At 41.7% G+C, this 230,686-nt stretch carries 183 protein-coding genes and 2 riboswitches (2 of these 185 running past the window's edge); of the genes, 103 read left to right on the forward strand and 80 right to left on the reverse strand.

From position 1 onward, the window contains the following. The 26 genes from mshL to SJ2017_RS02365 all read left to right on the forward strand — a co-directional run. Positions 1 to 1,529, forward strand: the 3' portion of a protein-coding gene (gene mshL / locus SJ2017_RS02240; RefSeq protein WP_080914735.1) for a pilus (MSHA type) biogenesis protein MshL. The gene continues 148 nt to the left of window position 1, outside the view; only the last 1,529 of its 1,677 coding nucleotides appear in the window; the start codon falls outside the window, past its left edge; its stop codon occupies positions 1,527 to 1,529. A gap of 24 nt (positions 1,530 to 1,553) precedes the next feature. Beyond that, entirely contained in the window at positions 1,554 to 2,486 is a 933-nt protein-coding gene (locus tag SJ2017_RS02245; RefSeq protein ID WP_055022920.1) for an ExeA family protein, read from the forward strand. Further along, on the forward strand, positions 2,483 to 3,856 hold the full coding sequence (locus SJ2017_RS02250) for a tetratricopeptide repeat protein (RefSeq protein WP_080914736.1): 1,374 nt from the start codon (positions 2,483 to 2,485) through the stop codon (positions 3,854 to 3,856). Before SJ2017_RS02245 ends, SJ2017_RS02250 begins: the two co-directional genes overlap by 4 nt. After that, the gene (locus tag SJ2017_RS02255) at positions 3,853 to 5,607 is read left to right on the forward strand and encodes a GspE/PulE family protein (RefSeq protein WP_080914737.1); all 1,755 of its coding nucleotides are present in this window, start codon (positions 3,853 to 3,855) and stop codon (positions 5,605 to 5,607) included. The genes SJ2017_RS02250 and SJ2017_RS02255 overlap by 4 nt, the downstream gene beginning before the upstream one ends. Before the next feature lie 2 nt (positions 5,608 to 5,609). Then, positions 5,610 to 6,824 carry a type II secretion system F family protein gene (locus SJ2017_RS02260; RefSeq protein WP_055022917.1) on the forward strand — a complete coding sequence of 405 codons (1,215 nt, stop codon included), beginning with the start codon at positions 5,610 to 5,612 and terminating at the stop codon, positions 6,822 to 6,824. 7 nt (positions 6,825 to 6,831) lie between these two features. Next, complete coding sequence (locus SJ2017_RS02265; RefSeq protein ID WP_080914738.1) at positions 6,832 to 7,356, forward strand: hypothetical protein; 525 nt, start codon at positions 6,832 to 6,834, stop codon at positions 7,354 to 7,356. A gap of 137 nt (positions 7,357 to 7,493) precedes the next feature. After that, entirely contained in the window at positions 7,494 to 8,099 is a 606-nt protein-coding gene (locus SJ2017_RS02270) for a prepilin-type N-terminal cleavage/methylation domain-containing protein (protein WP_055022915.1), read from the forward strand. 177 nt (positions 8,100 to 8,276) lie between these two features. After that, positions 8,277 to 8,801: a type II secretion system protein gene (locus SJ2017_RS02275; RefSeq protein ID WP_080914739.1), complete on the forward strand. Its 525-nt coding sequence runs from the start codon at positions 8,277 to 8,279 to the stop codon at positions 8,799 to 8,801. Positions 8,802 to 9,003: 202 nt separating this feature from the next. Continuing rightward, positions 9,004 to 9,492, forward strand: a complete 489-nt coding sequence (locus tag SJ2017_RS21815; protein ID WP_055022913.1) for a type II secretion system protein — start codon at positions 9,004 to 9,006, stop codon at positions 9,490 to 9,492. 190 nt (positions 9,493 to 9,682) lie between these two features. Next, positions 9,683 to 10,180 (forward strand): type II secretion system protein, encoded by a 498-nt coding sequence (locus SJ2017_RS02285; protein WP_080914740.1) that lies wholly within the window; start codon positions 9,683 to 9,685, stop codon positions 10,178 to 10,180. Beyond that, on the forward strand, positions 10,170 to 10,673 hold the full coding sequence (locus SJ2017_RS02290) for a type IV pilus modification PilV family protein (RefSeq protein ID WP_055022911.1): 504 nt from the start codon (positions 10,170 to 10,172) through the stop codon (positions 10,671 to 10,673). The genes SJ2017_RS02285 and SJ2017_RS02290 overlap by 11 nt, the downstream gene beginning before the upstream one ends. Beyond that, entirely contained in the window at positions 10,673 to 11,530 is an 858-nt protein-coding gene (locus SJ2017_RS02295; RefSeq protein WP_055022910.1) for a PilW family protein, read from the forward strand. The genes SJ2017_RS02290 and SJ2017_RS02295 overlap by 1 nt, the downstream gene beginning before the upstream one ends. Beyond that, on the forward strand, positions 11,520 to 11,999 hold the full coding sequence (locus SJ2017_RS02300) for a hypothetical protein (protein WP_055022909.1): 480 nt from the start codon (positions 11,520 to 11,522) through the stop codon (positions 11,997 to 11,999). Before SJ2017_RS02295 ends, SJ2017_RS02300 begins: the two co-directional genes overlap by 11 nt. Before the next feature lie 25 nt (positions 12,000 to 12,024). After that, positions 12,025 to 16,599, forward strand: a complete 4,575-nt coding sequence (locus tag SJ2017_RS02305; RefSeq protein ID WP_080917354.1) for a DUF6701 domain-containing protein — start codon at positions 12,025 to 12,027, stop codon at positions 16,597 to 16,599. Between the two features lie 291 nt (positions 16,600 to 16,890). After that, complete coding sequence (locus SJ2017_RS02310) at positions 16,891 to 17,940, forward strand: rod shape-determining protein (protein ID WP_080914741.1); 1,050 nt, start codon at positions 16,891 to 16,893, stop codon at positions 17,938 to 17,940. A 63-nt stretch (positions 17,941 to 18,003) separates the two neighbouring features. After that, positions 18,004 to 18,900 carry a rod shape-determining protein MreC gene (gene mreC / locus SJ2017_RS02315; RefSeq protein ID WP_080914742.1) on the forward strand — a complete coding sequence of 299 codons (897 nt, stop codon included), beginning with the start codon at positions 18,004 to 18,006 and terminating at the stop codon, positions 18,898 to 18,900. Beyond that, positions 18,897 to 19,385 (forward strand): rod shape-determining protein MreD, encoded by a 489-nt coding sequence (gene mreD / locus SJ2017_RS02320; RefSeq protein WP_055022906.1) that lies wholly within the window; start codon positions 18,897 to 18,899, stop codon positions 19,383 to 19,385. Before mreC ends, mreD begins: the two co-directional genes overlap by 4 nt. 1 nt (position 19,386) lies before the next feature. Next, entirely contained in the window at positions 19,387 to 19,980 is a 594-nt protein-coding gene (locus tag SJ2017_RS02325) for a Maf family protein (protein WP_055022905.1), read from the forward strand. An 88-nt stretch (positions 19,981 to 20,068) separates the two neighbouring features. Further along, on the forward strand, positions 20,069 to 21,559 hold the full coding sequence (gene rng, locus SJ2017_RS02330; RefSeq protein ID WP_055022904.1) for a ribonuclease G: 1,491 nt from the start codon (positions 20,069 to 20,071) through the stop codon (positions 21,557 to 21,559). Beyond that, positions 21,559 to 25,953 (forward strand): YhdP family protein, encoded by a 4,395-nt coding sequence (locus tag SJ2017_RS02335; RefSeq protein WP_080914743.1) that lies wholly within the window; start codon positions 21,559 to 21,561, stop codon positions 25,951 to 25,953. The genes rng and SJ2017_RS02335 overlap by 1 nt, the downstream gene beginning before the upstream one ends. Then, positions 25,877 to 26,716, forward strand: coding sequence for a carbon-nitrogen hydrolase family protein (locus SJ2017_RS02340; protein WP_080914744.1), 840 nt, complete (start codon positions 25,877 to 25,879; stop codon positions 26,714 to 26,716). Before SJ2017_RS02335 ends, SJ2017_RS02340 begins: the two co-directional genes overlap by 77 nt. 101 nt (positions 26,717 to 26,817) lie before the next feature. Further along, complete coding sequence (gene tldD, locus SJ2017_RS02345; protein WP_055022901.1) at positions 26,818 to 28,266, forward strand: metalloprotease TldD; 1,449 nt, start codon at positions 26,818 to 26,820, stop codon at positions 28,264 to 28,266. A gap of 153 nt (positions 28,267 to 28,419) precedes the next feature. Further along, positions 28,420 to 29,862 carry a TolC family protein gene (locus SJ2017_RS02350; RefSeq protein ID WP_144430117.1) on the forward strand — a complete coding sequence of 481 codons (1,443 nt, stop codon included), beginning with the start codon at positions 28,420 to 28,422 and terminating at the stop codon, positions 29,860 to 29,862. Continuing rightward, on the forward strand, positions 29,852 to 30,826 hold the full coding sequence (locus SJ2017_RS02355) for an HlyD family secretion protein (protein ID WP_080914745.1): 975 nt from the start codon (positions 29,852 to 29,854) through the stop codon (positions 30,824 to 30,826). The genes SJ2017_RS02350 and SJ2017_RS02355 overlap by 11 nt, the downstream gene beginning before the upstream one ends. Before the next feature lie 51 nt (positions 30,827 to 30,877). Beyond that, on the forward strand, positions 30,878 to 32,053 hold the full coding sequence (locus SJ2017_RS02360; RefSeq protein WP_080914746.1) for an ABC transporter permease: 1,176 nt from the start codon (positions 30,878 to 30,880) through the stop codon (positions 32,051 to 32,053). Further along, entirely contained in the window at positions 32,050 to 33,189 is a 1,140-nt protein-coding gene (locus SJ2017_RS02365) for an ABC transporter permease (protein WP_080914747.1), read from the forward strand. Before SJ2017_RS02360 ends, SJ2017_RS02365 begins: the two co-directional genes overlap by 4 nt. A 103-nt stretch (positions 33,190 to 33,292) precedes the next feature. Here SJ2017_RS02365 and SJ2017_RS02370 read toward each other — a convergent pair whose 3' ends face one another. The 5 genes from SJ2017_RS02370 to yjgA form a co-directional block, all read right to left on the reverse strand. Beyond that, positions 33,293 to 33,787: a hypothetical protein gene (locus SJ2017_RS02370; protein WP_080914748.1), complete on the reverse strand. Its 495-nt coding sequence runs from the start codon at positions 33,785 to 33,787 to the stop codon at positions 33,293 to 33,295. A 128-nt stretch (positions 33,788 to 33,915) separates the two neighbouring features. After that, complete coding sequence (locus SJ2017_RS02375) at positions 33,916 to 34,791, reverse strand: LysR substrate-binding domain-containing protein (protein ID WP_394498313.1); 876 nt, start codon at positions 34,789 to 34,791, stop codon at positions 33,916 to 33,918. A gap of 196 nt (positions 34,792 to 34,987) precedes the next feature. Then, positions 34,988 to 35,389, reverse strand: a complete 402-nt coding sequence (locus SJ2017_RS02380; protein WP_055022895.1) for a hypothetical protein — start codon at positions 35,387 to 35,389, stop codon at positions 34,988 to 34,990. Positions 35,390 to 35,623: 234 nt separating this feature from the next. Beyond that, positions 35,624 to 38,140 (reverse strand): Ig-like domain-containing protein, encoded by a 2,517-nt coding sequence (locus SJ2017_RS02385; RefSeq protein ID WP_080914749.1) that lies wholly within the window; start codon positions 38,138 to 38,140, stop codon positions 35,624 to 35,626. A 25-nt stretch (positions 38,141 to 38,165) separates the two neighbouring features. Beyond that, the gene (gene yjgA / locus SJ2017_RS02390; RefSeq protein WP_055022893.1) at positions 38,166 to 38,705 is read right to left on the reverse strand and encodes a ribosome biogenesis factor YjgA; all 540 of its coding nucleotides are present in this window, start codon (positions 38,703 to 38,705) and stop codon (positions 38,166 to 38,168) included. A gap of 247 nt (positions 38,706 to 38,952) precedes the next feature. Between yjgA and pmbA the strand changes: the two genes are divergently transcribed. Both pmbA and SJ2017_RS02400 read left to right on the forward strand, forming a co-directional pair. Beyond that, on the forward strand, positions 38,953 to 40,296 hold the full coding sequence (gene pmbA / locus SJ2017_RS02395) for a metalloprotease PmbA (protein WP_080914750.1): 1,344 nt from the start codon (positions 38,953 to 38,955) through the stop codon (positions 40,294 to 40,296). A gap of 189 nt (positions 40,297 to 40,485) precedes the next feature. After that, the gene (locus SJ2017_RS02400; protein ID WP_080914751.1) at positions 40,486 to 41,853 is read left to right on the forward strand and encodes a hypothetical protein; all 1,368 of its coding nucleotides are present in this window, start codon (positions 40,486 to 40,488) and stop codon (positions 41,851 to 41,853) included. Positions 41,854 to 41,997: 144 nt separating this feature from the next. Here SJ2017_RS02400 and SJ2017_RS02405 read toward each other — a convergent pair whose 3' ends face one another. Both SJ2017_RS02405 and SJ2017_RS02410 read right to left on the reverse strand, forming a co-directional pair. Further along, positions 41,998 to 43,437: a methyl-accepting chemotaxis protein gene (locus SJ2017_RS02405; RefSeq protein WP_055022890.1), complete on the reverse strand. Its 1,440-nt coding sequence runs from the start codon at positions 43,435 to 43,437 to the stop codon at positions 41,998 to 42,000. Positions 43,438 to 43,625: 188 nt separating this feature from the next. After that, a complete protein-coding gene (locus SJ2017_RS02410; RefSeq protein WP_080914752.1) occupies positions 43,626 to 44,609 on the reverse strand; it encodes a phosphotransferase in 984 nt (327 codons plus the stop codon). A gap of 196 nt (positions 44,610 to 44,805) precedes the next feature. Here SJ2017_RS02410 and SJ2017_RS02415 point away from each other — a divergent pair, with 196 nt between their 5' ends. The 3 genes from SJ2017_RS02415 to SJ2017_RS21940 all read left to right on the forward strand — a co-directional run bounded on the left by SJ2017_RS02415 (position 44,806) and on the right by SJ2017_RS21940 (position 48,705). Beyond that, positions 44,806 to 46,368, forward strand: coding sequence for a S10 family peptidase (locus SJ2017_RS02415; protein WP_080914753.1), 1,563 nt, complete (start codon positions 44,806 to 44,808; stop codon positions 46,366 to 46,368). Between the two features lie 156 nt (positions 46,369 to 46,524). Then, positions 46,525 to 48,285 carry an ExeM/NucH family extracellular endonuclease gene (locus SJ2017_RS02420; RefSeq protein ID WP_420876295.1) on the forward strand — a complete coding sequence of 587 codons (1,761 nt, stop codon included), beginning with the start codon at positions 46,525 to 46,527 and terminating at the stop codon, positions 48,283 to 48,285. 132 nt (positions 48,286 to 48,417) lie between these two features. Further along, positions 48,418 to 48,705 (forward strand): hypothetical protein, encoded by a 288-nt coding sequence (locus SJ2017_RS21940; protein ID WP_080914755.1) that lies wholly within the window; start codon positions 48,418 to 48,420, stop codon positions 48,703 to 48,705. A gap of 70 nt (positions 48,706 to 48,775) precedes the next feature. Here the strand turns inward: SJ2017_RS21940 and SJ2017_RS02430 are convergent, their stop codons facing one another. Both SJ2017_RS02430 and SJ2017_RS02435 read right to left on the reverse strand, forming a co-directional pair. Continuing rightward, positions 48,776 to 49,894, reverse strand: a complete 1,119-nt coding sequence (locus SJ2017_RS02430) for a PepSY-associated TM helix domain-containing protein (RefSeq protein WP_080914756.1) — start codon at positions 49,892 to 49,894, stop codon at positions 48,776 to 48,778. A gap of 62 nt (positions 49,895 to 49,956) precedes the next feature. Continuing rightward, entirely contained in the window at positions 49,957 to 52,089 is a 2,133-nt protein-coding gene (locus SJ2017_RS02435; protein WP_080914757.1) for a TonB-dependent siderophore receptor, read from the reverse strand. Between the two features lie 303 nt (positions 52,090 to 52,392). Here SJ2017_RS02435 and SJ2017_RS02445 point away from each other — a divergent pair, with 303 nt between their 5' ends. Continuing rightward, the gene (locus tag SJ2017_RS02445; protein ID WP_080914759.1) at positions 52,393 to 53,547 is read left to right on the forward strand and encodes an acetyltransferase domain-containing protein; all 1,155 of its coding nucleotides are present in this window, start codon (positions 52,393 to 52,395) and stop codon (positions 53,545 to 53,547) included. Between the two features lie 58 nt (positions 53,548 to 53,605). Here the strand turns inward: SJ2017_RS02445 and SJ2017_RS02450 are convergent, their stop codons facing one another. Continuing rightward, positions 53,606 to 54,709 (reverse strand): phosphoribosylaminoimidazolesuccinocarboxamide synthase, encoded by a 1,104-nt coding sequence (locus SJ2017_RS02450; protein WP_080914760.1) that lies wholly within the window; start codon positions 54,707 to 54,709, stop codon positions 53,606 to 53,608. Between the two features lie 214 nt (positions 54,710 to 54,923). Here SJ2017_RS02450 and SJ2017_RS02455 point away from each other — a divergent pair, with 214 nt between their 5' ends. After that, the gene (locus SJ2017_RS02455) at positions 54,924 to 55,904 is read left to right on the forward strand and encodes a DMT family transporter (RefSeq protein ID WP_080917356.1); all 981 of its coding nucleotides are present in this window, start codon (positions 54,924 to 54,926) and stop codon (positions 55,902 to 55,904) included. Here the strand turns inward: SJ2017_RS02455 and SJ2017_RS02460 are convergent. From SJ2017_RS02460 to uvrA, 4 genes are all read right to left on the reverse strand, one after another. After that, a complete protein-coding gene (locus SJ2017_RS02460) occupies positions 55,901 to 56,959 on the reverse strand; it encodes a lipid A deacylase LpxR family protein (RefSeq protein WP_080914761.1) in 1,059 nt (352 codons plus the stop codon). The two genes, SJ2017_RS02455 and SJ2017_RS02460, sit on opposite strands and share 4 nt — an antisense overlap. A 127-nt stretch (positions 56,960 to 57,086) precedes the next feature. After that, positions 57,087 to 58,901, reverse strand: a complete 1,815-nt coding sequence (locus SJ2017_RS02465) for a DEAD/DEAH box helicase (RefSeq protein ID WP_055022881.1) — start codon at positions 58,899 to 58,901, stop codon at positions 57,087 to 57,089. A 166-nt stretch (positions 58,902 to 59,067) separates the two neighbouring features. Beyond that, a complete protein-coding gene (locus tag SJ2017_RS02470; RefSeq protein WP_080914762.1) occupies positions 59,068 to 60,072 on the reverse strand; it encodes a M20/M25/M40 family metallo-hydrolase in 1,005 nt (334 codons plus the stop codon). Between the two features lie 40 nt (positions 60,073 to 60,112). Beyond that, on the reverse strand, positions 60,113 to 63,007 hold the full coding sequence (gene uvrA, locus SJ2017_RS02475; protein WP_080914763.1) for an excinuclease ABC subunit UvrA: 2,895 nt from the start codon (positions 63,005 to 63,007) through the stop codon (positions 60,113 to 60,115). A gap of 371 nt (positions 63,008 to 63,378) precedes the next feature. On the opposite strand from uvrA, the gene SJ2017_RS02480 reads away from it, so the two are divergent. From SJ2017_RS02480 to rfaD, 4 genes are all read left to right on the forward strand, one after another. Beyond that, positions 63,379 to 64,746: an MFS transporter gene (locus tag SJ2017_RS02480; protein ID WP_065109659.1), complete on the forward strand. Its 1,368-nt coding sequence runs from the start codon at positions 63,379 to 63,381 to the stop codon at positions 64,744 to 64,746. Between the two features lie 121 nt (positions 64,747 to 64,867). Then, complete coding sequence (gene ssb, locus SJ2017_RS02485; RefSeq protein ID WP_080914764.1) at positions 64,868 to 65,596, forward strand: single-stranded DNA-binding protein; 729 nt, start codon at positions 64,868 to 64,870, stop codon at positions 65,594 to 65,596. A 247-nt stretch (positions 65,597 to 65,843) separates the two neighbouring features. After that, on the forward strand, positions 65,844 to 66,791 hold the full coding sequence (locus SJ2017_RS02490; protein ID WP_156003110.1) for a glycosyltransferase family 9 protein: 948 nt from the start codon (positions 65,844 to 65,846) through the stop codon (positions 66,789 to 66,791). A gap of 71 nt (positions 66,792 to 66,862) precedes the next feature. Continuing rightward, a complete protein-coding gene (gene rfaD, locus SJ2017_RS02495; RefSeq protein ID WP_055022875.1) occupies positions 66,863 to 67,816 on the forward strand; it encodes an ADP-glyceromanno-heptose 6-epimerase in 954 nt (317 codons plus the stop codon). Positions 67,817 to 67,891: 75 nt separating this feature from the next. Here rfaD and SJ2017_RS02500 read toward each other — a convergent pair whose 3' ends face one another. From SJ2017_RS02500 to SJ2017_RS02520, 5 genes are all read right to left on the reverse strand, one after another. Further along, positions 67,892 to 68,293: a CBS domain-containing protein gene (locus tag SJ2017_RS02500; protein WP_055022874.1), complete on the reverse strand. Its 402-nt coding sequence runs from the start codon at positions 68,291 to 68,293 to the stop codon at positions 67,892 to 67,894. Beyond that, positions 68,290 to 68,640: a P-II family nitrogen regulator gene (locus SJ2017_RS02505; RefSeq protein ID WP_055022873.1), complete on the reverse strand. Its 351-nt coding sequence runs from the start codon at positions 68,638 to 68,640 to the stop codon at positions 68,290 to 68,292. The genes SJ2017_RS02500 and SJ2017_RS02505 overlap by 4 nt, the downstream gene beginning before the upstream one ends. A 3-nt stretch (positions 68,641 to 68,643) precedes the next feature. Further along, on the reverse strand, positions 68,644 to 69,531 hold the full coding sequence (locus SJ2017_RS02510; protein WP_080914766.1) for a DUF1538 domain-containing protein: 888 nt from the start codon (positions 69,529 to 69,531) through the stop codon (positions 68,644 to 68,646). A 64-nt stretch (positions 69,532 to 69,595) separates the two neighbouring features. Next, on the reverse strand, positions 69,596 to 70,327 hold the full coding sequence (locus SJ2017_RS02515; protein WP_055022872.1) for a DUF1538 domain-containing protein: 732 nt from the start codon (positions 70,325 to 70,327) through the stop codon (positions 69,596 to 69,598). Between the two features lie 428 nt (positions 70,328 to 70,755). Beyond that, entirely contained in the window at positions 70,756 to 71,550 is a 795-nt protein-coding gene (locus tag SJ2017_RS02520) for a substrate-binding periplasmic protein (protein ID WP_080914767.1), read from the reverse strand. Positions 71,551 to 71,993: 443 nt separating this feature from the next. Between SJ2017_RS02520 and SJ2017_RS02525 the strand changes: the two genes are divergently transcribed. Together SJ2017_RS02525 and SJ2017_RS02530 are read left to right on the forward strand one after the other, a co-directional pair. Beyond that, positions 71,994 to 72,986 (forward strand): NAD(P)H-quinone oxidoreductase, encoded by a 993-nt coding sequence (locus SJ2017_RS02525; RefSeq protein WP_080917357.1) that lies wholly within the window; start codon positions 71,994 to 71,996, stop codon positions 72,984 to 72,986. Between the two features lie 323 nt (positions 72,987 to 73,309). After that, a complete protein-coding gene (locus SJ2017_RS02530) occupies positions 73,310 to 73,750 on the forward strand; it encodes a hypothetical protein (protein WP_080914768.1) in 441 nt (146 codons plus the stop codon). A 99-nt stretch (positions 73,751 to 73,849) separates the two neighbouring features. Here the strand turns inward: SJ2017_RS02530 and SJ2017_RS02535 are convergent, their stop codons facing one another. The 4 genes from SJ2017_RS02535 to SJ2017_RS02550 form a co-directional block, all read right to left on the reverse strand. Then, positions 73,850 to 74,884, reverse strand: a complete 1,035-nt coding sequence (locus tag SJ2017_RS02535) for an aldose epimerase family protein (protein WP_080914769.1) — start codon at positions 74,882 to 74,884, stop codon at positions 73,850 to 73,852. Between the two features lie 85 nt (positions 74,885 to 74,969). Further along, the gene (gene galK / locus SJ2017_RS02540; protein WP_055022867.1) at positions 74,970 to 76,112 is read right to left on the reverse strand and encodes a galactokinase; all 1,143 of its coding nucleotides are present in this window, start codon (positions 76,110 to 76,112) and stop codon (positions 74,970 to 74,972) included. A gap of 332 nt (positions 76,113 to 76,444) precedes the next feature. Next, a complete protein-coding gene (locus SJ2017_RS02545) occupies positions 76,445 to 77,818 on the reverse strand; it encodes a sigma-54-dependent transcriptional regulator (protein ID WP_080914770.1) in 1,374 nt (457 codons plus the stop codon). Further along, positions 77,815 to 79,839 carry an ATP-binding protein gene (locus SJ2017_RS02550; RefSeq protein WP_080914771.1) on the reverse strand — a complete coding sequence of 675 codons (2,025 nt, stop codon included), beginning with the start codon at positions 79,837 to 79,839 and terminating at the stop codon, positions 77,815 to 77,817. Before SJ2017_RS02550 ends, SJ2017_RS02545 begins: the two co-directional genes overlap by 4 nt. A gap of 435 nt (positions 79,840 to 80,274) precedes the next feature. Here SJ2017_RS02550 and SJ2017_RS02555 point away from each other — a divergent pair, with 435 nt between their 5' ends. After that, positions 80,275 to 82,062 carry a flavocytochrome c gene (locus SJ2017_RS02555; RefSeq protein WP_065109672.1) on the forward strand — a complete coding sequence of 596 codons (1,788 nt, stop codon included), beginning with the start codon at positions 80,275 to 80,277 and terminating at the stop codon, positions 82,060 to 82,062. A gap of 96 nt (positions 82,063 to 82,158) precedes the next feature. Here SJ2017_RS02555 and SJ2017_RS02560 read toward each other — a convergent pair whose 3' ends face one another. From SJ2017_RS02560 to cutA, 4 genes are all read right to left on the reverse strand, one after another. Further along, entirely contained in the window at positions 82,159 to 82,953 is a 795-nt protein-coding gene (locus tag SJ2017_RS02560) for an ABC transporter permease (protein ID WP_055022864.1), read from the reverse strand. 145 nt (positions 82,954 to 83,098) lie between these two features. Further along, positions 83,099 to 84,757, reverse strand: a complete 1,659-nt coding sequence (locus SJ2017_RS02565; RefSeq protein WP_080914772.1) for a cation:proton antiporter family protein — start codon at positions 84,755 to 84,757, stop codon at positions 83,099 to 83,101. A 154-nt stretch (positions 84,758 to 84,911) separates the two neighbouring features. Beyond that, a complete protein-coding gene (locus SJ2017_RS02570) occupies positions 84,912 to 86,774 on the reverse strand; it encodes a protein-disulfide reductase DsbD (RefSeq protein ID WP_080914773.1) in 1,863 nt (620 codons plus the stop codon). Next, positions 86,771 to 87,094 carry a divalent-cation tolerance protein CutA gene (cutA, locus tag SJ2017_RS02575; protein ID WP_055022861.1) on the reverse strand — a complete coding sequence of 108 codons (324 nt, stop codon included), beginning with the start codon at positions 87,092 to 87,094 and terminating at the stop codon, positions 86,771 to 86,773. Before cutA ends, SJ2017_RS02570 begins: the two co-directional genes overlap by 4 nt. Before the next feature lie 252 nt (positions 87,095 to 87,346). Between cutA and SJ2017_RS02580 the strand changes: the two genes are divergently transcribed. Continuing rightward, positions 87,347 to 87,937: an FxsA family protein gene (locus SJ2017_RS02580; RefSeq protein WP_065109677.1), complete on the forward strand. Its 591-nt coding sequence runs from the start codon at positions 87,347 to 87,349 to the stop codon at positions 87,935 to 87,937. A 152-nt stretch (positions 87,938 to 88,089) separates the two neighbouring features. On the opposite strand, the gene SJ2017_RS02585 is transcribed toward SJ2017_RS02580, so the two are convergent. Both SJ2017_RS02585 and SJ2017_RS02590 read right to left on the reverse strand, forming a co-directional pair. After that, positions 88,090 to 88,452 carry a hypothetical protein gene (locus tag SJ2017_RS02585; protein ID WP_055022859.1) on the reverse strand — a complete coding sequence of 121 codons (363 nt, stop codon included), beginning with the start codon at positions 88,450 to 88,452 and terminating at the stop codon, positions 88,090 to 88,092. 159 nt (positions 88,453 to 88,611) lie between these two features. Continuing rightward, the gene (locus SJ2017_RS02590) at positions 88,612 to 90,027 is read right to left on the reverse strand and encodes an MATE family efflux transporter (protein ID WP_055022858.1); all 1,416 of its coding nucleotides are present in this window, start codon (positions 90,025 to 90,027) and stop codon (positions 88,612 to 88,614) included. Positions 90,028 to 90,251: 224 nt separating this feature from the next. On the opposite strand from SJ2017_RS02590, the gene SJ2017_RS02595 reads away from it, so the two are divergent. Next, complete coding sequence (locus SJ2017_RS02595; RefSeq protein WP_055022857.1) at positions 90,252 to 90,542, forward strand: co-chaperone GroES; 291 nt, start codon at positions 90,252 to 90,254, stop codon at positions 90,540 to 90,542. A 52-nt stretch (positions 90,543 to 90,594) separates the two neighbouring features. Continuing rightward, on the forward strand, positions 90,595 to 92,241 hold the full coding sequence (gene groL / locus SJ2017_RS02600) for a chaperonin GroEL (RefSeq protein WP_080914774.1): 1,647 nt from the start codon (positions 90,595 to 90,597) through the stop codon (positions 92,239 to 92,241). 551 nt (positions 92,242 to 92,792) lie between these two features. On the opposite strand, the gene SJ2017_RS21570 is transcribed toward groL, so the two are convergent. Beyond that, positions 92,793 to 92,966 (reverse strand): hypothetical protein, encoded by a 174-nt coding sequence (locus SJ2017_RS21570; RefSeq protein WP_167692879.1) that lies wholly within the window; start codon positions 92,964 to 92,966, stop codon positions 92,793 to 92,795. 214 nt (positions 92,967 to 93,180) lie between these two features. Between SJ2017_RS21570 and SJ2017_RS02605 the strand changes: the two genes are divergently transcribed. Beyond that, entirely contained in the window at positions 93,181 to 94,077 is an 897-nt protein-coding gene (locus SJ2017_RS02605) for a BrxR family helix-turn-helix transcriptional regulator (RefSeq protein ID WP_080914775.1), read from the forward strand. A 48-nt stretch (positions 94,078 to 94,125) separates the two neighbouring features. On the opposite strand, the gene SJ2017_RS02610 is transcribed toward SJ2017_RS02605, so the two are convergent. Next, positions 94,126 to 94,653 carry an excalibur calcium-binding domain-containing protein gene (locus SJ2017_RS02610; RefSeq protein ID WP_244899799.1) on the reverse strand — a complete coding sequence of 176 codons (528 nt, stop codon included), beginning with the start codon at positions 94,651 to 94,653 and terminating at the stop codon, positions 94,126 to 94,128. A gap of 144 nt (positions 94,654 to 94,797) precedes the next feature. On the opposite strand from SJ2017_RS02610, the gene SJ2017_RS02615 reads away from it, so the two are divergent. Further along, entirely contained in the window at positions 94,798 to 95,991 is a 1,194-nt protein-coding gene (locus SJ2017_RS02615) for an IS4 family transposase (RefSeq protein ID WP_080917359.1), read from the forward strand. Between the two features lie 130 nt (positions 95,992 to 96,121). Here SJ2017_RS02615 and SJ2017_RS02620 read toward each other — a convergent pair whose 3' ends face one another. From SJ2017_RS02620 to SJ2017_RS02635, 4 genes are all read right to left on the reverse strand, one after another. After that, complete coding sequence (locus SJ2017_RS02620) at positions 96,122 to 97,351, reverse strand: hypothetical protein (protein ID WP_080914777.1); 1,230 nt, start codon at positions 97,349 to 97,351, stop codon at positions 96,122 to 96,124. A 119-nt stretch (positions 97,352 to 97,470) separates the two neighbouring features. Next, positions 97,471 to 98,280: a hypothetical protein gene (locus tag SJ2017_RS02625; protein ID WP_080914778.1), complete on the reverse strand. Its 810-nt coding sequence runs from the start codon at positions 98,278 to 98,280 to the stop codon at positions 97,471 to 97,473. Between the two features lie 253 nt (positions 98,281 to 98,533). Further along, on the reverse strand, positions 98,534 to 98,908 hold the full coding sequence (locus SJ2017_RS02630) for a PilZ domain-containing protein (RefSeq protein WP_080914779.1): 375 nt from the start codon (positions 98,906 to 98,908) through the stop codon (positions 98,534 to 98,536). Positions 98,909 to 98,910: 2 nt separating this feature from the next. Then, the gene (locus tag SJ2017_RS02635; RefSeq protein ID WP_167692880.1) at positions 98,911 to 99,252 is read right to left on the reverse strand and encodes a flagellar brake domain-containing protein; all 342 of its coding nucleotides are present in this window, start codon (positions 99,250 to 99,252) and stop codon (positions 98,911 to 98,913) included. 136 nt (positions 99,253 to 99,388) lie between these two features. Here SJ2017_RS02635 and SJ2017_RS02640 point away from each other — a divergent pair, with 136 nt between their 5' ends. Continuing rightward, on the forward strand, positions 99,389 to 100,141 hold the full coding sequence (locus SJ2017_RS02640; protein ID WP_244899756.1) for a zinc metallopeptidase: 753 nt from the start codon (positions 99,389 to 99,391) through the stop codon (positions 100,139 to 100,141). A gap of 191 nt (positions 100,142 to 100,332) precedes the next feature. Beyond that, positions 100,333 to 101,163 carry a sulfite exporter TauE/SafE family protein gene (locus SJ2017_RS02645; RefSeq protein ID WP_080914781.1) on the forward strand — a complete coding sequence of 277 codons (831 nt, stop codon included), beginning with the start codon at positions 100,333 to 100,335 and terminating at the stop codon, positions 101,161 to 101,163. A 121-nt stretch (positions 101,164 to 101,284) separates the two neighbouring features. Here the strand turns inward: SJ2017_RS02645 and SJ2017_RS02650 are convergent, their stop codons facing one another. Then, positions 101,285 to 102,334, reverse strand: coding sequence for a methionine synthase (locus SJ2017_RS02650; RefSeq protein ID WP_080914782.1), 1,050 nt, complete (start codon positions 102,332 to 102,334; stop codon positions 101,285 to 101,287). Positions 102,335 to 102,397: 63 nt separating this feature from the next. Further along, positions 102,398 to 103,375 (reverse strand): DUF1852 domain-containing protein, encoded by a 978-nt coding sequence (locus tag SJ2017_RS02655; RefSeq protein WP_080914783.1) that lies wholly within the window; start codon positions 103,373 to 103,375, stop codon positions 102,398 to 102,400. A 411-nt stretch (positions 103,376 to 103,786) separates the two neighbouring features. On the opposite strand from SJ2017_RS02655, the gene SJ2017_RS02660 reads away from it, so the two are divergent. Next, on the forward strand, positions 103,787 to 104,233 hold the full coding sequence (locus SJ2017_RS02660) for a hypothetical protein (protein ID WP_244899757.1): 447 nt from the start codon (positions 103,787 to 103,789) through the stop codon (positions 104,231 to 104,233). A 177-nt stretch (positions 104,234 to 104,410) separates the two neighbouring features. Here SJ2017_RS02660 and SJ2017_RS02665 read toward each other — a convergent pair whose 3' ends face one another. Together SJ2017_RS02665 and SJ2017_RS02670 are read right to left on the reverse strand one after the other, a co-directional pair. Further along, on the reverse strand, positions 104,411 to 104,926 hold the full coding sequence (locus tag SJ2017_RS02665; protein WP_080914784.1) for a TlpA family protein disulfide reductase: 516 nt from the start codon (positions 104,924 to 104,926) through the stop codon (positions 104,411 to 104,413). 62 nt (positions 104,927 to 104,988) lie between these two features. Beyond that, complete coding sequence (locus tag SJ2017_RS02670; protein WP_080914785.1) at positions 104,989 to 109,491, reverse strand: Ig-like domain-containing protein; 4,503 nt, start codon at positions 109,489 to 109,491, stop codon at positions 104,989 to 104,991. A gap of 693 nt (positions 109,492 to 110,184) precedes the next feature. Between SJ2017_RS02670 and SJ2017_RS02675 the strand changes: the two genes are divergently transcribed. Further along, positions 110,185 to 110,550, forward strand: coding sequence for a hypothetical protein (locus SJ2017_RS02675; protein WP_244899758.1), 366 nt, complete (start codon positions 110,185 to 110,187; stop codon positions 110,548 to 110,550). 202 nt (positions 110,551 to 110,752) lie between these two features. Here the strand turns inward: SJ2017_RS02675 and SJ2017_RS02680 are convergent, their stop codons facing one another. Next, entirely contained in the window at positions 110,753 to 111,202 is a 450-nt protein-coding gene (locus SJ2017_RS02680; RefSeq protein ID WP_080914787.1) for a YHS domain-containing (seleno)protein, read from the reverse strand. 235 nt (positions 111,203 to 111,437) lie between these two features. Then, a complete protein-coding gene (nhaD, locus tag SJ2017_RS02685) occupies positions 111,438 to 112,685 on the reverse strand; it encodes a sodium:proton antiporter NhaD (RefSeq protein ID WP_080914788.1) in 1,248 nt (415 codons plus the stop codon). A gap of 265 nt (positions 112,686 to 112,950) precedes the next feature. Between nhaD and SJ2017_RS21380 the strand changes: the two genes are divergently transcribed. Further along, positions 112,951 to 113,106, forward strand: coding sequence for a hypothetical protein (locus SJ2017_RS21380; protein WP_156003114.1), 156 nt, complete (start codon positions 112,951 to 112,953; stop codon positions 113,104 to 113,106). Positions 113,107 to 113,233: 127 nt separating this feature from the next. Here the strand turns inward: SJ2017_RS21380 and SJ2017_RS02690 are convergent, their stop codons facing one another. From SJ2017_RS02690 to SJ2017_RS02700, 3 genes are all read right to left on the reverse strand, one after another. Then, positions 113,234 to 113,686: a YHS domain-containing (seleno)protein gene (locus SJ2017_RS02690; RefSeq protein WP_080914789.1), complete on the reverse strand. Its 453-nt coding sequence runs from the start codon at positions 113,684 to 113,686 to the stop codon at positions 113,234 to 113,236. 142 nt (positions 113,687 to 113,828) lie between these two features. Then, positions 113,829 to 114,344 (reverse strand): TlpA family protein disulfide reductase, encoded by a 516-nt coding sequence (locus tag SJ2017_RS02695; RefSeq protein ID WP_080914790.1) that lies wholly within the window; start codon positions 114,342 to 114,344, stop codon positions 113,829 to 113,831. Beyond that, positions 114,319 to 116,436, reverse strand: a complete 2,118-nt coding sequence (locus tag SJ2017_RS02700) for a TonB-dependent receptor plug domain-containing protein (protein WP_080917363.1) — start codon at positions 116,434 to 116,436, stop codon at positions 114,319 to 114,321. Before SJ2017_RS02700 ends, SJ2017_RS02695 begins: the two co-directional genes overlap by 26 nt. 534 nt (positions 116,437 to 116,970) lie before the next feature. On the opposite strand from SJ2017_RS02700, the gene SJ2017_RS02705 reads away from it, so the two are divergent. The 4 genes from SJ2017_RS02705 to SJ2017_RS02720 all read left to right on the forward strand — a co-directional run bounded on the left by SJ2017_RS02705 (position 116,971) and on the right by SJ2017_RS02720 (position 122,485). Then, the gene (locus SJ2017_RS02705) at positions 116,971 to 118,683 is read left to right on the forward strand and encodes a sensor domain-containing diguanylate cyclase (RefSeq protein WP_167692881.1); all 1,713 of its coding nucleotides are present in this window, start codon (positions 116,971 to 116,973) and stop codon (positions 118,681 to 118,683) included. Positions 118,684 to 118,946: 263 nt separating this feature from the next. Continuing rightward, positions 118,947 to 120,113 carry a BamA/TamA family outer membrane protein gene (locus tag SJ2017_RS02710; RefSeq protein ID WP_080914792.1) on the forward strand — a complete coding sequence of 389 codons (1,167 nt, stop codon included), beginning with the start codon at positions 118,947 to 118,949 and terminating at the stop codon, positions 120,111 to 120,113. 54 nt (positions 120,114 to 120,167) lie between these two features. Then, positions 120,168 to 120,908 (forward strand): hypothetical protein, encoded by a 741-nt coding sequence (locus SJ2017_RS02715; RefSeq protein ID WP_244899759.1) that lies wholly within the window; start codon positions 120,168 to 120,170, stop codon positions 120,906 to 120,908. Positions 120,909 to 121,315: 407 nt separating this feature from the next. Then, positions 121,316 to 122,485 (forward strand): MFS transporter, encoded by a 1,170-nt coding sequence (locus SJ2017_RS02720; RefSeq protein WP_055022840.1) that lies wholly within the window; start codon positions 121,316 to 121,318, stop codon positions 122,483 to 122,485. Between the two features lie 70 nt (positions 122,486 to 122,555). On the opposite strand, the gene SJ2017_RS02725 is transcribed toward SJ2017_RS02720, so the two are convergent. Further along, the gene (locus SJ2017_RS02725) at positions 122,556 to 123,320 is read right to left on the reverse strand and encodes a TetR/AcrR family transcriptional regulator (protein WP_080914793.1); all 765 of its coding nucleotides are present in this window, start codon (positions 123,318 to 123,320) and stop codon (positions 122,556 to 122,558) included. A 188-nt stretch (positions 123,321 to 123,508) separates the two neighbouring features. Between SJ2017_RS02725 and SJ2017_RS02730 the strand changes: the two genes are divergently transcribed. From SJ2017_RS02730 to SJ2017_RS02755, 6 genes are all read left to right on the forward strand, one after another. After that, positions 123,509 to 125,011 (forward strand): flavocytochrome c, encoded by a 1,503-nt coding sequence (locus SJ2017_RS02730; RefSeq protein WP_080914794.1) that lies wholly within the window; start codon positions 123,509 to 123,511, stop codon positions 125,009 to 125,011. Between the two features lie 10 nt (positions 125,012 to 125,021). Further along, on the forward strand, positions 125,022 to 125,372 hold the full coding sequence (locus SJ2017_RS02735; RefSeq protein WP_080914795.1) for a cytochrome c3 family protein: 351 nt from the start codon (positions 125,022 to 125,024) through the stop codon (positions 125,370 to 125,372). Positions 125,373 to 125,397: 25 nt separating this feature from the next. Continuing rightward, positions 125,398 to 126,135 (forward strand): cupin domain-containing protein, encoded by a 738-nt coding sequence (locus tag SJ2017_RS02740; RefSeq protein ID WP_244899760.1) that lies wholly within the window; start codon positions 125,398 to 125,400, stop codon positions 126,133 to 126,135. A 49-nt stretch (positions 126,136 to 126,184) separates the two neighbouring features. After that, the gene (locus tag SJ2017_RS02745) at positions 126,185 to 126,655 is read left to right on the forward strand and encodes a DUF3299 domain-containing protein (RefSeq protein ID WP_244899761.1); all 471 of its coding nucleotides are present in this window, start codon (positions 126,185 to 126,187) and stop codon (positions 126,653 to 126,655) included. A 36-nt stretch (positions 126,656 to 126,691) separates the two neighbouring features. Beyond that, the gene (locus tag SJ2017_RS02750; RefSeq protein WP_080914798.1) at positions 126,692 to 127,825 is read left to right on the forward strand and encodes a hypothetical protein; all 1,134 of its coding nucleotides are present in this window, start codon (positions 126,692 to 126,694) and stop codon (positions 127,823 to 127,825) included. Positions 127,826 to 128,216: 391 nt separating this feature from the next. Next, positions 128,217 to 129,701, forward strand: coding sequence for a lytic polysaccharide monooxygenase (locus SJ2017_RS02755; RefSeq protein ID WP_080914799.1), 1,485 nt, complete (start codon positions 128,217 to 128,219; stop codon positions 129,699 to 129,701). Positions 129,702 to 129,822: 121 nt separating this feature from the next. On the opposite strand, the gene SJ2017_RS02760 is transcribed toward SJ2017_RS02755, so the two are convergent. The 3 genes from SJ2017_RS02760 to SJ2017_RS02770 all read right to left on the reverse strand — a co-directional run bounded on the left by SJ2017_RS02760 (position 129,823) and on the right by SJ2017_RS02770 (position 133,072). Further along, a complete protein-coding gene (locus tag SJ2017_RS02760; protein WP_055022838.1) occupies positions 129,823 to 130,077 on the reverse strand; it encodes a DUF2999 family protein in 255 nt (84 codons plus the stop codon). 211 nt (positions 130,078 to 130,288) lie between these two features. Further along, on the reverse strand, positions 130,289 to 132,286 hold the full coding sequence (locus SJ2017_RS02765) for a hypothetical protein (protein ID WP_080914800.1): 1,998 nt from the start codon (positions 132,284 to 132,286) through the stop codon (positions 130,289 to 130,291). A 243-nt stretch (positions 132,287 to 132,529) separates the two neighbouring features. Continuing rightward, positions 132,530 to 133,072 carry a hypothetical protein gene (locus SJ2017_RS02770; RefSeq protein ID WP_167692882.1) on the reverse strand — a complete coding sequence of 181 codons (543 nt, stop codon included), beginning with the start codon at positions 133,070 to 133,072 and terminating at the stop codon, positions 132,530 to 132,532. 465 nt (positions 133,073 to 133,537) lie between these two features. Between SJ2017_RS02770 and SJ2017_RS02780 the strand changes: the two genes are divergently transcribed. Further along, a complete protein-coding gene (locus SJ2017_RS02780; protein ID WP_080914803.1) occupies positions 133,538 to 135,607 on the forward strand; it encodes an alpha/beta hydrolase family protein in 2,070 nt (689 codons plus the stop codon). Between the two features lie 156 nt (positions 135,608 to 135,763). On the opposite strand, the gene SJ2017_RS02785 is transcribed toward SJ2017_RS02780, so the two are convergent. Both SJ2017_RS02785 and SJ2017_RS02790 read right to left on the reverse strand, forming a co-directional pair. Then, positions 135,764 to 136,135 (reverse strand): response regulator, encoded by a 372-nt coding sequence (locus SJ2017_RS02785; protein WP_080914804.1) that lies wholly within the window; start codon positions 136,133 to 136,135, stop codon positions 135,764 to 135,766. Positions 136,136 to 136,254: 119 nt separating this feature from the next. Then, positions 136,255 to 136,560 carry a hypothetical protein gene (locus SJ2017_RS02790; RefSeq protein WP_055022833.1) on the reverse strand — a complete coding sequence of 102 codons (306 nt, stop codon included), beginning with the start codon at positions 136,558 to 136,560 and terminating at the stop codon, positions 136,255 to 136,257. A 190-nt stretch (positions 136,561 to 136,750) separates the two neighbouring features. Between SJ2017_RS02790 and SJ2017_RS02795 the strand changes: the two genes are divergently transcribed. The 4 genes from SJ2017_RS02795 (at position 136,751) to SJ2017_RS02810 (ending at position 140,711) form a co-directional block, all read left to right on the forward strand. After that, positions 136,751 to 137,590 (forward strand): hypothetical protein, encoded by an 840-nt coding sequence (locus SJ2017_RS02795; protein ID WP_080914805.1) that lies wholly within the window; start codon positions 136,751 to 136,753, stop codon positions 137,588 to 137,590. Between the two features lie 39 nt (positions 137,591 to 137,629). Next, on the forward strand, positions 137,630 to 138,508 hold the full coding sequence (locus tag SJ2017_RS02800) for a LysR family transcriptional regulator (RefSeq protein ID WP_055022831.1): 879 nt from the start codon (positions 137,630 to 137,632) through the stop codon (positions 138,506 to 138,508). A gap of 195 nt (positions 138,509 to 138,703) precedes the next feature. Next, complete coding sequence (locus SJ2017_RS02805; protein ID WP_080914806.1) at positions 138,704 to 139,606, forward strand: cation efflux transmembrane domain-containing protein; 903 nt, start codon at positions 138,704 to 138,706, stop codon at positions 139,604 to 139,606. Between the two features lie 376 nt (positions 139,607 to 139,982). Then, complete coding sequence (locus SJ2017_RS02810; RefSeq protein ID WP_080914807.1) at positions 139,983 to 140,711, forward strand: substrate-binding periplasmic protein; 729 nt, start codon at positions 139,983 to 139,985, stop codon at positions 140,709 to 140,711. 6 nt (positions 140,712 to 140,717) lie between these two features. Here SJ2017_RS02810 and SJ2017_RS02815 read toward each other — a convergent pair whose 3' ends face one another. Further along, entirely contained in the window at positions 140,718 to 142,091 is a 1,374-nt protein-coding gene (locus SJ2017_RS02815; protein ID WP_080914808.1) for an alanine/glycine:cation symporter family protein, read from the reverse strand. Positions 142,092 to 142,244: 153 nt separating this feature from the next. Beyond that, positions 142,245 to 142,373, reverse strand: a riboswitch (glycine riboswitch). A 348-nt stretch (positions 142,374 to 142,721) separates the two neighbouring features. Then, the gene (locus tag SJ2017_RS02820) at positions 142,722 to 143,099 is read right to left on the reverse strand and encodes a DUF805 domain-containing protein (RefSeq protein ID WP_055022827.1); all 378 of its coding nucleotides are present in this window, start codon (positions 143,097 to 143,099) and stop codon (positions 142,722 to 142,724) included. Between the two features lie 220 nt (positions 143,100 to 143,319). Here SJ2017_RS02820 and SJ2017_RS02825 point away from each other — a divergent pair, with 220 nt between their 5' ends. Next, positions 143,320 to 143,589: a DUF6482 family protein gene (locus SJ2017_RS02825; RefSeq protein WP_055022826.1), complete on the forward strand. Its 270-nt coding sequence runs from the start codon at positions 143,320 to 143,322 to the stop codon at positions 143,587 to 143,589. 53 nt (positions 143,590 to 143,642) lie between these two features. Here the strand turns inward: SJ2017_RS02825 and SJ2017_RS02830 are convergent, their stop codons facing one another. The 4 genes from SJ2017_RS02830 to SJ2017_RS02845 all read right to left on the reverse strand — a co-directional run bounded on the left by SJ2017_RS02830 (position 143,643) and on the right by SJ2017_RS02845 (position 150,077). Further along, the gene (locus SJ2017_RS02830; RefSeq protein WP_080914809.1) at positions 143,643 to 144,881 is read right to left on the reverse strand and encodes a sensor domain-containing diguanylate cyclase; all 1,239 of its coding nucleotides are present in this window, start codon (positions 144,879 to 144,881) and stop codon (positions 143,643 to 143,645) included. 142 nt (positions 144,882 to 145,023) lie between these two features. Then, positions 145,024 to 145,404, reverse strand: a complete 381-nt coding sequence (locus SJ2017_RS02835; RefSeq protein ID WP_080914810.1) for a DP-EP family protein — start codon at positions 145,402 to 145,404, stop codon at positions 145,024 to 145,026. 15 nt (positions 145,405 to 145,419) lie between these two features. Then, positions 145,420 to 148,677 (reverse strand): nSTAND1 domain-containing NTPase, encoded by a 3,258-nt coding sequence (locus SJ2017_RS02840; RefSeq protein ID WP_080914811.1) that lies wholly within the window; start codon positions 148,675 to 148,677, stop codon positions 145,420 to 145,422. A gap of 290 nt (positions 148,678 to 148,967) precedes the next feature. Continuing rightward, positions 148,968 to 150,077, reverse strand: a complete 1,110-nt coding sequence (locus tag SJ2017_RS02845) for a phosphotransferase (RefSeq protein ID WP_080914812.1) — start codon at positions 150,075 to 150,077, stop codon at positions 148,968 to 148,970. 174 nt (positions 150,078 to 150,251) lie between these two features. On the opposite strand from SJ2017_RS02845, the gene SJ2017_RS02850 reads away from it, so the two are divergent. After that, entirely contained in the window at positions 150,252 to 150,512 is a 261-nt protein-coding gene (locus SJ2017_RS02850; protein ID WP_080914813.1) for a DUF5062 family protein, read from the forward strand. Positions 150,513 to 150,600: 88 nt separating this feature from the next. Here SJ2017_RS02850 and SJ2017_RS02855 read toward each other — a convergent pair whose 3' ends face one another. Beyond that, complete coding sequence (locus tag SJ2017_RS02855; RefSeq protein WP_080914814.1) at positions 150,601 to 152,445, reverse strand: mechanosensitive ion channel family protein; 1,845 nt, start codon at positions 152,443 to 152,445, stop codon at positions 150,601 to 150,603. Between the two features lie 484 nt (positions 152,446 to 152,929). Between SJ2017_RS02855 and SJ2017_RS02860 the strand changes: the two genes are divergently transcribed. The 3 genes from SJ2017_RS02860 (at position 152,930) to SJ2017_RS02870 (ending at position 155,787) form a co-directional block, all read left to right on the forward strand. Beyond that, positions 152,930 to 153,319 (forward strand): DUF4345 domain-containing protein, encoded by a 390-nt coding sequence (locus SJ2017_RS02860; RefSeq protein ID WP_080914815.1) that lies wholly within the window; start codon positions 152,930 to 152,932, stop codon positions 153,317 to 153,319. Between the two features lie 65 nt (positions 153,320 to 153,384). Continuing rightward, positions 153,385 to 154,917, forward strand: a complete 1,533-nt coding sequence (locus SJ2017_RS02865) for an arylsulfatase (RefSeq protein WP_080914816.1) — start codon at positions 153,385 to 153,387, stop codon at positions 154,915 to 154,917. Positions 154,918 to 154,986: 69 nt separating this feature from the next. Next, the gene (locus SJ2017_RS02870; protein ID WP_080914817.1) at positions 154,987 to 155,787 is read left to right on the forward strand and encodes a hypothetical protein; all 801 of its coding nucleotides are present in this window, start codon (positions 154,987 to 154,989) and stop codon (positions 155,785 to 155,787) included. 81 nt (positions 155,788 to 155,868) lie between these two features. Here the strand turns inward: SJ2017_RS02870 and SJ2017_RS02875 are convergent, their stop codons facing one another. Then, entirely contained in the window at positions 155,869 to 156,399 is a 531-nt protein-coding gene (locus SJ2017_RS02875; protein WP_080914818.1) for a GNAT family N-acetyltransferase, read from the reverse strand. Between the two features lie 29 nt (positions 156,400 to 156,428). Then, positions 156,429 to 157,037 carry a cold shock domain-containing protein gene (locus SJ2017_RS02880; RefSeq protein ID WP_080917368.1) on the reverse strand — a complete coding sequence of 203 codons (609 nt, stop codon included), beginning with the start codon at positions 157,035 to 157,037 and terminating at the stop codon, positions 156,429 to 156,431. A gap of 145 nt (positions 157,038 to 157,182) precedes the next feature. Between SJ2017_RS02880 and SJ2017_RS02885 the strand changes: the two genes are divergently transcribed. The 6 genes from SJ2017_RS02885 to SJ2017_RS02910 all read left to right on the forward strand — a co-directional run bounded on the left by SJ2017_RS02885 (position 157,183) and on the right by SJ2017_RS02910 (position 165,137). Further along, positions 157,183 to 158,532, forward strand: coding sequence for a M20 metallopeptidase family protein (locus tag SJ2017_RS02885; RefSeq protein ID WP_080914819.1), 1,350 nt, complete (start codon positions 157,183 to 157,185; stop codon positions 158,530 to 158,532). 103 nt (positions 158,533 to 158,635) lie between these two features. After that, the gene (locus SJ2017_RS02890; RefSeq protein ID WP_080914820.1) at positions 158,636 to 159,130 is read left to right on the forward strand and encodes a peptidylprolyl isomerase; all 495 of its coding nucleotides are present in this window, start codon (positions 158,636 to 158,638) and stop codon (positions 159,128 to 159,130) included. 132 nt (positions 159,131 to 159,262) lie between these two features. After that, positions 159,263 to 160,054 (forward strand): EcsC family protein, encoded by a 792-nt coding sequence (locus SJ2017_RS02895; protein WP_080914821.1) that lies wholly within the window; start codon positions 159,263 to 159,265, stop codon positions 160,052 to 160,054. Positions 160,055 to 160,242: 188 nt separating this feature from the next. Further along, positions 160,243 to 161,871, forward strand: coding sequence for an FG-GAP repeat domain-containing protein (locus SJ2017_RS02900; RefSeq protein ID WP_080914822.1), 1,629 nt, complete (start codon positions 160,243 to 160,245; stop codon positions 161,869 to 161,871). A gap of 286 nt (positions 161,872 to 162,157) precedes the next feature. Beyond that, a complete protein-coding gene (hcp, locus tag SJ2017_RS02905) occupies positions 162,158 to 163,816 on the forward strand; it encodes a hydroxylamine reductase (protein ID WP_080914823.1) in 1,659 nt (552 codons plus the stop codon). Between the two features lie 88 nt (positions 163,817 to 163,904). Beyond that, positions 163,905 to 165,137, forward strand: coding sequence for a hybrid-cluster NAD(P)-dependent oxidoreductase (locus SJ2017_RS02910; protein ID WP_080914824.1), 1,233 nt, complete (start codon positions 163,905 to 163,907; stop codon positions 165,135 to 165,137). Between the two features lie 71 nt (positions 165,138 to 165,208). Here SJ2017_RS02910 and SJ2017_RS02915 read toward each other — a convergent pair whose 3' ends face one another. Further along, positions 165,209 to 165,544, reverse strand: a complete 336-nt coding sequence (locus SJ2017_RS02915; protein ID WP_055022812.1) for a DUF2956 domain-containing protein — start codon at positions 165,542 to 165,544, stop codon at positions 165,209 to 165,211. Positions 165,545 to 165,702: 158 nt separating this feature from the next. On the opposite strand from SJ2017_RS02915, the gene SJ2017_RS02920 reads away from it, so the two are divergent. The 4 genes from SJ2017_RS02920 (at position 165,703) to SJ2017_RS02935 (ending at position 170,573) form a co-directional block, all read left to right on the forward strand. Next, entirely contained in the window at positions 165,703 to 165,978 is a 276-nt protein-coding gene (locus SJ2017_RS02920; protein WP_080914825.1) for a YecH family metal-binding protein, read from the forward strand. A 223-nt stretch (positions 165,979 to 166,201) separates the two neighbouring features. Beyond that, the gene (locus SJ2017_RS02925) at positions 166,202 to 168,967 is read left to right on the forward strand and encodes a xanthine dehydrogenase family protein molybdopterin-binding subunit (protein WP_080914826.1); all 2,766 of its coding nucleotides are present in this window, start codon (positions 166,202 to 166,204) and stop codon (positions 168,965 to 168,967) included. After that, positions 168,967 to 169,491 (forward strand): (2Fe-2S)-binding protein, encoded by a 525-nt coding sequence (locus SJ2017_RS02930; protein ID WP_080914827.1) that lies wholly within the window; start codon positions 168,967 to 168,969, stop codon positions 169,489 to 169,491. The genes SJ2017_RS02925 and SJ2017_RS02930 overlap by 1 nt, the downstream gene beginning before the upstream one ends. After that, positions 169,488 to 170,573, forward strand: a complete 1,086-nt coding sequence (locus SJ2017_RS02935; RefSeq protein ID WP_080914828.1) for a hypothetical protein — start codon at positions 169,488 to 169,490, stop codon at positions 170,571 to 170,573. The genes SJ2017_RS02930 and SJ2017_RS02935 overlap by 4 nt, the downstream gene beginning before the upstream one ends. Before the next feature lie 59 nt (positions 170,574 to 170,632). On the opposite strand, the gene gltS is transcribed toward SJ2017_RS02935, so the two are convergent. Continuing rightward, positions 170,633 to 171,856 (reverse strand): sodium/glutamate symporter, encoded by a 1,224-nt coding sequence (gltS, locus tag SJ2017_RS02940; protein WP_080914829.1) that lies wholly within the window; start codon positions 171,854 to 171,856, stop codon positions 170,633 to 170,635. 521 nt (positions 171,857 to 172,377) lie between these two features. After that, positions 172,378 to 172,587 carry a TOBE domain-containing protein gene (locus tag SJ2017_RS02945; RefSeq protein ID WP_055022809.1) on the reverse strand — a complete coding sequence of 70 codons (210 nt, stop codon included), beginning with the start codon at positions 172,585 to 172,587 and terminating at the stop codon, positions 172,378 to 172,380. A 350-nt stretch (positions 172,588 to 172,937) separates the two neighbouring features. Continuing rightward, positions 172,938 to 173,015, forward strand: a riboswitch (cyclic di-GMP riboswitch). A 51-nt stretch (positions 173,016 to 173,066) separates the two neighbouring features. Here SJ2017_RS02945 and SJ2017_RS02950 point away from each other — a divergent pair. Beyond that, positions 173,067 to 174,491 (forward strand): hypothetical protein, encoded by a 1,425-nt coding sequence (locus tag SJ2017_RS02950; protein ID WP_080914830.1) that lies wholly within the window; start codon positions 173,067 to 173,069, stop codon positions 174,489 to 174,491. A 268-nt stretch (positions 174,492 to 174,759) separates the two neighbouring features. Continuing rightward, positions 174,760 to 176,022 carry a tetratricopeptide repeat protein gene (locus tag SJ2017_RS02955; RefSeq protein WP_080914831.1) on the forward strand — a complete coding sequence of 421 codons (1,263 nt, stop codon included), beginning with the start codon at positions 174,760 to 174,762 and terminating at the stop codon, positions 176,020 to 176,022. 118 nt (positions 176,023 to 176,140) lie between these two features. On the opposite strand, the gene SJ2017_RS02960 is transcribed toward SJ2017_RS02955, so the two are convergent. Beyond that, positions 176,141 to 177,148 carry a class I SAM-dependent rRNA methyltransferase gene (locus SJ2017_RS02960; protein ID WP_080914832.1) on the reverse strand — a complete coding sequence of 336 codons (1,008 nt, stop codon included), beginning with the start codon at positions 177,146 to 177,148 and terminating at the stop codon, positions 176,141 to 176,143. Positions 177,149 to 177,422: 274 nt separating this feature from the next. Between SJ2017_RS02960 and SJ2017_RS02965 the strand changes: the two genes are divergently transcribed. Further along, positions 177,423 to 179,357, forward strand: a complete 1,935-nt coding sequence (locus SJ2017_RS02965) for a tetratricopeptide repeat-containing diguanylate cyclase (RefSeq protein WP_167692883.1) — start codon at positions 177,423 to 177,425, stop codon at positions 179,355 to 179,357. Between the two features lie 31 nt (positions 179,358 to 179,388). Here the strand turns inward: SJ2017_RS02965 and SJ2017_RS02970 are convergent, their stop codons facing one another. The 3 genes from SJ2017_RS02970 to arfB form a co-directional block, all read right to left on the reverse strand. Next, on the reverse strand, positions 179,389 to 179,790 hold the full coding sequence (locus SJ2017_RS02970) for a DUF3859 domain-containing protein (RefSeq protein WP_055022804.1): 402 nt from the start codon (positions 179,788 to 179,790) through the stop codon (positions 179,389 to 179,391). Positions 179,791 to 179,822: 32 nt separating this feature from the next. Continuing rightward, positions 179,823 to 180,266, reverse strand: coding sequence for a type II 3-dehydroquinate dehydratase (aroQ, locus tag SJ2017_RS02975; protein WP_080914834.1), 444 nt, complete (start codon positions 180,264 to 180,266; stop codon positions 179,823 to 179,825). Positions 180,267 to 180,413: 147 nt separating this feature from the next. Further along, positions 180,414 to 180,830 (reverse strand): alternative ribosome rescue aminoacyl-tRNA hydrolase ArfB, encoded by a 417-nt coding sequence (gene arfB, locus SJ2017_RS02980; RefSeq protein WP_055022802.1) that lies wholly within the window; start codon positions 180,828 to 180,830, stop codon positions 180,414 to 180,416. Between the two features lie 160 nt (positions 180,831 to 180,990). On the opposite strand from arfB, the gene SJ2017_RS02985 reads away from it, so the two are divergent. From SJ2017_RS02985 to SJ2017_RS03020, 8 genes are all read left to right on the forward strand, one after another. Next, the gene (locus tag SJ2017_RS02985; protein WP_080914835.1) at positions 180,991 to 181,344 is read left to right on the forward strand and encodes a SpoIIAA family protein; all 354 of its coding nucleotides are present in this window, start codon (positions 180,991 to 180,993) and stop codon (positions 181,342 to 181,344) included. Positions 181,345 to 181,416: 72 nt separating this feature from the next. Then, entirely contained in the window at positions 181,417 to 181,611 is a 195-nt protein-coding gene (locus SJ2017_RS02990; protein ID WP_055022800.1) for a DUF3012 domain-containing protein, read from the forward strand. A 162-nt stretch (positions 181,612 to 181,773) separates the two neighbouring features. Next, entirely contained in the window at positions 181,774 to 182,202 is a 429-nt protein-coding gene (locus SJ2017_RS02995) for a hypothetical protein (protein WP_055022799.1), read from the forward strand. Positions 182,203 to 182,427: 225 nt separating this feature from the next. Then, the gene (locus SJ2017_RS03000; protein ID WP_244899762.1) at positions 182,428 to 183,777 is read left to right on the forward strand and encodes a TolC family protein; all 1,350 of its coding nucleotides are present in this window, start codon (positions 182,428 to 182,430) and stop codon (positions 183,775 to 183,777) included. A gap of 66 nt (positions 183,778 to 183,843) precedes the next feature. After that, entirely contained in the window at positions 183,844 to 185,019 is a 1,176-nt protein-coding gene (locus tag SJ2017_RS03005) for an efflux RND transporter periplasmic adaptor subunit (protein ID WP_080914836.1), read from the forward strand. Between the two features lie 9 nt (positions 185,020 to 185,028). After that, a complete protein-coding gene (locus SJ2017_RS03010) occupies positions 185,029 to 188,241 on the forward strand; it encodes an efflux RND transporter permease subunit (protein WP_080914837.1) in 3,213 nt (1,070 codons plus the stop codon). A 198-nt stretch (positions 188,242 to 188,439) separates the two neighbouring features. Then, the gene (locus tag SJ2017_RS03015) at positions 188,440 to 189,378 is read left to right on the forward strand and encodes a TAXI family TRAP transporter solute-binding subunit (protein ID WP_259651253.1); all 939 of its coding nucleotides are present in this window, start codon (positions 188,440 to 188,442) and stop codon (positions 189,376 to 189,378) included. Positions 189,379 to 189,508: 130 nt separating this feature from the next. Beyond that, positions 189,509 to 191,467, forward strand: coding sequence for a TRAP transporter permease (locus tag SJ2017_RS03020; RefSeq protein ID WP_080914838.1), 1,959 nt, complete (start codon positions 189,509 to 189,511; stop codon positions 191,465 to 191,467). Positions 191,468 to 191,543: 76 nt separating this feature from the next. On the opposite strand, the gene SJ2017_RS21820 is transcribed toward SJ2017_RS03020, so the two are convergent. Beyond that, on the reverse strand, positions 191,544 to 192,080 hold the full coding sequence (locus tag SJ2017_RS21820; protein WP_080914839.1) for a prepilin-type N-terminal cleavage/methylation domain-containing protein: 537 nt from the start codon (positions 192,078 to 192,080) through the stop codon (positions 191,544 to 191,546). Positions 192,081 to 192,558: 478 nt separating this feature from the next. Between SJ2017_RS21820 and SJ2017_RS03030 the strand changes: the two genes are divergently transcribed. Both SJ2017_RS03030 and SJ2017_RS03035 read left to right on the forward strand, forming a co-directional pair. Then, positions 192,559 to 195,390: a hypothetical protein gene (locus SJ2017_RS03030; protein ID WP_080914840.1), complete on the forward strand. Its 2,832-nt coding sequence runs from the start codon at positions 192,559 to 192,561 to the stop codon at positions 195,388 to 195,390. Positions 195,391 to 195,559: 169 nt separating this feature from the next. Next, positions 195,560 to 198,274: a TonB-dependent receptor domain-containing protein gene (locus SJ2017_RS03035; RefSeq protein ID WP_244899763.1), complete on the forward strand. Its 2,715-nt coding sequence runs from the start codon at positions 195,560 to 195,562 to the stop codon at positions 198,272 to 198,274. A gap of 285 nt (positions 198,275 to 198,559) precedes the next feature. Here SJ2017_RS03035 and SJ2017_RS03040 read toward each other — a convergent pair whose 3' ends face one another. The 6 genes from SJ2017_RS03040 to SJ2017_RS03065 all read right to left on the reverse strand — a co-directional run bounded on the left by SJ2017_RS03040 (position 198,560) and on the right by SJ2017_RS03065 (position 206,299). Then, a complete protein-coding gene (locus tag SJ2017_RS03040; RefSeq protein ID WP_080917372.1) occupies positions 198,560 to 200,494 on the reverse strand; it encodes a B12-binding domain-containing radical SAM protein in 1,935 nt (644 codons plus the stop codon). 483 nt (positions 200,495 to 200,977) lie between these two features. After that, positions 200,978 to 201,718, reverse strand: coding sequence for a cupin domain-containing protein (locus tag SJ2017_RS03045; protein WP_080914841.1), 741 nt, complete (start codon positions 201,716 to 201,718; stop codon positions 200,978 to 200,980). 266 nt (positions 201,719 to 201,984) lie between these two features. Beyond that, positions 201,985 to 203,064 (reverse strand): hypothetical protein, encoded by a 1,080-nt coding sequence (locus SJ2017_RS03050; RefSeq protein ID WP_156003120.1) that lies wholly within the window; start codon positions 203,062 to 203,064, stop codon positions 201,985 to 201,987. Positions 203,065 to 203,234: 170 nt separating this feature from the next. After that, positions 203,235 to 204,365, reverse strand: a complete 1,131-nt coding sequence (locus tag SJ2017_RS03055) for a porin family protein (protein ID WP_119967721.1) — start codon at positions 204,363 to 204,365, stop codon at positions 203,235 to 203,237. Between the two features lie 42 nt (positions 204,366 to 204,407). Then, complete coding sequence (locus SJ2017_RS03060; RefSeq protein ID WP_080914842.1) at positions 204,408 to 204,776, reverse strand: cytochrome c3 family protein; 369 nt, start codon at positions 204,774 to 204,776, stop codon at positions 204,408 to 204,410. An 11-nt stretch (positions 204,777 to 204,787) separates the two neighbouring features. Further along, positions 204,788 to 206,299 (reverse strand): flavocytochrome c, encoded by a 1,512-nt coding sequence (locus tag SJ2017_RS03065; protein WP_080914843.1) that lies wholly within the window; start codon positions 206,297 to 206,299, stop codon positions 204,788 to 204,790. Between the two features lie 322 nt (positions 206,300 to 206,621). Here SJ2017_RS03065 and SJ2017_RS03070 point away from each other — a divergent pair, with 322 nt between their 5' ends. Continuing rightward, positions 206,622 to 207,398 carry a TetR/AcrR family transcriptional regulator gene (locus SJ2017_RS03070; RefSeq protein WP_055022771.1) on the forward strand — a complete coding sequence of 259 codons (777 nt, stop codon included), beginning with the start codon at positions 206,622 to 206,624 and terminating at the stop codon, positions 207,396 to 207,398. Between the two features lie 34 nt (positions 207,399 to 207,432). Here the strand turns inward: SJ2017_RS03070 and SJ2017_RS03075 are convergent, their stop codons facing one another. Next, positions 207,433 to 208,032, reverse strand: coding sequence for a protein tyrosine phosphatase family protein (locus SJ2017_RS03075; RefSeq protein ID WP_244899764.1), 600 nt, complete (start codon positions 208,030 to 208,032; stop codon positions 207,433 to 207,435). A gap of 8 nt (positions 208,033 to 208,040) precedes the next feature. After that, a complete protein-coding gene (locus tag SJ2017_RS03080) occupies positions 208,041 to 209,057 on the reverse strand; it encodes an aldo/keto reductase (RefSeq protein ID WP_080914844.1) in 1,017 nt (338 codons plus the stop codon). 250 nt (positions 209,058 to 209,307) lie between these two features. On the opposite strand from SJ2017_RS03080, the gene SJ2017_RS03085 reads away from it, so the two are divergent. Then, complete coding sequence (locus tag SJ2017_RS03085) at positions 209,308 to 210,582, forward strand: glycerophosphodiester phosphodiesterase family protein (protein ID WP_080917377.1); 1,275 nt, start codon at positions 209,308 to 209,310, stop codon at positions 210,580 to 210,582. A 63-nt stretch (positions 210,583 to 210,645) separates the two neighbouring features. On the opposite strand, the gene SJ2017_RS03090 is transcribed toward SJ2017_RS03085, so the two are convergent. Further along, on the reverse strand, positions 210,646 to 210,993 hold the full coding sequence (locus SJ2017_RS03090) for a DUF4156 domain-containing protein (protein ID WP_080914845.1): 348 nt from the start codon (positions 210,991 to 210,993) through the stop codon (positions 210,646 to 210,648). A gap of 118 nt (positions 210,994 to 211,111) precedes the next feature. Between SJ2017_RS03090 and SJ2017_RS03095 the strand changes: the two genes are divergently transcribed. Beyond that, positions 211,112 to 211,432, forward strand: a complete 321-nt coding sequence (locus SJ2017_RS03095) for a GRAM domain-containing protein (protein WP_065109743.1) — start codon at positions 211,112 to 211,114, stop codon at positions 211,430 to 211,432. Between the two features lie 109 nt (positions 211,433 to 211,541). Here the strand turns inward: SJ2017_RS03095 and SJ2017_RS03100 are convergent, their stop codons facing one another. Both SJ2017_RS03100 and SJ2017_RS03105 read right to left on the reverse strand, forming a co-directional pair. Beyond that, entirely contained in the window at positions 211,542 to 212,462 is a 921-nt protein-coding gene (locus SJ2017_RS03100) for a manganese-dependent inorganic pyrophosphatase (protein WP_080914846.1), read from the reverse strand. Positions 212,463 to 212,814: 352 nt separating this feature from the next. Next, complete coding sequence (locus SJ2017_RS03105; RefSeq protein ID WP_080914847.1) at positions 212,815 to 215,169, reverse strand: aminotransferase class V-fold PLP-dependent enzyme; 2,355 nt, start codon at positions 215,167 to 215,169, stop codon at positions 212,815 to 212,817. Positions 215,170 to 215,413: 244 nt separating this feature from the next. Here SJ2017_RS03105 and SJ2017_RS03110 point away from each other — a divergent pair, with 244 nt between their 5' ends. After that, the gene (locus tag SJ2017_RS03110) at positions 215,414 to 216,820 is read left to right on the forward strand and encodes a sugar porter family MFS transporter (RefSeq protein ID WP_244899765.1); all 1,407 of its coding nucleotides are present in this window, start codon (positions 215,414 to 215,416) and stop codon (positions 216,818 to 216,820) included. Positions 216,821 to 216,925: 105 nt separating this feature from the next. Here SJ2017_RS03110 and SJ2017_RS03115 read toward each other — a convergent pair whose 3' ends face one another. Beyond that, the gene (locus tag SJ2017_RS03115; RefSeq protein ID WP_080914849.1) at positions 216,926 to 217,387 is read right to left on the reverse strand and encodes a NanQ anomerase/TabA/YiaL family protein; all 462 of its coding nucleotides are present in this window, start codon (positions 217,385 to 217,387) and stop codon (positions 216,926 to 216,928) included. Between the two features lie 216 nt (positions 217,388 to 217,603). Here SJ2017_RS03115 and SJ2017_RS03120 point away from each other — a divergent pair, with 216 nt between their 5' ends. The 6 genes from SJ2017_RS03120 (at position 217,604) to SJ2017_RS21830 (ending at position 223,527) form a co-directional block, all read left to right on the forward strand. Next, entirely contained in the window at positions 217,604 to 218,659 is a 1,056-nt protein-coding gene (locus SJ2017_RS03120) for an alpha/beta hydrolase (protein ID WP_080914850.1), read from the forward strand. A 382-nt stretch (positions 218,660 to 219,041) separates the two neighbouring features. Next, the gene (locus tag SJ2017_RS03125; protein ID WP_055022760.1) at positions 219,042 to 219,620 is read left to right on the forward strand and encodes an LON peptidase substrate-binding domain-containing protein; all 579 of its coding nucleotides are present in this window, start codon (positions 219,042 to 219,044) and stop codon (positions 219,618 to 219,620) included. Between the two features lie 87 nt (positions 219,621 to 219,707). Next, entirely contained in the window at positions 219,708 to 220,652 is a 945-nt protein-coding gene (locus SJ2017_RS03130) for a pseudouridine synthase (protein WP_080914851.1), read from the forward strand. 90 nt (positions 220,653 to 220,742) lie between these two features. Then, positions 220,743 to 222,236 (forward strand): EAL domain-containing protein, encoded by a 1,494-nt coding sequence (locus tag SJ2017_RS03135; protein ID WP_167692884.1) that lies wholly within the window; start codon positions 220,743 to 220,745, stop codon positions 222,234 to 222,236. Positions 222,237 to 222,521: 285 nt separating this feature from the next. Continuing rightward, positions 222,522 to 222,995, forward strand: coding sequence for a lipid A-modifier LpxR family protein (locus SJ2017_RS21825; protein WP_276328886.1), 474 nt, complete (start codon positions 222,522 to 222,524; stop codon positions 222,993 to 222,995). After that, on the forward strand, positions 222,976 to 223,527 hold the full coding sequence (locus SJ2017_RS21830; RefSeq protein ID WP_276328887.1) for a lipid A-modifier LpxR family protein: 552 nt from the start codon (positions 222,976 to 222,978) through the stop codon (positions 223,525 to 223,527). Before SJ2017_RS21825 ends, SJ2017_RS21830 begins: the two co-directional genes overlap by 20 nt. A 112-nt stretch (positions 223,528 to 223,639) precedes the next feature. On the opposite strand, the gene SJ2017_RS21385 is transcribed toward SJ2017_RS21830, so the two are convergent. Further along, positions 223,640 to 230,686, reverse strand: partial view of a VCBS domain-containing protein gene (locus tag SJ2017_RS21385; protein ID WP_156003123.1) — the 3' end only. The gene runs 8,286 nt beyond the window's last position; the window shows 7,047 of its 15,333 coding nt (coding positions 8,287–15,333); its start codon lies beyond the right edge, outside the window — the gene reads right to left on this strand; its stop codon occupies positions 223,640 to 223,642.

The raw sequence follows: 230,686 nt of genomic DNA on the forward strand, positions 1-230,686 counted from the left end.
CTGCGCAAATGCCTGAGGAAATTCAACGTGAACTCAATGGTTCAAGTTTACTTGGTGGGGCGACATCTTTACCTAAAGAGCGTCGATTTGATGTGTCTGCTAATGATGTTGATGCAAAAGTTTTCTTCCCAAGCCTTGTTCAAGGAACGCCACTAAGTGTTGCTGTTCACCCTGAAGTTAGCGGGACTATATCCATTTCATTAAACGGCGTAACCTTGTCGGAAGTGATTAAAGTGGTTGAAGATATTTACGGATACGAAGTGAGCCGTGAAGGTCGTATTTTGCGTATTTTCCCTGCTGGAATGCGCACAGAAACTTATCCGCTAAATTATCTTTATATGGAACGAGAAGGGCTATCCTTAACCTCGGTGAGTTCTGGCCGTATTTCAGATAATAATGACAATTCAAACTCCAACTCGAATTCGAACTCCAACAGTAGCTCATCAAGTAGCAACTCGAGTAATAATAACAACTCCAACAATAATAACGATAGTAACGACAACACTAACGGCACCTTTATTCGCTCGAAAACGAAATCTAATTTCTGGGGTGAATTAGAGAAAACCTTAGTATCAATTATCGGTAATACAGGTGGCGGGCGCCAAGTTGTGATAACGCCACAAGCAGGCTTAGTGACTGTAAGAGCGTATCCTGATGAATTACGTCAAGTCAGTACATTCCTGAAAAAAGCGGAAACGCACTTACAACGCCAAGTGATCCTAGAAGCTAAGATATTAGAAGTAACATTATCGGATGGCTACCAACAGGGTATTCAGTGGGATAACGTATTAGGACACGCAGGTAGTACTGATATTAACTTTGGGACTTCACCAGGTAGTGGTTTAAGCGACCAAATCACTAATGTCATTGGTGGTGTGACGTCAATTAGCCTTACAGGAACAGACTTTAGCACCATGATCAGCTTACTTGATACCCAAGGCGATGTAGATGTGCTGTCAAGTCCTAGAGTTACCGCATCAAACAACCAAAAAGCCGTAATTAAGGTTGGTAATGATGAATACTTCGTTACTGATGTCTCGTCAACGACAGTGGCAGGTACAACACCTGTAACGACTCCTCAAGTTGAACTCACCCCTTTCTTTTCAGGTATCGCGTTAGATGTGACACCACAAATCGATGCAGACGGTAATGTGTTATTACATGTTCATCCATCCGTTATTGATGTCTCAGAGCAAGTCAAAGAAATTAAAGTTAGCGGTTCAAGTTTAGAGTTGCCACTAGCTCAAAGTGAAATTCGTGAGTCAGACACTGTGATTAAAGCCTCTTCAGGGGATGTCGTTGTGATTGGTGGCTTAATGAAAAGTGAGAACATCGAAGCGTTGTCTAAAGTGCCTTTATTAGGTGATATTCCATTTATTGGAGAAGCTTTTACTAATCGCAGTAAATCCACAAAGAAAACAGAACTTATTATCATGCTAAAACCTACCGTAGTAGGAGCTGATACTTGGAGTAATGAATTACAACGCTCTAAAGATTTACTTGAACGTTGGTACCCAGAGCAGGAGTAACGGCTAAATGCCGTTGAAAATGCTATGTATCAACAACACTTTGGCTTAACTCAGTTACCTTTTACGTTAACACCGAATACGCAATTCTTTTTTGGGTTAACGCCGCATGTTGAAGCATTACAAGTGCTGCAAACTGCGATTGAGAATGGTGAAGGCTTTATTAAAGTCACAGGGGAAGTTGGCACGGGTAAAACATTGATTTGCAGAAAGCTGCTCAATGATTTACCGGAACAATACCATTGCGCATATGTGCCAAACCCTTATTTAAGCCCAGAAGAGCTTCGTTGGGCATTAGCGACAGAGTTGGGGCTTTCATTAGATGAGAACTTAAACCAGCAACAGCTAACGAGTTTAATTCAAAGCAGGTTACTTGAGCTTAATCAACAAGGTTTACAGGTCGTTTTAGTATTGGATGAAGCCCAAGCTTTGCCGAATGAAAGTTTGGAAACTTTAAGGCTATTTACCAACCTAGAAACAGAAAGCACCAAGTTAATTCAAGTGGTGTTGTTTGGCCAACCTGAATTAGATGAACGACTTGAAGATAACAAGCTAAGGCAACTAAAACAAAGAATAACCTTTAGTTATAAATTAAGACCACTAGCGTGGGATGAAATCCAAGCCTATATCGACTACAGGTTGTCCGTTGCTGGTTATCAAGGTCATTCATTGTTTAATGACAAAGATGTGAAACTTATTGCCGCTGCAGCGCGAGGGGTTCCTCGTTTGGTGAATGTGATTACTAATAAAGCGCTGTTACTTTGTTTCGCAGAGGGTGAAACTCGAGTTCATACAAAGCATTGTAAAGCGGCCATTGTGGATACAGAAGATGCTGAACCCTTGCCGCCTGCTCAGCAACAAGAACGATGGATTTTTTTATTACTACTTTTATGCGCTTCACTGGCGATGCTATATGTCGCTGATGTTGATTGGGTATCGATGTTAAGAGAGTCAATATGAGCGTCATTAATAAAGTATTAAAAGATTTAGATAAGCGTCAGCAACAACATTCTGATGAGAGTCCACAAGGCGCAGAGGCCAACGGATTTCAGCGACCTGAAGTACAGTTTACTAGTCAAGTTAATATGGCAAAAGGGACGACTACTGACAGTGCAAGCTCTTCTAACAAAAGCTTGCTGATGTCTGTACTGATGTTAGTCGCGGTAGCTTTGTTAGGCATAATGCTGTATCGACAGGGAATGCAGCTGCAAAAATTACAGCCATTGACACCTGAACGGGTTAACAACAATGCTTCAGTAGTGGTTAACCCTAATGAGAATTTAGCTGATGATCAGTCTATGGTTACGGCAGTTAAAAGCAGTGATGAATCTATCTCGCTGAGTCAGTCAACGATAGCGGATGCGTCATTTTCATCTAATGAACCTACTGATGCCATGAAACAAGATGAAGACAAGATTGCCGAAGAGGAAAGTGTCGTCGATAGGGATGTAAAACCAAAAAAGACTGACATCGCGGTGGTGGGAACTGCGAGTAATGAAAGCAAACAAGATATTGATAGGGCTGTAAAAGTAAATAAGGCTGAGCAAACTCAAACCAATGATTCAGGTTCAGTACAAGTCAGGTTTAGCCAAAACACTCGCAGTTCGGCCATTGTCGCTGATAACCAAAAAGAAACTGTTAATAATGTCGTTACAATCAATGAATCAAAGCCAACGAGTACAACAGCAAGAAATAGCGTTAGCGCGACAGCGAATAAGGGCAGCATGGCTGTCACTGAGGTTGTGTTATCTAATGCTGAGCTTGCACAAAAGAAATTTGATATTGCAGAGATTGCAGAGCAGCAGCAAAAAGTAGATAGAGCCATTAAATACTATTACGAAGCATTGATGTTAGAGCCATCAATGCATCAAGCAAGAAAGCAGTTAGCATCTTTGTATTACGCGCTTAATAATTTGGGGCGAGCTGAGCAGATTTTGGCACAAGGCGTGGTTCAATTTCCTGAGGAAGTGGAACTCGCTATTTTAAAAGCCAAAGTTGAGAATGCGTCATTTAGTCCTGATAAAGCATTAATCACCTTATCAGGAGTGAGTGATAGCAGCGACTGGGCAAGGGATAAATGGATTTTACAAAGTGATATTGCCCAGAAAAATGGCCAATTTGAATTGGCAGAGTCGGCATATCGCTCATTAGTCGGACTTGAGCCTTCACAAGCGCGTTGGTGGATGGGATTAGCATATGCACTCGATTCACAACAAGCATATAAAGAGGCGGCAGAGACTTACCGTAAAGCGTTATCTTATCGAGGCTTATCAACTGGTGCTATGACGTATATAGAACAACGATTAATTCAACTTGAAGGTAGCCAATGAAACCAAAATTAAAAATGCGTTTAGGCGATCTTCTCGTTCAAGAACACATTATTACTGATGACCAATTAACCCAGGCTTTATCTGAGCAACGAAACTCAGGTAAGAAATTGGGACGCACATTAATTGATTTGCATTGTATTACAGAAGATCAATTGCTCAAGTTTTTATCTCAGCAATTAAACCTGCCGTATTTAGACATAAGTCGTTTATCGATTCCTTCTGAAGTCGTCAATCTTATTCCTGAAGTGCAGGCTAGACGTTATCGTGCGCTTGTGGTTAAGGCCACTGAAGATACGGTCACATTGGCCATGAGTGATCCTGCAGACTTACAGGCCATCGATAATTTAGAAGTGTTCGTAGCACCAAAGAAAATTACTATTGCGGTGACGCCTGAGCAACAATTACTGGATGCTTTCGATAACCTATATCGTCGTACAGGTGAAATTGCCAAAATTGCAGGTGAGCTTGAAGAAGAATATGCCGCTGATGACATGTTTGATTTGGCGAGCATCACTGACAGCGATAGCGATAACGAAACCACCGTGGTTAAGTTATTGCAGTCAATTTTTGAAGATGCAGTACAAATGCGTGCTTCGGATATTCATATTGAGCCAGGTGAAAAAGTATTACGGATACGCCAACGTATTGATGGCCAGCTGCATGAAAATACCTTAGATGAAGTTAATATCGCTTCCGCACTGGTGCTGCGTTTGAAGTTAATGGCTGGTTTGGATATTTCAGAAAAAAGAATGCCACAAGATGGCCGTTTTCATATTGAAATCAAAGGCCATAAGGTTGATATCCGTATGTCTACCATGCCAATTTATCATGGTGAATCTGTGGTGATGCGTTTACTAGATCAATCAGCCGGCCTACTGACGTTAAATGAAACGGGTATGCCTGATCATATTTTGCAACGGATTAGAAAACAGATTAGACGTCCTCACGGTATGCTCTTGGTAACAGGGCCAACAGGTAGCGGTAAAACCACAACCTTATATGGCATTTTAAGTGAGCTAAATACGCCTGATACTAAAATTATTACTGTTGAAGATCCGGTCGAGTATCAGTTACCTCGCATTAACCAAGTACAAGTTAATCATAAAATTGGTTTGAATTTCTCTAACGTATTAAGAACAACGCTTCGCCAAGATCCCGATATCATCATGGTCGGTGAGATGCGTGACCAAGAAACGGTAGAAATTGGGTTAAGGGGAGCATTAACCGGTCACTTTGTATTATCAACCTTGCATACCAATGATGCGATTACCAGTGCATTACGTTTACTGGATATGGGGGCGGCAAGCTATTTGGTTGCGAGTGCATTAAGAGTGATTATTGCCCAGCGACTCGTTAGGCGTGTATGTTCAAATTGTATGACGGATCATCAACCTACAAGCTCAGAATTAGCCTGGATAAACACGATTGCTAAAAAAGATTTTAGTGCTGCGAGTTATAAAATAGGGACAGGTTGTCAAAGCTGTAACGGTTCGGGTTATCGTGGTCGTATTGGTATTTTTGAAATTCTTGAACTTGATGACGATATGGTCGATGCCATGCGTACAGGAAACCCGCAAGACTTTGCTCGTGCTGCGCAAAAAAGTCCGACCTTTGTGCCATTAGCTGACTCGGCCTTTGAGTACCTTTATAACGGCATGACAACCATCGAGGAAGTTGCCAAATTGGTAGAAGATGTCAGTGAAATACCAGGCGCAGAAACCATGCCTGCAGATATGGGTATGGGGAGCTAAGTGTGCCAACTTACCGGTATCGAGGTCGGAACAATCAAGGCGCAGCCGTAGAAGCCTTTATTGAATCAGCAAATGAAAGTAGTGCTGCTGATGCTTTGATGTCTCGAGGCATCATTCCCCTTGAGCTGCGTGAAGTTAAACAATCTCAGCCATTTAAATTGGGTAGCCTTTTTGCAAGCAAAGTGTCGCTTGAAGAATTGCAAATTTTTACCAGACAGATGTATTCATTGACTCGATCTGGCATTCCAATTCTGCGGGCGATAGCGGGGTTAGCTGAAACCACGCATTCTCAGCGAATGAAAGATGCTTTAAATGATATCTCAGAGCAATTAACGTCTGGTAGGCCACTTTCTGCGGCAATGAACCAACACCAAGATGTGTTCGATTCATTGTTTATCTCGATGGTTCATGTTGGTGAAAATACCGGTAAGCTGGAAGATGCATTTATTCAATTATCTAGCTATATAGAACGTGAACAAGAGACTCGACGTCGGATAAAATCGGCAATGCGTTATCCTATTTTTGTATTAATTGCGATTACCATCGCCATGGTGATCCTCAATATCATGGTCATCCCCAAGTTTGCTGATATGTTTTCACGGTTTGGCGCTGACTTACCTTGGGCAACAAAAATTTTAATCACCACTTCAAATGTATTCGTAAATTATTGGCATGTCATGTTAGTTGCTGTGGTTGGTGCAATTATTGGGATTAGATATTGGCATCATACAGAAAAAGGGGAGCGACAATGGGACCGGTGGAAACTGCATATCCCTGCTGTAGGCTCAATTATTGAACGTTCAACGCTTTCTCGGTATTGCCGAAGTTTTTCGATGATGTTGGGAGCAGGTGTGCCTATGACCCAAGCGTTAAGCTTGGTCGCCGATGCTGTTGATAATAGCTATATGCACGACCGAATTGTGGCAATGCGTCGAGGTATTGAATCAGGTGAATCAATGCTGCGGGTATCTAACCAAAGTGGACTGTTTACTCCGTTAGTATTGCAAATGGTGGCTGTAGGTGAGGAAACTGGGCAAATCGATCAGCTGTTGAATGACGCCGCAGATTTTTACGAAGGGGAAGTTGATTACGACTTAAAAAACTTAACAGCAAAGTTAGAACCGATTTTAATCGGATTTGTAGCATGTATCGTATTGATCCTAGCACTAGGTATTTACTTACCTATGTGGGATATGCTGAACGTTGTTAAGGGTTGATTGCAAAATGCAAAAACAACAGAAGTCAGAAAGCGATCTCCTAAGAACCTACGGGCGTATTATTACGTTAACCTTAGTCTTGGTTATTATGGCCGTTATCGCCAGTAAGCACTTTTCGAGTGTTGAAAGTATTGGAACAAAGGGGCTGCAGCTTGAGCATAGCCGCCTGTTATATGTGTTGGCTATGGTGAAAAGCCAATGGCTAAGCCAGGGCAGGCCCAGCGCACTTAAACTCAGTTGGGAAGAGACAGGTGTTGGTTCAGCAAATCGACAGCTTGATGAGGTTAAGGTTCAGCCTCAAAATAACATTATTCAGATGTCGCCTCAGGGCTGGCCGCTATTAAACTCGAGTGATGAAGCAGGTTGTAGGGCATTATGGCAACAGCTAATGGCAAGTGGTTTGCATGACATTAAAGCTGATGTTTTTTATCAAAAAGAGCCAGAAATTTGTCGCTTTACCACAGATCAAAGTGGCAGCATCAGCTATCAAGCAAGCTCTGGGCGAGTGATTTTTTTAGAAGGCAGTGGTTAAAATTTAACTATTACAACTGTTTAAATGTAGAAATGATGCTAAAATTTGTTTACACATAAGCTTTAGCTAGGTAACAATAGTCTTACTGCTGAGATGTTTATTCAATATTTGTAAGGCGTAAAATAGGTATTTTAGATATGAAATTAAGACAGCAAGGCTTTTCATTAATCGAGCTGGTTATTGTTATTGTTATTCTCGGTTTATTAGCCGCAACAGCAATACCACGTTTTTTAAATGTTACTGAAGATGCACAAAATGCCAGTATTGATGGTGTTGCTGGTGGACTAGCAACAGCAGTTGGTTTTGTACGTGCTCAGTGGGAAGTTGATGGCCGCCGCAATACGTCCGTTATTTTAGACGGCACAGTGGTGTCATTAGACACGCGATTTGGTTTCCCTACAGGAACAAGTAATACTGATGTCACCGCTATGACAGATGCTACGTGCCAAGAAGTGTTTAATAACGTTTTACAAAGTGCGCCTCGTAACGTGATTTATAATGAAGATGCTCGTGAGCAACGCTACACGGTCAGAGTGCAAAATGGGGTGGGCGGTTCAGCCACGTCTATTGATGGCACAACCGTCACTGGAATTGACCTATGTGTTTACCACCAAGTAGCGTCTTTAACACTAAATCAAAATTCCGGTGTTCCTTCACCCGCTCCTGACTTGTCTACTGCAGGTGCGAAGGGTGTGACATATAACCCTGGTACTGGGCAAGTGCTTAGTTTCAGCAATGACTAGATTTTATTAATTGTTTGTCAATGAAGGCTTTCAACATTGACCAACGAAGAGTAACAATTAAAGTCGCAATATAGCGGCTCGAAAAACAACCACAAAATATGGAATGTTGAGTGGGCATTTTACAAATGAACAGATGTACAAAATTCACATATTTGATTTAAATAAAGGGTCTACATTATGCAAAAGCAACAAGGTTTTACATTAATTGAGTTAGTTGTCGTTATCATCATCTTGGGTATTTTAGCGGTAACTGCAGCACCTAAATTTATTAACCTTCAAGGTGATGCTCGTGTATCTGCGTTAGCGGGTATGAAAGCTGCTATTCAAGGTGCCAACACTTTAGTTTACTCAAAAGCAGCTTTAGCTGGTGAAGAGAAAAAAGCATACAATGATACTACTCCGCCAGCTGTTGATATCGGAACTGGTACTAATGCAGTGACTCAGTATGGTTACCTACAAAGCTTTTTAGATGAAATTGAAAATGCAACTGATGTGACATTCAATATTGGTACTAGTGCAACAGATCCTACTGTAGTGACTGATAATGGTGGAGATTGGACTATTTTCCCAGGTACTGCTGCTGCGACAGTTACTATTTGGCAAGTTGGCGCTCCAGCAACGTGTACTTTAACGTACACACAAGCAACAAGCACTACAGTTTTACCTTCATTTGTAGCAGTTACAGATCCTGATAACTGTTAATCGCTGTTAGAAATTTAAGCCCGCATTATTGCGGGCTTTTTTGTGTCTAAATATCAGGTTTTAAAACACTTTTGTGCTGTCGGTAACACACTATAAATCAACGGAATGATAACATTACCTTGATAAAAGAATATGCTCATGAACATTAATTATAGTGTCAACAAGAGCTGTCGTTGTTCTACTTTTTAGTGAAGGTTTTCAAATGCAAAAGCAACAAGGTTTTACACTTATTGAGTTAGTCGTGGTGATCATTATTTTAGGGATCTTGGCTGTGACCGCGGCACCTAAATTTATCAATTTACAAGGTGATGCTCGAGTTTCCACATTGCAAGGTGCGAAAGCTGCTATTCAAAGTGCTAATAGTTTAGTTTATTCAAAAGCGGCTTTAGCTGGTGAAGAAAAGAAAGATCCTGGCTCTGTTGATATTGGCGCAAGCAGTAATTTGGTGACAGTTTTTGGCTATGCTGAAGGTGATGCCGATGAACTTATTAAAGCGGTTGATATGTCTACTGACGACTGGGATATTACAGGAACAGGCGGTACGGTGAAAATTCAGCAAAAAGATGCACCAACTAATTGTTATATTGAATATACCGAAGCGCAAACATCAGGAAGTACTCCAACTTTCTCAAGTGGTATTTCTGACGGTAATGGTGGTTTTTTACCTATGCCTACAGCGTCTGACTGCTAACATTCGTTTGTAAATAGAAGGTCTGCATGCAGGCCTTTTTTATTGTCTGAAATATTCTCCTCTATGTCGTGTTGTTACCTTTGAAACATCATTGCTAAAAAGTATTTTTAATAAAGGATATCAAGACGTTTATGTTATATTTTGCCATACTGTGTATAGGAAAATGTAATAAAAGGCGTTAACCGTTCGGATGCAGCACAATCAGAGTAAACGATACGCTTCAGGCTTTTCACTTATTGAGCTAGTCACTACGATTTTAATTGTAGGGATTCTTGCTGTGTTCGTCATACCCAAACTGATACCTGAATCGAGTTACAGTGCCTACACTTTGAGAAATGAATTTATAAGTGAACTGAGGCAGGTTCAAATTAAAGCGCTTAATAACAGCGATCGTTGTTATCGCATCACTGTCGATTCAGACGGTTATCAATTAACAACCTATAGTCATAACATTAATGCGCCGTTTGCGGGGTGTGTCCCAGCCCAGCTGTTACGAACCGATCTAAAGCAAACCTTTAATGGCGGTGCGTATATTGAGCTTGCGAGTAATTCCAGTACCAGCTTTAGCATGGATTTCGATAATTTAGGCCGCTCAACATTGGCTTGTACTGGTAGTTGCTTTGTCGTTGTTGCTGATGAAAGCCTCACTATAGCCATGGAATCCGAGGGATATATTCATGGTTTATAAATGTCGAGGCGGAGGGTTTACGTTAATTGAGCTTGTTATTGGCATGCTGGTGCTTAGTATTGCCATCGTGATGTTGACGTCGATGTTATTGCCACAAGCTGATCGGGCTGTAGATACATTATCACGGGTTCGCTCTGCTGAACTTGCTCATTCAGTGATGAATGAAATCTGGGGTAAACGTTTTGATGAAAACACGAACTCTAATGGCGGTATTCCAGCGTGTAATTCCCCTTTAGGTGCCAGTTGCTCTTCTACACTTGGACCTAATGGCGAAAATCGCAATGACTTTAATGATGTCGACGATTATCACGGACTCAACATTAACAGCACCATGCTTGATTCTAGCCAGACCTATGCAGATGTTTATATTGGCTATCAGATGTCTGTCAATGTGGAATACATAAATGGTCAAGCCCAAAAGCTAATTACCATTGATGTCACTACACCTTCAAGTGAAGTTATTACTTACCAAGCGGTAAGGAGTAATTATTAATGAAGCAAAATGGCAAGCGTTATTCGAAGATGAAGCAAGCGGGTTTTACCTTGGTTGAAATGGTCACCGTTATTATCATTTTGGGGATTTTAGTTGTTGGGGTCAGCAGTTTCGTCATATTCGGAACACGTATTTTTGTTGAGTCGAGCTCAATTGACCAAGTCTTGGGGCAAAGCCGATTTGCTATGGAAAGAATGACGAGGGATATACGCAATTCAGTCCCCAACAGTGTCAGAATTAGGACGGCCAATTTAGGTATTTTTCAGTGTATTGAATTGCTTCCGATTGAGGCAAGCAGTAGCTATTTAGATTTGCCTATTTATCCAGATACATCATCAACGACAGGCACCATTGTTGATAATAATATTAATGTCGCGTCAGGCGTGTTTGCGATTGTTTACCCTCTAGCGAATGAAAGTATTGGCGGCGTTAACGATATCTATCAAGCGAGCCGAAATAAACGTTTTGAAGTGCAATCGAGTAGTTCTGCAGCAGACAAAATCACACTAACGTTTGCAAGTTCGGTTCAATTTGCTGAAGAGTCGCCTATTAAACGAATCTATTTTGCTAATGAGCCTGTGAGCTATTGTTTTGAAAGCGCAATTAATTCTTCGATTGTCAATCTATATCGTTATGCCAACTATGGTTATTTCATTAGCCAACCAGTGCCATCAAGTATGGGAACTGGGGTATTAATGGCTGAAAATATTACCAATAATTTGTTAGTTGAACCGGCGATTAAAGTCACTGAGCAGAATTTAATGACGAATGCGATAGTCCACCTTGAACCACGCTTTAGTGTGAATGGGGAAACATTTAAATATCAGCATCAAGTGCAGGTGACCAATGTCCCATAACTATCGACTTAATCGAAAACCACAGCAATATGTAAACCTTGGTGCGAGCAAGCAAAAAGGCAGTGCATTAGTTATTGCGGTTTTTGTCATTATTGTGATGTTTTTATTAGCAGGTACCTTGATTCGGATGCTTGAGGATGGAGACGCATCAGTGAACGTTGAAGTCTGGGGGGCGAGGGCTTTGTTTAGTGCCAATAGTGCAGCAGATGCAGAGCTAGCAAAGTTATTTCCGCTCTCTGGCGCTGTTGGTGTATGTAGCGCTAATTCAACTTGGACACCGCCTAACTCTGTGGGATTTCATGGTTGCAGTGTCACGGTAACTTGCACACCTATTAGTGTTGATGGAGTAACGCAATATCAAATTATCAGTAATGCAGTATGTGAGACTGGCGATTGCGCTGGTAATGCAGCAACGACAAATTGTTTAAGAGTCAATAGACAGGTCGAGGTAGAAGCTCGTGGTAATTAATCGATTGAAGTTGTATTCATTTGTAATGCTTGCAGTGCTGTCTTTTCAAGTAAGTGCTTTTGAAAGCATAGATTATGCCCGCTACTTCCCAAATGTCGTTCAAGGACATCATGGTACAGCGGCGAGTTGTGAAAATATCAATCAGCAGTTAGTTATTTACGATGCTCAAATTAATGGAACAAATGGCGTCGCACTCGATTATTGCACAAGTAATTCAAGTAATGAGATTGGAAATCAAACCTGTGATGATGGTGCATCGGGGTATAAAAAGTGCGAAATATCAGGTACTGATATTGATGGTCTTGATTTGAATGTTGCTGGAAATGAGTTTTTGTTTAGCTCAGGTAATACTGGGATCTCATGGGGGCAGTGTTCTAACAATGATCTACTGGGACCTGGAATAACCGAATTTGGGAATGTGATTATTGATAAAAATAATTGCGAGTTAACATTCGGTGCTGCGCCAAGTGAACCCTATCGAATCAAGAGCTTAATCTTGGATAAGAAGACCACCATTAACCTTCCAGAAGGTGACTATTGGGTTGAGTCATTTACTATTAATGGTGGCTCTCCAGTAATAAATACAACGGGCAATGTCAGATTATTTGTTAATAACAGTACTTCAATTAATGGTGCGTTGACCGTTAATCAAGGTACTGATTCTACATTTACACTGATTGCCTATAACAATATTGATTTTAACAGTTCTGATTCTGAGATTAACGGTTACATATATAGTGACGGTAATATTACCATTAACCGCACTAACACCTTTAATGGCCGTATCACCTCAAGAAAATTAGTGATTAATGATGATACAACCATTAACGACGGCTTTCCTGAGCCCACTCCTTTCCATATTCAATATGGTAAATCCACCTCTGGTAGCGTGACTTTTGATACGGCTTTTCCTGACGGTGTTACGCCTCTTGTTTTTTTAATGCCGACTATCGAGCAAACGAATACTAATAGTGATGGCCCAGCTTCTGTATTTTTAGATGGCACACCGACGACAACCGGTTTTAGTTGGTCTCAACAGGAGTCTCCGTCACCCGCAAGTCGTTATGTTGAATCTGAAGATATGACAGAAATTCACTGGGTTGCGGTGAATGCGGGAACCCATGATTTATCCAATGGTACTCAGCTTATCGCAGGAACAGTAGAGCTTGATACCGCTCTGATTGGCTCCAATAGTCAATACGTTAATGTGGCGTTACCAAGCACACAGAATGTTGTGCTGAATCAATTGCAAACTCAGGTAAATAACTGTTGGTTGACGAGCTTGTCGCAATTTAACAATACAGGGATCCGTTTAGCGATGGATACTTCTGAAGTCAGGAGTAATAACAGTCGATGCCAGCCAGATAATTTAAATAATAATCAGATTCAGGCGGAAACGGTTGCTTATTTGAGCTTGCAATCAGGCAGTGGCTCAATTGTATTAAACAGTGAAAACCTCAATTATCATTTCGGTCAAGCGCAGACTTTTACCGCAGGTAGTGTTCAAGACCTAAGCTACCAATGCGGCTTTACGACTGCGCTTGAAGGGTTTACTAATCCCCCCATTTTTGTCGCAGGAAAAAATAGCCGCCGTGGTGGTGACGGTGGTTGGTTAAGGCGTTGCCAATTGACAAATTCACTGGTGAGTATGGTGGTTGATGAAGATACCTACCGGGATACAGACCGTCGCCATATATGGGAAAATTATAGTTTTATCGCCTTAGAAAAAGAAGAACAGGTGTTAACGTGTTTTAATGATGACTTTCAGCGCAGTGATGTGGGTGATGATTGGGTCGTTTCTGAAAGTCGCGGTGGGTTTATTCCTACTATTGTGAATAACCGACTTCGGATAACCGAAGCTGCTGGAAATCAGGCTACGTCTTCGACATATCAGCGACTTTTCCCTGCCGCAGGAAACTTAGTGACCATTGAGTTTGATCATTATGCCTATGGGGGTAGTGGTGCTGATGGTATTGCTTTTGTGTTATCTGATGCTTCAATTACTCCTCAGCCTGGTTCATATGGTGGTCCATTAGGCTACGGTGCTCGTTCGAATGTCGACGGTTTTGCGGGAGGTTGGTTGGGTTTTGGTATTGATGAGTATGGTAACTTTTCTACCGAAGGAGGCCCTGGTGGACCTGGTAGAAGACAGCAGTCTGTAGCAGTTCGTGGCTCAGGTTCGGGGACTAGTGGTTACGATTATCTACGTGGTACCTGTAATAATGGGCAAGATAACCCTAGTGGAGGTTGTTTATCGCCTACGGTTGATAATAATGAAAATGCAAATCATCGTTACCGTATAACCGTTGATTCTCAGGTTGCTGGCCAATCAATGGTCAGTGTTGAGCGTGACACTGGCAATGGCTACGAAATGCTCATTTCTCCTTTTGATGCTGCATTAGAACCTAATCAGTCAGCTGTCCCTACTGATTTTTTACTTTCATTAACAGGTTCTACTGGCGGGGCAACTAATAACCATGAAATTGATAATGTTGAAATTTGTGCGCTTGATTCCAACCCAATAGGGGTTGTCATTGACCATTTTGAATTTACTCATACTGGTGCAGCCTTAACCTGTAATGCAGAGCCCATGACATTAAAAGCTTGTGCGAATGCAGACTGTACTCAAACAGTTCCGGATTTTGTTACTGCAACATTGAGTCCTGCAACAATAGCTACTGGTGGCGGCTGGATTGGCGGTAACGTCGTTAGCTTTAGTGGTGGAAGTACCAATTTAGAGTTAAGAAATAATACCGCAGGTTCAGTGACTGTGGATGTAACAGGTTCAACCCCAGGAGCCAAACCATTCAGTACCACTTTATGTAGTATCGCAGGTAATACTCCTACAGCAGCTCAATGTACGTTTAATTTTGCAGATAGTGGCTTTATTTTTGATGTGCCGGATAAATTAGCGAATAAACCCACTGGGATGATAAATATCTCCGCAGTAGAGAAAGATAGCGAAACGCTGGAATGTGTTCCTCAATTTGCCGATGTTACCAAGAGCGTGGGATTCTGGAGTGATTATATAGAGCCTAGTACCGTTATCTCAGGCCAAAATGTCTCTGTGACAGGGTCTGGTACTGCAACGAGTATCGGTACAAGTGTTGGCACACGAACGCCAATTAATTTGGATTTTGACAGCAATGGTGTTGCAGAAATTGACGTGAATTACCCTGATGCGGGCGCTATCCAACTTAACGCACAATACGACGGAACAGGTGATGAGGATGGCCTTGTTATGGTTGGGGCAGACACATTTGTCAGCTTCCCTGTCGGATTATGTGTTAGCCCAGTTGATGCTGCTGCGAGTTGCCCTGCCGGAAATCAGACTTGCGCCGTTTATAAAAAAGCGGGCGAAGAGTTTGAATTAACGATTCAAGGTATGGCGTGGGAGTCAGATGGAGATAGCGACTATTGCGATAATCTTGCAACACCAAATTATGCTCATGCAGGAATGACACTCGCAAGTTCCCTTGTGGCACCATCTCCAGGTATCGAAGGTGATATTGGCTTAAGCAGTTATGATCATCTTGCTGCAGCAAATAACAGCAACACGATTACTCAATCAATCAGTGAAGTGGGTGTATTTGAGTTTACCGTTAAGTCAGATTCAAGTTATTTAGGCTCGAGTTTTTATGATATTCCATTGGCGAGCTCCGGCAATATAGGCCGCTTTATACCCGATAGGTTTGCGATTAGTGGTGTCAGTGTATTACCAGCGTGTACTGTATTTAATTATATGGATCAGCCTTTTTCAATGGCGATGAATATTTCTGCATTTAACATTGGCTCAGATGTCACGGAAAACTATCAAGGCGACTTTGCTTTTGCCACGGCGATATTGGTCGGGGAAAACAGTGATGATGGTGATGATAAGCGAAATCGTTTAAGTGCTTTACCAGTATCTGCTAGTTCATGGAGTGCTGGAGTGGCCACAGTTGATAGTAGTTACATGGCAAGCTTATCCCGATTGGCTGCCCCTAATAAAGATGGGCCATTTGAAGACATGGATATCGGTGTGGTTATGGTCGATAACGATGGCGATAATAGCTTTGTGGCAGATCCTGACATGAATGCGGCTACTGTTGGTAGCTGTGGTAGCAATTGCGATGCTAAGCAAATCACAACCCAACGTTTTCGACATGGTCGAGTGGTGATGGATAATACCTATGGTGCAGAAAATGATACCTTGCAAATGCCCACTCGTGCAGAGTATTGGGACGGCGCTGATTGGAGTGTGAATATTCTGGATAACTGCTCCACGGTGACACCTGCTTTAGTTACACAAGTCGATGATTCAGTATTAGGCTATCAATTCGAGCCTAGTTTAACATCTGGGCAAACCATTGTTAGAACTGGGCAATCTTCGATGTTCGCTGCAGGTGAATTTACCTTGCTTTGGAATGCGGTTATTACTGGAACTGCTGCTGACTATCGTGGGCAAGTCACAGCACCACTTATCGTGCCTGAATGGCTACAGTGGTATTGGAACTGGGATAATGCTTCAACGACGACATTATATGATCCAAGAGCCAGTGCTTATTTTGGCCGTTATCGTGGTCACGATCGAATTATCTATTGGCGTGAAAAACGTTAATGGGCAAGTAGAAACCGAGTGACGATGAGTCAGTATTGAGCGTGAGGTCGTTAACTATGTCAAAAAATGTTGAAAGCGCGTTTTTTTGACACTAGATTGCCTTAAACATGCTGCTGTTTTTTTGCTCGAATAGTTGGTGTTTTTCTGCGCTGGTGGATTAATTTAGCATTATTGTAAAAAAACACCTAGATTAGCGATTGTTAACCTGTTCGGTCTTGTGGAAAACCAGTGGCATTGATAAAGTTACCTGATTTTTCTTTTTTCTGATGTTACAGAATACAGGCTAGATACATGTTCAAAAAGCTGCGTGGAGTTTTTTCAAACGACCTATCGATCGATTTAGGTACGGCAAATACATTAATTTACGTTCGTGACGAAGGTATCGTGTTAAACGAACCATCGGTGGTAGCCATCCGTGGCGAACGTGGCAGTAGCGGACAAAAATCAGTAGCTGCTGTGGGAACAGATGCAAAGCAAATGCTAGGTCGTACGCCTGGCAATATTCAAGCTATTCGTCCAATGAAAGACGGTGTTATCGCTGACTTTTATGTGACAGAGAAAATGCTGCAGCATTTCATTAAGCAAGTGCATAACAATAGCTTTTTCCGCCCAAGTCCACGTGTGCTTGTGTGTGTACCGGTAGGTGCAACCCAAGTTGAGCGCCGTGCGATCCGTGAATCAGCCATGGGTGCTGGTGCGCGTGAAGTTTACCTAATTGAAGAACCAATGGCTGCGGCGATTGGTGCAGGCTTACCTGTTTCAGAAGCGACTGGTTCAATGGTCGTTGATATCGGTGGTGGTACAACTGAAGTTGCGATTATCTCGCTCAACGGTGTGGTGTATTCATCATCAGTGCGTATTGGTGGTGATAAATTCGATGACGCCATCATCAACTATGTTCGTCGTAATTACGGCAGCTTGATTGGTGAAGCAACCGCAGAGCGTATTAAACATACCATTAGTACTGCTTATCCTGGTGATGAAGTGCTTGAAATTGAAGTTCGTGGTCGTAACCTTGCAGAAGGTGTTCCAAGAAGTTTCACTTTGAACAGCAATGAAATTTTAGAGGCATTACAAGAGCCTTTATCAGGTATTGTAAGTGCTGTTATGGTTGCATTAGAGCAGTCTCCGCCAGAACTGGCTTCTGATATTTCAGAGCGTGGCATGGTGCTGACAGGTGGTGGTGCATTATTACGCGATTTAGATCGTTTATTAATGCAAGAAACTGGCATTCCTGTCATGGTTGCTGATGATCCATTAACGTGTGTTGCTCGAGGTGGCGGTAAAGCCCTTGAGATGATCGACATGCACGGTGGTGACTTATTCTCTGAAGAGAACTAAAGAGCGAAACAACGGCGGTGTTTATTCTGACAAGTATGTTAAGAGTGTCACCGCCTACATATTATGAAACCCATTTTTGTTCGTGGTATATCGCAACAATTTAGATTAACACTGGCAATATTTTTGTCGGTGGTGTTGCTTATCGCCAATGATCGTCTAGATCCCATTCGTCAGTCCATTTCCTCAGTTTTAAGTCCCTTACAATATTTAGCGAATGTCCCCGGTTTATTGCTGGATTGGTCAGCTGACTCCATCGCTACGCGAAATATGTTGGCGATGCAAAATAAAGAATTATTGCGTCAACAACTTATGATGTCTGAGCGATTACAGCGCTTTGAACATTTACGTCAAGAAAACGAACGCCTTCGAGCGTTACTCGGCTCTCCAGTGCATATGGATGCTCGAAAAGTGGTTGCAGAAGTCATGGAAGTGGCAAGTGATCCCTTTAGGCATTATGTGGTGTTAAATCACGGTGCACGTACAGGGGTTTTTGTCGGCCAGTCTGTCGTTGATGCCCAAGGGGTTGTTGGACAGGTGATTGAAGTCAGCGAGCTGACGAGTCGGGTGTTATTAGTAACTGATCCTACTCATGGGATCCCTGTTCGAATTACCCGTAATGATGTTCGCGCCGTAGCACAAGGCACTGGGGATATTGACGAAATTGAATTGCGACATGTTGCCAAAAGTACCGATATCGTAGTTGGCGATTTACTGGTTACATCGGGACTTGGGAATCGTTTTCCAGAAGGCTATCCTGTCGCACGAGTGATGACAATTTCACGGGATGCTGGGCAAAGTTATTCGGTTGTTTCGGCTCAGCCATTAGCGGCACTTGATAGGATCCGTTATGTGTTGCTCATATGGCCTGATGATGGCACACAAGAGCAAGTTGATCCTGCTACCATGGTGAACGAGGCTGAACTTGATATTGAATCAGCGGAAGATGAGGTAAGCCAATGAGTGCGCATATCGCCAATGGCCGCTTTGTCGTGCTAGTGACCATATTTATTGGCATGATGTTTCAGATTATGCCGTTACCCAAAATCGTCGAGGCGTGGCGTCCTGATTGGTTATTGATGGTAATGATCTATTGGGCAATGGCATTGCCACATCGCTATAGTATTTTAACGGCTTGGGTATTAGGAGTATTACTGGATGTGCTACTAGGTGCAACCTTAGGTATTCGTTCACTGGCTTTTTCGATTGTGATTTATGTGATTGTGATGCAATCACAAAGATTACGTAATTTTACTCGCTGGCAGCAGTCTATTTTGGTCGCTATTTTTATTTGCCTGTATCATTTTATTATTTACTGGGTTGAGTTTGTAGTGAACGGCGTGGCATTTGATTGGTCAATGTTTTTGCCTGCAGTGTCCAGTATTTTCATGTGGTGGTGGGTATTTTGGGTTTTACGAAATATTCGTCGCCGATATAAGGTCCGTTAATATGGGATGGGTTCTCGCTTCGACTTCGCCAAGACGTAAAGCGCTTTTTGCTGAAGCTGCTTTTACAGAGTCAGATTTTACCTTTAGGCAAGTGGCACCAGATATTGATGAGTCGCACCACGATAATGAACCTGCTGCCGAGTTTGTTGTCCGTTTAGCTAAAGAAAAAGCCAGAGTGGGTTTGACCTTATGCAATGATGAGCCAGCTGCGAAAGTGTTGGGGTCAGATACTATTGTCGTTATGGGCGAGGAAATTTTAGGTAAGCCTGAAAACATTAATGATGCAAAGCGCATGTTAACCTTGTTATCGGGTCAAACTCATCAAGTTATGACGGCAGTAGCGGTGACCAACGGTGCAATAACGCTGACTCGTTTATGCCAGACTCGAGTGACATTTTGCGAGATATCAGCAGAGGCTATCGATGCGTATATCAACACCGAAGAACCTATGGATAAAGCCGGTGCATATGGCATACAAGGGCTAGGTGGTTGTTTCGTACAATCTATTATGGGGAGTTATTCCGCCGTCGTAGGATTGCCGTTAGTCGAAACGCGCGAACTGCTCCATGAAATGAATCAAATTGAATTAACTTAATCTTTCGTTCGCCAACATGTGAATGTTACCACACCCATTTTTGCTGGTATTACATTATCCTTGAAGCGCGGCGTTAAACAGGTGGCTTATGCACACAAAAGCACAGCGTAAAAAAGGATCTGAATTACTGATTAACGTTACGCCAACAGAAGCCAGAGTTGCACTTGTTGAGCATGGCGTTTTACAAGAAGTTCATATAGAACGCCGAATGAAACGTGGCTTAGTTGGTAATATTTATAAAGGTAAAATCAGCCGAGTATTACCTGGTATGCAGGCCGCATTCGTTGATATCGGACTCGAAAAAGCAGCCTTTTTACACGCATCAGATATTGTGCCGCATACCGAATGTGTTGCCGATGTAGAAAAAGGTAATTTCGTGGTGCGTGATATTGCTGAGCTCGTGCGCCAAGGCCAAGACATTATGGTTCAAGTGGTTAAAGATCCCCTTGGCACCAAAGGTGCTCGTTTAACCACAGATATAACTCTTCCTTCTCGATATCTCGTCTTTATGCCTGGCTCAAGTCATGTTGGTGTGTCTCAACGTATTGAAGAAGAAACAGAACGTGCCCGCCTAAAGAAAATTACCGAACCCTATGTCGATGAAGATGGTGGCTTTATTATTCGCACCGCAGCTGAGGGGGTCGGTGATGATGAGTTAGCCCAAGATGCTGCATTTTTACGTCGTGTTTGGGCGAAAGTGAGCGAACGCCGTAAACGTAAAGGTGCCACGCTCCTGTATCAAGATTTAGCGCTTCAAGTGCGTATTATTCGAGACTTTGTCGGTGAGGAGCTTGATCATATTCAAGTCGATTCAAGACGTACTTTTGCAGAACTTCAAGGGTTTGCTCAAGAGTTCATGCCAGAAATCGCAGACAAAATTGAGCATTACGCTGGCCCTTCTCCTATTTTTGAACTGTACGATGTAGAAAATGAAATTCAGCGTGCATTAGGTCGTAAAGTAGAACTGAAGTCGGGTGGTTATTTGATTATCGATCAAACAGAGGCCATGACAACGGTTGATATTAATACTGGTGCTTTTGTTGGCCACAGAAACCTTGCCGAAACCATTTTTAATACCAATCTAGAAGCGACTCAAGCTATTGCTCGACAATTACGACTGCGAAATTTAGGTGGCATCATCATTATCGATTTTATCGACATGATGAATGATGATCATAAAAAGCGGGTGTTAGACAGCTTAACAGCTGCGTTAGCAACCGATCGTGTTAAAACGAGTGTAAGTGGTTTTTCAGGCTTAGGCTTAGTTGAAATGACCCGTAAACGTACTCGTGAAAGTTTAGAGCATGTGGTGTGCGGTGAGTGCCCTGCGTGCCAAGGTACAGGCTCAATGAAAACGGTTGAAACGGTTTCATATGAGATATTCAGAGAGATTATTAGATTAAATCGAGCATACGCAGCAGATGAGTTTTTGCTGTACTGTTCACCGGCGGTATTCAAAAGTTTAAGTACTGAAGAAGGCCACTTATTAGCAGAATTAGAAGTGTATATTGGCAAACAGATCCGCCTGCAAAACGAGACTTTATATACTCAAAATAAGTATGACGTGGTGATGGTGTAGTGCCCAAAAGTAAAACCGTAAAAGTGTGTCGTTTTTTGTTCCAATTTGTAGCCGTAGTACTGGTACTATTTGCGCTAGCGGTGAGTCTCATCCGAGGATTAATACCTCAGCTTCCTGAAGCGCGATACGAAGTGGTGAATTACCTCAAAGAACAATACCAGATTGAAGTTCAAGTGGGTAAACTCAGTGCCGAGTGGCAAGCGTTTGGGCCTGCATTAACGGTTAATAATCTCGTTATTCCCCCACAGCCATCGCTACCTGTGACCTTAATCGCCAACAAAGTGCACTTAAAACTCGATTTTTGGCAAACATTACTCACTCTGTCCCCTAAAATTGAAACCGTAAAATTTGATGGCATCCATGTTGCGTTAAATGTAGACGAGCTTTCTAGTTCGAAAAGTGATGAGGATGCGAGTACCAATTTAGATTGGTTATATGCCTTGTTACTTGAGCAGCTTGAATATTTTTCTATCAGTGACGGTACTTTACAGTTGCTAAGTCATAGCCATGATTTTAGACCAATATTTATCAGTAATTTGATGTGGCATAACCAACCAGGCCTTCACCAAGCGAAAGGCTTTATGCATTTGGATTCAGAAGCGTCAGCAAGTGAATTATTGGCTCTCAGAATTGATGTCACTGGCGATGGCTACAAACCTGATGAATTAGTGGGTCAAATTTATCTCTCTGCTGAATCATTAGATCTAGGTGAGTGGGCTTCACGTCAACATGACCCTTTATTAAAATTAGATAGTATTGAATTTGAAGGTGTTGTAAATCTTAAAGCTTGGCTAGGTATAGAGCATCGAACTATCAATACAGGCTTGTTGATGTTCGAACCAAGCTGGTTGCAGTGGAATACATCTGATAAGCAAAATACTGAACAACTGCAAAAGTTTGCGATTAATGGCGGTGCGTTAAAGTGGCAACCAAATGATAATGGCTGGCAAGTTACAAGCCATGATTTAGACTTTTCGACCAATGGTGTTCCATGGCCTGAGCTTAATTTATCACTGAAAACTAACTACAGTGACTTATCGGTTAGCGTGAATGAAATTGCGCCTGAAGTGCTCACGCCATTGCTCCCTTTATTTCCTAAAATGGGAGAAAAGGGCGTGGCTCAATGGCAAGAGTTGTCACCAAGTGGCGTTATTGGGCCGCTGCAATTACTTAAAGAGTCAGGGAAACCATTCTTACTCAAAACCGAAATTAACCAACTCAAGTGGTCTGCTACAGAGGGAATACCCGGTAGTGCCCCAATTGATTTACGCTTTTCTTGGGCCAATGGCTTAGTCAATGCTGAGTTCCCAGCACAAGATTATCAACTTGATTTTCAAGATGGGTTTGAAGCACCGCTTGCGCTTAAAGGTGATGCATTTCAAGTTCAATATAACGTCGATAAGTCGCGCCTGATATTACCTCATGTTCACTTTAGCAATGCCGATATCGATCTCGCTGCATCAATGCAACTGGATTTATTAGAGCAAGCACACCTTGCCTTAAATGCTAACTTAGCCATCAATAATGTTGAACATGCGGGTCGTTATTTTCCGTTAGATGCGATGAGCGATAACTTGGTAGATTATCTAAATGGATCGCTTAAAAAAGGCCAAATTCCTGACGCTGAAATTGTCTGGCACGGTCAACTTAATCAGTTTCCATATCAAGATCATTCTGGCATCTTTCAAGCAGGTTTTAATTTAAATGATGGTGCATTTTTGTTTCAACCCGATTGGCCAGCAGTTGAAGCGTTAAGCCTTTATGCATTATTTGAAAATGCGGCAATGGATATTGTTGTTAACAAAGGGAAATTATTGGATGTGGATGCCGACGGTGCACACGTTTATATTCCTTATATGGGTAAAGAAACGACCTTAAGAATTGAAGCTGAGGTTGGCGCTGATGCTGATGCTGCCAAAGCCGTTATTGATAATTCACCGCTTAAAACCTCAGTGGGCTCAACACTCAATGTTGTGCAAATCTCTGGTGACATTGTGAGTGATTTAGATTTAACCATTCCGCTTTATGATGGCGCGAAAGCGAACAATAAAGGCGTGATAATCTTCGATAATAATGCCGTATATATCACCTCTCCCGGGCTGCATTTAAACAGTGTGAGTGGCGCTGTCGAATTTATTAATGCTGAAGTGAGTGGTCAAGAAATCGCGGCAGATTTATTTGAGCAACCATTGCAGTTTAGCTTTGCAACAGAGCAAACGAATAGCGGTGATCTTGCTTTAAGCGTCGATCTGAACGGCCAATGGGATTTAGATAATTTACCGAATTACATTGATAATCCATTATCTGATTATTATTCAGGAAGCCTAGATTGGGATGGTGGGTTAACGATGATTTTTGATCCGCTTGGTTATCGTTTACAAGTACAATTAAATTCAGATCTCACAGGCACAACATTGTCCTTACCAGCTCCTTTTACTAAAGCAGCCGACGAACCTAGAATGCTGCGAGCTGAATTAATTGGTGATAACAAGCAATCTTCCTTAGGGATCAAGTTAGGCAAAGAAGCTGAGTTTTGGGGCGGGTTTAATGAGCAAAGTGGCGACTACCTCGCACATTATGATCTGTTACTCGGGCGCCATTTTAAACTGGGTGATAAGCTCGTTAAAAACCAAGGTCACATTCAAATTGACTTACCAGAAGCTGAATTGACCACATGGCTACCTCTTATCAGTAAATTTACTGATAAAGTGACTTCCAGTATCGATGTTATTGCAGATAAAGAATCAATAGTCGTCAGTGATGAAACATCGCAAACGGCCCCTGATAATACTGCTAAAACGTCAAACATTGAGCCAATTGCTGAACTGGCTAATCAATCTTCTTCAGTAAACGTTGAATCAGAGCCAGTATTTAACCTTACTGATCTTGATGACAAGGTGAGCTTTTTCCCGCCGTTAGCCTTAATCGACGCCCAAATTGGTTCATTGAATATTTTAAGTCAAAACTTTGAGCAATTATCGTTTACAGCCAAGCCGCTTCAGCATGTATGGCGCTTCGATATTGAATCAGAACAGATGGTGGGTAATATTGATTTTTATCCAAGTTGGCGCGAGCAAGGCCTTAAAATTGTTGCCAGTAAATTGCATTTAGCACCTAATGTGAAAGCGCCAGAAGATGCCGAATTTACCCCAGGCAATTTACTCGATAATTTACCGCCACTTGCAGTTGATGTAGATGATTTTGGTTTATATAAAACGCGTTTAGGCCACCTTGTGCTACAAGGAATACCGTATGAGAATGGCTACCGCTTCCAAACGCTGACCTTAACAAGGCCAATAGTCAGCCTGCAAGCCTCTGGAGATTGGACGTTCGCCGCAGGAAAAAGCATGACCACGTTTGATGTCAATGTAAAAGCCAGCAAGTTTGATGCGTTATCTGAAGCGTTAGGCATCAGTCCTGGTCTTAAAGATGCGCCTGTGGATATGGTGGGAGAGTTTTCATGGCAAGGTGCGCCGTATGAATTCTCATTAGAAACCTTAAACGGCAAATTACGCTTTGATTTGGGTAAAGGGTATTTATCTGAAGTGAGCGATAAAGGCGCTCGTATTTTCTCCTTGTTTAGTTTGGACTCGTTAGTGAGAAAACTCTCGTTAGACTTCTCTGATGTGTTTGGCAAGGGGTTATATTTCGACTCTTTTGGTGGGTCATTGGATATTGATAATGGCGTCGTAAAAACCACAGATACAGAAATGGATGCGATAGCAGGCAACATGAAAGTACGAGGCTATACTGACTTAACCACTCAAAGTTTGAATTACGATATTCGCTTTATTCCGCAATTAGCCTCGAGCGTCCCAACTGTAGTGCTATTAAGTACCAGCGCTTGGACATTGGGCTTAGGCGCCTTTGCACTCACAAAAGTATTGGAGCCAGTCATTGAAGTCATTTCTGAAATTCGTTTCAGATTAGGCGGTACAATGAATGATCCTTTGCTAGAAGAGTTAGAGCGTAAGAGTAAAGAAATCGAAATCCCTGAATCAATTTTACCTCGTGAAAAAGTCGAAACTGAGCCACAAAGTAATCTGCAAGGTGCTCAACAAGACCAATTGCAACAGGCGAGCGAGCGATTAGATGTCAATGACTCTGGCACTCAAACTGTAACTGAGATGACTGTACCAGACAGTTCCAATGTACCTGCAATCAGTATCGAGGCGGATAGCAGCAAAAACAGCGATAACATCATTATTAACAGCAATACTCAAACCGAGACTGATTCCGATAACGCTCCTAAAGGGGAGGGTAGCAGTCCGATATCATTTGTTGATTACCAGCAACGTCAAAGCCAAGGAGGCGCTAATGCAAGTCAACTTACTGCAATGTCAGAGCAGCAGGGATGTTCAAGCCAACTTAGCTTTTATCGACGAGCAGCTTAGTCAACTTCCAAGGCAAGAAAACCAGCCTCAGCTCGTTGTATTACCAGAATGTAGTTTGTTATTTGGTGGTCATGAACAGCAACAGTTATCAGTCGCTGGAGATGATAAAACCAGTGAGCTGAAACAGGCTTTAGCTGCATTGGCTAATCGTCATCGAGTGTATATGGTGGCTGGAACCATCCCTATTTTAGCGAATGATGGACGGGTATATAGCCGAAGTTATTTATTTGATGATACAGGTGATACCTTAGGCAGTTATGATAAGTTACACTTATTCGATGTCGAAGTTGCCGACAGTACACGCTCATATCGTGAAAGTGATACTTTTTGTCCTGGCGATCGTATTAGTGTTATCGATACCCCGTTTGGTAAAGTGGGCTTAGCCATTTGTTATGACGTAAGATTTGCCGATTTATTCCGTGCTTTACGAGCTGCAGGTGCTGATATTATTGCTCTGCCATCAGCGTTTACTAAAGTGACAGGCGAAGCTCATTGGCAAGTGTTAGTGCAAGCTAGAGCGATTGAAAGTCAATGTTACATTCTGGCAGCTGATCAATGGGGCAAACATAATCAAGGCAGCCGAGAAACTTGGGGGCAGAGTATGATTGTTGATCCTTGGGGTCACATTGTCGCCGAACGAAAAACGGGAACAGGTTGGGTGCAAGGTCAGATAGACCGACAACAACTAAACGATATTAGACAGCAAATTCCAGTCGTGGAGCACAACCGTTTTAATTTACCCGTGCTAACGACAGCACTTTAATCAAAGTATTAAAGTATTAAAGTCAGAAAGATAAATGAAACATCGCTGTTGCGATTGATGAATTACATTTTTACAAGCCATAGGGCTTAAAGAGAGAATTAATGCCATTTCTAGCTCAAGTTGAACAAAGTTTATTACATGATGGGTTAACCCTTGATGGGCTACAGGATTACCTCAATATTATTCACCAACATAATATTGATTTTTCAGACTTATATTTTCAAGGTAGCCGCCATGAAACTTGGGCGTTAGAAGATGGCATCATTAAAGAAGGCAGTTTTCATATTGAACGTGGCGTAGGGGTTCGAGCCATAACGGGTGAAAAGACAGGCTTTGCTTATGCTGATGAAATTACTCCTGCAGCGCTGCAATCAGCAGCTGAAGCTGCACGAGGTATCGCAACCGCTGGTCAGCAACATCAGGTGCATGCCTTTAAGCGTCACAATACTCACGCACTATACAAAAGTGACGATCCCATTGCTGCCATGGAAGAAGCGCCAAAAATCAACCTGCTTAAACAAACCGATGCATACATTCGCAGTCTAGATACACGTATTATCCAAGTCGTGGTTAGTTTATCAGGGGTGCATGAAGAAATTTTAGTTGCAGCCAGTGACGGTACGCTTGCTGCTGATATTAGACCTTTAGTTCGTTTCAACTGTAGCGTCATTCTTGAAGATAATGGTAAACGTGAGCGTGGCAGTGCTGGTGGTGGCGGTCGTCATGATTACAGTGTGTTTTTAGCGACAGATGATGCTGGTTTACCTGTTTGTTTTGAGTTTGCTCGAGAAGCTGTGCGTCAAGCGCAGGTGAATGTGAACGCCATTGATGCCCCTGCAGGTGAGATGCCCGTTGTCCTCGGTAATGGCTGGCCTGGTGTATTGTTACATGAAGCGGTAGGGCATGGCTTAGAAGGAGACTTTAATCGTAAAGGCAGTAGTGCATTTAGTGGCAAAGTGGGTCAGCAAGTGGCATCAGAGTTAGTGACGGTCGTGGATGACGGAACAATTGAAAATCGTCGTGGTTCATTGAGCATCGACGATGAAGGCGTGCCAACGCAAAAAACGACTTTGATTGAAAACGGTATCTTAAAAGGCTATATGCAAGATAAGTTAAACGCGCGCTTAATGGGACAAGCTACGACGGGCAACGGTCGCCGTGAGTCTTATGCACATTTACCTATGCCACGTATGACAAACACCTATATGGAGGCGGGTACTTCGACGCCAGAAGAGATGATTAAGTCGGTTAAAAAAGGCATTTACGCTCCTAACTTTGGTGGCGGCCAAGTGGATATTACCTCGGGTAAATTTGTATTCTCAGCCTCTGAAGCGTATTTGATTGAAAATGGTGAAGTGACCGAAGCAATCAAAGGCGCCACATTAATTGGTAATGGACCGGAAGCCATGAGCCAAATCTCGATGGTCGGTAATGATCTTTCGTTAGATAAAGGTGTGGGTGTTTGCGGTAAGGATGGGCAAAGTGTGCCTGTTGGTGTGGGTCAGCCTACATTGAAACTAGATAGCTTAACCGTTGGCGGAACGGCATAAACGGAAAAATAAAGGTGCTGTAATGGCACCTTTTTATTTTGTACTACACTCATTTAGAATATTTAAAATCAATCTCTTACGCTAGAAGTAAACAGTAAAACTAGTTATAATTCGCCAATTTAGAGTTATTGCTCTAACTAAAGGATGAGGTTCATGAGGCATTTAGCTGTTTTCAATATCAAAGTAAGACAAGTCTTGTCACTAGTACCCATTGGGGTATTTGTTATCACTGCTTCATTATCCCATGTGGTTAGCGCTGAATCGCTTTCGTTTGCTAATGCATGGAAACAGTTATTAACTGTCAGTGATAAATTAAAAGCCCAATCTCAAGAAGTCAGCCGTGCTGAAGCTGAAGAGCGAGCCGGTGAAGACATGAATTTGCCTTCATTAAATCTTGCTGGTAGCTATACCCGTCTTGAAAAGCCCATTGAATTAGATTTACGAGATCTGAATCCCATTGCTGCAATTGACCCAGGTGCGCTTCCTCCAGCACTGGGTGAAGCGTTAGCGGCTATTCCTGGCTCTTTATTTGTGACTCCTTTTACTGAGCAGGATATTTTCCGTGCTAGCTTACAAGCTATGTGGCCAATCTATACTGGCGGTAAAATTACCGCGGCTCAAGGTATTCATGCTGCCCATGTCGAAGAGAAAAAACATCAATATTCGCTTACCTCTAGAGACATGTTTAATCAGCTTGTTGATCGTTACTTTGCTGTGGCGGTAACAGAAACCTTAGTGGCAACGAATCAGCAATTAGTGGACTCATTAACGGAACATGAGTCTCACGCACAAAAACTAGAACGTGAAGGACAAATTGCAAAAGTTGAACGCTTAAATGCACAAGTGGCACTAGAAAATGCCAAAGTAAACCTTGGCAGTGCAAAGCGTCAGCATGAAATGGCTCAAATTGCTCTATCAAGAATGCTGCATTTACCTGAATCTGATCCTACTTCAGGGTTATTCAGTTTGCCTCAGTCGCCGTCTTTACCTCGGTTAAGTCAGTTGACATTAACGCAGCACCCTGCGCTCAAATTACTGGAAGCGAAAGAAGCGCAAGCCAATGGTCTCATACAACTAGAGAAAGGTCGCTACCATCCAACAGTGTTTTTATATGGTAATTACACCTTATATGAAGACGATAGCTTGTTCTCACAAATTGAACCTGACTGGATGGTTGGAGTGGGGGTAAACGTGCCTATCTTTAGCCGTGATGGTCGCAGTGGCAAAGTTGAGGCTGCACAAAGTGCTTTACTGCAAGCTAAGTATACCAAGGCGCAAACCCAACAAGACCTGAGTTTGCTGCTTGATCAAAGTTATCGACAACTACAACAGGCCGATGAAGAAGTAAAAGCATTGAATGCCTCATTAGCGTTAGCAACAGAGAACCTTCGCCTACGTGAACTGGCCTTTAATCAGGGGCTATCAACATCCATTGATCGAGTGGATGCTGAATTAAAATTAAGTGCAGTTAAAACTCAGCAGCTTGGGGCGCAATATCGTTTCGTGCAAGCTTATGCAAGGCTAATGACAATTAGTGGCCAATTAGATGAATTTATCGGACGCACCCAACTTCAGGAGAATCAAAATGCGGGCTAATCGAATTATTGCTGTTATCGCCATTCTTATCCTGTTGGGGATACTGGGTTATGGCCTGAAACTAGCATTTGAGCCGAAAGAGAAACTGTTACAAGGGCAAATAGAGGCTCGTGAATACAATATCTCATCTAAAGTACCGGGTAGAGTTGAGCAAGTGATGGTGCGCCGAGGCGATAAAGTTGCAGTTGGTGATTTACTGTATGCGATTAATAGTCCTGAATTGGATGCAAAGTTAATGCAAGCTGAAGGGGGGCGTGATGCTGCCAAAGCCATGCAACAAGAAGCGGATAACGGGGCACGTCAGCAACAAGTGACAGCGGCGAAAGAGCAATGGTTAAAAGCCAAAGCGGCAACCGATTTAATGGCAACCACCTATCAGCGAGTTGAAAATCTATTTGATGAAGGTGTTGTTGCCAGACAAAAGCGTGATGAAGCATTTACTCAGTGGAAAGCAGCGCAATATACCGAACAAGCAGCATTAGCCATGTATCAGATGGCAGATGAAGGGGCAAGAGTAGAAACCAAAGCCGCTGCCGCTGGTAATGCTCGCATGGCAGAAGGTGCAGTGAAGGAAGTCAGTGCAATTTTAGCTGACAGTCAAATGCGATCGCCTAAAAATGCCGAAGTAAGCGAAGTCTTATTACAGGCTGGTGAGCTAGCACCGAGTGGTTTTCCTGTTGTCAGTTTAATTGATATCACTGATGCATGGGCCGTCATGCAAATACGTGAAGACCAATTGGCAGATTTCAAGCAAGGGCAAACGGTTGCCTTAACCATTCCTGCATTAAAGGTTACTGAGGACTTTACCATTGCGCATATTAGCGTGATGGGCAGTTTTGCTACTTGGCGATCCACTGAAAGTGGCCATGACTTTGATATGCGTACCTTTGAAGTTGAGTTACGCCCCAATCGCCCGATTGCAGATTTAAGAGTCGGCATGTCTGTGCTGTTAAGTGTCAATTAGCATCATTAGTTACAAACTGATTAAGGTGCTTCTTATGACTAAGGTGCGAAGATGCGGGTTTTACTAAAACAAGAATTGAAACGCTTATGGTGTTCACCCTGGCAACTGGCTTTGGTGACATATATTCCGTTAATCAGTATTTTGTGCTTGTGGTGGTTATTCAGTGCTGGGTTACCTCGGCAACTGCCTGTGGCTGTGGTTGATCAAGATAATAGCCAACTTACTCGAACCTTAACCCGTAATTTAGCCGCTAATGCCGTAATTAAGCCTATTACCTATACTCAGTTTGCTGATGCAAAGGCTGCGATGACTCAAGCAGAAGTTTACGCTGTGGTTGTGTTTCCGCATGAGTTTAAGCGTAAGTTGTTAACGGGTAGCAGTCCCACCGTCGATATTCGTTATAACAGTCAGTTTTTATTAGTCGGGAAACTATTATCGAGTCAGTTACAGCTGAGTGTAGGCGCTGGACTCATGGAAGTAGCTGGTATGAAGCAGCTTCTCAATGGTGCTAATCGTGCAACGGTTGCGGTCAACTTAAGTCCTGTCACCAGTCAAACCACGGCCTTGTTTAACCGTAACAACAATTACGTGGGATTTTTGGTTCCTCCTGTGTTAATCGCCTTATTGCAGCTTTTGGCAATGATGGTATTTGTAAACTCATTAAACGACAGCCTCATTCGTCAAGGCGAACAGTATTTATTACCAGCAAAGTTTTGGTGGCATGTTGGCGCTAAAGTGTTGTTTTATACCCCTGTAATGTTAGTGCATGGTGGCTTTATCTTAGCGTGGTTATACGGCGTGTTGCGTTTACCGATTGCGGGTAATCTATTGTTACTGATAGCAGCGCAAGCAATGATGTTTTTAGCATTGTGGACCTTGGTTATTTTGGTATTTTTATTGATGCGTGAACCAGCGAGAAGCGTCAGTTTTTGCACCGCTTTATTCGCCCCAGCTTTTGCATTTATGGGGATCACTTTTCCTGTCAATGATATGCCAGAGTTAGCGCAGTGGTGGCGTTTAATTATGCCTTCTAGTCATTATATCGACTCCCATGTCAGTATTATCAGCTACGGCGCTGGAGCGCTTCAGGTATTGCAGCAAAGTATTTCTTATGGCTACTTTATTATCGTTTTAGCGTTAGCTTGGGGGTTACATCGTGTTATTTGGAATAAGCAAATTGCGCTGACTACAAGGTCACAAGGTGAAGCTGTAGGGGTCAAGTCATGAGCTGGTTGCAACTGCTATTTGTAGAGCTAAAAGCCATTTTAGCGGATAAAGCCATAGTCGTGACCATGTTTGGTGGCGTGCTGTTTTACTCGGTGCTTTATCCTCTCCCTTATCTGAACCAAGTTCCGACTCAACAACAAGTGGTTGTGGTTGATCACGACAACTCTTCATTAAGTCGCCAGTTGCTTAGACATGCAGATGCTTCTCCCAAAATTACTATCGTTGCTCTGGTGGGCAGTATTGATATTGCACAGCAATGGATATCAGAGTCGAAAGCCCATGGTTTATTAGTCATTCCAGAAGGGTTTAGGCGTAATTTATTACTCGGTAAAGGAGCCACCTTAAGTTACGGTGGCGATGCGAGCTATTTTTTAATTTATTCAGCTGTTGCTGAAGGATTAATTAGTGCAGGCATGGATGCGGGTCGGCAAATTCAGTTAGTGGGGTTGTTAGCACGAGGAGAAAACCCGCAGCAAGCTGAGCAAAGTTTACATTCAGTCAATATTAATAGCGTCCCTGCATTTAATCCCAGTTTAGGTTACACCCCGTATGTGGTGCCTGGATTGTTTTTACTAATTTTGCACCAAACGTTATTGATTGGTACGGGGATTTTAGGGGCAGGACAATGGCGCAAAAAGGGCTATTGGAATCACGTTTCACCTATGGCATTAATTGGTGCACGTCTGACTGTTTTTAGCGCCATTTATGCTTTGTTTGCGAGCTTTTATCTAGGTTATTGCTTTTATTGGTACGATGTCAGTGTGCAAGCGACTTTAACTGAAGTGGCCTTATTGATGATGCCGTTTATTTTATCCACTGCGGCATGTGGCATTGCGTTAAGTAGTCTATTTGTAAGGCGAGAGTTACCGACACAAGTCTTGCTGTTAGTGTCGATGCCCATTTTATTTGTGTCTGGCTTTGTGTGGCCTATCGCATTAATTCCTGATCTTTTGGTGCAATTATCCCAAGTGATTCCTGCCGTACCAGCTATTATGGCTATGTTAGAGTTAAGTCAAATGGGCGCAGGTTGGACGAGTGTATTACCTTTATGGATACATATGTGGACCCTGTTTGTGCTATTTCTGTTATTGGCTTTTATTGGTGTGAAGCAACGGCTGAAAACGGAGAATGGTTAAGTAAAAAAATAGGCATTAAAGTGTCCACTTAATGCCTATTGGTTCCACATTCACTGGTTGTCGACAGAGTAAGCTTTGCTGTCGCTGTTGGTCATCTTCCAAATTATAAGGTCCCCGTTTCTAGGCTATTAAGTGCAGCTTCTAAACGAGTCAGATTTTGCTTATAAATCGGGTCTTTAGTCGCTTTTGCGGCTTGTCTAAAGTCTTCTAATGCACCAATATTATCATTTGCCAACACTTTCATTACGCCTCGGTTATTAAAAGCATATGCGCGCATTCTCATCGACGGTAATGTTTCTTCATTGACTGCCATTCTAACGGCATCACTACACGCTTTTTCAGCAATATCAAATTGAGATAACTTAGTATATCCCACGCATAAGTTGAGGTTACGAGTATAGGTATCAATGGCTGAGTGCTTTGCTGATTTCGTTAACTCAATGCCTTCAATTAAGTCGCCTGATTGAATAGCATCAACGCCTGGAGTGTCTTCAATAAGCACCATTTTATAACGACTATTTTCAGCAGCATCAGCCATAACCATGGGTGAGCTTGCAAGTAATAAGCTTGCTGCGATAAGAGTAGGTAATGTTTTCATTGTATATTCCTTTATAGGTAGTAGCGGGTTGCTACGTGGCTAATTTAGGGAATATCTGCTTGGCTGACAAACGAGAAAATTCATTGTGATAGATGAGATTTTTTCACTTATTAGCCGCGCTAGCCTGATTATTGTTGGCCAAAGCGGGCAACCGTCCAATCTATTAATTGCTGGACCTCCATTCTTGCTTCACTTTGCCCGTGTTGCAGTAAGTAGTATTTATCATGGCTATTTAAGGCTTCATTAAAGAGTGCCACTAAACTGCCATTTTCAAACCATGCTTTACTGATAGGCATTGGGATAAGTGCGATGCCAATACCTTGCTCTGCTGCCCGAGCAACGCTAAACATACTGTCCAGTTGAATCACTTGTTTTGGCGAAAAATGCGGTAAGTTAACTGATTCTGCCCACTGTTCCCATGAATGAGGTCTTGCTTGATGAACAATTAATGGGACTTTAGATATCACCGATAGTCCTTGAGAATGCAACTGCTGAAATTGGTGAGGGTTGCAAGCTGGGATGTACTTTAGCGGAAATAATTCATGACTATGCTGATCTTGTTGTTTAGAACCTGACAGAACAATTGATAGGTCGGTTTGTCCAGTTTGTGCCGCCCTAGTTTTTACTGTGTCTAATTTTAAATTTATCTGCGGGTATTCTTGAGACCAGCCGATAAGTTGAGGGACAAATAACTCACTGGCAAAAAACTCTGGCATCGAAATGCTTACCTCTAAAGTGGTATTTGTTTGTGCGAATTGGTTTACGGTTTCTGAAAGTTTTACCATGACAGGTGCAACTTGCTGATAAAACTGCTTACCCGCATCAGTGAGCTTGATTGCCCGCGTTTGGCGTATAAAAAGAGGTTGTTGCAGGTTTTGCTCTAATTGCTTGATTTGATGGCTCACTGCTGAAGGCGTGAGGAATAGTTGATTTGCCGTTTCTTTAAAGCTAAGGCATTCGGCTGCAATACAAAAACAACGTAGTCCTCTAAGGGACGTATGCAGTGGTAACATGATGGACTCGTATAATGAAAGCAAGAAATAAGCAATTGCCAAGCCAAGTCGCTTGAGTGCTTTAACTGCCTTTATTCAGTGTGTTAAGGGCTTATAAGTCTAGTTCAGCGCACCAGTATGGTGCAGCTGAACTAGCCTACAATGCATTGTAAAGATTGGGTTCGTTATTACAGCTTATGGTGATGTTTTAGAAATACAGGTTTTCAACAGGCTTGTTGTTTACAAGCATTTCGCACTTGTCGCCTGTGCTTGATTTTGAAGATTGAATGATTCCAGCAACGGCACCAAATGCACCACCTTGATCGCCTAATACCGAACCAAAATAGCATTTACCTTCGATTTTTAAATCTCGATACTTACTCTTTAGGTTTTGAGTTGGTGTGTATGGTGGAAAGCGCCCTTTCATTAGCGGATCGCCATTAACGGACAGTTCAAGTTTATTTTTTTCAGTATCATAGATACCTGAGAAGACCAAAGTTTGTCCTTCAAACTCAACAGTTTTCTCTTGAGCAACGATAGGTTGAGTTGATGCACATGCAGTGAGTAAAGCGCAGCCAGCAAGTGTGGCTAAAATAGCGGTAGTACGCATTTAAATATCCTTTTAAGCGGTTTTTTAGATTTAATTTTGAGTATTAAACCGTAAGAAAACGAACCCTGTTTTCCCAATTGCGAAAGAGTATATCCTAGTTTTATGATATTTCAATAATAAGAAGCTCGCCGAGGCGAGCTTCTAGATAGTGGGTGATTTACGGGGTAAGCTTGATGACACTAGCTTATGGCACAAGGCATTAGCCCTGTTAAACTATTACCCTATTATAAGATATCACTGCACAGTGACACTTAGGTCCGTTTTCGTAATCAAACCACCTGGGGTTGTCACTGTTAATGTAATAGAGTCTTGACCCACTTCATCAGCAGCTGTGTAGGTAAACTTAGTGGCAACTTCATCACAGGCATGGCTTGCATCATTAGCTGCGAAGCTATAACACGTCGTGTTAGGAACGGTATAACCCTCGAAGTTGATCGTCCCATTTATGGCTGTCACCGTTAATGTCGATCCTGCTGGCATGACCTGTCTAGCACTGTCATATAGCTCCACTAATACTGTCTGCATTGCTTCAGGTGCCAAGACTAAATTAGTCACTGGATTTCTATCCACGTCGGTAGCGATAATATTAGCGGCTGAACCTGACATGGTCAGTACAGTGGCTGCACGAATGTAAGTTTTGTTCGCTTGGCCTTCACCACAAAGACTGCCTTCGCATTGGGGTCCATTGAATTTACCATCTGGGCCAGAGTAACTGGTATTGCCTTCAGCATTGAAAAACGGTTTGCCAGAAACATAAACACCGACTTCATCATCATCTCTAAAGGCATCACCTAAATCGCTAAAGCCACTTTGATGATAGGTTTCCCTGTCCATGCCATTACCAGTACAAGCGATAGGAGCACCTGCGCTATCTAAACAAGCATTAGCTATGGCTGTTCCATCAGCATCATCAAAGATGTTATTGCCGTTAGTATCAAAGAAAGTTTCATGTCCTAACGCGTAAGCGAGCACTGTTACACGATGATCAGCTGGTCGTGGATCGGCTGATGTCCATATCACAGAACAAGTCCCATTAACCGTTGAGCATGAAGGCTGGATTTGGCCACCTTCAGTTGTGAAGTTGACCGTAGTGTCATCAGGTGCTGGGTTACCAAAGCTGTCTGATGCAAATACTGTTATGGTGACTTCTTCACCGTTATTGTTTCCCGCCTCCGGGTTAAATAACGAAGGAGAAATGCTAAAGCCTAATTGCTGAGGTAAACCGGTATTCACGGTTAGTTGCTCAGACTGCGTTGTGATGACATCACCCGTATCGCTGTCGGTTGCAGAGGCAAGCACACGCACAGGGGTAGGGATAGTGCCAGACTGAACAGTCACGGTAACTAACCCCTCACTATTGCTGGTTGCTTCACTGGTAATCTCACCATTTGAAAAGCTTAGCCCACCCACAATGGTATCTAAGCTGAAGTCAACAGATTGCTGGGCAGCAGGCTGACCGCTGGCACTACTTATTAAAAATGTCACTAATGACGTTTCTGTTGAGCCAGTTCCGCCTGCGCCTTTAATACGAATTTGTGTAGGTTCCGCAGATATAAAGCTTAGGCTACCAAGCGTTTGGCGTTCTAAGGAAAAATCAAATGTTGCACTAAAAGTTTCGCTACCAACAACCGCTGAAGCCACAATTTGCTCACTACGAACACTATTGCCGCTGCAGCTTGTATCTTGGTATGTTGAACTTGCACGCCCTGCAGAAGTGGTCACAGGAGAGTCTATACTGGCATCAGTACTGGCGACACAATCAGAGGTGAATGAAATGCTAGTTGGGGTTTGTAAAGGAGCAAAGCTGCCGTCATCGGCTTCTACAATAATATCAGCTATCACGCCAAAGCTTGCGCCCGCACCAATAACGTAATCGCCGTCAGTATCTGCAATTAATGTTGAGCCTAACTGATTTTCGTGGAAAGTATTACTGTCATCAATATAACCAAACTTGAGCGTACCATCAGGTATCACTTCATCACCGGCAAGCACTTCATATGCACTGGTGCCTGATACAGTTTCACCATTAAATTCAGTACTGGCTACTAAGGTGTAGGCACCTAGCTCTTCAGTCGATGCAGTATAGCTTATTGTCGCCACACCTTCGGCTGATGTGAGTGCTGTGTTTGGAGATAAACTCGCATTACCTGCTTGGAATGTTACTAGCTGATTGACGATGGGTTGGTTAGTGCCGTCGAGCACATTGGCCGTTAAGATAACAGCATCATCAATTTTGAAACTGGTTACCGTTTGACCTGCTTGAGTAATGCTAGAAACCACAGAAATGGTGTCAGGTGTCGGGACTGTATTGGTGTCTTCGAATTGATAATTACGGGTTGCCGTAACGCTATCTGCATCAGTTGGTGTATGGCTGACTAAAAGGCTGCCAGCACCGACATCGCCACTTGAACTAATAAAAACGCTTGCTAAACCATCGCTGTCAGTGAGCTTACTATCTGCACTTGCTTCACCAAAGTCAGGTGAAAAGTTGATAATCGCACCACTAACATCACTATTAGAAAGTGTTAAATGGGCTACTGCACAAAAGCTTTCGTTGATATCAAAAGTGAGTGAGTCGGTGGCTGCATCACATTGTCCGTTTACTACCGTTTGGTAGATAACACTAATGCTATAACTGCCGTCTTCTCCTCCGTTATCACCATTGTCATCTGAAGGGCCATTACAACCGATGAGAAAACCAAGTGAAGCGATTGATAAAGGTAGTGCGTATTTTATTTTTTTTAGTAGCATCAGCAACATCCCTGTATGAGTATATTTAGTCTGCTAAACCAGCGCGTAAGTATTTGAATAGTTCTTTGTGAGATTTTGATTCTGCATCAGGACTCTTAGTGAGTTCTTTATTTGCTTGGCGAATAAGTTGACGTAACTTTTGACGTTCAAATGCAGGGTTGTCAGCCAATAATGCTTCTACTTCCTCATTTGGGTTTTCAAGTAAACGAGCACGTAACTTCTCAATAATTTGTACTTGAGCAGTTTCATTGTTGTTTTTATTCAATACGTTATCAAGCGCTGTAATAATTGGTTCGTGATCGAATCCGCGCATAAGTTTACCGATGTACTGAAGGTGACGACGGTAAGCTTCTGTTTTAGGTTTGATGCTTTTTGTTTTTAGTACAGCATCATATAAAAATTCGTCTAAACCAACTTTGTCTAGCTGTGATTTACTTAGGGCAATAAGTCGCATGCCAAGCGCTTGAGCTTCCTCACTTTCTTTTTTGAACTCTGTTCTGCTGACGTAATCATCGTCATTGTCATATGGCTGATGGAAGTGGTCGGAATCGCCAACAATTTTCATAGTAAATAACCTCTAATAAATATCCGTGAATAATAACACTTCAAGGGGCATTGCGGCCACTGAATAACGGCTAAGTCGTCAATTTTGCGTAAATCTATTTGTGTTCATTAAGTGATAATTCAACATGATAACTAAAGGTTAGTTTATTTAAGGCAATTTGTGCGCTTAAATCCTTGTTTTGATGGTTATCAATACAGTTTTGAATTTGATATGCTAGTGCCAACAATGGAAACTGAAGAGTAAGTGTGTGTCTACCAATAAAATTGATACTGAATTAGCGGCGCTAAAAGATGCCGTTGCTGTTGCATTAGAGCATGCTAAAAAATTAGGCACCAGTGCTGCAGAAGTGGCGATAAGTAAGCAGCAAGGCTTATCGGTTTCAACCCGTGAAAAGGAAGTTGAAACGGTTGAATTTAATAAAGATGGCGCACTAGGTATTACGGTTTATCGTGATGGTTGTAAAGGCAGTTCATCCACTTCAGATTTAAGTCCTGAAGCGATTGCAGTCGCCGTTAAGGCCGCTGATGATATCGCAAAGTACACTTCATCTGATCCATTTAGCGGTCTTGCTGATAAAGCGCTTATGGCAGAAACCATTCGTGATTTAGACTTATACCATCCGCAAGACATTTCACCTGATGAGTTAGCACAGCTTGCTATACGTGCCGAAGAAGCCAGTTTGTCAGTTGATGAACAAGTGAAACATTCTGACGGCGCAACTGCTAACGCTCATACTGCAGCAAAGGTTTACGGGAATAGTCATGGCTTTTTAAACGGCTATTGTAGCTCTCGCTATAGTTTAAGTTGTGTCGTTATTGGTGAAGAAGCCGATGGCAATATGCAACGTGATTACGATTACACCATTGCCCGTAAATATAATGAGTTAATGACACCCGAGTCGGTTGGTTTATTGGCTGCAAATAAGACATTAAATCGCTTAAATGCACGTAAGATCCCTACGGCAAACTTGCCTGTATTGTTTTCTCCAGAAATTGCGACAGGACTCATAGGGCATTTAGTGGGGGCAATTAGTGGGAGTAGCTTGTATCGTAAATCAAGCTTTTTACAAGACTCAATCCATACCCAACTATTCCCTGAATGGTTTAGTATTGAAGAAAACCCGCATTTGATTGGTGCACTTGCTAGTGCTAACTATGATAGTGAAGGGGTGGCGACACAACAGCGTCAGATCATTGATCGTGGCCAATTAGAAACGTATCTCTTAACTAGCTATTCTGCACGTAAACTTGGCCTAACTAATACGGGTTATGCTGGTGGCATTTATAACTGGACATTAAGTCATACAGGCCAAACCTTTGATGAGCTCATTAAGCAAATGGGCACAGGGTTAATTGTGACGGAAGTGATGGGACAAGGCGTGAATATGGTCACAGGTGATTATTCACGTGGTGCTGCTGGATTTTATGTTGAAAACGGCGAGATTCAATTCCCTGTTGAAGAAATTACCATTGCAGGTAATTTAAAAGATATGTTTATGGGAATTCAAGCTGTCGCGAAAGATCAAGATTTACGCTCTTCTATTCGCACTGGCGGTATTTTATTAAGTGATATGAAAATCGCTGGTAGTTAAGCCAATTGTTGACTTAACCCATTAAAGCACTGCTTAGGCGGTGCTTTTTTATATCTTTAAAATAGTTGAGTTCCCCGAATAAATAGCCATTTACGCAGGCTTTATCTTCTTTACACTTCTTTACGGTCAATTACATCCGTGCTCTGTCCTATCTCCTGAGAATGTAATTAAACAGTTAATGGAGTGAGTATGTTTAACAAAAATGTATGTAGTTTGATGATGGTTTGCTTGGGAAGTGTTTCATTAGCAGCATGTGATTCGATTGATGGCAGTAGTGATGATGATTCGGATTCTGTTGCGTACGTACAATTTTATAATGCCTCAGCGGATAGCACAGCAACATCATTAGTTTTAGATGACTACCAATACACAGACGTTGAATTTGGTGATGCAATGCCACGTTACGGATATGATACGGGTAGTGTTGATATGGAAATCTATGGTCTAGATGAATATGAGGATACTGTCAGTATTTATAGCCAGACGATTATTTTGAGTAATGAGGCAAATCACTTATATGTGCTTTACGGTGATTATGTTTCACCTGAGTTATTAGATATCGAATATGATCGCAGTGATATGGATGATATCAATGATGACGAGGATAGTGACGACAGCAAAATGCAGGTATTGGTTGCCAATGTAACCAGTGAAGATAACGCTTATGACGCCTATATCTCGCTTGATAGTGACAGTTATCAAGATGCCACTATGATAGGCAGTATCAACTACGGTGGTTATACTTCAGAGCTGATGCTAAATACCGATGAATATATCATTTACCTGACAGAGCAGGGCACTGATAACGTGGTTTATACCACTGATAGCATGAGCTTAACCAGTGAAACGGTTTATAAGTTTGTTCTAAGAAATAGTTTTGGCTCTGGCGATTTAAAAATCACTTTGGACAGTGTTGATTCAACATCAACCCCTGTGACTTACACCAATATTGATTCAACGGCCGACTTTAGAGTGTTCAATGGTTTAGAAGATACCACGTTAGATATTGATGTCGTAAGTAAATTAGAGTCCCACTATTTGAAAGACATTACGCCATTTACTACCAGTGAGTATTCGCAAACAGGGTTTAATGATTATGGTGTGACGGTAACCAATGCAGAGACTAGCGAAGTTATTTTAGACAATGTACTTGTGACGTTTAACCAGGATGACATCCGCACTTTATTGTTGTATCGAGATGATACCGTCAAAGGCATGGTGATAGAGCATGACCTACGTCCAAGAGCTTATGAATATAATGTTGATGTCGCTAACCTATCTCAAGATTACGATGATGTGATTGTGTACTTTGTCAGCAGCACTGAAACCATTGAGTCAGCACAATACACCATTGAAAACCTCGATTTTGAAGAGCAAGATAGCTTGGTTATGCCGCAAGATGACTATGAAATAAATGTCGTATATGAATCTGATAATGGCACACAGACCTTGCTATACCAGTCTGATTTAATCAGTTTTGATGGTGACACGAATTACAGCTTTGTACTTACCCAAGATAGCCAAAGTCAGTTTGGCTATACATTACACCAATTGTAATCTTTCGTAGAGTGCCAATAACATTACTGCGAATGGAAGCAGTTTCATAAAAAATGCCGATAGCTGATGCTATCGGCATTTTTGTTATGAGGCTTTGGCCTGTCGATGTTTGAGCTTTAAAGCATGCGTCGTTATCAAACCTATTTAGGCTGTTTGATAGTTACTTAAAATTCGGCCTAAGTTGGCTGATGCTTCAGATAAATCAGCAACACCACTTGATGACTGATTAGCAAGATCTCTGATGGTATTAGATTTAACACGAATTTCCGTCAGCTCTTTAGCAATATCGTTTGCCACCGCGCTTTGTTCTTCTGAAGAGGTTGAAATGTGGAAACTCATGTCCATAATCGAACGAGAAGACTCGGCAATTGAGTTCACGTCTGTCCCAATGTTGGCAATTAAATCACTGCTACTTTGCGCTTGCTTAACTGTATCTTGGGTAATGCTATCAATGTTAAGGGTTTCAGATTGCAATTGCTCAATCATGCTCTGGATTTCAACCGTTGCTGATTGTGTACGACTGGCTAAGGTACGGACTTCGTCTGCAACGACGGCAAAGCCTCGTCCCATTTCACCCGCTCTAGCTGCTTCAATAGCGGCATTTAATGCCAATAGGTTCGTTTGTTCTGAAATAGCATTAATGGTAGTAATCACTTCATTAATTTTGGTCGCGTTTTCTTTCAAGCTGCCTACGGAGTCTGAGGTTTTTTCAATGTATGTTGATAATTGCTCAATCTCTTCGATTGCTCTTTTTACACGATTGTAGCTTTGCTTAGTGTATTCAGAATCTTGCTCAACTTGCTGAGTGGCGTTTTTAGCAATGTTTGATACCTCTAACGACGATGCCGTCATTTCTTCCATCGCAGTCGCAACAGAGTCTAAAGAGACATATTGTTGATCTATTTGCTCGGCGCTTTGCTGTGTTTCATCGGCAAATGAAGACGAGGTATGGTGCAAGGTATCTGCGCTTTGCTTAACCGTCACAACCAGTTCGGTTAATGTGTCCATCGCTTTATCTAATGCGCAACCTATGGTGCCGAACTCATCACGACCTGGGTGGAAGCCCAAGCGAGACGTTAAATCACCATTGCCAATTTTTTTAGTGGTATCCCACAGCACGAAAAGTGCGCCGCCAATAAAGGTCGCATTCCAATAAATCACTAATGCAAAAGGCAGTACCCATAAATACGTGAGCAATAAGCTATAAAGTGCCGCTTGTTTGGCATCTGCCTCTAGTTGATAAACAGACTGGTTAAGCGAGAAGTATTGTCCATTTGATTGCATTACTGCGGTAATGTTGTTGCCATTACGTTCGCTTTGCTGATGATAAGTCGATACCGATAAGCCAGTGGTTGCAGCTTGTTCGATTTGATCAGTAGCGATAAGCGTATTAACTGTGGTGTTGACCTTTTCAGTTAACATTGCCATTGATTGTTGTTCTATCTGATCGATACGGTCTAGGTAGGTATTAATTGAGACAAAGCTCAATATTACTAAGAATAACCCGAAAATTGCCCAGAACTTGTCGTTAATAGACATTTTGATAAACAGTTTATCAATATTACGAAATTCAACTTGTTTCATAAAATCAGCACTTGAATAGAAGAAATTAATTGGATTCTAGAGCAGGTGGCGTCGATTTGATATGGTTTTTTCACAAAAAAAGCGCTTTTTTATCGGTTATGCTACATAGGGAACATTGACTCAACAAACGCTGGCGCAGTCTGATTATACACACCTTAAAACAGTGCTAAGTAAAGATGTGTTTTCATTTATTTATTCAATAAATTAACCATGAAACGCCTAAAGGCATTTTCAAAGGCATGTAACAAATCCATATCGTGATCGAGAATGTGGTTCATCGCGCCATAAGAGACTGCTTGATGGGCATAACAGATCCCTTCGGCTAAGTGCCAAGCTTCATGAAGCGCCTCCATATCAGCATAACTTTGCCATTGGGATAAATAGGCTTGAACAATTTGCTGCTTTGCAGGTGTTTTTTCCATACGAAAGACATAGGTGCCATCGATAAATGGGTGGCTAATACATGCATCACTCCAATCAAAATAGATAAACGGCTCGCTTGCTGGTTCAGTTGCTAATGCAGTATTGGGTGCAATATTTTCGATGTGTAAATCACTATGCACTAAGGTGTTAGGGAGGCCAAGTTGCAGCAATGCATTAATCTGTTGTGTCAATTTAGTCATGACCTCGCTGATTTGCGCAGCAGATTGTGGCATGTCTTTAGGTAGGCGAGCGGTTATGTTGTCATTAGCAAACATGGCTGTTAATTGATCGGGTAAGTTACGAATATCACGTTGTATGCAGCCAGAATCGATTAATTTATCGAGATGCTGGATAGAGCGCTGCTGCAATTTTGCAAAGACATTAAAGGGGAGTGCCCAATCTGACAATGGCACAGTATCAACAAAAGCAGTGCCAAAATCAGCGGTTAATAACCATTGTTGCCTAGGCTCATAAGCCAGCGTGGTTGCTATAGCATTTGGAAAAAGGTCATACAATGTTGCACATAACTGCGATTCATTAGAAAACAAAGGTAGTGAAGCAGTGGCTTTAAAAAATACATCACCTTTGTTTGTCTTTTGTTTATAAACGTACCCGAGACTCCAGCCTTTTATCAGCGCTAACGAACCAATAACTTGGTAATCCAGCTCCCCTAATGATCGATTTACCCACTGTTGTGCAGGCTTGGGCCAATCAGGTTGTAACCAAGATTGAGATGTTACCTGTGTCATTAAGCGACCTTAAATGTGAATGTACGTTTGCTTACGATTATTGTTGATCTTTTTTATACTTTAAATTCAGTTGCTTATTTGGGTTTAAGTGCAGTCTCGGGCTGAGGTTATATTACTGTGATTGCACTTCTTATGATTTGGTAATTTAATAAGATCACATCAATATCCTAATATAGATAACAAAAAGAGAACAGGTATGAAGCTAATTCCCCTCGCGGCTGTGATGGTCAGCGTTGCATCAATGATGACAGTAAGCGACGTTATTGCTGACCAAAGTAATGAAGTGTCAGCTCATAAGCAGACAAATGTCAGTATGCATAGTCGTCAAATTGCCATTGATGAAACGGTAGTCACTGAACATAAAACGAAAGTGAATGGTAATAGCTTTTCTTATACCGCAACGGTTGGTACCCAACCTGTGTGGAACGAAAATGGCGATGCGGTCGCAACCTTAAGTTATACCTATTATCAGCGAGATAACGTTAGAAATAACGCCAAACGTCCTTTATTGATATCATTTAATGGTGGTCCAGGTTCAGCGTCTGTGTGGATGGACATAGGTTACACAGGTCCTCGTGCCATTAACGTTGATGACGAAGGCTACCCTTTGCAGCCTTATGGGGTTAAAACCAACCCATATTCTATTTTAGATGTTGCCGATATCGTGTATGTAAACCCTGTTAATACGGGTTATTCACGGGTGTTACCTAATAAAGATGGCGAGATGCCATCAAAAGATGAACAACAGGAAATGTTCTTTGGGGTTAATGCTGATATTAAGTATTTAGCAGAATGGTTAAATACCTTTGTGAGCCGCAATGAGCGCTGGCGTTCACCTAAATACTTAATCGGTGAAAGTTACGGTACTACACGTGTATCTGGTTTGGCATTGGAGTTACAAGATCGTCAATGGATGTATTTAAATGGCGTCGTGCTGGTTTCACCAACCGATATTGGTATTGAACGTAAAGGCCCTGTAAAAGCCGCTAACCGCCTTCCTTATTTTGCCGCAGCCGCTTGGTACCACAAGGCGTTATCTGCCGATTTACAAAATACAGATTTAACCGAGTTTTTACCTGAGGTTGAGGCATTTACCATTAATGAATACATACCTGCGTTGGCAATGGGTGGTTTTATTGCGCCTGATCATAAGCAAAAAATTGCTGAGAAAGTAGCTTACTTCTCAGGCTTAAGTGTCGATGCTGTATTGAAGTCTAATCTAGATGTTTCAACTCGCTTTTTCTGGAAAGAATTATTACGTGAGCGTGGTCAAACTGTGGGGCGTTTAGATTCTCGTTACTTAGGGATTGATAAGCAAGATGTTGGCGATAGTCCAGATTACAATGCTGAGTTAACGTCATGGTTACACTCTTTTACACCAGCAATTAATGCGTACATTCGTGAAGAGTTAAACTATAAAACCGATATTAAGTATTACATGTTAGGTGATGTGCATCCGTGGGATCGCACTAACAACAAAACCGGTGAAAACTTACGTCAAGCAATGGCACAAAACCCGTATTTAAATGTCATGGTTCAAGCTGGTTACTATGACGGTGCGACCAACTACTTTGATGCCAAATACACCATGTGGCAACTTGATCCAAGTAGCAAGATGAAAGACCGTTTAAGTTTTAAAGGTTATCGAAGTGGTCATATGATGTACTTACGTTCTGAAGATCTAAAACAGTCAAACCAAGACTTACGTGAATTTATTGAGAACACCATGCCTAAACCAGATATAGCGGCAAAATATTAATAAATCATGTTTCAGTTGCGCAAGCGGCGATTTAAGCTTGACTGGATGACACATAAAATGGGAGCTTCGGCTCCTATTTTGATTAGGAAATCAACCGAGTTGTTGATTGAGTTATTTTGTATTACAAAGCAGAAAGATAATGAGTTGGAGTGGTCAATGAGATTAAGGATGTTATCGGCAGTATCGCTAGGGATTACGTTGTCCATGCCGATGTGGTTACAAGCTAAAACGGTCAATGAAGCAGCATCAACGGCGAATGATGTGTTATGTGAAGCTGCCTCGATTACCCCGATTTCTCAGATCCAAGGCACAGGAAGCAGTAGCCCGTTTGTGGTGGAAGGCACAAATGAATCCGTTAATGAATTAACCACTCGAGGCGTAGTAACAGCTCGAGCTGATAGATTATACAAAGGTTTCTTTATTCAAGATCCTCTCGCTGCAGGTTCACCTTTAGCATCAGACGGTATTTTTGTGCATTGGGGAGCGTCTGCACCCGCAGAAATCGTCCCAGGGATGGAAGTCTGTGTCACAGGTAAAGTACAAGAGTATTCAGGCTTTACCCAAATCAATATAGAACAACAGCAAAAATTTACACTCGGTAACCATGTTGGTGAGCTTGCTGCTACGCCTTTATTGGTTCAAGAAGGTCAAAGTTTGGCTCAAACTCTTGAGCGATTTGAAGGCATGAAAGTTGTGTTAACAACAGCGAGTGATATGAAAGTCACACGTTCATTTAGCCTCGATTATGATTCATACCGTAATAACATGGTGTTGTCACATCAAGCACCATTAATGAAAGCCACCCAGGTTTATTCACCTTTATCCACTGACGCAATCGCATTACACAGTGCCAATATCAGCAATCAACTTGTGGTTGAATCTGACTATAAAGCTGAGCATGGCGAGGTGCCGTATTTTTTAAATTTTAATGCCGATAACGGTTATATTCGTATCGGAGATACCTTGACCAACATTGAAGGAGTCATTGGCTATAGCTACGATCAATACCGTTTGATGCCAACCAATAGCATCAATGCTAGCGACTTTATTCGTAATCAAGACAGAACGGCGGCACCTACGATTGCAAACCAAGGTGATATTCGGGTCGCAAGTTTTAATGTGCTGAATTTCTTTAATAGCGAATTTGGCGGAGATGCTAACCCATTAGGCCATAACCGAGGGGCAAAAGTTGAATCAGAAATGCGATTGCAGCGGACCAAAATCGTTAATGCAATGGCGGCAATGAATGCAGATATTATTGGTTTAATGGAAGTTGAGAATAATGGCTTTGGTGAATTAAGTGCCATTCAAAATTTAGTCACAGCGCTTAATGCAAAGCTGCCTGCTGAACTTGCTTATCAATTTGTTGAAGTCACTGACAATGGCGGCTTTGTCGGCTCAGATGCTATTGCTGTCGGTATATTATATCGACCTTCTGTGGTGACTTTAGATGGAAAAGCAAAGGTGATACCAACACCTGAACAGCATCTAGAAGAAGGGGTGATTACACGTAGAAATGGCGATGTAAAAGAAACGAACCCTGCATATCATAAATACCAGCGCCATAGCTTAATGCAAGCTTTTATGATTGATGAGCAAAAACTGACAATCGTAGTGAATCACTTTAAATCTAAAGGCTCAGGCTGTGTCGAAGATTGGTTAAGCTTCAATGAAGAATCAGAGCCAGTAGATTTACAAGGCAAGTGTAATGCGTTTCGAGTCTCTGCTGCTAAGGTCATAGGCGAGTCGGTTAAAGACATAGAAGGGGATGTATTGGTTATTGGTGATTTAAATGCCTATGGCAAAGAAGATCCATTAGCAGTGCTAACTGATTATGATGCAGCGCTAAGTGAACGAGTCATTAAAACGGCATCATATACCCGTTTAAATGGCGTTGAGTATGAAGCAACAGGCTAGGTAATTGATAAAGGCTATGGGTTTATTAATTTAAATACGCAAGCCCATGGCGCAGCGACGTACTCATACAGTTATCGAGGTGAACTAGGCAATTTAGACCACGCCTTAGGTAATGCCAGCTTAGCAGCACGTATGGTAGCCATTGAAGATTGGCATATCAATGCGGTTGAATCTAACTTGTTCGAATACAGCAGTAAATATACCGGAGAGCTAGCCAAGTCTGATAATGTTTACTCTTCATCAGATCATGATCCAGTGCTCATTGCGCTGGCATACCCTCAAGCGGCAGTATCAAAAGTAAAAGTCGGTGAAATTAAACAAAATGCTGGTGGCAGTTTAGGTTACTTGGGTTTATTACTTTTATTGACCTTATGCCTTGGCCGTACGTTTAGGCTTCAAAATGAGTCAACTCATCACTAATGGCGAGATTGGATATGGTAGGTTAGTAAAAAAGGAGCCTTAGGCTCCTTTTTTATTGGTTGTTGTCACTTCAAGCCACTGGCTGAGAGTCTATGGCCACTCTGGCCCGTTTGGATGCGGATTTTTGCTGACGCCGATTCCAATATAAATATAAGCCTGTAAAGCCTAGTAGTACTGGCATTAACCCTACAATACACCAAATAATACGAGTAATGAGTCCGCCAAAGTAACCAAAGTGCAGTTTTCTAAAACTGTCTAAAAACACCATTAATAAACCCGCTTCTCGAATATCTTGTTTATTAAGGAGTTTGCCTGTGGTTTTGTCAAAACTGACAGTGCTTGCGTACTCACTATGCAAAGGGTTACTGCTTTGTACTGCGCCATAAAAAGTAATATCTCGTTCGGGTTCATGGGGCATAGCCAAGTAGCCAGCTTGGTAACTGGGTATTTCAGCATGGCTTTTTAGCCGCAATGACTCGAAAGAAATCTCAGGACTATGAAGTGGAGCAGTGATGTAAACATGGGCGCCATCACCGTGCTCGTTTATTTCATGCAAGATGCCAGCAATGTTCCAGTAGCCGCCGGTAAAAGCCATGATGATTAAAATTGGTGAGCTTAAAATGCCGATGAACTTGTGAATATCACTAAATAAAACACGCTTAACGGCTTTAAAGCGCATGGTGAACAACTTTGCCCAAAAACGACGGTATAAAATGATGCCGCTGATCCCTAAAAATAACATGATCAGTGCGGCAGCAAAGCCAACCCAAGCGCCTTTAACATCGAGTAAAAAGGTGTAATGCAATTCGAGCAACCAATCAGTGATGTAGTGTCCCATTGGCTGGGAGACTGACAATAACTCGCCGTTATATTGATTGATATAAATCTTTTCCCATTGTTCAGTGCCATGCTTAATCAAGTAACCTGCATCTGAACGGTGCTTATCGTCAAATAATCCCCATCCACCTAGCTCGTAACCTGGATTTGCAGCCAGTGTCGTTTGCATCAAGGTATCTAAGCTGACTCGCTCGCTGGTTGCTGTGGCATCAACGACCATATGCGATGGGCGCAAAAGGCTGTCTATTTCGACCTTAAAAACCAAAATGCTGCCAGTTATTGAAATGATCAATAACGGCAGCATCGCAATTAAGGCTCCATAGGAGTGCCATTTAAATAATGTTTTTCTCATAATTGACTCTAATTGGATCAAAAAAGGCTTCTTGCTTTACAGCAAGAAGCCTCTACATCAGCTTATAATTTCCAGCTTAATGTCGCGCTATAATTTGTTGGAGCACCATAGAAACCTTGCGCCCAGTATAGGCTCGTTAAGTATTTCTCGTCGGTGATGTTTTTAGCATTAACGCTTAGCTCAATATTTTCGTTAAACTCATAACGAGCCATCAGATCAACAATGGCATACGCATCTTGCGTAGTCACAACTGTTTTCGTTGGTTCTTGGTAGCGGAAAATATCATCCTGCCAGCGCATGTTTGCACCAATTGTTAAACCTTCTAAGAATGGAATTTCATAAGTGGTGCCTAACTTGAATAATTTTTCAGGAGTGTAATTAGCTACCTGATTCGTTTCGTCGCTAGTACTGATATCAAAGTCAGTGTAGCCAAGACTCACATTTAATCCTGGGTAAACTTCGCCAGCGACATCAAGTTCAAAGCCTTTACTCTCGATGCCATCTGCACCGTAATAACGCTGTTCAGTCGGTGGAAGCTCAGCGGTATCTGGGTCTAGCGTCGCTAAGTTGGTTTGAATGACATTGAAGTAAGCCACAGTGGTGATCAACCTGCCATCAAATAACTCACTTTTTAGCCCTATTTCGCTGCTTTCGCCCGTAACAGGTTTCAAGATGTTGTTATTGATATCTTTTTCTGTTTGAGAGGTGAATGTTTCGGTATAACTCGCATAGGCTGAAAGTTCAGGAATGATATTATAAACTGCGCCAACATAAGGAATGAATTCAGCATCTTCTACAGTTTGATCATTACCATAAGCTTCTCCATCAACCTGCCAGTCGTTAAAGCGACCGCCAGCAATCAAGTGGAAACCTTCGAATAAATTAAATCTACCTGTGAAGTAAGCCGCTTTTTGGGTCGCTTCAACATCACTGCCACTCAGGCCGTCAGCAAAAGTTGGTTTAGGAGTATTACCATCCCAGGTGTTGAGATCTGGCATTGCCGGGAAACCATTACCAGTGGTGTAATCATATAAGGATGTGTCGATATAACTTACTTTCGCATAGTTCACACCCACGACCAGCTGATGGTCTCTTCCAAACAGTTCAAAGTCACCATTTAAATATACGTCGACTAAATCATGTTCATCATCAAGATCATACTCACTGCCATAACCGGTTAATCCGAGCTCGGTTTCTTTATCAGGTGTGCCATATACATAGAAGAGCTCAGTATCTTCATCGGTGGTGCGGTGTGAGTAGGTTGCACGTAAATGCCAGTCATTATTAAAGTAATGGCTTAGCTCTGCGACAGTATTGTTTTTGACAACTTGCCAATTTGACCAGTCAGCTGAAGTATTGGTTGAGCGATCATAATTGGTTGGACTGCCATCAGTATAGAAAAGTGGCAAAGCGCCCCAGTTATTGCCTTTAGCATCGTTATTTATATAACTGTGGCTAATAGATAGTGATGTATTGTCACCCAAGTTGGCTTCGAGAAAGGCATACATAATCGTCTTGTCAGTTTCATATCTGTCTAAATATGAATCTTTGGTTTGCTTGACGGCAACAGCTCTTGCTGCAAAAGTATCATTAATTATGTAAGTGCCATCGGCTTCTATGCGTTTGTTATCCCAGCTTCCGTAACTCGCTCGTAAATTAAGGTTACTTTGTGCCGTAGGGCGTTTACGAATAAAGTTAATGGTGGCAGATGGATTACCGACACCAGTCATTAGGCCATTTGCACCACGGATAACTTCAATACGGTCATAAATCGCAGTATCTTCATCTGCGTGGTTATTACCATTGGTTAGTGGTAAACCGACGCCATCAATTTGAAAGTTGGTGACATCAAAACCACGTGCAGTGTAGTAAGTTCGATCAGTTTCGATACGCTCAACATTAATACCGGTAGCGCTATCTAATGCAGAATTAATATCATTTAGCTGAAAATCCTGTAGCTGCGCGCTTGTGATAACAGAAACGGATTGAGGAATGTCAACAATTGCTAAGTCTAATCGAGAAGCTCCACTTGCTGAGTGAGCGTTATAACCTTCAATATATCGGCCTTTAACTTCAATCACTTCTAGATTGCTCGGCTGATTCTGATTATCAGTTTCATTAATTTCTTCTGCTGATACGCTTTGTAATGCACTTAAAGCGCATAACATGGATAAGTAAATAGGACTTAGTTTCATATTTTCATCATCTTAACTGCTGTGAAAGCACAGTGCTTTTCACTAGAATGGGCAATTGTTATTGCAAATGGAGTATTTGCACCAAATGATAAAGAAAAGTTAACAAAAAATGAATGAAAATCATTATCATTTACAAATGGGCTAAATTGTAAATTTTTTGAAAATTTTTCACTGTTATTTGAGATGGCTTTATGGGCTATTTTCGATAAAGAACAAACCCGTTTGCAGATGATTGTTATAGTGATAGAAGCACATTTGTGGCTAATAATGATCATTCTTAAGTTCCCAAAGAGAACCCAATAAATGAATACTGTAAGTCAATCAGTACTTAAAAAGCGTATTGATAGTATTGATATCATGCGTGGTATCGTGATGTTAATCATGTTGTTAGATCATGTCAGGGAGCGATTTTTCTTTCATGAACAAGTGACTGACCCAATGACCTTAGACAGTACCAGTACAGGGTTATTTATCAGTCGATTTGCAGCACATTTTTGTGCACCGACTTTTGTCTTCTTAACTGGCGTGTCAGCTTGGTTATACAATCATCCTCAGTTTGGGCCAGAGCGCTCAGCAAGGTCTTTTTTAATTAAGCGTGGTCTGTTTATTATTGCCTTAGAATGCACCGTGATTACTTTTCAGTGGATGGGTAATTACGAGATGATTTGGCTACAGGTTATGTGGGCGATTGGTATTAGTATGCTAGCACTCGCATTACTGATTGGCTTACCTCGAGTTTGGCTTGGTGTTATTGGCCTAGTCATCGTATTTGGCCACAACATGTTAACGCCTATACAGTTCTCACCAGGTGAGTGGGGTTACACGTTATGGGCGATATTGCATGATCGCGGTAATATTTTACCTAATGACTTTATTGGAATTAGAGCTAGTTATCCCGTGTTGCCTTGGATAGGCGTGATACTGTTAGGCTATGTTATGGCGCCAATATACAGTGCTTCATTTGAAGATAAACAGCGTCACAAAATCCTTATTCAACTTGGTCTAAGCTGTTTTGTTATTTTCGCTATTTTGCGTGGTTTTAATATTTATGGTGAAACCTTAGATTGGCAGCAAGGTGACAGTATACTGATGACGCTGAAGTCGGTGTTTAATTTAACTAAATACCCACCTTCTTTAGCTTTCTTGCTAGTGACTATTGGCGGCACTTTATTCTGTTTACGTGCACTTGAAAAAGTAAACCCGCGTTACGGTAAAGTCTTGTCTACCTTTGGCTCAGCGCCGATGTTTTTCTATATTGTTCATTTGTATTTATTACTTGCTATGTACCGATTTGCAGTAAATGTAATTGGGCCAAACTATGGTGATTTATATGGATTTACAGACATTAGTTGGGTATGGATTACGACAGTTATTTTAGCGGTATTACTGTATTTTCCCACCAAGTGGTTTAGTCAATATAAGCATCAAAGTAAACAGGGTTGGATTAAGTACTTCTAAAGGTCACTGCCAGTAAAAAGGCGCCATTAGGCGCCTTTTTACTCTGCTAAATTCATTATTAGTCGATTAAGTCGAAATTTTCACGTAAAACTTTAATGATATCGGCTTTAGGGTTTTCAGGAAGCTTAATGCTGCTACCTGTGACTTTTTCAGCAACACCGGTATAGGTGCGCGATACATTCATCATCGCTTCAAGAGGTAGATCGTTGTCACGTGCTAATGCTTCACGCTCAGGCATTCTGTCTTTATTTAATAAAATGTCAGCGTCATCAAAGTGATTGAGTAAGAACTGACGGAAACCTTCTTTTGAGTTTTCTACAATCTTACCGTCACGGTAAGCAGGGCCATCCCAAATACGTGATGAATCAGGCGTACCCACTTCATCCATGTAAATCAGTTTCGAATTACCTTCTTTGTCATCTACGTAACCAAATTCAAACTTGGTATCGACAAACATCTGGTCGTGGCTAGCTAAGGCATCTGAAATTACGTTAAAGCCCTCTTTAAGCAGTTTTTCGTATAAATCGATATCGGATGCCTTTTCAAACCCAAATGCTTCCACATTGGCTTCAATGTCTGCACGACTGATGTTGACATCGTCTTGCTCTGGAACGCCAGGAATACCTGTTAAAATCCCTTTGGTAGAAGGAGTGATTAACAGCTCAGGCAGTTTTTGATCTTTCTCTAAGCCTTCAGGTAAGGTGATGCCGCAAAATTCACGCTCACCTTTTGCATATGCACGCCACATCGAGCCAGTAATGTATTGGCGACAAATTGCTTCAACTTTAATTGGTCGTGCTTTTTGTACTATCCAAACAAATGGATGTGGGATGTCTAGGATATGGCTGTCTGCTAAGCCATGCTCTGCAAACAAGGTAAACCAGTGGTTGGAAATCGCATTCAGTGCTGCGCCTTTGCCAGGAATACCTTGCAGGTTGCCTTCGCCATGGAAAATACAATCAAATGCTGAAATGCGATCACTGATCACCATGATGGCTAATGGTGTATCCGCTGGAGCATCGTAGCCTTTGTCTTTGATAAGGCGGCGACTATCAGTATCGGTTAGCCAATAAACACTGCGGACCTTGCCACTGTGTACCGGTTTGTCGGTACGAATAGGCAAATCATTGTTAATTGCGAGAACTGAATCAGCAAGACTCATGACCAGTATTCCTTAGAGGTTAAGTGTAGGGAGCTATCCTTTAATAACAGGATATGTCGGTATTTTAATGGCGGCTATTTTACCTTTATTAAGCCAGATTTCCATGCTTATAACAGGGCTAAACTCTTAATCCTGTATAGCGAATACTGAGGGGCTTAATATTAGTTTTTAATGCTTTATTCGTTGGTCTGTATCAGGCAAGATATTGCAGCTTATACTCTTGTTAACATCTGTGAGACATTCTGTGCATCCTACCAAACTCGGTTTATTTTTTGTGTCTATTGCCGTCATTTTTTGGGGCATATTACCGATAGCGTTAACACTCTCTGGAAATTTTATCGATCCGGTTACCTTGACTTGGTTTCGATTTTTAGTGGCATTTATCGTGACCTTTTTGGTGATGTGGCATCTAGGGTATTTACGTCAGTTCATGTCACTTTCACGAGGGGATTGGGTTAAGCTCAGTGCCGCCGGCATTTTACTCATGTGTAACTACACTTCGTTTGTGTATTCCTTAGATTATTTATCGCCAGGTACTGCACAACTTAACTTTCAGACTGCGCCATTTTACCTTGCTTTCGGTGGTGCGTTATTTTTTAAGGAGCGTTTAACTGCGGTGCAGTTGAGCTGTTTTGCAACTCTGGCCTTGGGAGTATTACTGTTTTTCCATCCAAGTCTTGATATGTCTGCCAGTGATAATAGTCAAATTGGTTTTGGGGTGTTAATCGTGCAGTTCTCTGTACTTTCTTGGACCAGTTATGCTTTATTGCAAAAGTCGCTGATCGCTAAGTTATCGCCTAATAACGTATTGCTATATATCTATGGTTTGGGTGTTGTCGTGATGGCGCCATTCTGTGATTTCAGCCAATTCTCTAAGATGAACTCATCTGAGTGGTTTATTATTTTATTCTGCGCAGCCAATACGTTGATTGCTTACGGTAGCTTTGGACAAGCCATCAAGTATTGGCCCACAGCGCAAGTCAGCGCTATGCTGGCTCTGACACCTGTGTTGAGTTTCATTGCTAATAGTCTGGTGGTAAAGATGAACTTATGGCCCAACACCTTTAGGGCTGATGCCATTGATGCTTGGTCATTGCTTGGGATTATCTTAATTGTCGGCGCTGTTTTTGCCATGCAGATATGGCCTTTATTACAGCAAAAGCGCAAGCAGCCATCAGCTGACAGGTATCGTTAGAAACGATAGTTGATATTGACTGCTGCAAAATTGGCAGTACTTGGTTGATCTTTATATTGCTCAGTGCCACGAATGACTGAAAAGGTTAATCCCCAGTTTTGCCAGTTAAGCATAAATCCTGAATTGATCATTGCTTGTTGGTTCGTCAGCTCGACTGAGTGGCTATCTGTAAAGTTATTGCCATCAAGGGTTATATCGTTAAATACATAACGTCCATACAAGGTCAAAAACAGCTGCCAGCTTAACTCGCTAGCAGGTTTTACTTGGTATCCATTGTTACTTCTTGATGCAGCTTGCGCTACGAAGGCATAACTGTGAGACAGAATGTTACCGATACGAAATGACATACCAGCACCAACATCACTCATTAAATTACCTATTGCCGCATTTCCATGAATAACAGTATCAAATTCGACATTTTCTGAAATTGGGGTGTATGCCCATTGATATAGGCGTTGTGCTTCAACTCTGAATACAGGCTCATTACTTAACTGATTATCCCAGCCCATTGGCTCTTTGGCATCAATGATTTCGTGAACTTGTTTTTGAGTTTGCTCAGCAAGTGAACCTGGCCCGACAAGACCTAAAGTTATACTTAAATTATCGGCGATACCATCACCAAAACTACGTAATGTAGATTGCCATAATAAGGTGCCAGCATATGGCCTGTCTGACTCGATGAGTTCCGCTTGTTGTAGATCATCAGGGGTGTACATGCGCTGGGATACACTATAGCTAATTTGATACTGTCTTGATGCACCATGGTTTAAATAACTGTAACCATAAAGACCTGTGAGCCAAGTGGGCATGTTAAGCTCATCAAAATCATCGACGATTGCCCTACCCCAACTCCACTCTAAACCATTGCTGTAGCCATTATCACTGGTATTAATAAGGCCAAATGCATCATTCTCAAAACTGAACTGTACCCAGTCACCATTTGATGTCGCTAAAACCTGCTGATGTTGATCTGCAGACACAACAATAGGTAAAACACTGCATATTAGTGTAAGTGCGCGAGTAATATGTTTGGCTAGGTATGTGCTTAGTAACATGAAATAAAACTATGTATCAGTAGGTATCAAAATGAGCGAAGGATTATACAGAAAACAGCATAAAAAAATGGAGCCTAAGCTCCATTTTTATTACAGGGTTTCAACAGATTGTTGATACTGTGATCAATTACTCGCTGTCACGTGGTTTACGTGGACGACGGTCGCCACGAGGACGATCATTACGATCACCACGAGAACGGTCATTACGTGGACGACGTGGACGGTCGCTACGTGTAGACTCTGGGAATGGAGTGTCACTTGCTTCTTTGATGTTAAGTGGCTTACCACAAACACGTACTTTACGAAGGTGTGTTAACACATCTTTTGGCATACCGTCTGGTAAGTCAATTGAAGTCACTTGGTCGAATAACTGAATTTGACCAATGAACTGACTGTCGATATTAGCTTCGTTAGCAATTGCACCAACGATGTTACCTACACCAACGCCATTATCACGGCCTACTTCAATTACGTAACGACACATTTTAACATCAGGCTTATCTTTTAAGCCTTCTGCACTACCAAAGCTTGTAGGCATTGGGCGGCCACCACGTGAATCACGACGGCTGTTGCGATCTCTGCCACCATCACGATCGCGGTCACGTGAATCACGTTGACGCTCTTGAATTGGAGGAAGTTGTAAAGGACGTTCAGCCTGAACTTGTTGTAATAATGCCGCAGCAAGTAAATCTGTATCGATTTCAAGCTGTTGACATAATTCAGCTACTGCGTTTTTCATGAAGTCTAAGTCACCATTAATGGTTTCTTGAACTTGTTCGCCTAAACGAGATAAACGACGCTCTGTTACTGTTTCTGGGCTAGGTACTTTCATTGGCGAAATACGGCTGTTCGTTGCACGTTCAATGGTACGTAACATACGCATTTCACGATTAGTAACGAAAAGAATTGCCATACCAGTACGGCCAGCACGACCTGTACGACCAATGCGGTGTACATAAGCTTCTGAATCATATGGGATATCGTAGTTTACTACGTGTCCAATACGTTCAACGTCAAGACCACGGGCTGCAACGTCTGTCGCAATAAGAATATCTAGCTTGCCACGTTTTAGCTGGTCAACAGCACGTTCACGTGCTTGTTGGTTCATGTCACCATGTAATGGTGAAGAAGCGTAACCACGAGCTTCTAATTTTTCTGCTAGTTCAACACAGCTATTACGAGTACGTACGAAGATGATAATACCTTCTGTATTTTCAACTTCTAATACACGGACTAATGCTTCAAGCTTGTTGTGTTGAGATACTTGAACAAAACGTTGTTCAATAGATTCAACAGTCGTATGACTTGCTGCGATGCTGATATGAACAGGCTTGTTAAGGTGCTTGTTAGCAACACGCTTGATTTGCTCTGGCATAGTTGCAGAGAAAAGTGCTAATTGGCTTTCAGCTGGCTTGTGCTCAAGTACCCATTCGATATCGTCGATGAAGCCCATTTTTAGCATTTCATCAGCTTCATCAAGTACTAATGCTTTAAGCGCATCAAGTTTCAGTGTGCCACGACGCATGTGGTCCATTACACGACCAGGCGTACCAACAACGACTTGTGGGCCACGACGTAGCGCACTAAGTTGTTGATGCATGCTTTGACCACCGTAAATAGGTAGTACATGGAAGCCTTTCATGTGTTTAGCGTAGCTACCAAATGCTTCAGCAACCTGTACTGCTAACTCACGAGTGGGAGCCAATACTAAGATTTGAGGAGCATTGAGTTTTTGATCGACACTATTAAGTAGTGGTAGTGCGAATGCACCAGTTTTACCAGTACCAGTTTGAGCTTGGCCTAAAATATCTTTACCTTCCATTAAAGGATCGATACTAGCAGCTTGAATTGGTGTTGGTTTTTCGTAACCTAAATCGTCAAGGGCACGAAGCAAATTCTCGGATAAACCAAGTTCGCGGAAAGTTCTTTCATCGGATGACATTGAGTTGTAGCCTTGTGGGTATGCACGAAAATAGTCGCATTCGTGCTAAAGTTTCACAGACAGAAAATCAACCCCGTGTCGATTTCCCGCGTCAAAGGGGCAATATTATAGCAAGCTTTAGCCTCTATGACTATATATTTTCAATATAAAACTAAAATTGGCCTGATTATTGAAAAGCAATTTGTTGCTTATCCACTGAGATTAATTCAAAAGCGGTCTCAGTGACGGCGGCTAAAAATCCGATATCAAGTGTTTCAATTGTATCTTCTACCGTGTGGTAATATTTATGGGTAGGAACACCTAAATAAAGCCATGGAATCCCTGCCTTATGAAACGGGTAATGATCTGAAGCTCGTAACCAGTCAATTTTTACCATGCTGCCGTTTTGCATTCTTGAACGACTTTCTCTGACACATAATTGATTATAGTCTTGGAGTTGGTATTTAAGCTGATTAAATTCAGTTAAATTTCTCTCGCCTTCTATATAAATGGACTTTGGTCTTGAAGGGTGACCTACCATGTCTAAATTTATCGACATTTCTATCTGCATGCTAGGTTGTGCAGTTAACTGTTCAACCACTGCATAAGAACCATATAAGCCTGACTCTTCAGCGTCGGTTGCTACAAGCATTAAGTTAACCTTGTCATCACCATTTGACTGCCAATGCTCGGCGATAGCTAGCATAGCAGCAACGCCTGAAGCATTGTCATCTGCACCAGCAAATACTTTATTGCCTTTTTTGCCAAGGTGGTCGTAATGGGCGGTAATTACTCGCCATCGTTGGCTATCATTTTTGGCTCTAATTGTGCCAATAACATTTATCCCTTCTTTATCAGCGAAGTTTGACCGATATTGAAAGGGGACTAAAAACGAATCTTGCCAAGGGGTAAGTTCGAGTTCTTGAAAGCGTTTGATGAGATATTGCCGAGATTGTTCGGCGCCAAGCGTATTGGTTTTACGTCCTTCAAATTCAGGGCTAGTTAAAATACGTATATCTTCGAGCAGTTGGCTTTTATCTGCCCAAAGACTGATAGGTTGATTGCCGCAGTTTTTAGATGCACAAGCAGTTAGCGACAATAACATCATCAGGCTCAGTAATTTAAGCGCGAAGCGCATACCCTTGTTGATAACAGTATGTGCATTAGCCAGAGGCTTGATTAGAAATTCCATTTCGTTCCCTCTGGCTTATCGTCCGATGTTGCTTGATAGCTTATTTTTTAACAGATTTTTTTATCGTCTTTTTTGCCGCTTTCTTGGGTTTAGCCTCAGTAACTTGTGGCATTTTCTCCAACAGTGGCTGTAAAAAGCGTGCGGTATGCGACTTAGTGTTTTTAGCAACATCTTCAGGCGTACCTGTTACGAGTATTGTCCCGCCGCCTGAACCACCTTCTGGTCCTAAGTCCACAATCCAGTCGGCTGTTTTGATCACATCTAAATTGTGCTCAATAACAACAATAGTATTACCTTTGGCTTTTAGTCTATGTAATACATCAAGTAATAACTGAATATCAGCAAAGTGCAACCCGGTTGTTGGTTCATCAAGAATATACAAGGTTTTACCCGTATCACGCTTAGACAGTTCTTTAGCAAGTTTGACTCGCTGAGCTTCACCGCCTGATAAGGTCGTGGCGCTTTGTCCGAGGCAAATATATGACAAACCGACATCCACTAAGGTTTGCAGTTTACGTGCAATGGCTGGAATAGGGTCAAAGAATACACGTGCTTCTTCGATGGTCATTTGCAGCACTTCGTGGATGTTTTTGCCTTTGTATTTCACGTCTAAGGTTTCACGATTATAGCGTTTGCCTTTACATGAATCACATGGCACATACACGTCAGGTAAAAAGTGCATTTCTACTTTAATGAGACCGTCGCCCTGACAAGCTTCACAGCGTCCACCTTTTACGTTAAATGAGAAACGGCCAGGTTGGTAACCACGGCTACGCGACTCTTGTGTTGCGGCAAATAGCTCACGTATCGGAGTAAAAATGCCCGTATAAGTGGCTGGGTTTGAGCGAGGTGTTCGGCCAATAGGGCTTTGATCGATATCAACGACCTTGTCGCATTGCTCCATGCCCTTAATGCTTTTATGCGGAGCGGGCTCATCAATTGTGGCGCCATTTAGCATGCGGTGAGCAATCTTATAAAAAGTATCGTTAATTAGGGTCGACTTACCAGAACCAGATACCCCAGTTACACAAGTGAATAGCCCGATAGGAATCGTTAAATCGACATTTTTAAGATTGTTACCCGTTGCTCCAGTGAGTTCAATGACCTTTTTCGGGTCTATTGGGGTGCGCTGCTCACTGACATGGATCTGTTTTTTGCCCGAAATGTACTGACCTGTGATCGATTCTTCACATTCGATGATATCGTTTAAGCCACCAGAACAAATAACTTCACCACCGTGCACTCCTGCGCCAGGGCCAATATCGATAACATGATCTGCCATGCGAATGGCATCCTCGTCATGCTCAACTACAATCACGGTATTACCTAGATCACGAAGATGGATTAAGGTATTAAGTAAGCGCTCATTATCACGCTGATGCAGGCCAATAGAGGGTTCATCTAATACATACATGACACCAACGAGTCCGGCGCCAATTTGGCTCGCTAACCGGATCCGCTGCGCTTCACCACCTGATAGTGTGTCTGCTGAACGATCTAAGCTTAAGTAATTTAATCCCACATTGACGAGGAACCCGAGTCGATCACCTACTTCTTTTAAGATTTTTTCGGCAATTTGTGCTTTTTGCCCTGAAAATTCGACACCGTTAAAGTAGGTCATGGCTTCGCCAATAGACCACTGCGTCAATTGAGGTAATGTTAGTTCGCCAATAAAGACATTACGTGCTTCTTCACGTAAGCGAGAACCACCACAACTTTTACACGGTTGTGTATTAATGAATTTAGAAAGCTCGTCACGAACCGAGTTACTTTCAGTTTCACGGTAGCGGCGGTCCATGTTATTTAAGATGCCTTCAAATGGATGATTTCGGATCACCACATCGCCACGGTCATTAATATATTTAAAGGCAATACTTTGCTTGCCAGAGCCGTGGAGTACAATTTTTTGCACTTTATCTGTAAGTTGTTGGAACGGTGTTTCAACATCAAACTTATAATGTTCCGCCAGTGAGCTGAGCATTTGAAAATAATAGAAGTTACGTTTGTCCCAGCCGCGTATTGCACCTCCAGCAAGTGATAGCTCACCATTGGTGATCACTCTGTCGGCATCAAAATACTGTTGAACCCCTAAGCCATCACAGGTTTGACAAGCGCCAGCTGGGTTATTGAATGAGAAAATACGTGGCTCAAGTTCTGCCATTGAATAGCCACAATGAGGGCAAGCAAAATTTGCTGAAAAGATTATCTCTTCCGTTTCACCAGCCATATCAGCGACCACAGCAATACCACCTGACATTTCAAGGGTGGTTTCAAACGATTCCGCTAAACGTTGTTTAAGATCGTCACGCACTTTGAAGCGATCAACAACAACTTCAATGGTGTGTTTTACATGTAAGTCTAAGGTTGGTGGGTCTGATAAGTCACAAACATCGCCATCAATACGCGCCCGCACATAACCTTGGGCTGCGAGACTCTCTAGGAGTTTTACATGCTCACCTTTACGTGCTTTAACGACAGGCGCCAACAGCATCTGACGACTACCTTCTGGTAACTCAAGGACTTTATCGACCATTTGACTTACTGTTTGTGCGGCGAGGGGCTGACCATGAGTGGGACAGCGAGGTTCACCTACACGGGCAAATAGTAATCTTAAGTAGTCATAAATTTCGGTAATCGTACCCACAGTTGAACGTGGGTTATGTGAAGTGGATTTTTGTTCAATTGAAATCGCTGGGCTTAAGCCTTCAATATGATCAACATCAGGTTTTTCCATCAAACTCAAAAATTGGCGTGCGTATGCTGACAAAGACTCAACATAGCGGCGTTGTCCTTCGGCATATAAGGTGTCGAAGGCCAATGAAGATTTGCCTGAACCTGACAGCCCGGTAATGACAATGAGTTTGTCACGGGGAATTTTGAGGTCAAAGTTTTTTAGATTGTGGGTTCGTGCACCGCGAATTTCAATGGTATCCATTCTTCACTCTGATGTTGTTCTCAGGGGCTTGGTAAGAGATCTACTTCTTTAAGCCGCCGAATTTTAAATGGGTTTAAGCTATTTTTGTCTAAATAGTTTATGTTGGTTTGTCGATTTTATGATGTATTTATACAGTATTTTATACAGTGTTGTATAGGGCTAAGTGCTTAGTTCATTTTCTGCGGTGTCATTCCTATTCGGGATAACCTGAACTGGGATATAAAACACATTATAACCTGTTTGTTTAATCTCATTAGCAAATACGACAATCAGTTGCTGCTTGGTTCATTATTCCTTTTGAGCTAAATTAGGACGCTGTGATAATATGCGCAACTCAAAATTTTTACTGTGACAAAATTAAGGGCAAGTGAATGGCCAAGAATGGACTATCCGGCATAGAGAAAAAAGTCGCTTTTTCGTTAGCCAGCGTGTTTGGTTTACGAATGATGGGCTTGTTTATGATCATGCCTGTGTTTGCGCTTTACGGCCAACACTTAGAAGGATTCTCGCCATTATGGGTCGGTATTGCCATAGGGGCATACGGCTTAACACAAGCTTGTTTGCAAATTCCCATGGGCATGTTGTCTGACAAATATGGCCGAAAGCCTATCATTTTAGGTGGTTTAGTCATTTTTGCTATTGGTAGTATTGTCGCTGCGATGTCTGATCATATTTACGGTGTGGTGCTGGGCCGTGCTTTACAGGGCATGGGAGCCATTGCTGCGGCGGTATTGGCACTCGCTGCCGACTTAACCCGTGATGAACAACGAACCAAAGTCATGGCAATCATTGGGATGTGTATTGGCTTTTCTTTCGCTTTATCTTTACTTGCTGGGCCGATAGTCGCTCAATATGCTGGCCTTGAAGGTTTATTCTTTTTAACTGCCATTTTAGCTGTGTTAGGCATGGTGATTGTGCAGGTCTTAGTACCAAACCCTGTGTCTCAAGCCCCTAAAGGGGATACTGTTGCTACGCCGACCAAGCTTAAACGTATGCTGATGGACCCTCAGTTATTTCGATTAGATGCGGGCATTTTTATTCTTCATTTAGTATTAACAGCGGTGTTTGTCGCATTACCTTTAGATTTAGTTGATGCAGGCTTAGTCAAAGAAAAGCACTGGATGTTGTACTTCCCCGCTTTTGTTGGCGCATTCTTTTTAATGGTGCCCTTGATCATTATTGGCGTTAAGCGCAATAACACTAAAACTATGTTCCAAATCTCATTGCTTATAATGATGCTATCACTCGCTGCTATGGGAATTTATGCTGATAATTTGTGGGTGCTCAGTGGCGCTGTGGTGTTATTTTTTACCGGCTTTAACTATTTAGAGGCATCATTACCTAGCTTAATCGCAAAGTTTTGTCCTATGGGCGATAAAGGTTCTGCGATGGGGGTTTACTCGACCAGTCAATTCTTAGGTGCTTTTTGTGGTGGCATGTTAGGTGGTGGCGCTTATCAATTGGTCGGCGCTTCAGGTGTCTTTTATGTCGCGTTAGCGTTGATGTTTGTGTGGTTATTATTGACCATTGGCATGGAAAAACCAGTGCTTCTTAAAAGCTATACGCTTGAAGCTGAAGCGAAAGATAGAAATCATGCCCAAGATATGGCAACTCAGCTATCACAACTTACAGGGGTTGCTGAGGCAATTGTCGTGATTGAAGAGAAAGCTGCTTATTTAAAAGTAGATGATCAATTCGATTTAAGAGAAGCCCGAGCTGTGTTAGGCTCTGTCAGCTAAGAATTAAATTCGTATTTTTGTGTGATAGTTGATGTGTCAACAGACATAAAAATGGCATAATTGATTCAACAGAATTTGAACATAAATAAATTTAGAACATGTTAAATCGCAGGAGATTTCAATGGCCAGTCGTGGTGTGAATAAAGTAATTTTGGTTGGTAATTTAGGTAAAGATCCTGAAGTTCGTTACATGCCAAACGGTAACGCAGTCGCTAACTTTACTGTAGCAACAAGTGAATCTTGGAAAGACCAGCAAGGTCAGCAACAAGAACGCACTGAATGGCACAACATTGTGATGTACCGTCGACTAGCTGAAGTAGCTGGCGAATACCTGAAAAAAGGTTCTAAAGTTTACTTAGAAGGTAAACTGCAAACCAGCAAGTGGCAGGATCAGACTACGGGTCAAGATCGCTACAAAACCGAAATCAATGCAATGGAAATGCAAATGCTTGATAGCCGTGGCCAAGGCGGTCAGCAAGGTGGTATGAACCAAGGTCAAGGTGGCTATGGTAATGCGCCTCAGCAAAGTGCACCGCAATCTCAAGGCGGATACGGCCAACAGCAGCAATCTCAAGCTGGTTATCAGCAGCCTGCTCAACAGCAAGCAGCTCAAAAGCCTGCTTACACGCCTAAACCTCAAGCGCCAGCGCAGCAGCAAGGTAGTTACCAGCAGCCTGCTCAACGTCCAGCACCTGCCCAGCAACAAGGTGGTTTCCAACAACCTGCTCAACAACAGCAAGGTGGTTTCCAGCAACAATCTGCTCCTGCACAGCGTCCTGCGCCAACACCACAACCGCAGAACACTACGCCAGATTTAGGCGGTGATTGGGATGACGATATCCCGTTCTAATACACAGTATTCGCTGGATTAATCGAAGTGATATTTAAAATCCCTGTTATGCAGGGATTTTTTGTTGTTCATTAACAAGTTTGATTGATGATGAGTGTGAAGAAAGCTTTGTTGGTATAAAATGAAACATTCATTGGTTTATTTTGACGGATAACAAAGAGTTTAGGATCTGAGTAAATGAAAAAAAATCCTGTATGTTAGACATGATAAAATTGGTGACTTCACCACGAAGTGGCCCGCACTTAGCATGTTAAAACAGGCAATACCGGATGCAACAATTGACGTATTTGTTGCTCCTGTAGTGAAAAGTTTTGCCGAGGCATGCCCTCATGTGGATAACGTCTTAGTTGATACAGGTGATGATGCGGCTATTGCAGAGCTGATTAAAGAGCAACATTACGATGCAGCTATCGTTTCATTGTCTCAATACCGAGTTTATAAACTACTTAAACCAGCTCGAATTCCTTATGTACTGGTTCCCACGCTAAATTGGTACCAATATCTCTATAAACACAGAACCAACGCACAATATCAAGATGGCATTTCTGTTTGGCGAAGAGGTTGTAATGTTGTTGAGCACTTTCTAAAAGAGCACAATTACACTATTCCAGAAGTGAAACGACCTTTTTGGGATATGAGCAATAAAAAGCACAAGTGGCAAGAGTATTACAATAAACAGGGTGAAGAAAAGTTGATTTTTGCTCACCCTGGTACAGGTGGCTCGTCGGGCGGGGTGCCTGTTGAGTCATTTTCGAATATGCTTATTGATATTAGTCAGCGTACTGCGTTAGATTGCCGATTTGTGGTCACTTACAGCGGCCAAGAAGAAGTGCTTGCCGACGAAATGGTCGCTATTTTGTCTGAAAAAGGCATTAAGGTTGAAAAAGCCAAACCATTATCGAGCCTGAGCGAATTTGCTGAGTCATTAGTGGCTGCTGATATGTTTATCGCAGGCTCTACCGGGCCTTTGCATTTAGCAGGTCTACACAATGTGCCGACATTAGGGTTTTATGCAGGCAGACGCTCTGCACCGCATATACGTTGGCAGTCGTTATCAGCGGATGATCGCCGATTATCTTATACACCGCCTGTTGGAAAAAGAACGGGTCGCAATATGGCGTTAGTTGATTTTGACAAGGCAGCCACTGAGGCTGCGGCGTTTTTAGATTCATTTTATTCAGACGTTAGCCGTTAAGTTAAGGCTATCAAAACAAGATTTGGTTTAAGCGTGATGTATGTTCACGCCAATACACAGGAATTGAGCTTATGATCGTGGTTACAGGTGCTGCAGGTTTTATCGGTAGTAATTTAGTTAAATCGCTTAATGAAATGGGCCGTACAGATATCATCGCCGTCGATGATCTTACTGATGGCACGCAAATGTTTAATTTAGCCGATTGCGAAATCGCTGATTACTTAGATAAAGATGCCTTTTTAGCCAGCATTAAAGCGGGTGAGTTTGACGGTAAATTAGAAGTGATTTTCCATCAAGGAGCATGTTCATCGACCACTGAGTGGGATGGCAAGTTTATGATGCAAAACAACTATGAATACTCAAAAGTATTACTGCATTATAGCCAAGCAAATAATGTGCAATTTATCTATGCATCATCGGCATCTGTGTACGGTGGTAGTGACACTTTTGTTGAGAAGCGCGAAGTTGAAAAACCGCTAAATGTGTATGCTTACTCTAAGTTCTTGTTTGACCAATACGTCCGTCAACAAGACACAACTGCCCAAGTTGCAGGTCTTCGTTATTTTAACGTTTACGGCCCTAGAGAGCAGCATAAAGGCGGCATGGCGAGTGTAGCATTCCACTTTAATAACCAAATCAAAGCGAACGGTGTTTGTCGTTTATTTGCCGGTGTGGATGGCTATGAAGATGGTCAGCAACTACGTGATTTCGTGTTTGTTGAAGACGTCGTTAAAGTGAACATTTGGTTATGGCAGAACAAGTCAGTGTCTGGTGTGTTTAACTGCGGAACAGGTGAAGCGCAAAGCTTTAATGATGTAGCAAATGCCGTTATTCAGTACCATGGTAAAGGCGACATTGAATACATTCCTTTCCCTGATAAATTAAAGGGTGCTTACCAGAGCTATACTCAAGCAGATTTAACCTTGCTTCGTTCAGTGGGTTGTGACCATGTCTTCAAAACGGTTGAACAAGCAGTGCCTGAGTATTTAGATTGGCTAAAAGACCAACATTTTATCGGTCAGTAATCATAGATTGATGGCAAATCTATAAAGCCTTGATGAGTCAATCATCAAGGCTTTTTTATTGGCAAAACCCTAATGCTATTGACTAACCATGCCTTTAAGTACGATATCGTCATAAGTCACAAAGCCAATAATGTTGCTGTTTTCAACCACAGGTGCTTTATTGATTTGGAATTGATCAAATAGCCTAGCGGTATAACGGATATCCATATCTGCACTGACAGCCATCACCGGCTTTATCATGATTTCATATACGTTAACTCGCTCCGGTGACTTATTTGTTGCGAGGACTTTTCTGGCAATATCGCTGAGCAATAGCATGCCATATTCGTCATGCTCATTACGCTTGTTGACGACCAAAATAGAGACATTCTGTTCCACCGCGATGGCAATGGCTTCACTAATGGTCAGCATACCGTCAATCATAGCGTATTGATTCATCAATACATCTCGATTTTTAATAGGCGTTGTCGGCTTCATATTTGATCCTTAATATCATTGGTGAGTTTTTCAACTTGATGAGCAACACCAACGGCATCTTCAACATCAATTTGAATCGCAATACCTTGGCCTGGGTTAGTGTTAAACCCGCCCACCTCGCATATTGTCTCTAAAATATGGCGACTCATATGCTCTTCTACTAGCCATAAAATCACATCACGCTGAACATCTAAGCCTAAGCCCATGAAGGTTTTCTTTTTCTTTAGCCCTTCACCTCTAGCATGGTTGATAACTGTGGCGCCAGTAGCGCCAGCTTCTCGGGCGGCATCAAGTACAGTGTCTGTCGTGATGTCGTCAACAAAAGCGATAATTAACTTAAATCGCATTTATTACTCCTTAATGGAATGATTATTTTTTATTGTTGATGTTGGCACTGCTGAACTAGGAAGTGCCTCTGATATATCTGCTGGAACGGCTGCATTTTTTTCATTGAGCTCAGTTTCATCAATTGCTTGGGATTTTCGTTTGTCTAGCCAGGCTACAAGTTGGGCATAGCTCATTACAGCAATAATGGGGAACAAACTGGCAAAAGCGATAAGCCCAAAGCCATCAATAAGTGGATTACGTCCTTCAACATTTGAGGCTAAACCTAAACCTAATGCTGCTACCAGGGGCACGGTAACAGTTGAAGTGGTGACGCCACCTGAATCATACGCGAGTGGGATGATGGATTTAGGTGCGTAGAAGGTTTGGATCACTACCACCACATAACCTGCCATGATGTAATAATGGATTGGGTCACCAACGACGATGCGAAAACAGCCTAGCGAGATGCCGAAAGCCACGCCAATTGCCACCGAAATACGTAACCCTTGAGTGCTAATCGTGCCACCTGACACTTCGTTCGCTTTAATAGCGACTGCAATCAATGAGGGTTCGGCAATGGTGGTGCTGAATCCAATAGCGGCAGCAAAGACATACACCCATAAATAGTCTTGCCAGATGTAAGGCCCAGCAGAACCATCAGGGTGCAAAATTTCTGGTGAGGTTAACTGATTTGCAAGATTTTCACCGATTGGGAACAGCGCCAGTTCGAGTCCGACTAAGAAAAAGCTTAACCCGAAGGTGACATAAACAAACCCAAGCACCACCGTTTTCCAGTTAGCTATAGGACGTTTAAGTACACCTAATTGGAATCCAAATAGAATGATGGCTATCGGGATCACATCTCGCATTGTGAGCAGCAAGGTTTCTAATAACTGATAAAGCCACGTCATTTGGCCTCCTTGGCAAATTGTACCTGCTCATTAAGTAAAGTAATGCCTTTATTGCACATCATTGTCATAACACCATGCCGTAAAGTAAGACAAAAATTACCGGCGTTAAACTTGCAAAAGCAATGAGTCCAAAGCCATCTAACATTGGGTTTCGGCCTTTAATCACAGTGGCTAAGCCCACGCCTAATGCCGTCACTAATGGCACTGTAATCGTTGACGTGGTCACGCCACCCGAGTCATAAGCGATGCCGATGATATTTTCTGGGGCAAAGCTTGTGAGGATCATGACAATAATGTAGCCACCGATGATTAGGTAATGAATTGGCCAGCCTTTAACAATCCTGATTACTCCAAGCAAGATGGCTAAGCCAACGGAGACTGCCACCGTTAATCTCAGTCCCATCGCATAACTGTCCATTGCTGCTTCTGTGGCGGCAATGGCGCCACCTTCTGCTGCGACTTCAGCCGCTTCAGCTGCCACAGCGGTCAGCGCGGGTTCTGCTAGGGTCGTGCCAAAGCCGAGTGAGAAAGAAAAAATGACTAACCAGAATGTGCTACCTTTGCGAGCAAGGGCATGAGCTAAGGACTCACCGATTGGAAATAGGCCCATTTCCAATCCGAACACAAAAAAAGTCAGTCCTAAAACGATAAAGATGACACCGACAAGGATAGAAAAAAGGTTATCAGGAGCTTGTTGGAGGATAAAAATTTCAAAAAAACTCACCACTAAAATAATGGGGACTAAATCTCGAAAACTGCCGAGCATAGATTGTAATAACTTAACTAATCCGCTCATTCCACCTCCTGTGAAAGTTAATAATGACAATCGCTTAAGCGTAATTCCTCGCGTATAGGGAAAAGAAAACGCCTTATTGGAATGGTCTAACTTATGTATTCAGTTTGCCAAGGTTACACATTGAGGCAACAGAAATTTAACAAAAGTTGCAATAGTTTTGAGCTAGATCAATTTGTCTTTGAAAATGTGCGCTAGGTGAATCGAACCGAGGGTATTTGCAATAAACAATCAAACCTAAAAGGTACTAATTGTGGGGTGAGTCATTATTGACGGAACTGTATTCATGAGAGTAGAGAAAGCTAACTGCTAGTGAGCCAAATGAGGCGGTAAAATAATGCTTATGTATTTTGTTGGATAAGCATCATTGGGGGAGTCGTTCAGTGCAAGGCATGTATAACTAGGGTATTGTAAAGCTTAGGCATTTAAAATTAAGGAGTTAGCGCTAATGGATCTGCTGGGTGCTCAATATTGTATTTATCCAATATTTGTTGGTATTCCCCCGTTTTTTTGAGCTTAGTTAGCCCTTGATTAAACATTTTGGCAGCTTTAGTCGCGCCTTGGTTAAAGCCTACATACAAAGGCAATGGTTCACCGAAGGTACCTGCAAAGCGAATTTTATCATCTAGAGCTAGCTTTTCAGCCGTGTTTTGAATAACCACTTTATTACCCAGCATGACATGAAAACGGCCTTTGATAAGCCTTTTTAGGTTCATGGTTAACGGCTGGTTTCCAGTCGCAATGTAGAAACGATTTGAATTGGCAATTTTATCGTTTAATCGCTCGCCATAGTCATAACCACGAATGATACCAACTTGCACGTTATCTAAATCTTCAAGCTGGTTAAATTGCCAAGCAAACCCTGTCGTGGTGTAGAAATCTTTGCTTGCATAACCCACAACGACTTCATCAGTATATAAATTAAATTGGCTAACATGCTCTGGCGTGACGGCTAATATTGCATCAATATTTCCGTGTTGGACTTCTTTTAAAGCACGATTAAATGGCACTGCGATAAAATGAACCGGTTGATCCATTTCAGCAAAAGCCCTTTTTGTTAATTCAGTGACATAGCCTGTTTGACCTTCACAAACGTAAGGGCACCAAATATCAGATGCGATTAAAAGGGGCTTGGCAGATAAAGACGCTGACCAAAGGCTACTAAGGCACAATAGACATGCTGTAGTGCAAGCGAACAACTTAGTTAAGGCTGTGTTTAGCGTCATTTTCACAATGATATAAATTCCAGTCAGTTTATGTGTTCGCAACTTATAACAGGCTTAACAAGCAACCCATTATTAGTTTGTTGAGTCAATAGAGAACAGTATAACTAAATCTTCCCGAGTAATAAGTTACTTCGTGTACATTTGAAGTCATAAGGTTAAGCAGTGAGTCTAACTCTTTGAGTTATTGTATCTTAAAGCGGCAATCTATTAGGTTAAATTTAATCGTTCTTGGTATTTTTGCCAGTTTTGTAAAGCGAAATCGTTAATCGTCGTGAGTTGTTGATAAGTTATGTAGCAATGTTATCTTCATGCTTTTGTCTCGGCGCAGTTTTCGAGTTGAAGGTGTCTAGAGGCTAATTTGTTTCAAGGTCATGTTGTCCATCTGGTCACATTCTGGTGCTTATTTCATCCTTGTGCGACTGACTATTATTGAGGTTTATATCATGAAATATATTACTTTTACTGAGCCTGGAAGCGCAGAAGTTATGAATATTGCACAATCTCAAGATGACTTAATCACTCAAGCATTAACGTCGGATCAGGTTGTCATTAACGTCCATGCTGCAGGTGTGAACGGCCCCGATATTAAGCAGCGAGAAGGGGCATATCCAGCCCCCAAAGGGGCTAGTCCTATTTTAGGCTTAGAAGTGTCAGGTGAGATTATTGCTGTCGCAGAAGGTGTTTCTCAATGGCAAGTTGGCGATAAAGTATGTGCCTTAGTTCCAGGTGGCGGCTATGCCGAACAAGTCGTGACGTTTGCTAGTCATTGTTTACCTATTCCTAAAGGTTATAGCTTTGAGCAAGCTGCTGCACTACCCGAAACCTGCTTTACGGTTTGGGGCAACATGATGATTAGAGCAGGGTTGAGTAAAGGTGAGTCAGTGTTAATTCACGGTGGCTCAGGTGGTATCGGAACAACAGCAATTCAAATCGCTAAGGCAATGGGAGCACGCGTATTTGTCACTTCTGGTTCCGATGAAAAGTGCCAATATTGTCTGCAACAGGGTGCAGAACTTGCCATTAATTATCACACACAAGATTTTGTCGAGCCGATACTTAATGTGACAAATGGCCAAGGGGTCAATGTGGTGTTTGATATAGCGGGTGGAGATTTTGTGAATAAAAACCTCAAAGTGGTGGCAATGGATGGCCGAATGGTGACTGTTGCCATGCAAAGGGGAATAAGAGCTGAAGTGGATATTTTTAGACTCATGGCAAAGCGGATCAGCTGGACAGGTTCCACCTTGAGGCCGCAAAGTGTTGAAGCGAAAGCCGACATTGCTGCAGCACTGAGAGCGCAAATTTGGCCATTACTTGATAGTGGCTCAATTAACATCAAGCTGGATAAGATCTTTGCCTTTGAAGAGGTTATCGCAGCACATCAATATATGGAGTCAGGACAGCATCAAGGTAAAATTGTATTGAAAGTGATATAGAACAGATTTTTTCGAATTGAGAACTTGAAGCTTACGTATTTTGGGCTAAATTTGAGCGTGTATGAGAGGGTTAATTTTCAGCCATATTGTCTGGTTATTAGCGATTGATATGCGGGTAGGTGAATCGCCTAGCTCACTATGATATCGATTTTATTGTTGAGTTCAAAATATCAAAAACTTCATAAAACATCAGTTGATTTTTGAAGAAGTTTTTGATTAATTACCCTCAATAGTCATGCGTTAACTGTATGGTTTATTTATTAAACGATGTACTCATCAGTACATTTTTAAAGGTATGTGTTGATTTAAGGGCGTTAGCATATATGTATAACACTGCAAAAAAACAAGTGTGGTTCGGTGAATTAAGAACTGCAAGAGGCACGTCAATCGTCGTTCATGATAACCGTTTACCTGACGCGTCACCTGGACGGATCTACTTATTCAATGCGAGTCGAAATACCATTGGTGAGTATGTCGAAGATATTGTTAAAGTGAATCTTCATGAACTTGATGATGCGCAACTTGCTGCGGCAAAAGCTGAACATGATGCAGCATGGCAAGCCGCTAGAGCTGAATTTATGGCAAAGCATGAGGCACATATTGAACTATCTTCAGTGCCAGATTCAGCACCTGAAGTGAAAAGTAAGGCGCCGGTTGTTCCCGACGAGCCAATGGATGATGTCATGGATGCTGATGACGATATGGAATTTGAAGATACGGGTTTTGAAGCCAGTATGAGTGATGATGGTGACGAGGACAGGTAGCATCAATGCAAATGGCATTGGTTGACTATAGTATTGTCATTACAATAAAAAAGGCGCTCCCTTAAGGGTAGCGCCTTTTTTATGGAGAACTCTCAGGGCTTATAGCACACCAAACTCATAGCGAGTGTGATGGTGATAAGTATCACCTGCAGCAATCCACGGCTCACCCGGTAAGTGGGGTTGATTTGGAGAGTCTGGTAGCATCTGCGGCTCAATACATACAGCGCGATGGGATTGATAAATCTCCCCTTTAAAACCTTTTGTTCCCTCAAGGAAGTTTGCCCCATATAACTGAACGCCAGGCTGATCAGTATAGATGGTCATAGTGCGGCCGCTTTTAGGGCTTGATAGGCAACCAAAGCGAACAAGATCATGATTTGTCTGAGCTAATACATAACAATGGTCAAAACCATTGGTAGCGCTTAATGCTGCACGCTGTGTCTGCTCAGAAAAAGGCGTCGGTTTTGATAAATCTAAGTCGCTGCCGAGCGTTTCATTCATTGAGATAGGCACGCCGACATCGTTCATGGTTAAATATTGCTGGGCATCGACTTGAATGTGATGACTCACATTCGTCTCACTATCAGCGCCTTCTAAATTAAAGTAACTGTGCTGAGTCAAACTAATAGGACAGGCTTTATCGACCTGAGCTTGAATGTCGATAAGTAAATTATTGCCTTCTAAACGGTAGTCTAGCTGAACTTTACATAGCCCAGGAAAGCCCATTTCTCCATCAGGGCTGTCGACCGTTAACCGCACTCCATCAGCTAAGGTTTCCATATGCCATTGCTTTAAATGAAACCCGTCACGACCGCCATGTAAGCAGTTTGTCGCTTGGTTAATGTCTAGTTGATAGTCTTGCCCTTGATAATGCAATTGACCATTAGCGATACGGTTAGAATAGCGACCTGCAATCGCTCCTAAATAGGCTTGCTGAGCTAAGTAGTCAGCGACACTGTCACAACCCAGTACAATGTTCTGACGCTGTCCAAATTTATCTGCAGTCCATAATTCACGAATGATCCCACCTAGGCTTAGAATTTCGATTGCGATGTTGCCGTTATCGATTCGGACACGCTCGATGCTGCCACCACGAGGGTCTTGCCATGGCTCCAATGCCGTGATTTCAATCATTGTAGTCTCTTCCTGATGAGATAATTAAGCCGTGTGGCAGCCGCTACATTCACTATTAGACACTGCCAGCTGATGCTTTAGTGATTTAGTCGATTCTGCCTGCACCATCACTGGCTGAGCATAAATAAATAATGGCCTCAAGCCCCGTTTGTTCTGGGTATTTGGCTTCAATAGCGTTGACAACAGCATCGGTAAGTTCATGATCAATTAAGGCTACAACGCAGCCATCACTCATACGAACACCGCCACGGTTGCCAATGACGTCTTTAACAATACCGACAAGGGTATCGATTTCTTGCGTGGAAATGTCGAAATCGGTTTTCATTGAGTCATGAGATTGTGCCATCAACTGACTGAAACGTGTTATATCATTTTGCTCAAGTGCTCTAGCAGCATTTACAGTACGTTGATTCTCAGTTAACACATGCCTTGCTCGACAAAATAGCGTGTCACCTAGGGCATGCTTTTCACGATTTAGCTGCACCAAACTGACTTCTCTTAATGACTCAATGGCTAATAGGTCGTTAATTTCGGCACACTCTTTTTTGCGTGCTTCAAATCGTTCTATTAAACTTTGGCGATCGATATGTGGATCGACAATTAATAAACTGAGATTTTCAGGGATCGAGACAGGCTCACTATCAAGCTCTAAACAATCAATGAGTAGGGCATGATCAGCTTCAGCCAAGGCGCTAATGGTTTGATCCATAATTCCTGACTCAGTTTTTATAAAGCGGTGTTCGCCACGTTGCGCTATTTGGGCAATAGCAAGTGGTGATAAGTGCAGTTGACTGGCATAGCTGATAGCGGTGCCAAAAGCGACCTCTAAGGCAGCAGAAGATGACATGCCAGCACCTAAAGGCACATTGCCAACAATCGCTAAATCAAGCCCTTTTGCTTTTAGGCCCGATTGAAACATCGACGCGGTAAATCCTTTTAAATAATTACCCCAGCTATTACTGTCTTGGCTGGTACTTTCTTCACCAAATTTCCACTGTATTATCTGACCCGGAAACGCATCAGTTACAGCACGAAATGTATTGTCACTGCGCTCTTTAACAGCGATGACAGTGTGAAAATTAATTGCAGCGGGTAAAACAAATCCTTCGTTATAATCCGTGTGTTCGCCAATAATATTGACGCGACCTGGTGCTTGATAAAGGTCGTCAGCCGTAGTTCCAAATGTTTGTACAAACAACTTCATGGCTTTTTGAGCAGGATTAGACATACAGTTACAGTTCCAAAGAATGCCGAATTACTTAGATATTTTTACGAGTATCGAATTGACTACTTAACTTTAAACTTAGACTAAATTGAGTTAATTGTCCGATAGATATGTGATTTATATCACGATTGGTCGGAGGTGTAACTAGGATTCACTATTTTGATTCCATTTCTGACCGAAAATGGATATTTATTAAGTAAATTCATGTCGTTTGGTGCGGCCATTTATCTTAAAGGACTATTCTAATGCGGCTATTATTTCGTTTAAAGAACAACAGCCGTCTAGATTAACCAGTATTAAGTGCCCATTTTAGACAGCCTTCATCATGAATCGAGTTACTCTTTTTTTGTTATTCGTCGACTTAATGCCGACTGACTGATACCTAACATTTGCGCGGCTGCGGTTTGATTATTTGCCGTACGGCTCATTGCTTCATCAATCAAGGCTTGGCTCATATCGGCTAACGTAGGTAAAGTCTGCGGAAAAATAATCCGATTTCCTTTAGGAGAATTTGATGATTTAAGTGCATTAATCGCTTCCATAAATGGGGAGATGGTTAACTGCACTCCATCACTGCGACTTACTGCATCGAACACCATGCCTTTGAGCTCATGTAAGTTACCAGGGAAGTCATAATCTTGAAGCTGTGTCGCTAGATCGCTTGGTTGATGCGGCGGCGTTGAGTTCATTTCTTCTGCAGCTTGTGCGATAAAATGATTAATCAACATCGATATATCAAGTTTGCGCTGCCTTAAAGGGGGTAAATGGATTTTATGGGCACGTAAGCGGTAGAGCAAATCACGCCTAAATTTACCTTCTTGGCTCAAGGCGAGTAAATCTTGTTGAGTGGAAGCTATGATGCGGCAATTGACTGGATAGGGTCTGTCACTGCCCATTGGGTAATATTGTTTTTGCTGCAAAATATCAACAAGCTTCGCTTGGCATGATAAAGGCAAATCTGCAATCTCATTAAGGTAGAGCAACCCTTTGCCTACTTGGTGTAATGCGCCAGCTTGAGATTGGCCTGGTTCTTGGCTTAAGCGCCCAAAGACCTGAAGTTCAAAAGCGCTTTCACTTATTCCTGCTAAATTGATATTAATAAAAGGGGCATCAGGGCAGCATAACTGATGGCAACTCTTTGCAAATTCATCTTTGCCTGTGCCACTTTCACCGTAAATAAGTATTGGCTCAGGGCTAAAAGCCACCGCTTCTAAATAGCGAAATTGATCTAGCAAGGCTGGCTCGCAGGTCAGAATATTATTAAAAGCACTGGGCTGGGTTAACGTTTTGCTTAAAAAGCTTTCTTTTATTTTATGGTAATTACGCTCTAGTCCGACGACTTCTAAAGCACGGCGCACCGTTAATGCTAATTCAGCGACATCATCAGTTTTAATAAAGTAGTTATAAGCGCCATGTTTAATACAGCGCACCGCTGTTTCTACTTCATTGACACCAGTAACAATAATCACTCGAGTGTTGGGATACTCAAGGCGGATTTGCTCGAGTAAATCTTCGCCCGAATGAAATGGCATCGTTAAATCAAGTAACACAAGGGCGTAGTCAGTGCCTTCTAATCGACTCATCACTTGGCGGCTATCAACACAGGTGTCGATAACAGCTTCTGGTACTAAACGATTTAAGGTCACTGATAGTGTACGTAGCCATGAGGCTTCATCGTCGACGAGTAAGATATTACGTGCGAGTTTCACTGTATTGGCTTCCTGCTATTTGTTGTTGATGAGCTTATTGGCGAAAAAGGCGCAGATTGTTCAGGTTCGATGGCACTAAACACCAAAGTAAACTGACTACCTTGATTGAGTGTTGAAGTGACTTTCATCTCACTGTGATGCTCTTTTAAAATGCGGCTGCACACTGAGAGCCCTAGGCCGCTTCCACCGTATGAGCGACGTGTCGTGAAAAATGGCTCAGTGATCCGCTTCAGCGTCGCTTTGTCCATGCCTGAACCATTATCTTCAACACTGACATAGGCAGCTTTGCCTTTCATTGCTGTACGTAAATGGATATGACCATTAGTGGTGTCCATGGCATGACATGCATTTTGAATAAGGTTAATTAACACTTGGTGTAACTGCTGGGCGTCGCCTTTGATAATTGGACTTGGGTCAGCAAGCTCAACGGTAACTTGGAACCGCTTAAGCTGGTTGGCGGTTAAACGCTGGGCTACCTGTACCACTTCATTTAAGCTGGTTGCTTGATGGTTCGCTGACAAATTTGGTAATGCGTAACATTTAAGATCATTAACGATTCTGGAGATGCGTTTAGCACTCTCTTCTACGACCTCATTACTGTGGTTAATCTCGGCGAAAGCCGCTTGAGGATCTAATCCTGCAATTAACCAAAACGGATTTTGTTGTTGGTAATACTCGGCTGCAGGTTGCAGATCTTTCATTGCCTCGGCAAACAGAGCAATAGAGTGAATAATAATGCCGGTTGGGTTATTAATTTCATGGGCGACACCAGCCGATAACTCGCCTAAAGAGGCTAAGCGACTGGCTTCATCATTGGCTTGGCGCAAATGCTGTTGCTCAGTGTTTTCTTCAAGTAGTACAACGGCTTGCTCGTCAGCAATTGGATGAATTTGCACTTGCCAATACTGAGCAAGATATCCCATGTCAGCAATAAAGGACTTTTTAGAGTCAATGACGCTTTTAACACTTTCAGCTAAATCAAAAGGTGTCCCATCAATGTAATGAAACTGGCTATGAGTCAATAACTGATTATTGTCATTACTCCACAGGCACTGCATTTGTTTATCAAAGATGGTCATTCCATGAGGGATACCATCCAGCACAGCTTGGAACTGCTGCGATAATGAACGGATTTTTTGCTCGGCGATTTTACGTTGTTGTAGCTCAAGCGCTAATGCTTCAGAGCGATATTTCAAACTACGGCTTACGGAAAAGGTATACAGCATGCCCATTGCCGAAATTATCGAAATAACAATAGATAAAGTGAGCATCTTTTGGTGAGTTGAGGTGATATCAAACTTTTCTCGTCCCATGCCAAACCATTTATTGACTAATCTGTCATATTCTCCCGAAATTTTCAGTTGCCTTAGAGCATCATTGATTTCTTTCAATAACGGGGCATTGGCAGGATGACTAACAAAGGTAAATGCACCAAAAATTAATGCATCACTGGCGCTGCGAACTGATGGGTATTTGGGTTGTAACCGTCTAGCGACAAAATTCTCCGCTAGGACCACATCCACTTCTTTACTCATCAACATTTGAAAGCCTGTTTCGTACAAATCGACTTTCACTTGGGTGAAATCTTGTGGCTGATTTTTTAAAAAGATATCCACAAATGCGCCATTTTTAATGGCCACCCGTTTACCAACTAAGTCAGACCAATTATCGATGTAGTCTTCACCTTGCAAAGTAAAGGCTTTGGCATGCGTGGCATACACAGGATCGGATTGCGCCAGTTCTCGACGAAAGTTAACAGGGCTAACAACTGCAATCACATCCACATCACTATCGCTACTGTGCATGTCACTGACTAATTGCTGAAATGTCTTGCGTCTCACTGTAATAGGCTTGTTCAACAGTAAACCAATGCTTTCCATGAGTTCCACATTAAACCCTTGATCCACGCCATTATCTCGCCACTCAAGCGGCGCAGTTGTGGAGTGCACACCAAACACAATTGCCTCTTCAGCATTAGCAGGTATGGATAGTATTAGCAGTAATAGCGCAAAATATTTCATCAAAGGATAATGGATTTACAAGAGATATTAGCTGCACTTTAGCAAATGATAATCTTTCGAACTGTGGCATTGAGCGTAAATATGACACAAAGATGAACAGTGAGATTCAAGCTTGATTTTAGTCAGTTTATTTCTAAGCTTTGACACGTCTTAGTTTGAAAGAACCAAGAAATTCAGCATCAATTGATTGTGATACGGATCACTACAGGCTATGCAAAAATGCATAGTCACCATTGAGGTTATGCGCTTTTGCATAGCCATAAATGGCAGATGTGATCCGCTGTAAAGTTTCAAATTGAGTCTGCAGAGTTTGATTGAGGCCGCATTAACCCAGAGTCAAAATAGTCTTACATCAGGTTCAATAGCAAAAGGTATGGCTTAGTGATTAAGCATGCCAAGGCGAATTAGCGTCATTGCTATTTTTAAGGAGTTACCATGAAATTAACACGATGCGCAGCCTTGTTAGCTGTACTACTTGGCTCAGCGGGGTTAGCTGGAGGCGCAATTGCAGCTGACAACCTTGCTGACTTTCACTCAGAAAATCAAGATTGTGAAAGCTGTCATTTACCAAGTGGTGAATTGTCTAATGACAGCTTAACTTATGAAAATGAACAGTGTGTGTCGTGTCATGGCACGTTAGCGGAAGTGGCAGAAAGCAATACTCGTGAAAATTATAATGCCCATGAATCTCACTTCCCAGGTGATGTCGCATGTACATCATGTCATAGCGGCCATGAAAAATCAGTCGTGTATTGTGACTCTTGCCATAGCTTTGAGTTTGATATGCCGTTTGGCAGCAAATGGGAGCGCTACGAACCTACGATTGCAGAATTAGCAAAAGATGCAGCAGATCGTAAAGCGGCATTATCAGCAGCGCCAAGTGACATTGTGAATGTGGTGGTTGTGGGCTCTGGTGGCGCAGGCTTCTCAGCCGCAGTGGCAGCAACGGATGCAGGCGCTAAAGTTATTTTGATTGAAAAAGAGCCAGTGATTGGTGGTAACGCTAAATTGGCTGCAGGTGGTATGAACGCCGCGTGGACTGATCAACAAAAAGCTAAAGATATTAAAGATAGCGTTGAGTCTATGTATAAAGACACCATGAAAGGTGGTCGCGAGTTAAACGATCCTAAGTTAGTGGATGTATTAACCTCTCACTCTAAAGGCTCTGTTGATTGGATGACAGGCATGGGCGCTGATTTAAATGATGTTGGTCGTATGGGCGGCGCATCAGCTAACCGTTCTCATCGTCCTACAGGTGGTGCAGGTGTAGGGGCTCACGTCATTCAAGTGCTTTATGATAATGCACTTAAGCGTGATATCGACATGCGTATGAATACCCGTGGTGTTGAAGTTATCAAAGATGATTCAGGTAAAGTGGAAGGTTTACTGGTTAAAGGTAAATACAAAGGTTACTACTGGATTAAAGCTGAAGCGGTCGTCATGGCAACGGGTGGATTTGGTCGTAACAATGAACGTGTTGCTAAACTTGATCCTAAGTTAAAAGGCTTTATTTCAACTAACCAGCCAGGTGCGACAGGTGATGGTTTAGATGTTGCGGGTAACGCTGGTGCAGGCATGACAGATATCCAATACATTCAAGCGCATCCTACTTTGTCAGTGAAAGGCGGGGTGATGGTGACTGAAGCGGTGCGTGGTAACGGTGCCATTTTGGTTAATAAAGAAGGTAAGCGCTTCGTTAATGAAATCACTACTCGTGATAAAGCTGCTGCGGCAATTCTTAATCAAACCGGTAAAGTGGCTTACTTAATCTTTGATGATTCAGTGCGTAAATCATTGAAGAAAATCGATAAGTACATTCAACTTGGTGTCGTGCCATCAGCTGAAACGCCAGAGAAGTTAGGCAAAATTGAAGGTATTGATGGTAAAGCACTAACGGCAACGATTGCTCAATACAACAAGTTAGTTGCAGCAGGCAAAGACACTGACTTTGAACGTGCGAACTTACCACGTGCATTAAATGAAGGTCATTACTACGCCATTGAAGTTACACCAGGTGTGCATCACACCATGGGCGGTGTCTCAATTGACGATAAAGCGGAAGTGCTCTCAGAAGATAAGAAAGTGATTCCTGGTTTATACGGTGCAGGTGAAGTGACTGGTGGTGTTCATGGTGCCAACCGTTTAGGTGGTAACGCAATCTCTGACATCATTACCTTTGGCCGCTTAGCAGGTGAGCAAGCGGCAGCCTATTCAAAAAAATAGTCATCAATTTTGAATCGGTAGTAACAAAATAGCATGACTCCCCTTTATGCTAATAACTAAAAAGTGAGCCTCATGGCTCACTTTTTTATGTCTGGTTTACCTGTGATTATCAGTGTTGGTGAGTAAGTTAAAACGCATTTTGCCTGTATGCGCGAGCAGTTTATGTAAAGCAAAGCTAATTGAACTTGTTACAGAAATCGTTAAGGTCGCAAAAATGGCAACCAAAATGACGATCTGATATTTGACTGCGATTATGGGGTCTACACCCCCTAAAATTTGTCCAGTCATCATGCCAGGTAAACTGACTAATCCCGTTGTCGCCATCGATGCCAGAATCGGGGCAAAAGATTGTTGCAGCGCTGTTTGCACAAAAGGCGCTGCCGCTTGTTTAGGTGTTGCACCCAAGGCAAGTGCGCCTTGATATTGTGCTTGCTGTTGGTCAAATGCGGCAAATAATCGCTGCAGAGCAATAATATTGCTACTTAAACTATTTCCCAGCAACATTCCTGCTGTGGGTATCAAATATTGCGCATTGTAAATCGGTGTAGGCTGAAATAACCACAACATCATGATGAGCAATATTGGCACAAGTCCTAGTATTAAGCCTGATATAACAGGCGCCATCAGTGGGTGTTTGGGTAAATTAGCCTTGCTGATTATGGCGCTAGCCCCCACAAGTAACATCACAACAAGCCAAATGAGGTTAACCCAAAGGTTATCAAGGTGAAAAAGATACTGCAGATACACACCAATTAACGCCATTTGTACCGTCATACGAGTCACCGCAATGGCCATATCTTTGCCCAAGTGAAGCTGATAAACCTGATTAATCGCAATGGGGGCGATTAATACCAGCATAAATAACCCAAGCGCTAACCAGCTAATATCCATTTGGTGTCTCGTTTAATTGATGAATACAGTTCCCCGTCGTTGACAGGCATTGTAGATAAAATATGAGCATAAAAAAGCGCCTTATGAAACCATAAGGCGCAGATAGATTCACGTTAGCGTGTCACGCTATGCTATTACTGAAAAGCTATGGCTTACTGAGAATTTGGTTTATTTCATCAGACGCGACAGCCTTATCTTGTGAATTGTCTTGTTCGTCTTCAATGACAGGCTCTAACAACTCATGGATTACATTATCCACAAAACCTGCACCAGCAGCTTCGTACAAGTTATATACGCTGTCTACACCTTGCTCTTTGAGTGACAATGCATCTTCTGAGTACTGGACTATCGCACTAATTTTGCCTTTATACTCCAGTTTTTTCAGTTGCTCTACAGCAAACATATTCCCCACATGGTGCGGCATGGCAAGTAACACGAGTTCTAGACTTGGGGCACGCTCAAGCTTTTCCCAAAAGTCGGTATCGCTGGCATCACCTTGCACAACATTACGGCCCTCATTACGATGAAAATCGACCAAATCTTGTTTATGTTCAATTCCTAGGATTTCGCCTTTATATTTACTGCGAAGCTCATCGTAGGCGCCCGAGCCAATGCGGCCCATACCTAGAATCAAAAAGCGTGGATTGCCGACAGGAATTTGTCTGTCTTCAGGATGCAATGGGTGCTTTTCTAAGGTAGTTACTGTTGTCTGAAAACGCTGATAAATACGGTTGACGCTGGCATTGAGCGGCGCTGCAATTAAAAAGCTAATACTTAACGCTACGGCGAGAATAATCAGCCACTCAGCAGGTAACCAGCCTTTTTGCGCGGCAACGGCTGCTACGATTAAGCCAAACTCACTGTAATTACCTAAGTTAAACGATGCAAACATTGATGTACGAGCACGCAGTTTAAAGCGAGTTAATATGACAAAGAACAGCATGATTTTAAACGGCACTAATAGTACCAATAGGCCTGCTAAACCAACATCTTCAATGGTTGGTAGTCCATTTAAGCCAATGGTTAAAAAGAACGCCACTAAGAACAGTTCTTTAAAGTAATAAATTGATTTGGCCAGCTCAGAGGATTTAGCGTGACCAGCAAGTAAAACCCCCATGATCAAGGCGCCTAAATCTGGCTTTAATCCGACCGCCTCAAATACCCAAGCGCCCATGACCAATGCCATAGCAAGACCAAATAGAATTAGCATTTCTCCGTGGCCAACACGATCAAACACTTTATAAATAACCGGTTTTAATAGCGGCAATAACAATAAACCAAAGGCATAAACTGAAGGAAATTCACCTTTGGAAATGGTTAAAAACAGCACCGCGAAGATATCTTGCATAATCAAGATACCAATAGCGATGCGGCCGTATAACGCTTGGCCATCGCCGTTTTCATCTAGCACTTTCACGGCAAATACCGTACTGGAGAAGCTTAATGCGAAGCTCAGCAGCAATAGTTGGTTCATTTCAAGATCAACCAATCTATCTAAGCCAACCAAGCCTAACAATTTAAGGATAGGTAAAAAGAATAGAATTGAGCCAACTAAGTGAAGACTGGAACTGGCCCAAATCTCCGACTTAAGTAAACTTTTAACATCCAGCTTTAAGCCAATGGCGAACAGTAACAACATGACGCCTAAGTCTGCTAACTCTTGTAGCAGTGGAACACTTTCATCTTGTACGCCAAAGATAAACAGTAAGAAGCCGGCCGCTAAATAACCAATGAGCGGAGGGAGTCCCACTCGGCTGACTAGCATGCCGCAAAGAAGGGTAATAATGAAAATTGCTGGTTCCATAATGCCTTAAGTCTAGTTGTTGAAAAGAGGTTGTAGGTAAGTAGATTGTATAAGAAATTAATTAACTTGATATTAAAAATTGCGTATGAAATAAAAAAATGGCCAATTTAATTACTAAATTGACCATTTATCAGTAGTTTACTATGTAGTGAATTTATTTTTTAAGTAATAAATCTAGGTGTTCAGCAAACGGTTTAGGCCCCATAAAGCCTGTTACTCGTAAATCTTCACGTTGGTTGCCATTTTCATCAAACATCAACAAGGTAGGTAAGCCTAATACGCTGAAATGTTCTAGCAATTCCACATCAATCGCATCACTCTTAGTGACATCAGCTTGTAGTAACACCATTTGATCTAAACGTGCCATCACTTCAGGGTCAACAAAGGTAATATTTTCAAACTCTTTACACGCCACACACCAGTCGGCGTATAAATCTAACATTACGGTTTTGCCACTAATACTGGCCTTATCGAGCTCAACTTCTAAATCTTCTACAGATTTAATAATTGTAAACTCAGCATGCTCAACTTTAGCTGTTTGACTAATTTGAGTGCTCATTGAAGGCGCTTGCATCCCCAATGCAGACATTACCGCTTGGAAACCATACGAGAAACTGGCAAGCAAAGTCAGCATCAGTAGCACGCCTCGAGTGGTTTGCTTCCAGTTAAATTCTGATAGTTTATTCTGGTGCATTAAGTAGCCTGTTAAGCTAATGCCCCAAATTGACCACAGTACATCAGACACTACGCCAGGCCAGATACGGCCGACCATCACAATCGATACCGAAATCAGTAAGAAACCGAAGATGGTCTTGATGATATCCATCCATGCACCTGCACGAGGTAAAAGCTTACCACCAGATGTACCAATAATTAGAAGGGGAACACCCATACCCATGCTTAATACATACAAGGCTAAGAAACCTTGGAGCAGATCGCCACTTTGTGCAACATAAATAAGCGCACCAGACAGCGGCGCAGTAGTACAAGGGGAGGCGACTAAGCCTGAAATCACGCCCATAAAGAACACGCCAACAAGGTTGCCACCTTTTTGGTTATTCGACAGGGTGTTCATTTTGTCTTGCCATTTACCAGGTAGTCGCAGCTCGTACAGACCAAACATCGATAAACTTAATAGCACAAACATGACGGCTAAGAAGATTAAGATAGCGGGATGCTGCAGCGCCGCTTGAAACTTCATTCCGGCAGAAGCTACCACTAAACCTAATAGCGAATAGGTGATGGCCATACCTTGAACATAGGCCATCGATAAGGTGAATGCTTTAGCCGTTGATAACTGCTTGCCTTGGCCAACAATAATGCCAGACAAAATAGGGTACATTGGGAATACACATGGGGTTAACGCTAATCCAATACCTAAACCAAAGAAGATAATTAAGGTCCACATTAGACTGTCGTTAGCTAACATCTGGCTCAAACTATCTTGCTGAGTAATTGGCGCTTGTGTGTCAGTGTTTTCTGAGGCGTTATCAGCTGCTTTCTTTGCTGCATAAGCATCGCCGATGATGGCTTTTTTCGTTGCAATTTTACCGTCGTTTGCTTCAACCGCATCTAAAATGACATCACGCTTGGTTGGTGGGTAACATAGCTTGCCTTCAGCACAGCCCATAAAGGTTACTTGTACCTTGGCATCGTCAGCGGCTTCTTTTATCGCTAATGGCAATGTAACAAATGAATAGTAAACGGCTTGCTCGCCAAAGTATTCATCGTCATGCATTTTACCTTTCGGTAAATCGATATCGCCAATGACCGCACCATCTGCACTAAACTGCAGTTTATCTCGGTACATGTAATAACCGTCTGCAATGACAAAGCTTATGGCGACTTGATTACCTTTTTGCTGGTAATCAAATACAAAAGCTTCTTCAACGGGCATTAATTCAGGCTCATCTTGCAAAAAACTGAATTTATTACTGTTGCTAAAAATGTCTTCACTGTGAGCTAAAGGGGAGAGCAGCAGTAAAGTGGTAAATATAAGCGCAAATATTTTTTTCATGATTGAGAAGTTTCTTTTATCCATTGTAAATAGTTTGGCAAGCCTTGAGCGATCGGCACAGCGATTAACTCTGGTACTTCATAAGGGTGTTGTTGGATCACTAATTGTTCAATGGCATCATAATGACTGGCCAAACATTTTATGTGCATTCCTACTTCACTACTATGACAAACCTCATCCTCCCATACATAGACTGACTCCATTTGTGGATACAGCTGTACGCATGCTGCCAGTTTTGCATCGACTAAGGCACTAGCCAGTTTCTTGGCACTGGCAATATCAGGACAAGTTGTTATAACTAATAAATACGCTGCTGACATAGGGAGTCTATCATCTTTGGTTTATCTTAAAGTTAGCTTAAGCTTAATAACCTAAAATAGGTGATTGCCAAGGCTGGTATATTTATCACGACCCTTTATTGCAACTAATTTTCATTATTCACAATAAAGCAATACTGTACGATTTTTTGTAATCGGTTGCATTAGTCATTAATGATTATCGTGACGCGTCTTGAATTAAGACCCGACTACCCCCATATATCGTTCATAGCCAATGAAAAAATTGAGGCCAACATGCTGTTAGTTATATTTTTAGTGTTTATTCTTGTCCCTGCTATTGAATTATCAGTACTGATTTCAGTAGGTGAAGTGTTCGGCTCATTAAATACCATTGCATTAGTGTTTTTAACTGCGATTGTGGGTGTGTCATTGGTTCGTAGCCAAGGCTTGAGCACCTTGATGTCTGTGCAATCTAAGCTTGAGCGTGGCGAAGCGCCAGGCAAAGAAATTGTTGAAGGTATGATGCTTGCTGCTGCTGGTTTATTACTGTTATTCCCAGGGTTTGTGACTGACTTTATTGGTTTATTACTGCTTACTCCCATCACTCGCTCGCCGATTGCGAGTTATATTTTTAAACGCATGCAAATGCGAGTTGTTGCTGGTGGCGGTTTTCAAGGACAAGCTGGACAAAACCCGTTTGGTCAACAAGGTTTTGGTCAAAATCCATTTGATCAAGGCCGTCATGGAGATAACGGTAATACGTTCGATGGCGACTTTGAGCGTAAATTCGATCCAAGTGAATTAACCCCAGAAACTCATCAAGTTGAAGTGAAAGATATTACGCCGAAAAGCGACGATAAGTCAGAAGATGAAAAAACGAAATAGCGACGCAATGTAAGTCACTGCGCTATATGCCTTAATGCTGATGCAGTTAACTAAAGACTGCCCATTTCGTATAAATGCGACTAAAAAAGAAAGCCGGCTGAGAATACTCAGCCGGCTTTTTAGTTATGTTTTTTGTTACTGCTTGGCAAATATTAATCACTGGAATGAGCAGCGGCATCATCCATTTTTTTACCCATTATAAAAGCGCTAATGGTGCCACCAATCCAACAGAGTAAAAAGGCGTACATTGCCAAAGTGGCCGACGTGGGTAAGTTGGCTGTGACACTCGTGTGCACTGCGCTATATATGGCTGTAAAGTCTAGGGCGATGTTACCTGCGACAATATCATCGGCTATGGCTTGAGCTCGCTCGATAACCACAATCATCATGGCGCATAAACTGGCAAAACAGGTGATGATAATACCCCAACCCATTGCCTTTTTGCCCAAATATAAATGTCCTGTGCCAGGGCAGACAAAGGCATTGAGTAGCGCGGCATTAATGGATTTACTCATAAATGATTCCTCATATTCTTCCTTGAATGCTTGCGTCATGACAGTCGTTTACATAAACCTGTATAACGCTACGTTATGACACATTGGGCAAGTAATACAAATTAATAAATCGTCATCTTGATAAGTTGCTTAAGCGCCAGATGTTAGATTCCAGATGGCTTAGATAACGCTGTCAGCGGAGTTTGTAACGCCACTATCACTACCGCTATTACCATTTGAATTATTATTGGTGTATTTAACCGAAGGATGTTCAGTGATCCTGCAAGCCATAATGTAACAGGCTATTCCCATAATGACGTTAGTCACTGGTATAGCAATAAGCAAGCCTTTTACGCCGCCCAAATACATCCCTAAAGCAGCCAGTGGCAACATCAATCCAAACAACCTGATGACATTAATGACTAATGACTTGAGTGGTCGGTGGTAGGCATTTAAACAGGTGGCAAACATGATAACGATAGCAAGCCAGCCGTACGCAGCAGGCAATACTTGAATATAAAAACTCAGCCAATCGATGACTAAAGGGTCGCTACTGAACAACTTAGCAATGGATTCGCCACTTAACAATATTGGAATATACATTAAGCTTTGAAACACAAATGCAAAGCGTAGTGCGAGCAACATGCCCTCTTTGGCTCGCTTGTGTTGTCCAGCCCCGAGGTTTTGCCCAACAAATGGCATAAGGCTGGAGGTCATCGCCATGGTGACTACAATAAATAAGGTTTCTAAGCGAATACCTGCACCATAAGCTGCCACAGCGGCTTGGTCTGCTCGGGCTAGCATGGCTAATATCACCCCATTGGCAATAGGATTTAGCATATTCATTAAGGCGGCAGGTCGTGCAATGTGACCTAATGTTTTCCAGTTCTTTTTTATCCTTAGCTTACATAAACTCATCATTTCGAGGATTTGTTTTTTAAACACTAAGATATAAACAGATACGGTAAATGAAACGACCCAAGAGACCAATGTCGCAATGGCAGCCCCTTGGATTTCTAATCGTGGAAATGGCCCGATACCAAAAATAAGGAAGGGATCTAAAACCAGATTAATGATGGCGGCAACAGACATAATAATTGCTGGTGAGCGGGTGTCACCAGTTGCTCTTATTCCTTGGTTACCGACCATTAATAAGACTAAAAGCGGAGCACTGATGAACCAAATCAGCATGTAATCGTGGATCAGTGGTAATGTTTTTTCGTTTGCCCCCATTAGGGTAAACAATGGGTCAATGGCCATAATCCCTAATGACACCAGGACACTGACTAATAAAAACGTCAGTAATAGGGCATCAAACAAGAAGTTTTTCGCTTTATCATGATGACCAGCGCCAATGAGCCTTGCTAAGTTTGTTGATACAGCGGCACCAATACCTATTGCAATACTTGCAAAAACAACAGCGACTGGAAAAGTAAAACTGACAGCAGTAAGCGCATCAGTCCCTAATTGGCTAATGAAAAACGTATCTATAAGGCTTCCACCATAAATGGTGAGGATACCGATAAGGTTAGGGAAACTCATGTTAAATAGCACGCGGCCAATGGGTGCGCTGAGTAACCCGTGTTTATCTATCATTAATCTCGACTTAAACACGAAAACGGGAGGCAAATACTACCAGCATTCATTCTGTATTAATAAATACTCGCTACAAATTTTTGCAAAAAAATCGCAGTTTTTTAGAAAAGCCCCTTGGAACTGTGATCATCTACCCCCATATATCATTCATCAAAGGGTAAATACCCTTATCATTTGTTTAAACCGCCTCGTTTGTGGGCAGCAATCATTAGGAGAGTCCGTAGATGAATATTCGTCCATTACATGACCGCGTAATCGTAAAACGTTTAGAGGTTGAGTCAACTTCAGCTGGTGGCATCGTATTAACTGGTAGCGCTGCAGAAGTTTCAACACGTGGTGAAATCCTAGCTGTAGGCAATGGTCGCATCTTAGAAAACGGTGAAGTTAAAGCCCTTGACGTAAAAGTCGGCGACGTAGTGATTTTCAATGAAGGTTACGGTGTGAAGAAAGAAAAGATTGATGGTGAAGAAGTTCTTATCCTATCAGAATCTGACTTAATGGCAGTTGTAGGTTAATCCTAATTATTAACTCGCTTTCAATCATCAACAAATTTTAAGGAACAGACAAATGTCAGCAAAAGAAGTTAAATTTGGCAGTGACGCTCGCGTTAAAATGCTAGACGGCGTAAACATTCTTGCAAACGCAGTTAAAGTGACCTTAGGCCCTAAAGGTCGTAACGTTGTTTTAGACAAAAGTTTTGGCGCACCGCTAATCACTAAAGATGGTGTATCGGTAGCAAAAGAAATCGAACTAGAAGATAAGTTCGAGAACATGGGCGCACAAATGGTGAAAGAAGTTGCTTCTAAAGCCAATGATGCAGCTGGTGACGGTACAACTACCGCTACTGTTCTTGCACAATCAATTGTGACTGAAGGTCTTAAGGCTGTTGCCGCGGGTATGAACCCAATGGATCTTAAGCGTGGTATCGACAAAGCCGTTGTTGCCGCTGTAACTGAGCTTAAAGCATTGTCTCAAGAGTGTTCAGACTCTAAAGCGATTGCTCAGGTTGGTACTATTTCAGCTAACTCTGACGAATCAATCGGTGAAATCATTGCCACTGCAATGGAGCGCGTCGGTAAAGAAGGCGTTATCACTGTTGAAGAAGGCCAAGCACTAGAAAACGAATTAGACGTTGTTGAAGGTATGCAGTTTGACCGTGGTTACCTATCACCATACTTCATCAATAAGCCAGAAACTGGCAGCGTAGAGTTAGATTCTCCATTTATCTTATTAGTTGATAAGAAAATCTCTAACATCCGTGAATTACTACCGATTCTTGAAGGTCTAGCAAAAACAGGTAAGCCATTGCTTATCGTTGCAGAAGACGTTGAAGGTGAAGCATTAGCAACATTAGTTGTGAACAACATGCGTGGTATCGTTAAAGTGGCTGCTGTTAAAGCACCAGGCTTTGGTGATCGTCGTAAAGCAATGCTACAAGACATCGCAATCTTAACTGGCGGTACAGTTATCGCTGAAGAAATCGGTCTTGAAATTGAAAAAGCGACATTAGAAGATTTAGGTACAGCTAAGCGCGTAGTTATCACTAAAGATAACGCAACCATCATCGATGGTAACGGTGAGCAAGTACAAATCTCTGCACGTGTATCGCAAATCAAACAACAAGTTGAAGAATCAACGTCTGACTACGACAAAGAGAAGCTTCAAGAACGTATGGCTAAACTTGCTGGCGGCGTAGCTGTTATCAAAGTTGGCGCAGCGACAGAAGTTGAAATGAAAGAGAAAAAAGCGCGCGTAGAAGATGCATTACATGCAACTCGTGCAGCAGTAGAAGAAGGTGTTGTACCAGGAGGCGGGGTAGCGCTAGTACGTGTTGCCTCTAAAATCTCTGAAGTTGAAGTTAGCAACGAAGACCAAAAACACGGTGTTATTATCGCACTACGTTCAATGGAAGCACCACTTCGTCAAATCGCGACTAACGCAGGTGAAGAAGCATCAGTTGTGGCTAACAACGTGAAAAATGGTAACGGCAACTACGGTTACAACGCAGGTAACGACACTTACGGCGACATGCTAGAAATGGGTATTCTTGACCCAACTAAAGTAACCCGTAGTGCATTACAGTTTGCTGCGTCTATTGCAGGTCTAATGATCACAACAGAAGCAATGGTAGCTGAAATTCCACAAGAAGCTGCAGCGCCTGATATGGGCGGTATGGGCGGTGGAATGGGCGGAATGGGCGGCATGGGCATGTAATTTACTGGTTTAAATGGGTTATAGCTGCGTTATTTTGCAGCTCGTGTAGAAAAGCGCTACACGTCGCTACAAAAAGCCTTGCTCTAAGCCCATTTATCCTGCGTAAATGCTCTGTTGGTCTCTAGCCTAAAAGCTTAGAACCGAACTTCTTGTAAAAGAAAATGAAAGCCCCAATACCTAACGGTATCGGGGCTTTTTTTGGAGGTTTGAAGTTTGTTTACAAAGACCTTACTTCTTCGAATTTATTTCTAGCGAGGAAGTGAACGTAAATGGGAACATACATTTTCCCATTGACCTGCACGGTATCGCATATAAGCACATACTCTTACTACTTTAGAATTTGACATAAATAATTACCCTAAAGATAAGGGAGGGATCTCTAGGGTATTGAGTTGGAAGCATCTAACCTGTAGGATGTTAATGTGAATTTGGCCTTAGGTTAATTACTGACTTGAGACCTCCCAGTATGGAGTCGATAACTATTGTTGGTAGCAATATTTATCACCAGCTCAATACTAAAAAGGCTTCAGCTATAAATAGCGGAAGCCTTTTTATTTTTCTTTCGTTACGCCTTTGAATACTCCTCCTGTTGTCTTAACACTCATAAATTGTCCAGTTTTAGAATCTCGCTTTGTCCATAATTGATTTTGCGGATTGTACACCTGAGAACGACCTTTAACTGCGCCGACCCTAGCGTTATCTCCATAAGGTTTATTTACTGCCATAAAAGTTTCTCTCTACGTTAAGTTATACTTCATATCGTGTTTTTTAAACTAGGTATGTCTATATCTAGTGTTTTCATTATACAGCCTTAAAAGGGTAGGTCAATAAGTAATCATCAAATAATGGAACAATGTAGATCATTATGATATGCATTTGTTGATTTTTGTATGGTTAGAGGGTATTTTTGAATTAATTATTATCATATAGAGTTTAAATATGACTAACACATACAGCTTTTATCAGCTTCAAAGTGAAATCAAAATTAACGCAGAAAGGTTAGCTTATATAGACTTCAAATTGAGATTTACTGGTGTAATAAAGAGGCAGGATCTATATAACGAGTTTGGCTTAGCTGAAGCTGCTGCATCTAGAATGATTACGTTATACAAGCAATATAGGAAGGATAACTTTTTTTATGACAGTAAAGTTAAAGTAAATAGTATTAAGCTGGATTCATATGTGCCTCTTATCCCATTAGATTCTGAAACTGGCCTAGGCATGCTGGCAAATGGATTTAATAAAAATAAAATGTCAGATAGGCCTGTTCTTGAGTATAAGAGAATTGGAAGAATTTCTAATCAGCTAAATATAGAAAACGTATCTGTTATAACTCGAGCTATGAGTAACCATCAAGCAATCTCCTGTAAATATATATCTGGTAATAGTTCTAATTATAAAGCCCGTGAACTTGTTCCATTATCATTAATGAATGATGGTAAAAACTGGAAATTTAGAGCGTATGATCGGAGTGAAAAAAATAAGGAGAAGAGGTTCAAAAATTTTAACTTTTCTAGGGTTGCAAGTGTTGAGAATGTTCAGGGTGATTCTAAGAAAGGCTTGGCATATGAGTCCTTAAAAGATGATTATCTTTGGAACTTGCAAGTTCCAATTGCTTTAGAGCTTCATCCGTCTTTAAATGAAGAACAAAAACAGACTGTCCGGAAAGATTTTGGTTTGTCTCCTGAAGATAGTGAAATATTTTTAACAGAAAGTGCCGCTTTAGTTTGGATACTAACTAAATTATGGTTTATTGATGTAGGTAAAGACAATAATGAAGAACTGTTTTATAACTTTGAATTAAAAAATAGAGAGATGCTTAAAAATTATATTTAAAATATAAAATAAGCGGGTTTTAATAATCACTATACTGACCTCTTAATATCAGTTACACCACTGGCTTTCGCAGGGGATGCCGTCTCTATCACCGTCCATTTTTGTGCCTGGGCAGTTGTTGTTATAAAAAGTCGCCTCGGCACATGAGCGCATTTGACTGCAATGGAATTTTCCAGCTTCACATCTAAATGTTGGTTGGTTAGTGATTGGGTTATTGCTTTTTACCGAGGGCTGCCACTCCATCTGTTCAATGTCTTGGTTCGTTAGTACTGGCGTTGCTGTCATTTCTTTATATTTCTGAAAGCCAAATATGCCGAGGGCAAATATGACTAATAGAGGGATAAGCATGCCGCTTGTTGACTTATTTTTGTCGTGTCGGCGATGATTATTATTGGACTTGCGGGTAGAGATAACTGCGACACCTTCGATATTGGCTTTTATCGCTTTGATCTTTCCATCACTTTGAGTCTCTGAAAAGTAGCTGATTTGGTCGCCAACGACTGGTTTTCTTGCCATGAGCTTGAGTGCGGAGATGTGTATGAATACATCTTTACTGCCAGCGATATCTGGTTTGATAAAACCAAATAAGTGGGGTCAGAGCCTGACGAATCCCCACAAAAAGACAAATAGAAATAATGAGATAGGCAAAAACATGAGGAACATTCACGGCATTTGGTGATCAAATTTATCGCCAAACAAAAATTACCACGAGCAAATGCCATGAATGCAAAGCAAGTTTTATCAAAATGCCTATCACTTGTCACCCCAATGATGCACAAAACTCGTCGCCTGAGCCTATTTACTGCCATCAAAAGTTCGATGAATGGGGGCTCTATTTCTGTTACTGGTCTTGGTCGAGACATTGATAGTAAAGCCATGGAAAAGCACAAGATTAAGCGTGTAGACAGGCTTTGTAGTAACACTCATTTACATCGTGATATTGAGTTTATCTATAGCCGTATGGCCTATCTGCTAGTGGGGAATATTAAACAGCCAATTATTCATATTGATTGGTCTGATTTGGATGATCGTAAACAGAATTTCCTCATCCGCGCATCCCTTGCAGCTCAAGGACGCTCACTCACGCTCTACGAAGAAATACATCCTCTTAATAAGAAAGAGAAGCCAAAGACTCACCAATTATTTCTGACAAAATTAAAGACCATGCTGCCCAGTGATTGCAAGCCTATCATCGTCACCGATGCAGGCTTTCGCATACCTTGGTTTAGGCAGATACTATCGCTTAACTGGGATTACGTTGGGCGCTTTAGGAATAGAACACACTGCAAAAAACTCTCAGAGCAGCATTGGTATCCAGTTAAGAAACTGTATGTTCAAGCAAGCTCTAGAGCCAAATGGCTTGGGGAATTTCTATTAGGTGAGAACTCGCCATTTCAATCTCGGTTGGTGCTTTTTAAGCGAGCAGTAAGAGGACGAAAAGATAAAAATGCTGTTGGCGATAAAGCTAGAAGTAGCAAGCGTTCTCGAGCCAATGCTGAGCGAGAAAAAGAGCCTTGGTTATTGGCAACATCTCTTTCTCAGTCGAAGGCTGCCGCTAAGCGTGTTGTTCAAATTTATGCGACCAGAATGCAGATAGAGGAAAGCTTTAGAGATGTTAAAACAGGCCTAAAATTGAATGATAGTGGTACTCGAATAATAACTAGACTTAGCGTATTACTAATGATTGCCTCCTTGTCTCAATTTACACTGTACCTCTTAGGGTTAGCGGTGAAATCTGCAGACAAACACTGGCAGTATCAAGCTAATTCAATAAAGCACCGCAATGTCCTCTCAAACCAATTTATAGGCTTGAGAGCATACAAAGATAGGCACTTAAAGCTGTTGAAATCGCATTGGCAGATAGCTATCAAGACACTAAAGGGCTTAATTCGGGAACCACAAGCATGTTATTAAATTCGTGGGGATCCCTCAGACTCTGACCCCTTTTATGTATGCGACCTTGGCTGATGGATCGAGGTGTTACTCCGCTAACAACGGACTGGCATTGTTTCGTCCCCTTGCCCAAGAACTCCTTCCTAGAACATCATATCTTTTTGTAGCTTGTCCCAGACCCTGAACTTCTGGCTATGCCAGGGTGGCTGATCACTTTTTTGATGATGTCTTGCACGTCTTCACCACGGCTAGTTGGGTTGTTATGTAACCAAATCACCTGTGCCGCGGCGGTAACTGGGTCTAGGGTGATTGGGTTATCACCACACTCAAAGTCTGGCCATTTGTCGGATTCACTATGTGTATCTGAGGATTGATTCGTATAACTATAAAACTGCGTTATGGGGCTGCAAGATATGGTTGGTTTTGCTCCAAATGTAGAGCGATTAGTATGGCTATTTGAATATGAATCTTGAATCATATGAATGATTGAACCTAGTGCTGAGAGTCTTATTTCATTTTCATCTTCAATTTGTCCACAAGTACTAGATTGGGTAGCTGCATCACATTCCATAGAAAATAAGCTTCCTAGTGTCCATGCATTAAAAGTACCGTCTGGATCATCAAACAAATCCCAATTGAAAATATACAGGTATGCGGGTATATCTCTATCCTTATGCCAACCCCATTCTTTTATTTTATCGGCCTGCATTACTTGAACCAGTGGTTGATATGCATCATTTTTTATCCAAAATTTATGATAATTGTCCGTTAAGTCAATGGTGCCTTTAGATAAGTCAAAGGCAAATCGAGACCAGGTTTCCATTAACTCCTGAGTGACCCTGTGTTCTTCGCCATCTTTTTCTGCCATCGCGTGTAGAAATTGTAATGAACCATAATGACTGGTACAAAGTATGCCATCACGCGGTAAGACAATTTTGTTGTCAATATCATCCTCAATCCGACCTGAGCATATTTCTTTTACCGTGACAGCAAATTTAGCCGAACTTTTATCTGATAAATAAATTTGCCGCGTTGGATCATCAGGCCACCTAACTGTTCGCAACAGTTGAAAATATTTTTGAATCTCACTTTTGCTATCTTGTTGTTTAAAAATTTCGAAATCCATATTTGAGCTATCTAAATAGCTGCAATCTGTTGGCTTGTTTTCTAGGGATGCATTATTTCGGTTAGCATCCGCTAAGCACTGTAAAGACATGGCGGTGAGCCTTTCGTGGTTTCTTTGCCATTCCAATCCAAGCAAGCTGTCTGTGCTGAAGCTTGGTTTGTTTAAGTTCTCGACAGATTTTTTACCTAACTCGTAAGCATGTAAAGGAAATGCAATGGTTATGAGTATAAGTGATATTGTTGGGGTAGATTTCATTATTACGTCCTGTATATAAGCTTGAGTTTAAGCCTTATTGCTTCTTCCTTACGTTGAGAGCAGACTAATTAATCATGATGTTATGGCCTGTAGATAAACTTGAATTTTTACTTACAGCATTACTTCATATGAGCTTTGAGTGTTTTTACCAATGGTCTAAGCAAATCTTTATCATCCCAATACTGGCTGTGGCTAAAAGGTGTCCAGCTTGATAGGAATCCACCGGCATTGATTTCGTGATCACTGACCATGTTGTTGTAGTCATCTCCGAGTTGTTTTAATGGGTAGCCTAAAACGTCATCGGCATCATAAAAGTTGTCCCATATAAAGTCAGTTGTCGGTCTTGTAAATGCCACTCTATTTGCTTTTTCTATGCCTGCTACAAATAACGGGATATTGCACCCTGTTGTTAATAGGTGATGGCAACTTTTTAATTTTTTAAATTTGGTCTCATCTTCTGAACCTGACAGTGCTGTTTCAAATAGGTTGTAGTCCTTTTGAGCGTCATAAATATAATTAGAAATAACTTGGCAGCCTAGTGAGTGGGCAAGAATAATCACTGGTTTGTTCTCTTGCTTTGATAAATCAAGGTAAGCCTGTGCTAAAGTCTGCTCAATCGCTTGTTGAACTTTAATATATTTTTCCCGATTTCTATTTGAGCTGTAACCAATAGTGCCTGCATCACCAAAACCAAATAGTAAGAACTTCCTAAGCTTGACGAAGTCCAAATCATTATTAGGCTCTGTTGACATGTCATTCCAGAGTTCATTTTGAGGGTCTTGTAAAATAGGCGCATATTGCACATTTTGAAAGGATACTTTTGCCCAATCGTCACCGAGCATGTCTTTAAGGCTTTGTTCTAAATCAGCATAATAATTTGGCTTGTACTTTCCCATGCCATGTAGGGTGATGAGTGCCACTTTTTTCATTTTTAACGTCCTTGTTATTTGTTTAAATTACAGCGTTTGGAAATAACAATTCAGCATAGTATATTTTAATGACCTGTTTTAATTATCAATAAAATTAATACTTTATATTGAGTTTTGATTGTCGTAGTAAAAGAGCCACTTTTACAGGATTTGAAAGCCCTGATACCTAACGGAATCGGGGCTTTTTGGAGGTGTGACTAGACACTGCTTTAGAGTATTCTAGATGATGTTTACTCTGCCCCCAATTATTTCTTTAGCTGGCTTTAGAGAGCATAGGATATTGCAGAAGTTGAGCGAGCTGTTGATTGATTTTAGGGCACATTTGCTCGGTCAAAAACTCTATTCCTAATGACAGCACTCCATTACGACCAGCATTGCTATTGCTCACTTTGGCCTTGATTTTAAGCGGTACAGTACTCGCGTCTAGGCTAATAGCTAGCTCAATCAATCTGTCTAAATGATGTAAGGCTTTAGGTTGGCTATCGGTTTTAAAGCGACAACCCGATACCGAAATATCATGGATTGTCCCGGTCAGTACTTGGCTATGTTGCTCAGAGTTAGCTTGCTGAACGCTCAAGCTAGCAGGGAGATGAGTATTCAACCTTGCTTGTTTGCGCAGGTTAATCATCTCTAATTTTTTGGGAAGTCGATAAACAACAGATAATATGGAGCTCTACTTACCGACTGGATACGCACTTTAAAGGCAATGCAGGCACCTGTATTACCTTCAATAATTGATCTTACTACCACAGTCTGCCCTTCAACTAGCATGTTTTCTTGAGTACGAAATACCGTTTTAGGTAATGCCAATAGAAAATACTTGCCAGCTTGAGCACCTACAACACGGCCTTTGATGCGCTCGTTACTAAAAAAAGCAAACTCGATGTCAATTTGGCTATCAGCCTTGAGCAAACCTAAAGTGTGATTGATTTTCTCTGGTTCAGTAACAAGCTGTACGCGTTTATTAGTCACTCTAATGCCACCTCGTGATAAATAGGCCGCAGCCTAAAATGAGTCTAGATTTAGACTTATGCTAACGGATAAATAGGCTACTAATTTGCCATTTGGCGCCAAGCTTGATGGGAAAATAATAAAAAAGAGTCAGCCAATGCTAATGGCCTTGAGTCATCATGGTGAGAGTTATATGCCCGTTTATGGCATACTGGTTTTCATGCTATGGATCATTCTATTTATTGTCATTGCGGGCTGCGTATTCTTGCCTGGCTTGTGGGTCAATCACGTCATTAACAAGTTTAAGCAGCCTGCTGATCGCTACCGTCAGCAAGGTAGCGGTGGTGAACTTGCTCGTCATCTTCTAGATCGTTTTGGCCTGCATGACGTCAAAGTTGAAGAAACTCCCGACGGTGATCATTATGATCCCACCGCTAAGACTGTTCGCCTAACGCCAGATAACTATTCCGGTTACTCCCTAACTGCTGTGACTGTCGCTGCCCACGAGGTCGGGCATGCACTGCAGGACTCTCGTGGCGAGACGATGTTTATCACGCGACAAAAGCTCGCTAGAGCTGCAATGGTCGGTGAACGTATTGCTGGCATAATGATGTTCGCGGCGCCAGTGGTGTTTATGCTAACCCGTATACCGCAAGCTGGCGCGTTGACTATTTTGATTGGCGTGCTGTCGATGGGGTTGAGCACTATTGTGCATTTGGTGACCTTGCCAGTGGAGTTCGATGCCAGTTATGGCAAGGCGCTGCCTATTTTAAAAGAGGGCAATTATCTGCATGACGGTGACTTAAAACATGCGGAGAAGATCCTAAAAGCAGCAGCGCTAACCTATGTGGCTGGCTCGCTGGTCAGTTTACTTAATCTTGGCCGCTGGATAGCGGTGCTACGTCGTTAATAGAATATGTGAGCTTAGAGCAAACTTTCCCTAAATTACTCATTACTACTTTTAGCAAATTCTTTTGTTTACTACTTTTGCCCATGTTGAATTTCATTCATGTGTTGATGAATGCAATTCAATTCATCAATCAGCTGAGTTTATTTACAATTCATTTAATTAAAACAATAAACAAATAGAAGTTGCCATTAATGAATATCATTGAATTTATAACAGCGAATATAACAACCTTTTTAGCCTTGGTGGCCACAGGTATTTTCGCGGGAATTTTAGCGGGTTTGTTAGGTGTCGGCGGCGGGATTGTTATTGTGCCAGTGCTGTTTTTCTTGTTCCAAAGCTTTGGCGTATCAGCTGAGTCGGCGATGTTAGTTGCTACTGCCACTTCGCTTGCGACCATAGTGCCGACCTCGGTAAGTTCGATTCGTTCTCACAATCAAAAAGGCAATGTCGATTTTGAGCTGCTTAAACGGTGGGTTGGATTTATTCTGATTGGCGTGTTGTTGGGCAGTTGGTTGGTGACGCGTGTTGACGGTACGATACTGACGATGGTGTTTGGGGTTATTGCGACGCTATCAGCATTAAACATGTTATTGAGAACGGGAAAGGCAGCGCACTATCAACAATTACCCGGTAACGTTGGGCAAACGGTTATGGGCACTTCGATTGGCTTTTTCAGTTCAATGGTAGGCATTGGCGGCGGCACGATTTCGGTGCCATTACTGACGCTTTATAACTACCCAGCTCATAAGGCAGTAGGTACGGCTGCAGCGATTGGATTAATTATTTCGTTGCCTGCGGCGCTCACTATGTTGGTATTAGGCAGTACCCCAAGCGATGCGCCAGCTGGCACTTTGGGTTTGGTTAATCTGGTAGGGTTTATCTGCATTGTGCCGCTAACAGTATTATTTGCACCTGTTGGGACATCATTAGGGGCCAAGCTAGATGGAGCCAAGCTTAAGAAGGTTTTTGCTTGTGTATTACTGTTCACGGGTTTGCGGATGTTGGGGCAGCTTTTTCTGTAGTGTTTCTATTTTAGGCTCATTATTTAAACTTCTATTTATATTACTTAGTCGATTTAAAACAAAGTGCTCAGGTTGAGCACTTTGTTTTATTTATCCGCTTTAACTTACTTTAGTCACTTTTCTAGTTGTTGGCAGCAAGCTCTTGTCTAATCATTGCAGCGCCTTTGCTAAGAGCATTCAATTTTCCTCTTGCGACATCACGTGATAAAGGTGCCATGCCGCAGTTAGTACATGGGTACAGCTTGTCGGCATCCACATATTTGAGTGCTTCACGTAGGGTTGCTGCGACTTCTTCAGGTGTTTCGATGGTGTCGGTGGCGACATCAATTGCACCCACCATTACCTTTTTACCTCGTATTAGCTCAAGCAGTTCGATGGGCACATGGGAGTTATGACATTCTAGCGAGATAATATCGATAGTAGACTGCTGCAGTTTAGGAAAGGCCTGCTCATATTGGCGCCACTCTGTGCCTAAGGTCTTTTTCCAGTCTGTGTTGGCTTTAATGCCGTAGCCATAGCAAATATGCACCGCGGTTTCGCATTTTAGGCCTTCGATTGCTCGCTCTAAACACGCAATCCCCCATTCATTCACTTCGTCAAAAAACACGTTAAATGCAGGCTCATCAAATTGAATGATATCAACCCCTGCAGCTTCTAACTCTTTCGCCTCTTGGTTGAGTATCTTGGCAAACTCCCAAGCGAGTTTTTCACGGCTGTGGTAATGGTCGTCATAAAGGGTATCTATCATGGTCATTGGTCCAGGTAAGGCCCATTTAATGGTTTTATTGGTTTGCTGACGAAGAACTTTAGCGTCTTCAACAAAAACCGATTTAGGACGTGAAACAGCGCCCACGACAGTAGGCACGCTCGCATCATAACGGTCACGTATTTTAACCGTTTTTCGATTTTCAAAGTCAACGCCAGTTAAGTGCTCGATAAAGGTGGTCACAAAGTGTTGGCGGGTTTGCTCGCCATCACTGACGATATCAATCCCTGCTTGTTGCTGTTCATGCAATGACAAGCGCAGCGCATCGTGTTTACCATCAATTAATTCCTTGCCTTGTAATTTCCAAGGCGACCATAAGGCCTCAGGCTCTGCAAGCCATGACGGTTTCGGTAAGCTGCCCGCTGTTGATGTTGGCAATAGAGGTGTTTGTGTATTTGTTTTCATAATAATGCTGCTGTGCCTTAAATTTTTGCGTGTGTAGCTTAATGCCATCGCTAAAATGAGTACTCAAACTGCGTAATTCGCTGACCATTGTTCGAGTAATGATTGGTAAGGTTTGATGAAGTGTTCTTCTGCAAACTTGCCTTGTTTCACTGCTAACTTACTGCGCTCTTCTCGGTCATAAACAATTTGCGTGAGCGAGTGGTCTTGGTTTTTCAAATTAGGCTGATAGCAGTTTCCTGCCACCGCATTGGCATTATAAATTTCAGGTCGATAAATTTTTTGAAAGGTTTCCATTGTGCTGATGGTGCTAATTAATTCGAGGTTACTGTAATCATTCAGTAAATCGCCAAAAAAGTAGAACGCTAATGGTGCAACACTTTTAGGCGGCATAAAGTAGCGAACCTGTAAGCCCATTTTTTTGAAGTATTGCTCGGTTAACGATGACTCATTGGGTTGATACTCAAACCCCAATAATGGATGTTGATTACCCGTGCGCTGGTAGGTTTTGTTGTCTGACACACTCAGGCAAATAACCGGTGTTTTTTTGAAGTGCTGCTTATAGGTATCTGAGTTCACGAAATACTTAAACAATTTGCCATGCAGATCGCCAAAGGTATCAGGGATACTAAATTGACTTTGGCCTTTATTATGCTCAGACAGTAAGACGCTAAAGTCATAATCTCGCACGTAAGATGAAAAGTTATTGCCGACAATGCCTTCAATCCGTTCCTTGGTGTGATGATCCACAATATGGGTTTTCAATATCTCAATTGACGGGAATGCTTGATTATTTCCTTCAATTCTCATATCTACAGAAATGATTTCAAGTTCGACAGAATATCGATCACCTTTGGGGTTATCCCAATAGGCGAGGGCATTAAAACTGTTATCGATCATCGTCAATGCGTTTCGTAAGTTCTGCTGACGACTTTCACCTCTGGCTAAGTTGGCAAAGTTAGTGGTAATGCGAGTGCTGTCTGATGGCTGGTAGTTTTCATCAAGACAAATATTTTTAATCGAAAATGTAAAATCGTTACTCATGATCTGCTATCCCTTTTCGTAATAAACCCTGAACCTGTCGCTAATGCTTATTTGGCTTTCAAATCCTTTTGAAAGTGCTCCTGCGATTAGCCTTCATCTTTTTTGTAAGCCGAGTGTGTTTTATACGTGTTTAGGTAGATGATGAAAATTGATTAAATTTCCGCTGCAACATGAGCGTTGTTCATGTTGAGGGTGTCGAGAAAAGAACTTGGCTTAACTATAAGATTTTAAAGGTTTTAAGTTTTTTTTAGATATTTAGGTAAAGTGAGGTAAGGGCTGAATTTAGCGCTTTATGATGAATTAATTATGTTGTGGAGTGAGTTTCAATAGCTTAAAAATTAGTGCACTTAAAAATAAAGCGCTAAAGTTTTAAGCTAATTCTCAGATACGTTTATTACAATTCACACCTTATTGCGTATTTCACCCGTTAAAGAGGGACTTGTTATCAAGGATACAACTCAATCTAGTCAGTCAACTAAGTCTCGCAAGCCTTGGATTGTGTTAGGCGTCATTGCTGCCATTGTGATTTTAATAGCTGTGGTATTTAGTGTATTGCCGAAAGGCTTTAAAACCAGCCATGAAGATATTGGTTCTGGTAAACCTGTATTAGTGTTTGTTTACGACCCTAACCTTGCGGTAAGTAACAGTCAGACCGAGCAAATGAATACAGCTCGCGCGACGTTAGGTGATGAAGTGTCGTTTCTTATTGCACGAATTGGAACACCTGAAGGCGACCAGTTTATTGCTAAGTATCAAGCACGACCAGCTGAACTGTTAATGTTTGAACCTGCCGGCAGCTTGACTAAAAGACAGTACGCTTTAATGCAAGCCAACGAGATTATGCACTGGGTTAAGTAACCAAAGTTCAGGTTAAGTCGCTATTTTAGGCTGGTTACTATTAGGTGAATTAGGCTGGTTACTAATAGATGAGCATTGACTTTATAGTGCGAAATATAACAAAAGCATAGATATATAAAATGGGCAGAATGACATCATTCTGCCCATTTTATATTGGTAATGACTAGAACCCACATGCTACTCAAGTGCACATTCACCTTGGCTGAGCTCGTTGGTTAATTTACGTAGCATGGTTTCTGAGGTAAAACCGCGGCGTTTAGCCAGCACATTACCTTGGGTATCGAGCACTAAAGTGGTGGGGAACCCCTTAACACCGCCACTTTTACGGACGAACATTTTATTGCTTTGTTGTGATGGTATATCAGCTGAAAAATGATGTAATTCGCGTTTAAGTTGGCTTTTAGAGCCTTTATCGCCGATTAAAGTAAAGTGGACGCTATTGCCACATTCGCCTAATAGCTCGGTGATAATTTTGCCCTGATTTTTACACCAACTGCAATCAGGTTGAAAGTACATCAACACGGTAGGTTTTTCTGCATGGTAACTGACCGAGGATTGGCTGGTGCGTAAATCCTTTAACTGGATTTGCGCCACTGATAGTTCGTTGCTGTTTGTGCCTGCGCTAGCAGTGTTACTGACAACAAGTGTTGTCAGTAACACTAGGCAGTTAAAGCTTGCCTTCAACGCCAACATAAAACTCTCGACCGTGAAGTGGACCATAGATGTAAGCTACGTCGTAATCTTCACGGGTTAAATCATAACTCTGAAACACAAGATACTGAGCGATGGCCAACCGGATCAGAGGAAAAAATACTGCCGCTATGCATTGCCACGAGAATAAACTGTGAAATATTATAGGGAGTAGAACTCCAATAACCTTTATTTATCGCCCAACCATGAGTTGTATAAAGTGTGCTGTTTGGATAATCAAAATACAAAGCTCGTAACTCATCAGAGGTGGCTTGGCGCCAATTTGTTTTTGAGTTAAATGATACAGTATTTAAATCGTTGCAATATCGGGTGTGTTGCGAAGTTGAGTCGCCAAATTGTTGCATAAGGATAAAGGTGCCTACAGGGTCAAAAGTACCCGTTCCTTCAAATGTCCTGCTATAAGTTGTTCCTGTATTAGAGGCTCCTGACATTTTGGTATAGCCCATGGAGTTTAGTACCGCAAGGCTGGGTGTGTTGGTAAATTCTTTATCCTTAGCATCACTAGTTAATCCAATCAGTGTTTTTATGCAGACACCAGCAGCAGCTGCTAAATCTGCTCCACATACAGATACTTCATTGACTAGGCTTAAGTTTTCATTGGAAGATATACCATTTTGACTTGCGGTTATTTGAGCTAAACCACTGGAAACCGCTGTGGCAGTTCCGGATAGAATTGTTACTAAACTAGTATCACTACTGCTCCATGAAACTGTCGAATTGATATCTAAACTAGTACCATCAGTATAAGTCCCTTCCGCGGTATAAATAGTTGAACGACCTACTAATAATGTATTCGTGAGTGATGTTATCTGTATGCTCTGTAACGCTGCAGGAGTGACCAATAAATTTGCTGTATTAATGCTGAAGCCACTCAAGCTGGCACTTATGGTGGTATTGCCTTCAGCTAATGTTGCCGCAGAACCGCTCAAAATGGTAGCAACACTCGTATCGCTGCTGTTCCATGACACTGAAGAGGTTAAGTTCTGGGTGCTATTATCGGTATAAGTTCCAGTTGCAACAAAAGAGGTATTCAGTCCTTTCGCTAAACTTACTGAGGTTGGCGATAATTGCACACTGATTAACTCAGCTGGGGTTACTGTTAAGCTTGCTAAACTGCTGGTTATGCTATTTGAACTGGCACTTATATCAGTCATGCCCACATTAACCGTCGTGGCTGAGCCATCTAGAATGGTGGCGACATTGATATCACTGCTGTTCCAAGACACTGAAGCGGTGATATCTAAGGTGCTATTGTCGGTGTAAGTCCCCGTAGCAACATAATCGGTATTAATCCCTTTTGCTAAACTGATTGTTGCAGGTGTGATTTGAATACTGACCAACTCTTCAGTTGTTACTGTTAAGCTTGCGCTATTACTACTGATGCTATTTAATCTGGCACTTATACTGGCAATACCTTCGTTCACTGCCGTGGCTGAGCCATCTAAAATTGTAGCGACATTGGTATCACTACTGCTCCACGCTACCGAATTAGTGATGTTTTGTGTTGTGTTATCAGTGTAGGTTCCTATGGCCACATAATCGGTATTAATGCCTTTCGCTAAGCTGATTGTTGCAGGGGTGATTTGAATGCTGACTAACTCTTCAGCTGTCACTGTTAAAGTTGCGCTATTACTATTGATGCCATTTAAGCTGGCATTTATGGTGGTAATGCCCATATTAATCGTCGTAGTTGAGCCATTTAAAATGGTGGCGACATTGGTATCACTGCTGTTCCAAGACACTGAAGCGGTGATATCCAAGGTGCTATTGTCGGTGTAAGTCCCCATAGCCACATAATCGGTATTAATGCCTTTCGCTAAGCTGATTATTGCAGGGGTGATTTGAATGCTGGCTAACTCTTCAGCTGTCACTGTTAAAGTTGCGCTATTACTATTGATACCATTTAAGCTGGCACTTATACTGACAATACCTTCGTTAACTGTGGTTGCCAAGCCACTTAAAATAGTGGCAACATTGGTATCACTACTGCTCCATGACACTAAAGCTGTGATATCTAAGGTGCTATTATCGCTGTAAGTCCCCGTAGCCACATAATCGGTATTAATGCCTTTCGCTAAGCTGGTTATTGCAGGGGTGATTTGAATGCTGACTAGCTCTTCAGATGTCACTGTTAAGCTTGCAACATTACTGTTAATGCCACTCAAGTTGACACTTATGCTGGTCATTCCTTCACTAATTGTCGTGGCCACGCCACTTAAAATGGTGGCGACATTGGTATCACTACTACTCCAAGCTACCGAGGGAGTGATGTCTTGTGTTGTGTTATCAGTGTAGGTTCCAGTGGCGACATAACTGGTACTTGTGCCCTTAGCTAAACTGATTGTTGCAGGGGTGATTTGAATGCTGACTAACTCTTCAGTTGTTACTGTTAAGCTTGCGCTATTACTACTGATGCTATTTAAGCTGGCACTTATACTGACAATACCTTCGTTAACTGTGATTGCCACGCCACTTAAAATGGTGGCGACATTGGTATCACTACTACTCCAGGCTACCGAGGTCGTGATGTCTTGTGTTGTGTTATCAGTGTAGGTTCCAGTGGCGACATAACTGGTACTTGTCCCCTTAGCTAAACTGATTGTTGCAGGGGTGATTTGAATGCTGACTAACTCTTCAGTTGTTACTGTTAAGCTTGCGCTATTACTACTGATGCTATTTAAGCTGGCACTTATACTGACAATACCTTCTTTAACAGCCGTTGCAGAGCCACTTATAATAGTGGCTAAATCTGTATCACTACTACTCCAGGCTACCGAGGTCGTGATGTCTTGTGTTGTGTTATCAGTGTAGGTTCCTGTGGCGACATAACTGGTACTTGTGCCCTTAGCTAAACTGATTGTTGCTGGGGTGATTTGAATACTGACTAACTCTTCAGCTGTTACAGTTAAGCTTGCGCTATTACTGCTAATGCCATTTAAGCTGGCACTTATGCTGGCAATACCTTCTTTAACAGCCGTTGCAGAGCCACTTATAATAGTGGCTAAATCTGTATCACTACTACTCCAGGCTACCGAGGTCGTGATGTCTTGTGTTGTGTTATCAGTGTAGGTTCCTGTGGCGACATAACTGGTACTTGTGCCCTTAGCTAAACTGATTGTTGCTGGGGTGATTTGAATACTGACTAACTCTTCAGCTGTTACAGTTAAGCTTGCGCTATTACTGCTAATGCCATTTAAGCTGGCACTTATGCTGGCAATACCTTCTTTAACAGCCGTTGCAGAGCCACTTATAATAGTGGCTAAATCTGTATCACTACTACTCCAGGCTACCGAGGTCGTGATGTCTTGTGTTGTGTTATCAGTGTAGGTTCCAGTGGCGACATAACTGGTACTTGTGCCCTTAGCTAAGCTGATTGTTGCAGGGGTGATTTGAATACTGACTAACTCTGCATCGGTTACCGTTAGGGCTGCATCATTACTGGATATTTCATTTAACTTGGCAGTGATAGTGGTACTACCTACTGCAAAAGTCATGGCTGAGCCATTGATAATGGTTGCGATATCTGTATCAGTACTAGACCATGATACTGAGTCAGTAATATCTTGTGTACTACTGTCAGTATACGTTCCTTTAGCCACATAATTGCTAATCGTGCCTTTAGCGAGGCTTAACGTAGCAGGTGTCACTTGAATGTTGACTAATTCTGCGTCGGTTACTGTTAAGCTGGCACTATTGCTACTGATGCCATTGAAGTTGGCAATTATTATGGTGTTGCCTTTATTAATGCTTGTGGCTATGCCATCTGAAATGGTGACTATGTCGTTATTCGTGCTGCTCCATGATACCAATGAGGTGAGATCTTGAGTGCTGTTATCGGTGTATGTGCCAGTCGCAACATAAGTGGTATGAAGACCCCTAGCAATACTGATTACTGAAGGTGTAATTTGAATACTTTCTAATAGTGCATCTGTTACTTCTAATTGGACGGTATTACTGGTCAGGTTTTCGAAACTAACATTGATTTCAGTGTTTCCAGTTTGTAAGGTTGTGAGCTCCCCCTTATCAATATTAGCAATAGAGTCATCTGAAAGATTCCAGTTCACATCATTGGTAATGTTCAACATACTCAAATCAGAAAACGTCGCGATTGCTTGGAAAGATTGGCTTAGGCCAATTGGAAGGCTAGTCGATGCGGGGGTTAGCTGAATACTCGTAGAAACAGCTGGTGTGACCTCAATTAAGATATCATGACTAATAAGTTTGTTATAGCTTGCATGAATACTGGTGCTGCCGGTATTTAAGCCTGTAATTTTATTATCGACTATTTGTAATATATCCTGCGCACTGTTATGCCAAGTAACCAACTCTGAAACATTGACACTTTTACCGTTCGCAAAACTTAAAATAGCGACTGCAGTTCGACTAAACCCTTTAGGAATCTCGTTAGTAGAAACATCTCCTTCCATAGAGTCAATGTAAATACGTAAGCTGACAAATTCTTGATCGCTATCGTTATCAAGATAACAAGAAGACAGTAAAAGACAGCTTGATAAGCATAATAATGTCAGCAGCTTTTTGAGGAGCATCAGGGTTACTTCCTTGTCGTTTTTTTTAACAATAATCGAAAGGTATTCAATTAATCATAAATATTCATTGAACAGTTATTATAGCGACTATTATTGCTTTTAAAATGATGAAATGAGCTTTTGTAGCTAGAGAATAAGGCTGATTTTAGCGTTTTATTAGGCTTATATTGCGTGAGAGGGACAGTTGAGTTACTTAAAAATGAATTAATATCGTTTTGAGTAAAAAATAAACAAAAGTTTAAAGCTTTCTCTTATCAATATGTTTTCGGTTTAATAAACTGACTAATGACTCACTCCATTATCTTGGTGTTAGCAAAATGTTAGTGGCGACAGGGCGCAAAAATATCCTGAGGTTGTCGATATTCATTGGTTGCGACATCCATTAAAGCGAGTAATGAGTCAAATAGGTTGTCGTGTGAAAAGGATTGATTTTTAGCGATATTTCTTAAGCAGTGAGTATCTAAATTTTATTGATATGACAATATTTAACCTTTGTATCAAAATCTTTATAACTTTAGCTAGTTTTTAAGATAAACCTCAGTTTCGTTGTCTACAATGAGTCATATTTTATGTTTATCTCATAGATAAACAGTCATGAGTACATCGCCATCAATATTTGCAACGATATAAATTATTAAAGAAGGTATCGTTATCAAAGAGAATCACAATTCAAATCTGTCTCGTCGTAAGCCTTTGATTGTTTTAGGCGTAATTGCAGCCATAGCGATACTGTTTGCGGTGTTGTTCAATGTATTACCTAAGGGCTTTAAAACTAGCCACGAGGAGATTGGTTCAGGTATTCCTGTATTGGTGTTTGTTTACGATCATAACCTTGCAGTGAGTAACAGTCAGACCGAGCAAATGAATACAGCTCGCGCGACGTTAGGTGATGATGTGTCGTTTCTTATTGCACGAATCGGAACACCTGAAGGCGACCAGTTTATTGCTAAGTATCAAGCACGACCAGCTGAACTGTTAATGTTTGAATCTGCCGGCAGCTTGACTAAAAGACAGTACGCTTTAATGCAAGCCAACGAGATTATGCACTGGGTTAAGTAACCATAGTTCAGGTTAAGTCGCTATTTTAGGCTGGTTACTATTAGGTGAATTAGGCTGTTTACTAATAGGCGAACATTGACTTTACGGTGCAAGAGATAGCAAAAGTGTAGATATGTTAAAGGGGCAGAATGATATCATTCTGCCCCTTTTTATCTTGGTAATGATTAGATAATTACTAGGCTTGGTTATAACTGGTTTAGTGTTATTTTGTGGTTTTCTTTAGCCAATATTCGTCAGCTTCTTTAATAAATTGGTCTCTATTTTCTAGCCAATTCTCTCGCACGCTCAAGCTATAGTTCAAATACAGTTTGTCTTCAAAAACGGTAAAGGCTTGGGGGTCACTGCTGACCACAAAACCGCTGCTCATAGCATAAGCACAGTAACCACCATATTGCGGCATGTATCGGCCTGGTGACTGCTCAAATTGCTGTTGATGTTGCTTAGTGGAAAATAACCATTGCGAACCTTGGTACTCTGTTTGAAACTCTGCGTTACCTTTTACTGCCTTATTATCAGTAAAATAAGCCACCACATCATAACCTGTTACAGCATAACCTTGGTCGTTATAAATAGGTTTGTCACTCAAACTGGTGCAGCCGATCACAGTAAGTGACAGTAATAGCGGCAGCATTAAATTGATCAGTTTTCTCATCTCATTTCCTTTGAAGCTAACATATTTAAACTGCAACTTGTTATTAGTCAGTATTACAAACGGTTGGTTAAAATGTGTTAACTATAAATCTGTGGTTATTGAATGAGACCTAATGAATGAGAAAAACCTTTCAAGCAATATCATATATTGACGTTATTAACTCAAACGATTGTAAAGTGTAGTAAGGCGCATATAGCGCCTTTTTAGGTATTGGATATTGCGCAATAGTTTACTTCTAATTGTGTAGATGATTTGCTAAAAATAAGGTTAAGCCATAGCCTACGCTATAACACAGCAGCAAAGCGGGAACGAATTTAAGGTATGCCACAAAAGTCAGCTCTTGCACTTTGCTCATGGCAATAATTCCCGCCGCAGAGCCAATCACTAATAAAGAACCACCTACTCCGACAGAGTAAGTCAGCCCTAACCATTGGGCTGTACTTAAGGTTGGATCTGCTTTTAACAACGCAGCAGTTAGCGGTACGTTATCTAATACAGCAGAGCCAACCCCTACAAAAAAGTTCGAAACACCTGGGTCATACATTGAATAAACTTGAGTGAGCAAATCCAAGGTACCAATTTCTTTTAGCATGCCGACCAGTAGTAGGATACCTAAAAAAAACAACAAGGTGTCATACTCAACTTGGCGAATATATTCTAAAATCTGCACTTCTTCGTCTTTGGTTTTACTGCTCTTACCCACTAAAAACATAACCGATAATCCTGCTAAAAAGGTTAATACCGGTGGAATGGCAAACAACACATTAAGCACCATTGTAAGGAATATCGTCACAAGGAAAATCATGCCAATAACAATATCTATTGAATTGAATGATTGTTTGATAGGCGTAGTGCTGACTGTGCCTTTAGCATTTAAAGAGAATATTACTGATAGCAAAAGTACGCTGATGGTTGCTGGGATAAACAAGGCTAATAACTCTGAAATATGAACTTTTCCAGCTAAGAAAATCATCAAGGTGGTTACATCTCCTGTTATTAACGCTACTCCGCCGGAGTTCACGGCGAAAATAATCAACACAGCCATACGACAACGCATCTGGTCATCGAGATTAAAGGTGGTTAATAAGCCCAGTGAGACTAACGTTGCGGTGACATTGTCACAAAATGTTGAAAGTACAAGCGCGAATGCCCCCACTTGAAGCATCAACATTCTGACAGATACCTGTTGTGGAAATATCTTTTGTACTAGTACTTGGATCATGCCTTTGGCATTGAGGTAAGCTACAAAAGTCATTGTTGACATTAAAAACAGCCATAGCGTGGCTATTTCCAATAGATTTTCATTTAATTCTTCTGAGATTATCGCTGTTTGTTCGGGCGTTTGTGCTGCAATGAATAGCGTAATCCAAGAAACACAGCCTAAAAACAGTGTGGTTTTAGCCTTATTTATATGGGTAACTTCTTCAAAAATAATACTGAGTAAAGCGATAACGGCAAGGGTGAGCAGAAAGATTTCTAGCATAACGGCAATTCCAACGACTTGTTAATGACATAACGGTTTGTCACGAATTTAAGCTAGCTCAACTTTAAGATTCAATTAAGCTTTCTAGTGTGGGCGGATCACATCACATAATTGCTAGTTATGCAATCTAGCTCACTGATTTAGGCTGATTTAGGAAATATAAACTCCTGTTAACAAATTGAGCTTCGTCAATCATTGTTTGCAGCAGTTTTTACTACCTATTGTAACTCAGGGCTTTAATGCTTTGACTTGATGATGTGTCGTTTTGATTGCGAGAATAGGGACACCAGAGGGCGATCAATTTATTCGTAAATACCAAGCAAGACCTGCAGAGCTACTCATGTTTGAGCCCGCTGGTAGTTTGGTAAAAAGGCAATATGCCTTAATGCAATCCAATGAAATCATGCAGTGGATAAATTAGTGAAATAGCTAGTGCAATCGCTAAATCTCAACGCGTGATATTTCACAGCTTTAGTCATTAAAAAGGGTCGAATGGTTTCATTCGACCCTTTTTATATATTAACTAACAGTCATAACTTAATTGATATTCAATTTTTGGCGACTTTTTGCTGCCAATATCCATCGGCTTCTTGAATAAATTGCGCTTTATTTTCGAGCCAGTTTTCTCGCACACTTAAACTGTAGTTTAAATATAGTTTGTCTTGATACACAGTAAAAGTTTGTGGATCACTGCTGACAACAAAGCCACTGCTCATGGCGTAGGCGCAATAACCGCCGTATTGTGGAATGTAACGTTCGGGGGACTGTTCAAACTGTCGTTGATGTTGTTTAGTTGCAAACAACCACTGTGAGCCTTGGTATTCTGTTTGGAATGCTGTACTGCCTTTAACTGCTTTATTATCAGTAAAATACGCAACGACATCATAACCTGTAACCGCATAGCCTTGGTCGTTATAAATTGGCTTGTCACTCAAGCTAGTGCATCCCATCAGAGCCATGGATAAACCGAGTAATATTAAAAGGCGGTGTAATGTTCTCATCTTATTTCCTTTGATGTCCGTTGACTGATGACACTCACTGTTTAAGTCATTGGTAAATAAGACCCCGCAAACGAGAAAAACATTTCATTGTTGGGTATATCATGGAGGAGGTTATCTTTGGGAGTTTTAACGGCATCCCCTGTTATTGCAGGGCACATTCTCCTTGGCTGAGCTCATTTGTTAATTTGCGTAGCGTTGCTTCATCAGTAAAACCACGGCGTTTAGCCAGCACATGACCTTGAGTATCGAGCACTAAGGTGGTGGGGAACCCTTTAACACCGCCACTTTTACGGGCAAATAGTTGTGTGCTTTGCTGAGAGGGAATCGTTTCTGAAAAATGACGCAACTCTCGTTTGAGTTGTCTTTTAGAACCTTTATCTCCAACTAAAGTAAAGTGGACGCTGTTACCGCACTCACTGACTAGTTGAGTAATGATCTTGCCCTGCTTTTTGCACCAACTACAGTCAGGTTGAAAGAACATCAATACGGTGGGCTTTTGTGAGTGATAACTGACGGATGACTGACTGGTACGTAAATCCTTTAGCTGGATTTGCGCCACAGACAGTTCAGTGCTGTTGTTACCTGCACTGGCAGTGCTACTAACAGCTAACGCTGTCAGTAGCACTAGGCTGTTAAAGCTTGCCTTCAATGCCAACATAGAATTCACGACCGTGAAGTGGACCATATATGTAAGCAACGTCATAGCCGCCATCAGCATCATAAAACAGTGGTGATTCCCCTTCTTCAATTTGGGTATAGTTAAAGATATTTGATAAGCCGCCGTAGACTTTGATTTGGTCTGTTAGGCTGTACTGTACTTTTACATCAGATACTGTAAAGGCAGGTGCATCTTGGCTTTTAAGCGAGCTAGGGTCACCTTTGATGTCATAACCTTCGTAACCGTAATCGGTTAAGTCACGCTCGCCAAACCATGTGGTATTCCAAAATACGGTGAAATCGTCAGTTTTCCACTCAAGCTCAATACCTGCACGGGTTTCAACCGGAGCAATTGAGTATGAAGAGCGAAATACGTCGTTATAATCAAAGTATTCAGCACTGGCATTAATGGTAAGCTCATCAGTTAGGCTGTAACCCGCCACGATGTCGACTGTAGTGACTGATGCATCTTCATCAAGCTGAGTCAGAATTGGTACACCGTCGTCAGTTTCTTGCAGTGATGCTAAGTTTTGCACGTTTGAATGCGCGACTGAGAAGGTTCCCGTTAATGTGCCAGCATCATAGCTTAAGGCATAGTTAGCTGATAACGATTCTTCTAATGAATCGACGTCAATCAGGTAGCCTTTTTCAGAGTCTAGAATACCGTGGTCAGTTTCAAAGAATGATAATGGCGCGCGGTAGCCTCGACCTGCAGATAAGCGAGAAGTCCATGTGTCACTGTGGAAATAACGCATGTCGACACGAGGGGCGATAAAGGTTTCGTCGATTTCAGTGCCAGGTTTTTTGTCATCAACAAAATCAGCGGTCACTTTGTCTACCCGAAGTGCCATCGCGATTTCAATATCGTCAGTAGGAGTCCATGTATCTTGAATGAATACGCCTTTAACATCGTAATCAAATGAGTCACTGACATAAGCTTCAACGTCTTGCAGCGCATCGGTATGCGAGCGCATTTCTTCGGTGCGAATATCTGCGCCGTAGGTTAAAAAGTGATTGTCGGTCAGTTCTGTATCAAACTTAGCTCGGGCATAGTACATGGTGTCTTTTGCACGGTAATCAATGCCTTCATAAAAAGAGTCTTGCTCGTGTCTTGCATAGCTTACGGCAAACTCAGAGGTGGTGTAATCGGTTAGTTCGCTTAACCATTTAATGTAGGCTTCGTCACGGTTGGTTTCAATCCACTCAGTGGTTTCCCACGCTTTACCTATGTACTCATTACGGACATCATCACCAACAAATAAGCTATCAGACTCTACGCCATCATAGCTGCTGATCGCCTCTTGAATAGAGCCAACATTGTCGCCAATCACAGGGCCACCAAAGATCTCGCTCCGCACTTTTGCTACACGCAGGTGAATGTTATTGGTGTCGTTTAAATCATGGCTGACTAACGAACTGACGGTATAGTTCTCTTGGAAAGGCGCTTCACTAACACCATTATCATCATGATCTTCCTGATCTTGTTTATCATATTGGCCGATTAAGGTGATACCCGTTTTGCCGTCATCTGAAATTCCTGTTGCCATTCCTTTCATTGCGGTGAAGTCATGTGATCCCTTAGCGATATCAACAGACACTTCGTTTTCGTAGGCTTGTTTAGTGACAACGTTTACGGTTCCGCCAATCGCTTCTGGGGCAATCAAGGAAGCGCCTGCGCCACGTGCAATTTCGATACGGTCAACACCCGTGGTTGAAATCGCATCAACCGCATAGTAACCAGAAATCATAGTATGTGTTGGTAGGCCATCTACTAAAATTGTCGTATGTTCGCCTTTCATACCATTGAGCATGATGCGCTTAACACCACACATTGAACATTCATTTGAAACATTCACGCCGGGTTCATTATTGATTGCATCAGTTAAACTCAAGGCGTTTTTGTTTTGAATCATCAGTTCATCCAACACTTCTGTTTTTTGAATGACATCTTTCAAACGACCATCTTGCTGTAATTTTTGACGCACACCTCTGACTTCAATTTTCTCGATTTCATCATCGGTGGCTGTGGTCTCAGCTTGAGCCGAAAAGGTCAGTGCGCTGAGTATTGCTGCGGCTAAAATTGAATGCTTCATATTGTCAACTTTTGTGATTGTTAGTGTATGTAAATGTTGCTTTCGTGCTGCACTTGTTAAGCTTGTTGCAATTTTATGACGTAGATAAAGCTGATACAAATGATAATGATTAGCATTTGCTCTAATTGTGGGCTGGTGCACAAAGGTGTGAATTACTTGGTTTTATAGATGATCTAGATCAATAAATGTTGTGATTCATTTTGCTGTGTTTGGTGTGTAAATGACATATATCAGCTAAAAGTGGAGGCGTTTGCGATTTAATAAACTGCCAAGGATGTTAATTTTAGTATTTCCTTTATCATGTTTTTGGGCATGAAAAATGCCATTTAAAAGCTGTAATCACTTTTCCCTACATGATTAGAACGGCTTGTTCTTCAATTGAAACAAGCATCTATCGAAGATTTATTGCTTCAGTGTTATTATCAAAAAAATAACAACTATATATCATTTGTTTTTATGCTTGAGCTGAGTGTATGGAATAAAACATTTTCAAAGAAAGCGGCGTGTGTTGGTTTCCAACATATGAGGCTGGTGATGATACTTTTTTACTCAGTCATGTCATTATTCATCAGCTTTACACTGCACGCAGACACAATTGAGATCCCTAGCTTTAGTAAAGGCAGTGTTGGTAAACATGCGGCATATTTTCGTGAACGTGACGGTAAGCTTTCTTTAACAGAAGCGCGTCAACAATTTCAAACAACTGAACTTTCTCTTGGTTCAAGTAACTCTATTTCTTTGGGCATTGGCGTTGATCCTGTGTGGATGTCAGTCAAGGTCAATAATGTCGCTAATACAAGCCAAGACTATCGCTTATCAGTAGAAACGCCATGGATTGATTATATTGATACTTGGCTGATTAAAGATGGGCAGGTAATCAAACATATTGCTGGTGGCGATGCTTTTAGTTTCGATACTAGGCCAATGCAGTATCGCTTTTACGCTTTCGAACATGCCTATTTACCTGGCGTCACTGACATTATTATGCGGGTTGAAACGAAAGGTCCAATGGCGCTACCTGTGCAATTTAATAGTGTAGAAAATGCGATAAATCGCGACATTGTCAGTGGTTATCAGTATGGCGCGTTATACGGAATTATGGTGGCGCTAGCATTATATAATATAGTGCTATTTGTGTTTATTCGTCAGCGTGAATATGGCTTATATGGTTTGTACCTGTTGGGCTTTGTTTTAAATAGCTTGTCTTATACTGGTCAGTTGCACACGATTATTACCTATGATTTTGGGCCTTATTTCCAAGATTGGCTCGATATCTTTTTAATGATCACTTATAGCGTTGCAGGGTTACATTTTGCAAGATCGCTACTGCACACCAAAGAATATGCACCAAGATTAGATAAATTTGTATTGCGTACAACGCTGTATATTCCGCTAGGGATGTTAATTGGCTTTGTATTTAACCAACTATTTTTTTCGATGGTGTTGGCATTTATCTTAAACACCTGTTTTGTCATGTTATTTATCGCCATGGGGGTAAAAGCATTGCAAGCACAAAAGCCATTTGCGGTTCTTTTCATTTTATCTTCGGTGACTGCCGCGGTGTGTATAACCATTTCAACACTCGCTGTTGCAGGCGTGTTAGTGCCTTATAACGATTACACGTTTAAAGCGATTGAAGTGGGTATGGCATTCGAAGCAATTTTACTGGCATCCATTTTGGCAAGGCAGTTTAGAATAGCGCAAATTGACAAGTTGATAGCTGAAAAATATGCCCGCACGGATCCATTGACTGAACTGAATAATCGACGTGGTTTTAAAGTGCTTACAGAGTTAACTTGGCCAAACATTGTCGATACTCAACGTAATATCTCAGTTGCTCTCATTGATATTGATTTCTTTAAAAAAGTAAATGATGAGTATGGGCATAGTAAAGGCGATGAAGTATTAAAAAAAGTGGCGAAAGCCATTGCTGAAACATCAAGAGAAGGCGATATCTCAGCCCGCTGGGGAGGTGAGGAGTTTATTGTATTTTTACCTGATACCACACGAGATGGCGCTATTATGCATGCAGAAAGAATACGTGAGGCTATTGAGGCCATTTCATTTACGGGAATTGATTGCGAATTAATGTTAACTGCAAGTATTGGTGTTGCTGGTAGCGTCGCTGCTCGATTTGAGGATGAATCAATTAATCACGACACCCTTGAGGTTATGATAAAAAATGCCGATAGGGCACTTTATATTGCAAAGCAAGATGGTAAAAACCAAGTTAGAGTGGTGAGTTAATGGTCACCTCTGTCATTCCGATTAAGTTCATTGATGAATTCTTAAACTTATAAATCAAACTCTTACCCTAATGATGAAGTTCAGCACACCTCAGTGCTAGGTCAATCTTCATATTGAAACGCCTTAATATAAAATGTAAGCGCATTAAATTAATACCTAAGTTACAACAAAATTAATTGTTGAAAATTTTTGTAATGGTAGAATGCGCCCCACGAGCCACATGGCAATTTTCCCGATATTTTTCACTTCACATTAGAGCCGCTATGAAACGGATTTTATTACTCACTTTATTGGCATTTTCGAGTGCTACTCTTGCTGTTGAGCCATTAATCGATACACCAGAAGACATGGAGCCGACTTGGGTCGATGATATCTTGTCGATATTTGGTGCTGATGGTGAGTTTGATGACAGTAAACCCATCGATATGAGTTATCTGCCTACGGCTTATTACACACCAGAAAAGAAGTTTGGTGTGGGGTTACTCATGGTCGGGTTATATAAAACTGAAGGGGCAGCCGCAGATGAACAGCCTTCATCATTGGTATTGAATTCATTTGTGTCGATGAACAACTCTTATGGTATTGAAGCTGAAAACATGACGTTTTTTAATGGCGGTAAGCAGCGCTTACTGTTAGACGTCGAATTATATAATGAAGCGGCGGTGTATTATGGCAAAGGAATTGATGATGGTAATCTAGACATTAATCATCATGAATATGAAGAACAGCTTTATAGCTTTAAACCTCGCTGGATGACTGAGGTTGCCGATAATTACTTTCTAGGTATAGGTGCAGATTTTACTTATGCAAGTGCCGATAAATTAGAATATGTTGAAACAGGTGAGCCTGTCGACGAAAGCACGATTTTACCAAGTAACTTTAGTTCTGGTGTTGTCGTCACTAGTATTTATGACTCACGAGATTATCGATTAAACGCCACCAAAGGGTGGTTGTTTCAAGTTGATGCTGGTGTATACCAAAACAGTGAGTATTCGACGTTTTCAACTTACAATGTCGAGCTAGCAAACTACATCGATTTAAGCTCAACGTCTATGTTAAGTAATGCGCCTGGATTAATTGCTTGGCAAGTTCAAGGTCATTTTACTAGTGGTGACGTACCGTGGAATGCATTACCTGATTTAGGTGGCTCAAGTGCTATGCGTGGTTTTATTAAAGGCCGTTATAGAGATGAGCAAATGATGATGGGCCAAGTTGAGTATCGTTTACCGATATTTCAGCGCTATGGCATGGTATTTTGGGGCGCGGTTGGCAGTGTAGCTCCTTCAGTGAGTGACTTAACTGATGAGTTATTAGCCTCTTACGGCACAGGCTTTCGCTTTAAAATTAAAGACAATATCAACTTACGATTTGATGTGGGTGTAGGCGAAAACGAAACTAACTTCTACCTTAATGTGAATGAAGTTTTTTAATCTACATCACTCAAGTTGTATGTTTGAGCACGATAGTAAAATAGTAGAGAAGTAATGAGCGTATTAAAACTGACAATAGCGGTAAAATTAGTGCTGGTGGTTATCTTGTTTCCACTTTGTACCAATGCATCTGAACAGGATGCTACTGTCGAAAGTCAGTGTAGTCGTACTTCTCACTATGATATTTATTTGAGTGGCATTCACACTGGCACCATGAAAAGAACCGAAACATGGCAAGGCCAGTCGGCTGTGGTTACCTCCACAAGTAAAGCCAGTATTTTAGGGATCGGCACTCAATACGATCAGCGCGCTGAGCTGTCTTGGTCGAATACCCGTGATGAATGGATAACCGATAATTTTCATCAATTAGTGACAGGCTTTCGCGCTCGGGATATGAAGGTGTCATTTAGCCATGATGGGCTTGCATCCGAGGTCGATATAGATGGTGAAAAAGATCGTTATACATCTACCGAAATCCCCCTTCGAGATGTCGATACGCTAGCCATTCAAATGCGTCAATTATTACTCCAAGGTCGAACTCAATTCGCCTTAGTTAGGCAAGCATCTGATGCAATTGAGCCTTATCAACTGTATGTCAAAAAGCCTGTTTCCGAACAGATTGAACCATGGGGAGAAATGACCTTAATCCCTGTTGAGCAGTCTGGTGCAGAGGAAGTCACGTATTTCTTCGCCCCAGAAATGGACTACCAACTTGTTAAAGCACGCTATCACGGCATTATTTTAAAAGGCCTAATTGAGCTTAATCATTACCATTCTACTTGTGATAAACAATAACGGAAATTTAAGTGAATAGTTTAATCTTGTCATTATTATCCAATACATTAGTATAGGTAAGCTAAAGGTCTATAACTGGTGCTTTAATTTTGCTTTGTGGCTTTTTTTAGCTTATAAATATATTTTTTATTCATATATCTCCCTCCTTTTTTATTTGATGAAAGGTCTTTCCCTTTAAACTATTGCACTTGCTAGTGCGATTTTACTAGCGTGTTTTACGTACCAAAACATGATCTATATTCCATTTTTGAAGCATTTTTAACCATTTTTGATTTTGGAAACAAAAATAGCTTTACTTGTTATTGCTTCAAGAATACATTCGCCGAAAATAGTCTAAGGGTGATTTTGCCCTTTTAGCCGACAAGCACGATTTAACCCTTCAAAACCTTTCATTAAGTAGTACTAAATTGACGATAATCACGCATGATAATGTTGAAAATAACATTGTTACCCCTGTAGTTGGTTTAACTTTTTTCGCGGTGGCTTCAGGCTTTTTAATGAGCCTAATTCCTTTATCTGTGACCCATTTTGATATCGATTTATCATTAATACCTTGGCTCGCCAGTGTGTTTTATTTTGGTCTATTGGTTGGTGCTACCTGTATTCAACGAGTGATTAAACGACTTGGACATAGGCGATCTTTCATCTCTTTTTTGACTCTGGTGGCGCTGACTGTTGTTGTTATGATATTGGTGCCACATCAAGTGACTTGGTTAGTCGCTCGTTTTGTTGCTGGCATGGCAGTAGCAGGTGTATTTGTAGTCGTAGAGTCTTGGTTGTTAATGGCAAATTGCTCTAAGCAACGTGCTAAGCGGTTAGGGCTATACATGGCGGCTTTGTATGGCGGTAGTGCTGTAGGCCAGTTAGCTATTTCAGTGTTTGGAACCGACGGAATACAGCCATATTTGTGTGTATTGTTACTCTTGTTTATGGCGACATTGGCTCCCATTCTGATTCGTTCTGGCCAGCCCCATAGTCACGATCAACAAAGTATTAGCCGCAAAGAAATCCGTCATATCAACCGACCAGCGATTATTGGCTGTATGGTGTCAGGGTTATTGCTTGGTCCAATTTATGGATTAATGCCATCATATTTAACGCATATCAGTGTTTTTGCAGAGCACACAGGACTGCTAATGGCGAGCATCATTATGGGGGGCATGTTAGTGCAACCCATTGCCAGTGCGATGTCGACTCGAATGAGCAAAAGCTTATTAATGGCGATATTTTGCATGCTAGGTTGTTTAGCGGTTATGGGCGTACTTGAGTCTTCCACGTTAGTAATGATGGGGTTTAGTTTATTGCTATTAGGCGCGAGTAGTTTCGCGCTCTACCCCATCGCCATCACATTGGCATGTGATCATTTACCGACTGAAAAAATGGTATCGGCTACAGAAATGATGCTGCTGTGCTATAGCGTGGGTTCTGTTTTAGGTCCGCTGTTAGCCACAACATTTACCGAAGTCGGAAATGGCTTGATCATGTACCTAGGTGTTTGCTTAATAACAACCTGTATTTATATGTTGATGAAAAGCGCTGAAACCATTTCGTCAGGCCAAAAGCCCATTGCAGGGTAGTTAAAGTAAAGTAACATAGCAGCTATGAGCTAGCTGCTGTGTTCATAATATAAAGCTTAGCTTTTTATACTTATTGCATACTTTTACAATTTTGGCTTTTCCCTGTCGCAAGACAGGTTTCACAAGTTCTATTTTTACCCTGACCATAATCTAAAAATTGACTGATCCGCATTGCTAAACTTTCCATCATTTCTTGTGTAATGGGTTGATTCCAATTGTAGCGGTTCATGATACGGCTGATATGTCGAAAGCATGTCGCATCATCTGCTGTTAGATAGCAATCTTCCATTAGGCCGCTTTGATAAGAAGAAGTGGCGCCAGCTAGAAAAAAATACATCTCTTGTGTTAACTCTTTTAATTCAAGTTCATTTGCCGATAACTTACCTGCGGCAACCGCGTCATCTAATGGGTTTCTAATACAACTCCAAAATAAGTTTACTCGGTTCTTTAGAATACTAATTTTATCTGGGCTGGCTAACTGCCAAAACATACTGTTAATTGAAACTAATCTAAGAATATTAAATATCGGGCTTCTTTTAATTAATTCAAATGTAAATAACAGTGACAGTACCGCTCGTTCATTTATTGATAACTGCGGATTCTCTTTAATAAAGTCTGGTATTCTAGTTGATGCAGTATTTCTTAAAAATAAACAAACTAATATATCTTCTTTGGACTCAAAATACTTATATAAGGTATTTGTCGAACAGCCTGAATCCTTTGCTATTTGAGCAAATCTAAATGAAACAACACCTTGATTTTTAATTGATATTTCGGCTTGATTTAAAATTTGATTACATCGGATTATGTCGATATTACTAGCTGGACATATCATTTTATAATACCTAGATAAGTGTTATTTAATCAATTTTAAACATGGTGTTTATTATTAATACTTAAAAAAACATTTTTCTTGAACAACTACACAAAAATAATTCTTTGCAAATATAAAGTGTGACTTTACGCATATTTGAGTGTGTTTTTAAAGCATATTGTTACCCCAAGTTCACTGGAGGTTACGATATGCAAACAAGACGTTCATTTTTAAAGTTTGGTGCAAGCGCTGCTGCCGTTGGGGCATTATCCCCAGTTGCCGCTCATGCAAGCTCAGGTGATATTCATTGGGATGAATCTCATGAAATAGTCATTGTCGGTTCTGGATTTGCAGGCTTAGCTGCGGCAGTTGAAGCTGGCAAATTAGGGGCAAAGGATATAGTTATTTTTGAAAAGCTAGGTGTTTACGGTGGTAACTCAACACTGAACGCCGGCCAAGCCTGTTTTGCAAATACCGATTTACAAAAAAAGTTAGGTATTAAAGATAGTGTAGACCTGATGGTTCAAGATCAGTTAAAAGCGGGTCGAGGTTATGCGAGTGAAGAACTGCTAAGGCACAGTGCGGAACTTGGTCCTTATGTTTATCAACTCACTAAAGATTGTGGTTGTGTTTATCGAGATCACATCATCAATACAGGTGGTACGAGTGCAACTCGGAGCCATCAAGTTATCGAACGTAGCGGTGCAGGTTTTATTCGACCAATGCTAAAGACGGCTCGCAGCTACGGCGTTAAAACTAAAATTCGCCATAAGTTTGAACACCTTATTACTGCCAAAGACGGCACTGTATTAGGTATTCAAGTGCGCAAAGGCTATCACTTCGGCCACGAACACTCTGGTCAGCTCATTAATGTAAAGGCGGAAAAAGGCGTGCTAATTGCCACAGGTGGTTTTGGTGCAAACGTTTCATTCCGTAAAGCATTAGATCCTAACTTAGGTGAGGAAGTTGGTTGTACCAATGCCCGTGGTGCCACTGGAGATGGCTTAGTTGCCATGCTTTCTGAAGGCGCAATGCCTGTTCATTTAAGCTTTATTCAATCTGGTCCATGGGCATCACCTGACGAAGGTGGCTTTGGCTATGGCGCAGGCTTCTCTTTATATAACTTCCCTCATTCTATTGCGATTGATCGTAACACTGGTGAGCGTTTCATGAATGAAACTGCTGATCGTAAAACGCGCGCCGATTTGGAGGTTCAGCGTCGAGATAAAGATGGTAATCCAAACCCTGCTTTACTTATTGCCCCTAAACATGAGGCGCAAAAAGACCCATCAATGGAAAACGTGCTCAAGTACAACGTTGCTTGGGAGTTTGACAGTGTTGAAGCCATTGCAAAACATTTTGACTTACCACTTAACCCGTTAAAAAAGCAGGTTGATGACTGGAATAGCTTCGTTAAAACAGGTGAAGACACACAGTTTGGCAAGCGGATGAACATGAGCACAGGCATTTACCTCACTGCGCCGTTTATTGTGCAGCGTTTATGGCCAAAAGTGCATTACTGCCAAGGTGGTATTCAAATCAACACTAAAGCAGAGGTTATTGCAGCTAAAAACGGTCAACCGATTAAAAACTTATACGCCGCAGGCGAAGTCTCAGGCGGTGTACATGGCGTTAGCCGGTTAGGAGGTTGTGCGACCCCAGAATGTATGGCGTTTGGTGTCACTGCAGCACGTTCAATGATGAAAGCTTAAGGAATTCCCTATGAAATTGTTCACTCCCTTATTCACTGTGTTGTTTAGCTGCGCAATTGCTTTTTCAGCACAAGCTAAAGATCAGCGAGATTACCATGAAATGGTGTATGACTCTGGTTGTAAAACTTGTCATGACCAAGGTATGAAGGCATTCCCATCTGACGAAGCTTGTTTGCAGTGTCATGACATGGGCGAACTGGCAAAACAAACCCAGCGCAAAGGGCATGAAGCCGCGCAAAACCCGCATGACAGTATGCATTACGGCCAAGAAGCGCCGTGTATGGAGTGTCATGGAGAGCACACAACGAAGCAAGCCATATGTATGGATTGCCATAACTTTGATTATCCAAAATTTAAGTAACAAAACTCATAAAAAGGAAATGATGATGAAAAATGTAATAGCACTTTCGGCCATTGTACTTTCAGGTTGCGCGTATGCATCAGAGAAGCCTGCAGATCAGCCTTGGCATAATGAAAAACCAACACTTTCAACGATTAATGCACCAACGAAAGTGATGCCGATGGTCTGTAAGCAAGAACAGGCAATGGCGTACCTTAAAGAGTTACAAAGCGGTGAAAAAGATATTAACACCGTTAAATCAAATGATCATGGTGGTAAAGGTGCAAACGACTCTGGTTGGTTAACTTGGAGAGTAGAAGATCCAAGCAACTTAATTCCTTGTCCAGAAGGAGGGGCGGGTGCAACTGAAGTCGGTATGTGTTGGAAAGAATTAAATGATGAGCCTACCGTTATCGGTTTAGTTCGTGTTGCACCAGGCACTGCAGCGCCGCATTATCATCGTGAAATGGAATGTTACTTCGGCTTAAGTGGCCAAGGTTTGACATGGGCACAAGAACGCATGCAACCATTTGGTGCTGGTGATTACATTGAAATTCCTAGTAAAGCGATTCACTACACTCCAAACACTTACGATGACCAAGATTTAATTTACATGTACTGGTTCCCGTTAGATGGCAAATTCTCAACCTTTAAATACCAGTGGCCTCAAGATGTTGGCCCAGGTGAGCAGTTGATGTTTGATTTTGTACCTTACACCAATTCTAAGCTTGTGCGCTCAGGTAACGGTGGTTACGGCTGGGATGTGGTTCAAAAATCTAAATAAGTAGCGGTAATCTTATAAGGGGAGCCAGCAAGCGTTGGCTCCAAGAATCATGATGAAAAAATTAACTTTAGTTTTAATCGTATTGTTGGTCGCACCTCAAGTTTTTGCTGAGGAAGCGGTGTCGATTCTTTGGGGGCATCTTGCGCCTAATAGCGCTGATACGGCTGTTGAAATCAATGTAAACCAAGAGCTTGACGGTAAGAATGTAATTATTCCAGGTTTTATTGTGCCATTAGATGGACAAGGAAAAAGCCACACAAAAAACTTTTTACTCACCCCGCAACAAGGGGCGTGCTTTCATAAACCGCCATCACCACCTAATCAACTTATTCACGTAGTGTTTAATGAGCCTATTGCTATTCCTGAAATGGAGCAGCCTATTTATATTGCAGGTAAGTTGACCATTAAAAGTGCTCAATCTGGTTTTGCGAAAACAGGTTACTTACTCGAAGGCGTAGAAGCTATTGATTACCCCAAACAAGTTCCAATTTCAGCTTCAGCACATGCGCATCAACATTAAAAATTTACAGGACTAAAGAATTCCAAAGGAAATGAAATGAATAACATCAAATTAATGACCTCGGCAGTGTGCACTGCCATGTTATTAAGCGCGCCTTTTAGCTTAGTACAAGCTGAAGAACAACAAGATGGTATTAGTATAGGTGGTGCTGTAAGGGTAAATTATGCTTATCGCGATTACGATGACTCATCAAAAGATAAGCTAGGCAGTTTAGATTTTGAAATGGCTGCCATTAAGTTTGATGGTAAAAAAGGCGACTGGGGTCTGTCTTCTGAATACCGTTTTACCGCTGATAGCCATTATATTAAATACGGCTACGGATATTATGATATTAATCCCAATTGGCAGTTACAGTTTGGTATTAACCGGGTGCCTTTTGGTAATGCTGACTTTATCTCAAATAGCTGGTGGTTTGGTTTACCTTATTATCTAGGGTTTGAAGATAATCAGGATGTGGGGATTAAAGCATCCTATAGCAATAATGGTTGGAATACGGATTTAGCGTTTTATAAAAACCCAGTTTATAGTGCATCTGAAAATAAACGCTATTCGGCATCGCTATATTCGGGAACGATAAATGGGACTGAATACCACAACGAAGAAACAAATGGTGTTAACTACCGACAGACTTACACGACGGAATACGAAGGTGGGTCAACAACCTTTGGTGGCTCTGCGCAATTCGGTCAAATTTATAATAGCGACACTGGCAATATGGGCGAAAGATATGCCCTAGCACTGCATTTGGACAGTAGTTACAAAGGTTGGAATTTACAGCTTCAAGCGATGCAATATGAGTATGATGCTGCAGACTCAGAGGATGAAAATAAAATCGGTATTGCAGTGGTTAGTTGGCAGTATGAAATAGCCCCTAAAGGCCAAGCTTATAGTGCCAATATTGCTAAAACAATCGCCACAGATTGGGGCAGTGTGAAGTGTTATAACGATTTTGGCTTAATGACGCCTGATGTAGCTGATGATGATTATGATAACAGCATGCAAAACGTCACCGGTTGTGCGATTTCTGCAGGGGCAACTTACACTATGGTCGATTTTATTATGGGTAAAAACATGACCTTTTCAACAGCCAATAATGACCATGTAGGTTTACCTGAAGTGGGGGATGATTGGGACAAACGAGTGAATATTAACTTTGGTTATTATTTTTAAACTGTTCTGAATATGAAATATTTGATGACTTAATCACAATCACTCAGTTAAGTCATCGCATTATTGAGCTCATGATTTAGTTATCATCAAATGTATTTTCTCATCTTTACTTTAATTCACCCTTACTCTTCACCTTTCTGAGACATTCTTGCCTGCCAATAAGGCGTGTTAGTCATCTACCTTGCTGTAATTTTACTCATTCTCATCTCCATATTTATGCTGGTTTTATTTAGTTAATAGTTCTTTATGTAACAAAATTAAGATTATTTATCATAAAATTGATACTTAGGTTTGTTTTTTGTTGTTTTTGGTCGCTCTGTCAAAAAGAGAATTAATACCAAAGCAAATATCAGTACAGCATTGATATTTACATAACAATAAAGGATTTCTAATGAAAACAATGAAAATAGTAGGTGCGATAGCTGCTGTATCAGCTATGCAAATACTCATTCCTAATCAACAAGCACACGCTCATGGCTGGGCTGAGTTTCCTGAAGCAAGGCAATCAATTTGTTATGAGCAAGGTGGACTTTGGAGTGGTACACCGCCGAATGCGGCTTGTGCACAAGCAAAAGAGATTTCTGGTACGTATCCATTTATTCAGCGTAATGAATTTGCCATTAACATACCTGCGCCTGCTTATAATGACATGGATGCGGTGAAAGCGGCGATCCCTGATGGCAGTTTATGTTACGCCAATGATGCTCAAAAGCGGGGAATGGGGGCTGAACATACAGCATGGACACGAACTGAATTAGCACCAGGTGAATTTGAGTATGTGTTTAATGCAACTGCGCCTCACAACCCTTCATTTTGGCAATTTTATTTAACCAAACCTGGAGTGGATGTGTCTAAGCCACTTAACTGGGATGATTTAGTCTTACTGCAAGAGTACGGTAATGTTGCAGTCGGTGAAGATAAAAAGTATCGGATGAATATTACAATACCTGCAGACCGTTCTGGTGATGCGATTTTGTATACTCGCTGGCAACGTGAAGATCCAGTCGGTGAAGGGTTTTATAACTGTAGTGATATCACAATTACTGGTGACGGCCCAATTGATCCAGAGCCAACAGAGCCCTATTTAGAGCAGGGGGATGCGTTTATTCCACAAGAGGTGAGCTTAACAACGCCACAAATAGGCGAGTCAGTTAACTACAAAGTCTACAATAACAATGGCGAAATCCATTCTAGCTTTTCACTAATTATCACCGAAGAGAATCAGCTGGCTTGGGATCGTTTATTAGCTGCTGAAGTCAGTGGTTATTATCACGACCATTATGATGGCAATGTGTTTATTGGTCGCTGGCATGCTGAGATGAATCACTATATGTATTTTCAAAACCAGCTGCATGAGAATTTCTTTAACTCAAAGAATACTCAAGCCTATGGTGAGTTTAGTATTTCTGAGAAGAATGAGTTTGTCGAAGCCGTCATTACGCCAACGGTATTAAAACCTATTACCGATGCTACGGTGTCACATGGCGAGTATGTCGTATTAACCCCAGCGAACAGCCTGGGTGATATTGAGCATGTGGCATGGGTGCAAGTGAGAGGCACACCAATTGAGACTGAAATTGGTCAGCATGACGAACTAATTATTAACACTGCACGACTCGATAATCTCGCTCAAAGCTTCAGCTTTGAACTCACTGTCACAGGGCAAGGTGAGGAAGATAAATCAGTTTATAGCTTTAGCGTAACGCCGAGCGATGTTGAGCCAGGACCAGGCCCTGAGCCTGGGGAGCAATGGAGTGCATCTGCAGTGTATACCGGTGGTGAAACCGTTATACATAATAATCAAACTTGGACAGCTCAGTGGTGGACTCAAGGTGAAGAACCAGGTACCACAGGTGAGTGGGGCGTGTGGCGCTAAGTCACAGTGGTATGGTCAATTTGTCATGTAAGGTGATGAGTATTGATCTATAAGATATAAAAACGGCCAATCAAAGATTGGCCGTTTTTATCGATAAAGCTTGCGAGTTAATGCAACAGGCTTATTGAGGTTGCATTTGCGCTTTCGCTGCTTCCACTTTAGAGAAGTCTAAACCGAGTTCCAAAACGGCTTCTTTAATCAACCCAGGGTTTTGCATAACCATTGCCATTAGCTGTTGTAGCTTTTCCGCTGGAATACCTAATTGACCAATAATGCTCATAGCCATCATTGGGTTTTGAGTTAATGCTTGGAACACTTCACTGATTTTTTCATCACTGACGCTATGCTCTTTTAATAGGGCAATAATTGGATTCATTGCAAGACCTTGTGTTAATGGATACGAATTATCTGACTATTTTACCATTGATATCGTTATTTTGCAGAGTGGAAAACTTGCTAAATGATTTCATTAACTTATGAATGAATTCCCTCCATTATGGCTACAGGTGTAGAGCGTAGTAGTAAAAAGCCAGCATCGATTGCGCTGGCTTTTTGTTTACCAAGTTGGGATCAGCCTTAATATTGCATTATTTATAAATGTAATCGGTTGCGATCTCACCATTTGGAGTATGGGCATCTCCCATATAAAGAATGTCAGGGCGCGACTTTTCTCGGTCAGTCAGTGCAAGTCCATCTTGAATGATATTTGCGTCGCAATAATCGACGCCATAAAAGCCTTCAAAAGCTGACTGATCGCCTATTTCAGTTGCTGATAGCTGAGAGAGCGCTAGGATCGGTGCTGCTGGAAAGGTTAAATACCAACGTGATCCCGAGACATTACGCTCAATATCAGCACGAGAAATCTCGGTGGTGCTTTTACCTGTTTGCTGGGCTAAATATTCACGGTTTGATTCACTTAAAAAGTAAGTAGCAACATTACCAACTTCAGCCACAGGCTCATCATAGATGGTTTGACGTAAAATAATGTCACCACTGACTGTTAAGTTGTTGATTCGGCCACGTGTTAAGTCACGACAACTACTTTTACAGGCAAATGAGCCTTTGCCGACAAGTAATGCTGAACCACTGTCGATAGCTTCGATGTTCTCTACACTAATGTCTTTCATTATCTTACTGTGTGGCTTTAACCACACTCCGGTAAACCCGTTAGTGACTTTAATATTTGAAATTTTGATTTTATTGGCTGAACTAAAGTAAGGGCCTGAGCGGTTAAAGTTGTCTTTGTTAGTGCCATTACCTGCCTCAACTCGAACACCAATACCATTAAAGGCTTCAATATTATCAATTTCAATCCAGTCTCCACCGTAAACTTGCACCACACCGTATCCTGTATGTGCATTAATTGACTTAATGTTTTTAATTGAGCCTTTAATAGGGGTGCGAGCGTAGCTCGGGTTACGTTGAATGGCAAACATGTCAGGTACGATATTGCCGCTATCATCGATGAAATTGCCATTCTCATCGGTTGGGATGGGAATATTAATAGGGTTCATTGGTCTATTTAAGTTAGGTGAACCTTCAGGATTTTTTACATAGCGATTTTGAAGATAAAGTGGCGCTGAGCCAAATCGATACGTGAATGAGCCATCTTTGTAGTCGGCATCGGCAAACATTTGCACAGATACTGATTCAGTATGATTATCTTCAATGGTGACATTCGACACTGAAAAGTTTTCGACATAAAATAATCCAAATGGAATAGCACGAGTTAAGTTGACTAGCCCACCTCCATTTCCACCCTGCATTTCGCCATAGTTAAATGGCATATTGGTTTTAGCATCGACAGTAAAGTTTCGAGTCGGATCCGTTGATGTGACTTGAACGTTCACCGTGCGTTCAGCTGATAGCTTACTTGGACCAATACTGCGACCAAATGAGAATAAAAATTGGCGATTTGGTCGGTTATTTGGGTTACCAGTAGGGTAGGTATCTTCTTTAATGCCACGCATTTCAAGTATGACTTCAGGCTCGACTTCAATACGGACATTCGATGGTACGACGATGTGCGCCAAGCTGTAGCGGTTATTCGTCCCTTTTTGAGATGCCCGTAGAATAACAACACCGCCATCGTCTTCTTTAGCCGCAAACCTAAGGGCTTTTTTTAGTCTACTGGTGTCATTGACTGTGTCATCAAAACTGTCTGATGCATAGAGGATTTCGGGTTCATCATCAAAGACTCTATTTTCGAAGAAGCCGATATCTTCTCCCGTATACCCCGTTAAGTCAGTATCTGTTGGAAGGTCGGCTTCAGCAACCTCAGGTATACCTTGGCAAAAGGCACGTTCGTATTTGCAATGTCGGTGACCATTATGTTCTTGGTGTTTATGGCCATGTGACTTATCTTTTCGCCATTTATGGGCGTACCGATCACTGTGGTGCTCAGTTCGCTGAGGGCGATGTCGCTCAGCGTAATTTGCGCTATTTTGCGTAAGTTTTGATGATGATTTCATCTCTGAATGGTTGTGCTCAGTGCCAGCAAAAGCCCCCAATGGCATGAGTGTGAGTAAACTTATTATGGTGAGCTTTTTATAGGTCTCGTTGACACTATTGTGGTTATTTTTCATTTTCATATCCCTATTATTTTGAATATATCAGCGGAGCTTTTCCCCATCATTCCGCTTGAAGGCACCTAATGTGCGTTAAAAAGTGTATATAAAAACAACAATAAATCAACAAACATAGTATGAATATATTTTTAATATGTTAGAGTAAAGGTGAAAAAAACCGGCATTGGGTTATGAATGCCGGCTTTTTAAGTTTCTAATAGATTGAAAAAAATGATTATTATTGATTAAAGAATCGTTGGGTTAATTTGTACTAGATGAGTCATCGCGTCTAGAAGCCACTTGGATTAAGAGGAAGATAAACCCCATAGACACATGTGCGCCCCAGAATATGGCATCATTTAATTCGAGCTTAATGTACTCAGAGTGTTCTGCATTGGCTTCAGCCCATGTACTACTGAGACCACCAATCACCAAAACCAACACCAATAAGCTTAAAATGTTGCTGTGAGATCCCCAAAGCCACCATGAAACAAGTTCTAGCAATATGACTAGTGCGGTAGCGATTAAGGTAAATGGCTTTTTTTGTAAATATCTTTCTGGTAAAAACACGTTCGAAAATAATAAAAATAGCACCATGAATACGGCATATTTTATAAAATCTATTATGATTTCAGTGCTTAGTGATTGTAAGAAGTAACAGAGAAAAGCGCCTGAACCTAATAAAATGAGATTAAAACCTGTAAAAATGTAAATAGGTTGCCCTTTATCTAGCATGAGTACGCCACATATACTGGATACAAAAAAAGGCCCAATATCGGCCAAAACCCAAGGGTGTCTATCCATACCGAAGGGATATAACTGATTGCCATATATTGGGTTAATCCACCCCAAAATATCAGTAAACAGATAATTATATTGAATTGTAATTTGCTAATTTCAGGATCGAAGAGTAATAAGCTTTTAACTGGACCAAATTTTTGCATGTTGCACCATTGTTATTTTTATTCTTAATTATCAATAATTAACTAAATTATGGTAGCTGTTTTTATTGATGGATATCAATGAAAGTAGGTTGAAAAGTCAGCGGTTAATGACGGTCGAGACGTTTTATTTTTATCTTCCTCAGGTTTAAGCTTTATTTAATTGTTAAGCATGACAATGGATTTATGCTGATGTAACAAGGGTGATGGTTGTCCCGTTCTCTCGGTGTTAATTCGATTAACATTTATTACTAGCTGTACTGACTGGCATGACGATAAAATGCTAGTAATGAAGAAAATAACAATAAATAAATCAAGGAGTCCTCTCGTGAAGAAAGTTGGGATAGTGCTTATGTGCTTGTTGATGCCTGCAGCGTCAATCGCCGCAGAGCCAACAAAATCAGCGCATTCAGTGCAAAATCAAGCAGAACAAAATACAAAGTTATCAGTTGATGTACTTTGGCAATTAAGCCGAATTGGCAATCCAATTATTTCGCCTAATGGTGAGTACATTATTGCCCCTGTTACTCAATATGATGTGCCTGAAGACAAAGGCGTCACTCAGTTGTGGTTATTTGATAAAGACGGTAAAGGTCAACGCGCGCTGACTGCTGAAGGGCAACGTGCAAGTGAGGCGACGTTTTCTCCTGACGGTAAAACACTCGCGTTTATCAGTAAGCGTAATAAAGATGATGCTGGCCAAGTGTATTTACTCCCATTGGACAAAGCGGGCGAAGCACAGCGCTTAACTAATGTGCCAGGTGGCGTTAAAGGCCTTAAATGGGTTGGCGAAAATGTTTACTTCATTAGCCGTATCTTCCCTGGTAAAAATTGGGATGAAATGGCAACTCAGTTAAAAGCGAATAAAGACAATAAAGTTTCTGCGCATCAGTGGAATGCATTACCTTTTTCAAGCTTTGATCACTGGATTGAAGAAGACAGACAAGCGCATGTATTTCGTATTCCGGCAAAGGGTGGCGAAGTAGAAGCGATCACTCAACCATTGAATAAGCAACTGCCACGTTCATCACAAAGCAGTGGCAACTACGATATTTCGCCTGACGAACAGTTCATTGCGTTTAACAGTAATGGTTGGGACAATCAGGTTGATCCAAAAGTTGATATTTTCATGGCGAAAATTGGCAGCGGTAAAGTGGTTAACTTAACGCCTAAGAACGAAGCGCCAGATTCAAACCCTACCTTTAGTCCAGATGGTAAAACGTTAGCGTTTACCCGCCAGCTTATCCATGGTTTTTACGCTGATACAGCAAACCTTGTGTTATTGGATGTGAAAAAGCGTACTGAACGTGTGATCACAACTGACTGGGATCGCTCTGTTGCCCGCTTTAGCTGGACGGCTGATAACAAAGGTTTTTATGCTGCTATTGATGATGCTGCCACTCGCCGCATTTTCCACATCAATGCCAGTAATGGCAAGGTAAAACCGATTACCAAACAAACCAACTTCGGTGCACCTGCTATTGCGAATGACGGTACGATAGTGGCTGCAAATGACAGCTTTTTGTACCCAGCTCGCTTAGTTAAAATTAATCCAAGCAATGGCAAAACCACGCGTTTAGATAGTTTTAATGATGACATTCTAGCGAATGTAGATATGGGTACATATGAGTCAGTGACCTATAAAGGCTATAACGACGAAGATGTGCAAATGTGGGTACATTACCCGCCAGGGTTTGATAAAAGTAAAAAATACCCACTAATGATGTTGATTCATGGTGGTCCTCACAGCGCGATTTCTGATGGTTTTCATTATCGCTGGAATGCACAAACATTTGCCTCTTGGGGCTATGTCACAGCATGGCCTAACTTCCATGGCTCAAATAGTTTTGGCCAAGACTACACTGATAGCATTAACCCAGACTGGAAAAACAAGTCGTTGGAAGATGTATTTAAAGCAACGGATTGGTTTAAAGCAAAAGATTGGATTGATAACGAACGTTTAGTTGCTGGTGGCGCAAGCTACGGTGGCTACTTATCATCGATTATTTTAGGTCAAAAAGATCAGCCATTTAATGCATTATTTATTCATGCTGCGGTTTACAATATGTACTCGCAAATGGCAGCCGATTTCTCGGTGCACAGTACACGTTTTGGTGACTACTGGGATAACCCTGAGATTTATAAATCTATTTCTCCGCATTACGGTGCTGAAAACTTTAATACTCCAACCTTAGTGGTTCATGGTCAATTAGATTACCGTGTACCAGTAGGCCAAGGTTTTGAGTTATTCCGTACTCTTCAAACCAAAGGTATTGAGTCGCGAATGATTTACTTCCCAGACGAAAACCACTGGATCATGAAGCCGAATAACTCAATTTACTGGTATAACGAAGTTGAAAAGTGGATGAATCAGCATGCAGAGCCAGGTGCTAAGTAATGCTTAATTTATCGAATTCATTCACTATTCAATAGCGTGGTGAGTGATATCTCAGTTAATAAAAAATGCCGCAATCAAAAGATTGCGGCATTTTTATAACTTGGAAATAGAATAACGACAACGCCTTATTTAAGGCAATAAAAGTGTCAGTAAAGATTATGCTCTGTCGAGATACTTATCGACAGTAAGCTGCACAGTATTAGGAAGAATAGGTTTAGTGAGGTATTCGTCTGCGCCAATTTTAAGCGCTAACTTTTGATCTGATTCTTCAGTAAGTGAGCTGATAACCACGACAGGAACATGCTGCGTCAGTTCATGCTCTTTCATGTATTTAATCACTTGATAGCCATTCACATCAGGCATGGTGATATCCACAAACACAAGATCTGGTTTCATTGAAGAGAGTACTTCAATCGCACCGTCACCAGAGTTGGCAGTTAATACCAGATAATCATCACCAAGAAGCGCCAGTATCATACTGGTACAGATTGGATCGTCGTCTATCACAAGTATTTTCGCTTTATCCATTGGTGCCTCTTTCTAATGTTGTGATATCGCTGTCGATATATTCATCATTGTATGTAAAACAATATTAATTGCTAGGGCTAATTAAGCATAGAACATAAGCTAACTTGATGAAAGCGCTACTATTCAGGCTGTTTATATTGACGATATTTTTCAATGACGCCATTTCTATCTAGACCACGTTTTACATTTTTACACAGTTTAGCAAAGCGACTAATATCGCCAAGCTGCGGTGTGTTGCCATGTTCAATTGCCGCTTCCCAATAGCTGATTTCGCTATCAACCAATTCGAGTAACTTTTTCGGACAACCTTGGCAATTCCCTTCAGGGCCACATACAAAGGTGTCGGGCTCAGTTAATGGAAACGTGGCTTTCACCTGAGTCATTATTTGTTGCATTGCAGTGATGCGATCAGGTTTCTTGTTCATTAGCCTTAATACTCAGTAGGAATAAAGCCTTACATGTCATGCTTAATACTATTATTAGTCCAATGGGAGCAGGATTTAGTTCAATTAAATCTATGCTGAATAAGGCGAATATAAGTGATACTCTTTGGCGATATCAGCGCGTTGCAATATTCAGTATAACAATCATAATCTTTCTGGAAGCCAGTCTACTATGCCTCAATTTACAATAGTCTCAGCCATTTTAATCATCGTTTTATTGTGGCTGAGTCCCTCGCAATCATTTGCAGCTGACCGCTTTTACGCGAATCAAGCATTACAGCAACAAGCGCCGCAAGCTTTTGCACTTCAGCCTCAAAGTGATGCCTTCCTTGCGCCAGCTTATGCGTTAACAATATCCCATGCGGACCGCTTAGTTGGGTTAATTAACCAAGATAAAAATGTGACTGAAGCAATAGCAAATTGGTCTGATTTAACCATAGATGAGCAAATACCTTGGCTTAAAAAGGTATTTGATTTAGCGGTGCAAAGCTTTGGCACCCAAACTCCGTTATTAATTATTGATAACCATAGCTATCCGAACAAAATGGTGTATTTTGATTTCGATGTGGAAAAAGGCGGTAGTGGCATTGTTTACCTCAACCCTGAGAAACTTGCAGAGGAAGACCCTTATGCCTCACTGGCATTTTTAGTTCACGAAACTCGTCATTCATATCAATTTCAGCAAGCTTTATCCGGTGAGAACGATCCCATTTCTCAGGGGTATCTAGCGGCATTCAACGCTCAAAAGCAATTAAAGGGCTTTGGGTTTAGTGATTTTTTAACGCTACTGAACGAATATGAAGCCTTTCAATTTGGTAATTATGTGATTGGTCAATTAACTAATTGGCAAGTTGATATGTTGAATATGGGGACATTTGCGAGTCAATTTAATCGCCAAGGCCAGCTAAAAATTGATTTACAAGCATTGTCACTTAATACGAGTGAGCAAACCTTGTTGGAGCAATATAACGAGTTGGCACAAAAGCAATTTAACCTGCGCCAACAGCAATAAAGCAAGCTTCTTTATAACGTGACGATATGCGGCTGAACTATGAATCTTAAACAGCTTGAAATCTTTTGTGCAATCGCCGACACCGGTTCTGTTACTGCGGCGGCAAAACAGCTAAACAGTAATCGTACTCAGCTGAGTATGGCGATGAAGGCATTAGAAACGAGCCTTTCAGCTAAGTTATTTGTGCGTTCTGGTAATAGTTTAGTCTTGTCTGAGGTGGGCAAATCAATTTACAAAGACTGCGAAAGTGTCGTCGCAACATGTGAGCGTATTCAGCAAACTTGCGAGCAAACGATCGATAAGTTTCGTTCGGAAATTTGGCTAGCAAGGGATGATTCTTTTCCTGATGAAGTATGGCAAACCTTTATTATAGAACTGAATAACCACTTCACAGCAACCACAGTGAATACTGTATTAGCATCAAGTGGTGATTTAGCTAACCTCGTCAATACTGGGCAAGTGGACTTTGCCTTTGGTGTTGATTTTGAACGAGTGGATGATGCCAATACTGACTATCTGCCCTTGGGGCGAATTCGAATGATGTCAGTGTGCGAGCATACACATCCACTTGCGAGCCTTAAGCGGGTGTCGGACAGCCAATTACGTGAATCACTACAAGCAGTAATGGTTTACTTAAATGACAAAGATAACCCTGAATTACAGCCTTTTTCATTGCGACATATTGGTTTTTCAAGTTTCGAATATATGTTGAATACAATTATGTCCGAAAAAGCATGGGGCGTGTTACCTGAGCCATTGATTAGACCTCATTTGAGAAATCAAAAACTGGCGGTGATAAAACATACCTATGGGTTAACCCACGAAGATTACTGCATGTTTTCAATGCCAGGCAGCGCACAACCTGAAAGTGTCGCTTGGCTGTGCGATCAGATCAGCGATTATCTGTTTAAGTTTTAATGCCTTTCAGCCTTCGAATGTATCACTAACTCACTGAGCGTCATGTTTTTTGACGCTTAATGTGCGCATTAACTTTATGATTTATATCAATTTATATACTTAGTCCTATCTTGGGGTTGTTATTACCAAGAATCACTGTTGAGAAAATAGTCACCAATGACAATAATTACCACAGGTTTTAATTGGTGATAATTCATGTGTGTAAGAGATAAAAATAAAGATAAACAATTACTTAAGTTTTCAGCTGTAGCAGCGTTAGCGTTTGCTGTGTTAGGTGTTGTAGTGGGTGGGTTAAGCGGCTCAATTGTCATTTTATTTGACGGTGCTTATTCGCTGATGAGTTTATTTCTTACCATGCTTTCATTAGCCGCCTCGAGTTACATGCGTGCTCCCTCAAGATCTCAATTTGCGTTTGGCAAAGCGATCATCGAACCCCTCGTGGTGGCAATTAAAGGTACGGTGATTTTAATGTTGCTGTGCTTTAGCTTATCGTCAGCGATGACAACAATACTAAGTGGTGGTAAAGCCATTGATATGTCTATTGCGGCTGTATTTGGTTTCATTGGTTTATTAGGGTGTGCTGGTGTTTGGTGGTTTTTAGCTCGCCAAAACGGGCCGCAGCGCTCGGGCTTATTTGCTGCTGAAATAAAACAGTGGAAGATGGATACCATTATCAGTGCAGCAGTTTGTGCAGGCTTTATTATTGCTGTGTTAATGGCATATACACCTTGGCGTGCATATGCTGTCTACGCAGACTCTGTCATGATGCTGCTTATCGGTAGTTACTTTATATCGGTGCCATTAACCATGCTCACTGGTGCGTTAAGAGAGCTACTGATGATGAAGCCGAGCCAAGAGATTTGCTCTCTAGTGCATGAAAGTGTCTCAGAGGCCAACGGTTCTAGCCTACAAGAGCTTGAGATTACAGGTATTGCTAAAGTAGGTCCCGAGTTGATGGTTAACATTAATGTAAACCCGAAAAAGTCGAATCAACTATTACCTGACTTGCAAAAGATCCGTGCATTGATGGATAAAAAATTAGCGACGTTATCATTAGATATTAAGCTCAACTTAGATATTGTGACAGAAGCGAAGTAGCGCGCCGCCATAATGTTGGTGCGACTAACCAATACCCAATTTACTGCAACATCGATTACTCATTTAACGCATCTCTTCGAATAAACCACTTGGTTAGCCTATGACTTGATTCACAGGCAATGTAAACTGAAACGCTAATTAAGTGATCGCTTATATTGCTGGTTTGATAAGAATCAATTACTAATGAGTGAGTTAAGTGAACAAAAGCCGAGTTTGGCGCTGCTTTTGTCATCTTCAGAACGCTATTTTTTCCAAGTAAGGCTAAAATCAGCTTAACAATGTTGTGCAATTGTTTTAGTTTAAGATATTGATAAAATTAATTTTCATGCTTTTTTTTTAAAGTGTGTACGTTTTGGGGGATAATTATTTGCATAAAATGTACTACTTATTCTTGCTGAGTGCAGTTTTGCTGTTTCATGCAAAACTGCATGCCACCACTCTTAAATATAATGTCAATGGCTCAAGTAGTTGGGTGCCCTATTATATTACCGAAGACGCGAATAACTCAGGTATATTAGGTGAGTTAGTTCCGCAAATCCTTGCAACGGCTTCAATCGAAATCGAGCGCCATGATTTTCCTCCCCAACGTACAAATCAAGCACTTGAAAAAGGGTTATTAGATTTTGATTTTGTGAGTCCAAGTTGGTTTGCTGATGGAGATATGGGAGCGCAATTTGTTCAGTCAGAACCAGTGCTTCATATTCAAGAAAACATCATAACGCTTAAAGATAATCAGGAGACTTGGTCTAACATTGCTAAGATCAAAGGGCAGCCAATAGGCACTGTATTTGGCTATTTGTACCACGATGATGATATTTTTACTCGAGTGGACTTCAGTTCTGAAAAACAATTAATAAAAGCTCTGCATAAAAACAGAGTTAATGCTGCCATTTCGGGAGATTTACCTGCTTTGTATTGGGCGAAAAAGCTCAACCTCCCAATCGCATTAGCTGCTATTCATTCAAAAGGGGTGTTAGTCATGCGCTTAAGGAAAGAGCATCAAGCGTTAATGCCACAAATTAATGCCGCCATTTTAGAGTTAAAAAATGACGGCACCATTCAAGACTTAATTGACAAGTACACCAAAACAGAACTCTATTTGTAGCAGGTACTAATTTGCCAGTTTTACCTGTGAAAACTGCTTTTTCTTTCGTTCAAAATAATGATGTGTCTCAGTCATAATGACATGTCTTAAGCCAATAATTGCAATTAAATTTGGTATGGCCATTAAGCCGTTAACAGTATCGGCAAGCATCCAAATTAAATCTAATTGAATAAATGCACCGACAGCAATCAAGCCTAAGAAGGTTAATTGATACACCTTAATCCCTTGGTCTCCTAGGCGTTTGTGAGTTAGGTAGTACCAACAACGTTCACCGTAGTAATGCCAGCCAAGAATTGTCGTGAAGGCAAAGCACACTAGCGGTATTGTCACAATATATTGACCGACAATGGCTGAGCCTCCCGTTGAAAATGCGGCACTGGTCATTGCAGCACCCGCAGTATCACCATTCCAAACACCCGTAATAATCAGGACTAAACCTGTCATGGTACAAATCAAAATTGTATCAAAAAAGGTCCCCGTCATACTGACAAGACCTTGCTCTACAGGTTCTTTAGTTTTGGCAGCAGCAGCGGCAATTGGGGCACTACCTAAGCCAGATTCATTTGAAAAAACACCTCGGGCAATACCAATTTGAATCGCTTGGGCAACAGTCGCACCTAAAAATCCACCTGCAGCTGAAATGGGGGTAAAGGCTGAGTGAACTACTAATTCGAGCGCCGGTACGATTTGCTCTGAAAAGCTAAACAGAATCCAAATACACGCTAAGACATAGCCCAGCGCCATTGTAGGCACCAGCTTTTGAGCGACATTTGCAATACGTTTGACGCCGCCCAATGTGACTGATGCCACCATTGTTGTCAGTACAATTGCTGTCACCCATGTCGGTACATTGAACGCAATTGTCATGGCATCGCTAATGGCATTCACTTGGGCAAAAGTACCAATGCCAAAAAACGCCACACCAACACCGAATACCGCAAAGATTTTAGCTAGCCATTTTAGGCCAAGCCCTTGTTCAATGTAATACATAGGGCCGCCAGCAATATTACCTTTGGCATCCGTGGTGCGATACTTAACCGCTAGCATACATTCGGCGTACTTGGTTGCCATGCCAAAAAAGGCGGCTAACCACATCCAAAATAATGCACCTGGCCCACCAATTTTTATCGCAGTAGCCACCCCGACGATATTACCTGTACCTATGGTCGCAGATAGGGCAGTACACAAGGCTGCAAATGATGATAAGTCACCTTTGCCTGTTGCAGGTTTGAATAACAAACTTAAGGCAAAAGGGAGCTGAAATATTTGTAATAGTTTAAGCCGAATAGTGAGATAAAGACCGGTACCAACCAGTAAGCATAGGGTGATTGGGCCCCAAACAATGGCATTGATATCAGTTAATAACGCGTGAAAATTCATTGTGTTCCTCGAATATTAAACAACAAAATTAATATGGAGGAGGAAAAGATATGGCTGTTATGTGGTACTGAAGAGGGCAACTGACAGAGCATCCACCCACATAGGTAGATTTTAGGCAGCAACAAACGACAGTGACCATAAATGAATACAGTCATCCTCTCCTCTGTCCTTTTGCCTGAGCGTTTCGCGTGACTGATAAGTCAGCCTCACTTTCGCCTTCGGCGCTGTAATGACAATCGCTGACAAACAGCGTTTGTTTACAGTCTCTCCAGAGGCTCGTCCAGTAACAGTCCTCACCACAATGTGGCACCTGAAAGAGTGCTTTACTAGCGGATAATCCACTAACTAAAGTTGCCTCGTCGGTGTGGGGTTAGTCCCCACTCTCCTGCTACCTTCATCCGAACGGATCTTTTTGAAAATGCGTGTTAAATAACAAGCCATTAATCAAAAAGGGCAATTAGCATGCGGGATATAAATCAGAGGCTCAAGAGGTGTAGATCACAGTTTGAAATCGAGGTGGTTTGCCTGCGGTAAATTTGAACAAACAGTAATATTAAAGGGCAGTACAGCGCTGGTTAGCACTATACTGCCCTTTGTTGGCTATTACTGAGCCCTTATTTAATTCCAAGGCTAGATTTCGACTTCGTTACCCTTAGGGTTAGGGCCAAAGCGGTTAGTTTCAGATTGACTGTCAGACACAAAAAAGTACAACAATACAAAAGCACCGATGAATGGAATAAGTGCGATAAGGAGCCACCATCCTGATCTATCCGTGTCATGAAGACGACGCACAGATACGCCAAGGGCAGGTAGGAATACCGCTAAAGAATAAATACCACTTAGTAATCCATAGCCAGTTTCAGGGTTTAAGGTGCCGGTGATGTTATCAAGGATACCTAGTAGGATCCCTGCGATGACATTGAAAAGTACAAAGAACCAATACTCCTTACGACGCGCTCGGTCTTTAAAGTTAATGTAATTCTTCAATACCTTGATATACCAATCCATGATGATTCCTTGTCAGTATGCTTGCTTTTTAATCATATAGTTATAACAGCAAAGAAAGTGGAAAGGCAATGAAGGACAACATTCTTTAACTGGCGTTATGACCTCTGAAATGTCATTGGTACTTAGTAGAAGTGGCTTACTGGTTGCTTTTTGAACTAGATGTGAATTGTTGACGTATAACATGGTTACTAAGTGAACCAAACTCAATTGAGGATACGTCATGGATAATGTGAACCAATCAGGCAATATCGCGACAATCATTGGTATAGCTGATGCAACCCACTATTTAGTGGGGCTGACCGATGCTGGTAATAATTTTGTAGGCTTAAATGGCGCCGGTTCAGGCGAGTGCGTGAACTCGATTGTAGAAGCTAAAGCCCTACTAAAAAGCCATGACTATTCGGTTGCCAACCTTGAATATCAAACCGCCTATGATGAAATGTGTGGGCTAGACAATGCGGGCAATTATCAACAAGTAATAAATTTATAAACTGCCTAATGGTGCGAGCCATGTAATGATGTTCTGCTCGCACACTTCCCTCTCTAGCAGCAAGCATTAATCCGATTGCGGCCCTCAGCTTTAGCACGATATAGCGCGGTGTCAGCAGCGCACAATAATGCATTTGCAGTTCTGAATTGGCCGTTAATTTCACTAGCATGACCTTGGCTTACACTGACTGTAACTGATATATCCAAACCGATATCCATATAGGTCAAAGCATTAATGTTTTGCTGTATTAACTGTGCAGTTTGCTGCACTTCTTCGGTATTGCAGTTAGGCATCACTAAAGCAAATTCTTCACCACCATAGCGCGCTGCAGTGCAATCTTCATTAGGTAAGGCGCTTTTAATTGCGTTGGCTATCTTTTGTAAACAACGATCGCCCATCACATGACCATGGTTATCATTGAAAGTTTTAAAATGATCAATATCGATAATCAGCACACTGATTGGATCGCCTTGTTCAATGCATGTTTTCCAATGGTGCTTTAAGTCTGCATCAAATACACGGCGGTTAGACAAGTTAGTTAAGCAGTCGGTCGATGCCCATTTATACAGCTGCTGATACTCTGCGCGATACTTACTTAAATCTCTGATGATGATGCCAAATAAAGGCTCAGACATAGGAAAATGGGTGACAGACATTTCCACATCAATGGTTTGGCCATTTGACATGTTAAGTGTGGTTTCATTAGGTAAGTGATTTAGCGGTCTTGGTTCTAATCTAGATTCAAGGATCATTTGTTGATAGTGCGACTTTTGCGGTTCACACAAATAAGACTGCCAGCGCTGACCAATTAACGAGTTTGCTGAGGTTTTATCGCAATCAAGCAATAAAGATACAGCATGTCGATTTGCCATTTGAATATTGCCAAACTCATCGACAACAATCATCGCTTCCATTATATGTTCAACTAACGTTGATAATGAGCTGAGGGCGTGACCACCGAGTTTAGTTTCTGTAGCGTTAACATCTGTATTGACTTGATTGCTATCAGCCTTATTCGCACCGGTATTAGCACTGGTACTAGAATTAGTATGGGCGCCAGTGTGATTACTAATAGTCTGGTTGCTAATAGCGCGATTACTAATAGTGTGATTGGCTAAATTGTTTGATAAAAACTGTGGTTCAAGTTTTAAAGGGTTAGTACTCGGTGGAAGTTCATTGACGCCAAATTGACAATTGATATTGCCCGTCTTGGTGTCGCCAATAAACATGTCCATATTCACTTGAGAAATTTGGGTTAATTGATTCTCAGCAGTGGAAGTGAGTTCTAACATAACGAGTATCCTTACTAGAAAGTTAATATCGCCGCAGTGATTGCGTTTTCTAGTGATTACTCTATCGAACTCTGTTAACTACAACCTTTCGCTAACCTTCCGACTTAAGGTGTTGAATTAATTGTTTTTAAATTCTTCACCGTTAACAATTTTCTACATTGCCTTGCCCCTTGTTAATGACTTGAGGGTCCTCACTAAGGAGAAGTAAGCTGTTATCAGTGTTGGTTAACACAAACTGAAACTTAGTGGTTCCGACCACTTTATCCAAGTCCATTAACTGAATTATTTGACCATCACTACTCGTAGTGACAGCATCGACTACGCCATCAAAAGGGGTTTCAAAAGCGGCGCCAACAAATTTTAATCCTTTGTCTGTAAGGTCATCTAGAAGGTAGGTAATGGTACTTTCGCCAGAAACTTCTACAGATCCAGTTTCATTACTGTATGAAAATGTCGGTACTTCATTTTTATCAATTGTGACGGTTACTGTGATAAAGGTGGCCTTGCCTGTGATATTTAACATGATGACTCCATTCATTTAGTGAACATTTTTAAGGTTAATTCCAGCTTCTGTAACAGTATTAAAAAGCTGGGGTTCTGAGGGTAACTCCCCTAAGCATTGCAATGCTTTAAGATAGGGAATTGTTATTAATGGGTTCCTGTTTGTGTCGATTAAGGTTTGTAATCTAGATTTTATTTCAGTACACAAAGACTTTTCGGTTATTTTGTGATTTAGCAATGTAGAGGTCGAATAAACGAGTATCTGGCTGGATGACAGCATTGCTTTATAAGTAACATTTTGACTGTGTTTATTAGAAATGTCATGAAGCAGTTCTTCTGCGATTGAAGCATATTCATTGCTTTTATTGTATTGATTGTGATTGAAAAAGTACCTTGCTGATGAAAGATAATATTTAGCCCATACAAATTTATTTCTAGATGTATTTTTTAATGACTCATTATCTGTCATTGATACTGCCAAAGAATTAATATTGTAATTAAGTATTTGTTTATTCTGGTCATCAACTACTTCTAGTAACCTGAACATTGAATTAAACCGATCTATTTGCCATTGCTCATTTTTAGGGTCTTGTATTAACGCTTTATTTATCGCTGCGAGCCCTAATTGAGTTACTTCAAAGGCATGTTGTTTTTGATTTTGATAACGCAATAAATTGGAATGTATTTGATAGCTAGCAAATAACCTATCAAGTGCATATGGGGTTAGCTGTGCAGAAGAACTTAATAACTCCAACTGCAGTTTTTCGTGTAATCTAATAGCTTTGTTAACATTACCTTGAGATATAACAGCAGTTGCCAACCAAGAACGGGTATCTGCAATATCTGCAATAAGTTGAGTGTTTTGGGGTTGTTTAATCAACGCTTTTTGTTTTAACGCTAATGATTGTTGAAAAAAATCATTAGCGACATCAAAATTTTGCTGGTTTATCGATATAGAACCTAAAGAATTATTTGCATAGGAAAGCTCCATAATTGCATCATCATTATCAGGCGCTAAGCCATACATGGTTTGGCTGTAAGCTAAGTATTGCTCAAACCATGCTTTAGCTGCTTGCCATTCACTTTGATCGTAGTCCAATTGCCCTAACCAGAACGCATTAGCCCCTAGGGTTTTGAGTAGTTCGAAATGTTCAGGTTGCTCAATTAATAATGCGGTGAGCTTTTCTCTAGAAGCTAACAAGGCTTCTTTGGCTTCGATAGTTTTACCCCGTGAGTAGGCGACTTCACCCATGGCCTCTAAGGTTTGACCGTGTTGAAATCGGGCCTCAAAACTTAAGTTGGTATCGTTTGGGTTCGAAGCGTCACTGAAATATTCCAGTGCTTTTTTGTTGATACCATCCAGTAAATCCATACGCCCAATACCGCGCATTTTGTCGGCGAAATCACCCACCATAAAGCCGAGAAGGTCTTCTGCTGCTTGCCTTTTTTGTTGGGCCATTCTTTCTGCTTCGAAGCTTTTAACGCTGGCTAAAATCGAGGTGATCGTGAGTAAAAAGAGTAACGAGATGGTGAAGGTTTTTTGCCAACGTTTGATTTTTTCGTGCTTACTCGATGCGGTAATTAATTCAATTTCTTCAGGCTCAAGCTCGAATAACGGATTGTTTTTGAGTGACTTGGCTTCTCTGAGTGGTTTACCGTCAGCCAGCAAATAAGCATGGTTCTTGTTTTCTTGTAGCCAGCGGGTGGATAAATGATGGAGTCTGCTTTTAATTCGCAAACTTTGGTTATGCTCAGCTATCCATGAGGTTGCCCTTGGCCAGCGGCGCAGTAGCGCTTCGTGGGCAATGCTGAAGCAGGGTTCGCCGTTTTGCAGATTGGACACGAACAAACGACTGTTAATCATCGCCTGAGTCAGGGTGCGTTCTTCTTTGGTGTGCAGCTGTGCCCAGCGCGCGGTGCGACTAGTGATCGATGACTCGTCTTCCCTTAGCGTCACTAGCAGTGAAAATACATGGGGCAAGCTGGCTTTTTGCTGGGGGGTGAGCTCTGCAATAGCATCTTCGGCATTTTTGCCAATTGCCCCTTCAATGCCGCCTAATTCTTGATACACGCTAAATAACAACTGGTTGTCTTTACTGCGCTTTAAGTAAAGTGCTTGCAGCATGTATTGCAGCATCGGCAGTGCATCGGGGTTACTGGCAGCTTCTGCGCAGAGGATTTCATCTAAAGGTGTTGCTGTATAAGGGTCGCAGGTCCAAGTTAAATTAGCCGCAATAGCGGGCAAACGGATCATTTGCAGCAATTCGCTACGAGTCGGTGGCGATAAATCAAAATGCGCGCCTTGGCCTTTTCCTGTCATTAAACTAGGGTAGCCAACAAGCAAGGGGTAGAACTCGTTACGACAAGCACTTAATACAATAATACAGCCAGAGTTGGCGAGTTGTTCGAGTATGCCAACAAAAGCAGAACGCTGCTCATGGGTAAAAAGTGGTGAAGACAATAACACTTCTAGACGATCGATAAACAAAGCAAAATGAGTGTGAAGTTGACGATTAGCTTTAATGGCTTGTTTACATTGATTAACAATTACTTGTGGCTCTGTAATGAGTCGGTGGGATAACGAATCAGCACTGTCGCCGTCAAACACAGGTTGGTCATTAACTTCCCAATCAAGCATTGCTCCTGCAAGTTCGATAAAGAGTTGTGATTTAGCGACATCGGCAAAGTCTAGGCTGCTGTAAGCGACTACATGCACCCCGTTATACCCTGATCCTACGGTAAGATTAGGAATAATGCCTGCATTGATTAACGATGATTTACCACTGCCGCTTGGGCCGAGTAATAAACAAAAACCGCGACCGCATTTAACTTGCTGGCTAATACGCTCAAGTAGCACGCTAATTTGTTTACTGCGGCCAAAAAAGACTTCATGAAAGTCTTCTGAGTAGGCCTGAAGACCGGGGAAAGGTGAGCCAGCACTCCACTGCTGATGGTTAGCAACGGTTTCATGACCTATGGGAAAATTAACATCGGCGAGGGTGCGGTAGCCTCGCTTACGAATGGTTTCAATATAACGTGGTGATGTTGCTTTATCTTCGAGTGCTCGGCGTAATTGATTGATAATTTTGTGCAGTGGATTATCGCCAATATCGGTATTAGGCCAACAGTGATTGACGATATCATCGCTACTGAGTACTTCACCGCTGCGTTGGCATAATAAAACCAATACATCCATAGCTTTGGGTTCAAGCTGTTTTGTTTTTTTACCAAGGTTTACGCTATTGCTATTGGGATCAACCTGCCATTCACCAAAGAAAAAAATCTCGTTTTTCATTATCACATTCCATTGAAAACCCAGTGTTATGCTTCATGCATTCGGTAACAGCTTATCGCGATTGCGTTTCATTAGTATTTACTTATACCAACTTGTGGTTAGATTGTAACCACTTAAAGTGTAAAAGGGAGTAAAAAACAGACTAATTGAGGAATTGAAAAAGAGAGCGAGGGTGACCTTTAACTGGAGGTTTGTTGTCAGCGATATAGTTGCTAAAGCAAAGAGTATTCCCTTGCTGTTGTAGAAATACTTAAGCGTATCTTTTTATTATTTCCTTACAGCCACTGTTATCACTTAAGCCGAGCCAGTGCCTTAGCGGTTAACGCTTCGGTGTATGGGTTAATCTTAAAGTGGTTGGGGCTCCAGCCTTTTACAAACCGCTGAAAGTCGGCCCAAGCTATTGAATATAATGGCCGCCATGTTTGCACTAATTTATCTGTACAAATGTGGGGGTGATGATGCTTGGTGCTAATAACTAACTCGTTAAAGTAATAATCAAGCCATTGTGTAATTTGAGACTCATCTTCTGAAAAGGTAATCACGCTGCTCAGCAATAATGCCACATCTTTCATACCGCAGCCTTGGCCAACATATTGAAAATCTACCGCAGCTGCTTGTTGGTGGTTTTCGGTAAAGCAAAAGTTAGCTAGCTTGGCATCACCATGGACTAAAGTTTGAAATGGAGTATTTCTGAGCACTGTATCTATTTGTTGTGCAGCGGATTTTAGGCTTGAATCTTTGAGAGCTGCTAGTTCGTCTGGGCGGGTATCAAGGTGCCAATAAGTACCTTGTTGCCAAAGTTTTGCGTGTAATTGCTTACTTACTTTATCTGTGAGCACTTTATCTGTGACTAATTTGTGTTTGTTGTCTGAGTAGTGCGGTGATTCACTCGCATCAAGGTTTTTGTATAAGAACTGGCCATGAAACTGTCCTAGCCATTTAAGGCAAGCTTTAATGGCAATATCATCAGCACGAGTGAGCACTTTATCAAAACCAACAGTGGCTAAGTCCTCAAGTATCAATAAGCAGTCATCACCATCTTGTTCTAGATATAAACATTTAGGCACCCGATTATCTTGGCTACATTGGTTGGCGTAATCTTGATACCAATTAAACTCTACTTGATATGATTTTATTTTGCGCTGATGAGAAAGGGCTGTATTCCAACCTTTAGGGTGCGACTGCGCTGCGGTGCTATCTTGTGGGTCCATCACAGGTAGCTTGATATGTTTAACAATGACGCTGTGATAGGTTGAACCTGATAAGTGAGCTCTGAATAGTTCTCCGTAACCACTCCAAAGTGATTGGATTAGTTCGACTTGAGTAATGTCAGTGGCACGAGTTTGCCGTTTAATTTGATCAAGCAGTTGTGGATTAACTTCAAAGGCATCAGTATTCATTGGTATCAGTTATCTCAATTTCATTTTTAACATGCTGATAAAGGTGCAGCAATGGATAAATTGTATGGCTAACTCACTAATAAGTGAAATAGTTCTCAAGTCTGATGGAAAAGCCATTGAGTTTTAAAGTAAATAGCGTAGTTTTAATGAATTGAAACCTGACTGGAGTTGAAGATGAAACCAGGCAAGAATGACAGCAAGTTATTGAAACTTGCGATGGAAATTGGTGAAGGATATGCCAAAAAAAGAGGTTTTAAAGATTTTGGAGTGGGGATTTCACCAAAGGATAAAGTGGAGTGCATCTATCGCTTATTGGTGCAAGATGGCCTGATACAAGCGTTAGCTGAAGATAAGGATGATGGGCCAAACAGAAAACACAAACTGGTGTTATGGATAAGCAAGCAACTACCGCCAGAGCACCCGTTACTGAATTAATATTGAGGCGATACTGCATTGCATCAATATTAAAAAATCAAAAAGCCAAGCGACTGCTTGGCTTTTGTTGTTTAGCAAGGCCGTAGCATTAAGATTTAGCTTCGATTTCGTTTTCTACTTCTAATTCTTCTGGAGATTTGAGTACATCTTTGGGTTTTGTCACACTGCCAATAGGGGGGTATGCCACACTGTCTTTAAATTTATCACGGGTGTCTTCGCTGTAATTAGGGAATGGTAGCTCTTCTTCCTCAATCAGTTGGCGAATCGTTTGTTCTGCCCGTTGCTGCACTTCTAAATCAGCAGGTACGGCATTATTTAACACCACGTTTTGACCTATTGGCGCAATGTGAATATCGAGCTCTTTCATAATATTCAGCAAATGAAAATTTAAGTCTTCGGCAATACCAAAATATTCATTGATATCCCCTGTATCAATGTAGGCATTGACATTCACGACAAACGCATCACGTTCAATGGCTAAAAATCGGGCTCGCTGCGCCACTTCTAACACTCTGGGATGTGATAACAGTAGTTTACGTAGCTCCATCAATAACATTTGCAGCTGTTCTTTAGTGGTATCAAGGCTAATACGTAAATCATGCTTATAGCGGCGGCGATCGATTACCGAGAAGTTCTCTAATTCTTGAGAAGAGAAAACCGAGTTAGGAATATGCACTACGGTGCGATCGAGCTTTCGAATTCGAGTCGAACGCAAACCAATCTCTTCAACCACTCCTAAGGTCGCACCAAAGCGACAAAAGTCCCCAGGTTTAATTGGTCTTGCGGCGTATAACGTCAGCGCGCCAAACACATTTTCTAATGGTTTTTGCGCGGCTAAGGCGATGGCCAAACTGCCGACACCTAAACCTGTCAAAATGGTTGCCATGTTATAGCCTGAACTTTCAAACCACATCAGAGCAATGATGACGACGATGATGATTTTAAGAATGGCTACCATAGGGCGGAGTAAGGCTACACTGTAGCTTTTATCTTGGTCGTGAAGTTGTTTAGATTTATAGGCTGCGTAGAGCTCGACTAAACCGATTATTAAAATGGTGTTGGCGAGATACAGCAAGGTACTGTTATCAAACCATACTCTTGCTCTAACGGATAATCCGAGTGCGAGTGCTGCATACTGTAATAACGATAAGTATAAAAACCAGCGCAAGCTGCGACCACAAAAACGAGTAACACCAGCAATAGCAGATTCGAAATGCTTAGCGATATTCATTGCTGCAAGGCTGATAAGGCCGGTACCAATCCAGCCAAACAATATGCTTAGACCCAAAATCAGCAGTTGCCAGTTTTCCATATAAAAAGCGCTGAATTCAGGTAAGAAGTTCGCTAAAGCTTCGATTTGTGGACTATATCCGTATTCATCCCATAGTTCAGGGATTTTGGCCACTGTGGCATTAGAAATCTTCCAGATTTTGCCCCCTTTTCCGTCAGGGACATGCTGCATATAAACAGGCACTGGGCCAGTATTGGTTTCTAATACTCCAAGTAAGTCTCGATAACTGGGGAGTTTGTCATTTAAGTGGCCTGTAGGTTGGTCACTGATTTGTGACAGGTCAATGATGTTTTGTTTATTCCAAAGAATCGACAATTTACGCAGTAATTCAGGGCCATCCTCGGGGTTAATGCCTTTAGGGAGATAGCGTAAATCAACAAATTCGGCAGCGGTTTGCCAGTCATCTTGCTCAACGGCTTGGCTTATGGCTATTAATGTAGACAGTGGTGTTTCACCGTCACGGGTTAATATTAACCCCCCTTGAGCCTCAGCTATCGCTTCGCTGCGCTTTTCCGCTTCTGCCACTTTTTTTAGGTTAATTTCATCTGCAGCGAATGCTGAAAAGGCACCAAATTGAATGCTGAAGACCAACAGCATTGATAAAAAACTACGCCAGCAGATGTGCCAATTGAGTTGTACCATGCTTATGTCCCTAAAAAACCCGATAACTAAATCAAATATATGCGTTTTTACTGCATACTGCTAGACCGATTTATCATATTTTTCACAAAGTTACTTATGTTGGTTAACTAAGTTGCCTATTCGATATTAATGACCAAGGCTCTTTGTTTGGTGCTGAAATTGGGTTGCCATTTTGAGACTGCATGACTTATCAACCTTTTATACCAGCACATATATCAGCACAGCTCTGTTGATTATTTGGCTGATATAACACAGAGGGTTAAGTCATTTTTGGGTTCTTGCCCTCGATGAATAAATGACAATTTGATTAATACTTAGGTGATATTTGAAAAATGAGTAATCTTGCCTACACTGAATTTAACGATGATTCAAATAGTTAAAGTAGATTTTAAATTAACCTATTTTTGCCCACTTTGAGGTTTATAAAACTCAATGGTGCTACTAAGCCAAGCCCAAATCTTCAAACAACAAGGAAAGTTGAATAATGAAAACGCCTCAAATTTTTTTATTAGTCGCAGCTGCAGGGTTAACACCAATTGCACTCTCATATGGATTTTCTCCTTCAACCTCGCTGTCATTTCTTTTTAATATCGACGCTAATCCCGTCAATGTTGCCCATATATTTCGCGCTGTAATGGGGCTTTATTTGGCTTTAGTGCTTTTTTGGATTGCGGGAGCATTTAAGGAAGGACTGCAACTGCCAGCCTTGTATAGCTTAGTCGTATTTATGATGGGACTCGGGCTCGGTCGTTTACTCAGTATCATTGTTGATGGCATGCCTCATTGGTTATTAGTGGTTTATATGCTGCTGGAAGCAGGTTTTGCTGTCGTCGGTATCTTGATGATTAAAAAAAGCCAAGCTGAGCTGAATTAACGGCTGATTTGGCTAGGTAACTTGAACTGATTCATTAATCTAGAGCGAAATAAAGGGAATTTAATATGAAGAACAAAGGTTCATTGAGCGCATGGGTGTTAAACCGACTGCCAATGCTGATTTTATTCACACTGACGAGCGTCACTTGTGGTGTCAACGCAGCAACAGATAAACCCAATATATTTGTTATTTTTACTGATGATATTGGTATTTCAAATTTAAGCGCTTATCACAATGGTGTGATGAGTAGTGATACCCCCAACATTGATAGTATCGCCGAAAAAGGGATTCTAATGACGGATTATTATGCTCAACCGTCATGTACAGCGGGACGCTCCGCGTTTATTACAGGGCAGCTACCGGTTAGAACCGGAATGCATACAGTCGGTTTACCTGGCGGTCCAGTCGGGCTTAATGCCAACACGCCAACCCTTCCTGAGATTCTCAAATCCATGGGCTACATGACAGGCCAATTTGGTAAGAATCATTTAGGTGACAGAGATGATTTTTTACCCACAATGCATGGATTCGATGAATATTGGGGCTGGTTGTATCACTTAAATGCTATGGAATATACCGAAGATCCTGATTGGCCTAAAGATGCAGATTTTCAATCTTTTGCGCCACGCAATGTGATCCATGCTAAGTCAACGGGCAAAGGTAAACAGTCTATTAAAGACGATGGCCCATTATCTATCGAGCGTATGCGCACCTTAGATGATGAAGTAAATAAACATACGATAAATTTCATTGAGCGAGCCGTTAAAGCAGATAAGCCCTTTTTTACTTGGTATTGCCCTTCTCGCGGACACGTTTGGACTCATTTATCACCAAAGTATGAAGAAATGCTCGGTAAAAATGGTTGGGGCTTACAAGAAGTCGTGATGAAGGATTTAGATGATCATGTGGGTGAAATGTTGGCCAAAATGGAAGAGTTAGGTATTGCTGATAACACCATCATCGTTTTCACTGCCGATAATGGCCCAGAGATCATGACTTGGCCTGATGGCGGAATGACGCCGTTTCATGGTGAAAAAGGCACAACTTGGGAAGGTGGTGTACGAGCACCGATGCTAATTAGCTGGCCTGAAAAAATCAAAGCAGGACAAGTGTTAAATGGCATGTTTGATGGTATGGACTTTTTACCAACCTTAGTGGCTGCAGCGGGCGGCCCCAGTGACCTTAAAAGAAAAATGCTTAAAGGACACAAAGGATTTAAAGCGCACTTAGATGGTTATAACCAATTAGATATGTTGACTAAAGGTGCGGCTTCAAAACGAAATGAAATTTTCTACTATGAGCGAGATAAGCTACAAGCAGTGCGAGTCGGGGACTGGAAAGCTCACTTTGTGGTACAGAATAATGGTTGGGCTGGTGCTAAAGAAGAATTAAATGCGCCATTATTATTCAATTTACGTCGTGACCCTTACGAACGTGCCGCAGAAGAGTCTGGCATGTATTTAAAATGGATGGGACAAAAAATGTGGGCATTTGGCCCTGCCCAAGCTGCCGTGCAGCAGCATCTTGAAACCTTTAAAAAGTGGCCTCCAATGACTGCAGATACAGGTGCTGTAAATAATGGTGGTGTCGGTAACTGAATTTTGCTTTAACTCGGTCGCTCCAGCCTTTGCCCAAGGCTTACTATGGAATTAAACAAGGAAGGTTTTATGAAACGAAGTCCAGCATTGTTAGTAGTTTTTAACGCGTTTTTGTTCACTCTTGTCGGTGTTACAAGCCATACAGCGTTAGCAGAGGGGCAAGGGAACTCCATTAATGCTCCCGCATGGCAAAATAGTGTTGAAATCTATGGAATGGCGTTGAATATCCGCGGCGATACGACCCTTCTTGATCAAAATCTGGAAGTAAATGTCGACCCTAAGTTTATATTGGATACCTTGGAAATGACCGCCATGGTTCGCTTTGAGAGTATCTATGATAATCAATGGGGATATTACATTGATTATAGTTTCATGAAGCTCAATGGCGAAACGAATAACGTCTTGGATAATACTAATAACTTGGTATTGAAGGGGGATATTGATATTCGCCAAGGGGTACTAGAGGCTAAAGGATTTAAGCGTTATGACTATGGTGATAGCACGTTAGATTGTATGGTTGGCTTACGCTGGTGGGATAACGACATCGATATGCAACTGTATCGTAAAGACAATAATGCCATATTCAGTGACATTAACTTTGAAGATGATTGGATTGACTTTGTGGTTGGTGTGCGCTGGATAAAACCGATAAATCAAGATTGGTTATTTTACATTAGTGCTGATGCAGGGATGGGCAGTGATACTGATTTTACTACCGCTATTCAAACTGGCGCACGGTATCAAATTAACTCATGGTCTGATTTGAACTTGGCTTATAAATCCACTTGGGTTGATTACGATAATGAAGATAACTTTGCTTATGATACGGCATCGCAAGGCTTTCTAATCGGTTGGGCAGCTTACTTTTAGCCTTAGCTGACGATTAAGAGTTGAATGTATAAAGGGCGCCCTAATAGAAGTCGTTGGCGCCTTTTTTGTGCCTTTATCTCATTAATTTGCTGGTAGTGGATTACCTTTTAACGAGATTGCGTATCTCAGTAAGGTAAAGCCTTCATCTTCATATTGTCTGATAAACGTCATGCCTAACTTTTTAATGATGTTAACTGACCCAAGATTCACGTCCACCACTTCGCCGTAGACGATATCTAAATCCATGTGCTGCTTTGCAAACTCAATACAGGCTTGATTTGCCTCAGTTGCGTAGCCCTTTCCCCAAAAGTCTTGATGTAAACGGTAGCCAATATCGATAGCATTTATTCTCGGATCATTTTTAAAACCACAAAAACCAATGACTTGATTTGTGGCTTTATGGACTACAGCCCAACGGGCAAAGCCGAACTTTTTATATTCCGCTAACCATATCTCTTGGATAATATTTTCAGCATCTTTTAGCGTGTTACATAAGCCTGCATCGCCAGTGTAGCGGTTGACTTCTTCTGAATTAAACTCAAGCACAGCCTTTGCATCGCCAAGATTAAATTCACGAATGATTAGGCGGTCAGTTTCAGTAATTATTGTCATTATGATCCTTATAAATTTTGCTATGCCATTTAATTACAGAATTGACGTTCACATGGCACACCGTCAAAGTCACCATCCATTTGAGTATCAGGACAATGATTAATATAGAAAATCGCTTCTTCACATGATCGCATGTGGCTGCAGTGAGTTTTACCCGCCTCGCAGCTAAACTGCGGTGAAGATTTTGTCGATTGAGTCGGACTGTTATCTATCGTGACAGGCTGAACTAGACTCGATTGACCGGGAGCATTCGTTACATCGTAGTAGGCTTGAATAGCAAATCTGCCAATGGCGATGACAATTAAGATAATAACAATGCGACTCATCGTGCCCGAAGCCGTGGTGGCTTTTTTCATTTTTATTGGTGGACGCTGCTTCGCTTGATGATTTTTGCCAGAGTTATGGCGAGATTTATGAGTAGGATTGATAGCCACACCTACGATGAGTGCTTTACCTGCTTTAACTTTTCCGTCAGCTTGCTGCTCTACAACATATTCAATTTTATCACCAACAATGGGCTTTCTAGCCATATGTTTAAGGGTTGAGATATGGATAAACACGTCTTTGCCACCCTTATCAGGCTGGATAAACCCGAAGCCTTTACTGCCATTCCAGCGAACTAATCGACCTGTTTCCATCATCACTCGTATTATTTCCCTTTGAAAGGTTTATTGTTTTATACACATTATAAAATTCATTAAGCCTATGCTAGGTTATTAACAGAGCATAATAAATTGTTTTTATCTGCGGCTTAGACATCTAGCTGTTCACAAGGAAGATAACATGAAATTACCAGCACGCTTTGCTGCTATACCCGTATCATTGTCATTCACACTGGCTTTAGCCACAGCATTAAGCAGCACCTCACTTTATGCAGAAAATTTTGATGCTTCAGTGATGAAGTCTATGCCCAAACTTGAAGCGCTCTATACTCATTTGCATCAATTTCCAGAGTTGTCTTATCAAGAAAAAAACACCAGCGCCAGAATGGCTAAAGAGCTATCAGAGCTTGGTTTTGACGTGACTGATAACTTTGGTGGCTACGGTGTGGTAGGCATTTATAAAAATGGTTCGGGGCCAACGGTTATGATCCGTGCAGATATTGATGGGCTACCAATTGTTGAACAAACAGGTAAATCTTATGCTTCAAAAGTCACTACGGTTGATGAACATAATAATACCGTTGGGATCATGCATGGTTGCGGTCATGACATCCATATGACCAGCTTTATTGGTGCTGCAGAACAACTGATGAAACATAAATCAGATTGGAAAGGCACATTAATGATGGTAGCTCAGCCCGCAGAAGAAGTCGGTGGTGGAGCCAAAGCTATGCTAAAACAAGGCCTGTTTAGCAAATTTCCCACTCCAGATAGTGTGATTGGTTTACATGTGAGTGCAGGCATTCCCGCAGGTAAAGTAGGCGTAGTAAGCGGTTATGCGCTTGCCAATGTTGATTCTGTGGATATTACTATTAAAGGTAAAGGCGGCCATGGGGCGTATCCTCATCTTACAATCGATCCCGTGGTGATCGCAGCAAGAACAGTATTAGCACTGCAAACTATCCCAAGTCGTGAAGTATCCCCCCTTGAGCCAAATGTGGTTACTGTTGGCTCAATTCATGGTGGTTCTAAGCACAATATTATCTCTAACGAAGTTAAACTGCAGTTAACACTGCGCTCGTACAATCCTGATGTAAGGGAGCAGCAAATAGCGGCAATTAAACGCATTACCAAAGGGATTGCGTTAAGTGCAGGCTTACCTGAAGAGCTGGCGCCTGAAGTGTATGTGCATGACGATGAAACGATTCCATCAACCTATAATGAGCCGCAATTAGCTGCAAAAGTACAAGCCAGTATTGAAACTGAAATTGGTAAGGACAATGTGGTTATCGCCCCGCCAGTCATGGCTGGCGAAGATTTTGGGTTGTACGGCCGCACTGAGCAAAATGTGCCGATTACACTATTTTGGTTGGGGGGTGTAGAGCCCCAAAAGTATCAGGCCAGTCTAGATTCTGGTGAGCCATTACCTTCATTGCATTCGAGCCAATTTGCGCCAGATTATCCACTTACGATTAAAACTGGCGTGCGAGCGATGACCCGCACCGCAATGGATTTATTCAATGGTAAATAGCATTTAAAACAGCGAGCAGATAACTCACGCTGATGATGTCACGCTATAATAGCCGTTATCAAAGGGGTGACGTCATCCCTTATTTAACTTAGGTATGAGCAATATGATTACGTTTACGACTAACTTGGGTGATATTTGCATTGAGCTTGAGATGGAAAAAGCGCCAGTCAGTTCAAAGAACTTCGTACAGTATTGTAAAGATGGCTTTTATGAGCACACGATTTTTCATCGCGTGATTAAAGGCTTTATGATCCAAGGTGGCGGATTTACTGCCAAAATGAAAGAAAAACCAACTCGCGATCCGATTGTAAACGAAGCTAACCGTGGTTTAAGCAATGTATTAGGCACCATTGCAATGGCGAGAACCGATGCGCCGCATTCAGCTACTGGGCAGTTTTTTATTAATGTTGCTGACAATACCTTTTTAGATCATACCGCTACGACCAATAATGGTTGGGGTTATGCAGTGTTTGGCAAAGTGATTGCTGGTATTGAAGTGGTAAAAGAAATTGAAAAGGCTAAGACAGCCACTATTGCAGGGCACGATGATGTTCCTAAAACGCCTATTATCATTGAAAAAGTCACGATTGCAGAGTAAGGCTTGTTTGGCTGAGTGAGCATTGTCTTAGCTTTTCTGAAAGCATGTATCGAAAGCATACGCCTTCGATACATTTTTTATTTCAATGTCATTGTGCTAGCGCCGAACGAACAAATATAAAAGGAAGCTCATTTGAGCCTTACACCACAAGATAAGCTGCAGCTTGCTCAAGCAAAACAGTTACTCGATAACCCGGGACTTGCGGCTAAGATGACCGACTTTATTGGCACGCCAATCGAGAAAGGTTTTGCTATGCTGCCGAAAACCGTGAGTGAAGGGATTGGCAAGGTGACGCAAGCGGCGTTGATGAAGGCATCAAGTGCGGCGTTATTTACCATGAAAGATGTACCGGGCGAGCAATCATCTGATCGCTGGCACAAATTAGGTGTGGCAGTGAGTGGCGGTGTTGGCGGCTTTTTTGGCTTATCAGCATTGGCACTGGAGTTGCCTATTTCAACGACTATTATGCTGCGATCCATTGCGGATGTTGCTCGCAGTGAAGGCGAACAGCTCACCGATGTGCAAACTCAATTAGCTTGTCTTGAGGTTTTTGCGCTGGGTGGTGAGTCTAACGACGATGATCAAGCTGAAAAAGGCTACTTTGCGGTGCGAACCGTTATTGCAAATTCACTGGCTGAAGCTGCTGAGTACGTTGCCGCAAAAGGAATTAGTAAAGAGGCTGGCCCTGCCATGGTGAAATTAGTGGCAGTGATTGCAGAACGATTTGGGGTACAAGTCACTCAAAAAATGGCAGCGCAGGCAGTACCTGCAATTGGCGCAGCTGGTGGAGCAATCATTAATACTTTGTTTATTGATCATTTCCAAGACATGGCAAGAGGCCATTTTATTGTGCGCCACCTTGAGCGATCGTATGGTAAGGAGCAAGTGAGATTAGCTTATGACAGTTTGCTGATCGAAGGTTAAAACACGTTAAATAGCACTTCAGCATTAACTTCTGAAATGACCAACAGCTTGGAACTCACTCCTTTCTTAAGTCCATAATTAATCGTAACAATTAAACTGTGTGAACTTTCATCAAGACTCGTTATCTTAATAACATAAGCAATCATTAATGTTGACGTTATTACAAAATCAAAGGATACGATTTCAGGATGAATTTAATTAATCGAACCAGTTTGAATACGCTACTGGCAAGTTGCACAGGTCTATTGTTAGCTGCTCACTGTCAATCTATCGCTGCTGAAACCTCGTTTACTCCTCAATTTACCGCTCATCATATTGATGCTGATTTTGAGCTAACTCAAGGCATAGTGAGTGCCAACATTCTTGAGCATCAAGGCAATGAATTAATTGCTGTAGGTGTTGATGATAATCACGAACGTTGGTTAGCTATTTATGGTTTTGAGAATGAGGCATTAGTGCAGCTTGATAAATTAAAGCTCTCAAAAGATATATATAGCTTTGATATTAATGAGCTAGAACCAGCTAAAGTCTCAGGTTCTAATCAAGCTGAAGTACTTACTCAACAGCTCTTTTTCGTTACCGATAATGCCTTACTGCAATATTCACCAGCGCAAAACACGTTGTTAGTATCAACGACTGAACCTAATGAGTCATTAGACTCCGTTGATGCTATGCCCAACCAAGGTTCGCTTAAAAAAGTGGCAGATATTCAGTCTATTTCTGTGACGACGCAAGCTGATTATATTTCTCGCGGCAATTTCGTGATTGATATTAACAATGATGATATTGCCGATATTCTTATCAGTGACTTTAGAGAAACGGCTGTGCTTTTAGGCCAAGCTGATGGTGGATTTATCCAACAATCTTTACCCCTTCTTCCTGTGGTTGAGCTTAAAAATAATGGGGCAGAATATAGTCATGCCAAGCTGTATAACAGTGATATGAACTTTGATCAGCGCGATGACATCATTAAGGTTGGTGAAGGCTCACTTGAAGTCTATTACCAACAAGAAGATGGGCAGTTTTCTGAAATCGCAGAGTTTATCTCAGTCAGCCAGCCGATCAGTGGTGTTGATTGGTGGAATAAACGTGATGCCTATGGTGAGAATTTAGATCAAAGTGATTTGCTCTACCGCAAAGTTGAGCGCATCGGTGATGTGAATGGCGATGGCATCAGCGATCTGGTGGTGAGATACACTAAAAGCTCAGGCGTACTCGATAGAGTTAATGATTATGAAATTTACTTAGGCATTAACAACAATGGCAAGTTAACCTTCCCTCGAGAAGCAAACACCACCATTAAAGCGGATGGTACGCTAACAGGCTTACGTTTTGAAGATCTTGATAATGATGAAGTTGATGAAGTGATTGTCGCAGGTTTTGATATTGGTTTGTCGCAGATCGTCAGTGCGTTATTGTCTGGCAGTATCGATCAAGATGTACACGTTTTTAAAATGAATGATGCCAGTATGTTTGCAGACAAAGCCAATGTCAGTAAAGAAGTTGAGCTGAGTTTTAGTTTAACCTCAGGCCAAAGTGGTGAACCAGTGGTTGCTTTAGCGGATATTAATGGTGACGGTTTTAAAGAGTTATTATTGTCAGATGATAATGAAGAACTCGATATTTACTATGGTCAAGCGGGTAGAGAGCCTTTTAAAAAGCGCGCCGAAGAATGGTCTGTAACTATCCCTGTTGAAGGGGCCATGTTATCAGCGGTGGATATTAATGCCGACGGTAAAGATGATTTATTGCTTAAATTTGGCAGGCAAGATCCTGAAAATCTACAGCGCCGTTTTAGTGTGTTAATTGCCAATTAACGCCGATTTTTCATTCTAGTTTATAAACAAATTAGCCAGCATTACTGCTGGCTATTTTTATTGGTCGTTGTTCAAATCTTTATCGATTTAGTGGTGCTTGTTTAAGCTAATGATAAGCCTACTCTTTGCCTGAAGCTGGCGTTATATTAGGTTTTGCTGAAAGTGATCAACCTCAAATAAACAGATAAAGATCGTAAAAATCGGTTTTGCTTTTCGATGATGAGCGTAAACTAACCTTAAACATGTAAATAAAATACATGATTAGGTAGTCATCAGGAGAAAGGCAATGTTCTGTATTCAATGTGAGCAAACAGTGAGAACCCCAGCAGGGAATGGTTGTAGTTATTCGCAAGGCATGTGCGGCAAGCTAGCATCGACGTCAGATCTACAAGATCTGCTTATCTATATGTTGCAGGGCGTATCGGCATATGCTGTAAAAGCGCGTGATTTTAATATTATCAATACTGAAATTGATACCTTTGTACCTAAAGCATTCTTTGCCACGTTAACTAACGTGAACTTTGATGATGAACGTTTAATGGATTACGCCTATCAGGCGCAAGATTACCGTAACGAATTAAAAGCGGCTTACGAGCAAGCGTGTGCCGACAATGGCGTAGAGCCTGAAGCTGTTATTGCACAAGGTTCACTAAACCTTGCTGCTTCAAAACCTGAAATGTTAGATCAAGCGCCATTAGCACTGCCAAACCGTGGTGACGTCCACGAAGATATTCTTGGCCTTCGTTTATTGTGTTTATACGGTCTTAAAGGCGCAGCTGCTTATATGGAGCATGCGCGCGTATTAGAACAAACCGATGCTGATGTTGCTGGTGAGTTCCATCAAATCATGTCTTTCCTTGGTGAAGATTCAGTTGATGGAGACAAATTATTTGGCACGGCGATGGAAATTGGCCAACTAAACTACCGCGTTATGGCGATGCTTGATGCAGGTGAAACTAGTGCATTTGGTCACCCTGAGCCGACTGAAGTGAACACCAAGTCAGTTAAAGGTAAAGCGATTTTAGTGTCTGGTCATGACATGAAAGATCTTGAGCTTATCTTGCAACAAACAGAAGGCAAGGGCATTAATGTGTTTACTCACGGCGAAATGCTACCGGCTTTAGCTTATCCAGAATTTAAAAAGTATCCGCACCTTGTGGGCAACTACGGTAGTGCATGGCAAAACCAGCAACGTGAATTCGGCACTTTCCCAGGCGCTGTTGTGATGACATCTAACTGTATTATCGACCCTAACGTTGGCGAATACTCAGACCGCATCTTTACGCGTAGCATTGTTGGTTGGCCTGGTGTGACTCACGTTGAAGGTGAAGACTTCAGCGAAGTGATTGATAAAGCATTAGAGCTTGAAGGATTCACTTATGATGAAATCCCTCACAAGATCACTATTGGTTTTGCTCGTAATGCCTTAATGGAAGCTGCACCTACAGTGGTTGAAAATGTGAAAAATGGTTCAATTAAGCATTTCTTCTTAATCGGTGGTTGTGACGGTGACAAGTCAGAGCGTAGTTACTTTACTGACCTTGCTAAATCAGTGCCTGACGACACCATTATCCTGACACTTGGTTGCGGTAAGTACAAGTTCAACAAACTTGAGTTTGGCGACATTAATGGGATTCCTCGCTTATTAGATGTGGGTCAGTGTAACGATGCTTACTCTGCTATTCAGTTAGCATTAGCGCTTAAAGATATCTTTGAGTGTGACATCAACGAGCTACCATTAAGCCTTGTTCTATCTTGGTTTGAGCAAAAAGCGATTGTGGTGTTATTAACCCTATTATCGCTTGGTGTTAAAAACATCCGTACCGGTCCTACACCGCCTGCTTTCTTAACTGAAAACTTGGCTAAAGTGCTAGAAGATCAGTTTGGTTTACGTAATACCACTGATGTTGAATCAGATCTTAAAGCAATGATTAAGGCAGCTTAATCAGCTGTATACGGTGATATAGGCTATCAGCTTGTATCACCGATTTACATCTCTAGTTATTTATCATTGACCTAGTGAAAGGTGCCCTATGAGTTCATCAGGATTTTCATTTTCTGCAGCACTATCTGCGGTGCAATCAACAAAAGACGAGATCAAAGACTCAGCTGAAAAAAACAAAACGGTATCGGGTTTTTCAATGTCGAATGCACTCGCAAGCACTGCTAAGAAATCGGCTGCATCGCTTAATTCTGATGCTGAATTTTTAGCTGCAGATAATTGGCAACGTGGCGATATAAAGCTTCGCTGTGTAGAAAAGTGGAATGAAACTCATGATGTCGTTAGTTTTCGCTTTCAAGGCTTAACGCCGGTTAAGTTTAATTACAAACCAGGTCAATTTATTACCTTAAAACTCGAAATTGATGGCGAGATGGTTTATCGCAGTTACACCATGTCATCTTCACCTTCACGTCCCTATTCTATAGTGGTCACCATTAAGCGTATTCCAGGTGGCAAAGTATCAAACTTTGCCGCTGATAATATTAATGAAGGTGATGTTATCTCTGCATTAGGGCCTGATGGAGTCTTTAACCTTGTCGATTTGAAGGCAGATAAATATCTATTTTTAAGTGCTGGCAGCGGCATAACACCTATGTACTCAATGTCTCGTTGGTTACTCGATACCAAAGTCGGTAGTGATATTGGCTTTGTGCATAGTGCAAGAAGCGAACAAGACATTATTTTCGCTGATACGTTAAGTACGATGGCGCATAGAAGCTCTAAGTTTAATCTGAATTACCTTTTAGAGTCGGCACCTGAGCTTGTGGATGGGGTTAATCACACTGCTAATGACTGCAGAATGTCAGGCCGCTTCGATATGGCAAAGCTTGCTCAGCTGGTACCAGACTTTATGGAGCGGACTATTTTTGTCTGTGGGCCAGAGCCTTATATGGTGGCGGTAAAGTCACTGGTTGAAGCCAGCGGCTTTAGTATGCTCAACTTTCATCAAGAAAGTTTCGGTGGTCCAGTAAAACCTGCAGTTAAGGTAAGTCATGCCAATAGTGACAGTGGGTTTATGTTGAGCATTGCTGATAAATCGATTTCCTTATCGGCTGATGACACCTTACTTGATGGGATTGAATCTGAAGGGTTACCGATTATTGCAGCTTGCAGAAGTGGTGTTTGCGGGGCATGTAAATGCCAAGTCACATCAGGGACGACCGAGTCGAGCAGTACAATGACGCTGACTCAAGATGAAATAGCAGCGGGTTATGTATTGGCGTGCTCAACTAAAATTACTTCAGATGTGACATTAAAAATCTAGTTAATGATTCACTCGCAATTAAAACAAAAAAGTCAGCAAATGCTGACTTTTTATTTTTTTTGAGAGTGAGTTTAAATGTTTAAGTTGCCATTTAATAAGGCATAGATTAAAAATCCCACCCAGCTCGCTGCCAGTAATATCCAAGGGAACTTAGGCGATGAGGTCGGCGCTTCAGCGATAAACTCAATTTCACTCGTTTCTTGGCGTGACTTGGCTTTTAAGTCTTGCTTACGTTGTTTATCTCGGCCGCGGGCTTTTGCCTTTTGCTGCTTTTTATATTCCGCAATGCCTTTTTCGATACCTTGAGCAATTAACTTAGTTTGCTCTTTGGTTTGCGATGGTTTTTGCGTGGCTTTGGCCACTTTCATTGCTTCGTTTTGGGTTTCTTGAGAAATCTGCTTCGCCATTATGCCTACAAATACAGTGTTGAATTCTTAAAGACACTATACCGAATCTTGAGTGGGAACTTAAATTGTAGATTAATTATTGTTAAACCATGAGCTATCGCACGAGTGGGCACGCCGCTTTATCGTAAAATGGATTTTTCAATATAAGGAATCGTTAAATGTCTGACTCTATTCACGGTCGTAATGTTATTAAGTTGATGAAAGCGCAAAACACGCCACAACCACATCAGCAATGGCTTGCTCTTATGGCGCAAGAGTTTGGCGAAAATGCAGAGTTTCATACCTGTAGAGCCAGTGATATGAATGCGGCTCAATTAGTTGATTTGTTTATCAGCAATGGGCGTTTAACCGAAACAGATGCTGGTTTTGAAATTAATCAATGTGGACATTGTGCAGGTAAAGAGCACGGTGAAGAAGGTCATTCGCACGATTAATTGAGACAAAAATCAGTTTGATTATTCATAAAGCCAGTCTCTGACTGGTTTTTTTGTGGGGGGAAATAATTTAAGTGGATTTTTTAATAGTGACGAATTCGCTGATTTAAGTAGGCATATTCATATCCTCATAGCACTTAAGGATTTTTATTTACTTAAGACATTGATGAACTACCTTTTGCCTGCTTAAATTGTAAGCAACACAGGATGCGGGAAATCATGGATGAATACAGTAAATCAGTACCCTATTAGTCGCCGAAGTTTTATCAAAACAATTGCTGGAGGCGCAGCCATTAGTTTTAGTATCTCTAGCTTACCCATTTCTTTACTTGCAGCGGAATCTCCCCCTTTAACCGATATTGCCCCCGAGCCGGCATGGGCACCTGAGCCTGGTGTCGCCCAGTGGCGGATCGATGGTAAACCAAAAGTCATGGGGCAAAAAATATATGCACGTGATTTTCGTGCTCGCGATTTAGCAGAATACGGCTGGCCATATCAAGCTGAAGAAAGGGTGATGTATGCCCTAAGAACCAACCGAATAAATACGGTTGTAATGGATTACCAGCTTTCAATGCTCCCAGCCGAATTACAACCCATTACCATTATTGATGCGCAAAAACTGATCAATGATAAAGTGGATGTTAGCTGTGATATGAAAAAGCCATTTTTTGTGTGTGCCAAAAATAGGGACAAGAGTAAAAATAAGAGTAATGTCAGGCATGTTGCTGACTATTACGGCCAGCCAGTAGCTTTGCTGATTTTTGCAAATTTTGATGTCTATCGCCGAGCAAAAAAAATCCTACAATTTAACCAAAATACTATTATTTATGGTGACAGCGTTGCTCCACTTGATCCGAGTATTTATGGCAATTCTTATGAATATGTAAAAGGTTCACTGAATGGCAATCCCTTCAATGTGGTACATGATGAGCCTGATTACTATAAAAGTCACAGCCCTATAGTAAAGGGCAACATTACTTCAGCCATTGAGGTAAACACTGCCTCTGGAGTCTGGCAGCAATACTCAGCTAATTATGTCACTCAAGTTATGGACCCTATGTTCATGGAGCCGGAGGCTGGTTTAGCTTGGTATGACAAACAATCATCTCGTCTACACTTATTACTCGGTACTCAATCGCCCACAGGGGATATATCTGGCGCGGCAGAAATATTCCGTAATGCTAAATGTACTTATAATGTCAGTGAAGTAGATTTGATTGCTTGCTATCCAGGGGGAGGATTTGGTGGGCGCGATAGCTCTTACTTTACAATGTATTTAGCAATGGCAGCCCCATACGCCAATGGTTATCCTCTGCGTTGGGCACAAGACAGATTTGAGCAATTTCAAGTTGGATTAAAACGCCACCATACTGAATTTACAGAAAACTTATGTATCGATGACAATGGTCTTATTCAGGCTGTTACAGCCAGTTTTACACTAAATGGAGGAGGAAGAAAAAACTTAAGCCCTTATGTTGCTGAACTTGCAGCATTGAGTGTCTGTAATGCTTATAACATTCCGCAAATTGTCGCCTATGGTGAAGCGCTAGATACACCTGATTTAATTGGCGGATCGCAACGTGGGTTTGGTGGGCCACAAGCCTTTATTGCTCTAGAAACCTTATTGGATCAGGCTGCAGAAGATACAGGCAGAGATCCTTTCATGATCCGTCGTTTAAATTTACTCGATAATCAGAGTACAACGGTAACAGGTGCGCCTATTCAGCAAGATTTGCAATTGCCCCAAATCCTCGATGCATTAGAAGCCCTGCCATTGTGGACTAACCGTGAGACAACGAAGCAACAGTTTGCTAATCAAGGACTTAAATATGGTGTGGGGTTAGCGTTAGCAAACGAAGCGTATGGTACCGGTGGTGATGGTATGTTTGGCGCAGTGATGATTAACCGAGATGGCAGCATTACTGTTCGCACCCCCTATATTGATATGGGCAATGGCGCAGCCACAGCGCTAGGCTTGGCACCGTCTGTTTGGCTTGGGAAAAATGCCAGTAACATTATGATGGGCGATGCTGGTTTTTTTAATAATCTAGGTTTAACTAAGATAGATGCTTACCCTTCTTGCGTACCATCTGAGACTAAAATTGATCCTGCGAAACAAGTGGCACAATTATCGGGTTCATCTAGTGCATGTCTTGGGGCTTTTTATCAATATCATGCAGTGTCATATGCGGGGTTAAGTTTACTGCTAGGCTCTGTTATCCCTGCTTTACAGCGGCTTTGGCAAGCTGAAGTGGACTATAAGCAGTTAGTTTTCTCGCACGGAAGTATCAGTATAGAAGGCTACCCTGCTATTGAATGGAGTCAGATTGTTGAAGTGATTTTTAGTCAACAATTACCCAATAGTGCTGCCGTTCATGCCAGCTTTGTTGGTGAGTTCGTTAATGCTGACTTTAGCTTTTCTTCATTAAGTCAAAACCCTATCACTCTACCTTTAGACTATATTGCTCTTGGTTCCTTGCCTAATGCTTTACAGACTGTTACTCGAACTAATATGACTACACTACCGAAAGTTAATTCACGTTATGGCCGTAGCACTTACGCACCTAGCGGGGCATTAATTGCGGTATCTGTCGATCCTAATACTGGTTATGTCGTTGTTGAAGATTGTATTACAGCGTTAAGTGCAGGTGTGCAACATTGCCCGCAGCTGGTGAGTGGCCAATCTCAAGGCGGGGTAGCAATGGCAATGGGATATGTACTGTCGGAAGACTGCCCTCTTAGCCCAGAAGGACCAGGTGCTGGTAATTGGAATTTAGATAAATATAAGCTAATGAAAATGGGTAATGTACCTTTAAATCAACAATTGCTGGTTATGCCACCTGCCGACAATGAAGCGACTGCGCGGGGGATTGCAGAGGCCGTTATGTGTCCAATTCCTCCGGCTATTCTCAACGCATTAGCGATGGCAACTCAACATCGTTTTACACAGTTACCTGTAACGCCAGCGGCAATAAGGACGGCAATCTAATGGATAATATACCAATTTCTTTCATGGTTAATGGTGCGAGTATTGATGCGCCTACAACAGATGGCGATATGGCGTTAGTGGATTATTTACATGAACGACTAGGGTTAGCTGGGACCAAATTTTGTTGCGGTATAGGAGAGTGTAGAGCGTGTACAGTTGCCACTAGAAATGGCCCTAACGCAACAATGCAAACCACTTTATCTTGTTCAACTCCAGTTGATAGTTTGAATGGCTTAGAAATTTTTACCGTAGAAGGATTACAACAAGGGGACAAGTTGTTACCTCTTCAGCAAGCTTTTTTAAAGCATTTCTCTTTTCAATGCGGCTATTGTACTCCTGGTTTTTTGATGGCCACTTGGGTGTTATTGCAAAAATTACAGCTTTCTCCTATTTCAGAAAGCGAGCTGGACGATGCAATTGAGCAGGGCGTTGGCCGCAATATTTGTCGCTGTAGTGGCTACGTTAGATATTACCAAGCAATTAGAGAGTTAGCGTTGCCTTTAACGAGGGAGCACTTGTCATGAAGGGATATAAACGATTCATACCAGCTTGGTTATTATATATTTGTAACTCGGTATGCGTTATAGCCTTGATGGGCTGTGACAGTTTAGGCACATCATCTCAGCAGAAGCAGAGTACAGCGATTGATGAAGTGGTTATTGTAGAGCTAAACCAATCGATTATTGAGTATGGTCAACAGTGCGCAAACTTGGTTGCAGAGGTGCCAGCATTTGACTGTAATGACGGGGTTGATGTACCCATTACTGTGAATGGGCAAGTGCCACAGTATCAAGAGTATACGCAAAATATGGTTTGTGACCGCCCAGCATTATTGCCTTATGGTGAAGACACTTTTGGTCAATGTACGCCTTATTCTAAGGTGTTAGATTTATCAAATGAGACAACTCAAATATCTGCTTTTTGTCGACGTAAATACCTTCGACCCGATGATAGTCCGTTGTATGACGAAGTTGACGTAATTTTGCATAGTACCACCTCGGGGGATACATGCTGGTTTCATGCAGAACCCCCTAATGACACAAGTGCTGGATTTGATGCTTCAAGGGTACCGCCACCTAATGAAGTTACTCCTCCACCGGGGCATGTTGATGCAATGACTTTTTGGTGGAAGCCACTTGATACTGTGAGCAAGAATTGTGGTGGTTGTCATGATGCCGATCCGTTTATGTATAGTCCATATATAGGGCAGGTTTGGCAACATGTGCCGGTTGACCCATTCGGACCGTATAATAATGCGATTGGTGATTTCGCCCTATGGTCAACGTCATCAAGTATTGAAACCGAAGGAAATACCTGTATCACTTGTCATCGGATTGGCAACTTAGGGAGTTGTGTTAATGTCGATCTTGAAACGGGACAAACATTTCCTGGTAATATTCAAGTCGCCTCTGGAATGGCATTACCGGTTAAAGGAGGAGATGAATTAGCAAATCAGTACCCTTTGAGTACTTGGATGCCGATTAATAATTTCCATAGCCAAGCGTTTTGGCAACAGGTTTACAGCCCTTCAGTATCAGCTTTGTTGTCATGCTGCGATAATCCTCAACAACTTCAGTGTCAATTAACACCAATAACAGGTGGCTGAAATTAACTGGTTCCATAAAAAAACGCCACTATTGAGTGGCGTTTTTTACAGGTGAAGGCTTAGCCAATCACGCTTAGATAGCCTTGCAAAATAATCGCATTAACAATATCTATAAAGAACGCGCCTACAATTGGCACGACCATAAAGGCTTGTGGTGAAGGGCCTGTTCTTGATACTAATGCACCCATATTCATAACCGCAGTTGGGGTTGCGCCCATACCAAAGCCGCAGTGACCGCCAGCCATAACAGCTGCATCGTAATTACTGCCCATTAATCTAAAGGTGACGAAGTACGCAAATAAAGCCAGGATTATGCCTTGGGTCAGCAAGATAATTAACAGTGGAATCGCTAAATCAAAAATCTCCCATAGCTTTAAATTCATTAATGCCATTGATAAAAATAGCGCTAATGACACGGTGCCGAGGATATCAACACACTCACTGTTTATTTTAAACCCACGGGTTAACTCAGTGGCATTGGTGATAACAACACCGAAGAATAGTGCATAAACAAATTCAGGCATTTTCAGCCAAGTAATGTCGTATGCACTAACAAATTTACCGAACCATTTAGCCCCGGCAACACATAACAGCAGAACAAATAAAACTTCTAAAATCCGTTTAGCGGTCACCCTGTCTTCTTCAAGCTGGTCGTAGGTCACTAAATCTGGGTGATCTTCATGATGATTTCCCCCTACACCGTAGGATGAAACCAGCTTGTTTTTGTTAATCAATCGCTGAGCGACTGGGCCACCGATAATACCACCCATTACCAAGCCAAACGTCGCTGCAGCCATGGCAAACTCAAGGGTGTTCATCCCGTAGTTCTCTTGGAAAGTTTGTGCCCAAGCAGCGCCAGTACCATGACCTCCTGAAAGGGTGATAGAGCCAGCAATTAAGCCCATTATAGGTTCCAAACCTAATGCTGTAGCCATGGTTACGCCAACACCATTTTGGATAATGATATATAAGGAGGCGATACCTAAAAACAAAAAGACTTTACTACCGCCCTTCATAAGCAATTTGTAACTTGCCGCTAAACCAACGGTGCTGAAAAACATTAGCATCAAGGTGTTTTGCATCGATAGCGTAAATTGAAGACTGATGTTATTGAAGTGCAGCAAAGTAATAAAGCTGGCAACGATCAATCCGCCCACGATGGGTTCTGGGATATTATATTTTCTAAAAGCGGGTAAATGACGGTTGACCGAATGGCCAATGAATAGGACTAAAATCGCTACAAGAAACGATTCAAGCTCTCCAATAGAATAGACTGTATTCATGAAACTCCTTTGGATAGCAATGAAAAAAGTAACACACTGCTTTAACGCATCACCACATGGTATGCCTTTATATATGACTTAAATTAATTAGTTATGCTGATTATAGATTATGACGGAGCTAAAGATAATGCTATCAAGCTAAATTGATGGGTTATTGCGCTAAAACAGACACAAATTAACATGTAATTAATCTCACGAATGCAGTTGTTAAGTTCAAAGATACAGATGTAGGTGACTTGCTTGTCACTTGTTAACTTTTAAAGACTGGATTTTGCGTTAATTTAAACCCTTGTCATTGATAAAAGGTGATTTGATGAGAGTGACTATTGAGTTTGCTGATGAGCATTAATCTGAGCTGCGGTAACTATCATAGATTTTATTTTGGTGTCAAAGGAGGGGATTAGGATGAAATTCAATGCTAAAAAAATGGAGTAATGACTTTCATCATTACTCCATTTTTATCACTATTATAATGCTTTAGAACGCAGTTAAAGCTGCACTCCAAAAATTAAAATAGAAAATTAATCTACTGCAACCATAACATTGCTAGCTTTGATAATGGCATAAGCATTGCCACCAACCACTAAACCTAGTTGCTCACAAGATTTTTTAGTGACAACAGAAGTGATTTCAACACCTGCAGCTAATTCGATAACGATTTCGTTATTAACTGAACCTTCTTCAATAGAAAGAATTTTTCCAACAAGTGAATTACGTGCGCTGATTTTCATATTTTTGAAATCTCTATGTAGTAAGTGAATATATATCAATGATATATATGATTAATTTATCTTATAAAAAATTGTTTGCAATAAGATAATGCGGCTAATGTTATAAGTTTAGTTAGTATTTTGTGGTTTTGGGGGCTATATCGCAGTTTAGTTTATGAAATTGCACTTTATCTTGCTTATTGTATGTCATTCATTAGTTGTAATTTTCAATGTTTGTTATGCCATTATCTTGTGAGGCTATATAACATTCATTAATTATCAGTGAGTTATAATAATGTAAATAGTCAATAATTTGACTTGTTAACTGCTTGGTGCTGGTGTTAAAATTCGCATGTTTTTTTAAACTGTAGATACTCTAATGGCAAACTCGTTGCAAAATGAGGACGCAAAGTGACAGCACAGGCGGGTCTGTGGGCTGCATTACTGAGTGTTAAAAGATGACAGATAATTTTGTGCAACTTATAACACTAGGATTTTAAATGAAATTGACAACTAGATTAGGGATGCTGTTAGCACTGTCTTGTTCAACGGCCTCTGTAGCTCAAGCTGATGAACTTGAACTGGTATCAGGACAATACTTCTACGGCTATGAAGAGCAGTTTAATCATGGCTCTTGGGGGATCATTGATGATTTAGATTTTTCTGAGTTACAAGAAGAAAACCCTAATTCGTTAAAGAGAGAACTGAAGGCATTGTACTCTGAAGATGAGAAAATGTACTTTGATGTTCAATGGACCCGTAAAACGTTAAAGAAAATGTTCCCTGAGCAATGGGCACAAGTTAAAAACCTAGAAGGTGATGAGCGCCGCGACGCCATTAAGAATATACGTAACCAAGCATGCGATGCCAAAATGGAAGTGGGTTATGCCACAACATATGGCATTGTCGGTGAAGGTTATGCTGCTGAATTAGATACGCATGCCTGTGGCGGTGAAACTCAACTTGGAACCGTTAGAATGCGCACTTATGTGCCAACAGTTCCAGGTGCAAAGTATGCTATTTCTGTTAAATATCAAAAGCGTGACTATGATTATGAAGCTCATGGCGCACGAAATGAAGCAAATGCATATCGTGATTTAATTGTACGAGTAGGCTCGGAAAAACATAACTTATCACTTGACGCTGTCGAAGGTGAGTCACTGGATCAAGGCTTTAAAAAAGCTTGGATAACGTTTACAGCTGATCGCTTTTATACGCCTGTGATTTTACGTGACAGTGGTTTTCCAGATAGTTACGGTGTCTTGATCCGTGGTGTGCAAGCATTTAAGACTGAAGACAATGATCGTGAATTAGAATGTGCGGCTTATTATCCTGAATTTAGTCGTGATCTAAAGCGTTGTTTAGTGGGAGACGTTGATCCTAATTTAATGGGCTGTGACTTAACACAAGCAACACTAAATTGGACGAAAGGCGATAAGCTTATTGATGACGAAAGTCGTTCTATTGAAGAAAATATCTTTAGTACTGCTAAAAATACCTTCTTATCTTTGGGTCAAGCAGGAAAGCTTAACCTGATTTTAAAAGAAAATGGTATTAATGCTAGCTGCCCTATTTCAGGTAAAACCTTACACCTTAACGAGTACACAGGTAATAATGGTACTTATGAGGAGTATGCTGAAAAAGGAGTGATTGCGGTTAAATTATTAGGTTGTATGGACGATAGTTTAAACGGTGTGTCTTTATTGGCAAATCAACATTTCTCTGCTGATCCAGAGAAGCCTTTTGAATTACAAACTAACGATAAATTCGAATATAACTTCGCTCCAGAGGTTTATGCTGAATGTCGATTATCAAGAATTACCATTAAAGATAAAACGCATAAAATCCCAGAAACACAACAGGGATATGTAGAGAATAGTGATGGTATCGATTTAAATAAGATGACGCTTTCTAACGAAGATTAATTCGCACGTTGCTTCATTTAATGAACTAAAAGGCTGCCAATTGGCAGCCTTTTTTATTAGTTAATTTTTCCCATAAGACTCTATTTCAAAGAAGGATTTTTGTTTGTTTGAAATTATTTTTCATCACTTACTATTGGAGGTGTGTATAAAAAGTGTGCTAGGTTAGAATTTGTAAGCACGAGCTTAATGTCAATATCAATGGCTCATTACGCTTATGAAGCAGTGAATATTGCAGAATGAATAATATTAAGGATGATAAGAGGTGTTTATGCTCAGGATGTTGCGATTAACGATAAATGGAACCGCAGTTGAACCGTTTCGCAAAAATATAGTTGGTTACTTAACGCCATTGTTCTTTGGCGGCATGTTATCTTTTTTATTAGCAGGTTGTAGCACCACCTCGCACTCTTCAGCCAAATTAAATGTAATGCCTCTTCCTGAAAATGGCGCTTATTTTGTTAACGCAATAGATTTGGATATAGCAAAAAATAACTTAGTTCCATCGGTAGAGAGTTTGTCAGCATTACTACCAGATCAAGTCGAAGAGCTTGAAGCCTTTATTGCAAGACCTGAGATTGCTGAGCTTTCGAAGCGATATCAATTGGTTCGTTTTATTAACAATAAAATGGTTAATTTTAATTACGAAGGCTTAAATTATAATGCGGCTCAAGCTTGGCAAAATAAGTCTGGTAATTGCATGGCTTTAGCTATGCTTACTTATGGTGTGGCAAAGCATTTAAACGTGAGAGCTGTTTTTCAAGTGGTCCACTCGGCGCCTTTATTAACGCATATTTCAAATGACTTAGTCGTGACCTCAGATCATGTCCGTACCTTTTTATATGAAACGGATGCTGGGGGTGTATATATTAATGGTAGTGAATTCACCGTCATAGATTATTTCCCTGATAGAAACGATCGCACGGGAGCGGTGGTCAGTGAAGATGAGTTTCTTGCTATGTTTTATCGTAACCTCGCTGCAGATGCCCTTCTCGCCAATGACTTAACCTTGACTTACTCTCTATTAGAAAAAGGCTTACAACTTGCCCCTAAGTATATTCCATTGATTAATATGATGGCTGTGGTGCATCGACGAGTGGGAGATTATCAAGTTGCTGATGCTTACTATCAATATGGCCTACAGTTTGAATCTAACTCACTGACATTATTAAGTAACTATAACTATTCATTATATTCACAAGGTAAAGTACTAGAAGCTGATGCCATTTATCAGCAACTCATTCAGCTAGAGAATGAGACACCTTACGGTTGGTACTCAATGGCGCAAGAAGCGACGAGACAGCAAGACTATTTTGCTGCAGAAGCATTCTTAAAAAAGTTTATCAATAACAGCCCTTATTATCATCAAGCCTATTATGAACTCGCCAAAGTACAGAATGCACAAGGCAAAGTGTTAAGTGCGAAAAAAACGCTCGAAAAAGCATTGGAGTTAACATCTATGGGTAAGAGTCAGCAAAAGTACTTAGCAAAATTATCTTGGCTTAAGCAAAGTAACAGCCCTAGTCACCGGTAGTAGAACAGCTAATCAGTAATAATAAAGCCGCATATTGCGGCTTTTTAATTTATGAGTTTAAGCGAGGCTGCTGCGTTCTAATCAATACTCAGTTCTTAGCTTTGGATGCGCTTTGGTATTAGTCAATGCTTAGCGCGACCATTTTCAACGGATGATTGCCATCAAATGAAGGGAAGTCTTCATGGCAGTGGATCCATTGTTGATGAGTCACACGCCGACCTTGTTTTTTAACACAGCGAATTAAGCTCTTCAGCCAAGTATCACGCTCAACTTTAGCGACATTATTACAACACACAATCGTGCCGCCAGATTTTGTAGCTAACATGGCAGGTTTAAATAAGCCTTGGTAATCATTGATTAAATCGACAGTACCAAATGGACTTTTAGCAAAGCGAGGGGGATCGAGAAAGACTAAATCAAATTGTGTTGCTGGCAGCTTTGGGTATTTAGGTAATTTTTGCCCACGGCGTCCGCCGACCTTAAGGCCTGCAAGCTGACGTAAAGCTGGAAAAGCATCACTTTGTATAAACTCACACACTTCTGTCACGCCATTAAGTTCGGCATTTTTCTTTCCCGCCGCTAATGCAAAAGAAGAAAAGTCTACGTTCGTGACCTTAGTTGCCCCGCCCATTGCTGCCGCAGTGCCGATGCCACAGGTGTATGAAAATAAATTCAGCACCGTTTTATGTTCACTATGCTCTCTAACAAATTCACGGCCAACTCTCATGTCTAAAAACAGCAGAGGGTCTTGTCCTTCATGGCGTAATTTAGACGTAAATTGAATGCCATTCTCTTTAATAACTTGTTCAGAGCAAGCAAATTCGTGATGGTCACTTTGTAGTGCATTTTCGACACGGGAATTGCGTTTTGAGCGATCATTATAAATGACAGGTAATGCCGTTAATTCTGTGAGGACTTGAGTCAATTCTTCCAGCTGCGTTTCAGTTAAGGTCTGGTGAAATGTTTGAATTAACCATGCATTGCCATAGCGATCAATATTCAGTCCATTTTCACCTTCAACAGTGCCATGGTAAATACGAAAGCAATCTGTTTGACTGGCTTCTGCTTGAGCGAGAAATGTTGCTCTACGATCGATGGCATGGGTTAATGATGTTTGCAAAGACATAAATAAGTGCTCAGTGGCGAATAGAGATATAAACGGTGATTATATCAAGCTTTACTAGATTAAGGGGAAATCCCTAGCCTGAAAGGCTGGTAATTATGGCAATAGCGCCTAGGCTAAAAGAAGATTATCCATAAATTTAGTGATGGAGGCTCAGTTTTCAGATGTTAATAGTATTTCAGCTATTGAATAGGGCATATATTACTGAGCCCGTAGGTTGATTGGTTAGGATTTAGAGGTTTATTTGAAGCAGCTATTTTGTATTTCCGCTAAAAAAATGTTGTTTTGTATCCTGGGCCTATGTGGTTTTAGTTTGACTTTATCTGCCAATGAACTGGTTTTTGACCCTTTGCTCACGATTAATAATAGTCAGCAAGGGCGACAGTTGGTTGAGCTTTATTTTCAAGCAGAAAATTCACCAGATAACACATTTAATACCATAACAAGCATGAACACTTCAGGCGTGTTTGATAATAATGTGTTTTACACCGCTGTTTATTATCGCATTCTCCATAATATTGCTGTTGCAAAATCGGATCTCGATGCTGCGTCCCAGTCCGCTGAGAAATTATTTGAGTATGGTCAATCGCAACAGCTGGATTGGATCCTTGCAGAAGGCTTGACCTTAAAAGGGATCCTCGCTGCCCGCCAAGGTGAAAGCAAACAGGCTTTTGACTATATTGAGCAAGCGATTGTAATCTGTGAATCAATTCATTATGAGCGACTATTAGCAAGAGCACTCAATACTCGAGGTATATTACACTCACGCAATTTAGACTACGAAGCATCTTTAAGTGATTATCAAAAAGCCATTTCATTGTTAGATGAGAGTAACCAATATCATTTTTTAGGGCGAATATATTCAAATATTTCAGTAGTTTATTCGAGATTGAAAGATTGGCAAAATGCCATTGAATACAATCAGAAAGCCGCCGAATTGTTGTTGAAGGACGACAATATCAGCTATGAGCTACTGGTTGTTTTATATAGTAATGCCAGTAATTTGATGTTGCAGGTTAATGATATCGCCGCCGCGACAGATTTTAGCCATAAGAGCACAGTTGCAGCACGTCAGTCAGACAATGTGCAGTTAATTGTAAATGCATTATGGACTGAAGCAGAATTATTGTTGCAGCAACAACATATGAGCCAAGCAGAGCCGATTATATTGGAATGTCTATCCCTTGCTCACGGAGCCTTAGATCCCCTAGCATCAAAGCAATGTTTATATGGTTTAAGTGAGGTAAGATTTAGTCAAAAAAACTATGAGCAAGCAACAGAGTATGCAAACCAATTATTGCTAGATTTTGAAGATATTAATAATCAAGATTGGCTCTTAAAAACACATCAATTACTTGCCCAAATTTACCAAGAAACGGCTCAATACCCAGAAGCTCTCGCACATTTGACCACTTATTATGAAGGCACTCAACGGCAACTGTTCGATAAACGTGAAAAACAAATCTATGAGTTACAAGTGAAATTCGATGCGCAATTACAAGATGAAAAAATTGCGTTATTGACTGCGGAGAATAACTTAAAAGCTGCCACGTTAGAGAAAAAAGAGCTCCAAGAAAAGTTGTGGGTTATAGTGTTTAGTGGATTAACTATCGGAATCGCGCTTCTCATTCATCGCTATACGTCTAATAAAAAACGTATCTCAACATTACGTTCAACTAACAAAAATCTCTATATACAATCGAATAAAGACCCACTGACGGGTTTATACAATCGCCGGTTTGTAAATAACTTTGTTGAGCATAACATCACTAAAACAGGGGTAGAGTATTACAGTGTGCTCATTTTGGATTGTGATTTGTTCAAGAAAATCAATGATACCCATGGTCATGACGCTGGCGATGAAGTGTTAATGGCATGTGCTACTCGTTTGCAAAACAGAATCAGAGCAAACGATGTGCTAGCTCGTTGGGGCGGTGAAGAGTTCCTGATATTATTAGCGCTTGAGTCTGATGAATTGCAACAGCATATCTTGGAACGATTTAATCAGGTGATAGCAGATACCCCGGTAGAATATTCTGGACATTCACTCAAGGTGACGATTTCTATTGGGGCAACTAAGCCTATTTTATCGTCTGAACTTGTGCAACATTGGCAGCATTATCTCACTTTAGCCGATAGTGCGTTGTATCAGGCAAAATCACATGGACGAAACTGTGCTTTTATCGATGGGGCAATTATTGAAGCTTCATAGTTTACAAAGCTCGTACATTGCCAAGGTTTGCTTAGGAATTTGAAGGTACAGAATGAACCTTAAAGGTTTTATCGGCAATCAGTTTACCATTGAGTTCTAGTGTCATGCGCCAGTTTCCCACTTTGTTACTCACAGGTGCCCAAATACAATCGCCTAAATAAAACTTCCAATCATTTTCTTTTATATACACTTCGCCATCGTAAGGCGCTTCAATATTACCTTCTGCATCAGGGATATTTGGATGATAGATACAATATTTAAGCACTTGGTTTTTCGCTTTTTTAATGCGAGTGACAAAGCCGAACTCCATGTCTATTACGGCTGGCACATGGACTGTCGCTTCTAAAAAGCGGGGGAGCTCATCACTTTCAGAGTCCCACTTACTGAAGATGCCTGATTGGATAACCTTGATATCTGCTTTTAATTTACTCATAAACGTCTAAATTTAATTGACTTGGGTAGCGATTATTTCGCCTTAATGTGCTTAATCGCTGCTTGCATTGCAAACTCATAACCTTGAATGCCTAACCCGCAAATAACCCCTTGTGCTTTATCTGAAAAATAAGAATGACTTCTAAAGGGCTCTCTGGCGTGCACATTTGAAATGTGAACCTCAATAAGGGGAATGTTAACGCCTAAGATCGCATCTCTTAGTGCGACACTTGTATGAGTGAACGCTGCAGGGTTAATAATAATGAATTGAGCGTCAGTTGAATGAATCGCATCGATAAGCTGATACTCGGCATTAGATTGAATATGATCAAACGCTAAGCCAGACTGTTGAGCTAATTGGCGAGCATTTTCAACCAAGGTGTCTAAGTTATCACTACCGTATAATCCAGGCTCTCGGCGGCCCAATAAGTTAAGGTTCGGGCCGTTAACCAATAAAACTTTTGCTTGCGTTGACATGTTCATTCCTTGCTAAAAGTGTTGCAGCTCGCTGCGTTAAGTCAATTGCGATGTTACTGATCAAATGATTGGACTTAAGTGAGTGTAATTTATCATGATAATGATAGCCAAATCGGGAATTATTTTCATGATAACCCGCGGTAATGGCTAATAATCAGACTTGCTTCTTCGTAGCGCTTTAGTCGCTCCGCGCTGTTTTTTTGCGTCAACACGGCGACGTTGACTAGCCTTAGTTGCTTTAGTGGCAATTCGGGCTTTTTGAACAATCCCGACGCTTTTCACTAATTCAATAAACTGCTCTAGTGCCAGTTGTCGATTAAAATCTTGGCTACGACTTTGCTGACACTTAATAATAATTTTGCCACTTTTAGTAATGCGGTGATCGGCTTTGGCTAGTAACTTTTGCTGATAAAACTCAGGGAGTGAAGACTGCCGAATATCAAAAATGATCTGCGCCGCAGTTGACACTTTATTGATATGCTGGCCTCCGGCACCACTTGAACGGATAAATTGCCATTCAATTTCATTATCTTCAATGCTGACACGGTTGGTAATATTGATCATTGTGCTAAAACGCTTCACTTTTTTAAATCATAACTGTGGTTAGCTTAACAAACTTTTGTTTAGTACAGCGGATAAGATTTGCTACTATCAACAATAATATAGGCTGAAACAGATGTTGATACATCGTTATGCAGCCGCATAGACAGTTTGGAGTTGCGTTATGTTGTGCCAAATCCCTGATATTTCCCCAGGTGTCATTAGCTTGTTTGTTAGTGGACGTTTATCGACCCATGATTACCAAACGCACTTGCAACCATTGATTACTCAGTATCGTGACAATAGTGGCCAAGTAAAATTATGCATCGAAGCTGATGTGTTGCTAGAAGGGTGGGATGTCAGCTCATTAATGGGCGGAGATAAAGTTCAATTACCGCCATTTGATGCTTTGGTGTTTGTAGGAGGCCCTGACTGGGTAGGTAACTCGGTTAATTTACTTGCGCCATTTATGCAAGGTGAAGTAGCGTGGTTTCCGTTAGAGCAAAAACAACAAGCCATAGCATGGCTTAAGCAGTGATGTCAGTGTCGTGTTGCGCCATAAAACCAGTTTAGATATATTTTTGTTATAAATTCAAGGAAGTAAAATTAAATGTTCAATAATAAAACCAACCGTTTAGCGGCTAAACTAACGATTATTTTTGCTGCAGCTGCATTGGTCCTAGGGTTGAGTGCTTGCTCGCCTGAAGTAGGAAGTGAGGCTTGGTGTAAACAAATGAAAGATAAGCCTAGTGGTGATTGGACTGCTAATGAAGCGGCTGATTATGCCAAGCATTGTGTATTCTAAATGATCATAAACCGTGATCGCGTTATTTATTATGACATTCAAGGCTAGCGGGTTTAGCACTTTTAGGTAAACTCATTGTCTTATGACTAGCCAGTACTTTCATTAAGCTATTTAACTTGCTTGTTAAGTGCTTGGCTAGGAGTTATTTATCAGAGGTCATTTGTGTCATTGTCAGCCATTAAAACATGTGCAAAATTAATGGTCGCCGTTATGTTGCTGCAATTTATCAGCACTAACTTAGGCGAGCATCAGTTGCATCTTGGTGATGGCGAAAACGAGCAAGTGAACCATTCCCACATCGTATTTTCAGCACCAGCTGATGTTTGCGATAAAGCTGATGATTTTACTCACTTATTTAATGCAACCTCGACTGCATCTGAAATCCATAACCATACGTTAATGGCTGACAACCAAGATTATGAACTGTGTTTAGATTGTCAGTGTCACGGTGGTCATAGCGCAACAATTGATTTTGTCGCTCAGCTTATGCCTGTGGCAATAATTTCTGAAGCGCCAAAAACTGTTATTCAAACTTACATTCCCCCAGAAGCACGCTTAAGTTACCGCCCTCCTATTTTATTAATCAGTTAATGACTTAACTGATTAATCTTGCACAGTTATCGTTTTAACCGACTGGTTCTGTCTAATCCTATTGGGTTTGAGGCAGCCTGTATTGAGGCTTGTTATAAGTCGCCAAAAGGTTAACTCGCTTAGAATTTAACTATTTTTCATCCAGATAATTTCAGGGTGATAACGGCTTTGCACGATTAATCATCAATTAATTTTAGATTTTGACTTAGGTCGAAACGAGAATAAATGATGAATAAATCTATTATTTCTTCAGCGCTTATTGTGCATTTAAGCATGATGGGGGCGAGTATTGCGTCTATACAAACTGTGCATGCCGAAGGGGCGTTAGCGAGCACCTTTAATCGGCCAATGCATAACACTGCTCACTCAGCACTTGAGCGCACTAATGTTACTACAAGTACTCAATCGTGGTTTGACACCTTGATGCTCAGCTTTGAACAGTTGCCACAAATACAGGCCCAAATGTCGTTAAAACGCCAAGCTTTATTGAAGTTATCAGCCGCAGATAATGCGATTTATAACCCAGAGCTTGGCGTCGATTATCAACATGCACCGGAGGACGACACCTTCACTATCGCCTTAAGTCAAACCATTGATTGGAGTGATAAGCGCGGCGCAGCAATTCGACTAGCGCAATTGGAGTCAGAAATCACCTTGTCGGAAGTGGTAGTTGAGCGCAGTCAGATACTGTCAAAACAATTGTTGGCCATAGTGGCGCTGCAACAAAATCAAACCTTGTTCGCTTTTAATCAACAGCAGTTTGATTTAGCAAGGGCGCAACTTGCATTGGCTGAGCAGCGTGTCGAAGTAGGCGATATTGCTATGGTTGAACTGCAACTCATGCGTCTTGATGTCGCCAACAATGCAGCAGCTTTGGCTTTAGCAGAGCAAGCATTACTTGTTGCAGAAACAGAAGTCTACACCTTACTAGGCCATGAGAGTGTACCTAATATAACGCTAAACAGTTTAATAGAGCTGACATTAAGCCAACGAGTCACTCCAGAGTTACCCGCATTAAAAACGGCCTATCAACAAGTCATGCTAGCCAAATTGCAGGTGAATCAGTTGAAGGCTGACTTATCTGCAGATCCCAGTATTAGCCTCAGCGCAGAGCGTGAAGGTAGTGATAATAAATGGGGGCTAGGTGTGTCGATTCCATTAACTGTCCGAAACAACTACCACGACTCCTTTGCTGCAGCGAACGAAAGCATTGCCATTGCTGAACAATCTTATCTAGCGACAGAAAAGGCACTGCATCAACAGTGGCAGTTATTTACTCGTGCAATCCCAAGATTATTAACGCGCTATCAAGACTGGCAGCAATTAGTTGAGCAATCAGGTCAAGAGGCGACAGCTTTGATTTCAGGCCAATGGCAAACAGGTGATATTAGCACCAGTGATTATCTGCAAAGTCAGCGGCAAATGAGCACTAGCTTTGTTGCTGGCGTCAACTTAGAAGCCAATTTGTATGAACACTGGCTAACGTGGATGGGCGACAGCGGGCAGCTTGAACAAGTGCTACAGCAGCATTTTATGGCCAATAAGTCAGCAACTACCGATGCTTTAGCTGATTAACTAACAACAATATTGAGTGGTTATTTGTTGAGTTTATAAAGCGAATAACGGCTTAAAAGGAACATTATGAATATTCAACATCTTGATAAAAAACTGAGCAAACGCTCGCTAACTGTTATCGCGATACTGGTGTCAATTTGCTATATCCCCCAAGTATTAGCGGGGCCTGGGCATAACCATGCCGAGAAAGTACAACAAAACGATCGCATTACTCAGCAGAATGAAATCACTGATGAGCATAGCAATGCGTTAGTGCTTACTGAACGTCAGCAGCAAATGGCTGGTATCGAAGTGATGAGCTTATCAAGTAGCACATTTAACTTAGATGATGTGGCTACAGCAACCCTCATTGTCGATCGAGATCATACCGTCACCCTAGCGCCCCAGTTGGATGTCAGAGTGCTAAAACGTCATGTGGTGCCAGGCCAGTTAGTCAATAAAAATCAAGTTTTACTGACCTTGGGCGGCGCGGCAGTGGCTCAAGCGCAAGCGGATTATATTACCGCAGCAGCTGAGTGGAATAGAGTGAAACAGATGAGTAAAAACACCGTCAGTGAAAGTCGACGATTAGTGGCAAAAGTACAAGCTGAGCTGACTCGTGCCAACCTCGAAGCGCTCAGTATGACGGCATTGCAAATCAATCAATTGATTACCAAGCCAGAGTCCATTGGTCGTTATCAATTATTGGCACCGATCAATGGCCGGGTGCAGCAAGATGTGGCCATGATAGGTCAGGTTTCTGCTGGTGGACGCCCGTTAATGCAGTTAACGGACGAGTCACACTTATGGGTCGAAGCTCAGCTTTCTGCTCATCAGGCTGCGGGGATAAATAATGGCGATAAAGCATTAGTTAGAGTCAATGAGATATCCATTGAGGGGACGATTATTGGCCGTTCCCATGAATTGGACTTGGTGACGCGCACAGAGCAAGTATTAGTGAGCATCGATAATAGTGAATACGGTTTACATGCTGGACAATTTGCGGAGTTGTATCTACCAAATAGTCTCGATGGGGGGGTCGTGTTGCCTGATTCAGCGTTAACCCGCAGTAGCGATGGTCATTGGCAAGTGTTTATTCAAGAAGATGATGGGTTTGAAGCTGTTGAAGTTGAAGTGATTGAAAGTCAGCGTGGAATTAATATGGTCAAGGGTATTGAGCCTCGCGTTCATGTGGTGATCAGTGGTGCGTTTTTGTTGGCGTCTGAACTTGCAAAAGCAGGTTTTGATATTCACAACCACTAGGAGCTGAGCATGTTATATAAATTAATCGAAACAGCGGTTAAACACCGATTTGTAGTGGGTTTGGGTTTGCTCGCTATTGTTATAGCTAGTGTATTCATGTTGCCAAAGCTGAATTTAGATGCGTTTCCTGACGTGACGAATGTGCAAGTTACTGTGAATACCGAGGCTGAAGGCTTAGCAGCAGAAGAGGTAGAAAAGCTCATTAGTTATCCTGTTGAATCTGCCATGTATGCTTTGCCTGAGGTCACAGAAGTTCGCTCGTTGTCACGTACTGGCTTGTCGATTGTGACAGTGGTTTTTGCTGAAGGTACAGATATTTACTTTGCTCGCCAGCAAGTGTTTGAGCAGCTGCAAGCCGCTAAAGAGATGATCCCAGATGGTGTCGGTGTGCCTGAGATTGGGCCGAATACCTCAGGGCTAGGGCAGATTTATCAATATATCTTGCGGGCAACACCTGAATCAAGCGTTGATGCCGCAGAGCTTCGTAGCCTCAATGATTACTTAGTGAAGTTGATTTTAATGCCTGTTGGCGGCGTTACCGAGGTGTTGTCATTTGGCGGTGATGTACGTCAATACCAAGTGAACATCGACCCCAACAAGCTACTCAGTTACCGCCTAACAATGGCACAATTGACAGAGGCTCTGGAGAGTAATAATCGTAATGCTGGTGGCTGGTTTATGCCCCAAGGACAGGAGCAGCTTGTTGTTCGTGGTTATGGGTTACTGCCATCAGGTGATGCGGGATTAAGGGCAATAGCACAAATTCCATTAACAGAGGTGGCAGGCACCCCAGTTAGAGTTGCTGATATTGCGCAAGTTGAATATGGCCGTGAAATTCGTGTGGGCGCAGTAACCTTTACCCGTAAAGAGCTAAACACTGCGAATGGCAAAACAGAAGTTAATGCCATGGGCGAAGTGGTTGCAGGGGTCATTTTAAAACGAATGGGAGCAAATACTAAGGCCACGATTGATGACATTAACGAGCGGGTGAGTTTGATTGAGCAGTCACTGCCCACAGGCGTCTCATTTGAGGCGTTTTACGATCAATCAGACTTGGTTAAGCAAGCTGTCACAACGGTTGTCGATGCCTTACTAATGGCATTTGTGTTCATCGTCATTATTCTCGCTTTATTCTTGGTGAATTTGCGGGCGACATTACTGGTGTTGTTATCAATCCCTATTTCAATAGGGTTGGCATTGATGGTGATGTCCTTTTACGGTATGTCAGCAAACCTAATGTCACTGGGAGGCTTGGCGGTGGCTATAGGGATGTTAGTTGATGGCTCAGTGGTGATGGTTGAAAACATTTTCAAGCGTTTAACTGAGCATTTTCCTAATAAGCAGACTCAAGATCAACACGCAAAGCATCATGAAAATGGAAACCAAGCTGTTGTTACCCAACAAACAGCGCTGACGGTTACCCAAGTCATTATCGCGGCTAAAGAAGTATGTAGCCCCATCTTCTTTGCGACCGCAATCATCATTGTGGTATTTGCGCCTTTATTTGCTTTAGAAGGCGTTGAGGGAAAAATGTTTCAGCCGATGGCGGTGAGTATTATTCTGGCGATGATGTCAGCTTTATTCGTCGCGCTGATTGCTGTGCCTGCTATGGCTGTGTTTTTATTTAATCGTGGCGTCAGCCTCAAGCACAGCCCAATATTTGCGCCTATTGAGCGGGTCTATCGTCAGCTGCTTGCAAGCACCATAAAGCAACCCGCAATCGTGATGGTGAGTGCTGTGACGTTATTCATAGTCAGTATGATGCTAGTGCCCAAGCTAGGCACTGAGTTTGTGCCAGAACTTGAAGAAGGCACAATTAACTTACGAGTGACTTTAGCGCCAACCGCAAGCTTACAAACCTCATTAGATATCGCCCCAAAAATCGAAGCAATACTGATGGATTTTCCAGAGGTGGAATATGTATTAAGCCGTATTGGCGCCCCAGAGCTTGGTGGCGATCCTGAGCCTGTGAGTAACATTGAAATCTACATTGGTTTAAAACCAGTTGATGAATGGCAAAGCGCTGATAATCGCTATGAATTACAACATTTAATGGAAGATGAATTGAACATACTTCCTGGCTTGTTATTCACTTTTTCACAGCCTATCGCCACCCGTGTAGATGAATTGCTTTCAGGGGTTAAAGCGCAATTAGCCATTAAAATCTTCGGCCCAGACTTAGCGGTATTATCTGAAAAAGGTCAGCGATTAGCGGAGTTGGTTAGCGAGGTTGAAGGCGCTGTTGATGTGTCGCTTGAACAAGTCAGCGGCGAAGCACAATTGGTTATCAGGCCGCTACGTGATCAACTGGCGCGATATGGCTTGAGTGTCGATCAAGTGATGAGCTTGGTAAGCCAAGGTATTGGCGGTGTCAGTGCAGGGCAAGTGATTGATGGTAATGCCCGCTATGATATTAACGTGCGATTAGCTGAGCAGTTCCGCAGTTCGCCAGATGTGCTGCGAGATTTGATTTTGCGCGGCGCTAATGGTGCTCAAGTTCGTTTAGGTGATGTGGCCAAAGTCGGTATAGAAATGGCGCCGCCGAATATTCGTCGCGATGATGTGCAGCGCCGCGTTGTGGTACAAGCTAATGTATCTGGCCGTGATATGGGCTCGGTTGTAAATGATATTTATGCCATTGTGCCAAAGGCGCAGCTGCCAGCAGGTTATACCGTGGTTGTGGGAGGGCAATATGAAAATCAGCAACGAGCGCAGCACAAGCTGATGCTAGTGGTGCCGGTTTCAATTGGATTAATCGCCTTGTTATTGTTTTTCTCATTCGGCTCACTAAAACAAGTGGGACTCATTATGGCGAATGTGCCGTTAGCGTTAATCGGTGGGGTAGTCGCGCTTTACGTTACAGGGACATACTTGTCAGTGCCAAGCGCTATTGGCTTTATCACCTTATTTGGCGTGGCGGTGCTTAACGGTGTGGTGCTGGTTGATGCCATTAATCAGCGGCGAGAAGAACACAATCAATCTGAATCACTGCAAACCAGCGTGTTTGAAGGCACTATTGGCCGATTGCGCCCTGTGCTGATGACGGCATTAACTTCAGCCTTAGGAGTCATCCCAATATTACTGTCTTCGGGTGTCGGCAGTGAAATCCAGCAACCGTTAGCGATAGTGATTATTGGCGGTTTATTTAGCTCGACAGCATTAACGCTGTTGGTATTGCCGACTATGTATTTGTGGTTGTATAAGGCAAAACACAAAAAGTAGTTTCTTGATTCTAGACTTCAAAAAGTAACCCAACTGTTTAGTTGGGTTACTGTTCATATCTTCTAGTGCCGTCACACTCTGATTTCTACGACCTTCCGATACCTTGACATTATCTACCCCTTTAGAGACTATCGAGTCGAAAAAAATGTATAAATATTTAAAGGCTTTGTTAAGTAAAGTCTAATAAAATTAATAAAAATGAAGGAGAAGGCTATGTTTTATCGTGCGTTGATACTGTCTTTGTTACTAGTATTGCCAACTGCGGTTAAAGCCGAGAACTATTCAATTGGTACTGGTGGTCAAAGCGGTATTTATTATCCATTTGGCGGTGCGTTAGCCAAAGTGTGGTCTGATGAAGTCCCACAAGTAAACGTTAAGGCTGAAGTGACAGCTGCATCAGTTGAGAACACAATTAAAGTGGTACGTGGCGATATGATTGCCGGTATCGCGATGGGCAATGTTGTCCTTGATGCTTATAAAGGCGAAGGTAAGTTCAGAAGTGCAATGCCAGTGAATACACTGTTTGCCTTATATCCAAACCTTGTGCATGCCATTAGTCTTGAAAAGTCAGGCATCACTTCGCTTGCCGATCTTAAAGGAAAACGTATTTCATTAGGCGCTCCTGCCAGTGGCACAGCGGTAACGTCTGCTGCATTACTTGAGTCTATTGGTATTGATGTGAAAAAAGATATCACTGCTGTGTACCTAAATTATTCAGAAACCACCAACGCATTAGCTAATGGTCAAATTGATGCTGGCTTTATTGTGGGTGGTCAAGGTGTTGGCGCGGTAACTCAAGTGGCATTAACCCATAAGGTTAATATTATTCCTGTTTCTGCTGAAGAAAGTGCAGCGTTTATTAAGCAAAACCCTGCTTATAGCAATTACACCATTCCTGCCGATGTATACAACAATGTGGGCGCTGTGCCGACATTAAGTGTATGGAATGTGATTGTGGTTAGCGCCAAAATGAGTGATGAGATGGCGTTTAACTTAACTAAAGCTGCTTTTGAGAATATGTCAGAAGTGCAAAAGGTCGTGAAGGTTGCTGAAGCCACAACACCTGAAAATGCTGACCGCCTGCAAGGTGTGCCATTGCACCCTGGTGCGCAAAAGTATTTAGATAGTATTAAGTAGAACGCTGGATTTTCTACACGACAAAACACCTGTAGGTGAATGCAAGAACACAAAGGCAACGTAAGGTTGCCTTTGTATATTTAGGTCACTGATTGTGCTTAGGTGCAACCTTTGGCATAGAGGAAAAAATATGACCCAAGAACAAGGCAAAAAAGCCGAGCAATATGTGAGTGGGGATAATGCGCATCAAACAGGCCATAACCCTGATGTTGCCAATACACTTCCTTATGAAAAAACCATTAAAGTTATAGGCTACACAACACTTATCGTCGCAGTGTTATTGTCTTCATTTCAAATTTGGCAAGGTATTACCTCCACCATATCGGCCACTTATTTTCGACCAGTGCATTTGTGCTGGGTATTAATTCTGATTTTTTTACATTATCCGCTGATTAAAAATCGCCGCAAAAAAGGCTATTTAGCGGGGCGTGTGTTCGATCTTGCCTTGTGTGGTATCACCCTCTTTGCTGGCTATAGAATGTCCATTTTTGACTACAACGATATTGACCATATGCTTTATGGTTTAGGCACAGTTGATTTAGTGGCGGGCAGTGCATTATTACTCTTATTACTGGAAGGTTGTCGACGTACCGTGGGGTGGGTGATGGTACTGATTGCTGGTATGTTCCTCGCTTACAGTGGCTTTGGTGATTTGTTACCGGGCGCGATGGCCACCAAAGCTTATTCACTGCAAGAGTTGATTCAGTTCCAAATATATTCAGCCAATGGTGTATTTGGCTCTGCCTTGGGTATTGCGGCCACAACAGTGTTTATTTTTGTATTGTTTGGTGCTTTTTTAGAAGTCACTGGCGCAGGTAAATTCTTTATCGACTTAGCCTTTTCAATTGCGGGTAAGTATCGTGGCGGCCCAGCCAAAGCTGCAGTATTGGCATCAGCTGGGCTTGGCTCTATTTCTGGATCGGCAATTGCAAACACGGTGACCACGGGCGCTGTGACGATTCCGATGATGAAGAAGTTAGGTTATACCCCAGAGCAGTCGGCAGGGATTGAAGCCTCTGCTTCAACCGGTGGGCAAATTATGCCACCGATTATGGGCGCAGGTGCCTTTGTCATGGCGCAGTTTACGGGGGTGCCTTATAGCGACATCATGTTGGCCTCTATTGCGCCTGCAATTTTGTACTTCTTTTGCACCTTACTTTATGTGCACTTAATGGCATGTAAGTTAAACCTTCAAGCGGCGAGTCGTACAGAAGCGGTGATTGAAGTGATGAAACACGGTGCTCATCATCTTATTCCATTGGTGATTATCACCGTGTTATTGATGATGGCCTACTCACCATTACTGGTTGGCGTAGCGGGTTGTGCGGCGATTTTAGTGACTGCTGCACTGCGAAAACATAGCCGTATTGGGATTAAGAAGTTTATCGAAGGCATGAAAAACGGTGCGCTATTAGCGTTACCCATTTCTGTTGCTTGTGGCGCTGCTGGCATCATTGTTGGTGTGGTAGGGCAGACGGGGATTGGCTTACAGTTTACCCAATTTGTGATGGATTTTTCTGGCGGTTATATGTTGGTCGCGCTGGGACTTATCAGTATTGTGGCACTGGTTTTAGGGATGGGCTTACCGGTTACCGCAGCTTATATTGTCCTCGCTGTCATGGCTGTGCCTATGCTGGGTGACTTTGGCTTACCATTATTAACTGCTCACTTAATTGTGTTCTGGTTATCGCAAACCTCCAATGTGACTCCGCCGATTGCGCTGGCTGCATTTGCAGGCGCTGGGGTTGCCAATGCTAATCCGATGAAGTCATCCGTTGAGGTATTTAAGTTGGCAGGCGGTTTGTTCATTATCCCAATTATGATGGCCTATACCGATTTACTGAATCCTGATGCGGGCATGATGGCATTCACTTTTGCGATCATTCAAACTGCCAGCATTATTGTCGCGATTGCGATATCAATTGAAGGTTACCTTTTACGTCCGCTTTCAACGGTTGAGCGCTTGGTTGCAATCGCCACTGTCCCTTGGGTGTTGTTTAATCCATTTGGCACAGGCGTTATTGGTGTGGCGGTTGTACTGGGGTTATTGGCTGTGCAGTGGAAAACGCAAGATAAAGCTACGGTTTAATAGGGCGAGTTAACAAAAAATAGGTTTAGCTTGAACGGCTAAACCTATTTTTTATACCTAATAAGCACATTGATGGTTAACAGCCAGTGATATCGACCGTTAATGTGTAGGTCGTTGCTGAGCCACCAGTGCCAGTCGGTTCAATATAACGTACATGGCAGTTAATTGTCTCATCATCTAAATCATAGCCGTAGCGCACATTTGATGAGCCTACTTCTACGTTTGGTGTACAACTTCCACTACCAAAACAAAAGTCTATCTCAGAGCCGATTTCTAGCATTTGCGGTAACCCGCCGCCATCATTTTCACCAAAGGCTTCTGGGTAGCCCAGTTTCATCTCTATTACTTCGCCGTTGTAATCAATCAAACTGCGGTCATCTTTTTCGACGCCATCAATAGCAGCGCGTGAATAGGCTAAATCAAGTGAAGATTGAATCGCGGCTTTTACCCCTTGTACGGTCGCGATTTTTGCATCACTTTGAAGGTTAATAAATTTAGGTGCAGCAATAACAGCGAGGACCCCTAAAGTAATGATAACAATCACTAATTCAATTAACGTAAAGCCTTTAGTGCTTGTGAGTTTAATTGAGCCTGAGGTTGAGTTAATCGCCATCTTTTGTCCTTTAAAGTGAATTAACAGCTTGTTTATTAGGGGTTACTTATGTCTTGTATGGTAAAACACATTGACTAAGGTGCATAAGAAAAACTTAAATTAACCTATTTAGGATAGTAAATCCTCCCCTATTTTGATTGCTAATCTGTGACTTTTTATTGTCATATTGCTTCAATATTTCGTGTAAATAGAGTTAAAAAAGCCTGCTGTTTTTCGGTTTTTGGGTCCAATTATAGTTTGCTCACCCCCTCCTGAATAATTACTTTTGGCGACCTTGGTGAAATATTTGTTAAATATGTGACTAATAAATATCAAATGTTTCTATGTGTAAGTCATTGTTTTTAAGTAATTTTAATATTCCCTTCATTATTCTGAAATCTTGTTGTCACTTAGGCGAAGTCTTTTTGTCATTTTTGCAGGTTAATTTGTCGACCAGCCAAATTACTTAACACGCTTAATTCCGTCCTCGGAGATGACAATGGAACTGAAAAACATTTTTAAACTTAACGCTGTATCTGCTGCACTTTCTGCAACCTTATTACTTGCAGGTTGTGGTGGTGATATTAATATCGATACAGGTTCAGACACTGAAACGCCAACAACTCCAGATACGCCAACGACTCCTGACGTATCAGATCAAGAAGCGGCTTACGGTGGATTTGCTGAGAAGAGTGCAACAATTGCTGCAATCGACGGTAAAGAAGTTTGGGTATTATCTGGCACACTTGCTCCTTCAACAGGGGCGTCAACGGTTAACGTTGGTGGTCAAGACGGTGACAAGATTATCCTAGGCAATGATGTTGTTTGGATGCTTGATAGCGCAGTTATCGCTGGTGGTGATAAAGCTGATTCAGTTGAGCTATCTGTCATGGCGGGCACTAAAATTGTAGGTGGAAGCGAGTCTTACCTAGTGATTAGCCGTGACTCTAAAATTATGGCAGAAGGTACTGCTGAAGCGCCTATCGTGTTTACATCATTGGAATCTGCACTGGGTCAAGAAGGCCAAGCGGGTCAGTGGGGCGGTTTAGTATTACTTGGTAACGCACCGGTTAACTCTTGTCCTGATTTAACAAGTTGTGATGCCGCTTTTGAAGTTGGCAGTCACAGTTACGGTGGCGATGACACAGAAGATAACTCGGGTGTTATCCAGTATGTTCGTGTTGAGTTTGGTGGCTTTAAAATCAACGACACACAAGAAATGAATGGTATTAGCTTTGCCGCAGTCGGTGCGGGCACCACAGTTGACCATATTCAAATTCATAAAAATAACGATGATGGTGTTGAATTTTGGGGCGGTAACGTTTCGCTTTCACACGTAGTGTTAACTGAAAACTTTGATGATTCGTTAGATTGGACTAACGGTTGGCAAGGTAGTGCACAACACGTTTATATTCGCCAAGAAGATAATGGCTCTAACCGTGGTATTGAAGCTGACAGTAACAGCAGTGCAGAAGCTGAACCACAATCTCGTCCTGCGTTAGCTAACTTTACTATTCAAGTGGCTAACGGTACTAACAGTGGCGGTGACGATGCTGAAGGTATTTTATTCCGTAAAGGTACAGCAGTAGATGCTTACAACATGCTTGTAAAAGGTGATGTTGATTCTGGTGAATGTTTAGAAGTTAACGATGACAACACAGTAACCACTGCTGAAGCGGGTAACTTAAACATGCAACACAGCTTAATTGATTGTGTTGAGCCGTTTAAAGATGCCAAACCTGATGCGGATGAAGGTCGTGAGTTAGCACTTGATGTTGAGCAATGGTTCCTAGAGCAAGATGGTAACTTAGCTGGTGCATCTGATTTATCAGGTTATATGCCTAATTCATCATCAGTCGCACTGACTGGTGGCGCTGCAGATTTAGCTAATATGGATGACCGTTTAGTTGATGCGCAGTACATTGGTGCTTTCGATGGCACAACTGACTGGACTACAGGTTGGACGACAGCTATTCACGAAGATGCTGCGCCTGCACCGACTGAACTGCCAGTATTAACATCTTGTCCTGTTGGCACAACGTCAGAAGAAGTGGTAGCTGGGCTTTATAAAGATGCTAGCGTCACTTTAGTGTGTTCAATTCAAGGCAATATCACTTCAAATACCACGCTACTTGCTGGTCAAAACGTGATGTACAAAGTGGATGGTGGCGCGGTCGTTGTAGGTGGTGATAACACTGATTCTGCAACGTTAGCCATTCAAGCTGGTACGCAAATTTTTGCTACAGATAACAGCTACATTGCGATTAGCCGTGGCTCAAAAATCATGGCGCAAGGCAGTGCAGAACACCCAATCGTGATGACTTCACAGCAAGATGTGATTGCTGGTGCTGAAGGTGAGCGTGGTCAATGGGGTGGTTTAGTGTTACTGGGTAACGGCGAAACCAATACTTGTCCTGATAAAAATGCATGTGACGCTTCATTCGAAGTTGGCGATTTCCCATACGGCGGTAACGACAACACAGATAACAGTGGTCAAATTAGCTATGTGGTTGTTAAGTATGCTGGCTTTAAAGTAAATGATACCCAAGAAATGAACGGCATCTCGTTCGCTGCAGTGGGCAGTGGTACGCAAGTAGATCACATTCAAGTTCATGCGAATGGCGATGATGGTGTCGAGTTCTGGGGTGGTGCGGTCAATCTTAAATATGTTTACCTAACCGACAACTTCGATGACAGCTTAGATTGGACTAACGGCTGGCAGGGTAAAGCACAATACGTGTATATCACTCATGAAGATGGTCAAGCTAACCGTGGTTTTGAAGGCGATAGCCACAAAGGCGCTGACGATACGCCGGTTTCAAATCCTACTATTTCTAACGTGACGATTCTGCCTGGTACCGATATTGAAAATGCCAGTGGCGACAAAGGTGAAGGCATTATCCTTCGTGTTGCAACGGCAGCTTCAATTCACAACTTATTGATTCAAGGTCGTAAAGGGTCAACCTCTGATACTGAGTCGGGCGAGTGTCTAGAGCTAGACGGGACTTATGCAGGTCTTGTGGACAATGTTAACGATGGGTCATTAATGATTTCTCACTCAGTTATCGATTGTAACGAGCCATTCAAGTACAGCTCTGATAATGCAGCCACAACGGATGCTGTTGATACAGAAGCATGGTTCCTTGCTCAAACGGGTAACTCAGCACAAGCAGTAACATTAACAGATGGCATGCCAGCAGGTACTGACACAGTATTGCTAGGTACAGGTCTGGATATGAGTACTGAAGACAGTTTCTTCGAATCAACTGACTACATCGGTGCATTCGACGGTCAAACTGACTGGCGTGAAGGTTGGGCATTTATCAAGTAACTAAAGAGGTTACTTGCTAAGCCCTAAACATCAGGGAGCACCTCCCTGATGTTGCATAAGCGCTCAGTAAGACTCAATTACTGAGCGCTTTTTAAAGTTTGACCAATGAATTAATAAGTTTCTTATCTGCCATTGATACCGTAGACATAAGAGTCAAAGCGATATCGAGATGGCGCTACCTGAACTGTGGACAGGATTGAAAAACGCTATGAAAACCAAGCCGAGTTTTATCGCTAACAAGCTAAGCCTAGCTGTTGTAACTGCTATTTCAGCAGCTTCACTTTTTACAACATTGCCTGCTTACTCGGAAGAAACACCTGAAGTTGATGCAGGTGAAGATTTCCCAATTGAAGTTATTGCTGTTACTGGTCGTTTACGTACCTCTGCGTCAGCTGCTGTTGAAGAACGCCGTGAACAGCCAACGGTTGTGGACATCATGGGAGCTGAACAAATTTCCCGTACTGGTGACAGTGACGCCGCAGCGGCGCTTCGTCGTGTAACAGGATTAACCCTGAAAGATGGCAAGTTTATTTATGTACGTGGTTTAGGTGAACGTTATTCAAGTACTTCTTTAAATGGTGCGGTTGTACCATCACCAGACCCTACTCGTAACGTAGTTCCGCTGGATATGTTCCCAGCGTCGATTATTGAATCACTGTCGGTTCAAAAAGCGAGTACCGCAAGTACGCCAGCTGCTTTTGGTGGTGGGCATGTTGATATTCGAACTAAATCTATTCCAGCTGATTTTTTCTTCAAAGCATCAATCGGTGGTCGTTACAACACTAATGATTCAGATGACACATATACCTATAACGGTGGCGACGATGATTGGTTGGGTCAAGACGACGGCACACGCGCCATGCCAAGTAGCATTAATGATGTCACTAATATGTATGGCGGCATTAGTCCAATTGATATCGTGACCGGCTCAAATGGCACCGTTACCTTTCCTGAAGCGCAAGCGATTAACCGTGGTTTAGCCAGTGATATGTACCGTGATATGACGATATACACCGAAGGCACAGATCCTGGCTTACGCGGAAACATCGCCATTGGTGATCGCTGGGATATCACTGACGATATTATTTTTGGTGCCATGACAGCTGTGTCTTATAAAGAACAAGCAGAAAACTACACCAAAACCGAAGTTGAACTAGCGGGTGATGCTGATAACGTTCAAATCGAAAACGCTAAAGATGTGATGGGAACTGACTCAATTGTGCAGATGTCAGGCATGTTGAATTTAGGTTTAGAAATTGGCTACGACCATAAAATTGAAACCTTCTCAACTTACTTACGTGATACCTCAGATGACGTGTCAGTGGCCATCGAAGAAACCATCGATACCATTTCAGAGCCTAACGCACTGCAGGTTTATGATGTGTCTTATGAAGAGCGTAACCTTATCAGTAATCAAATTAAAGGGACGCACTTCCTTGAGTACCTGTGGGATTTAGAAGCCAATTGGATGTATTCCAATGCCAGCTCAAAACGTTATGCACCTAACGAGCTGTCTTACACTTACAACGTTGTTTTTGACGATGCTAACAACATGACAAGTCGTAACTTGAATACACAAGATGCGCCAAAGTATGTCTATAGTCGTCTTGATGATAATACTGAAAATTACAAAATCGACTTAGCATTGCCGATTGAATTTGGTGATGCAAATATTCTTAAAATTAGCGGTGGTTACGAATACTTTGAACGTACTCGTGAAAGCTATGCGACCCGTTTAGGTTTCGATGTGGGCTTAAGCCCAACAGATCCTAATGGCGACATTTTATCGAGTGATTTTGACAAGATTTTCTCAGATGAAAACATCGCTAACGATACATTAGATTTAGAATTAAAAGACGCATCGACCGATACCGAAGACTATGTAGCAGCAGAAATGATTGATGCTGGTTTCGTTAACTTTGATTTTGATTTTGATGATGTATGGCGCTTTGTTGCGGGTGTGCGTTATGAAGACTTCCGTCGTGTCACTCTACCATTAACTCCAGATGGCGAAATCTCTGATGAAAGCGGTCGTTATGACATTGAAGATTATGCGATAGCAGAAGATGGATGGTTCCCGTCGATGTCGTTAACGTGGAAGTCATCAGATCAAAGCCAGTGGCGTCTCGGGGCGAGTAAAACATTGGTTCGTCCTGATTTACGTGAAGTGGCGCCAGTTCGATTCCAAGATCCAGTGACTGGATTCGATTTCTTTGGTAACCCAGAGCTAGAAAGTTCAGATATCTACAACTTAGATTTACGTTGGGAATACTACTCAGATGACGGTGCAAACTTAAGTGTTGGTGGTTTCTATAAAGACGTTGATGCGCCGATTGAAGCGATTCAACGTATTTCAGAAGCGGGTCGTCAGCTTAAGTTTTATAACGCAGAATCGGGTGTCATATACGGTATTGAAACAGAGTTCTTACATGACCTTGGCTTTATTGGTCGTGAAGGTGGATTCTGGGAAGACTTCTTTGTGGCTGGTAACGTGACCTTAAGTGATTCAGAAATTGAAATTCTAGGTAATGGTGAAATTGACCCAACCAACAATAAGCGCCGTATGACAGGCCATTCAGAGTGGGTTGCTAACATGCAATTAAGCTTTGATTCTCCTGATGAATCTCACAGTGCCACACTGGTTTATAACGTATTTGGAGAGCGTATTGCCTACGGTGGTCGTGGTGGATTAGATGATGTCTACGAGCAACCTTTCCACAGCTTAGATTTTACTTACAGCTTCTTACCTACAGAAAGTTTTGGAGTGAAATTTAAAGTGAAGAATATCCTTGGTGAAACAACAGAGTACGACCAGCAAGATGTGGTGGTATATGCAAAAGAGCCAGGAACAGAATTTACCTTACAGTTTAATTACGAGTATTAATGGGTAATTAGCAAGGTAAACCAAGTACGGGCTATTGGCATTTTTACTCATCCTTTAAATGCCAATAGCTGTGTACATAGTGTGAGGTGCAATATGACTTCTGGAACAAGTTAAATTGGTTATGCCGAACACGTTTATTTAAGACAAATGTAAGACCAGTGCAATTGTTAACGGTATTACTTCATCCTTTTACTTTTATCAATGTGCGAGGCCACTTTCTTCTGGAACAAGAAAGTGGCCATTTTTATAGTTAGCTTTGGTAAATTAACTGCGCTTTAGCAGCAGTTAAGCTTGGTTGCTGTCAATAAAGTTACTGATAGCCTTTGAGATTAAATCTTTTTTCATTTGAGTTTTTGCAACAGGTTGATCAAACCAAAAACTCATTGGCTGATCAAAACCAATACCATGCATGTAGTTGTAAATAGCCTTTCGTAAGCCTTCACCTAGCATTTCATGATCGGTATTGGTTGGGTCTGTAAACTCGACATCATTTTCGGCAAACAAAATTTCAGGCCGTTCGGCCAATGTAATTCCAAATTGGTCTGGGTTCATACCGATAGGGCTGTGGACTGTTGCGACAAAACGATGCCAGTACGCCGATTGAAAACAACCTTGAGCCATCATTTGACGAACCATTTCGAGCGAATCAACGGTTTCTTGTTCGGTTTGTGTAGGAAAGCCATACATGAGATAGGCGTGCACCATAATGCCTGCATCGCTAAATGATTTAGTGACTTGTGCAACTCGTTCAACACTGACACCTTTCTTCATGAGTTTTAGTAGTCTGTCTGATGCTACCTCTAAGCCGCCGCTCACAGCAATACAACCAGAGTCGGCAAGTAATTGGCAGCGAGCTTGGCTAAAGGTTCTTTCAAAACGAATATTACCCCACCAACTGATCACTACATTTCGCTCAATAAGGCGTTTGGCAAATGCAAATAAGGTTTTTGGTGGCAGGGCTTCATCAACAAAGTGAAATCCTGTTTGGCCTGTTTCTTCAATTAACTGTTCGATGCGATCCACTAAAATATCAGCGCCTGCAGTATCGTAGCGATCGATGTAGTCGAGACTAACATCGCAAAAACTACATTTACGCCAGTAGCAACCGTGGGCAATGGTTAACTTATTCCAACGTCCATCACTCCAAATTCGGTGCATCGGGTTAAGCATTTCGCACAAAGACAAGTATTCATCTAAGGGGAGGCCATCATAAATTGGCGCGCCCACATTGACTTGTGGAATATCGTGCAAGGCAGTATTTTCGTTAAAATGCACATACGGATGACCATGCTCATCTTCTGCGAGAAAATACGTTCGGACTAAATCGTCGACTTCCCGCTGACCTTGAAAATATTCAAGTAAGGTCAGAAAAGGGCGCTCGCCATCATCAAGACAAATAAAATCTACAAATTCAAATACACGAGGATCTTTCAGAGCACGTAGCTCTGTATTAATAAAGCCGCCACCAAGTACGACTGGTAACTCAGGGTTAATGGCTTTACAGGTTTGCGCAATACGCAGTGCGCCAAGCATATTGCCAGGAAACGGTACCGTTAATGCAACCACACTTGGCTGAGTATCTTCAAGATAATGCTCAACCAGTTGTTCTAGAATCTCTGAGCTGAAAGTGGGCTCATCCATTAAGGTGTCGTAGAGGTTATCAAAGCTTGGATTCGCTGCAGCAAGTTGCTCGCCATAGCGGCTGACTTCAAAGTAAGGATCAACCCCTTGAGTAATGACATTGGAAAGATCATTAATAAATAATGTGGCTAAATACTTGGCTTTATCTTGTACGCCTAAGTTACCGAAGGCTGCTTGGAGAACATCGCCAGAAACGGCTTCCATCTGCGCAATGGCATCAAAAGCTGGGCCTTCAGGTAAAAATCGTCGTGAGTTGATCCGTAGCGCTAAACTAGGATCTTTGCCTTGTAAAAAACGGATCGCAGCTTCAACACACTGATGATAACGTTCAAATTCTGCTAAAAATGCATGTACTGCAGGTGGGAGTTCATCGTCTTCAAAATGCTCGAAATTTGCTTCTACATGTTGACGAATAATTTCCAGTGCCGGGGCGGTCATCATTTCTAAAAACAGCTCAATGGCAGGATCTCGTTGCACCGCTTCATAGCCCTGAGAGCGAAGGAACCCGGTTAAATAGGCCGTCGCTGGATAAGGCGTATTTAGCTGGGTCATGGGTGGGGTCATTAGAAGTACGGTCATAGCCTGCCTTTGAATAATAAAACTTTGCTGCTTTTCTAGCATAGTCATAACACAAGCCCTTAGTAAGTTTTTGAGTTATACATAGCCGCAAAGTCAGGCAGCCGATACAGTTGCCATCAATAATCGAGGGATTCTAGCAAATGCGCTAAAGGGGTTCTACTTCAAGATGAAAGTGGTGGCGAGTCAATGGGAGTTTACTGATTAAAAAAATGGATTAGCTGATATAACCAATTGCTAGTGAGTATATTATTAATAGTGATTACAGCGACTTGAATTTTAGAGCTGAATGCTTTTATTTAATAACAAGGGGTAAAGTTAATCCTTGTTGAATTTATATTTAAGGCGCTTGGTTTTAAGACTGTGAGATATTATTTGGGGGACAAGTTGTTGAACGAGTTTTATATAAGAGAATGTAACGGCCAAATATAAATAATAGACCAACTTAGGATATATAAGCTGGCCTATTTTATATTGACGATTTAATTATTTTTTAAAGAATGCTTCGTTAGTGCCATATGGGCCTAAGTTAAGATCGCGCTTACGAATTTCATCAACACGATCAAATGCTTCCTCTGCAGCGTGAAGGTTTTTCACATCACGACGCCAGTAATATTTGAAACCATTAAAGTTAGCATTGTTTGGGTACCAGTAGAATACACCAAGCCCTTCATCATCAAGGATTGGAGTGTTATGGATGGCATTACCCGGAATATAAAAGTACTGTCCTTTCTTTAATGGTTGGAACGTATTTTGAGTTAATGTTTTACTGCCGCCGTTGACCACGTAGTAACATTCAGGTTGTCCGTGGAAGTGAGGCTCATGATCAGATTTACCACCATTAGTAATACCAATAACCATTGGCGAGTCTGCTAGATCTTTCCAGATGTAACCCACTGGAGAGTTCGCTACGTCGCAGTTTTTTGCTTCAAGTACGTTACCTTCATCATCCAATGTTTTACAAAAACGTTGATCTTTAGCGATGCTGTCATTTGCTTGAATAGTATTAAAGTCAATTTTACCCGCTTCCCAATCGGCAATGTATGCTTCAATTTCTGGGTTACTACATTGCACTGGCATCGTGTCTTGTGGTGCATGCACACTGCTGTCAAATGGGACTGGTGTCATTTGTTGGTAAGGGAGCTGTGCATGGTTACATTGAGGACCTTGTGCAACAGCAGCTGTTGATGCTAGCGCAGCAATACCAAAAATCATCTTTAATTTCATTGTTAATCCTATTTAGAACTGTGATATTTGAATGTTAAATTCGTTTTTTATTAATATGTTTTTACTATAAATACAAAAAGGTAAATTAAAGGTGAAATAGATCACGTACCTTTTTCAGTGACAATTTTATTCGTGACAGCTATCGCGATTTTTTATTAATTGAGAATATCTTCAAATAATCTATTTAATTGGGTTTTATGTTTACAAATAATAAAAACACACGTTAATGCTTTTATTATTTTGTTAATTGCAGCAAGACTTAATCATTATTGAAAAGAAAACTGCATACTGAGCTGCAAGTATTGCGATTGACCGTTTTCAACAAGCTCAGTGCTTTCTAACCTAGCTTTGTCATTGATGGCATATTGGCCCACCTCGACACCGACACTGAGTTCGGGTGTTAGGTTAGTGAATAAATTCACGCCCACAAGGGTCCGTCGGCTGCGTTGTACTTCGGTAGCGGTATGACCGATAAACAGGCTAGTGCGCCAGTTGTGATCCCAAAAGTGACGATAAGCTGCCATGGCTGACAAGGTGGTTTCTAATTCGCCTTCGATTATGTCTTTTGCAGCATCGGTACCCACATAGCGGCCTAAGTTGCCATAGTGCAATTGAATACGTAAATCGTCTTTGCCGAATGTACGCAGTTTGCCTGCAACTGACATTCCAGTGCTGACTTGCTGGGTCTGATCTGGGTCTAAGTAGCGAATAACACCTGAGGCTGAAACATTACCCCAATTGCCTTTCGTGTTATAACGCACAATAAAATCAGGTACATAATCATTGCGAGTGTCAATCCAGTCTGGCTCATCATTAAGCGATGAACCTGGATTAGTGCCATAGGTATAAGGGTTTTCAAGTGCAAATTGCCAATTATTAAAGGTATAACGTACTAAAGCCTGGCGCACCATGGCTTGGCCAACGAGTGGGCCACCAAGATCTGCGGTTTCTGCAAAAGCTGACGTATTGACTAATGTCGACCAAGTTTGTCCTGCAACGACATCTTGGTATTCAATAAAAGCATGCCTTAATCTCGGGCTGTATGAGTTAGAGATAATGGCATTTCCTTGAGATGAGCCTACAAAGTCAATCTCAATAAAGCCACGAACATCATTAGACGATACGCCAAGGTTTAAGCGACTTTCTTGGGCGCTAAATTGTGTGCGTTGAGTCGGTTCAGATACCGAGCCGCCTCCGGTCCAGCTGTCTTGGAACGCAATATCACCGTTAACATGGCGTGCATTCATTTTAAGAAAACCACCCAGTTCAACTTCCATTGCCTCTGAAAATGGTGCGCAAAAAGCTAAACAGGCACACAAAGGTGTGACAATAATCCGTTTATTCATAGTTAGCGTGTTGGAACGAAATGAGCCCAGTAAAAAGTGATGACAACAAGTGGTCACTTAAAACGGTTGGTTAATAGAAAGAGCACCAGCAAAACGTGGGAGTATGAAAGTGTTTTGCTGATACTCAGTATATTGTCGTTACGCTGGCGTTAATGGCCAGAAGTCATGACTTAGAAGTAATAACCAAAGTTAATGTTGATACGTTTGTCCCAGTCATCTCCGATTTCTGGTAAACCAACATGGTCATTATTTGCCGTTGAGAAGGTCATGTTTTTACCTAAGATGAAGTCAACCATAGTGTAGGTGGCTCCAGCTGCGATAGCACAACCTGTCACGTTTTGCATGCTGTTGTCATAGCTGTCGTCAGCAACGTCAGGGGTCATTAAACCGAAGTCGTTGTAACACTTCACGCTACCAAAGTCAGTGGCGAAAGTTTTAGCTATGTTAGCGCTGTATGCTTGGCCTTTTGAGGCAATTTCGTATTGCCAGCTAACCACTGCGATACCGATTTTATTGTCATCAGCCGAATCGGCAGCGTCATACTCGTATTGCATGGCTTGTAACTGTAGGTTCCATCCTTTATAGGTGCTGTCTAAATGCAGTGCTACAGCATAACGGTCGCCCATGTTGCCTGTTTCACTGTTATAGATTTGACCATATTGAGCTGAACCGCCAAATGTTGTCGAACCACCTTCGTACTCTGCGGTATAGGTTTGTCTGAAGTTAAAACCGTTAGTTTCTTCGTTATGGTATTCAGTGCCATTAATTTCGCCACTGAATAACGAAGCTGAATAACGTTTGTTTTCAGTTGCGCTATAAACCGGGTTTTTGTAGAACGCGATATCAGTATTCCAGCCATTATTGTCGTAAGACGCTTTAATACCCACATCATGGTTATCTTCAAAACCTAGGTAGTATGGTAGGCCAAACCACCAGCTGTTAGAGATAAACTCTGGGTTACCAAAAGGCACTTTGTTGATACCAAACTGCAGTTGCCAATTGGGGTCAATATCATAAAAGCCGTAACCGTATTTGATGTAGTTGCTACCTGATGTAAAACGGTATTCAGCGGCTAAGCCCCAATCCCCTTTTTTACCATCAAACTTAATTGCAGCCATATCAAAATCAAGTTCACCTAACTTGTCTTTATTTGATTCATCGTAGTCTCTGTAAGCGTAATTAACGCGCACAGCACCTCCGATGTTAATACCGTCTTCTTGCTCTTCAGCCATGACATTTACAGAAGACATTGCTACTGCTGTGGCCACCATCGACAACATAAACTTGGCGGTTTTTTTCATTCTCATTTCCCTTTATATACGTAAATTTTTTATATTTTTTATTTACATTTCTTCAAACCAAGTGCGATGACAATCAGCACAAATCGGTGCTTTTTTAGTGTGCTCGCTATGGCAGGCTAAACAGCTTGCCCCTTCGTTGTAATGTAAAGATTTATGCGGATGTGCTTCAGGTACTGCCAAAATTGACTCATCAATTTCAATTGTTTCAACAGTGCCGTGGCAATCCACACAGGCCGCATCTGTGGTATTCGCTTTTGGTGAACCTTGATGACAGGTATTACAGCCATCTTGGTACAACATTTCATGGTTCACTCTGCCTTGGGTTTTCCCTTTGACGGTATAAAGCTCTCCCGCCTGGGCGGTGGCTAAAAACGCTGACGATACAAAAGCGAGTAATAATAATTTTTTCATGGTGATTCAGCCTACAGATCAGATTTAATGGTTTCAGAAACGATGATGCCCATCGCTAAGCACTCTAGACATGACGTTGAGCTCAAGCGGGCTTCACCATGAATACCGCCAGTGGCTTCACCGATGGCATACATTTTTCTGATAGGTTCCATAGTGCGGCCATCTATCACGCGGCCACCTAAATCTGTTTTTAATCCGCCCATGCAGTAATGCACTTTTGGCCAAATTCGTGAGACAACAAATGGACCTGTCAGTACTTCAGCGGTATCCATTTTGCGGTTAAACAAGGGATCTTTTCTGTCAGTAACATGCTGGTTGTATTCTTTTATTGTCTTTTTCAATTCCGCTGCAGGAATATTAAATTGCTTAGCAACGTCATCAAGTGTGTCGAGTTTCCACGCCATTTTGTCGCGTAGTGAACGCACTACACGGTCATCTTCGGCGTAGTTTTCGTAGTTAAACAATACAATCGGGTAGGCTGGACTGTTGTCTGCATAACGATTTTTCATAATGGCTTCTGAACACGTTTTACGGTCAGCACGCTCGTCCATAAAGCGTTTACCATTTAGCACACTGATTGCTGCGCCTTGATGCCAACCAATCGACAACAGGGCATTTGACCAGCCGAAACCACCCTCATCAGGAGAACCCCAATGACCTGTTTGAATAAGATTCATATGCACGGGTAGCGCACCATTGGCCATAGCGGTTAATGTGACTTCGCCTGTCGCGCCATGGGCATTAGTACAATCGAGTGTTGGATCAAGTGAAGGATCGACTGCTTCACGCAGTTTCATGTTTTGGGCAAATCCACCGTGCGCGAGAATAACGGCTTTGTTGGCTTTGATATAGATTGTTTTTCCAGTATTGAGATCTGGGAAGCGATAATTTTTTCTTACCTTAACGCCTACAATTTCTTGACCATCCATAATGAAGTCTTCGATGTAGTGTTGTAAGCGGTATTCAACGCCTTCTTTTTTACCTGCTTCAAACAACTTAGTGGTGATATCACCGCCTGTACCATGTTGGGTTCTAATCGCACGGGCTTTGTTATGTCCGCCCACTTGGATATTAAATCCTTCACGGAATTTAACGCCCGTTTCGATACATAAATCGTAAGAATCAAGAGCACGATCGGCGATCACCTTTAGCATTTCAACGTTTTGCATGCCGCGACCTGAGATGATTTGGTCGTTGACTAACTCTTCTGGTGAGTCATCGTTAATGCCTTGTGCTAATTGGATTGGGTTTTTAGGAATTGCTAACCAGCCACCATTAATGGCTGAGTTACCACCAATAACCTGCATTTTTTCGAGTACAAGTACGCTGCCGACTTGTTGTCTTTTTGCATTAATCGCTGCTGATAGACCAGCAAAACCAGAGCCGACGACGAGTACATCTACTGACTCATCCCAGTTAATTTCATTGCATTGGCGTTGCTGTGCACTTGCTGGCATCGCTGCTGTCAGGCCGCCGATTGCTGCGCCTGCACTTAATTTCAAAAAGTTACGTCTGTTGTGCATTTATCTTTCCTCGCATTTAGATGCGATTAAGATAAACAAATTGAACTAGGCCAAATTTGAATGGCATCACGCTTTTTTTGGGGGGCAATATTATTCGTGAACTGGCTCAAGAACATTGTTCATGAGCTACTGGCTTATCAGCCCTATTTAGCGGGCGAACTTTAGAGGGAGATATCAAAAGTCAGTTAAGTTATGAACTGAATCACAAAGCCTAATAAAACCGGCCCATCAGCGTGAAGTGAATCCCGATTATCTACTGAGTTTATACCTATAAAGTGCAGTAAAGATGATAATTGCGATATTCAAATATTAGGTATTTATTATGAAATGTCCTTCAGAAACCTTGACTCAATTACGATGTGATCAAATTTTAGATGTCGCAGAATTATTGATCGAATCTCAAGGTATAGTGTCATTTAAGTTTTCACAAATTGCTAAGGACGTGGGCTGCTCAACAGGGACACTGTATAAGTTATTTGAGCGCAAAGAAGATGTATTAGTGTGCTTGTTTTTGCGCAGTGCAACATCCAATTATATGCCATTATTTGTACAGAAGAACCCAGAACTGACGGCGCAAGAAAGATTGCTCATGCCGATATTATTTACCTTCGAGACCATTAAAAGAAGCCGCAGCTTTTTTACCTTACGCTCTGTGTCGGTTAATGCGATGATTTGGAAACTGGCCAGTGATGAAAAGGTTAAATTGTTTAAACAACGGATTAATTCATTTTGGCAATGGATGGCTGATGCGGTTCAACTGGCGATTGATAATGGCGAGTTAGTTGCTACTCCTTTGCAAGCCAAAGAGTTGGTTCAAGGCATTGCATTTTATTTGACGGGGTCATTGACACAATTTGAAAGTAAACTGATTTCACCTGAGTTTCTGTCCGATCAATCCACAACTTGTTATCGGCATTTATCGAGATTAATGGCGCAATATCAATGGAAAACGCCACTGAATCATGAGCTATTTACTTGTCTTGAAACTCGCACGGCAGATTTTTTTGAAGCAAATTTTAAAAAGCATCTTAGTTGCAGTTCATGTAAAGCATTATCGATGTCATTGAATGCAAAACAAAGTGGCTGTAACGGCTGTTAATACAACTTCTAGCCACTTTGTATTCGAGTACGGGTTATTGTGGGCTGTACTTGTGTTTTACATCTTCAATCAGTTGTTGCCACTGAGGGTATTTGACAAAGCTTTGTTGTAAGTCTCCCCAAGGAGATAGGGTGTCGTCTAACATTTGCCCTGATACATCGATACCTTGTGTGGCAAGATACAAGTAATAGAATGCTGATGCACGGTAATTTGCCGCACAGTGCACTAAAATAGATTTATCGTTATGGCTGTCCATCACCATAAAGAATTGCTCAACATCCTCGATGGTGGGCTGTTGCCAGTCTACTTCAATATTTTCGTACTTCATTCCTAGATCTGTGACCAATTGAGATTCTTGCGCTAAATAATTGGGATTATTCTTAGGGATCAAATTGATGACAACTTCCACTCCCGCTTGTTGCAAGGTTTTAAATTCCTCAGCCTTAGGTAATCCGGCAGTGATAACTTGCGTATTATTAATTTTAATCGCTTTAATATCATCTAGCTGGCTTGGATCTATCTCAGCCGCAACGGGATTAATTAATGCCAGCGAAACCATAGCTATTAGCGTTGTCATTTTTAAGGCATTAACTCCAAATTTGCTGAGTGTAGCTTGCGATATAAACTGATACATAGTGATTCCTATTCCTTTAGGATGTGGTTGATGGTGGTGATTTCTTGTGGGGTAAAATGGAGGTTGTTGAGTGCATTTACCGAGTCAACAATTTGCGTTGGACGACTCGCACCAATAAGACAGCTTGTTACCGCTTCATTATGTAAGGTCCAAGCTATGGCCATTTGTGCTAACGATTGCTGACGATTTTCTGCCAATGTATTTAATGCCGATACTTTGGATAATTTAGCCGGTGTAAGGTCTTTATCTGCTAAGTAAACTTGATGCTCAAGTGCTGCTCTTGAGTTCTTAGGGATCCCATTTAAATACTTATTGGTTAATACGCCCTGAGCTAATAGTGAGAATACGATTGAACCGACACCTTCATTTTTAAGTACGTCAGTCAGACCATTTTCAATCCAACGATCAAACAGGTTATATCGAGGCTGGTGAATTAATAATGGCGTGCCAAGTTGCCTTAATATCTCAATTGCTTGTTGAGTTTGTTGGGGTTGGTAGTTAGATATTCCCACATACAAAGCACGCCCTGAACGGACGATATAGTCAAGCGCTTGCATGGTTTCTTCTAAGGGGGTGTCAGGATCCATACAGTGGTGATAAAAAATGTCAAAGTAATCTAACCCTGTGCGTTTAAGGCTTTGATCACAGCTGGAAATTAAATACTTACGAGATCCTCCTACACCATATGGCCCAGGCCACATGTCATATCCTGCTTTACTCGATATTAATAATTCATCACGATAATGCTTAAAATCTTGTTGGTAAATGCTGCCAAAACATGACTCGGCAGCACCATAATGAGGGCCATAGTTATTGGCAAGATCAAAGTGAGTTATACCATGATCAAATGCAGTATTAAGCATATGACGGGCGTTACTTTGTGAGTCATTAGCGCCGAAGTTTTGCCATAACCCTAACGACAATTGTGGCAAGCGGATACCGCTACGACCACAAGCTGAGTATGTCATCTTGCTATAGCGCTCTGGCGCAGCAACGTAGAGTGGGTTAGGTTCGTTAGTAATCATTTCTCTTCCTACAAATGAAATGGAGCAGCAGTATTATTTTTAAGCTAATACATTATTACAGTTAGTCTAAAACGTCACCTTAAACAAAAATGTTTATATTGATAAAAACTAATATTGTCATATTTCATTGATTTTATGGTCACACTTCGTCTTTAGCTTAAGCGATTGTTGATTCAGTCATCGACTGAGTTTTTCATTCATATCGATATTAAGTTGTCAGAAGATGGAGCTAAAAATGATTAAGGAAGGGATGCACTTGCATGTGCTAACAAGTTTGTTGATAAGCCTGCTACTTATAACAGGTTGTAATGATGATAATGATACCAATACTGATGCTACAGACGAACAGCAAGTCATAGCGGAACCCATTGTCGTCAGCGTTGGCCCTAGGCCGTCATATCTAGTCGGACAAATGCAAGACAGCGATTTAAAAACACAGCTTGCTCAATGCACGAATAAAACCATGTATCGTCATGATTTTTCTATCGGTCATCGCGGTGCTGCGATGCAATTTCCTGAACATACTAAAGAGTCATATCAAGCGGCAATTGATTCTGGCGCTGGTATCGTAGAATGCGATGTCACTTTTACCCAAGATAAAGAGTTAGTCTGTCGTCATTCGCAATGTGATTTAGCCACTACAACTAATATCTTAGCGATTCCAGAACTGGCAGCAAAATGCTCCGTTCCTTTCAGTCCTGCCGATCTGGTAAATGGTGTGATGGCAACAGCCCAATGTTGTACCAGTGATATTACCTTGGCGGAGTTTAAAACCTTAAAAGGGAAAATGGATGGTGCCAATCCAGCAGCAACAACAGTAGAAGCGTTTATGGATGGCACTGCGAATTGGCGAACAGACTTATACTCGTACCATGGCACATTAATGACTCATGCAGAAAGCATTGAGCTATTTAAAACAGCAGGCGTGCAGATGACTCCTGAACTTAAATCTGCAAGTGTAACCATGCCGTTTGATGGTTTTAGTCAGCAAGATTATGCTCAAAAAATGCTCGATGAGTACGTTGCCGCTGGAGTTAGCCCTGCATTAGTGTATCCGCAATCATTTAACCTTGAAGATGTGAAATATTGGATTGCGAATACGCCAGATTTTGCCGATCAAGCAGTATATCTTGATGATCGCTATGACCTTGCTGATTTTGACCCGCAAAATAACATGACTTGGTCACCAACAATGGACGAGCTTGCTAATGATGGAGTGAAAATCATTGCGCCGCCATTATGGGTACTCGTCACTGTCGATGTGGACAATCAAATTGTACCATCTGCATATGCATTAGCCGCTAAAGCTGCTGGATTAGATATCATCACTTGGACACTTGAGCGTTCAGGCGTGTTATCTGACGGTGCTGGTGGTTGGTATTATCAGTCAATCACGGATGCGATTGATAATGAAGGCGATGCATTTGAGCTGCTGGACGTGTTAGCCAAAGACGTTGGTGTGATTGGTGTGTTCTCTGATTGGCCTGCGACAGTGACTTACTATGCTAACTGCATGGCGCTGTAAATATGACGCTTAACCATAGCGGCTAAATTAGGGCTTAGTAAGGTCTGTATTTGTTAACGAAAACTAATTAGGACAGTCATAAGCATTTGCTACAAAAGTCACTGATGTGGCAAATGCTTTTGGCTTATATAGATAAACAGTATTCGCACCGAGTGTGATGGCTTCATTTCGTAACTGATTAAGCGCACCTTGGGTGAGATCTTTATTTGAAATAAATAAGTAATCGTACCAATGGCCTTGGGATCCCACTAAGGTTCCTTTTAATTCGCAAACGTCCATATCCCCTTGTTCAGACCATAAAATCGCAATAGCTTCAGTTTGAGGGTTTGGGGTCGTTATACAGCCTGTTAGTCCGATAATCATTACCAGTAATAGCGATTTTGTATAGCTAAACGACGGGATATATTTCATTATTTTCTCATTCAATGGCTGTTCAGCTGGAGGAAGCTATACTTATAACGTTAACGCACTGATTAAATTATTCAAGTTGGTTTAGTGGTGATAATAGCTAAATAATATGGAGTGGCAAATGAGCACGCTAGATTTTGGTAATGAAACTATTATTAAATCCACCTTTGCGACAGTGCAAAGTGGTGCTTTTAGCGGTGATGGTCAGCTATCACTGACAGCAACACGTTTGTGTTTCGAAGCGTCGAATAAGATTTTTGAAATGGGCCCTTACGAAATCGACTTAGCCGACATTCATAAAGTTGAAAAGTGCTGGGGCACTGGTGGCGGTGTATTACCCGTGACTGCTGATGCCATTAAAATAGAGCTTAACAATGATAAACATTACAAATTCATGGTGGCAGACTCAGAAGCCTGGATAAACTTGTTATTGCCTAAGTAGAAAAGTGGACAGTATTGTTTGCGATTGAATTCATTGCGAAATAGGCAATAAAAAAGCTGAATCTAGGATTCAGCTTTTTTGGTTTTACCTGCTTAAGGCAACATATCAATTAAGCAAATGCATCTTGTAACGGCGGTACAACTTGTTTTTTACGGCTTAGTACGCCATCTAACCAAACTTTGTTGTCTGCTAAAGTTTTACCGTAAGCTTTTTCAACAATGCTAGTGTCATCTGACACGACTAACATTTCAGAGCCTTCTTTCATGATATCGGTTAGCAGTAGTAATACGCTATGACGGTTGCCTTCAGCTTTAAGTGCAGCAATATCGGCTTCTAACTCGGCTTTGATATCATCAAATACTGATAAATCGATGACTTCTAATTGGCCAATACCAACAAGATTACCGTTCATGTTGAAGTCTTTAAAGTCACGCATAACAAGGTCGCGCGCTGGAGTACCATCGACTGCTGATTTCACTTTGAACATTTCCATGCCCACAGCTTTGTAATCTTCAATACCCGCGATTTCCGCTAATGCTTCAACACAGCGGATGTCTGCCGTGGTGCAAGTTGGTGATTTAAAGATAACAGTGTCGCTTAAAATTGCGCACATCATGATGCCAGCGATATTGGCTGGAATCTCAACTTGATAGAAGTCATACATCATCTTGATGACCGTGTTTGAACAGCCCACTGGGCGGATCCAACATTCAAGCGGTGTTGATGTGGTTAAGTCACCTAATTTGTGATGATCAACAATACCGACAATGGTCGCTTTGGCGATATCATCTGGTGCTTGGGTAAGCTCAGAGTGATCAACGATGTAAACTTCTTCACCTGCATAGCTTTCTTTGAACTCTGGCGCTTCAAAGCCAAATCTATCAAGGATGTAAGCCGTTTCCGGTGAAAGCTCACCAAGACGGGCTGCAATTGCAGGCTCATCGATTTGATTTTTTAAGTAAGCTAGTGCGATTGCACCGCAGATTGAATCTGAATCTGGGATCTTGTGACCCACTACATACATTGCCATTTGAAACGCTCCTATAAATTTGCAGCGATTTTAACAAGAAATAACCAAGTGACCAATAACTAAAAAGCTGGAAGTATACACCTTGGGAGATATTTGGAGGTGAACACGGTATTTGGGCTGATATTAAACGGAATTCGATTGAGTGATGAGTCAGTAATTAGGCCCTTGAGATTGGCCAACAACGAAGACCCTTTGCAAAAGTGGGTGGTATCACTGCTTGATGTTGAGTGATATTGAACATGACGTTAATAGGTGTTCAAGCTTGAAAAGGGTTAAACGGTAACTACGCTGAGTGAATATACATTAAGGGAAAGCAGGTTTCCCTTAATATCTAGATTTTAAACTAAAGCTATCAACTGCTTAATGCATAACCCCCTTTTAAATGAGCGACATTATCAAATCCTAAGCGTTTCATTGCCTGTGCCGCGATAAATGAGCGGCTGCCACTGCGGCATACCAATACCCATTTATGTTGTTTTTGATCTTGCTGCTGTTGAATAAATTGCACTAAGCGAGTGAGCGGGACGTTTTCGTTAGAGTCGTCAGTATGTTGCAGAGCATATTCATGGGGTTCACGAATATCGATTAAGGTGACATTTTCTTGCTGTAATGCAGCGTTCAAGCTCTGATGGTTGTATTCAATAATTGATTGCCCATTTAATTGATCGTCAGTTAGTGCTCCGCACATGATTTCGCTGCCGTTTTGATCGCATAAGTTGCTATCTAATTCGGCTTTAAGGCGCTCAAACTCGGTGACATGTAACTGGCCATTTAAAGTGTTTCTTAATAGTGGGTTACGCCCACATTCTGCAGATAGGTGAGTGGTGAATTCATTGTTGTAGTCATGACTGGCGCAAATTAAGTTGTTACTGCCAATCAATCTGTGTAGTCGTTTTAAGCTTGAAAACATGTCGCTTGCACTGCTCGAGGCAAAGTTAGTTCGCCCTAAACTGCCCATTAAAATCGTGTCGCCGCAAAATGCAAACTGGCATTGGTGCTTTATCTGATTGATGTCGGTAAATGGCTGACACAGTAGTAATGACATACTGTCAGCGGTATGGCCTGGCGTTGGCACGTTTACCAGCCATTGCTGACCAATTTTTATGTATTGTAATTGGACATCATCAACTGAATTCGTGTCTTTTGGGCTATGTTTGGGGCTATGTTTTGGACTATTTGGGGAGCTATGTGTCTCGCAATCTTGCGGCCAGCCTAGCAGGTTTGTTTGCTGAGTGGGTAAGTGTTTGTCAGCAAGAAAAGTACGCCCTGATTGGTGGTCTGCGTGACCGTGGGTGTCGATGATGGCGACCAATTCTAACTGTTGGCATTGTAATAGGGTATCTAAACGATCGTTAAGCTCTGGCAGAGGATCGATGATAAAGGCTTGTTTACTCTGCTGATCGGCATAAACCCAAGTGCAATTTGAGCCTGAACGAAGCTGAACTAAGCCGTTAACTGGCTGCTTTTCATCAATCTCACCAGTGTCTAATATCATGCAGCTGTGGGTGAGTGCTTTTGCTGCTGATTGGATACGTGAGCAAGCTGCATTCACTTGCTCTTGTGTCATTGCAGGGCCAAATGACATTCGAATAGCCGACTCACTTTGCCAAGCTGGTAACCCCATAGCATCAAGGACAAAGCTGCGAGTGACTTTAGATGAGCAAGCTGAGCCAGAGCTTACGCGGATATTGGCGGCGTCAAATAAGTCCATGATCTCTTTGCTGCTAAACCCAGCAATAGCAAAATTAATTGTGGTTGGGACACTGTTTTCAATACTGTGATTAAATACAACGTCAGGGAAGGCGCTTTTAAGCGTATCCATTAATTGTGTTTGGTACCCTCTTAATGTATTGATATTGGCAAATTCACTGTGCTGCTGATTCAATAGCATCTCAAAGATGACATTAATAGCAGCCATTCCTGGTAGGTTCTCGGTACCTGAGCGAAGGCCGCTTTCTTGGCCACCTCCGGCAATAATCGATGTAAAGGGCGCCGATTGACGAATATAAACAAAACCAATGCCTTTAGGTGCATAGAGTTTATGACCACTAAATGGGGCGTAATCGATTGTCGTTTGGGCAAGCTTTAATGGGGTCTTACCTAAGGCTTGTACGCAATCCACCATCCAGAAAATATCGTTATTTGCAGTGCGTATGATCTGCTCAAGTTTGCCTAAGTCCTGATAGACTCCGGTTTCATTATTGACTGCCATCGTGCATATCATGAGTGCATTGGGCGCTTCAGCTGCAATAAATTGGCAGTCCAAATGACCTAAACGATCAACTGGAATGGCTTTTAATTCTGCATTAATACCTAATATTTCATTCCAGTGTTTTAAGGATTCTGGCACGGCTTTATGCTCGGTTGCGCCATACAATAAACTGTACTTTTTGCTTGGCTCATCCTGCTTATCAATATTGAGTCGTTTTTTGGCTTCAACTAACGCTGAAATAATTGCTGTTTGAATCCCTTCTGTTGCACCACTAGTAAAGATGACCTTGCCGTCGTCTGCACCGATAACTTTTTTAGCGTTGTTGCGCGTTGTTTCCATGACATCTTTGGCTTTTAAGCCAGTGATATGGCTACTGCTTGGATTACCAAATAACACTCTCATGCTATTTAAAGCGGCTTCAGCAGCTTGGGGTAATACAGGGGTAGTTGCATTGGCATCAAGGTAGATCTGGCTTAGCGGCGAATGATTTTTCATGGGTAGCGGCTCATCTGTTGATTAGTTGATATATAGCTTTTAGTTATAACTAATTTCATGGGGTTATATTAGCAGTTTATGATTATTGATCAAGATCACATTTTTATTTGCTAAAAAATCCACGCTGATATTGTCTGCTGGTACAAAAAGACATTCTTATTTCTAAATGTTACCGATAACAGTATTTTCTAGTAAGGTGATAAAAATCAGAAAGACATGGCGTTATTCGAGAGGGAGAAAGTCATTGAAAACAGCAGAACAACAAGAAGAAAATACCCTGTTTGTGATTCTAGTCAGTTGTGTGGCTACCATAGGTGGTTTCCTGTTTGGATTTGATAGTGGTGTGATTAATGGCACTGTTGATGGGTTAAGGTCGGCGTTTGACTCAGACAGTATGGGAACGGGCTTTAATGTGGCGTCAATGCTATTGGGCTGTGCGGTAGGGGCATTTTTTGCCGCGCGTTTAGCGGATAAATATGGACGACGAGCCACACTGATTACAGCTGCAATCTTATTTATTGTTAGCGCTTGGGGATCAGGTATTGCTGACAGCTCTATGGCATTTATTGTCTACCGTATCTTGGGTGGTTTAGCTGTTGGCGCAGCTTCGGTTATGACACCTGCATATATTGCTGAAGTTGCCCCTGCACGTTATCGTGGGGCACTGGCGACTGTGCAACAAATTGCCATCATCACAGGGTTATTTGCTGCGTTTGTTAGTAATTACTTTTTAGCACAAACCGCTGGTTCGTCGACGGACAGTTTTTGGCTGGGGTATGATGCGTGGCGATGGATGTTTTGGATAGAGTTGGTGCCAGCAGGTGTGTTTTTTGTGGCATTATTTTTTATTCCTGAAAGCCCACGTTTTTTAGTGACAGTTGGACGTAAAGATCAAGCGATGACGGTCTTAACTAAGCTATACGGTAGCACTGTCGCTAAAACCAAATTCATGGAGATTCAACAATCTTTAGTCTCTGATCATCAACCTAAACTGGCAGACCTTATTGATAAGCACTCTGGCAAAGTGCGAAGTATTGTTTGGGTAGGGATTGGATTAGCCACTTTTCAACAGTTAGTGGGCATTAATGTGGTGTTTTATTATGGCGCCGTGTTGTGGCAAGCGGTTGGTTTTTCGGAATCTGATGCACTGTTGATTAATATTATTAGCGGTGCGGTCAGTATTGCAGCCTGCGTGATAACGATAAGTTTGATCGATAAAGTGGGTCGTAAACCATTTTTAATGATTGGTTCTATTGGAATGGCTGTGACTTTAGCCTTGATGGTCTTTGCTTTCGCATCGGCACAGGTCGATATCAATGGCGATTTGGACCTCGGTGAATTAGGCACATTGGCGTTAATTGCCGCAAATGGTTACGTGTTCTTTTTCAACTTGTCTTGGGGCCCTGTAATGTGGGTGATGTTAGGGGAAATGTTCCCAAATCAAATCCGAGGCTCGGGCCTTGCGGTTGCTGGGCTTGCGCAGTGGGGCACTAACTTTGCTATTACTATGACCTTTCCGATTATGCTGGCATCAGTGGGCTTAGTGGGTGCTTATGGTTTCTACTGTATTTGTGCTGTGCTATCGATTGTGTTTGTTGCGAAGTATGTATACGAAACAAAAGGTCGAGAATTAGAGCAAATGCAGGGATAAAAGGTAAGCACGCATAGTGAAGGGCGTGAGTGTCGTAATCAGAATGATTTACCCTTAAACATATAAGGCCACGATGATGTGGCCTTTTTGTTTGAGAAAGTCCGTTTATATTTTAACTTTAATGACGACTTTTCTTACTGGTACTTCTGTGTCCAGAGTGCCTGGCATATGCATATCACCAGGAAAGAATAAGGCAAACATGCCAGCTTTTAAGGGAATGAAAGCGGCGTCTTCTTTATTTGATTCATAATCAAACTCAGTAAAGTCATGCTCTTGATGGTAAGGCGCCAACGGTGTTTGATTGGCAAGGGGCAAATAGCCAAACTCTTCTTCACCACTCACAACAAACTGCACATCAATATATTGTTGATGAACTTCAAAAGGTTCAGTTTCTTTCGGTTGAGTAAGGTAGTCGTTAACAATCACAAAAATATCTTTTCCATCAAGCGGGTAGGTGCCGACTTCAATTTGAGTAAAGTCTGTTTCTGCTAAATGGGTTAAGGCTTTTGCTAATCTTGGACTTAAGCCGTGATATAGCGAGTGATGAGCAAGGCTGTCGACAACCATAGTGAACTCTCTGAAAATGAATGAGTCATGATTATCGCTCATTCATTTTGTCGGCGCTATGATTTATCTACAACCAGTAGGGTTACGTAAATAAATTCAACCATGAGATGGTTTAACCTGCTGACAAACTTAGTTAAGATGCAATGGAGTGTGAAACTCTGCATGGGTTTCATCCTTAAAAACCGATGGAAAATGGATTGATTCATAGGACGCTACGTGACTGCATTACGATTACTCGCCGGTAAAACAGCTTACCAACAAATTGAACAAAATGGTTTGTCTGCATCTATGTTTAGCCAGCTATTTGCTGCATCAGGTGGCCCCAAATGGATTGGGGTTGCTGGGCTTGATAAATATTTATTTGGTGAGTTTTTTGCTAATAGACAAGCGCCACTTTATACCATGGGAGCTTCCTCTGGGGCTTGGCGGCTGGCTTGTTTAGCACAGCAAGATCCATTAGCAGCCTATGCACGCCTCGAAGATCATTACATTGGTCAGCGATATGATCATGTTCCTAGCCGACAAGAAGTGACCGAGCAAGTTGAACGAATTATTGGTGGTATTTTAGGTAAACACGGTGCCCTTGATATTGTTAATAATAGAATGATTCAAAGTCACTTTGTGGTGTGTAAAGCCAAGCACTTAAATGCCAGTCGTTCAAAGGGGAAGTTAGCATTAGGTTTGGCGGCGACAGCGCTAAGTAATGCAGTGAGCCGTCGCAGTTTAGGTTGGCATTTTGAACGGGTGGTTTTCAGCCATCAGCAGGTAAAATCGCCTTTTTCTCAGTTGTCAGATCTCCCTACCGAGCATGCGCAGCTGACACGCAATAATATTAATCAAGTACTGTTAGCAACAGGCTCTATACCTATGCTATTAGCACCAGTGAATAAAATTAATGGTGTGTCAGATGGAGCATATTATGATGGTGGCATTACCGACTATCATTTTGATATGCCAACCAATGAGCCGGAAGGATTAAGTTTATACCCACATTTTTATCCTCATATGAGTCCTGGGTGGTTTGATAAATCCCTTAAATGGCGAAGAGCACGTCAGCATTATCACAATGCGTTGGTATTAACGCCTTCTCAGGAGTTTATCTCGTCGCTACCTTATTCAAAGATCCCAGACCGTGAAGATTTTAAGCAGCTAAGCAGTGATAGTCGAATTGCCTATTGGCGTGAAGCATTGAAACGCAGTGAACAGCTAGGAGAGATCTTTGCCTCAATTGTAGATAAGCAATCAATAATGGATGTGATTGAGCCACTTTAGTGTGTGTTAACTTGTTAAACTTTCCGTTACGATCCCGATCATTAAATTGTGATCATCTAATGAAACTATTTCGTAAAATCTCCTGTCTAATTATTAACCAGGTTGTGAATCTTGTGATGAGTTTTTCGATTGCCTTGATGGTGGTATTTACACAGTAACCTCAAGCAATACAAGGCGGTATTACAACTAATCATAAAGTGTGATAACCACTTCGCTTGCTGGAAAACTCTATTTTGCCTGCTACACTTTATTATCACGATATGAATGACAGCTTGTTGATTTTTATTGGTCCTTGATAGCAGAAAGCTATCGAATCTGCAGCATTCTGTGGCTTAAACAGCCTTATAGGGAATTGGTGAAACGCTGTAGTTTGGAGGTTGCAATGCAAACGATAGAAATGGCGTTACTCATCCAAGATACTGTGCTTCTGCCAGGTGGTCGTCAAGAGCTACGGATGGTCACTCCTAATCAATTATTGATGGTTGCCAATGTGCTCAAAGGCCATTATCGATTAGCGCTAGCTGCGTCAAAAAGCAACAGTTTTCCTCCATGCTACGAAACAGCAACCGAATGTGAAATCATCGATTTTCATCAACTTGAAGACAATTCTCTCAGTATTGTTGTCGAGGGACGTCAACGAGTAAAAGTGCTTTCTGGCGCGCAATTACGCGATCAAAGTTGGATAGCTAGAACCTTACCTTGTCAAAATTGGCAGCATGAACCCATTGCTGAAGAGTTCGAAATCATCAGTGCTGCACTTGAGCAATTTTATGAAGTGAATCCAGATTTACTGGAGTTATACAGTCAAACTCATCTTGAAGATGCTGCATGGGTCAGTCAGCGTTGGTTAGAAGTCTTACCTATGTACAATAAAGATAAGCTGCTGTTAGTTGAGCAGCCAGATTGTCATAAGACCATGGATTTTGTACTGCAATTATTAAAATCTCATGTGGATGTGTAATGCGGATAAGCTAAAACATGTTTTTTCTTTAGCTGATAAGGCTTTGTTGGGTATACTGTATCAAAATGTAGCTATATAGTATTTTACATGTCTGCTGAACATGCTGCCAAAGCCGCACAACCTTCATATATTGTTTTACCGCAATCTCAAACAACGCCGGAAACTGTGCTGGCTTTTTTAGTTTCTCATTTTAAGCAAATTCCAGAATCAGTGTGGATAAAACGTGTTGTTGAAGGAAAGGTTCACTGGGCAGATGGCGAACCTGTAACGCAAACAACAAAGTACCGCCCAGCGACTCGAGTGTATTACTACCGCGAGGTTGAGAGCGAAACAAAAATACCGTTTCAGCAGCAGATATTGCATCAAGATGAGCACTGTATTTTAGTCTTTAAGCCTCATTTTTTGCCTGTCACGCCCAGCGGTAATTTTGTCAATGAGTGTCTAATCCATCGCTTAAGAATTGCAACGGGTATTGATACGATTTCTCCTGCTCATCGGCTTGATAGGCCAACAGCTGGGGTAATATTAATGACTGTCAATCCAGAATCTCGACATGCTTACCATGCTCTGTTTACTGATGGAAAAATTAATAAACAGTACCAAGCAATTGCAAAACTCACCCCCGAGCTTTTAACGCGACATGAGCAAGGGAAGTTAAGTTTACCGCTAAAATGGACTGTGAAAAATCGTATGGTGCGATCAACGCCGAGCTTTTTGATGAAAATCACCGAAGGGGAAGCAAATACGCATTCTGAGATCAGATTAATCGCTGTTAATGGCTCAAGAGGCTTGTTTGAGCTGAGTCCAATAACGGGAAAAATGCATCAACTTAGAGTGCACATGATGTCATTGGGAATGCCGTTAGAAAACGATACCAATTACCCAAGGCTACAGCCCAAAGCCGCTGATGATTTTACTAAGCCGCTGCGCTTAATCGCCAAGTCTCTGACATTTGAAGATCCATTCAGTCAACAAATGATGTCTGTCAATTGTGAAGGCTATGATGCTGAGTTCGGGTTAGGTAAAAATTGATAAATGGTTTGTTGATGAATTAACAAGAGTAGCTCGTTTACAAAGGACTAATTGCACATGGAAAGGGTGAAATGTTGCGCAATATTTATAGTGAGTTTTTTCGTTTTAATTTTTGGTTTTAAAGCGTTAGATGAGCTAGTTGCTGAAATGCTTATTAAGCGTGACGCTCAAATACTGTCTGAAAAATTGACCATGTATATTGAAGATACTGCAATAGAACTGAAAAGTTTACCGGCAATTAATGATACCTATGTTTGCGACAGTCAAAATGAAGATTTGCTGACTAAGTCGGTATTTAACTCCACATTTATTCGCTGGCTTGCTGTAATGGAACAGTTAAAAGTTGTTTGTCGTTCGCAAGTGATGCCCCGTCATGTAGAGAAGTTAGTTAGGCACCGAATTGGTCCTGATTTAAAGCTTGCCGTTATCAATCAAATTGACTCAGATGTGCACGAGTTATTTTTATCATACGAATCTGGCAAAAAGCAGTATGTGGCGAGCATTGTGCCAATGAACCCTCGTTATTTTATCCCTGTAAATTGTGAAGATTGCCTAGAATACACCATCACTATTGATGGCATTTATGATTCGTTAGCAGCAGTGCCTGTAATGGAGTTTGGCTTTGAGCAGTTTGAAGGTGACCATGTCATTTTAGAAGAAGTGGTTCATAAAAATGAATATTACATTGCCAAGTTTAGCCTGTCGGGCAATGACGAGTTTTTTGCTCAGTATGAATCGTTAAATTGGCTATATAGTGCGTTGGTTAGTTTTGTGATGGCGTTGGCGTTATCAATTGGCTATTGGTCTTGGAAACAGTCTTATGGTTCAACTCGAGCTCACATAAAAAGTGCTATCAAACATAAAGAGTTTATCCCTTTTTATCAGCCTGTTATTGATACGCAAAAAAATGAAATCGTTGGTGTTGAAGTATTAATGCGCTGGCGTCAATCAAGTGGAGAGTTGATCCCACCAAACCAATTTATTCCCTTTGCTGAATCTGATGGGTTAATTGTAGATATGACCTATTCGATGCTTGATGTTATGGCTGACGATATTGAACAAGCTGGCGAACAAGTTAAGCCGTTATTTATCAGTATTAATATTGTTCCTGAGCATTTAGAAAGCGATCAACTTTACTTGTATATTAAGGCGCTTAAAGAGTCTGGGAAGCTAGGTAAACATCGGATTTCGCTAGAAATCACTGAGCGGCAACCCATTACAGACTTAGCTAAAGCCCGCGCTATGCTAGATAAATTTTATGCCATTGACGTTGATTTAAAGCTTGATGATGCCGGAATGGGATATGGCGGTTTTAGTTATGTGCAAAACCTAGGTATCAGTACCCTTAAAATTGATAAAGCTTTTATCGATACCATTGGTGTAAAAGATAACTTTAATGAGAAAACCTTAGATGCAATTATCTCTTTTGCCAAAAAGTCGGGCTTGAGCGTCATTGCTGAAGGGGTGGAAACTGAGTCTCAAATTAGCTATTTGAAAGTACAGGGCGTGGATTTAGTTCAAGGTTATTTTTTCTCTAAACCGCTAGAAGCAAAAGACTTTTTTAATGCCTATCAGAATGTCTGATGATTGGGTTTTATTTTAGCTAGATGGGTTTTGATAAAAACGATAATTGATGTATTCCCAGCGTTAGTGGTTAATATTGGGATACATTTTAAGAGGTTTGCTAGTGTTCAGTTACTGGTGTCGAATGAGATAAGCAAAAGTGCCTAATTGTAATTTGCTGGTAGCGAGTAAGTAATGGCTATTATTTGAATTAAGTCTTTATTTCAAAGGACGTTGTGTGATGCTGATGTTCGGTTAAACTGAATTATCTGGTGCTATTCACATACTGAACTGAAAGAGGTTAATTTGAGTCAACATCACTTAAAGGGATTACCTGTTCCACTATCAGTATTGGCTGTCATGTCATTAATCTGTGTAGCCTCGCAAGCCTCAGCTGAGCAGATTTATTTTAGTTTTGATAATGATGTGATTATTGGTTCAGATGGTGATTGCTCTAGTGGTATTTTACTGGGGTGGCATGCAACACCTGAGCAAGATTTCTCCTCTGCTTCTACAGCTTTTCAATGGCAATCAGCTTTATTATTTCCGCAACAAAGCCAGCAAGTTCACCGTGGGGCAAAGCTTTTTAGCCGAATGTGGACGCCTACTGAAATCGCTTATGACTTTCCTCAACCTGAAGAAAGGCCTTATGCTGGCTTTTTAGAGTTAGAAAGTTATACCGGTGTGTTTAGTTCAAGCCTTGCACAAAAAAAACTGGCTGAGTTTGGGCGTTGTTGGCCCTGCATCTGGCGCAGAGTACATGCAATCTTTTGTACATAAAATTACCTCATCGACGACGCCTGAAGGCTGGGATTACCAGATTGAAAATCAGTTGACGTTGCAAGTTGCTTACGAGGTGGAGGCATTGTTGTTTCGTCAGCAAGCATTCGAAAATAGCCAATGGGATGTGAGTGTATTTAACCATACCATGGCAGGTAACTTTCGTTCTCAATCTAGCCTTGGGTTAACTGTCCGTTGGGGCGATGAGCTAAGCCAAACATTTGGTCAGTTATCTAGCCAAGCAGGACACTTTGGCGATTTTACTTCTTCAGCTAATCAATATGGAAGCTGGATGGCTTATTCCAGAATGCAGGCTGGATACCGCTTTAATGACTTAACGATTGAAGGTGATCTTCCCTATGAATCGTCGATTGAAATTAACAACCAGCAAGCTCAAGCAAGCCTGGGTGTCATTTGGGCTTTTCCCACTTGGTCGGTGCGCTGGAGCTTCGACTTTTACAGCAAAGAGTACAAATCTGATGTGGACGACTGGCACGGCTATGGCGTGATTAGTTATAGTAAGGTGTTGTAAAGAAAATACAATTATAAATGCCCTTAACACATTGCACAGGAATACAAGGTGTTAAAGGCGTTTTATACATTAAAGTCACGTCCATGTTTACCGTATTAGATATTTGCCACACCTAAAACTGATTATGCATATCGTTTAATGCTTGGTGTAGCATGTCATCATCGTTATCTTGATTAATGTCACTTTGCTCTGTTGGCGTATCAATTACGCTGGCAGCATCATGATCTACATGTTGCGGGTGTTCTTTATGCTCGTCATCTAATGGGTTTTCAAATGCATCGACCTCAACAGTATCAAGCATGTCTGTTTGTGGATCAGCAGTGTTAAGCCCATGCATTGTTGGCAACCCCGCTAGGTCTGGAATGCCAGTATCAGGTTTAATCTCATCATGGCTTAATCCAACCATCTGTAAGTAATGATCTATGGGGGCTGGTGCGGCTAGACTATCGGTACTGTCAATGACTAAACTAACGTCGATATCATCACTTTGATTTAGCGTATCTGGTTCATCGCTTTGTGATACTGGCGCTGGAGTAAATGTCGATGCAGGGATAACTTCCACTGCAATCACTTGGCTTGCAGAGTTGGTTGAGCTGCCATCATGGGACGTGGCGCTAATCGTCAAATCAAAATGACCATGGAAGTCAGCTTCAGGAATAACTTTGAGGTTAGTTAATTCGCTTTGTTGTAGTGTCCATATACCGTTATTTTCAGTCCCCGCAGATAGCGAAGCCCCTGGTGGAACGCCTGTGATTTCAACTGTGAGTGTTTCATTTATATCAGGACTGGATACGTTAATATTAAGCGCTAAATCAGTATTTTCATTACCCGAAATCGCCATAGTATCGAGTGGCGAAGTTAAATCTCCGACATGCTTAGTAAATATCATGGTAGGAGTATCGGCATCAGGCGACACATGAATTGCCATACTGTTTTCTATCGCGACATGACCATCGGTCACCGTATAATTTAAGCGTAATTCCCCATTATAATTTACCCCTGGATTAATAACCCAATGGTCACCTTGTTGGGTAATAGTACCACCACCGACTATTGATAAATGGCTTACATCAAGCACATCTTTAGCGTCTGTATCGTGAACGTTAGCAAGTAAATCAGCTTTACTCAGAGTGAGCAGATGATCTTCAACAACCGTATTAGCAAGGGCATGGCCAACAACAGGTACATCATTAGTACCGATGATCACTAACTTCATTGTTTGGTCTACGCTGTGACCGAGAGAGTCGGTAGCGGTCACCATTATTGTTTCTTCAAGTCGCTCACCCTGAGCTAAGGCCTGCACAGGAGCCGAATCGTTGTGGGCCTGATATTGCCAACTGCCATCGCTACTTAAGGTTAGGTCACCGTATTGCGGACGTGTTCCAGCTTGCAATGCCCAGGTGACACCGCTGGCGACTTTGACATCACCAACTAATAAATCGAGTAAACCGTGCGAGCGTGTGACTTTATCTTCGGTGACGACAGACTCGGACGCGCCGAAAATTTGCGGCCCGGTTTTACCGTCACCAATGTGTACTGTTAAGTATTCTTCTCGGCTCTCACCGCTGCTATCGGTAACTTTGAGGGTGACGGTTTCGGTATGAATTTTACCTGCAGCCACTTCTTGATCAAGCTTGTCACGCTCTGGACCACTGTGGCTAAAGGTAAAGTCCCAGCGACCGTCGGCATCAATATTAAAGTAACCAATGCCCTTTACATCAATTTTATTGCGGTTGCCTGGCGTGAAATCCAATTGATGGTGACCACCTTGATTATCTATGTACTCGACGTTGAGGTTGTCAGCGTTATCAATGTCATCAATATTGATATAGCCATAAGAGTGAGTGTTGGTCATTGAGCCCGTGGTAATTGAACGGGATATTTCAAAGGTGCCTGTTAATAGAGGGGCGTCGTTGGTGCCATGAATACCAATATTGACCACGGCATGCTTGGTGTCGCCATGGTTATTGGTGTAACTGATGAAAAAGTTATCTGCATGGCTATCGGTTTGCCCCATTTGCTGAATCGCAGCTGTGTTATTGTCCAATGTGTAGTGATAGCTACCATCGGCGTTCATGTGTAAGGTGCCATAGTTGCCTTGTAGCACTCCGGTAGTAGTCACGGTTTCACTGGCGCCAACAGCAAATAACGTTCCAGTCGCAGTAGTCTTACTGTCTTCCTCGACGGCCTGAGTTTGTACCAGAGTGCTTAAATCGGCAGATACCACTAGCTGGCGTTGAACTTGAGCTGTGTCGCCAGTTGCGGTCGCGATAACCTCAGCATGAACTTGATAGGCGTTGTCGCCAATATTGGCAACTTGACTAGCCGGAATGGTCAATTGCCAATGGTTATTATTAACGCTGGCGCTATAGTGCGTACCTGCGACAATCACATCAATGGAATTGCCATCTGCCACATGGGTTGTGGCGCCTGTTATGGTTAAATCCTGCTGGTGGTCATGATGGTTGACCCAATCGTCATTAGATATAGGGTCGATAGACAGCGTGGGTTTAGCAGTATCTATAGTGATTTGATGATGGGCCTGGGCATAGCTGCCGTCAGCTTTTACTTCAATTACGGTTAGCGTATAAGTGCCATCGGCGCGATCTGTTGCGCTAACATCCAATTTCCAATGACCATTTGCATCGACAATTGCTTTCGAGTGGCTGAGAAGCCCACTTCCCATGATAGTGCTACCGGGCTCGCCAGTACCATATAAGATAATATGGCCGTCACTGGTAACAAAGTCATTATCACTGACACCGGTATCATATTCTAACCGGGTAATTGCCAGAGGCGGCGTGACATCAATTATGGCGTTGGCATCAATCGTGTTATGACCATCGCTGATTTTGAAACTAATGGCTAAATCATTACCAACAAAGCCTGGATTAGGTATAAAACTAAAACTCCCGTCGGCATTGGCTGTAAAGCTATCATCTGGATTAGTTGAAATAATTCCATGGGGGGAGGATAGTGAGCCTGCCACAATCGATAATCCCGCGGCACTGGTATCGACATCGGTAACATTAGCAAGTAAGTCTGTTGCTTGGAAGTCGTGGGAGTGGCCAGACTCAACCTTGCCTAAATCGGTGGTGACGGTGGTTGGGGCGGTGTCGCTACCAATGAGTGTTACACTCAATTGTTGCTCTGTTCCATCAAGAGTTTTTACGGTAACGATATCGGTGGCGTTATGGTTTTGAGTCAATGTTTCTGCAACCTTGCTTGGGGTGAACTCCCAGCTTCCGTCTGCTTTAACCGTAAATTGACCATGTGCACTTGGTATCACTTCAGCAATAAAGTGTGCTTGCGATGGATCTGTATCTGTAATAATTAGTTGGCCAGAAACAGTAGAGGTTTCATCTGTTACTAGTTGTTCATCTCTGCTAATAACAGCATCAGGAACCGGGGAATTAACATCTAATATTATTGGCAGTTTTGCACTATCGGTTGCACTTACTCCATCTGGCCCTGTTGTGGTAGCGACTAATTGCATTAACATGTTCTGATCGCCATGAGCAGGTAATGTTGCTGTCACTTTATCTAAATCCCAACCGGTAACATCCGCATGTTGCACCGCTGAGCCAATCGTTAAACTATGATGACCATCGCTAAGAATCGTGCCTTTCGCAAGTCCCAATATCTCTATCTTGCTGAGAACATCGTCATGATCTATAGGAGCCGCTACTGACAGGTGCATATGTAATACATCGCCTGGCGCTAAAGCCGTTGAGCCAGTATTGACCATTTCACCTGTAAACGTATGTAAGTCAGCAATATCAAGCTGATGGTGACCTGTTTGGTCTGATATAAGGCCATGACTGTCGGATCGAATGTCGATTAATAGACCATTATTTTTACTAACAGACTCATAGACTGGGCCATGTTGAATTTGTTCTGGTGTAAGTGCTTGCGAGGCAAAACTAGTTGAGAGCAATCGTCCTGGAAATTTATCTTGTCCTGCAAAATGCCCCGGAACGTATTTACTGCCTACATTTAAAAATGGATTTGCCGCAATGTGATCACTTCCTGCAAAACCATGAACCGTAACTTTTAAAACACCGTTATCATAAAGTAGAGCGGTATCTGTTTTACCATCCCATGTCATGGTTATACGATGATCTTGACCATCATTAAAATTGACTCCAGGGTTGCCGTTATCACCACTGATATGTGAACTGGTAAACTTCAAATTACCGCCAAAGGTCCACATGCCGAAATTAACGCCATCCATATCAGGCGTGCCATCAGGTTTAACCCCATGAAACATAACAAAATCTTGGTAAGTACCAATGGTGATTTTGGGATCATGGATATAAGTGAATTCAGCCGTAAAAGCGTGTAAATCACCACCCGATTCAATTTGATCGCCATGTGGCTTGATATATCCATGGTCAGATGATGAGGTTAGGCCAAATGCTGTACGTTGAACTTCTGCAGACAAGGAAGTCGTTGCTGCATCTGTAACTGAGCTCACACTTAAATGAGCCGTTTGGGCGTACTCGGTCGTTCCGTCACTGACTTTATAGTCAATTTCAGCTGGTCCATGGTAATTTGCATTCGGGGTAAAGTCATACCCTCCTGATGCATTCGCTGTTACTGTGCCATGAGTTGATGTCGGCACGCCGCTTATATGTAACGCACCATCGGCATCTGATAAGTTTGCGAGTAATTGCGCGTCTGTAAAATGTGTGGTGGTATCTTCATCCGTTGTACCTAAATCACGCATACCGCTATCGATTAATGGATCGTCAACTGAAGCGATATGTATTGATGCTCTGGCTGGTGCTGAGTCCACATGACCATCATTGACTGAATAAGCAAAGTCTACATCACCATGGAAGTTGGCGCTTGGTTCAAACTTAAGTTGACCTATGTCAGTGGCTGAAATTTGTTGATTGGTTGTAACTTCTACACCATTTAAAGTAAGTTTACCGTCTGCAATATCTGGTAAATCGGTAATAGTAATGTGATTTAGAGTATCGCCATTATCGACATCGGTAAAACCAAAATCAGCTTCGTTGAAGCTATAAGTATTATCTTCTGTACCGCTCAGTGAGTTTGGCGTTATCGTTGGTGCATCATTTCTAGAAGCAACATCAATAGTTGCCTGAGCTTCTGCTGAACTATCATGGCCATCGCTAACACTATATTTAAAGTTTACATTTCCATTAAAGTTAAGATTTGGCGTAAACACTAAATTTGGAATGTCCGCATTACTGATTTGTTGGTTAGCCGTTATAGCGTGACCATTTAAGCTTAATTCTCCCTGAGATTTAGGTGGTAGCTCCGTAATCGTTAAGTGATCTAATGAGCCACCATCACTGTCAGTAAAACCAAAATCTGCCTCTGTAAAGTGATAGTCTGTATCTTCATTAGCTGAAATTGTGCTTGCTGCAATAGTTGGCGCTTCATTGCTACCTTGTACGTCAAAGTGCATGGTGTGAGTTGTTTGCCCACCTTCATTATCGGTAACGACTACATTAAATGTTTCGGTAACGTGTTGCCCTTCGGTTAAGGCTTGAGTTGCAGGTAAAGCATTATCAAGTTCGTAATGCCAGCCGCCATTCGCCGCAATTGAAAAATGTCCATAGGTGCCTAGTACATCGGTTTGTTCAGTAATGCTATGGGTGTCGCCTGTATCTGGATCGCTAATACTTAGCATTCCTGAAGTGCGAACGTGGTCATGTCCGCCGTCTTCAATAACGGTTTTAGGAGCTGCGAGTTCAGTAACAACAGGGTTATCGTCACGGCCATCAATGTTAACGATAATTTGATGCTGGGTGCCATCAAGTGAGGTAACAATTAACGTATCTTGTACATGATCAGTTTTATTTAAGGCATTGGCTGTAGCATTTGGTGTATAAGTCCAATGGCCGTCTGTATCAATCGTTAAATGGCCATACTTGCCATCAATAGGCGTAGTATCAAAATGCGCTTGTGCGGCATCGGTATCGGTAATTAATAGCTGTCCTGGTATCGACGTGTCTTCATCGGTTGTCTTATTATCATCGCCGCTAATTACGGCATTGGGAATCGGTTTAGTAGGATCAAGCACTAAAGGCTGGTGTGCTTCTGTGGTTGAGGTGGCGCCATCTGGTCCGGTAGTCTCCACACGAACAATAATGTCCATGTTATGATTATTGCCTCCAGGTAACTGCGCGGTAAGATGATCCAAATCCCAGCCCTGAATATTGAGAGCATCCGTCATTGATGAAACAACATGATTGTGCCCAGGAGTACCATCGGTGATGACTGTGCCTGAAATCAATCCTAGTAATTCCACCTTAGAAATATGGTCATCGGGATCAACGGGGTCGACAATTTGAGGGCTAAGATTCAGTAAAGAATCACTATTAGGAATAGCGACTCCTGTATCAACTGACACAGTATGTGAGGTTAACGATCCAAAAGAGGTTAGCTGATGGTGTCCAGTCATATCAACTAACTGCCCTGAAGCTGACATTCTCATATCAATAACAAGACCATTATCTCTATCAACCGTATTCGCTAGAGGAGCATGTTGAAGAGAAGCGGGGACTACAGGGTGATTCGTCACCATTGATGTACTAAAAATCTGACCATGAAATGCGTCATTAACACCAAAACCATGGGATTTATGTGAGCCATCCTCAAGCACAAATTTCTGACCATTCACCACATCCTGATCTTGTCCAATAGCCAGAGTGCCATGACCATTCATTGGTTGGCCTTTATGGACATTTGTATGAGTAAACTTAACGTCACCATCCACTAATACCTGCAGTACCCCTGTATTCGAATCCCATAAAATTGAATAGCGGTGAGTTGCAGTATCTTGAGTTGTATCAATGCCTGTAGCGTATTCAGTGCCATGGATCGCAATAGTTAAATTGGTTGGTTTCCAAGCATACATTTCATTATCTGATTCACTATTGGCATAACTAAAGTAGGTGGCTCCATGTGTTGAGCCCGATGTGACTTGTGGGCCGCCGATAACATTAAACTCGACTGCGACACTATTGATTTGGTCGCCGGTTTGTAACACCCCATTGTTCATTACAGATGCTGAACCATCTGTACCTAACTGCATCACTTGTTGTTGGGCTGTCATGCTAAGGCCGACTTGTGCAGTATCAGTGATTGGGGTTACAGATAGTTGAGCGGTTTTAGCATATTC

Source organism: Shewanella japonica (assembly GCF_002075795.1).
GTDB lineage: Bacteria > Pseudomonadota > Gammaproteobacteria > Enterobacterales > Shewanellaceae > Shewanella > Shewanella japonica.

Coding starts and splice junctions, on each gene's coding strand:
- SJ2017_RS02245 (WP_055022920.1), top strand. CDS start 1,554: ATGTATCAACAACACTTTGGCTTAACTCAGTTACCTTTTACGTTAACA.
- SJ2017_RS02250 (WP_080914736.1), top strand. CDS start 2,483: ATGAGCGTCATTAATAAAGTATTAAAAGATTTAGATAAGCGTCAGCAA.
- SJ2017_RS02255 (WP_080914737.1), top strand. CDS start 3,853: ATGAAACCAAAATTAAAAATGCGTTTAGGCGATCTTCTCGTTCAAGAA.
- SJ2017_RS02265 (WP_080914738.1), top strand. CDS start 6,832: ATGCAAAAACAACAGAAGTCAGAAAGCGATCTCCTAAGAACCTACGGG.
- SJ2017_RS02270 (WP_055022915.1), top strand. CDS start 7,494: ATGAAATTAAGACAGCAAGGCTTTTCATTAATCGAGCTGGTTATTGTT.
- SJ2017_RS02275 (WP_080914739.1), top strand. CDS start 8,277: ATGCAAAAGCAACAAGGTTTTACATTAATTGAGTTAGTTGTCGTTATC.
- SJ2017_RS21815 (WP_055022913.1), top strand. CDS start 9,004: ATGCAAAAGCAACAAGGTTTTACACTTATTGAGTTAGTCGTGGTGATC.
- SJ2017_RS02285 (WP_080914740.1), top strand. CDS start 9,683: ATGCAGCACAATCAGAGTAAACGATACGCTTCAGGCTTTTCACTTATT.
- SJ2017_RS02290 (WP_055022911.1), top strand. CDS start 10,170: ATGGTTTATAAATGTCGAGGCGGAGGGTTTACGTTAATTGAGCTTGTT.
- SJ2017_RS02295 (WP_055022910.1), top strand. CDS start 10,673: ATGAAGCAAAATGGCAAGCGTTATTCGAAGATGAAGCAAGCGGGTTTT.
- SJ2017_RS02300 (WP_055022909.1), top strand. CDS start 11,520: ATGTCCCATAACTATCGACTTAATCGAAAACCACAGCAATATGTAAAC.
- SJ2017_RS02305 (WP_080917354.1), top strand. CDS start 12,025: ATGCTTGCAGTGCTGTCTTTTCAAGTAAGTGCTTTTGAAAGCATAGAT.
- SJ2017_RS02310 (WP_080914741.1), top strand. CDS start 16,891: ATGTTCAAAAAGCTGCGTGGAGTTTTTTCAAACGACCTATCGATCGAT.
- mreC (WP_080914742.1), top strand. CDS start 18,004: ATGAAACCCATTTTTGTTCGTGGTATATCGCAACAATTTAGATTAACA.
- mreD (WP_055022906.1), top strand. CDS start 18,897: ATGAGTGCGCATATCGCCAATGGCCGCTTTGTCGTGCTAGTGACCATA.
- SJ2017_RS02325 (WP_055022905.1), top strand. CDS start 19,387: ATGGGATGGGTTCTCGCTTCGACTTCGCCAAGACGTAAAGCGCTTTTT.
- rng (WP_055022904.1), top strand. CDS start 20,069: ATGCACACAAAAGCACAGCGTAAAAAAGGATCTGAATTACTGATTAAC.
- SJ2017_RS02340 (WP_080914744.1), top strand. CDS start 25,877: ATGCAAGTCAACTTACTGCAATGTCAGAGCAGCAGGGATGTTCAAGCC.
- tldD (WP_055022901.1), top strand. CDS start 26,818: ATGCCATTTCTAGCTCAAGTTGAACAAAGTTTATTACATGATGGGTTA.
- SJ2017_RS02350 (WP_144430117.1), top strand. CDS start 28,420: ATGAGGCATTTAGCTGTTTTCAATATCAAAGTAAGACAAGTCTTGTCA.
- SJ2017_RS02355 (WP_080914745.1), top strand. CDS start 29,852: ATGCGGGCTAATCGAATTATTGCTGTTATCGCCATTCTTATCCTGTTG.
- SJ2017_RS02360 (WP_080914746.1), top strand. CDS start 30,878: ATGCGGGTTTTACTAAAACAAGAATTGAAACGCTTATGGTGTTCACCC.
- SJ2017_RS02365 (WP_080914747.1), top strand. CDS start 32,050: ATGAGCTGGTTGCAACTGCTATTTGTAGAGCTAAAAGCCATTTTAGCG.
- SJ2017_RS02370 (WP_080914748.1), bottom strand. CDS start 33,787: ATGAAAACATTACCTACTCTTATCGCAGCAAGCTTATTACTTGCAAGC.
- SJ2017_RS02380 (WP_055022895.1), bottom strand. CDS start 35,389: ATGCGTACTACCGCTATTTTAGCCACACTTGCTGGCTGCGCTTTACTC.
- SJ2017_RS02385 (WP_080914749.1), bottom strand. CDS start 38,140: ATGCTACTAAAAAAAATAAAATACGCACTACCTTTATCAATCGCTTCA.
- yjgA (WP_055022893.1), bottom strand. CDS start 38,705: ATGAAAATTGTTGGCGATTCCGACCACTTCCATCAGCCATATGACAAT.
- SJ2017_RS02400 (WP_080914751.1), top strand. CDS start 40,486: ATGTTTAACAAAAATGTATGTAGTTTGATGATGGTTTGCTTGGGAAGT.
- SJ2017_RS02405 (WP_055022890.1), bottom strand. CDS start 43,437: ATGAAACAAGTTGAATTTCGTAATATTGATAAACTGTTTATCAAAATG.
- SJ2017_RS02410 (WP_080914752.1), bottom strand. CDS start 44,609: ATGACACAGGTAACATCTCAATCTTGGTTACAACCTGATTGGCCCAAG.
- SJ2017_RS02415 (WP_080914753.1), top strand. CDS start 44,806: ATGAAGCTAATTCCCCTCGCGGCTGTGATGGTCAGCGTTGCATCAATG.
- SJ2017_RS02420 (WP_420876295.1), top strand. CDS start 46,525: ATGAGATTAAGGATGTTATCGGCAGTATCGCTAGGGATTACGTTGTCC.
- SJ2017_RS21940 (WP_080914755.1), top strand. CDS start 48,418: ATGGTAGCCATTGAAGATTGGCATATCAATGCGGTTGAATCTAACTTG.
- SJ2017_RS02430 (WP_080914756.1), bottom strand. CDS start 49,894: ATGAGAAAAACATTATTTAAATGGCACTCCTATGGAGCCTTAATTGCG.
- SJ2017_RS02435 (WP_080914757.1), bottom strand. CDS start 52,089: ATGAAACTAAGTCCTATTTACTTATCCATGTTATGCGCTTTAAGTGCA.
- SJ2017_RS02445 (WP_080914759.1), top strand. CDS start 52,393: ATGAATACTGTAAGTCAATCAGTACTTAAAAAGCGTATTGATAGTATT.
- SJ2017_RS02450 (WP_080914760.1), bottom strand. CDS start 54,709: ATGAGTCTTGCTGATTCAGTTCTCGCAATTAACAATGATTTGCCTATT.
- SJ2017_RS02460 (WP_080914761.1), bottom strand. CDS start 56,959: ATGTTACTAAGCACATACCTAGCCAAACATATTACTCGCGCACTTACA.
- SJ2017_RS02465 (WP_055022881.1), bottom strand. CDS start 58,901: ATGTCATCCGATGAAAGAACTTTCCGCGAACTTGGTTTATCCGAGAAT.
- SJ2017_RS02470 (WP_080914762.1), bottom strand. CDS start 60,072: ATGGAATTTCTAATCAAGCCTCTGGCTAATGCACATACTGTTATCAAC.
- uvrA (WP_080914763.1), bottom strand. CDS start 63,007: ATGGATACCATTGAAATTCGCGGTGCACGAACCCACAATCTAAAAAAC.
- SJ2017_RS02480 (WP_065109659.1), top strand. CDS start 63,379: ATGGCCAAGAATGGACTATCCGGCATAGAGAAAAAAGTCGCTTTTTCG.
- ssb (WP_080914764.1), top strand. CDS start 64,868: ATGGCCAGTCGTGGTGTGAATAAAGTAATTTTGGTTGGTAATTTAGGT.
- SJ2017_RS02490 (WP_156003110.1), top strand. CDS start 65,844: ATGTTAAAACAGGCAATACCGGATGCAACAATTGACGTATTTGTTGCT.
- rfaD (WP_055022875.1), top strand. CDS start 66,863: ATGATCGTGGTTACAGGTGCTGCAGGTTTTATCGGTAGTAATTTAGTT.
- SJ2017_RS02500 (WP_055022874.1), bottom strand. CDS start 68,293: ATGAAGCCGACAACGCCTATTAAAAATCGAGATGTATTGATGAATCAA.
- SJ2017_RS02505 (WP_055022873.1), bottom strand. CDS start 68,640: ATGCGATTTAAGTTAATTATCGCTTTTGTTGACGACATCACGACAGAC.
- SJ2017_RS02510 (WP_080914766.1), bottom strand. CDS start 69,531: ATGACGTGGCTTTATCAGTTATTAGAAACCTTGCTGCTCACAATGCGA.
- SJ2017_RS02515 (WP_055022872.1), bottom strand. CDS start 70,327: ATGAGCGGATTAGTTAAGTTATTACAATCTATGCTCGGCAGTTTTCGA.
- SJ2017_RS02520 (WP_080914767.1), bottom strand. CDS start 71,550: ATGACGCTAAACACAGCCTTAACTAAGTTGTTCGCTTGCACTACAGCA.
- SJ2017_RS02525 (WP_080917357.1), top strand. CDS start 71,994: ATGAAATATATTACTTTTACTGAGCCTGGAAGCGCAGAAGTTATGAAT.
- SJ2017_RS02530 (WP_080914768.1), top strand. CDS start 73,310: ATGTATAACACTGCAAAAAAACAAGTGTGGTTCGGTGAATTAAGAACT.
- SJ2017_RS02535 (WP_080914769.1), bottom strand. CDS start 74,884: ATGATTGAAATCACGGCATTGGAGCCATGGCAAGACCCTCGTGGTGGC.
- galK (WP_055022867.1), bottom strand. CDS start 76,112: ATGTCTAATCCTGCTCAAAAAGCCATGAAGTTGTTTGTACAAACATTT.
- SJ2017_RS02550 (WP_080914771.1), bottom strand. CDS start 79,839: ATGAAATATTTTGCGCTATTACTGCTAATACTATCCATACCTGCTAAT.
- SJ2017_RS02555 (WP_065109672.1), top strand. CDS start 80,275: ATGAAATTAACACGATGCGCAGCCTTGTTAGCTGTACTACTTGGCTCA.
- SJ2017_RS02560 (WP_055022864.1), bottom strand. CDS start 82,953: ATGGATATTAGCTGGTTAGCGCTTGGGTTATTTATGCTGGTATTAATC.
- SJ2017_RS02565 (WP_080914772.1), bottom strand. CDS start 84,757: ATGGAACCAGCAATTTTCATTATTACCCTTCTTTGCGGCATGCTAGTC.
- SJ2017_RS02570 (WP_080914773.1), bottom strand. CDS start 86,774: ATGAAAAAAATATTTGCGCTTATATTTACCACTTTACTGCTGCTCTCC.
- cutA (WP_055022861.1), bottom strand. CDS start 87,094: ATGTCAGCAGCGTATTTATTAGTTATAACAACTTGTCCTGATATTGCC.
- SJ2017_RS02580 (WP_065109677.1), top strand. CDS start 87,347: ATGCTGTTAGTTATATTTTTAGTGTTTATTCTTGTCCCTGCTATTGAA.
- SJ2017_RS02585 (WP_055022859.1), bottom strand. CDS start 88,452: ATGAGTAAATCCATTAATGCCGCGCTACTCAATGCCTTTGTCTGCCCT.
- SJ2017_RS02590 (WP_055022858.1), bottom strand. CDS start 90,027: ATGATAGATAAACACGGGTTACTCAGCGCACCCATTGGCCGCGTGCTA.
- SJ2017_RS02595 (WP_055022857.1), top strand. CDS start 90,252: ATGAATATTCGTCCATTACATGACCGCGTAATCGTAAAACGTTTAGAG.
- groL (WP_080914774.1), top strand. CDS start 90,595: ATGTCAGCAAAAGAAGTTAAATTTGGCAGTGACGCTCGCGTTAAAATG.
- SJ2017_RS21570 (WP_167692879.1), bottom strand. CDS start 92,966: ATGGCAGTAAATAAACCTTATGGAGATAACGCTAGGGTCGGCGCAGTT.
- SJ2017_RS02605 (WP_080914775.1), top strand. CDS start 93,181: ATGACTAACACATACAGCTTTTATCAGCTTCAAAGTGAAATCAAAATT.
- SJ2017_RS02615 (WP_080917359.1), top strand. CDS start 94,798: ATGAATGCAAAGCAAGTTTTATCAAAATGCCTATCACTTGTCACCCCA.
- SJ2017_RS02620 (WP_080914777.1), bottom strand. CDS start 97,351: ATGAAATCTACCCCAACAATATCACTTATACTCATAACCATTGCATTT.
- SJ2017_RS02625 (WP_080914778.1), bottom strand. CDS start 98,280: ATGAAAAAAGTGGCACTCATCACCCTACATGGCATGGGAAAGTACAAG.
- SJ2017_RS02630 (WP_080914779.1), bottom strand. CDS start 98,908: ATGATTAACCTGCGCAAACAAGCAAGGTTGAATACTCATCTCCCTGCT.
- SJ2017_RS02640 (WP_244899756.1), top strand. CDS start 99,389: ATGCTAATGGCCTTGAGTCATCATGGTGAGAGTTATATGCCCGTTTAT.
- SJ2017_RS02645 (WP_080914781.1), top strand. CDS start 100,333: ATGAATATCATTGAATTTATAACAGCGAATATAACAACCTTTTTAGCC.
- SJ2017_RS02650 (WP_080914782.1), bottom strand. CDS start 102,334: ATGAAAACAAATACACAAACACCTCTATTGCCAACATCAACAGCGGGC.
- SJ2017_RS02655 (WP_080914783.1), bottom strand. CDS start 103,375: ATGAGTAACGATTTTACATTTTCGATTAAAAATATTTGTCTTGATGAA.
- SJ2017_RS02665 (WP_080914784.1), bottom strand. CDS start 104,926: ATGTTGGCGTTGAAGGCAAGCTTTAACTGCCTAGTGTTACTGACAACA.
- SJ2017_RS02670 (WP_080914785.1), bottom strand. CDS start 109,491: ATGCTCCTCAAAAAGCTGCTGACATTATTATGCTTATCAAGCTGTCTT.
- SJ2017_RS02680 (WP_080914787.1), bottom strand. CDS start 111,202: ATGAGAAAACTGATCAATTTAATGCTGCCGCTATTACTGTCACTTACT.
- nhaD (WP_080914788.1), bottom strand. CDS start 112,685: ATGCTAGAAATCTTTCTGCTCACCCTTGCCGTTATCGCTTTACTCAGT.
- SJ2017_RS02690 (WP_080914789.1), bottom strand. CDS start 113,686: ATGAGAACATTACACCGCCTTTTAATATTACTCGGTTTATCCATGGCT.
- SJ2017_RS02695 (WP_080914790.1), bottom strand. CDS start 114,344: ATGTTGGCATTGAAGGCAAGCTTTAACAGCCTAGTGCTACTGACAGCG.
- SJ2017_RS02700 (WP_080917363.1), bottom strand. CDS start 116,436: ATGAAGCATTCAATTTTAGCCGCAGCAATACTCAGCGCACTGACCTTT.
- SJ2017_RS02705 (WP_167692881.1), top strand. CDS start 116,971: ATGATACTTTTTTACTCAGTCATGTCATTATTCATCAGCTTTACACTG.
- SJ2017_RS02710 (WP_080914792.1), top strand. CDS start 118,947: ATGAAACGGATTTTATTACTCACTTTATTGGCATTTTCGAGTGCTACT.
- SJ2017_RS02715 (WP_244899759.1), top strand. CDS start 120,168: ATGAGCGTATTAAAACTGACAATAGCGGTAAAATTAGTGCTGGTGGTT.
- SJ2017_RS02725 (WP_080914793.1), bottom strand. CDS start 123,320: ATGATATGTCCAGCTAGTAATATCGACATAATCCGATGTAATCAAATT.
- SJ2017_RS02730 (WP_080914794.1), top strand. CDS start 123,509: ATGCAAACAAGACGTTCATTTTTAAAGTTTGGTGCAAGCGCTGCTGCC.
- SJ2017_RS02735 (WP_080914795.1), top strand. CDS start 125,022: ATGAAATTGTTCACTCCCTTATTCACTGTGTTGTTTAGCTGCGCAATT.
- SJ2017_RS02740 (WP_244899760.1), top strand. CDS start 125,398: ATGAAAAATGTAATAGCACTTTCGGCCATTGTACTTTCAGGTTGCGCG.
- SJ2017_RS02745 (WP_244899761.1), top strand. CDS start 126,185: ATGATGAAAAAATTAACTTTAGTTTTAATCGTATTGTTGGTCGCACCT.
- SJ2017_RS02750 (WP_080914798.1), top strand. CDS start 126,692: ATGAATAACATCAAATTAATGACCTCGGCAGTGTGCACTGCCATGTTA.
- SJ2017_RS02755 (WP_080914799.1), top strand. CDS start 128,217: ATGAAAACAATGAAAATAGTAGGTGCGATAGCTGCTGTATCAGCTATG.
- SJ2017_RS02760 (WP_055022838.1), bottom strand. CDS start 130,077: ATGAATCCAATTATTGCCCTATTAAAAGAGCATAGCGTCAGTGATGAA.
- SJ2017_RS02765 (WP_080914800.1), bottom strand. CDS start 132,286: ATGAAAAATAACCACAATAGTGTCAACGAGACCTATAAAAAGCTCACC.
- SJ2017_RS02770 (WP_167692882.1), bottom strand. CDS start 133,072: ATGGATAGACACCCTTGGGTTTTGGCCGATATTGGGCCTTTTTTTGTA.
- SJ2017_RS02785 (WP_080914804.1), bottom strand. CDS start 136,135: ATGGATAAAGCGAAAATACTTGTGATAGACGACGATCCAATCTGTACC.
- SJ2017_RS02790 (WP_055022833.1), bottom strand. CDS start 136,560: ATGAACAAGAAACCTGATCGCATCACTGCAATGCAACAAATAATGACT.
- SJ2017_RS02795 (WP_080914805.1), top strand. CDS start 136,751: ATGCCTCAATTTACAATAGTCTCAGCCATTTTAATCATCGTTTTATTG.
- SJ2017_RS02800 (WP_055022831.1), top strand. CDS start 137,630: ATGAATCTTAAACAGCTTGAAATCTTTTGTGCAATCGCCGACACCGGT.
- SJ2017_RS02805 (WP_080914806.1), top strand. CDS start 138,704: ATGTGTGTAAGAGATAAAAATAAAGATAAACAATTACTTAAGTTTTCA.
- SJ2017_RS02810 (WP_080914807.1), top strand. CDS start 139,983: ATGTACTACTTATTCTTGCTGAGTGCAGTTTTGCTGTTTCATGCAAAA.
- SJ2017_RS02815 (WP_080914808.1), bottom strand. CDS start 142,091: ATGAATTTTCACGCGTTATTAACTGATATCAATGCCATTGTTTGGGGC.
- SJ2017_RS02820 (WP_055022827.1), bottom strand. CDS start 143,099: ATGGATTGGTATATCAAGGTATTGAAGAATTACATTAACTTTAAAGAC.
- SJ2017_RS02825 (WP_055022826.1), top strand. CDS start 143,320: ATGGATAATGTGAACCAATCAGGCAATATCGCGACAATCATTGGTATA.
- SJ2017_RS02830 (WP_080914809.1), bottom strand. CDS start 144,881: ATGTTAGAACTCACTTCCACTGCTGAGAATCAATTAACCCAAATTTCT.
- SJ2017_RS02835 (WP_080914810.1), bottom strand. CDS start 145,404: ATGTTAAATATCACAGGCAAGGCCACCTTTATCACAGTAACCGTCACA.
- SJ2017_RS02840 (WP_080914811.1), bottom strand. CDS start 148,677: ATGAAAAACGAGATTTTTTTCTTTGGTGAATGGCAGGTTGATCCCAAT.
- SJ2017_RS02845 (WP_080914812.1), bottom strand. CDS start 150,077: ATGAATACTGATGCCTTTGAAGTTAATCCACAACTGCTTGATCAAATT.
- SJ2017_RS02850 (WP_080914813.1), top strand. CDS start 150,252: ATGAAACCAGGCAAGAATGACAGCAAGTTATTGAAACTTGCGATGGAA.
- SJ2017_RS02855 (WP_080914814.1), bottom strand. CDS start 152,445: ATGGTACAACTCAATTGGCACATCTGCTGGCGTAGTTTTTTATCAATG.
- SJ2017_RS02860 (WP_080914815.1), top strand. CDS start 152,930: ATGAAAACGCCTCAAATTTTTTTATTAGTCGCAGCTGCAGGGTTAACA.
- SJ2017_RS02865 (WP_080914816.1), top strand. CDS start 153,385: ATGAAGAACAAAGGTTCATTGAGCGCATGGGTGTTAAACCGACTGCCA.
- SJ2017_RS02870 (WP_080914817.1), top strand. CDS start 154,987: ATGAAACGAAGTCCAGCATTGTTAGTAGTTTTTAACGCGTTTTTGTTC.
- SJ2017_RS02875 (WP_080914818.1), bottom strand. CDS start 156,399: ATGACAATAATTACTGAAACTGACCGCCTAATCATTCGTGAATTTAAT.
- SJ2017_RS02880 (WP_080917368.1), bottom strand. CDS start 157,037: ATGGAAACAGGTCGATTAGTTCGCTGGAATGGCAGTAAAGGCTTCGGG.
- SJ2017_RS02885 (WP_080914819.1), top strand. CDS start 157,183: ATGAAATTACCAGCACGCTTTGCTGCTATACCCGTATCATTGTCATTC.
- SJ2017_RS02890 (WP_080914820.1), top strand. CDS start 158,636: ATGATTACGTTTACGACTAACTTGGGTGATATTTGCATTGAGCTTGAG.
- SJ2017_RS02900 (WP_080914822.1), top strand. CDS start 160,243: ATGAATTTAATTAATCGAACCAGTTTGAATACGCTACTGGCAAGTTGC.
- hcp (WP_080914823.1), top strand. CDS start 162,158: ATGTTCTGTATTCAATGTGAGCAAACAGTGAGAACCCCAGCAGGGAAT.
- SJ2017_RS02910 (WP_080914824.1), top strand. CDS start 163,905: ATGAGTTCATCAGGATTTTCATTTTCTGCAGCACTATCTGCGGTGCAA.
- SJ2017_RS02915 (WP_055022812.1), bottom strand. CDS start 165,544: ATGGCGAAGCAGATTTCTCAAGAAACCCAAAACGAAGCAATGAAAGTG.
- SJ2017_RS02920 (WP_080914825.1), top strand. CDS start 165,703: ATGTCTGACTCTATTCACGGTCGTAATGTTATTAAGTTGATGAAAGCG.
- SJ2017_RS02925 (WP_080914826.1), top strand. CDS start 166,202: ATGAATACAGTAAATCAGTACCCTATTAGTCGCCGAAGTTTTATCAAA.
- SJ2017_RS02930 (WP_080914827.1), top strand. CDS start 168,967: ATGGATAATATACCAATTTCTTTCATGGTTAATGGTGCGAGTATTGAT.
- SJ2017_RS02935 (WP_080914828.1), top strand. CDS start 169,488: ATGAAGGGATATAAACGATTCATACCAGCTTGGTTATTATATATTTGT.
- gltS (WP_080914829.1), bottom strand. CDS start 171,856: ATGAATACAGTCTATTCTATTGGAGAGCTTGAATCGTTTCTTGTAGCG.
- SJ2017_RS02945 (WP_055022809.1), bottom strand. CDS start 172,587: ATGAAAATCAGCGCACGTAATTCACTTGTTGGAAAAATTCTTTCTATT.
- SJ2017_RS02950 (WP_080914830.1), top strand. CDS start 173,067: ATGAAATTGACAACTAGATTAGGGATGCTGTTAGCACTGTCTTGTTCA.
- SJ2017_RS02955 (WP_080914831.1), top strand. CDS start 174,760: ATGCTCAGGATGTTGCGATTAACGATAAATGGAACCGCAGTTGAACCG.
- SJ2017_RS02960 (WP_080914832.1), bottom strand. CDS start 177,148: ATGTCTTTGCAAACATCATTAACCCATGCCATCGATCGTAGAGCAACA.
- SJ2017_RS02965 (WP_167692883.1), top strand. CDS start 177,423: ATGTTGTTTTGTATCCTGGGCCTATGTGGTTTTAGTTTGACTTTATCT.
- SJ2017_RS02970 (WP_055022804.1), bottom strand. CDS start 179,790: ATGAGTAAATTAAAAGCAGATATCAAGGTTATCCAATCAGGCATCTTC.
- aroQ (WP_080914834.1), bottom strand. CDS start 180,266: ATGTCAACGCAAGCAAAAGTTTTATTGGTTAACGGCCCGAACCTTAAC.
- arfB (WP_055022802.1), bottom strand. CDS start 180,830: ATGATCAATATTACCAACCGTGTCAGCATTGAAGATAATGAAATTGAA.
- SJ2017_RS02985 (WP_080914835.1), top strand. CDS start 180,991: ATGTTGTGCCAAATCCCTGATATTTCCCCAGGTGTCATTAGCTTGTTT.
- SJ2017_RS02990 (WP_055022800.1), top strand. CDS start 181,417: ATGTTCAATAATAAAACCAACCGTTTAGCGGCTAAACTAACGATTATT.
- SJ2017_RS03000 (WP_244899762.1), top strand. CDS start 182,428: ATGATGAATAAATCTATTATTTCTTCAGCGCTTATTGTGCATTTAAGC.
- SJ2017_RS03005 (WP_080914836.1), top strand. CDS start 183,844: ATGAATATTCAACATCTTGATAAAAAACTGAGCAAACGCTCGCTAACT.
- SJ2017_RS03010 (WP_080914837.1), top strand. CDS start 185,029: ATGTTATATAAATTAATCGAAACAGCGGTTAAACACCGATTTGTAGTG.
- SJ2017_RS03015 (WP_259651253.1), top strand. CDS start 188,440: ATGAAGGAGAAGGCTATGTTTTATCGTGCGTTGATACTGTCTTTGTTA.
- SJ2017_RS03020 (WP_080914838.1), top strand. CDS start 189,509: ATGACCCAAGAACAAGGCAAAAAAGCCGAGCAATATGTGAGTGGGGAT.
- SJ2017_RS21820 (WP_080914839.1), bottom strand. CDS start 192,080: ATGGCGATTAACTCAACCTCAGGCTCAATTAAACTCACAAGCACTAAA.
- SJ2017_RS03030 (WP_080914840.1), top strand. CDS start 192,559: ATGGAACTGAAAAACATTTTTAAACTTAACGCTGTATCTGCTGCACTT.
- SJ2017_RS03035 (WP_244899763.1), top strand. CDS start 195,560: ATGGCGCTACCTGAACTGTGGACAGGATTGAAAAACGCTATGAAAACC.
- SJ2017_RS03040 (WP_080917372.1), bottom strand. CDS start 200,494: ATGACCGTACTTCTAATGACCCCACCCATGACCCAGCTAAATACGCCT.
- SJ2017_RS03045 (WP_080914841.1), bottom strand. CDS start 201,718: ATGAAATTAAAGATGATTTTTGGTATTGCTGCGCTAGCATCAACAGCT.
- SJ2017_RS03050 (WP_156003120.1), bottom strand. CDS start 203,064: ATGAATAAACGGATTATTGTCACACCTTTGTGTGCCTGTTTAGCTTTT.
- SJ2017_RS03055 (WP_119967721.1), bottom strand. CDS start 204,365: ATGAAAAAAACCGCCAAGTTTATGTTGTCGATGGTGGCCACAGCAGTA.
- SJ2017_RS03060 (WP_080914842.1), bottom strand. CDS start 204,776: ATGAAAAAATTATTATTACTCGCTTTTGTATCGTCAGCGTTTTTAGCC.
- SJ2017_RS03065 (WP_080914843.1), bottom strand. CDS start 206,299: ATGCACAACAGACGTAACTTTTTGAAATTAAGTGCAGGCGCAGCAATC.
- SJ2017_RS03070 (WP_055022771.1), top strand. CDS start 206,622: ATGAAATGTCCTTCAGAAACCTTGACTCAATTACGATGTGATCAAATT.
- SJ2017_RS03075 (WP_244899764.1), bottom strand. CDS start 208,032: ATGTATCAGTTTATATCGCAAGCTACACTCAGCAAATTTGGAGTTAAT.
- SJ2017_RS03080 (WP_080914844.1), bottom strand. CDS start 209,057: ATGATTACTAACGAACCTAACCCACTCTACGTTGCTGCGCCAGAGCGC.
- SJ2017_RS03085 (WP_080917377.1), top strand. CDS start 209,308: ATGCACTTGCATGTGCTAACAAGTTTGTTGATAAGCCTGCTACTTATA.
- SJ2017_RS03090 (WP_080914845.1), bottom strand. CDS start 210,993: ATGAAATATATCCCGTCGTTTAGCTATACAAAATCGCTATTACTGGTA.
- SJ2017_RS03095 (WP_065109743.1), top strand. CDS start 211,112: ATGAGCACGCTAGATTTTGGTAATGAAACTATTATTAAATCCACCTTT.
- SJ2017_RS03100 (WP_080914846.1), bottom strand. CDS start 212,462: ATGGCAATGTATGTAGTGGGTCACAAGATCCCAGATTCAGATTCAATC.
- SJ2017_RS03105 (WP_080914847.1), bottom strand. CDS start 215,169: ATGAAAAATCATTCGCCGCTAAGCCAGATCTACCTTGATGCCAATGCA.
- SJ2017_RS03115 (WP_080914849.1), bottom strand. CDS start 217,387: ATGGTTGTCGACAGCCTTGCTCATCACTCGCTATATCACGGCTTAAGT.
- SJ2017_RS03125 (WP_055022760.1), top strand. CDS start 219,042: ATGCAAACGATAGAAATGGCGTTACTCATCCAAGATACTGTGCTTCTG.
- SJ2017_RS03130 (WP_080914851.1), top strand. CDS start 219,708: ATGTCTGCTGAACATGCTGCCAAAGCCGCACAACCTTCATATATTGTT.
- SJ2017_RS21830 (WP_276328887.1), top strand. CDS start 222,976: ATGCAATCTTTTGTACATAAAATTACCTCATCGACGACGCCTGAAGGC.